178 protein-coding genes, 16 tRNA genes, 2 rRNA genes, 1 pseudogene and 2 riboswitches (2 of these 199 only partly in view) are annotated in these 230,686 nt (G+C 44.8%); of the genes and pseudogenes, 45 read left to right on the forward strand and 152 right to left on the reverse strand.

The window, feature by feature from the left end:
- The 4 genes from MKY54_RS26175 to MKY54_RS26190 all read right to left on the reverse strand — a co-directional run.
- Positions 1–1,131: the 5' portion of a carbohydrate binding domain-containing protein gene (locus tag MKY54_RS26175; RefSeq protein WP_076184774.1), read on the reverse strand. 1,875 nt of this gene lie to the left of the window's left edge; only the first 1,131 of its 3,006 coding nucleotides appear in the window; its start codon is at positions 1,129–1,131; its stop codon lies off the left edge, out of view.
- Between the two features lie 243 nt (positions 1,132–1,374).
- Positions 1,375–2,043: an alpha/beta fold hydrolase gene (locus tag MKY54_RS26180; RefSeq protein WP_036685332.1), complete on the reverse strand. Its 669-nt coding sequence runs from the start codon at positions 2,041–2,043 to the stop codon at positions 1,375–1,377.
- A 155-nt stretch (positions 2,044–2,198) separates the two neighbouring features.
- Entirely contained in the window at positions 2,199–2,780 is a 582-nt protein-coding gene (locus tag MKY54_RS26185; RefSeq protein ID WP_036685335.1) for a hypothetical protein, read from the reverse strand.
- 18 nt (positions 2,781–2,798) lie between these two features.
- Positions 2,799–3,335, reverse strand: a complete 537-nt coding sequence (locus MKY54_RS26190; RefSeq protein ID WP_036685336.1) for a hypothetical protein — start codon at positions 3,333–3,335, stop codon at positions 2,799–2,801.
- Positions 3,336–3,718: 383 nt separating this feature from the next.
- Here MKY54_RS26190 and MKY54_RS26195 point away from each other — a divergent pair, with 383 nt between their 5' ends.
- The 5 genes from MKY54_RS26195 to MKY54_RS26215 all read left to right on the forward strand — a co-directional run bounded on the left by MKY54_RS26195 (position 3,719) and on the right by MKY54_RS26215 (position 11,004).
- A complete protein-coding gene (locus MKY54_RS26195) occupies positions 3,719–4,057 on the forward strand; it encodes a DUF6385 domain-containing protein (RefSeq protein ID WP_076128014.1) in 339 nt (112 codons plus the stop codon).
- Between the two features lie 28 nt (positions 4,058–4,085).
- Positions 4,086–5,462 carry a DUF6385 domain-containing protein gene (locus tag MKY54_RS26200; protein WP_256716118.1) on the forward strand — a complete coding sequence of 459 codons (1,377 nt, stop codon included), beginning with the start codon at positions 4,086–4,088 and terminating at the stop codon, positions 5,460–5,462.
- A 113-nt stretch (positions 5,463–5,575) separates the two neighbouring features.
- Entirely contained in the window at positions 5,576–7,621 is a 2,046-nt protein-coding gene (locus MKY54_RS26205) for a glycosyltransferase (protein ID WP_339188446.1), read from the forward strand.
- Complete coding sequence (locus MKY54_RS26210; protein ID WP_339188448.1) at positions 7,618–9,039, forward strand: glycosyltransferase; 1,422 nt, start codon at positions 7,618–7,620, stop codon at positions 9,037–9,039. The genes MKY54_RS26205 and MKY54_RS26210 overlap by 4 nt, the downstream gene beginning before the upstream one ends.
- A 15-nt stretch (positions 9,040–9,054) precedes the next feature.
- Positions 9,055–11,004 carry a glycosyltransferase gene (locus MKY54_RS26215; protein ID WP_339169707.1) on the forward strand — a complete coding sequence of 650 codons (1,950 nt, stop codon included), beginning with the start codon at positions 9,055–9,057 and terminating at the stop codon, positions 11,002–11,004.
- A 25-nt stretch (positions 11,005–11,029) separates the two neighbouring features.
- Here the strand turns inward: MKY54_RS26215 and MKY54_RS26220 are convergent, their stop codons facing one another.
- From MKY54_RS26220 to MKY54_RS26255, 8 genes are all read right to left on the reverse strand, one after another.
- Positions 11,030–11,767: a glycosyltransferase gene (locus MKY54_RS26220; protein ID WP_076193397.1), complete on the reverse strand. Its 738-nt coding sequence runs from the start codon at positions 11,765–11,767 to the stop codon at positions 11,030–11,032.
- Complete coding sequence (locus MKY54_RS26225; protein WP_076184780.1) at positions 11,760–12,965, reverse strand: hypothetical protein; 1,206 nt, start codon at positions 12,963–12,965, stop codon at positions 11,760–11,762. The genes MKY54_RS26220 and MKY54_RS26225 overlap by 8 nt, the downstream gene beginning before the upstream one ends.
- A complete protein-coding gene (locus MKY54_RS26230) occupies positions 12,962–14,446 on the reverse strand; it encodes a hypothetical protein (protein ID WP_076184781.1) in 1,485 nt (494 codons plus the stop codon). The genes MKY54_RS26225 and MKY54_RS26230 overlap by 4 nt, the downstream gene beginning before the upstream one ends.
- Before the next feature lie 69 nt (positions 14,447–14,515).
- Positions 14,516–15,595 carry a sporulation protein YunB gene (gene yunB / locus MKY54_RS26235; RefSeq protein ID WP_339188450.1) on the reverse strand — a complete coding sequence of 360 codons (1,080 nt, stop codon included), beginning with the start codon at positions 15,593–15,595 and terminating at the stop codon, positions 14,516–14,518.
- A 154-nt stretch (positions 15,596–15,749) separates the two neighbouring features.
- Positions 15,750–16,361, reverse strand: a complete 612-nt coding sequence (locus MKY54_RS26240; protein WP_076099392.1) for a VTT domain-containing protein — start codon at positions 16,359–16,361, stop codon at positions 15,750–15,752.
- Positions 16,362–16,648: 287 nt separating this feature from the next.
- Positions 16,649–17,518, reverse strand: a complete 870-nt coding sequence (locus MKY54_RS26245) for a glycine betaine ABC transporter substrate-binding protein (protein ID WP_038573223.1) — start codon at positions 17,516–17,518, stop codon at positions 16,649–16,651.
- A 13-nt stretch (positions 17,519–17,531) separates the two neighbouring features.
- Positions 17,532–18,365 (reverse strand): proline/glycine betaine ABC transporter permease, encoded by an 834-nt coding sequence (locus MKY54_RS26250; RefSeq protein ID WP_076099393.1) that lies wholly within the window; start codon positions 18,363–18,365, stop codon positions 17,532–17,534.
- Positions 18,365–19,558 carry a glycine betaine/L-proline ABC transporter ATP-binding protein gene (locus MKY54_RS26255; RefSeq protein WP_036685362.1) on the reverse strand — a complete coding sequence of 398 codons (1,194 nt, stop codon included), beginning with the start codon at positions 19,556–19,558 and terminating at the stop codon, positions 18,365–18,367. The genes MKY54_RS26250 and MKY54_RS26255 overlap by 1 nt, the downstream gene beginning before the upstream one ends.
- Positions 19,559–19,814: 256 nt before the next feature.
- Here MKY54_RS26255 and MKY54_RS26260 point away from each other — a divergent pair, with 256 nt between their 5' ends.
- A complete protein-coding gene (locus MKY54_RS26260; protein WP_036685364.1) occupies positions 19,815–20,372 on the forward strand; it encodes a transcriptional regulator in 558 nt (185 codons plus the stop codon).
- A 74-nt stretch (positions 20,373–20,446) separates the two neighbouring features.
- Here MKY54_RS26260 and MKY54_RS26265 read toward each other — a convergent pair whose 3' ends face one another.
- On the reverse strand, positions 20,447–25,492 hold the full coding sequence (locus tag MKY54_RS26265) for a carbohydrate binding domain-containing protein (protein WP_339188453.1): 5,046 nt from the start codon (positions 25,490–25,492) through the stop codon (positions 20,447–20,449).
- Between the two features lie 306 nt (positions 25,493–25,798).
- On the opposite strand from MKY54_RS26265, the gene MKY54_RS26270 reads away from it, so the two are divergent.
- Positions 25,799–26,818 carry a LacI family DNA-binding transcriptional regulator gene (locus tag MKY54_RS26270; protein ID WP_339188456.1) on the forward strand — a complete coding sequence of 340 codons (1,020 nt, stop codon included), beginning with the start codon at positions 25,799–25,801 and terminating at the stop codon, positions 26,816–26,818.
- Positions 26,819–26,940: 122 nt separating this feature from the next.
- Here the strand turns inward: MKY54_RS26270 and MKY54_RS26275 are convergent, their stop codons facing one another.
- The 3 genes from MKY54_RS26275 to MKY54_RS26285 all read right to left on the reverse strand — a co-directional run bounded on the left by MKY54_RS26275 (position 26,941) and on the right by MKY54_RS26285 (position 30,925).
- On the reverse strand, positions 26,941–27,951 hold the full coding sequence (locus MKY54_RS26275) for a ketoacyl-ACP synthase III (protein WP_076128027.1): 1,011 nt from the start codon (positions 27,949–27,951) through the stop codon (positions 26,941–26,943).
- A gap of 128 nt (positions 27,952–28,079) precedes the next feature.
- Positions 28,080–28,796, reverse strand: a complete 717-nt coding sequence (locus MKY54_RS26280; RefSeq protein WP_339188459.1) for a hypothetical protein — start codon at positions 28,794–28,796, stop codon at positions 28,080–28,082.
- Positions 28,797–29,527: 731 nt separating this feature from the next.
- The gene (locus MKY54_RS26285; protein WP_339188461.1) at positions 29,528–30,925 is read right to left on the reverse strand and encodes an MATE family efflux transporter; all 1,398 of its coding nucleotides are present in this window, start codon (positions 30,923–30,925) and stop codon (positions 29,528–29,530) included.
- A 162-nt stretch (positions 30,926–31,087) separates the two neighbouring features.
- Here MKY54_RS26285 and MKY54_RS26290 point away from each other — a divergent pair, with 162 nt between their 5' ends.
- Positions 31,088–31,969 carry an AraC family transcriptional regulator gene (locus MKY54_RS26290; RefSeq protein ID WP_339169722.1) on the forward strand — a complete coding sequence of 294 codons (882 nt, stop codon included), beginning with the start codon at positions 31,088–31,090 and terminating at the stop codon, positions 31,967–31,969.
- Between the two features lie 77 nt (positions 31,970–32,046).
- On the opposite strand, the gene MKY54_RS26295 is transcribed toward MKY54_RS26290, so the two are convergent.
- The 3 genes from MKY54_RS26295 to MKY54_RS26305 form a co-directional block, all read right to left on the reverse strand.
- Positions 32,047–33,657, reverse strand: a complete 1,611-nt coding sequence (locus MKY54_RS26295) for an extracellular solute-binding protein (RefSeq protein ID WP_339191290.1) — start codon at positions 33,655–33,657, stop codon at positions 32,047–32,049.
- A 68-nt stretch (positions 33,658–33,725) separates the two neighbouring features.
- Positions 33,726–34,619 carry a carbohydrate ABC transporter permease gene (locus MKY54_RS26300; RefSeq protein WP_339188463.1) on the reverse strand — a complete coding sequence of 298 codons (894 nt, stop codon included), beginning with the start codon at positions 34,617–34,619 and terminating at the stop codon, positions 33,726–33,728.
- A gap of 11 nt (positions 34,620–34,630) precedes the next feature.
- Positions 34,631–35,506 (reverse strand): ABC transporter permease subunit, encoded by an 876-nt coding sequence (locus tag MKY54_RS26305; RefSeq protein WP_094903677.1) that lies wholly within the window; start codon positions 35,504–35,506, stop codon positions 34,631–34,633.
- 503 nt (positions 35,507–36,009) lie between these two features.
- On the opposite strand from MKY54_RS26305, the gene MKY54_RS26310 reads away from it, so the two are divergent.
- On the forward strand, positions 36,010–38,244 hold the full coding sequence (locus MKY54_RS26310; protein ID WP_076128035.1) for an AraC family transcriptional regulator: 2,235 nt from the start codon (positions 36,010–36,012) through the stop codon (positions 38,242–38,244).
- Between the two features lie 86 nt (positions 38,245–38,330).
- On the opposite strand, the gene gtfA is transcribed toward MKY54_RS26310, so the two are convergent.
- The gene (gtfA, locus tag MKY54_RS26315) at positions 38,331–39,773 is read right to left on the reverse strand and encodes a sucrose phosphorylase (RefSeq protein ID WP_339188466.1); all 1,443 of its coding nucleotides are present in this window, start codon (positions 39,771–39,773) and stop codon (positions 38,331–38,333) included.
- A 372-nt stretch (positions 39,774–40,145) separates the two neighbouring features.
- On the opposite strand from gtfA, the gene MKY54_RS26320 reads away from it, so the two are divergent.
- Both MKY54_RS26320 and MKY54_RS26325 read left to right on the forward strand, forming a co-directional pair.
- Entirely contained in the window at positions 40,146–41,138 is a 993-nt protein-coding gene (locus tag MKY54_RS26320; RefSeq protein ID WP_076128039.1) for a LacI family DNA-binding transcriptional regulator, read from the forward strand.
- Positions 41,139–41,339: 201 nt separating this feature from the next.
- Positions 41,340–43,325, forward strand: a complete 1,986-nt coding sequence (locus MKY54_RS26325) for an exosporium glycoprotein BclB-related protein (protein WP_339188469.1) — start codon at positions 41,340–41,342, stop codon at positions 43,323–43,325.
- Positions 43,326–43,778: 453 nt separating this feature from the next.
- Here the strand turns inward: MKY54_RS26325 and MKY54_RS26330 are convergent, their stop codons facing one another.
- The 4 genes from MKY54_RS26330 to MKY54_RS26345 form a co-directional block, all read right to left on the reverse strand.
- Positions 43,779–44,891: a cysteine desulfurase family protein gene (locus MKY54_RS26330; RefSeq protein ID WP_076221014.1), complete on the reverse strand. Its 1,113-nt coding sequence runs from the start codon at positions 44,889–44,891 to the stop codon at positions 43,779–43,781.
- Positions 44,892–44,926: 35 nt separating this feature from the next.
- Positions 44,927–45,964: a tRNA 2-selenouridine(34) synthase MnmH gene (gene mnmH / locus MKY54_RS26335; protein ID WP_076304958.1), complete on the reverse strand. Its 1,038-nt coding sequence runs from the start codon at positions 45,962–45,964 to the stop codon at positions 44,927–44,929.
- A gap of 58 nt (positions 45,965–46,022) precedes the next feature.
- Positions 46,023–47,084 (reverse strand): selenide, water dikinase SelD, encoded by a 1,062-nt coding sequence (gene selD, locus MKY54_RS26340; RefSeq protein ID WP_076281956.1) that lies wholly within the window; start codon positions 47,082–47,084, stop codon positions 46,023–46,025.
- Positions 47,085–47,605: 521 nt separating this feature from the next.
- The gene (locus MKY54_RS26345; RefSeq protein WP_339188472.1) at positions 47,606–48,433 is read right to left on the reverse strand and encodes an alpha/beta hydrolase; all 828 of its coding nucleotides are present in this window, start codon (positions 48,431–48,433) and stop codon (positions 47,606–47,608) included.
- A gap of 87 nt (positions 48,434–48,520) precedes the next feature.
- A riboswitch (cyclic di-AMP (ydaO/yuaA leader) is annotated at positions 48,521–48,707 on the reverse strand.
- Between the two features lie 261 nt (positions 48,708–48,968).
- On the opposite strand from MKY54_RS26345, the pseudogene MKY54_RS26350 reads away from it, so the two are divergent.
- Positions 48,969–49,064, forward strand: a pseudogene (locus MKY54_RS26350) (glyoxalase); the annotation flags it as partial.
- 77 nt (positions 49,065–49,141) lie between these two features.
- On the opposite strand, the gene MKY54_RS26355 reads toward MKY54_RS26350, so the two are convergent.
- From MKY54_RS26355 to MKY54_RS26405, 11 genes are all read right to left on the reverse strand, one after another.
- On the reverse strand, positions 49,142–49,315 hold the full coding sequence (locus tag MKY54_RS26355; protein ID WP_169744809.1) for a hypothetical protein: 174 nt from the start codon (positions 49,313–49,315) through the stop codon (positions 49,142–49,144).
- An 84-nt stretch (positions 49,316–49,399) separates the two neighbouring features.
- On the reverse strand, positions 49,400–50,200 hold the full coding sequence (locus tag MKY54_RS26360) for a Nif3-like dinuclear metal center hexameric protein (RefSeq protein ID WP_339191293.1): 801 nt from the start codon (positions 50,198–50,200) through the stop codon (positions 49,400–49,402).
- 18 nt (positions 50,201–50,218) lie between these two features.
- A complete protein-coding gene (locus MKY54_RS26365; protein WP_339188474.1) occupies positions 50,219–52,273 on the reverse strand; it encodes an alpha-glucuronidase family glycosyl hydrolase in 2,055 nt (684 codons plus the stop codon).
- An 82-nt stretch (positions 52,274–52,355) separates the two neighbouring features.
- Complete coding sequence (locus tag MKY54_RS26370) at positions 52,356–53,375, reverse strand: endo-1,4-beta-xylanase (RefSeq protein WP_248549571.1); 1,020 nt, start codon at positions 53,373–53,375, stop codon at positions 52,356–52,358.
- Between the two features lie 44 nt (positions 53,376–53,419).
- Positions 53,420–54,952, reverse strand: a complete 1,533-nt coding sequence (locus MKY54_RS26375) for a glycoside hydrolase family 43 protein (RefSeq protein ID WP_339188476.1) — start codon at positions 54,950–54,952, stop codon at positions 53,420–53,422.
- Between the two features lie 47 nt (positions 54,953–54,999).
- On the reverse strand, positions 55,000–55,902 hold the full coding sequence (locus tag MKY54_RS26380) for a carbohydrate ABC transporter permease (protein ID WP_139329891.1): 903 nt from the start codon (positions 55,900–55,902) through the stop codon (positions 55,000–55,002).
- Between the two features lie 59 nt (positions 55,903–55,961).
- The gene (locus MKY54_RS26385; protein WP_076130468.1) at positions 55,962–56,930 is read right to left on the reverse strand and encodes an ABC transporter permease subunit; all 969 of its coding nucleotides are present in this window, start codon (positions 56,928–56,930) and stop codon (positions 55,962–55,964) included.
- Between the two features lie 87 nt (positions 56,931–57,017).
- Positions 57,018–58,724, reverse strand: coding sequence for a sugar ABC transporter substrate-binding protein (locus tag MKY54_RS26390; RefSeq protein ID WP_339169738.1), 1,707 nt, complete (start codon positions 58,722–58,724; stop codon positions 57,018–57,020).
- Between the two features lie 115 nt (positions 58,725–58,839).
- A complete protein-coding gene (locus MKY54_RS26395) occupies positions 58,840–60,375 on the reverse strand; it encodes a response regulator (protein ID WP_076302395.1) in 1,536 nt (511 codons plus the stop codon).
- A 17-nt stretch (positions 60,376–60,392) separates the two neighbouring features.
- The gene (locus tag MKY54_RS26400; RefSeq protein ID WP_076184836.1) at positions 60,393–62,195 is read right to left on the reverse strand and encodes a sensor histidine kinase; all 1,803 of its coding nucleotides are present in this window, start codon (positions 62,193–62,195) and stop codon (positions 60,393–60,395) included.
- A 19-nt stretch (positions 62,196–62,214) separates the two neighbouring features.
- Complete coding sequence (locus MKY54_RS26405; protein ID WP_339188479.1) at positions 62,215–63,813, reverse strand: response regulator; 1,599 nt, start codon at positions 63,811–63,813, stop codon at positions 62,215–62,217.
- Between the two features lie 201 nt (positions 63,814–64,014).
- Between MKY54_RS26405 and MKY54_RS26410 the strand changes: the two genes are divergently transcribed.
- Both MKY54_RS26410 and MKY54_RS26415 read left to right on the forward strand, forming a co-directional pair.
- A complete protein-coding gene (locus MKY54_RS26410; protein WP_076194118.1) occupies positions 64,015–65,217 on the forward strand; it encodes an MFS transporter in 1,203 nt (400 codons plus the stop codon).
- Positions 65,210–65,875: a TetR/AcrR family transcriptional regulator gene (locus MKY54_RS26415; protein WP_339188480.1), complete on the forward strand. Its 666-nt coding sequence runs from the start codon at positions 65,210–65,212 to the stop codon at positions 65,873–65,875. The genes MKY54_RS26410 and MKY54_RS26415 overlap by 8 nt, the downstream gene beginning before the upstream one ends.
- A 34-nt stretch (positions 65,876–65,909) precedes the next feature.
- On the opposite strand, the gene MKY54_RS26420 is transcribed toward MKY54_RS26415, so the two are convergent.
- The 9 genes from MKY54_RS26420 to MKY54_RS26460 all read right to left on the reverse strand — a co-directional run bounded on the left by MKY54_RS26420 (position 65,910) and on the right by MKY54_RS26460 (position 83,431).
- The gene (locus MKY54_RS26420) at positions 65,910–66,980 is read right to left on the reverse strand and encodes a trifunctional transcriptional activator/DNA repair protein Ada/methylated-DNA--[protein]-cysteine S-methyltransferase (RefSeq protein ID WP_339169743.1); all 1,071 of its coding nucleotides are present in this window, start codon (positions 66,978–66,980) and stop codon (positions 65,910–65,912) included.
- 7 nt (positions 66,981–66,987) lie between these two features.
- Entirely contained in the window at positions 66,988–67,776 is a 789-nt protein-coding gene (locus MKY54_RS26425; protein ID WP_076130461.1) for an isocitrate lyase/phosphoenolpyruvate mutase family protein, read from the reverse strand.
- 162 nt (positions 67,777–67,938) lie between these two features.
- Positions 67,939–68,865 carry a DMT family transporter gene (locus tag MKY54_RS26430; protein WP_076130480.1) on the reverse strand — a complete coding sequence of 309 codons (927 nt, stop codon included), beginning with the start codon at positions 68,863–68,865 and terminating at the stop codon, positions 67,939–67,941.
- Between the two features lie 208 nt (positions 68,866–69,073).
- The gene (locus tag MKY54_RS26435; RefSeq protein WP_339188483.1) at positions 69,074–76,450 is read right to left on the reverse strand and encodes a pectinesterase family protein; all 7,377 of its coding nucleotides are present in this window, start codon (positions 76,448–76,450) and stop codon (positions 69,074–69,076) included.
- Positions 76,451–76,530: 80 nt separating this feature from the next.
- Entirely contained in the window at positions 76,531–78,117 is a 1,587-nt protein-coding gene (locus MKY54_RS26440) for a glycoside hydrolase family 43 protein (protein WP_076130459.1), read from the reverse strand.
- A gap of 75 nt (positions 78,118–78,192) precedes the next feature.
- Positions 78,193–79,563 (reverse strand): glycoside hydrolase family 28 protein, encoded by a 1,371-nt coding sequence (locus MKY54_RS26445; RefSeq protein WP_076130458.1) that lies wholly within the window; start codon positions 79,561–79,563, stop codon positions 78,193–78,195.
- A 5-nt stretch (positions 79,564–79,568) separates the two neighbouring features.
- Positions 79,569–80,726: a glycoside hydrolase family 88 protein gene (locus MKY54_RS26450; RefSeq protein ID WP_076130479.1), complete on the reverse strand. Its 1,158-nt coding sequence runs from the start codon at positions 80,724–80,726 to the stop codon at positions 79,569–79,571.
- Positions 80,727–80,820: 94 nt separating this feature from the next.
- Positions 80,821–82,377: an extracellular solute-binding protein gene (locus tag MKY54_RS26455; protein ID WP_076130457.1), complete on the reverse strand. Its 1,557-nt coding sequence runs from the start codon at positions 82,375–82,377 to the stop codon at positions 80,821–80,823.
- 88 nt (positions 82,378–82,465) lie between these two features.
- On the reverse strand, positions 82,466–83,431 hold the full coding sequence (locus MKY54_RS26460) for an ABC transporter permease subunit (RefSeq protein ID WP_305953707.1): 966 nt from the start codon (positions 83,429–83,431) through the stop codon (positions 82,466–82,468).
- Positions 83,432–83,706: 275 nt separating this feature from the next.
- On the opposite strand from MKY54_RS26460, the gene MKY54_RS26465 reads away from it, so the two are divergent.
- The gene (locus MKY54_RS26465) at positions 83,707–84,591 is read left to right on the forward strand and encodes a carbohydrate ABC transporter permease (RefSeq protein ID WP_076130456.1); all 885 of its coding nucleotides are present in this window, start codon (positions 83,707–83,709) and stop codon (positions 84,589–84,591) included.
- A gap of 64 nt (positions 84,592–84,655) precedes the next feature.
- On the opposite strand, the gene MKY54_RS26470 is transcribed toward MKY54_RS26465, so the two are convergent.
- The 8 genes from MKY54_RS26470 to ascB all read right to left on the reverse strand — a co-directional run bounded on the left by MKY54_RS26470 (position 84,656) and on the right by ascB (position 100,314).
- Positions 84,656–86,902 (reverse strand): AraC family transcriptional regulator, encoded by a 2,247-nt coding sequence (locus tag MKY54_RS26470; protein WP_036685428.1) that lies wholly within the window; start codon positions 86,900–86,902, stop codon positions 84,656–84,658.
- Between the two features lie 198 nt (positions 86,903–87,100).
- Positions 87,101–89,770: a copper amine oxidase N-terminal domain-containing protein gene (locus MKY54_RS26475; RefSeq protein WP_339188487.1), complete on the reverse strand. Its 2,670-nt coding sequence runs from the start codon at positions 89,768–89,770 to the stop codon at positions 87,101–87,103.
- 179 nt (positions 89,771–89,949) lie between these two features.
- Positions 89,950–92,022, reverse strand: coding sequence for a penicillin-binding transpeptidase domain-containing protein (locus tag MKY54_RS26480; protein WP_076280127.1), 2,073 nt, complete (start codon positions 92,020–92,022; stop codon positions 89,950–89,952).
- 545 nt (positions 92,023–92,567) lie between these two features.
- Entirely contained in the window at positions 92,568–94,625 is a 2,058-nt protein-coding gene (locus MKY54_RS26485) for an iron ABC transporter permease (RefSeq protein WP_076098846.1), read from the reverse strand.
- A gap of 8 nt (positions 94,626–94,633) precedes the next feature.
- Entirely contained in the window at positions 94,634–95,656 is a 1,023-nt protein-coding gene (locus MKY54_RS26490; RefSeq protein WP_339188492.1) for an iron-siderophore ABC transporter substrate-binding protein, read from the reverse strand.
- Between the two features lie 149 nt (positions 95,657–95,805).
- Entirely contained in the window at positions 95,806–96,645 is an 840-nt protein-coding gene (locus MKY54_RS26495; RefSeq protein WP_076144575.1) for a PRD domain-containing protein, read from the reverse strand.
- A gap of 129 nt (positions 96,646–96,774) precedes the next feature.
- Complete coding sequence (locus MKY54_RS26500) at positions 96,775–98,619, reverse strand: beta-glucoside-specific PTS transporter subunit IIABC (RefSeq protein WP_076302384.1); 1,845 nt, start codon at positions 98,617–98,619, stop codon at positions 96,775–96,777.
- A gap of 282 nt (positions 98,620–98,901) precedes the next feature.
- Positions 98,902–100,314, reverse strand: coding sequence for a 6-phospho-beta-glucosidase (gene ascB, locus MKY54_RS26505; RefSeq protein ID WP_076220000.1), 1,413 nt, complete (start codon positions 100,312–100,314; stop codon positions 98,902–98,904).
- 112 nt (positions 100,315–100,426) lie between these two features.
- Here ascB and MKY54_RS26510 point away from each other — a divergent pair, with 112 nt between their 5' ends.
- Positions 100,427–101,395, forward strand: coding sequence for a LacI family DNA-binding transcriptional regulator (locus MKY54_RS26510; RefSeq protein WP_339188496.1), 969 nt, complete (start codon positions 100,427–100,429; stop codon positions 101,393–101,395).
- An 89-nt stretch (positions 101,396–101,484) separates the two neighbouring features.
- On the forward strand, positions 101,485–102,078 hold the full coding sequence (locus tag MKY54_RS26515) for a YdeI family protein (protein WP_076098816.1): 594 nt from the start codon (positions 101,485–101,487) through the stop codon (positions 102,076–102,078).
- A 20-nt stretch (positions 102,079–102,098) separates the two neighbouring features.
- Here the strand turns inward: MKY54_RS26515 and MKY54_RS26520 are convergent, their stop codons facing one another.
- Entirely contained in the window at positions 102,099–103,010 is a 912-nt protein-coding gene (locus MKY54_RS26520) for a LysR family transcriptional regulator (RefSeq protein WP_076302381.1), read from the reverse strand.
- A gap of 134 nt (positions 103,011–103,144) precedes the next feature.
- Here MKY54_RS26520 and MKY54_RS26525 point away from each other — a divergent pair, with 134 nt between their 5' ends.
- The 7 genes from MKY54_RS26525 to MKY54_RS26555 all read left to right on the forward strand — a co-directional run bounded on the left by MKY54_RS26525 (position 103,145) and on the right by MKY54_RS26555 (position 109,334).
- Entirely contained in the window at positions 103,145–104,758 is a 1,614-nt protein-coding gene (locus MKY54_RS26525; RefSeq protein WP_339188498.1) for a carboxylesterase family protein, read from the forward strand.
- A gap of 44 nt (positions 104,759–104,802) precedes the next feature.
- Positions 104,803–105,600 carry a sulfite exporter TauE/SafE family protein gene (locus MKY54_RS26530; protein ID WP_076098819.1) on the forward strand — a complete coding sequence of 266 codons (798 nt, stop codon included), beginning with the start codon at positions 104,803–104,805 and terminating at the stop codon, positions 105,598–105,600.
- Positions 105,601–105,879: 279 nt separating this feature from the next.
- Positions 105,880–106,377: a DedA family protein gene (locus MKY54_RS26535; protein ID WP_076130315.1), complete on the forward strand. Its 498-nt coding sequence runs from the start codon at positions 105,880–105,882 to the stop codon at positions 106,375–106,377.
- A gap of 30 nt (positions 106,378–106,407) precedes the next feature.
- Positions 106,408–106,971, forward strand: coding sequence for a methyltransferase domain-containing protein (locus tag MKY54_RS26540; protein WP_076144587.1), 564 nt, complete (start codon positions 106,408–106,410; stop codon positions 106,969–106,971).
- Between the two features lie 31 nt (positions 106,972–107,002).
- On the forward strand, positions 107,003–107,683 hold the full coding sequence (locus tag MKY54_RS26545) for a response regulator transcription factor (RefSeq protein WP_339188500.1): 681 nt from the start codon (positions 107,003–107,005) through the stop codon (positions 107,681–107,683).
- A gap of 55 nt (positions 107,684–107,738) precedes the next feature.
- Positions 107,739–108,773: a HAMP domain-containing sensor histidine kinase gene (locus MKY54_RS26550; RefSeq protein ID WP_339188502.1), complete on the forward strand. Its 1,035-nt coding sequence runs from the start codon at positions 107,739–107,741 to the stop codon at positions 108,771–108,773.
- Positions 108,774–108,779: 6 nt separating this feature from the next.
- Complete coding sequence (locus MKY54_RS26555; RefSeq protein WP_339191296.1) at positions 108,780–109,334, forward strand: methyltransferase domain-containing protein; 555 nt, start codon at positions 108,780–108,782, stop codon at positions 109,332–109,334.
- A 181-nt stretch (positions 109,335–109,515) separates the two neighbouring features.
- Here MKY54_RS26555 and MKY54_RS26560 read toward each other — a convergent pair whose 3' ends face one another.
- Both MKY54_RS26560 and MKY54_RS26565 read right to left on the reverse strand, forming a co-directional pair.
- Complete coding sequence (locus tag MKY54_RS26560; RefSeq protein WP_036685514.1) at positions 109,516–110,301, reverse strand: RNA methyltransferase; 786 nt, start codon at positions 110,299–110,301, stop codon at positions 109,516–109,518.
- A gap of 41 nt (positions 110,302–110,342) precedes the next feature.
- Complete coding sequence (locus MKY54_RS26565) at positions 110,343–111,002, reverse strand: TrkA family potassium uptake protein (protein WP_036685517.1); 660 nt, start codon at positions 111,000–111,002, stop codon at positions 110,343–110,345.
- 234 nt (positions 111,003–111,236) lie between these two features.
- On the opposite strand from MKY54_RS26565, the gene MKY54_RS26570 reads away from it, so the two are divergent.
- Positions 111,237–111,473: a small acid-soluble spore protein SspI gene (locus MKY54_RS26570; RefSeq protein WP_076130310.1), complete on the forward strand. Its 237-nt coding sequence runs from the start codon at positions 111,237–111,239 to the stop codon at positions 111,471–111,473.
- A 101-nt stretch (positions 111,474–111,574) separates the two neighbouring features.
- Here the strand turns inward: MKY54_RS26570 and MKY54_RS26575 are convergent, their stop codons facing one another.
- From MKY54_RS26575 to MKY54_RS26635, 13 genes are all read right to left on the reverse strand, one after another.
- Positions 111,575–113,173, reverse strand: coding sequence for a peptide chain release factor 3 (locus MKY54_RS26575; RefSeq protein ID WP_076130309.1), 1,599 nt, complete (start codon positions 113,171–113,173; stop codon positions 111,575–111,577).
- Between the two features lie 556 nt (positions 113,174–113,729).
- The gene (gene zwf, locus MKY54_RS26580) at positions 113,730–115,280 is read right to left on the reverse strand and encodes a glucose-6-phosphate dehydrogenase (RefSeq protein ID WP_036685526.1); all 1,551 of its coding nucleotides are present in this window, start codon (positions 115,278–115,280) and stop codon (positions 113,730–113,732) included.
- Positions 115,281–115,485: 205 nt separating this feature from the next.
- Positions 115,486–116,301, reverse strand: a complete 816-nt coding sequence (locus tag MKY54_RS26585) for a YwmB family TATA-box binding protein (protein WP_339188505.1) — start codon at positions 116,299–116,301, stop codon at positions 115,486–115,488.
- Positions 116,302–116,494: 193 nt separating this feature from the next.
- Entirely contained in the window at positions 116,495–117,148 is a 654-nt protein-coding gene (locus MKY54_RS26590; RefSeq protein WP_036685532.1) for a response regulator transcription factor, read from the reverse strand.
- A gap of 18 nt (positions 117,149–117,166) precedes the next feature.
- Positions 117,167–118,201, reverse strand: coding sequence for a sensor histidine kinase (locus tag MKY54_RS26595; protein ID WP_076130326.1), 1,035 nt, complete (start codon positions 118,199–118,201; stop codon positions 117,167–117,169).
- 31 nt (positions 118,202–118,232) lie between these two features.
- Entirely contained in the window at positions 118,233–118,880 is a 648-nt protein-coding gene (gene liaF / locus MKY54_RS26600) for a cell wall-active antibiotics response protein LiaF (protein WP_036685537.1), read from the reverse strand.
- A gap of 197 nt (positions 118,881–119,077) precedes the next feature.
- Entirely contained in the window at positions 119,078–119,782 is a 705-nt protein-coding gene (locus tag MKY54_RS26605) for a PspA/IM30 family protein (RefSeq protein ID WP_036685540.1), read from the reverse strand.
- Positions 119,783–119,785: 3 nt separating this feature from the next.
- Positions 119,786–120,253: a PspC domain-containing protein gene (locus MKY54_RS26610; protein WP_076184838.1), complete on the reverse strand. Its 468-nt coding sequence runs from the start codon at positions 120,251–120,253 to the stop codon at positions 119,786–119,788.
- Positions 120,254–120,257: 4 nt separating this feature from the next.
- Positions 120,258–120,935 carry a PspA/IM30 family protein gene (locus MKY54_RS26615; protein ID WP_036685541.1) on the reverse strand — a complete coding sequence of 226 codons (678 nt, stop codon included), beginning with the start codon at positions 120,933–120,935 and terminating at the stop codon, positions 120,258–120,260.
- Between the two features lie 44 nt (positions 120,936–120,979).
- Positions 120,980–121,285, reverse strand: a complete 306-nt coding sequence (locus tag MKY54_RS26620; protein WP_036685544.1) for a hypothetical protein — start codon at positions 121,283–121,285, stop codon at positions 120,980–120,982.
- Positions 121,286–121,555: 270 nt separating this feature from the next.
- Complete coding sequence (locus MKY54_RS26625; RefSeq protein ID WP_217696589.1) at positions 121,556–124,069, reverse strand: ABC transporter permease; 2,514 nt, start codon at positions 124,067–124,069, stop codon at positions 121,556–121,558.
- A 22-nt stretch (positions 124,070–124,091) separates the two neighbouring features.
- Positions 124,092–126,446: an ABC transporter permease gene (locus MKY54_RS26630; protein WP_248549722.1), complete on the reverse strand. Its 2,355-nt coding sequence runs from the start codon at positions 126,444–126,446 to the stop codon at positions 124,092–124,094.
- 158 nt (positions 126,447–126,604) lie between these two features.
- Complete coding sequence (locus MKY54_RS26635) at positions 126,605–127,270, reverse strand: ABC transporter ATP-binding protein (RefSeq protein WP_076130305.1); 666 nt, start codon at positions 127,268–127,270, stop codon at positions 126,605–126,607.
- Between the two features lie 349 nt (positions 127,271–127,619).
- On the opposite strand from MKY54_RS26635, the gene MKY54_RS26640 reads away from it, so the two are divergent.
- From MKY54_RS26640 to MKY54_RS26655, 4 genes are all read left to right on the forward strand, one after another.
- Positions 127,620–128,303: a response regulator transcription factor gene (locus MKY54_RS26640; RefSeq protein ID WP_076130304.1), complete on the forward strand. Its 684-nt coding sequence runs from the start codon at positions 127,620–127,622 to the stop codon at positions 128,301–128,303.
- Positions 128,300–129,337 (forward strand): HAMP domain-containing sensor histidine kinase, encoded by a 1,038-nt coding sequence (locus MKY54_RS26645; protein WP_076130303.1) that lies wholly within the window; start codon positions 128,300–128,302, stop codon positions 129,335–129,337. Before MKY54_RS26640 ends, MKY54_RS26645 begins: the two co-directional genes overlap by 4 nt.
- 102 nt (positions 129,338–129,439) lie before the next feature.
- Positions 129,440–130,138, forward strand: coding sequence for an ABC transporter ATP-binding protein (locus MKY54_RS26650; RefSeq protein WP_076308852.1), 699 nt, complete (start codon positions 129,440–129,442; stop codon positions 130,136–130,138).
- Complete coding sequence (locus MKY54_RS26655) at positions 130,135–132,669, forward strand: ABC transporter permease (RefSeq protein WP_076308851.1); 2,535 nt, start codon at positions 130,135–130,137, stop codon at positions 132,667–132,669. Before MKY54_RS26650 ends, MKY54_RS26655 begins: the two co-directional genes overlap by 4 nt.
- 88 nt (positions 132,670–132,757) lie before the next feature.
- On the opposite strand, the gene MKY54_RS26660 is transcribed toward MKY54_RS26655, so the two are convergent.
- The 9 genes from MKY54_RS26660 to MKY54_RS26700 form a co-directional block, all read right to left on the reverse strand.
- Positions 132,758–133,588: a MetQ/NlpA family ABC transporter substrate-binding protein gene (locus MKY54_RS26660; protein ID WP_076308850.1), complete on the reverse strand. Its 831-nt coding sequence runs from the start codon at positions 133,586–133,588 to the stop codon at positions 132,758–132,760.
- Between the two features lie 42 nt (positions 133,589–133,630).
- The gene (locus tag MKY54_RS26665; protein WP_036685560.1) at positions 133,631–134,293 is read right to left on the reverse strand and encodes a methionine ABC transporter permease; all 663 of its coding nucleotides are present in this window, start codon (positions 134,291–134,293) and stop codon (positions 133,631–133,633) included.
- Positions 134,286–135,047, reverse strand: coding sequence for an ATP-binding cassette domain-containing protein (locus MKY54_RS26670; protein WP_081388367.1), 762 nt, complete (start codon positions 135,045–135,047; stop codon positions 134,286–134,288). Before MKY54_RS26670 ends, MKY54_RS26665 begins: the two co-directional genes overlap by 8 nt.
- Before the next feature lie 485 nt (positions 135,048–135,532).
- A complete protein-coding gene (locus tag MKY54_RS26675; protein ID WP_076302375.1) occupies positions 135,533–136,930 on the reverse strand; it encodes an ADP-ribosylglycohydrolase family protein in 1,398 nt (465 codons plus the stop codon).
- A 3-nt stretch (positions 136,931–136,933) separates the two neighbouring features.
- Positions 136,934–137,890 carry a nucleoside hydrolase gene (locus MKY54_RS26680; RefSeq protein WP_076184827.1) on the reverse strand — a complete coding sequence of 319 codons (957 nt, stop codon included), beginning with the start codon at positions 137,888–137,890 and terminating at the stop codon, positions 136,934–136,936.
- Positions 137,891–137,930: 40 nt separating this feature from the next.
- A complete protein-coding gene (locus MKY54_RS26685) occupies positions 137,931–138,869 on the reverse strand; it encodes an ABC transporter permease (protein ID WP_036685567.1) in 939 nt (312 codons plus the stop codon).
- Positions 138,866–139,912: an ABC transporter permease gene (locus tag MKY54_RS26690; protein WP_036685569.1), complete on the reverse strand. Its 1,047-nt coding sequence runs from the start codon at positions 139,910–139,912 to the stop codon at positions 138,866–138,868. Before MKY54_RS26690 ends, MKY54_RS26685 begins: the two co-directional genes overlap by 4 nt.
- Positions 139,905–141,467 (reverse strand): ABC transporter ATP-binding protein, encoded by a 1,563-nt coding sequence (locus MKY54_RS26695; RefSeq protein WP_076308849.1) that lies wholly within the window; start codon positions 141,465–141,467, stop codon positions 139,905–139,907. The genes MKY54_RS26690 and MKY54_RS26695 overlap by 8 nt, the downstream gene beginning before the upstream one ends.
- A gap of 117 nt (positions 141,468–141,584) precedes the next feature.
- Entirely contained in the window at positions 141,585–142,724 is a 1,140-nt protein-coding gene (locus MKY54_RS26700) for a BMP family ABC transporter substrate-binding protein (protein WP_076308848.1), read from the reverse strand.
- Positions 142,725–143,051: 327 nt separating this feature from the next.
- On the opposite strand from MKY54_RS26700, the gene MKY54_RS26705 reads away from it, so the two are divergent.
- Positions 143,052–143,807: an AraC family transcriptional regulator gene (locus tag MKY54_RS26705; RefSeq protein WP_076130295.1), complete on the forward strand. Its 756-nt coding sequence runs from the start codon at positions 143,052–143,054 to the stop codon at positions 143,805–143,807.
- Positions 143,808–143,942: 135 nt separating this feature from the next.
- On the opposite strand, the gene MKY54_RS26710 is transcribed toward MKY54_RS26705, so the two are convergent.
- The 19 genes from MKY54_RS26710 to MKY54_RS26800 form a co-directional block, all read right to left on the reverse strand.
- Positions 143,943–144,021, reverse strand: a tRNA-Leu gene (locus MKY54_RS26710).
- 14 nt (positions 144,022–144,035) lie between these two features.
- A tRNA-Cys gene (locus MKY54_RS26715) sits at positions 144,036–144,109 on the reverse strand.
- Positions 144,110–144,118: 9 nt separating this feature from the next.
- Positions 144,119–144,193 (reverse strand) — tRNA-Gly (locus MKY54_RS26720).
- A gap of 6 nt (positions 144,194–144,199) precedes the next feature.
- A tRNA-Gln gene (locus tag MKY54_RS26725) sits at positions 144,200–144,274 on the reverse strand.
- A 19-nt stretch (positions 144,275–144,293) separates the two neighbouring features.
- Positions 144,294–144,369, reverse strand: a tRNA-His gene (locus MKY54_RS26730).
- A 43-nt stretch (positions 144,370–144,412) separates the two neighbouring features.
- Positions 144,413–144,488, reverse strand: a tRNA-His gene (locus MKY54_RS26735).
- A gap of 23 nt (positions 144,489–144,511) precedes the next feature.
- Positions 144,512–144,585: transfer RNA gene (locus MKY54_RS26740), tRNA-Trp, on the reverse strand.
- 6 nt (positions 144,586–144,591) lie between these two features.
- Positions 144,592–144,677 (reverse strand) — tRNA-Tyr (locus MKY54_RS26745).
- A 5-nt stretch (positions 144,678–144,682) separates the two neighbouring features.
- Positions 144,683–144,758, reverse strand: a tRNA-Thr gene (locus tag MKY54_RS26750).
- A 28-nt stretch (positions 144,759–144,786) separates the two neighbouring features.
- Positions 144,787–144,862, reverse strand: a tRNA-Phe gene (locus tag MKY54_RS26755).
- A gap of 10 nt (positions 144,863–144,872) precedes the next feature.
- Positions 144,873–144,950: transfer RNA gene (locus tag MKY54_RS26760), tRNA-Asp, on the reverse strand.
- Positions 144,951–144,975: 25 nt separating this feature from the next.
- Positions 144,976–145,052: transfer RNA gene (locus MKY54_RS26765), tRNA-Met, on the reverse strand.
- A gap of 17 nt (positions 145,053–145,069) precedes the next feature.
- A tRNA-Val gene (locus tag MKY54_RS26770) sits at positions 145,070–145,145 on the reverse strand.
- 55 nt (positions 145,146–145,200) lie between these two features.
- Positions 145,201–145,275 (reverse strand) — tRNA-Glu (locus MKY54_RS26775).
- A gap of 18 nt (positions 145,276–145,293) precedes the next feature.
- Positions 145,294–145,386, reverse strand: a tRNA-Ser gene (locus MKY54_RS26780).
- 3 nt (positions 145,387–145,389) lie between these two features.
- Positions 145,390–145,465 (reverse strand) — tRNA-Asn (locus MKY54_RS26785).
- A 60-nt stretch (positions 145,466–145,525) separates the two neighbouring features.
- Positions 145,526–148,452: ribosomal RNA gene (locus tag MKY54_RS26790) — 23S ribosomal RNA — on the reverse strand.
- Positions 148,453–148,714: 262 nt separating this feature from the next.
- A 16S ribosomal RNA gene (locus MKY54_RS26795) occupies positions 148,715–150,272 on the reverse strand.
- The 16S and 23S rRNA genes sit together here with 16 tRNA genes alongside, the layout of an rRNA operon.
- A gap of 425 nt (positions 150,273–150,697) precedes the next feature.
- On the reverse strand, positions 150,698–151,576 hold the full coding sequence (locus MKY54_RS26800) for a nucleotidyltransferase-like protein (RefSeq protein WP_280753539.1): 879 nt from the start codon (positions 151,574–151,576) through the stop codon (positions 150,698–150,700).
- A gap of 127 nt (positions 151,577–151,703) precedes the next feature.
- Between MKY54_RS26800 and MKY54_RS26805 the strand changes: the two genes are divergently transcribed.
- Positions 151,704–152,069, forward strand: coding sequence for a DUF2614 family zinc ribbon-containing protein (locus tag MKY54_RS26805; protein ID WP_036680151.1), 366 nt, complete (start codon positions 151,704–151,706; stop codon positions 152,067–152,069).
- Between the two features lie 117 nt (positions 152,070–152,186).
- On the opposite strand, the gene MKY54_RS26810 is transcribed toward MKY54_RS26805, so the two are convergent.
- From MKY54_RS26810 to MKY54_RS26895, 18 genes are all read right to left on the reverse strand, one after another.
- On the reverse strand, positions 152,187–153,908 hold the full coding sequence (locus tag MKY54_RS26810; RefSeq protein ID WP_339188514.1) for a glycosyl hydrolase family 18 protein: 1,722 nt from the start codon (positions 153,906–153,908) through the stop codon (positions 152,187–152,189).
- 210 nt (positions 153,909–154,118) lie between these two features.
- A complete protein-coding gene (gene perR, locus MKY54_RS26815; protein WP_036680160.1) occupies positions 154,119–154,550 on the reverse strand; it encodes a peroxide-responsive transcriptional repressor PerR in 432 nt (143 codons plus the stop codon).
- Between the two features lie 126 nt (positions 154,551–154,676).
- Positions 154,677–156,578, reverse strand: a complete 1,902-nt coding sequence (locus MKY54_RS26820; RefSeq protein WP_254849011.1) for a DUF4097 family beta strand repeat-containing protein — start codon at positions 156,576–156,578, stop codon at positions 154,677–154,679.
- Between the two features lie 45 nt (positions 156,579–156,623).
- Entirely contained in the window at positions 156,624–157,094 is a 471-nt protein-coding gene (locus tag MKY54_RS26825) for a GNAT family N-acetyltransferase (RefSeq protein WP_076280551.1), read from the reverse strand.
- Positions 157,095–157,216: 122 nt separating this feature from the next.
- On the reverse strand, positions 157,217–158,650 hold the full coding sequence (gene gatB / locus MKY54_RS26830) for an Asp-tRNA(Asn)/Glu-tRNA(Gln) amidotransferase subunit GatB (protein WP_172628862.1): 1,434 nt from the start codon (positions 158,648–158,650) through the stop codon (positions 157,217–157,219).
- Positions 158,651–158,673: 23 nt separating this feature from the next.
- Positions 158,674–160,131: an Asp-tRNA(Asn)/Glu-tRNA(Gln) amidotransferase subunit GatA gene (gene gatA / locus MKY54_RS26835; protein ID WP_076193675.1), complete on the reverse strand. Its 1,458-nt coding sequence runs from the start codon at positions 160,129–160,131 to the stop codon at positions 158,674–158,676.
- A gap of 27 nt (positions 160,132–160,158) precedes the next feature.
- Positions 160,159–160,446, reverse strand: coding sequence for an Asp-tRNA(Asn)/Glu-tRNA(Gln) amidotransferase subunit GatC (gene gatC, locus MKY54_RS26840; protein WP_036680166.1), 288 nt, complete (start codon positions 160,444–160,446; stop codon positions 160,159–160,161).
- Positions 160,447–160,696: 250 nt separating this feature from the next.
- Positions 160,697–161,080: a hypothetical protein gene (locus MKY54_RS26845; RefSeq protein ID WP_036680170.1), complete on the reverse strand. Its 384-nt coding sequence runs from the start codon at positions 161,078–161,080 to the stop codon at positions 160,697–160,699.
- Positions 161,081–161,227: 147 nt separating this feature from the next.
- Entirely contained in the window at positions 161,228–161,998 is a 771-nt protein-coding gene (locus MKY54_RS26850) for an ABC transporter permease subunit (RefSeq protein WP_076128640.1), read from the reverse strand.
- The gene (locus MKY54_RS26855; protein ID WP_076128642.1) at positions 161,995–162,909 is read right to left on the reverse strand and encodes an ABC transporter ATP-binding protein; all 915 of its coding nucleotides are present in this window, start codon (positions 162,907–162,909) and stop codon (positions 161,995–161,997) included. The genes MKY54_RS26850 and MKY54_RS26855 overlap by 4 nt, the downstream gene beginning before the upstream one ends.
- Positions 162,909–163,100, reverse strand: a complete 192-nt coding sequence (locus MKY54_RS26860) for a PLDc N-terminal domain-containing protein (protein ID WP_036680175.1) — start codon at positions 163,098–163,100, stop codon at positions 162,909–162,911. Before MKY54_RS26860 ends, MKY54_RS26855 begins: the two co-directional genes overlap by 1 nt.
- Positions 163,101–163,152: 52 nt before the next feature.
- Complete coding sequence (locus MKY54_RS26865; RefSeq protein WP_076128644.1) at positions 163,153–163,368, reverse strand: hypothetical protein; 216 nt, start codon at positions 163,366–163,368, stop codon at positions 163,153–163,155.
- The gene (locus tag MKY54_RS26870) at positions 163,365–163,694 is read right to left on the reverse strand and encodes a YxlC family protein (protein WP_339188518.1); all 330 of its coding nucleotides are present in this window, start codon (positions 163,692–163,694) and stop codon (positions 163,365–163,367) included. Before MKY54_RS26870 ends, MKY54_RS26865 begins: the two co-directional genes overlap by 4 nt.
- The gene (sigY, locus tag MKY54_RS26875) at positions 163,681–164,226 is read right to left on the reverse strand and encodes an RNA polymerase sigma factor SigY (RefSeq protein ID WP_076179762.1); all 546 of its coding nucleotides are present in this window, start codon (positions 164,224–164,226) and stop codon (positions 163,681–163,683) included. The genes MKY54_RS26870 and sigY overlap by 14 nt, the downstream gene beginning before the upstream one ends.
- A gap of 545 nt (positions 164,227–164,771) precedes the next feature.
- On the reverse strand, positions 164,772–165,401 hold the full coding sequence (locus MKY54_RS26880; RefSeq protein ID WP_076128651.1) for an MBL fold metallo-hydrolase: 630 nt from the start codon (positions 165,399–165,401) through the stop codon (positions 164,772–164,774).
- A 4-nt stretch (positions 165,402–165,405) separates the two neighbouring features.
- On the reverse strand, positions 165,406–165,972 hold the full coding sequence (locus MKY54_RS26885) for a thioredoxin family protein (protein WP_076128653.1): 567 nt from the start codon (positions 165,970–165,972) through the stop codon (positions 165,406–165,408).
- Positions 165,969–166,583 carry a DedA family protein gene (locus MKY54_RS26890; RefSeq protein ID WP_036680184.1) on the reverse strand — a complete coding sequence of 205 codons (615 nt, stop codon included), beginning with the start codon at positions 166,581–166,583 and terminating at the stop codon, positions 165,969–165,971. Before MKY54_RS26890 ends, MKY54_RS26885 begins: the two co-directional genes overlap by 4 nt.
- A gap of 350 nt (positions 166,584–166,933) precedes the next feature.
- The gene (locus MKY54_RS26895) at positions 166,934–167,692 is read right to left on the reverse strand and encodes a glucose 1-dehydrogenase (RefSeq protein WP_339188520.1); all 759 of its coding nucleotides are present in this window, start codon (positions 167,690–167,692) and stop codon (positions 166,934–166,936) included.
- 216 nt (positions 167,693–167,908) lie between these two features.
- On the opposite strand from MKY54_RS26895, the gene MKY54_RS26900 reads away from it, so the two are divergent.
- Both MKY54_RS26900 and MKY54_RS26905 read left to right on the forward strand, forming a co-directional pair.
- Positions 167,909–168,247: an autorepressor SdpR family transcription factor gene (locus tag MKY54_RS26900; RefSeq protein WP_051491108.1), complete on the forward strand. Its 339-nt coding sequence runs from the start codon at positions 167,909–167,911 to the stop codon at positions 168,245–168,247.
- On the forward strand, positions 168,247–168,903 hold the full coding sequence (locus MKY54_RS26905) for an SdpI family protein (protein ID WP_076185429.1): 657 nt from the start codon (positions 168,247–168,249) through the stop codon (positions 168,901–168,903). Before MKY54_RS26900 ends, MKY54_RS26905 begins: the two co-directional genes overlap by 1 nt.
- On the opposite strand, the gene MKY54_RS26910 is transcribed toward MKY54_RS26905, so the two are convergent.
- The 6 genes from MKY54_RS26910 to yyaC form a co-directional block, all read right to left on the reverse strand.
- Positions 168,892–171,540 (reverse strand): O-antigen ligase family protein, encoded by a 2,649-nt coding sequence (locus tag MKY54_RS26910; RefSeq protein ID WP_339188523.1) that lies wholly within the window; start codon positions 171,538–171,540, stop codon positions 168,892–168,894. The genes MKY54_RS26905 and MKY54_RS26910 overlap by 12 nt on opposite strands.
- An 859-nt stretch (positions 171,541–172,399) precedes the next feature.
- Entirely contained in the window at positions 172,400–173,590 is a 1,191-nt protein-coding gene (locus MKY54_RS26915; RefSeq protein ID WP_076303094.1) for an SAM-dependent methyltransferase, read from the reverse strand.
- An 88-nt stretch (positions 173,591–173,678) separates the two neighbouring features.
- Complete coding sequence (locus MKY54_RS26920) at positions 173,679–174,497, reverse strand: PhzF family phenazine biosynthesis protein (protein WP_254849012.1); 819 nt, start codon at positions 174,495–174,497, stop codon at positions 173,679–173,681.
- Positions 174,497–175,168, reverse strand: a complete 672-nt coding sequence (locus MKY54_RS26925; protein WP_248549635.1) for a DUF6483 family protein — start codon at positions 175,166–175,168, stop codon at positions 174,497–174,499. The genes MKY54_RS26920 and MKY54_RS26925 overlap by 1 nt, the downstream gene beginning before the upstream one ends.
- A gap of 194 nt (positions 175,169–175,362) precedes the next feature.
- Positions 175,363–176,169: an alpha/beta hydrolase gene (locus MKY54_RS26930; protein ID WP_076128663.1), complete on the reverse strand. Its 807-nt coding sequence runs from the start codon at positions 176,167–176,169 to the stop codon at positions 175,363–175,365.
- A gap of 108 nt (positions 176,170–176,277) precedes the next feature.
- Positions 176,278–176,802, reverse strand: a complete 525-nt coding sequence (yyaC, locus tag MKY54_RS26935) for a spore protease YyaC (protein ID WP_248549634.1) — start codon at positions 176,800–176,802, stop codon at positions 176,278–176,280.
- Positions 176,803–176,945: 143 nt separating this feature from the next.
- Between yyaC and MKY54_RS26940 the strand changes: the two genes are divergently transcribed.
- Positions 176,946–177,170: a DUF1128 domain-containing protein gene (locus MKY54_RS26940; protein WP_036680203.1), complete on the forward strand. Its 225-nt coding sequence runs from the start codon at positions 176,946–176,948 to the stop codon at positions 177,168–177,170.
- 131 nt (positions 177,171–177,301) lie between these two features.
- Here MKY54_RS26940 and MKY54_RS26945 read toward each other — a convergent pair whose 3' ends face one another.
- The 4 genes from MKY54_RS26945 to MKY54_RS26960 form a co-directional block, all read right to left on the reverse strand.
- Positions 177,302–178,306, reverse strand: coding sequence for an asparaginase (locus MKY54_RS26945; protein ID WP_076185432.1), 1,005 nt, complete (start codon positions 178,304–178,306; stop codon positions 177,302–177,304).
- A 307-nt stretch (positions 178,307–178,613) separates the two neighbouring features.
- Positions 178,614–179,450: a sugar ABC transporter permease gene (locus tag MKY54_RS26950; protein WP_076128667.1), complete on the reverse strand. Its 837-nt coding sequence runs from the start codon at positions 179,448–179,450 to the stop codon at positions 178,614–178,616.
- On the reverse strand, positions 179,447–180,754 hold the full coding sequence (locus MKY54_RS26955) for a sugar ABC transporter permease (protein ID WP_076128669.1): 1,308 nt from the start codon (positions 180,752–180,754) through the stop codon (positions 179,447–179,449). Before MKY54_RS26955 ends, MKY54_RS26950 begins: the two co-directional genes overlap by 4 nt.
- An 18-nt stretch (positions 180,755–180,772) precedes the next feature.
- Positions 180,773–182,122 carry a maltose ABC transporter substrate-binding protein gene (locus tag MKY54_RS26960; RefSeq protein WP_339188527.1) on the reverse strand — a complete coding sequence of 450 codons (1,350 nt, stop codon included), beginning with the start codon at positions 182,120–182,122 and terminating at the stop codon, positions 180,773–180,775.
- A gap of 446 nt (positions 182,123–182,568) precedes the next feature.
- Here MKY54_RS26960 and MKY54_RS26965 point away from each other — a divergent pair, with 446 nt between their 5' ends.
- From MKY54_RS26965 to MKY54_RS26975, 3 genes are all read left to right on the forward strand, one after another.
- On the forward strand, positions 182,569–184,335 hold the full coding sequence (locus tag MKY54_RS26965) for a glycoside hydrolase family 13 protein (RefSeq protein ID WP_305953968.1): 1,767 nt from the start codon (positions 182,569–182,571) through the stop codon (positions 184,333–184,335).
- A 252-nt stretch (positions 184,336–184,587) separates the two neighbouring features.
- Positions 184,588–185,085 (forward strand): YtxH domain-containing protein, encoded by a 498-nt coding sequence (locus MKY54_RS26970; RefSeq protein WP_076128671.1) that lies wholly within the window; start codon positions 184,588–184,590, stop codon positions 185,083–185,085.
- 148 nt (positions 185,086–185,233) lie between these two features.
- Positions 185,234–185,566 carry a DUF5665 domain-containing protein gene (locus tag MKY54_RS26975; protein WP_036680215.1) on the forward strand — a complete coding sequence of 111 codons (333 nt, stop codon included), beginning with the start codon at positions 185,234–185,236 and terminating at the stop codon, positions 185,564–185,566.
- A 189-nt stretch (positions 185,567–185,755) separates the two neighbouring features.
- Here MKY54_RS26975 and MKY54_RS26980 read toward each other — a convergent pair whose 3' ends face one another.
- From MKY54_RS26980 to MKY54_RS27020, 9 genes are all read right to left on the reverse strand, one after another.
- Positions 185,756–186,526 (reverse strand): sigma-70 family RNA polymerase sigma factor, encoded by a 771-nt coding sequence (locus MKY54_RS26980; protein ID WP_076128673.1) that lies wholly within the window; start codon positions 186,524–186,526, stop codon positions 185,756–185,758.
- Positions 186,523–186,978, reverse strand: coding sequence for an anti-sigma B factor RsbW (rsbW, locus tag MKY54_RS26985; protein WP_036680217.1), 456 nt, complete (start codon positions 186,976–186,978; stop codon positions 186,523–186,525). Before rsbW ends, MKY54_RS26980 begins: the two co-directional genes overlap by 4 nt.
- Before the next feature lie 18 nt (positions 186,979–186,996).
- Positions 186,997–187,335 carry an STAS domain-containing protein gene (locus tag MKY54_RS26990; RefSeq protein WP_076128675.1) on the reverse strand — a complete coding sequence of 113 codons (339 nt, stop codon included), beginning with the start codon at positions 187,333–187,335 and terminating at the stop codon, positions 186,997–186,999.
- Positions 187,336–187,431: 96 nt separating this feature from the next.
- Complete coding sequence (locus MKY54_RS26995) at positions 187,432–189,102, reverse strand: response regulator (protein ID WP_076128677.1); 1,671 nt, start codon at positions 189,100–189,102, stop codon at positions 187,432–187,434.
- 21 nt (positions 189,103–189,123) lie between these two features.
- Positions 189,124–189,990: a protein-glutamate O-methyltransferase CheR gene (locus tag MKY54_RS27000; protein WP_051491113.1), complete on the reverse strand. Its 867-nt coding sequence runs from the start codon at positions 189,988–189,990 to the stop codon at positions 189,124–189,126.
- A 79-nt stretch (positions 189,991–190,069) separates the two neighbouring features.
- Entirely contained in the window at positions 190,070–193,738 is a 3,669-nt protein-coding gene (locus MKY54_RS27005; protein WP_248549643.1) for a response regulator, read from the reverse strand.
- Between the two features lie 2 nt (positions 193,739–193,740).
- Complete coding sequence (locus tag MKY54_RS27010; protein WP_248549631.1) at positions 193,741–194,907, reverse strand: fused response regulator/phosphatase; 1,167 nt, start codon at positions 194,905–194,907, stop codon at positions 193,741–193,743.
- Between the two features lie 237 nt (positions 194,908–195,144).
- On the reverse strand, positions 195,145–195,669 hold the full coding sequence (locus tag MKY54_RS27015) for a hypothetical protein (protein WP_248549630.1): 525 nt from the start codon (positions 195,667–195,669) through the stop codon (positions 195,145–195,147).
- Between the two features lie 59 nt (positions 195,670–195,728).
- On the reverse strand, positions 195,729–196,235 hold the full coding sequence (locus MKY54_RS27020; protein WP_036680224.1) for a DUF948 domain-containing protein: 507 nt from the start codon (positions 196,233–196,235) through the stop codon (positions 195,729–195,731).
- 189 nt (positions 196,236–196,424) lie between these two features.
- Between MKY54_RS27020 and MKY54_RS27025 the strand changes: the two genes are divergently transcribed.
- Positions 196,425–196,592, forward strand: coding sequence for a DUF1328 domain-containing protein (locus tag MKY54_RS27025; RefSeq protein WP_036680225.1), 168 nt, complete (start codon positions 196,425–196,427; stop codon positions 196,590–196,592).
- 219 nt (positions 196,593–196,811) lie between these two features.
- On the forward strand, positions 196,812–197,189 hold the full coding sequence (locus tag MKY54_RS27030) for a hypothetical protein (protein ID WP_076128684.1): 378 nt from the start codon (positions 196,812–196,814) through the stop codon (positions 197,187–197,189).
- Between the two features lie 220 nt (positions 197,190–197,409).
- Here the strand turns inward: MKY54_RS27030 and MKY54_RS27035 are convergent, their stop codons facing one another.
- Positions 197,410–198,489 carry an SH3 domain-containing C40 family peptidase gene (locus tag MKY54_RS27035; RefSeq protein WP_076282662.1) on the reverse strand — a complete coding sequence of 360 codons (1,080 nt, stop codon included), beginning with the start codon at positions 198,487–198,489 and terminating at the stop codon, positions 197,410–197,412.
- Between the two features lie 204 nt (positions 198,490–198,693).
- Positions 198,694–199,563 (reverse strand): cation diffusion facilitator family transporter, encoded by an 870-nt coding sequence (locus MKY54_RS27040; protein ID WP_076128688.1) that lies wholly within the window; start codon positions 199,561–199,563, stop codon positions 198,694–198,696.
- Between the two features lie 134 nt (positions 199,564–199,697).
- Here MKY54_RS27040 and MKY54_RS27045 point away from each other — a divergent pair, with 134 nt between their 5' ends.
- Positions 199,698–199,883: a hypothetical protein gene (locus MKY54_RS27045; protein WP_036680230.1), complete on the forward strand. Its 186-nt coding sequence runs from the start codon at positions 199,698–199,700 to the stop codon at positions 199,881–199,883.
- A 328-nt stretch (positions 199,884–200,211) separates the two neighbouring features.
- Here MKY54_RS27045 and MKY54_RS27050 read toward each other — a convergent pair whose 3' ends face one another.
- Positions 200,212–201,837, reverse strand: coding sequence for an ATP-binding cassette domain-containing protein (locus tag MKY54_RS27050; RefSeq protein WP_036680232.1), 1,626 nt, complete (start codon positions 201,835–201,837; stop codon positions 200,212–200,214).
- 155 nt (positions 201,838–201,992) lie between these two features.
- Positions 201,993–202,958 (reverse strand): MBL fold metallo-hydrolase, encoded by a 966-nt coding sequence (locus tag MKY54_RS27055; protein ID WP_076185434.1) that lies wholly within the window; start codon positions 202,956–202,958, stop codon positions 201,993–201,995.
- A 223-nt stretch (positions 202,959–203,181) separates the two neighbouring features.
- Between MKY54_RS27055 and MKY54_RS27060 the strand changes: the two genes are divergently transcribed.
- Together MKY54_RS27060 and MKY54_RS27065 are read left to right on the forward strand one after the other, a co-directional pair.
- A complete protein-coding gene (locus MKY54_RS27060) occupies positions 203,182–204,318 on the forward strand; it encodes a virulence factor (RefSeq protein ID WP_076128692.1) in 1,137 nt (378 codons plus the stop codon).
- A 101-nt stretch (positions 204,319–204,419) separates the two neighbouring features.
- Positions 204,420–204,624: riboswitch (Lysine riboswitch) on the forward strand.
- Between the two features lie 199 nt (positions 204,625–204,823).
- Positions 204,824–206,305: an amino acid permease gene (locus tag MKY54_RS27065; RefSeq protein WP_076179353.1), complete on the forward strand. Its 1,482-nt coding sequence runs from the start codon at positions 204,824–204,826 to the stop codon at positions 206,303–206,305.
- A 108-nt stretch (positions 206,306–206,413) separates the two neighbouring features.
- On the opposite strand, the gene MKY54_RS27070 is transcribed toward MKY54_RS27065, so the two are convergent.
- The 5 genes from MKY54_RS27070 to MKY54_RS27090 all read right to left on the reverse strand — a co-directional run bounded on the left by MKY54_RS27070 (position 206,414) and on the right by MKY54_RS27090 (position 214,031).
- Entirely contained in the window at positions 206,414–207,553 is a 1,140-nt protein-coding gene (locus MKY54_RS27070) for a transglutaminase domain-containing protein (RefSeq protein WP_076185435.1), read from the reverse strand.
- 139 nt (positions 207,554–207,692) lie between these two features.
- Positions 207,693–210,065: a glycoside hydrolase family 95 protein gene (locus tag MKY54_RS27075; protein WP_339188530.1), complete on the reverse strand. Its 2,373-nt coding sequence runs from the start codon at positions 210,063–210,065 to the stop codon at positions 207,693–207,695.
- Between the two features lie 115 nt (positions 210,066–210,180).
- The gene (locus MKY54_RS27080; protein ID WP_080742630.1) at positions 210,181–211,938 is read right to left on the reverse strand and encodes an ABC transporter substrate-binding protein; all 1,758 of its coding nucleotides are present in this window, start codon (positions 211,936–211,938) and stop codon (positions 210,181–210,183) included.
- 141 nt (positions 211,939–212,079) lie between these two features.
- Positions 212,080–212,985: a carbohydrate ABC transporter permease gene (locus MKY54_RS27085; RefSeq protein ID WP_076128700.1), complete on the reverse strand. Its 906-nt coding sequence runs from the start codon at positions 212,983–212,985 to the stop codon at positions 212,080–212,082.
- Positions 212,986–213,050: 65 nt separating this feature from the next.
- Positions 213,051–214,031 (reverse strand): ABC transporter permease subunit, encoded by a 981-nt coding sequence (locus tag MKY54_RS27090; RefSeq protein ID WP_076128702.1) that lies wholly within the window; start codon positions 214,029–214,031, stop codon positions 213,051–213,053.
- A gap of 742 nt (positions 214,032–214,773) precedes the next feature.
- Between MKY54_RS27090 and MKY54_RS27095 the strand changes: the two genes are divergently transcribed.
- On the forward strand, positions 214,774–215,175 hold the full coding sequence (locus tag MKY54_RS27095; protein ID WP_248549626.1) for a hypothetical protein: 402 nt from the start codon (positions 214,774–214,776) through the stop codon (positions 215,173–215,175).
- A gap of 79 nt (positions 215,176–215,254) precedes the next feature.
- Here MKY54_RS27095 and MKY54_RS27100 read toward each other — a convergent pair whose 3' ends face one another.
- The 4 genes from MKY54_RS27100 to xylA form a co-directional block, all read right to left on the reverse strand.
- Positions 215,255–216,805, reverse strand: coding sequence for a response regulator transcription factor (locus MKY54_RS27100; RefSeq protein ID WP_076185438.1), 1,551 nt, complete (start codon positions 216,803–216,805; stop codon positions 215,255–215,257).
- On the reverse strand, positions 216,802–218,589 hold the full coding sequence (locus tag MKY54_RS27105) for a sensor histidine kinase (RefSeq protein ID WP_076128708.1): 1,788 nt from the start codon (positions 218,587–218,589) through the stop codon (positions 216,802–216,804). Before MKY54_RS27105 ends, MKY54_RS27100 begins: the two co-directional genes overlap by 4 nt.
- A gap of 208 nt (positions 218,590–218,797) precedes the next feature.
- On the reverse strand, positions 218,798–220,294 hold the full coding sequence (gene xylB, locus MKY54_RS27110; RefSeq protein WP_339188532.1) for a xylulokinase: 1,497 nt from the start codon (positions 220,292–220,294) through the stop codon (positions 218,798–218,800).
- Between the two features lie 187 nt (positions 220,295–220,481).
- Positions 220,482–221,798: a xylose isomerase gene (gene xylA, locus MKY54_RS27115; protein ID WP_076128712.1), complete on the reverse strand. Its 1,317-nt coding sequence runs from the start codon at positions 221,796–221,798 to the stop codon at positions 220,482–220,484.
- A gap of 268 nt (positions 221,799–222,066) precedes the next feature.
- On the opposite strand from xylA, the gene MKY54_RS27120 reads away from it, so the two are divergent.
- Positions 222,067–223,227 carry an ROK family transcriptional regulator gene (locus tag MKY54_RS27120; protein WP_076179356.1) on the forward strand — a complete coding sequence of 387 codons (1,161 nt, stop codon included), beginning with the start codon at positions 222,067–222,069 and terminating at the stop codon, positions 223,225–223,227.
- Between the two features lie 192 nt (positions 223,228–223,419).
- Positions 223,420–223,620 (forward strand): hypothetical protein, encoded by a 201-nt coding sequence (locus MKY54_RS27125; protein WP_036680251.1) that lies wholly within the window; start codon positions 223,420–223,422, stop codon positions 223,618–223,620.
- Between the two features lie 144 nt (positions 223,621–223,764).
- Here MKY54_RS27125 and MKY54_RS27130 read toward each other — a convergent pair whose 3' ends face one another.
- The 6 genes from MKY54_RS27130 to MKY54_RS27155 all read right to left on the reverse strand — a co-directional run.
- On the reverse strand, positions 223,765–223,998 hold the full coding sequence (locus tag MKY54_RS27130; protein WP_076128716.1) for a glutaredoxin family protein: 234 nt from the start codon (positions 223,996–223,998) through the stop codon (positions 223,765–223,767).
- A gap of 32 nt (positions 223,999–224,030) precedes the next feature.
- The gene (gene trxB, locus MKY54_RS27135) at positions 224,031–224,972 is read right to left on the reverse strand and encodes a thioredoxin-disulfide reductase (protein ID WP_076128718.1); all 942 of its coding nucleotides are present in this window, start codon (positions 224,970–224,972) and stop codon (positions 224,031–224,033) included.
- Between the two features lie 183 nt (positions 224,973–225,155).
- Entirely contained in the window at positions 225,156–227,120 is a 1,965-nt protein-coding gene (locus tag MKY54_RS27140; RefSeq protein ID WP_339188535.1) for a heavy metal translocating P-type ATPase, read from the reverse strand.
- A 324-nt stretch (positions 227,121–227,444) separates the two neighbouring features.
- Positions 227,445–228,584, reverse strand: a complete 1,140-nt coding sequence (gene aroB, locus MKY54_RS27145) for a 3-dehydroquinate synthase (RefSeq protein WP_339188538.1) — start codon at positions 228,582–228,584, stop codon at positions 227,445–227,447.
- 728 nt (positions 228,585–229,312) lie between these two features.
- Complete coding sequence (locus MKY54_RS27150) at positions 229,313–230,065, reverse strand: hypothetical protein (RefSeq protein ID WP_339188540.1); 753 nt, start codon at positions 230,063–230,065, stop codon at positions 229,313–229,315.
- A gap of 528 nt (positions 230,066–230,593) precedes the next feature.
- Positions 230,594–230,686: the 3' portion of a homocysteine synthase gene (locus MKY54_RS27155; protein WP_036680260.1), read on the reverse strand. It continues 1,200 nt past the right edge of the window; 93 of the gene's 1,293 nt are visible here — the last part of the coding sequence; its start codon lies beyond the right edge, outside the window — the gene reads right to left on this strand; the stop codon is at positions 230,594–230,596.

Raw genomic sequence — 230,686 nt, forward strand, 5'->3', positions numbered from 1 at the left:
AAAACTCAAAGCGTTCTGCAGCTTATCTACGCTTCCTCCAGCTTCTGTGAGAAAACGATTGCGGTCATGATTGTCGATAAAGGTAACCATGTGATTGGCATTTCCGTTATAGTAGGAATCCTGTGCCAAGGTGCTTTTAATATTGGAGTCAAAAGACTGCCCATATGCGAAGCTATTTAGAACGGAGAAGAACATTGGGAAATCAAGCATGCCCCACTCCTTGTTGTTGCCGACCCAGCGCGAGACAAATTCAGCATTGCCGTCAAAATTCTCGCCAAAGGTATTAACCCCCAGATAATTTTGCAATTCACCAATATCAGTCGGCTTCATCAGCTTGGCTGCGTCTACACGCGCACCATCTGCCCCTGTATAGTCAAACCAGCCTTTAATCGAATCAAATATGGCCTTTTTAGCAGCAGGGACATCGAAGTCAATGTCATCCAGTCCGCCTAGATCATGATTTTCTAAGTAATCCTGTGCCCATTGATCATATCTTCCGTCTGCCAAAGACCAGTTGATATCTCCATTATGGTGATACCAAGCCGGGTTATTGAAAGGAGCTGCTGGCTGCAGACTAGGGATATCATAGTAGGCTTGGGTACCCAGCATATAATCCCCGATATGGTTTGGCACAACGTCTATAACCACCTTGATGCCAACCGCATGTGCGGAATCCACTAACTCCTTCAGCTTCTCCTTTGTACCAAAGTAGGGATTGGCTGCGTTAGGGTCCTTAACGTTGTACCCGTGATACGCCGTGTTTTTACCGCTGCCATTGTTCTCCCGATTCGTCATTTGCGGCTCCGCCACTGGGGAAATCCAGATCGCGGTGTAGCCCATATTTTTAATATAAGATAGCTTGTCGATCACTCCTTGCCAATCTCCGCCTTTCATATAACGGAAATCTTCTTCAGAGTTCTCGCCATAGCGAATTGCCGCTCCCGTAGCATTGTTGGAAGAGTCCCCGTCATTAAACCGGTCAACCATAATCTGATAAATGGTATCATTCTCGTTAATCGTACCGATGCTGGCCGCATCTGCCTGTTGTGGCGCTAAGACGAATAAATTAATCACAGTAGAAAGAAGAATAGATGTAATCAGAACGGGCACGTACCATAACTTACGTTTCATCGCGCGCATCTCCCTCTCTTATTAAAGCGTATTCATAACACACTAAAACCTACTTCTTGGATTAAAAACGACCTTTCCAGCGATGTTTTTGGCATAGAAACAAACGAATTTTAGGGAAACCGGTTTCCCTACTAAAAATTACCATGACACCAGACGCGTTGTCAAGCCTTAAAATTGAAATGCACAACAAAAAAAGAGCTCCTATTTAGGAAGCTCTTGGAGTTGAATATTTACTGTTTGAGTTCAGCGTCCCGCCGTCTGAATAAACTGCAAGACCTCATTCATAATTCGGTCCTTCTCTTCACAATGGCACACCATATGACCACTGTTGTCGACCATCAGCACCTGTTTTTGGGTCGCCTTGATCATATGATGTCGTAGGTAATCGGCGCTTCTAGTCTTCACTAGATGATCTCTTTTTCCTTGCACGATCAGGGTTGGAGTCTCAATATGCGGATAGACAGAAAAGCTCTCACGAACCAATCGCTGGAACTCTCGAGTTGCTTTTGGAGGCGTTGAACTGAATTTACTAATATAAGTTTTTAGCATGGAAAAGCTCCCAAGGGTCTTAATAATTTCTACAGGATTCAGCGGAAACACAGGGGTAGACAACAAAGTGAGAGATTTAATCCAAGGTTTATAGCGCACGGAAAGATGTGAAGCAATAAGAGCACCGGTTGAAAAACCGATCAGATGAACGCCGTCATTTGTCTTTAACAGCTCTGTTAATTCATCCTCAGCACTTTGCTGCCAATCATGTCGATCCGAATGCAGTAGATCATTCCTGCTGCCCCCGTGCCCCTTCAGGGTAAATGTTCTGGAACGATAATTATGCTGCTCCATAAACTGGGACAAGGGAGAGATTTCATGCTCACCTCCGGTAAAGCCATGAATAAATAAACAACTTTCCATAATTGTCCCTCTTTTCACATTCCATACTGAATTCCAACTTTATTGTATAATGCCAATCCCCTTTATTTTCTATTCATTCCAACCTTCTATGTAAAACCTTAACCAAATGATGTCAAGGTTTACCACCGTTATAGTTTCAAAAAAAAATATAAACTCTATTGCTCCCACCAAAGAAGACCAAGTGCAGAAGTAATCGTTAAGCCTACAGCCGAGCTAGATGAAGTTACGTTAGCACAAATAGCAGTCCCCGGCGGAACGATGATGCTGCCCGTAAAGTTCTGTGAGAAAGCGCCTGGAGCTAATTGATAATTGTAAAGCGTCGTCCCCCCGCTAATTGCCGCTGTTGAAGATTGAACGGTCATCGCACTTGTAGCCGCGCTTCCGAGATTATTATTGGTTGGTGTCAAGGTTGCAGGAGAGGTTAACGTCCCTCCTTTTACAATTGTAAAGCTTCCAGACATAGCCGATAGCAGAGAAGATCCGCCGATACTGCCGCTAATACGAGAGATATATACGGTTTTCCCGCTACCAGCAGCATTACTAATCCGAATAGAAGTAATTGCAGAAATAAGACTAAGTACGACCAAACTAGACGCGGATGTGTTGGTAGAATACAAGACCGCAGCCTTCGAAGCACTTATTTCAGGTGGCGCGCTGATATCCGGAGATTGGAAGGTATTGACCATATCCACAAAAAGAGGTTGATCATTGTCGTTAAACACATATTGATTAGGCATGATTATCCCCTCCCATTTCTAATATTCCCACCAGCTGATAGATGTTGTCGCTGCTGAAGTTCCCGATGCAATCGTGATGGACGTGGTTATGGAATTTCCGGGAGGAACAACGATTTGTCCAGTAAAATCAACAATGACGGGACCCGCTGCCAGTAATAAAGATACTAGAGTGGCCGGACCTCCCGTAGGGGCAGAAGTCGAGGTTCTGGCCGTCATCACACTGGTTAACGCACTTCCAAAATTAAAATTTATCGGTGTAACGGTAGTCCCGGTGACCGTAGCGTTCCTAAGTAGAGATAAAGTAACAGCAGCTGTTGCCGAGCTAGCTGCAACACGGGATACATACAATGTACGTCCGCTGCCTGCCGGATTACTAATCTGAACAACTAACGGTGCAGCAGTCGTTACCGTAGAAGTAAAAGGGATTCCAAACAATAGCCCCGCCTTAGCCGCTCCTCCCTCCGGAGCTGAATCTATACCAGGTGCAACATACGTGTTGACTTGTTCTGTAAAGAGTGGCTGGCTACTCTGATTAAAGACTGAATCGTTTGGCATGCGCTATCCTCCCCGTACTTGAGCTTATCTTATTTTATGCCGCTCTAAGTAACAGGTTGTTTGGGAATGTGCGTATTTTTGCTTTCCCAGCCCAATCACCTCTTATTTTTCACCATATATTATTATCACCATTCGAATGGCTAAGGATTGTCCCTAACGGTTCGCGGCTTATTGAACTGCGGTTTATTGATGCTCAGGGCTCAAACGACGGTTAGGGTCCTTTTATGGATAGGGTTCCAGAAAACCCGTAGGAGGTGAATGAAATCCATAACGGTCTGGAACTAAAAAAGCGCAGCAAAATAAAACACTCAAAAAAACAGGGGAATTGTTCTAGAAATCCGCAATCATTTCCACCTCCAAAGGGTCGAAGAAACCGCCGTAAGGTGACGATCAGTCCTTTATTTTCCGAGCATCAATTTATCGGATTCCCCGTGTCCAGCTCCATTTCACCTCTGCCTTGGCAAAAAAGCGGAACCAAAACGATGATCTCTTACGCAGTTATGAACCAAGGAGACCACCCTGTTAGCGTCCGCTTGGAGATTAGTCCGAACAGTTTTGATTCTTTTATAGATTCAGAAGAGATCGTGGCTGCAAAAGAAATGAAGGTGCTAGTGCCAAGCAGATTTTTAAAGTGGACTCGGATATCCGCCTCCACGCAACAGTCAACGGGTTTAGGCAAAATTGATGTATACGTCCAAGCCCAGTCTATAGGTATGAGTTAACAATTTTATAAGAGAGGGACGAGGAACTTTGCCTAACTACAGCTCTTTTCAAGCTAATCCCGATAATCTACGAACGCTTATTTTTGGCCGGGATGCCTCGCTGATTGATCATCCGCTCACTACAGATCCAGGCGGAAATCTAACGACAATTATCCTAGATGGTACGATTTCCAATATACTCGGAGCTACCATCACTGCGGGTACTTTGTCATCAGCAGGAACAGTTACTAACATTCTTAACGGGACGATCACTAGCGTACTCGGAGCTACCATCACTGCGGGTACTTTGTCCTCCGCAGGTACGGTTACCAACATTCTTAACGGGACCATTACTAGCGTACTTGGAGCTACCATCACAGCTGGTACCTTGTCTTCCGCAGGTACCATTACTAACATTCTCGCAGGTACCATTACTAACGTACTCGGGGCTACCATCACTGCGGGTACTTTGTCCTCCGCAGGTACGGTTACCAACATTCTTAACGGGACTATTACTAGCGTACTTGGAGCTACCATCACAGCTGGTACTTTGTCTTCCGCAGGTACCATTTCTAACATTCTCGAAGGCACGATTACTAGCGTGCTCGGAGCTACGATTACGGCTGGTACCATTACTAGTGTACTAGGCGCAACTATTACCGCGGGTACTTTGTCCTCAGCAGGAACGGTCACCAATATCCTTAACGGGACCATTACTAGTGTGCTAGGGGCTACGATCACAGCTGGTACCCTATCCTCAGCAGGTACGGTCACCAATCTCTTAAACGGGACCATTACCAGCGTGCTTGGAGCCACAATCACCGCTGGTACTTTGTCCTCAGCAGGTACAGTAACCAATCTCTTAAACGGGACCATTACCAGCGTGCTCGGAGCCACGATCACTGCGGGTACTCTGTCTTCGGCTGGTACAGTAACCAATCTCTTAAACGGGACCATTACCAGCGTGCTCGGAGCCACGATCACTGCGGGTACTCTGTCCTCAGCAGGTACGGTCACCAACCTCTTAAACGGGACCATTACCAGTGTGCTTGGAGCCACCATTACCGCTGGTACGCTCAGCAGTGTGACCTCTATTTCACAACGCAGCTTTATCGAACAGACGACGACGGGTATTGCAACTGCTAATGCCTATACTCCACTGCCAGCAGTGACTACAAGCGTATTGGGTACCTATTCCTTTTTCATCAATAACACTGGAGCTAACCCGGTCAACACACGAGTAGAAATCAGTGCTGACGGAACGAACTATTTCGTCGATACCACAGGAGATAATCCTTTAGCAGCAGGTTCTATAGATGTCATAGTTCCGGCCAGATTCTTGAAATATACACGCTTATCCTATCAATCAACGAATGCAGGAGCCGCCTCAACAATCAATGTAAGTTTCAACGCACAGGGAACGTAATGCAGATGCCCATCATATGTTGTAACGAAAGAGTGCATGGATATCCATGTGCTTTTTCTTTTGATAGCAAAAGCTGATTTCTACTTCTACATATGTAACAAGGAGGAAACAACGTGAACAATATTACGCTTGGCGTCCACCTCATCGTTAACAATGAAGCTGATCTTCTGCCCCACTGTCTCACAAGCGTAGCAGGTGTTGACGAGATTGTAGTCATAGATACAGGCTCTACTGACGAATCCATAGCTATTTCCCAAGCGCACGGGGCTAGAGTATTCCAACGGGAATGGACAGAAAACTTTGCTGCAGCACGTAACGAAGGTCTCGATCAGGCGGATACCGATTGGATTCTAGTCCTTGATGCCGATGAACGCCTGCAAACTCCACTTCCGGAACTTCGCAGCCTCCTGCAAAACACGCAAGCTCAGGCTTTTACAGTACAAATTGATAATTGGCTTGGCGTTCGGCCTGAAGATAAGGTAAAGCACAGTGCGGTTCGTTTATTCCGAAATGGACAGGGTTATCGATATAGCGGAAGAATTCATGAAGGAATTGACGCTGCAATCCTTAAATCACATAACATCTCGGCGATTGAGCATAGTGATATTGAGATTGAACACTTCGGATATTTGCCGGAAATCATGGCACGAAAAAATAAAATCAAACGCAATGAGCAGCTGCTGCGACTCGCTTTAGCCGAACAACCGGAAGATCCTTTTCACTCGTATAATTTAGCAGTCACCTGCTGTCAGGACGGTCGTCTTCTGGAAGCAGAGACATTACTTCGCCAGACCCTTCACCATGTGCCACTTGAAGCTTCCTACCGTCCTACGATGATTAGAGATCTCTGTAAAATTTATCTGACTCAAGGAAAAACGAATATCATAGATACCTTGCTGTTGCCTGAATTGGAGCGTTATGAGGATTACCCTGACCTGCATTTTTTATTAGGCCAATCTTTGGAGAGTCAAGGCTTGTTAGAACGTGCTTTTCAAGCTTATCAGCGTGCAGTATCCATTTCTGGAGATCAGGTTAGTCAAAAATATGTATCTGAGCAAGGGATGAACACCTTCCGCCCACTTTATCGACTAGGCTTAATCTCAGAGCGGCTTGAGCTTCAGGAGGACGCTGCGAGATTCTACCACCGTGCGCTTCAACACCACTCTTTATATAGGCCTGCCTTGCAGGGAATAGCTTCTGCTTTTCAACGCTTAGCTGTACCCGATGAGGAGATTGCCGGCTTGCTGATACAAATCGTCCCCCCAACTAATGCTGCCCAACGAGCTGCGATCATTGACAGCTTATTTGCGATAAATGCTAATGAGACCATCACTAACTTATCCCGAGACACTTTTCCCTTGGAATTAGAGACGGCAAATTGGATGATCTCTTCACTCCTGATCACCGGCAAGCTAGAGGACGCCTATACAACCATAAGACAAATGACCTCCTTAGCTACGCAAGATAACCATGATTTAGAATATCTGAAAAAGTGGCCTACCCTCTGGGCTATTTGCTCTTGGGCGCTTTTTGGAGAATTCCACAATGACCTGCTAACCTATGTACCAGACGAACTTCGTTTCGGACTGCAATACATTCAGAAGTGCCACCAGCAACAAAAGGTAGATCCCGCTGAAGCAGAGGTAGATTCATTACCATTACATTCCTCATTCATTTCAGATTTGATCGAACAATCAGTAAAACTACACCAGCCCGAGTTAAGCGACGCTTTGGTAAAGCTGTTCCCTACCTTTCGGTCTGAATTAGCCGCAGCATTATATAAAGAAGGCAATAGGAATGCGGCAGGTGAGCATTTTATCAGGTTAGTTAGCGATCAAGCCGCTGATGCGAAGGTTCTTTTTTATATAGGTGAGATGGTCTTTGACAAAGGGCATTACACGGAAGCCAGTGAATGGTTTCAACAAGCGCTGGAGCAGATGCCTGAGCATGAGGCTGCCCGAGTGGGTTTAGCACTCTGTTACCTTCAGCAAGCGAAGCATAGCATGGAGGAGGCACTAAACAGCTTGGATGCAGCTAACGTTCATGGTCCACTGCAAACGGATATTGGTGCCATCCATAAATCCATCTTTTTACTAAATCGTACACCGTGGCATACACAGTGGAGCTTCCGCCAGAGTGAGGGGAGGACAGCCAAATGAGCATGCCCAGCCAAAAACCTCTGATTTCTCTATGCATGATCGTTAAGAACGAAGCAGATAACCTAAACCAATGTTTAAAAAGTGTACGTGGTATCGCCGATGAGATTATTGTAGTCGATACTGGCTCTACTGACTCCACGCTACAAATTGCTCTAAGCTTTGGAGCTAAAGTTGTTCACCATACTTGGAATGGCGATTTTGCCGCTGCCCGCAACGCGGGTCTTCAGCAAGCCCACGGACAATGGATTCTCATTCTGGATGGAGACGAGGAACTGGATGCGAAAAGTAAGGGGGAGCTGTTGCTGTGTGCGGAGCATTTGGAGTATGAAGCTTTTTTTCTGCGCATTCATAATCATAAAGGTTTAACCGCAGCTTCACAGACCATTACTGTTAATCCGATTATCCGGCTATTCCGTAACCGCCCGCAGTACCGTTTCAGCGGCATCATCCACGAACAGATTGCAGAAACGATCGTAAAAGCTACACCCAAAGCAGCAATGCATTTAAGCAACGTAGTCATCCATCATTACGGTTATGCAGACGGCGTAGTAGCAAAAAAAGATAAGATCAAACGAAATGTTGAGCTGCTCAAGGAACAGCTAAAGTTAAATCCCAATGACCCCTTCCACCATTTCAATATGGCTGTTGAATATATGCGGCTTGGTGAATATCAACCGGCTCTAGAGCATATCAAAAGATCACTTAACGAAGCTCCACCCGACACAAGTTATGTTCATCTGCTGCACAAATATCAAATCCGCTGCCTGGCAGAATTAAAAGATTTCAACGCGGCGCTGGAAGCTTGCGACTCAGGGATAACCTTACATCCAGATTATCCTGACTTGGCTCATATCAAAGGTGTGCTGCTGTTTCAAATGGGGGCCCTAGTTGAGGCCAAAACAGCATTGCTGCAAGCCTTAGTCATTGGAGAAGCTCCTTCCGGTTACCATACCGAGTCCGGATTCGGATCTTATTTGACATTTTATTTGCTGGGACAGTTATGCGAAGAAATAGGCGATGAGACCGAGGCCTGTGTCTGTTATACCAAAGCTGCTCAGCTTCATCCCGAGCCAACGCCCATTATAACCCGACTGATCCGAGCCTTAAAATGTGCTGAGCGCGAAAATGAAATTTTGGGCTGGCTTCACGCTCATCTACCCGAATACACAGCCGCTAAAAGCGGACTTCTCTTAGATTTATTGCGGATTGAGAGATGTGAAGAGGCAGCAAAACAGCTGATGAAGACCACAGGGCAGTCCTCATCTAATGACTCGTTATTCAACCCAGCCAATCACCCAGGGCGTTCGGAGCTTTTGTTGGCGGATCGTCTGCTTGCCTCCCTCTCCTCTTCAACCCCCTATTCTCCAGCGGCTAAAAGAGTGCGGCTCGCAATCCCACTGCCCAGAGTTTCAGATTAGGAAGGACGTATTCCTATGACCACACCGGATATCACACTTTGCATGATTATTAAGAACGAGGCAAACCATCTGGAGAAATGCTTATCCTCTGTACGCGGGCTAGTGTCTGAGATTATCATTGCGGATACAGGCTCAGAGGATAACAGTAAAGAAATCGCTCAGAGGTTCGGTGCAAAGATTATCGACATTCCTTGGGAAAATGATTTTTCCAAAGCGCGGAATATAAGCCTAGAGTATGCAACTTCCGCTTGGGTTCTGGTACTGGATGCTGATGAGGCTGTGGATCATTGGAGTGAGGAGCTGCTCCAGCCCTTGCTTGGTGCCGAGTATATTCATGGGTATTGGCTGCCTATTATCCACTATGTCGGTGAAATACCTGAAGCGGATTTTGTTACAGATCATGTCTGTCGATTATTCAAAAATGATAAAAGAATTATTTTTCGTGGAAGTATTCATGAGGAGATTGCCAGCAGCATTTGGGAGCTTCCAGCGGGGGAGATCGCTTATGCAGATTTGCGTATTTTCCACTACGGATATTTAGAAGATGAACTGCTGCGTAAAAATAAATATAACCGCAATTTAGCACTCATCAACAGGGGTCTGCGGCTTCAACCGAACCATCTTTTTCTTCGTTACGCGTTAGGGGCAGAGTATTATCAGCAGGGTCAATATAAAGAAGCGGCAGAGATCCTCCTTCCGCTGCTCACCGATGCTCCAGCCCCTTCCGGTTATGTCTCAGATATTTACCTTAAGACGGCGTACGCCTTACAACTATGTGGCCGAAAGCAGGAAGCCGAGGAAGTTTTTCGTACGGGGAGCGGTCTTTTTCCCGATTTCACTGATTTATTAGAAAGCTATGCCCTCCTGTTACTGGAACAAGGGAAGCTCAGCTCAGCCAAGCATTTCTTGGAGAACGCACTTCAGAGCGGAAATACAGCACATAAATACCCTTCTTCCTCAGGCAGTGGAACGTATCGGACAGAACTACTAGCCGGAAGAGTCTGTGAGAAGTTATACCAATATCCGGATGCGTGGAGACATTACGAGGCTGCCATACAACATAAGCCTGATTATAGCGAGGCGTGGAAAGAACTCATCCCACTAAGCCTTCTATCTGGAGAGAAGGCACAACTACGAGCATTGACCCACAACCATCTGCACTCTTTATCTCCTGATACTTTGAGTTATCTTCTGCCCGCAGCGCTCAATGCCCGCGATCCGGAATGGCAAGCTGAGCTTTCTACAGCCAGCCAGTTACCCTCATCTGTTCAGGCTGCATTGCAGGCGATTCTGGAAATAAACAATCAACCGGAACATCTTCAGACACTCGCACCGCTTGAACAGCTGCTTCATGATCCTTCCCATCTTTCCAACCGATCCTTTGTACTTGGCTACCTGTGGGCTTTCTCTTGCGGTATTGGAGATACAGAGTCTGCCATGCGCTGGCTTGTCTGTCTATTGCCTTACAGACCGGGGATTTTATCGATCCATCATATTTTAGCAGGGAATTATAGCCTTAAAGCTGATCTTTCGGATCTAAGCTATGCAGCACAATTGCTGCTTCAGACTGGTGCTTGGAATAGTTTATTAGCACTTTATCGCCATTCGGAAGGATCTTCCTTACACTGGTCCAGTCTGCCGCAGCCCTTACTCTACGGATTACTTGAAGCCCCCACCTCCATAAAAAAACAATGGTGCTCTATTTATGTCAGCAAGCACCCTCAATATCATACACCTGCGGACTGTACCGAGTGGCAATTATACGCTGCGATAGCCTACTCCTGTGGAGAGATGCCCATCCTTCATGTAGAGGATGAAGCCGCTTTGCGTAGAGTCGGGGGGGCTACCGCAGCCGTGAGCCTCGCTTATTACAAGCTGCAGCTCGCAGCAGAAGTATATCCGCAAGGGATACCATCAGCTCATATCCCTTCTGCGCTGCTTCTGAGATCTGCCAGCCGGACTTAGCCGGTTGGCAGATCAGATGCGGATTTCAAAGCTCCTCTTGCCATTCCACCAGATGGGGCTGCTCATCAAGGATAGATTCGTACTGCTCCAGACTACCCCAGCGCCCCTCTGGATCAAGCTCCAGGTAACGCGAGTATTTTCGCCGAAGCTCCTCAGGGGATATCGCCCAACCATAATGTTTCACACGCAGCTCGGTAAGAAACCCCGGCAATACCGAATAAGAGAGCGGAAGTCTTGGCACATGATGATCCATTTTCGGAAAAAAATAATGAAAGTTCGGCAAATACCGGACTAGTGTACGGGTATGCTTCGTGTGGATATTCCAATGCTCATCTTCACGGTAATGTGTGGTGCCACCCCAAAAATCAAATAATCGGAAAGATACCCAGTCATACACATCCTGATCGATGAGTCGCCTCATCTCCCGTTTAGCAGACTCTTCATAGAATTCATCGGCATCCACAGACAGCAGCCAATCCGGATTCGTAGATACCGCCAGCTCCCACAATGTTTGCCGTAGCTCCCATTCACGGTTAAACAAAGAGCTTTGCAGGGTTACGAGCTTCTTAACTTTGGCAAAAGAGAGACATAACTGAGCCGTATGATCTGTACTTCCATCATCCACGATCACAATATCATCCACGAACTCACTTAATTCCTCCAGCACCTGCTCTAAATACCTTCCGGCTTCGTTCCTAACCTGCATAATAGCGGTCAGACGGTTGCCTGATGTTTTGCGGAGTGGCCCTCTATGACTACTCATCCTCCACTCTCCTTCTCAATCGTCTTACAGCCTCTTCGAGATCTGCCATCTCTGACAAAAGTGGCCATGCCTGATTGTCTTGCCCTCCTGCATTTAAAAAGCTGCGAATGGCCTCGTGCCGCCTGCCATACAGCAAGTGTATGGTGCCTTCCATGGCTTCATCCACATTTTCTTCCTGCTCATGTTGCAGCACTATTGCCTTTTCCCATTGAAAAGTCCGCACATAATTTTGCACCAGCAACGCTTTTGCCTCGGGAGAAGTTAGCGGACTTAAAATTCTTACTGCCGCTGCCTCATCCTCATTCAGGTGGAACAACTCCGCGCGAACCAGTTCATCCTGCCCGGAATGGAGCCAGCCCTCCATCCTTTCTACTGCTTGCTTCTCCTCTGCGGTAAATGCTGTAATCGCAAATTGGCGGACCGCCGTTTCCAAATTCCCTGTCTTGGCTTCTATTGCAGAAAAAAACCGGAAGTGTGAAATAAGGCAATCCAAATATTCATACAGAACCATTAACTCAAAGGATTGCGCCAGATATCGATTCGCTGTGGAGTCCCCAAGCAAATACAAATAAGATGCTGCCAAATAATGTACAACAGGCTGGCTGGGCAGCTTGGCGCACATCGAGGTATAATAATCCGCCCTAAGCTGGAGTTGAATCCTAAACCAGTCCGTAGCAAGGAGGGGCTCCTCCTGCCATAAGTTCTCAATCGCCTTACTCCACAACATCTCATAATCTGTCAGAAAATAAATCCGCTCGCGCTGACATACAACTCCATACGATTCCTGCTGATCCCCGTCGAGATAAATAATATTCTCCCTGCACAAGCTCTGCTCCAAATAGATCCGTTCTGACCGGGTTCCTACTAGATCGGCCTTTGCTCCAAGCAAGCCGCTGTATTTATCCCATAAGACCTTATTTTCTTCTTCCGGACAGCGCTCTAATAAAGCCACTATATATCCCGCTTGCAAAGAAAGAACCTCTGGTAGCCAATAGGGAGAAGAGACCAGAAATGTGTACTCCCTCGCCTTGAGAGTATGAATATCCGCGATCATTACCGGCTTGATCTGGCTGTTAGTCTGCTGCTCAAGAGTCATTCTTCCGGCAAAACAGACCTCTTCCCGCTCGGGCAGAAGATCCAACAGTCTTTTATATTCGTATTCCTCCCAGGAGCCTCTGCTCAGAATTAAATATTTCATGACTGCGCCTCCTTGCCCCTGCTCCTATCTGCCTTCTTCCCCTGCGGTTCGGACAAATCCCCCACATAACCTATAGTTAGTGAAGCTTCAGGGTGAAGCTGCAATTGGTGCGAAGTAGACGCCTTACAGGTAATCACTCCAGGCACATTCCCGCCTTTATGAGCAACTCGCTCTAATGGAAAAACAATTCCCGAAGGGTCCCCCCTAAGCAACCGCCCCACCTCTTCGTCCATATCCGTAGATAAACTAACGATCAGATCCGCGGAACCTTGGGTGATCGCCTTCACTACCCGTTCAACGTAATATTTCTCATACCTGATAGAGTCTGATAAATACACAGTTATCTCACTCTCAAATAATGCAGATGCATTCTTCAAAGCCCGCAGCCAAGCCTCTTGACCACGAACTGCAATCACTACATCCTGTTCATTTACTGGCAAGCCGGAAGCTGTGTTCATCCATCTGTCCTTGATCCAGATCCAGCGAATATTCTTGTAGCTCTGCTGCTCCTGTGTAGCTGCCCATTCCTGCGGAAGATGGTCCCCATTCCCATCCTCTTCACAATAAACAATCGCCGTCACTAATGGCGTTTGCAAGGTTGCCTTACCGAGTGGAATAACAGGTTGTGTTGATTGTAAGAATCCATTCTGCGGTACAAGATGTTCTTCGGCTTCTAAGACATCTTCCAGTGCCCATTTTGTACTATACGCCTGCCAGCCATCCGCAAGTGTTGGTCCGTTCATCCTTCTCTGGCCCCTATCAAGTGAATGTATAGCATGAACATACACAGCATCACTTAGCGCCAGCTTGGCTCCAGACTGCCGCGCTCGAAGACACCAATCGGCAATCATAAGAGACCGCACTTGAAGCGAGGTGTCCAACCCTCCGATACGCTGAAGCAGCTCTTTAGAGAACAGGAGGCAAGAACCCGTTAGTACATCCATCTCTCGCCATTCTCCTTGATGCCGGCCAAGATTGTAGCTTACATGAGCAGCAAACTCATCATAGGTGCCGAAGTGAAGACGTTTCTTCCCTTCCCCTCTTTCGGTTGAAGAGCGAGGGGCCACCACCTTAACTGAAGCGTCATCAAAAGGAACCCACAATAGCTCACTTAGCCAGCCAGGCGATACCATGATCGAATCTTCAAGCAAAACCGCGAAACTGGTTTCGATCTGTGCCAAAGCCTGGTTAGGCATGTACTCCTCCTTTTCATAAGGAAGAAAGAGAATCGACTGCTCCGGTGAGAACTGTTCCGCTAAAGTTTCCATAGGAAAATCAGGAGTCATCGCCACAGCAATAATGCGCACAGACTCTCCAGAATGGAGCAGCAGCAAGGGTAAGCAAGCTGCGGCACATTCCAGGCGGCTTAGCTCAACTACAAGGGTAAGTCCATCTTTACTCGGCAGTGGAAGTAGTCCCGTGCGCTCCAAGAACCCATACCTTCCCGCCAAGCGTTCCACATTCAGAGATTCTTGCGACATTAGGATTCACGCTCCATTTATTAAAGCTGTTCTACCTATAGTCTATGAGCGCTGAAGCGTGATATCCCCTTAATTTCCTCCGCCCGCGCCTTTGTCTTCTTCCGTATGATCTGCACCCGTACTCGCGGGATCGGTTGCCGCTGGAGACGAGCTGTTATCTTTCTGACTGTTACTGGTGGTATCCTTGCCCTGATCCACTACTCCACTCTTATCCCCGCCTACAGCTGGAGCAGGAATGGCAATTCCCGGAGCACTGCTGCCGTTCGCCCCCACAGGTTGACCTTGATTATCGTAATAATACATAGGTACATCTCCAACAACCATCAGATAAGACACAGGAATTTCTGTATCCACTACCTGCGGCTCCATATCAAAAGGAATGACGACTGCAACCTCTGTCACAATATGAATGTATACCTCGACCAGAATCATATTGATCCCAGCGTTTTGCTGGCGGGTGCTGAGTTCAACCTTAACCGCACCTTGTGGTTCAATCTTGATCGGAATATCGGGTCCATAAGAAGCAATAAGGGGACTGCCCAGCGCTTGCCCCAGCGGAATATATTCTGTTCGATTATGCAATTCCTGCAGCGTAGACTGAATGACCTGTGCCGCTTGCGAAGTAATACGCATATGCTCCGCGTAGTTGAGCATGAACCCTGATATTTTCCCGTTCTTATCCGTCTTCCAATCAATTAGCTCTTCCGCATTCCCTCCATTCGCAACCTGTGAGGTAATCGCCTTATTAATCGATTCCGTAGCGATTTGCTTCACACGTATTTGTGCTAAATGCAGGATGGGCGGTTTCATATGCAGCTCCACATAGCGCAAGGATTGCAGCACCAGCACAAGTATTACTAAGGATGCTATCAGCCAAAATTTACGTCGGCTTCTTGGCTTATGTCTTCTTCCGCCTGCAACCGTTACCTTACTCTCTGGCCGGCTGGATAATCTAAAGCGGCCTTTGCTACGTTTGGCTTCAAAGCGCGTACGCTGCGGCCTAACCGCTGCCCGGCTGGGTTTTGACTTGAATGCGGAGCTTCTCGCTGAGAATCTCCGATTCGTGTCCCCATTTATTTTTGGCAGCCGAAAATGGCCTAGATCAGGTATTCTCAGCCTTCGGTTTCCCCATTTTTTCAATCTGCCCATTGCAACAGTCCCTCCCGCCTTACGCAGAGGTCAAGCCACCTCCACTTAATTTAAGGTATTCGCTAAGAGGACAAAAAAGAAGAACGTTCCCTCCGGCAAACTGCGCCTGAAGTAACGTTCTTCATCCTTTAGATCATGAACTGGGAAGATGATATTAGTGCATTCTGCTCCGCTTATCCTCCTGCAAATGGTCCCAATGACGCCGAATAAAGATGCCAATGAGAATAGCTATAAACACCGCATACCAGGTAAGATAACCATTCCATTCTTCACGCGGAACAATTAGGGTGGATCCGATCGTACCGAATAACCATATATAAGACAAATTACCAAGTACGGTTCCCCATATAAAAGATGAGGCTTTAATCGGTGAAACAGCAGACATGAAATTGATTACATTATTCGGAATAATCGGGATCGTACGCAATAGCACCAGTGTCCAAATCCCATATCGATCCAAGTAACGCTGCCATTTATCATAGCGCTTCAGTTTGCTTCTCCATTTTCGGTCAAACCAGTTATACAGATATCGCCGAATGAGAAAATACATCAGTATTCCGCCCAGATTGCAGGCCAGCCAACTGATCAGCATGCCTCCAATTACGTTAAAAACAGAGACATGCAGCACGATCAAAATTACGAATGGAAAAAATCCTAATATACTCTGCAAAAGTGCGAGCGGGATGGTCACGAATAAAATAGATGGCCCGCTAAGGCCCAGCGTTTGCAGCAGCCAATCAATCCAGGTATTTATGGTCTCTGTCATGAAGCAGTCTCCTCTCTTGACTCCTTGCAGCAGCTGCCTCCTGATTTACTTTGACAAAGCATAAGTCTAAGTGTGTAAACTAGGTATCCATTCTTATTGAAATATAAGCAGGGTACACTAAGAGCTTGTAATACTTTGCTTATATTCCCAAGAAAAACACCCCTTACGGGGTGTTTTATTGAATGAGCTTGCTTATGAAGTGTAATGTGTAAAGAACAGTAGTTAGCGTACAAGTTACATTTTTGTTTCCATTTATTCTTCACATCATAACACAGTTTTTAATCTACTTACAATTCTATACCTGCAACCCAAGCATTCACTTTATCCGGATTGCTCTCCACCCAAGTTTTAGCGGCTTCTTCTGGTGACTTGCCACCCTGAACCTCAATCATTACTTTGGCCATATCTTCTGCTGTCCATTCGAATTGATCCAGGAATTTGTAGACATTCGGCATGTCATCTTTCAGACCTTGGCGAACCATCGTGTGGATCTGTTCATCCGCACCGTAAACCCCTTTTGGATCTTCCAGATATTTCAGATCCATATTGGCGAACATCCAGTGTGGTGTCCAACCTGTAACAACGATTGGCTCGTTATTGTCATAAGCCTTTTGCAGTTCCTGAGCCATCGCTGCGGATGAGCTTTCAAGAAGTGTGTAATCGCTAAGATCATATTCCGCGATAGCCTTTTCTGTGGTTGTCATAATGCCGGCACCTGGCTCAATGCCGATAATGCGATTGTTCAGCTTTGCTGCCATATCACTGTTCTTCAAGTCTTCAATAGAGTTAATATCCATATAGGCCGGAACAGCCAAGCCAACCTTAGTTCCGTTTAGATTTGCACCCAAATCTTCAATTTTTGCACCGTACTTCTCTAAATAAGCCGCATGGGTGCTTGGCAGCCAAGCTGCAACCATTCCATCCGCACTACCGTCTGCAACCCCAGCCCACATTGGACCAGCATCTACCTGCAGCATTTCAACGGTAGCTCCAAGCTTAGTTTCAAGTACTTCCTTTACTACATAAGTACTCGCAATTTCCGAATCCCATGCTACATATGCTAATTTTACCTTCTCTTTACTTGATGAAGAACATCCAGCAATAACAGCAATCATCATAATAACTAACAGGAATACCCCTATATTTTTCTTCTTCATTTATTTAAAACTCCTATCTTTGTTTTGGTTTTAGTGCGTTCTGTGTCAAACGGTCCAGCAGAATGGCGATAATAACGATCGCAATCCCTGCTTCGAATCCGTCTCCTGTCTTAGCCTGTGATACCGCACGGTATACATAGGCACCCACGCCCTGTGCACCAATCATCGATGAGATAACAACCATTGACAGTGACAACATAATGGTCTGGTTCACACCTGCCATAATTGTTGGTAAAGCGATTGGAAGCTGCAATTTAACTAATTTCTGAGTAGGTGTCGATCCGAAAGCATCTGCTGCCTCCACCAGTTCCTCCGAAACCTGACGAATTCCGAGATTGGTTAAGCGAATCGTTGGCGGAATTGCAAAAATAATCGAAGCAATAACCCCTGGAACTACGCCCAATGAGAAAAAGGATACCGCTGGCAATAAATATACAAAAGCCGGCATCGTCTGCATAAAGTCCAAAATAGGCGTAACTATATTTCTAACGGTATTTCTCTGCGCACATAAAATACCAATCGGCACACCAATTACTACAGCCAATATCGAGGCGGTTAGAACAAGGGCCAAGGACTGCATAGAAGGTCCCCATAATCCAAGATTATCAATCAGAAGCAGCCCAATGACCGCAAATAGTGCCATGCGCCATTTACCGATCCAATAAGACAAAGCTGCAATAAGCACGATAAGTACTAATGCTGGCAGGAAGGTAAGTGCATTTTCAATGCCAGCCACCATACCACCGATAATCGAATGGATGAAGTCAAACAGGGGCCCACAATAAGTCGTCAGCCAATTTTCCAACCACTCGAGTGCCTTTCCCAAAGGCAGTTTAGGAATGTCCATTATAATCCTCCTTCCGGTACCGCGTTGCCGGCGAGTGCGGAAAGAACGGCTCCTTTAATCACAATACCCTTCAATTTATCCGCTTCATCTACGACGGCTACAGGCAAATGTGTCTCAGATATTAATTCAAAGAAATCATTGAGTAGCGTTTCCGGTTGTACACGTGGGATTTCTCTCCGCGTTACTTCCAGAATAGATTTATTATCATTCAGTGCCTTAAGGGCATCCTCAGCTGTAATAACACCCAGAAGCTTATTTTCCTTGTCCACTACATACAGACTGAATATACCACTGTCACGCATTAATTGAAGCGCTACCCGAGGCCCGCGTTCAGGTCTGACTGTTTCCGGCTGACGCATTACATGAGCTGCAGTCAACACCTTGGACAAGTCCACATCCTCCACGAATCGCTCTACATATTTATTGGCAGGTTGGATGAGGATTTCTTCCGGTGTACCAATTTGCACAATGACTCCGTCCTTCATCAGTGCGATCCGATCTCCAATCCGCAAAGCTTCGTCTAGATCATGAGTGATAAACACGATGGTCTTCTTCACTCTGGCCTGTAATTCCAGCAGCTCTTGCTGCATGTCTTTACGAATAAGCGGATCCAGTGCACTAAATGCCTCATCCATAAGCAGGATATCCGGGTCGTTAGCAAGGCCCCGTGCCAGTCCAACACGCTGCTGCATCCCTCCACTGAGTTGATCAGGACGATGATTCTCCCAACCTTTCAGACCTACCAGATGCAAGGCTTCTGTTGCCAGTTCAGTTCTTTTCTTTTTATCTACGCCCTGAACTTCAAGCCCGTATGCTGCATTCTCCAGTACGCTTCGATGTGGAAATAATGCGAACTTCTGAAACACCATGCCGATGTTCTTCCGTCTGAATTGGCGCAGCTGCTCCGGATTCATTTTCACAACATCTTTCCCTTTAAAAAGAACTTGCCCCCCTGTAGGCTCAATCAAGCGGTTCAACAAACGAACCAGCGTCGACTTACCGCTGCCGGACAAACCCATAATGACGAATATTTCTCCTTCTTCAATGCTGAATTCGGCTTTGTTGACTCCGACTGTCAACTTCAATTCCTGAGCAATTTTTTCCTTCGACATCCCTTGCTCTAATAAAGGAATCGCGCGTCCCGCATCATGACCGAATACTTTGGTTAGTTGTTTCACCTCTATAATAGCCATGCCGTCCTCCTTCTCCCGAAATGTTATCCGGGTTTAGTTCACTTATAGTAGTTTACCGGACTATTGAAAATTCATGCAAACACCATATACGGATAAAATTTAGTGTACAGTTTTAACTTTATGAACTTTATGTATGGAATACTCTGTTTTACGCCAAATTCCTTTCTTCATGAATTCTTTACTTATGGAGGGGGATTTGATTACAATACATTGTATAAGGTTGCAGTCTATCGACCTATTCCTCAGGAGGGACATCATGAACGATTTAGAAGGGCTTACGCCCGAACAAATAGAGAAGATTAGTAAAGCCCGTGAACGTGTGATCGATTCTATCGGCAAAAACATGGATCTGTATGGCATTACCTTGTCTATTGGACATTTATACGGTTATATGTACTTCAATCAAGGTCCAGTGACACTGGATGAACTCAGTAAAACAATGGGAATGAGTAAAACGTCCATGAGTACGGGAGTCCGTACCCTTCTAGATCTGAAAATGATCGACAAAGTATGGGGGAGAGGGACGCGCAAAGACTTGTTCACCACTGTGCCTGACTGGCATCAGAACTTCAGTGATTACTTCTCTATTAAATGGAGAAAAGCCGTCGAAGGTAATATGATCTCACTAGCGAAATCACTTGCAGAAATTAACGATATGAAAAAAGAGTATAGTGACGATAGTAAACTTATGCAGCTCTTAAATACAGATGAAGAAAAAATAACTGAATCCATTAACTACTACCGCTGGTTGCTGAAACTAATAGAATCTTTTGAGAGTGGCAAAATTTTTGAATTTATCCCTAAAGAAACTTAAGTCAAACCCACAAAAAACACACAAAAAAACGACAGTGCTCCTGTAAAAAGGAAAACACTGCCGTTTTTTCTCGTTTACCCTTCGATCAAGCTTACATCATCTAAATAAATTGTACTGCCCGCGCTAATTTCACTATTCGTCTCCGTACTATTCCCATCTATAAGCCCTAGCAAAAACACCAGATGAACACCAGCGTCTGTTGCCCCATTCATGGTAAAAGTGTAGCTGTATTCGTCCATATTCTGGGTCAAGGCTACAAGCTCAGCTTCCATATATTTGGTGTAGTCCCCGCCCTTATGCTCCACAGCTACCTGAATATTGCGGTTTACTGTAGAACGAGCTTTAAACTTCAAGGTGTACGTCTTTCCCTGAACGAGCTTGAGATTTTCGTAATCCACCTGTGCGCTATAAGGGGCTTGCCCGGTACCTGTTAAGTTGATAGCAAATTCCCCCTCTTGAACAGAAGCAGATCCGATTCCGTCAAAATACTGGCTCCAGCCCGTTGCATCTACATCGAAGGTTCCATTATCCAGGGTACCGCTTGGCGGTGTTACTGGTGGACCCCCTTGTACCTCCCTGACCACAATATCGTCAAAAGAAATCGTATGCGGTGTACTGTTAGCCGCAGGATCAGCGCCCAGCGTTTTGCCGATCAGATAATTAAGCTTCAGCGGGTTGCTGTTCGACACCGTAAATTGTGCTGTATAAGTAGCCCAATCCGCATGAATATCAAACTTAGCTTGCGCGGAAGCAGCTGAAGTATTGGAGTATTCTAACACAATTTGGCGCGGAATCGTTGATTTTGCTTTGAAGCTCACCTCATATGTTTTTCCGCCCTCCAGTGGAATACCCTCTTGGAAAAATTGTGTATGCCACGCTTCCCATCCGGCCGACGTAATCAGGATTTCAGCTACGCCATCCTTCACATTAAACGCGGAGACGCCACCTTCTCCGGACCATGTAGTCCAGCCCGTCTTATCGCTGCCAAACGAACCATTGATGACTAGATTGTTATCATTAGCTAGAATAGTCTGCGCGACAGTTGCAGTAACATAATGTTCAGCCTCAACAGTAATGGTATAACTTCCTTCTGCCGGAAATACTGCTGCTTCAATTGTGATTTTTCCCGGTTCAATAGTGTACTGCTCTGCATTAAGTGTTGTACCGTTAACCTTTACCGCCATGATTTGATTCCGCCAATTTGCATTGTCGATAAAAGTAAGCTCAATCGGCTGCGAAACTCTGTTATTACTGCTGTCGCTCAGCAGCTCCTGCGGTTTGGCCGGTGCATTTTTGATCTCAAATTTCACATTGTTAATGATAATATCATGGTTTTGAGGAATACTAATCCCCTCAACCTTCCCAAGCAGGAATTTAAGAGACAATGTATCCTTGCTGCCTTGCCGGAATTCGAATCTGTAATGATTCGTCTCCGGCGTTACCTCCAGAATATTGCTGAACGAGGCCTGATACGTACCATTTTCTACGTTCACCCCGATTTTGCGGATTACGGTTGAACTGGCATCAAATTCAACCACATAATCCATTCCAGCAGCAGCTTTCAAGTTGTTCTGAAACAACATTACAGAATAAGCCTGACTGCCAGTATTCGTAATGCTAAATTTCGCTGCTCCATCTACAACCGTAGCGCTGCTCTGACCACCCTGCTCTGTCAACAGGCGGTCCCAGGCGCTAAACCCAAAGTTAAATTCACCATTCAGGAGCGGGTAATATATTAGCGATGGATCAAAATAGAAGCTAGTACGTATCATCTGGAAGTTATCCAGAACGACTGTATCCGCTGCCCCGTTTAACAATAATACGAATTGTCCTTCATGATCGGTTGCACCTCTAAGATTGATAAAGGTGGCTTTAATTTTTTGCTCACCTTCGCTTAAGTTAACCGGTTGTTCTGCCTGTACACTGCCGTCTTTTCCTAGTAGTTGGACCGTTCCTGTGCGTGCAGAGGAGACTGAAGCATTGAAGGTAACCTCGTAGTCCTGCCCTTGAATGAGCTGAATTCCCTTCTGAAGTAACCGAACCTCACCATTTTCACTGCCGCCAATCTGCAGCTTTAACTGGCCAGCGTCATTAACGCTTGATTCTACCGTGGCACCACCAGCTGCTTCCGTATGCCAATAACTCATCCGATTGGGTTCCCCAATATCGAAAGTACCATTGTACAGATGATTACCGTTGGCCAGCGGTTCCTTCGCACTATCATGAGGGAATTGAATATTCTCAATCTCTTCTAATCTGACATTACCAAACCATACCGGTGAAGTATTGGTACCCACGTTGAACTCGACGCGTGCAGCAATATCTGAGTTTTCCTTCATTTGAAACATCGTCTCGTAATGCGTCATCGCTGAAGTTAGATCTACCTTAAGCGATGGAGAATACGCTGCAAATCCACGAGATTCTCCACCTGTTAACCGGACGCTCATACTGCGGGACATATCGGTTTTGGCATCGAAGCTGAGTTTATAGAACCTGCCTTTAGCTATAGATACGATAGCTTGGGGTTGAATCGAATAAAAATTGCCGCCGCCACTGCTGATATCTACCTTCACATAATTGCGCTCCCCAATAGGAACGGTAGAAACCGTAGCTTCAGCCCCTGCTTCTTTATAAAGTGCCCAATGTGCGGTATTCGGGATTCCCATACCGTCATCCCCCGGCGCCTGCTCCGAATAATTGTTGTTATAGACCATGTTGCCGTCTGCCAATGCAAGCTTGGAGCCTTCCGGATAGGCTTCCTTCTCCAGTGTAACTGGAATAGGCTCGCGGTACTCACGACCTGTCAGCTCGTAGACTCTAACGTAATCAATCTCCATCGATTTTGGAAATACGGTTTCGCTAGTCGGATCACCATCAAAGTTACCGCCTACGGCCAGATTCATCAGCAAATGGAACTTCTGATTAAACGGCGCTGGATACACATTATTGGCAGGCTGCCCATTGCTGATGCTGTACCAGTCATTTTTGGTCGAATATAATTCACCATCCACATACCAGCGAATTTCGCCCGGCTCCCACTCAATAGAGTACGTATGGAACTGCTCAATCGTAGCGTTGTCCGGAAATACATACTCTTTGCCGGAGTATACATTGTTCGGCGCCATACCGCCGTAATGAATCGTCCCCGCTACCGTGTCTGGACGACTGCCCCAGCCTTCCATAATATCAAGCTCACCGGAAGCAGCCCAAGTCCCGTACACATCGTTCTCCGGCAGCATCCAGATCGCCGGCCAGTACCCTTTTCCAGTAGGTGCTTTGGCCCGAATTTCAAATTTCCCATATTTCTTACTAAACAACCCTTTAGTCTTAATCCGTGTAGAAGTATATTGTTTGCCAGCTTTTTCTTCTTTGTGGGCCGTAATGATCAGGTTACCGTCCTGTTCCTTTACATTCTTCTCATCGTTGGTATACCACTGCTTCTCATTGTTTCCCCAACCTGGATTGTTGTATTGCGAACCATCTCCAAGGTCATAGGTCCACTTTGTAGCATCAATCTCTCCATCATCAAACTCATCCCCCCACACCAGTGTCCACGGATCAGTGGTTGGTGTTGGTGTTGGTGTGGCTGTTGGTGTCGGTGTGGCTGTTGGTGTCGGTGTTTCGGTTGGTGTTGGTGTTTCGGTTGGTGTTGGTGTTTCGATTGGCGTAGCAGTTGCCGTAGGTGTCGCCGTTGCTTCAGGTGTGGAGTTTGGTGTCGATATTGGACCTACATTCCCCGAACTGCTTGGCGCTGAGCTTGCTATTGGCAATGTTGTTTTGCCAGTGTTTCCTTTTTTTAATGCTACACCGCCAATCGTTACTCCATCGGCTTTGTTATCTATTGTGGTTACGCTTCCGCTGCCTTGAATTGCTGTACCTCCAGCGCTCGCAGATAGGATTAGTGCCGCCACTTGTGAATTGTTCTCCAATGTTAATTGGGTCGGACTTCCCAGAGTAAGGCTGCCGACAGTTCCAAGGATTCTTAACAAAGAACCGCTGACTGCTGAGTCTGCCGAACGAACCGCTCCAAATTTTCCGCGAAGCGAAATATTGTGAGGAACGACATCCATCTCAACATCCCCAAACCCTGCCCCGGTAAGATCGCTGGTTTCTTCCAAGATTGCCCCAGATAGCAGCCGCACTGTACCCACAGCTGTTGACCCGCTGGCATAAATCCGAACCTTACCATTAGGCTTGGCTACTTGAAGCAGTCCAAGAGAAGTATGGTGTAAGCCGATACTTTGCTCGCCGCCTCCCCGTACAAAAGTAGTCCCAGTTACCTTTACACCTTCAAGCTTTGCATTCCCGTCAGCTATCCCCTCGGTTAGATAAAGATTACCTTGGATGACCGTGTCTTTAAGAATCACATCAGCCCGATTAATGACTACATTGCCCTTTACTGTTCCTAGTGAAGTCTCTCCTGATTTCAGGAGGAGTCCCGAAACCATTCGATCAGCCAACTGAGCTAACTCTGCACGGGTGATCCCACCATCTGGCTTAAACAAACCTCCAGGATATCCTTTTACATAACCTGCACTCGATAGAACAGCTATTGCTTTTGCGGTTTCATCGCTGACTCCGTTCAGATCGGTGAATGCTGCTGTACTGCTTTTGTCTGCATTGAAACGAAACACTTTCTCCAATGCTAACGCCGCCTCAGCGCGCGAAAGTGCTTTTGAAGGATAAATATTGTTCTTCTGATCACTGCTTAAATATCCAGCTGCAATCCCTTTGGCTATATCATTTTTATACCAGTCTGTAGCCTGGACATCAGCGGGAACCTTATCCGATTGCTCCTGATAATTAAATATACGATTCATAATAGCTGCGAATTCTGCCTTCGTGACTTCCTTACCCGGACGAAACGACCCGTCGTCATATCCGCTTATGATCCCATTTGCGCTCCAACGCTGTAATGGGCCTGCGGCCCAATGACTTGGAGATACATCGGTAAACGCTTTCAATCCATTGATTGGTTCATTTTCCACTTTCGTTGCCGCTGAATCAGGTGAGTTTTCCTTTAACGCCTCTGCCGCTGAAGCATTCATGCTCCCAACCGGTGATAGCAGCCCGGTGACAAGGAGCATAGCAGCAAGCGCTGCTGTGAAATTCCTTTTCATCCTAAACATCACTCCTCGAATTTCGTAATATTCGTAATTCAAGCGAAAAATCGAAATCGGTTTCGACAATGCTATTGTTGCTTAGTTTTCTATTTTTGTAAAGATGTAATTTTGAATTTTTTTACATAGATTATTTTGGAATAAATCTGCATAGTGAAATATATATTTGACTTGTTTCGGCAATAATAATAGACTGAAAATAATTGAATTTTCATTCACCCTATTCATAATAACTCGCAAATAACCGCTCTAGAACAGTCTTTTTCTCAAATTTCAACTATTTAGCGGAGGGTGGCTTTATTAACTATGAATATCAAAATGATTGCCGAAATGGCCGGCGTGTCTGTCTCGACTGTTTCGAAAATTATGAACAATTACAACGATGTTTCCGAAAAAACCAAGCAAAGAGTTTTGGAGATCATCGAACAAACCGGATATTCACCTTCCAACTCCGCCAAGACACTCGCAACTAAGAAGTCGAATCTGATCGGGGTTATTTTTGCTGGCGAGCTTAATGTCGAATTTACCCATCCCTTTTTCGTAGAAGTGCTAAATTCCTTTAAAAAGCAGATGGGCGTTCTGGGCTACGATCTCATTTTCTTTTCCAACGAGAAATTCATCAGCAGCGGCGATTATTTCGCTCGATCTGTTCATTTTAATGTGGATGGATGTGTCATTATTTCCGGGCAAAAGATGGAGCCTACCATCCGCGATCTGGATATGAGCAGTATTCCTTGTATCGGGGTCGACCTTGAGCTAAAGGGCAAAAAATCTGGCTTTGTGATGTCAGATAACTTTCAGGTTTCTTCCAAGGTCGTGGAGCATTTTTATCTACTTGGCTATAGAGAGCTTGGATTTATCGGAAGTGCAGCGGATTCAGATATTTCTAACTTGCGGGAATCTGGATATGTCAAAGCTATTGAAAGCTTCGGCCTCACTTTGAACCGTCAATGGTTTGTTCATGGCGACGATTTCTTTGAGCCCAGCGGTTATACGGCTATGCAGCAATTAATTCAAGCCGGAAATTTACCAAAAGCCATTTTTGCGGCTTCTGACTTGCTGGCTCTGGGAGCCATCCGGGCTTTGAAAGAACACGGCCTCAGCGTTCCTGAAGATATTGCAATTATCGGTTGTGACGACATTGAAGCCTGTAAATATACCAGTCCAAAACTGTCGACCATCCGCCAGAACAAAGAACGGCTTGGCATCCTCGCTGCTCATATGCTCTATGACTTGATTAACAATCAGTCTGGCGGTGGATCGTTTGTAGTGGAGCCTGTGCTTATTGTACGTGAATCCTGTGGCAGTCAATTAAATACTCAGTAATCAAAAAAAAAAGACAACAGCCAAGGTAAGCGGGTTTCCGCAAACGGCGTTGTCTTTTTTTGATTAACCGAAACGTTTCGTTATAAACATTCATTGGACATCAACTCGCCAAATTCCACCTCTTAATATGGAGTAGGTATCCCTACCTGATGATCCAAATTCAACTCAATCAATTGTCCAGCCTGGGTCAATCCGGCACCAAAACCATACATCAGGATCTTTTGTCCATTTTGTACTTTACCCTCGCGGATGCCCAAATCGAGTGCTAAAGGAATCGTGGCAGCAGAAGTATTGCCGAAATTCACAAGACTGTGCAGCACCTGCTCCAGCGGATAATTTAATCGCTCGCATATTGGCTCAATCATGCGCATATTAGCGCTGTGTGGAATAAACCAGTCTACTTCCTCCAGAGTTACCTCCGCTTTTTCAAGCAGCTGTTGCACACCTAAAGGAACCGTTCTGACCGCCCAGCGAAACACTTCACGTCCGTTCTGTACCAGCATTTGTGTATCTACCAGCTCAATATTGTTTACAGTATGGGCAAGCCCCGTACGGTACACATGATGTGCCCCACCGCCATCACTTGCCAGCTGGAAGCCCAAAAATCCCGTCGACTGCTCATCACTTTCCACAAGCACAGCTCCCGCTCCATCCCCAAAAAGAATACATGTACTGCGGTCAGTATAATCCGTAATCTTGGAGATCGTATCCGCACCAATAACCAGTACCTTGCGATGCATTCCTGAAGCCACATAACTGTGAGCAGTATGCAGTGCATAGACAAAACCCGCGCATGCTGCACTCAAATCCATAGCACCCGCAGTCTGTGGAATGTTAAAACGATTTTGAATCAAAGAAGCTACTGAGGGAAAGGAAAAGTCAGGTGTGCTCGTAGCTACCAGGACCATATCGACATCCTGAACGCTTTTTCCATAACGAGTCATAAGATCCTGCACAGCTGCTGCACATAAATCACTTGTATACTCATCCTGCCGACTAATTCGACGCTCACGGATTCCGGTCCGTTGCACAATCCATTCATTATTTGTATCTACGATCTGTTCCAGATCGGCATTAGTCAGTCTTTTAGCTGGGACATAGGTTCCGATAGCGGTAATTTTTGCACCTGTCATTCCAATCACCTCTTCAATTATCTGATATTAGTACTTGGTACTAATTATAACTCTGTGCCTGCTAAAAAGTAAAGAAGGCCGGTAAAGCATCCTAGCTTCCCGGCACTTCCGAAACCTTACGAACCCACTTAGAACCGTTTTCTATTACGCTGCTTTCTTTTTCTGATAAACAATATAATCGCAGTTACAATAACCACCACTAAAATGATAAGCACAATCACGATATTCCATACATTAGGCACATAAACCTGCATTTGAATTGGCTCTGTATCCGCTAGTGTAACATTCCAAGTAAGGGTTCTGCCGTCCTCCACATTTGCATTATTGTCTCCATATAAATCCACAGGTAACGTTAATTTAAAGTCAAAAGCCATGTTTTGCAAAAACGCCCGAATAATCGGCTTCGATAAGCTGAGCGATCCCATATTATCCATTATGGTGTCTATGTAACTATTTAATTTAGGCTTCGCCTCAACATCATATTTGGTATAAAACCAATAATCTTTGGTATCTAATTTCAGGTCCACAATATCTAAGTCACCAGAGAGTGCTTTCATTTCCTCAAAAGAGGCATAAGATTTCATGAATTCATAGACTGTAGATTTTCCATCTTGGCTTTTCTCTAGCTCAATCCCCTGATCTTTAAGTTTGTTTACCAGAGCATCTTCCATTTTTCCGCTAATCAACGCTTCTGCCCGCGAATTCACTTTCATATTCACTGCAAAATCTACGCTTCCATTCTTATTCACTGTGACATGCGCTGTTCCTTTAGAACAGCCTGATAATAGTACAAGCATTAAGAGCAGCCCTAGTAACGAAAACCCTCTCCATTTTGACAACAACATTTCCCTCAAACCCTTCACTAACATGTATTTATATAACGGCTACCCATTCTATAAAGGCTACCTCATTTATATCATAGAATCAAACTCTATATGAATGAATAATCAAATTTGAGGACCGTCAAATTTAAACTTTATACGCGCATAAAAAAGAGGCCCTCACAGAAGTAACTATTTCTACTCATGAGGTAACCTCTTTCAAAAAAGCATCAGCAAATTTGATGTTACTTGGAGTGCTCGTTGTCACTTGGGTGCTCGACGTTACTCGGGATGCTTAATGTTACTTGAAGTGATCGACGTTACTCAGGATGCTCAATGTTACTTAGAGTGATCGTTGTCACTTGGGTGCACGGTGTTACTTGGACTTTCAAAGTTGTTTTCGGACCTCAGAGCCGTTATTTCCGCACAAACGCCTCTTTTCATGGGCTATCGGACTCTAGAGTCACTATTGGTGCAAAACGACCCCATTAGGAGCCATTTTACGAGGAATAGCGCCTCTCCAGTCCGAAACTATCCGTAAAAGGCTCTAAATTAGCAAATAGCGGCATCTGAGTCCGAAACTCAACGCCAGCCAGCCCGCAACCGCCTTACTACCGCCTCCCGCAATGGCCCTACTATCGCACTACTGCAGCACTACTACCACCCTACTGCCGAAACAAAAACACTACTCCACAAACAACGTCCTACTCTAAAACCACTCCATTGCCCATCAAGCTGGGCTTATAGAGTCCCGCTTATGTGGTTAAAGAGGCGCTTCTTTTCCCCGCTCCATGTAGTGAAGCATTCTCTTCACTCAAGCCGGTGTCCGCTTGGCGGAGAACCTTTCGCCCCCTCCAGCGCGCCAAAACAAGCAAACCTCTCACCAATTCGTCGGCTATCATACAACAATAGATACCTATGAGTCCCCAGCCGACGCTGATTCCTAACCAATAGGAGCAGCCCACGCCAATGAGGGACATAGACACGATGGAAGTATACATCGTATAACGCGTATCCCCGATGGCATTCAGCGCGTTGCCGAGGGCCATATTCAGCATTTTGGAGGGCTGGAGCAATAGATTTAGAGCTAACAAAGAAACCCCGATCGCAATAATTTTCGAATCAGATGTGAAATAACCGAGCAGCTGTTTTCCGAACAAGAATAATAACAACATGTTAGCTGACACAATACTCAAACCAATAAAGAGTGTACGATATGCACTGCGGTAAGCTTCTTTCAGTTTGCCTGCTCCGAATAAATGAGCAATCTGTATCTGCCCCGCCAGCGCAAAAGCATAACCAAGCGTGAAGCAAAAGGACTCCAAGGTGTTAAGATACGTGCGTGCTGCTAACGCTTCGGCTCCAAGTGCAGCCAGAAAGGAATACACAATAAGCTGGGAGAATACCCAACAGGAAGAATTGATCCCCAGCGGCCAGGCAATCTTCAGAATTTGCTTGAACAGCTTCCCATTGAATATACGGAAATCTCTAAGTCTAACCTTGATTTCGAAAGAACGCCGGAATAAGGAATAGAGAATAATCACTCCGACCAGTCTACTGATAATACTGGAGATCGCGATGCCCGCAAGACCTAGCTGAGGCAGACCGAATACACCAAATATAAAAATATAGTTCAGAATTATATGAATCACGTTGATGATGATCCCTGTGTACATTGGCCCTTTGGTATTCCCTGTGTTCCGGATAGCGGTACCGAGGGAAGCGATCATCCCGACCATAAAAAGTCCACCGCCGACATGGGAGATATAGACATTCGAAAGTGACAATAGCTCAGGTGCTATATTTAGAACCCCACCAATAGGGCCCGCATAGAAAAACAACACAATACTTACGACAATCCCCAACACGAGGCTAACCGATACTCCCATAATAGCAATCGTGCGCGCTTCACCAAAACGTTTGGAGCCCATTCTCTGTGCGATCAGAATCCCCGCTCCACCCGCAAATGTTGTAAAAAGTGTAGTCAATGCACCGAACAATTGATTGGAAATGCCGACTACGGCGACTGCATCATCAGAGATACGGCTGACCATTAATGTATCTACCGTACCCAGCAGAGTCTGTAGAAATACCTCTATAAATATAGGCCAAGCCAATACCCAGAGTCCAAAACCCTGTCTTTCTTTTTTCACTATACAAACCCTCCTCGTAAACCATACCTATAGACTTAGCCTAAAAAATAACATCTTTATTCATTAGGTCAGACTAAATTATAGATGATATACTTTGGATGATGGTACAGATTTCAAACCAATTATTACATTATTCCAACCTCGCTAAAAGGAGCTGCTGACATGAACATCTTGAACTTCACCGTTCCTCCGTTGCTGTACTACATTGTGAGCGGATTCCATACTTTCTCCCCCGGCCATTATCATATGAGCCGCCATAATACCCGGGTGTTCGATATGCTTGTAGTTAAACAAGGCTGTTTATATATGAGTGAAGGCGGTCTCCCTTTTCAAGTAAAAGCGGGTCAGGCGCTCTTGCTTCGTCCAGACAGCCATCATTTCAGTACGGATAGCTGCAAGGAATCCACCTCTTATTATTGGCTGCATTTTCAAACGGTGGGCGACTGGAATATGACCGAGGATACGGCTGCTGCGCTTGAGAAAGATAACGTCAAAATAGAGAACTCTCTGCAATCTGACGAATTTGATATCCGGCCGTTTAGCGTACGCTTGCCTCAATATACAACTCTGCTACAGCCGTCCAAGATGGAAGAGCTGCTCTCGCAGCTGAATCAGCTTGTGCCTAATTCCCATTTAAGCGATACTCCATTTCAGCAGCAGCTGTTGTTTCAGGAGGTTATTCAGCAGTTATCCGCCTCCCTCAGCCATGAGCGCCCCTCGCCCTCCAAAATATGTGCAGAGCAAGCGGCCTCCTATTTACGCAGCCATTTTCGTGAGCATATCACTGCGCAGCAGCTCGGGGAAAGTCTAAGCTTTCACCCTGTATATATCGCTCGTTGCATGAAGAAGGAATACGGCTGTGCGCCGATGGAATATCTGCTGCATTATCGGATTCAGCAAAGTAAACTTTTGCTGATGCAGACCAGCTACACAATTGCCCGTATAGCCGAGGAAGTTGGCTTCAATCAGGCGCCTTACTTCAGCTCCAGCTTTATTCGAATAGAAGGAACCACTCCACGGGAATTCCGTCAACGTTTCTCGTAAATCTGAGTACGTTAAAGAACACAAAAAAAGGGATGCTCCCTGCCATTAGGCTTAAGGAACATCCCTTGCTACTTTTATTATTTCAAACCCTTCTCCTGCACATAAGCATCCCATTGCTTGATATATTCGGTCTGGATTTTCTCAAGACCAGCTTGCTTAGCCTTTTCCATAAAGGTGGCTAAACCCGCATCAACATCCTCTACTAATCCAGCTTGCAATGGATACAGGTATTGCTTTTCCACCTGCTCTAGTGCTGCTTTTTCCGCCTGATAAGAGGTATAATCCTCAGCAAAACCGGTGAAAATATCCGGCTTCTGAATTTTGTCGAGCTCAGCGAAAATTTCCTTCACGCCATCATAGGATTTATCAAATAGCATGAACTCCGGATTCCGCCAGGCCCAGCCATTCATTCCCTCGCGTGTAAAACCGTTCGTTGAAGCATCTCCAATAAGTTCATAGTAGCCGTTCGCATCAATTTTATAGTTCTTTCCTTCCACACCGTATTGTGTCAGCTGATTATAACGTTTATCCATGACCATTTTTTCATAGAAGGCCAGTGCACGTTCAGGGTTCTTGCTGCTCTTCGGAATGGCGAAACCATTATGAATAGGATGAACTGGTGTTGCATAACCAATGGTATTGCCATAAGGATAGTAACCTAGATCCCAATCCGGATGTGCTGCTTTCACCTTCATCAACGTATCGTTGAAGCGAGTCGGATTATCTCCGAAGATGCTTGCTGCCTTGCCCGCGATAATCGGAGCCTGGATGGTATCCTTCAAGTTCAGGACGTTTTTGGAAATTAATCCGTTTTCCTGCCAGCGTCTCATCGTCAGCAGCTCTTCTTTATGTTCCTCCGAACCCCAATACAGATAAGCTTTTGAAGGATCATCGTACTTAATACCAATACCATAAGGCAGCGGACTGCCGACCTGTGCGGTAAGTGTTGAATATACATCATGAATGTTACCTCTTACATCACTGTTAAAAGAAGCAGGCGACATCTGAGGTTCATTTTTCTTGATTCCTTCCATGTATGCTTCATAGCTAGCCAGATCTGTCGGCTGAGGCAGATTGTATTTCTTGCGCAGATCCTCACGCCATACGAAGCCGTTCGTTACATACTCCTTATAAGTCGCTGGAACGGTGTAAATCTTGCCATCAATCTTCACAGCATCCCACATTTCCTGTGGTACGAATTGCTGGAGTTCCGGGGCAGCTTTGGGCAGCAGATCATCTATAGCCAAAAAAGCTCCCTTTTTCGCATAAGCCTGATATTGTGTCCAGTCCGCAGTGAAGATCAGATCGATCGATTGACCCGACGACAGCAGCAGCTTATATTTCTGATCCCAATCTGTCCAGGTTGTATAGTTGAATTTAACGGTTGCATTCAGATCCTCTTCAGCCATTTTGTTAATTTCCGCTTCAATGCTTGAGAGGTCCTTCGGCGCATCGCCTAGCATATAGAATTGCAGCTCGACCTTTTTGGAAGTGTCCAGTCCGGTCTTCTCCTCAGACCCTGCGTTCGTACTTTGTGCTGTGTTTCCTCCGCTATTGCTCTCTTTTACCGCCGCATTGTCTCCGTTTGCAGAATTAGAATTCCCCCCGCAGCCTGCCAGTAGCGTCATGCCCAGTACTGACGTAAGCAGAATAGACATGCGTTTGCCCCGTTGTTTATTCATCTGAATCCTCCCTTTTCACTATGCTTCTATGTTAGCCGACTGTACCTTTACCCGGTAGTGGGCAGGTTGCGGTTCTAACCTTTTACAGCGCCGATGGTTAGGCCTTTGACAAAATAACGCTGAACGAACGGGTACAGAAAAAGAATAGGTCCCGTCACGACAATTGCCATCGCCATTTTGGTAGACTCAGCAGGGACCTCCGTAGCCAGTGACACCCCGGTTCCCGCCCCCATCTGTGCGATAAACTGTGCTGAATTGATAACATTGTACAGATAGAACTGCAGCTGATATTTATGCGTATCATTGATGAACAGTGAAGAGGTGAACCAGTCATTCCAGTAATACAAAGCCAGAAACAAACCGACTGTAGCGATGCCCGGCATGGAAAGCTTGAGTACAATCTGCCAGTAAATCCGGAAATCACCAGCCCCGTCTATTTTTCCAGAATCGAACAATTCCTCAGGAACTGCTGATTTGATGAAGTTTTTCATTAAAATGATCAAAAATGGCGTCATCAGACCTGGAAGCACCAGTACCGCAAAGGAATCCAGCAGACCGAGGTATTTCGTAATCATGATGTACCAAGGGACAAGTCCTCCCCCAAACAAAGTCGTAAAGTATATATAGAAGGAAAAGCTATTTCGATATTTAAAATCTTTACGCGCCAGTACATAACCCGCCATAGTCATGAAAAAAAGTCCCATTACCGTTCCAATCGCAGTTGTGCTGACTGTGACCGCATATGCCCGCAGCACCTCATCCGGGAAGATGAATACCGTCTTGTAGCCCTCCAGTGAGAACTGTGCCGGAATCAGATGATAGCCATCGCGAATAATGGACTCATTGCTGGTCAAAGATGCAGAGATAATTAGCAAAAAGGGCAGCAGGCAAGCGATCGATAAGCCAATAATGACCACATAGGCAATCCAATGAAGCATTCGCGTATATTTATCCTTTTGAATTTTCATTTCTTATCCTCCTAGAACAGGGCGTAGTCATCGTTTATTTTGCGGATAATGTAGTTGACCGTCATAATGAGGACGAAGCCGAACAAGGATTGATAGACCCCGGCAGCCGTTGCCATGCCCACATCAAAGGTTACTTTAAGCGAACGGTATACATAGGTATCAAGGATATCCGTCGTATTGTAGAGCAGCCCGTTATTGCCTATTAATTGATAGAAAAGATCGAATTGGCCCTTCATAATACTCCCGAGCGCAAAGAGCAGCAGCACCACAAAGGTTGATTTCAGCATCGGCACCGTTATATACCAAATCCGTTGGAAAATATTAGCGCCATCAATTTTGGCCGCTTCATAATATTCGTCACTAATCCCCGTAATCGCCGCCAGATAAATCACCATGCTGTAACCAAGATTTTTCCATAGATAAAAGATAATGATCAGAAAGATCCATGCCCAAGGTTTACTGTAAACGTCGACCGGATCAAGGCCAAATTGGGTAAGCATTGTATTTAAGAAACCGCTGTCATAATTAAACAAGTTGTAGACAATTACGCTGAGAATCACAAAAGACACGAAGTAAGGCAGAAACATTACCGATTGGCTAATCTTTTTAAACCATTTTCCATTGAGCTCACTCAGCAGGATCGCACAGACAATTGCCAGCACATTCCCTAGTACAATAAAAGCAATATTGTATCCTATCGTGTTCATCGTGAGCTTCACCAGCGTACCGGATCTCCAGAGGAACTCGAAATTCTGTAATCCCACAAACTTGGAGTTGAACATGCTGCTGTTGAAGTCGAATTGAGTGAACGCATAATAGATGCCTACCATTGGAAAATAGGAATTCACCAGAAAAAAGATCAAGGTGGGCAGCAGCATCAGAAACATTACCCGATTGTGCACCAGCTCATACAACAATCCTTTCTTCTTTCTTGTCGTTCGTAAGCGTGCTCTACCATCAGCCTGGATGCCAAGTTCGACGTTTGAAATTCCTTTGGATGAGGTTTGGCTCAAGATCTCTCACTCCCCTTAATATAGAAACTGCATAATTCCACTATAGGGGGATTCTTCTGAACACAGAAGTGAAGCTTACAAGCCTTACTGCACAAACTGGCGAAACAGGAACTGAACAATCAGGATGTTTATGTAAAAGTCTTCGGAGACCCCCAGAGCTTCTCAAGCTTCGCTAACTCCTTATAATCCTTGTAGAAAAGACTGTTTTGTACACGAATATTTAATTTGTTCACTCCCTTCAGATTGGAAAAATGCAGGATTCTAAGGTTGCTCCACTGTTCTGTTCACTCTTGGGGACTTATAATAAAGGAACTTCATAATATGAATTCATCCAGAGTCTTGTCCGAGTAAGTCATATGATGATCAGGGGGGACGGTATGAAGAATAATGATCTACGGAGAAAAAGACTACTGTATGGCAAGCTGCTCACCACCATAACCCTGTGCATATCGTTAACCCTTCTTATCTCTACTTTTGTTTACTATACGTACTACATCGGCGTCGAGAAGACGCAAACCTTTCGCTCCGATCTAAGGGATCTGACCCAGACTGGCAAAAAAGTGGTCAACATGGCTGAAGTCGCGCAAACGCTTTCATTTCAATTGTATCGAACCAGCACGATTTCTCATCTGTTGTTCTACAACAAGCCCTCTATTTATGAGGTAACCGCGGCGATGTCCGATCTCGGAAACTACTTAAATTCCATGCCTTATATTGAATCCATCTATGTATATAATCCGAATAATGACACGGTTTATATTTCGGCAGCACAGGGCCAGAATGGCGTATTCACCACCCGCGAACTGGTGGACACTGAAATTATTCAGATGCTGAATCATTATCAGGATTACAAAACATTTACACCGATTCCGCGAACCTATTCCATAGATGAACCTGAGAAGAAAACCATCTCAGTCTATACTTACCTTTGCTATGATGCGATCAATTGGGACCGCTCCATTAACTCTGCGGTTATTGTTAACATATCCGCGGCTTGGATCAATAAAGAACTGGCTAACGGCAATACACCCGGTAGTGGCAGTACCTACATTTTGGATGACCAAGGCCGTTTTCTGTCGGGGAATAAGCTGACATTGGAGAAGCTCTCCGGGGATGAAAACAGTTGGCTGGAGCATCAAGTAAAAGCACGTTCTGCCGGCTATTTTACTGCCCCTTTTAGAGGGAATAAATCACTGGTGTCCTATACTTCGCCCGATTCGCTTGGCTGGCAATATGTGCGCATTACTCCTTATGAGGTAATTACTGAACAGACCAATCATATCCGCAATACTACGCTTCTGATTTCTTTAATTATTTTATTGTTCGGTCTTGTTATTTCTAGGGTACTGTCCAAACGGCTTTATCTGCCGATTGATTCGATCGTAAGCCGAATGAACACCCTTGAGGCAGATAAACGCAACAGTATGTTCACGATCAGGCAGAACTCATTACGCAATCTGGTGCTTGGCATTAAATCTCCTCATAACAGCCGGCAAAATGATGTTCAACAGCTGGGTATTTCTTTTAATTTAAACGAGGGCTACCGGCTAGTATTACTACGCATTGATGAGTACGAAGCTCTGCGAAAGGAACGAGGCTCTTATCTCCTTCCGTACAAGTTTGCCATCATGAATATTGCCTCAGAGATCTGTGGACAGACTTATCAGGTGGAAACTGTAGATATGAATGACGATAGTGTGGTCATGTTGCTTAGCAGCATGACCTCCACTGAGCATCTGGATACCGAGCTGATTGAAGTGCTGCTGCGGCAGATCCGTGTGGCCTGTTGTGATTATTTAAAAATCGGACTGTCGTTAGTGTACAGCCCTATCAGTGATAATCCAGATGTACTAAACCGGCTGTACAGTCAGGCCAGAGAAGCTTCCAAACATAGACTGTTTTATGGTCATGGCAGCCTGATCAATGCTGAGCGCATTAGCGAGCTTCAGAACAATCTTTACTCCTACCCGGCTGACAGCGAAAAAAAGCTGGTCGATGCGCTCACAAGTGGCAGAACAGACGAAGCCCGCAGTCACTTCTCCGAAATGGTACGTGAAATGGAGCAATATCCCTATCATGTGCTGGAACTTACTGTTTCAAGGGTGACGCTAACGATTAAACGAATTGTCGATAACATCAAGAAGCTTAGTCCTACCCCCACCGAAGGGATGATGGTGATGCCTTCGCTTGAACATTATGAAACAATAGAAGAATTTGAGGCGGCTTTTTACCAGCTTTTTGATCATATTCAGGAATTCCAAGCGGATAAGCGCAGCTCCAAGCAAAGCGATCTAATCCGGCAAATCAACCAAACCATTCAGCAATCTTACATGGACCCTTGCTTGAGTCTGAACCAAATTGCCGATGAACTTAATATGTCTCCAATCTATGTCAGCAGACTTTATAAGCAGCAGACCCTAACCACTATTGTGGATGTCATCATGGAGGTACGGATGAAGGAAGTATGCCGCCTGCTTGTAGAGAGTGATTTATCGGTATCGGATATTGCTGAAGTAACTGGCTTCACTAGCAGTTCTTATCTCCACCGGATGTTCAAACGCAACTTCAGCCTTACACCAATAGAATTCAGACGGACCAAAAACAGTTCATAACATGAATCACCTATACTCCAAAAAGAAGGGTGCTCCAGCAGCCATTACATTGGCCTTTGGAACACCTTTCGATATCAAAGGAAATATTAAAATACCTTCGCAATATTTGCTTCATTCTCACCTGCAACAATGGTGTATTCTTTGGTCAACAAATTAGCTTCAAGCTTCGCCACACTGTTTTCATTTTTCCAAGTGATGTTCAGCTCATTCTCACTACCTTGTTCAATCTTGATCTCACCATTAAAAGCTGGACAGCTATTTCTGAATTTCAACAATGCGAACAGCTTTTGAACAACAGAACGTTGTACCTCAGCAGCAATTTCATCTTTAGAATAATAATGGCGGTTAATATTGCGTCCTTCTTTTGTGCTTTCGAGCAGCTCAATATCATTCTCGCCAGCGAATAGACCTACATAATAAATCTGTGGAATACCAGGGGCGAAGCACTGAATAGCTCTGGCCAAAAGATACGCCTGATCATCATTGCCAAGTGCAGAATAATAAGTGCAGTTAATTTGATAAATATCCAGATTATTATAAGCGGCGGAGCTATATTTTTTCTTAACATTTGCTCCTTGACTATATAGGCTTTCTCTGGTCATCTCAGCTTCTTCGTCGGTCATCAGATCCTTAACATCCACTACGCCAATGCCGTCATGTGTATCCAGGGTAGTGAATTGTTTTCTCGGACAGATTTCCAGCCAATGCGCAAGCCGATTTACTTTTCCACTATATAGAGCATGTAATACCAACATTGGCAGGGCGAAATCATAGACATAATAATCCTTGTCTGCAATCTTCAATTGAATGCTGTAATGCTCATGGATTTCCGGAAGAACAGTTACGCCATAAGGCTCCACTACTTCTTTAGACAAATTCAACATTTCCCAAATATCCGGTTCTACGAAAAAACAGTTGGTACCCATCTTTTTGTTGGCATAGGCAAAAGCGTCCAGCCGGATAATCGATGCTCCTTTATCAGCAAGGAAGGTTAGATTGTCTTTCACGAATTTCTTCGTGGTTTCGGTAGTCACGTCCAGATCGATCTGCTGCTCATCAAACGTACACCAAACCTTTTCTTTCGTCCCATCTTTAAAAGTAACCTCTACGTATGGCGCCCGCGGTTTACGTTTATAAATTAAATCCACATCAACCTCAGTTGGTTCACCGTTAGGCCAGAAATCCTTGTAACGAATAAATAAATCCTTGTATTGCGATGCATCCTTCTTCTCAAGGAAATCTTGAAAGTATGGAGACTGCTGTGAAATGTGATTGATCATGAAATCATACATCATGTAGAACTTCTCGCTCATCTCTTCGATTTCCGCCCAGTCGCCAAAAGCCGAGTCAACCTTCGTATAATCCATTGGGGCAAATCCCCGGTCGCCCGAAGAGGGGTAAAACGGCAATAAATGAACCCCACCCACGACTCCTTGCAAGTGTGTATGCAGTACTTCGTTTAGTTCTTTTAAATTATTTCCCATGCTATCTGCATAAGTGATAAGCATAACTTCATTTTTAATCAGCATATTGGAGTTCTCCTTCTATTTCAATTTATACTCTCTTGCTTCATAAGGTCTGAGAAATCATCAAACTAATGTAATTTATGAAAGCGTTCTCCTAACAATCTTGTTCCTCCCTAGATGAAGGTTTATTCAAAACCAATTTTATAGATGCGAAAATAATATGTCAAACGTTTTCATATAATTAAATCAATAAAATATAGGTATAATAATTAATGTTTAATATTATATCCAAATATTTGTGGTAACGTATAACATACCTATTATAACTATCAGAAACTATCTATGCTTTTACAATTGTTAGTCTCGATTAGTGTCAACAATCCAAGAAAGTTGTAGAATATAGATTAGAGCATTTTATGAAACGGGGATGAGGGTATGGCAAGTATTAAAGATGTTGCCAAGGAGGCGGGCGTTGCTGTAGCTACCGTGTCCAGAGTAATGAACAACCGGGGATATATCAGCAAAGAGACGCGTAAAAAAGTTGAAAAAGCGATGGACGCCTTAGATTATCATCCTAATCAAATCGCCAGAGCCTTACAGAAGAATCAATCCTTTTTTATTGGGATTATTGTTCCAGATTCAAACCACCCTTTCTTTTCCGATCTCATCAAGTATGTTGAAATGAGTGCTAATGAAAAAAACTATAAATTGCTAATATGCAATTCTCTTGACGATCCTGAGAAGGAAGCCAACTATATTAGCATGCTTCGCCAGAATCAAGTAGATGGCATTATCATGTGCAGCCACACTATGAATATTGAAAGCTATAAAAAGGTCCCTTTCCCTATTGTCTCTTTTGACCGTTTTATTTCTTCCAATATCCCTTGTGTGGGATCGGATAATTACCGCGGTGGTGAGCTAGCTACCGAACATTTGATACAGCTAGGCTGTAAACGGCTGCTACATATCTCCGGCCCGCTAGATCTGGATATTCTAGCGAATCGCCGTCGGGATGCTTTTGTCATCACAAGTATGAAACATGGTGTAACTTACGATATTATCGAAGGCGCGCACAACAAGCTTACCTTTGATTATTTTTGGTCCTTTGTCACCGAAAATATCTCTCCGGCCCAACTTCGAGAATATGATGGAGTATTTTGCAGTAATGATATTGTGGCTTATGCTTTATACATTTATGCTGAACAGCAAGGCATTCGAGTGCCCGAGCAACTGAAAATCATCGGCTATGATTACCACAGCTTTACCCGCATGCTTCAGAGTCCTAAATTGACTACCATTATGCAACCTAGTGATCGGATCGGGGTCATGCTGACCAATACTCTCCTGCAAATGATCGAAAGTGCTGACGGAGAGCTAATCAACAACACTACTGTAGACGTAACTCTCATTAAAGGAGAGACTACTTAACGTATCTATTAAAAAGGTAGACTACCGTAATTAGCGGTGGCCTGCCTTTTTTTGTATTGCTTCATTAATAACGACTTTCAGGAATAACGGCTTTTAGGGCGATTTTTGTAACAACTTCCGCTTCTCAGAATATGCTGATTGGGCAGGTTCCCATTTTTCAAAGGAATGAACAGGAGAAGTTCAAGGAGGAGATATAGAAATATGCCTGATTACAGACCATTTAAAGGCGATGCTATCCTAAACAAGCATGGAAGGATCAGCAGTCCTATTAGAAAGAGGGAGTGTAACGCACTATTAAAAATAGTCACTGATCTCTCTGCAGTGGTACCCCCCGTACTTACGAATCCCACAACACTTCATATTGCCAATCTACAAAGAGTGTTAAGAGAACTATTGGAATTCTTGCATACCTCTAAGTTATGCAGTCCTTTTAGAACTGAGCTACTTTCTGTAGTAGAGATAACCATTGTATCGACCGAAGTCAGTCCCTTCTCTGTCGTAAGCGTGGGCACCAATCTTCAACTGTTGTTAGCTGAGTTATTATCTTTTATTCTCGCCACGAAGATTGACTCTAATTGTAAAGATCAGTTGATTATTCAGATCAGACATATTCAAGCTTCTATTACACAAGCAATCGGATTGCCTATTAAAGGTGCGACTGGACCTCAAGGGCCACAGGGACCTCAGGGTCCGCAAGGAGCGCAAGGGGTTCCGGGCGTAAAGGGAACCACGGGGGCAGGGCTGCAAGGAATTGTTGCTTTTAATCCTGCATTAAGCCCTACTTATCCAGCAGGTCAAGTAGTAACCTTTAATGGCAGTACCTATATTGCTATTGTTGCTGGACCAACGGGAACACCTGGAAGTTCACCAGACTATTTATTAATTGCTGGTGGCTCCACAGGCCCCCAAGGACCGCAAGGACCACAAGGCCCTCAAGGAACGCCTGGACTTCAAGGACCTCAGGGACCACAAGGGGTAGGGCTGCAAGGGATTGTAATATTTAATCCTGCACAAAGTCCTACTTATCCAGCAGGTCAAGTAGTAACCTTCAATGGCAGCACCTATATAGCTACCGTTTCCGGACCTACTGGAATACCCGGGAGTTCACCAGATTACTTGTTAATCGCTGGTGGCGCGGTGGGACCGCAAGGACCACAGGGTGTGCAAGGAATTCAAGGGCCAACAGGTGCGCAAGGACCAGCAGGTCCAGGTGTAGGAGCAACGGGCGCGACTGGTTCGACGGGTGCTGCCGGCTTGGCGGGCCCTGCTGGTGCAACGGGCGCGACTGGCGATCCGGGCGCGGTCGGCGTTGCCGGAGCTACGGGTGCCACAGGGGCGACGGGTGATCCGGGGGCGGTCGGCGTTGCCGGAGCTACGGGTGTAACGGGTGCGACGGGTGATCCAGGCGCGGTCGGCGTTGCCGGAGCTACGGGGGCGACTGGAGCGACGGGTGATCCGGGGGCGGTCGGCGTTGCCGGAGCTACGGGGGCAACGGGCGCGACGGGTGATCCGGGGGCGGTCGGCGTTGCCGGAGCTACGGGTGCCACAGGGGTGACGGGTGATCCGGGGGCGGTCGGCGTTGCCGGAGCTACCGGTGTAACGGGTGCCACGGGTGATCCAGGCGCGATCGGAGCTACTGGCATTACCGGAGTCACTGGTGCAACCGGTAACGGTGCAATTATTCCGCTGGCATCCGGAGGACCTATTATTATGACCACGGTTTTAGGTGGTTTGGTTGGAACAACAAGCCTTGTAGGCTTCGGAAGTTCAGCCACAGGCATTTCGCTTGTTGGCGGTAATATTGATTTGACAGGTACTCTCCTTGGACCGCTTATCAATTTTGCATTCTCAACTCCTCGAGCAGGAGTAATAACTTCCATTGCCGCTTACTTCAGTAATACCATAGCTTTATCGCTGCTTGGTACTACGATAAATGTAACAGCGCAATTGTACCAATCTGCCACACCAAATAACACATTTACTCCTATTCCAGGCGCAACAGTCCCACTTCCACCTATCACCGGTACTATTAATCTTGGAACTTTTGTCAGCGGAATTACGAATGGTATCAATTTTACTGTAACACCACAGACACGTTTGCTTATGGTATTCTCAGCCACCGCTACAGGTCTTACCCTTGTAAATACAGTCACTGGTTATGCAAGTGCTGGCTTTACGATTGTATAATCACTAAAAAAAAGTTAAAAAAGCATCTGCGATTCCTTTTGAAGGAGGTGGCAGATGCTTTTTTTGTAATATGCGTATTCAACGCTTGATCTTTCGGACTCAGATGCCGCTATTCGTTAATTTATCACTGTTTAGAGAGATTATCGGACCTGAGAGGCACTATTGGGCAGAAATGATACTGAGTAGTGTCTATTTTGTACTAATAACGCCTATGGAGTCCTATAGCAACTCAAAAATAGGAAAATATTGCAAATAAGAGCGCCTGAGTCCGATAGCTACTCCGTTCACTGGGAACCATAGTCCATTCACTGAGATTCATAGCCCGTTTAGTGAGATTCGTACTCCGTTCACTGAGAGTCATAGTCCGTCCACTGGAAGTCAAAGTCCGTTCACTAGGATTCACACTTTGCCACTGTTTGCAAAAACGAACCTCACAACTAATACGATTTCAGCTTATAACAAATACACCTTCAACTTATCGATGACCTCATCGATTTCCGCTGTAGTCGTATATCGTCCCACACTAAAACGAACCGCTCCCCGTCCAATATTCTCCGACACATGCATAGCCTTTAAAACAGGCGAAATCAACGTTTCACCGGAATGGCACGCTGAGCCAGTTGAAGCCGCCACAGCTTCCAGAGAATCGATAATTTCATGACCCACTGCTCCAAGAAAACTAACGTTAAGGGTGTTAGGCAAGCGCTTGTGTTTATGACCATTCAAATGAATTTTTTCGCCAAAAGACTCCTGCAGTCTTCCATAGAAATACTCCGTAACTTGCTTAACTCTTTTTCTAGAATCAGAGTCAGCAGCAAGCTCACAGGCTTTTCCTAAGCCAATAATGTAGGGTGTATTTTCTGTCCCCGCTCTTCGCCCCTGTTCATGGCCCGCACCGTGTATCAAAGGCTCAATGTGAATGCCGTCTCGAATGTACAATGCTCCAATGCCTTTGGGCGCATATAATTTATGGCCTGCAAGCGTTAGAAAATCCACTCCCAAATCCGCTACATCGAGGTCTACTTTTCCCGCAGATTGTGAAGCATCTGTATGAATAAGAATGCCCCGTTGGTGGCAGACCTCAGCTATTTCCTTGATCGGCTGGATCGTACCCGTTTCGTTATTAGAGTGCATGATGGAGACCAGAATGGTTTGGTCCGTGAGCTGCTTTTTCACATCGTCAACCTGCACCATTCCATACGAGTCAACAGGTACATAAGTCAGGTTGTATCCCATCTGCTCCAGGTACTGACAAGGTTTAATTACCGCTGGATGCTCAATAGCAGACAGGATAATGTGATTACCTTTATGGCGATACGTTTGGGCTACTCCTTTAATGACAGTATTATTAGACTCACTACCCCCACTGGTAAAAAGCACCTCACCCGGCGCACAATTCAGGAAATCAGCCACCTGTGTTCTTGCCTGCTCTATTCCGAGTTTAGCTTCACGCCCCAAAGAATGACTGCTTGAAGGATTCCCAAAATGACCGTAAAGATAAGGGATCATAACCTCTGCTACTTCCTTATCTACTGGTGTTGTAGCGTTGTAATCTAAATAGATCATATTAAGTAAAGCCCCCTTTAACCATAACGCGAAACTTATACTTCTTGATGTTTTAAAAAAGAACGCACAGCAGTCTCAGCTTCATCCAGATTATTCACTTTAAAAGTAACTCTCTCAATGCCTTCATACTGAGTGGACGTATAATCGTATCTGGGATCATAGTAATATTCTAGCAGCAGCGCCACAGCTTCGCCGAACAAATCTGCCTGCAAGCATCGCTCGATTTCTGCCGCAATAGGGATATGAATTCGGGATTTAATACTCCGAAATGCAGAAATACATTGCTCCTTGTATTCTTCTGGCCGATAATCCTCAAGGATTTGCTCCACTCTGGCATGCAAAGGCATCTCAATCCAGATCTGCGTTCCGCTCTCTTTTTGCTCGGCCATAAATGGGGGCATTACTACCTTACCAATCTTTTTGCTCTCCGCTTCAAATAGTACATAAGGAGAATCCCCGATCTTAATTAACTCCTCTAAAAGAAGACTATCGAACGTTTTTTGATTGTTCGCACGAAGGCCAATCTCACCAAAAATAGAACCGCGATGACCTGCCATCCCTTCCAAATCCAGAACGGGGTAGCCTTGCGCTTTCAGGCGGTGTAACAGATTGGTTTTACCTGTGCCTGTATTTCCGTGAATCACATAAGACTTCGCCTTACATTCATAGGACTCCAATTCGTCGAGCACCCATTTACGATAAGCCTTATAGCCGCCTATCAGCCGGTAAGCATGAATATCCATTAAAGAGAGTACGGTCGCAGTTGTACGGCTGCGCATACCTCCCCTCCAGCAGAATACAGCTTTGTCTCCTTGAATCGCTGCAAATTCTTTGACAAAAGAAGGCAGTTTTGCCGCAGCAATCTCCAAACCACGTTCTTTCGCGGCCTGCACACTTGTCTGTTTATACAACGTCCCTACTTCAGCCCGTTCCTGATCATCAAAAAAAGGAATATTCAAACTATCCGGCAGCGTTGCATCTTTATATTCAGAAGGAGATCTAACATCAATAATGGTGATCTGCTTCTTGTTTTTTAACACTCTAAGTTCTTCCAGTGTAATGTCCTGAAACAATATGCTCTCTCCTCTGGTGGCTAACCTTTATAATTTGCTCTAAGCTGATATACAACAGTTATTCCACAGCAGCTATAACTGTAATCTGACCCGGATGCTCTTCCGTTACCTCTCCGATCAATGCCGCTTCTACCCCTGCATCTACTAACTCTTTTAGCAAATCTTCGCTTTGTTCAGGGGCCACAGAGATCAGCAATCCGCCAGAAGTCACAGCGTCACATAGAATATAGCGGCTTAGTTGGTCCATCTCTTCCGGATAAAGAATGCTGCCTTCCAGATGGGCAAAGTTATTCTTAGTGCCTCCTGGAACAAATCCCTGTTCCGCAAGCTCTCTTACTCTTGGCAGCATAGGTACATCGCCTTGACGAATGATCAGGCCCGTGCCGCTCCCTTTAGCCATTTCCGAGGCATGTCCCAGTAGCCCAAATCCGGTAACATCTGTACAAGCATGTACATCATAAGGCTCCATGATTTCAGCCGCTTTTTTATTCAAAGTAGACATTACTGTCGTAAGGCGTGTGGTTTCTTCAGGAGATAGCTGATCCTTTTTAATGGAAGTTGTTAAGATCCCCACACCGATAGGCTTCGTTAGAACCAGCTTGTCTCCCACCTTGGCGCCCGCATTCGTTCTTACTTTGTCAGGATGCACAAGGCCCGTAACGGCCAATCCGAATTTGGGCTCTTTATCGTCGATGGAATGTCCGCCCACAAGAGTAGCTCCTGCTTCCTGTACTTTATCCGCTGCACCGCGCAAAATGTCACCGAGAATGCTTTTATCTAAAACAGAAATAGGGAAGGCCACAATATTAAGCACCGTAAGCGGCTTTCCACCCATCGCATAAATATCGCTTAATGCATTGGCTGCTGCAATTTGACCAAATGAATAGGGATCATCCACGATCGGCGTGAAAAAATCAACAGTTTGCACTAACGCTAATTCATCACTTAAACGGTACACCCCTGCATCATCACTAGTGTCCAGACCTACAAGTAGATCCGGGTTAGGAACAGTTGGTGGCAGACTGCGAATAACCTGCATGAGATCAGCGGGACCGATTTTGCAGCCGCAGCCCCCTTTTGAAGATAATGAAGTCAGTTTTATAGTTTCAGCTTGAGACATCATGACTCAGCTCCTTTAGTATGAATTATCTTAATCTTACACGAGTAGATCGCATTGTACAAAATGCAAGAGTAGCAGATGCGTTGCTTACTACGCCTCCTTCTATACACTTACCTTCACTACTTAGGGCCTACTGTTCTTTCCCACGTCGGGTGAGCTATATTTGGTGCTGTGGTAGGGTAGGGACATTAAGTAGCGTTCTAGGTACAATATGCTTGTAAATGTTCAACATCCATCGGTTAGTAAAATAACCAAAGGCTGGCTCATTCGTAGATTTCACTACGGATAAGCCAGCCTTTAATTGGATGTCCATTATATTAGGGAAATCCTCCCTAAAAACATCCTATTATTAGGGAAGTTTTCCCTAATCCATGTTCTAGGAGCCATAATCTCCTTCACTTTAGGGAGAATTCCCCTAAAGTTCAACCCAAAAGGACGTCCCATAGCCAGCTCGTGCTCCCTGGCTATGGGACGTCTTTTTTCTCACTTAAACGCTTCGCTTGTGAAGGTCTCCCAATAGATCAGCTAATCTGCTGAGTACCCTGCTGCTTCTCTAAGAAACGTTGAAGAATCGCATTGAATTGCTCCGGTTGGCACAGATTACTTGGATCTAATGCGTTCGGAATAATCGCCAACTGCGCATGTGGCAGCTGAGACACCATTTCCTTCATACAATTCACTCCAAATTCATTGAAGTCCCCTACAATACATAAAGCGGGACGTTTAAAAGCCTTTAAACATCTGGTGTAATCAACATGGCTCGTAGCCAGCCTTTGCCGATATAGCTCCCGGGGACGTTTGTCCAGCAGCCCTCTTCTAATCTCATTGTAGGCCAGACTCCAGCGCTCTCGGTACATCATCCGAATCGAAGGCAACACCAGCTCGCTTGGGAGATAATACATTAGTAAACTGCAATATGCTGCCATAGTTTGTATTTTCCCTACTATTGTTGATCCGTGAGTCCTACAAAAGCTATCCGCGACCACAATGGCTTTTACACGCTCAGGATATTGTTTGGCAATATGCTGAACGACTAAGCCACCATAGGCGATTCCTACAAAAACTGCTTCACGGATACCTAGGTCATTCAACAGCATAATCAGATCCAGACATTGCGTCTCAATAATCTCATGTGGGGCCTCCAGCAGTTTACCAGACTTGCCATTCCCCCGTAAATCGCACAAAATCACTTTATATTTATCGGAAAAATACTCCAGCTGTGGTTTGAACATACTGTGTGTTAATCCATGTCCATGGATAAACACAACCGGAGTGCCAGTTCCATTGATTTCATAATAGAGCGAAGTTCCGTTCAGTTTAGCGATAGGCAAAGGTAACACCTCTTTCATAATAAATTCTACGACTATATCTGCTTAAAAACGCAGCAAAAAACCACAGAGGGATTCTCTGTGGCTATTCATCACTAAACACGCCATTCATCCTCTCTCCATACGCTTACGAGGTTAGCTGTCGGATTCGGGCAGTGAGAGTTGCCCTACCTGCAGGGATGCATATTATGCACCCGGAACAGGATTCACCCCATAACCAGTGCCGACTCTCACATCGGCTGCCAGTTGTTGGTTCCCCCGCTTTCCAGAAACGGAAATTAAGCGGATTGCTTATGTAATTGTAAATTTAAGATAATTCTCAGTTCTGAGATGAATCATACTCTTGTAAGGTTTTCTTGTAAAGGAGGGCTCTGGTCAAAATAATGTTGAAAGCAATGCTTTTCATTTCATATTAAGCATACTCTTCATTTTCTCTTTCTTTTGCTCTTGTTTACTCGTTTTCTTTAGAAAAACAGCTCTGAAGCAAGCGAAAAAGGGGGTGATTCACCAGTACTTTCCTATTTAATAAGAAACGACAATCTTCAATACCAATATTGGGCCAGTTTCTGTACCTTGGGGTGTTCGTCGTTTCTATGTCCCCGATCCGTTTGGCAAGCTTGTTAATATTATTTCACATGAACAGCACGAATGATTTCATAAAAAAGAAAAAAGCTAAGCAGAATCAGAGATATCCCCTTGTCCACTTAGCTTCCTTTTACAATACTATGGCTACAAAAGATCGGCGTTTTTCAATGCATGCTCCCAGCTTGGAAAAAAGAACAGCGCACTTCTCATAAGCTCTGGGTCGCTTTGCTTTACTTGTTTTTTACTGATCGAGCTTCCGTCGCTTTGCAGCTTTTTGATCCGACTTAATACTTCATCAGCCTCCAAAGGAATTTCCATTGAAACACTCCTTTCTCAGTGACCTGTTTCCCTTCATTTTCTCCATAATATGTTTATTTATTCCGTACTCTTAATTTCCCCAGATTAAACCATCTGATAGATGGGTTGTTCAGCAATGAACCGGGTAGGAAGCATGGGATATTTGTCTGCTAAGATTTCAGCTAAATATTTCATCCCCGGCGCTTCACTCTCCGCATGACCTAACATGATGAGCGCTTTAGATCTGCCTTGGTGCCCTGCATCCCGCACATATTCCGGAGTCTCCCACTCTGGTCCTTCTCCAGCAATAATTAAATCAAGATTGTGATCATTAAAAAGTGGAATAGCCATCGTCCCGCCCCCTCTGTAACCTACTAATATCCCTATGCGTTTGCAGGACAGAGACAGGTCACCAGCAGCGCGTACATAAGAGATCCCTAGCTTACTTTTAATATACTGAGCAGCTTCCAGTACAGTCATGGCAGGAATAGTGAGAATCGTAGCAGCCGCTTGCTGCTCTTCCACATAGTCTGACCAATCCAGCTCTCGCAGCAAACCCATCATAATCCCATCTGGCTCTTGCCGATGCCAATAATCATGATAACGAAAAATAGCTATTGGGGAATGTCCGATCAGACTTTTTTTCGCATGATAAACCGGATCACCTTCTAACCACTCGTTCGCCGCATGATGGCTATAAAATACACCTTCATGCGTGATCAGCAAATTGGCTCCTAACGCTATTGCTTGCTCCACAATATTTTGTGTGGCAGAAAAGGCCGTAATAATCCCTGTGACTTCAGTTTTCGGTTCCCCTGGGTTCAGAATATCCACAGTCCCTTCTACCTGTTCCACAGTTCCCATTAAATCTTTCAAAATCGCTCTAATCGTGAGGCTCACTATCATCATCCCTCGGTTCAAAATCTAATAAATCTTTCTGCCTTTAAGATCCTCAATTCCGCTCTTGCGGTAAAAATACGTATTGATCCGATCTCTCCATTCCTGCGCATGCTCTGCTTGCTCTTCAAGACGTTGCTTCACTTGCACATACAATCCACTATCCATGCTGCCTTCAAGTGATTCCCATGTTGCTAGAAGCTGTGCAGCCTGCTCTGCCCCCTCGAAATGAGTATCGTAGATATGTTGTATAACCGTTTGCCCCGATTGCAGAACATGCGTGTATGGAACATGATGGAAGAACAGCAGCAGCTCTTCTGGACAAGACGCTAGATTCTCATAATTTGATGCATTAAGACCCATATACTGTCCGCTATACCCCGTTCCCGATTTGACTGAACGATCCACACCAATGCCCTTATGATCCGCATAATGGTACGTTCCCCACTTGGCGTATTCATATCCATCCACATTCGGCCCATAATGATGATCCGGATTAACCATCCAGCCCACACCTAATGGAGCTGTGTAAGATTCGTAAATCCTCCATGAGTCCATTAACATCCCGCGAATAGCAGCCACTAGACCTTCATCAGTGCCAAAGGTAAGGCGAATCCATTCCTCAGCGATTTCTTTTGCCGTCAGCTCCGGATTCCAAATTAATCTCCCATATCCATACAGATTGGCTTGAGCTAACCCATGCCCCGTCCAGTTCATGTCATCCCCAACATTAGTTACAGCAGCCACACCATTATATTTATTTCCCCACACCGATCCGTCCACAATATGTTTCACAAGCGTAGTTTGCCCTTTGGCATAAGTATTGAAATCAAGGACTTCTTTCCACTGTGGAACGAGATAACAGAGATGCCGCTGCTGCCCCGTATATTCTTGAGCAATCTGAAACTCCATCAGATGATTGGTATGTTCCAGTGCGCCAAACAACGGAGATACCGGTTCTCTGACTTGAAAATCCATCGGTCCATTCTTGATTTGCAGCACTACATTATCATTAAAACGGTCATCCAATGGTTTGAAATGATCATACGCTGCTCTGGCCCGATCGGTCTTACGGTCACGCCAATCCTGCTTGCAGTTATATACGAAACAACGCCAAATCACGATTCCGCCAAACGGCTCCAGTGCTTCTCCCAGCATATTAGCGCCATCGGCATGGTCACGCCCGTAAGTGAATGGCCCTGGTCGATTTTCTGAATCTGCTTTGACCACAAACCCGCCAAAATCAGGGATCACTCGATAAACCTCACCAGCCTTATCTTTCCACCATTGCCGCACCGCTGGGTCCAGTGGATCAGCTGTCTCCAATGCTCCGATCTGTATCGGGCTGGCGAAGTTAGCACTGAGGAATAGCTTAATTCCGTATACGCGGAATATTCCTGCAATTAACGCGATATCAGGCAAATATTGCTCCGTTATAAATAGAGATTCAAGCTCATGAACATTCACATTGTTAATCGAAATCGCGTTGATCCCCACAGAGGACATCAATCTGGCATAATCACGCAGCCGCTTTGTATCGTTAAGAAATTGATTGGACTCGTAAAAAAAGGACCGTCCAGCATAGCCACGTTCAATACTGCCATCAAAATTATCCCAGTGATTAATCATTCGCAGGCCGTTCACCGGATTCATAGACAAATTCAGAGCGTCTATCTCGCTTTCTGTTCCTATCAGCCGTAACAGATGGAATACGCCATACAATATTCCAACAGGCGTTGAAGCACCGACAGCGATACATTGCTCAGTAGCATTTGTACGTATAAGGAAACCTTCAGGACCCAGTGAATCGGTTCGTTCTCCTGCGAATACTCTACTAATTAATGGATTCCCCCCTTGGAAGGTTCCTATAACGATACACGGTCCTTCAGGTTTCGCTGTGAGCAGTGGCGCTTTGCCCAGCATAGAGGTCATCCCCTGTATGAATTCCGCGGCTGCCGCCTGAATCGTCTCGTTGTCCTCCGTTACTACCAACTCAACACACCAATCTATATATTGATTGTATAGAGATCCTGATTTCAGCTGACCATAATTGAGCCAAGCCTCATAAGCGGTATTTGTCATGTTTATTCCTCCCGTATAAATAACCCGCCCTGGATTGAAAAGGACGGGTTCATGATTCGCAAGCTTGAGCAGGTTACCCGCTCTATGATTTGGTGACAGCGTTAAGCAATTGGTGATACGCTGGCTTAGGATTATGCTGCTCATCGAATAGAAATGGCCAATTTTTCCGTCCCCGAACAGGGAAGCCGTCCAGCCATGTATAGTCATCCGCTGCTCCCCAGAAAGTGACTGAGCTAATCACGTCGCGGTATTCTTTCAACAGAGCAAACATCGCTTCATAGCGCTCTGCCTGCAGCTCGAGCAGTTCGGCAGGTGCAACCTTTAAATCCATTCGTTTGTCATCGAAACGGAACATGGACACATCCAGCTCTGTCAATTGGAGCTGAAGCCCTAAAGATGCATACTTCTCAATAGCAGCACGTATTTCATCTAAGTCCGGATCGTATAGATTCCAGTGGGCTTGCAATCCGACGCCATGGATCGGCACTCCTTGTTCCAGCAGCGACTTCACCATTTTATAGATTTTGTCACGCTTAAGAGGATTAGACTCGTTATAGTCGTTGTAGAATAATAAAGCCTTAGGATCGGCTTCATGAGCGAATTCAAACGCTTTGCCGATAAACTCCGGTCCGACAATGTCCAGCCACTTTGACTGGCGAAGAAGTTCTTCTCCTTCATCTGCAATAACTTCATTTACAACATCCCAAGCATAGATATCTTCCTTGTAACGCCCAACCACGGTCTGAATATGTGATTTGAGCCGTGCAAGCAATGTCTCTTTGCTTACACACCCGCCCTTCTTATCCTCAAACAACCAGTCCGTAGTCTGGTTATGCCAGACTAAAGTATGCCCACGCATAGCCATATGATGTTTTCGGGCGAACGCAACCAACTGATCTGCTAGTTTAAAGTTATAAATGTCTTCAAGCGGATGCAGACTTTCAAACTTCATCTCATTCTCAGCGGTAATGCTATTGAAATGATAGGCGAGCAAGTGCTCCTGTGATTGTATCGTCATCGGGTTAACGGCTGCGCCAATTTTGAAATCCTCAGCAAATATTGTTTTTAGTGCAGGTTCTGTGTAATCACTAGCTTGTCTCAACAAGTTCCCTCCTGACAAAAGCATTTATATCAGTATTCGAATAATTAAGACTGATAATCGAACCAATCGAAGTAGGCAGGCACCTCAGCCACCTTGCCATGACCTGTTGCATATAATCCGATAAGAACACCCGTAAATCCATTTCCTTTTACGGCTTGAGGAGATAATGGATACGCTGCTGCTGTTGATAGCTTATTCCACTCCTGCCCATCCAAAGAATAAAGGAAGCTGTATTCGGTAAGCTCAGCCTTAACTTTCAAATAAATTCGCTCGGCAGTAGTTGGAACCTCTGCCACTGTATGGGTTACTCCATCCATAGTCACATGAGCTGTAATCACTTTTTGCCCGTTTTTTTGAACAAGTCCAATTTCATAATGAGCATTCTCATCTAATCTGGCGCAAAGTCCAGCTTCCACATCAGCAATAGATGAAGGCATTTCAAGCAGCGTGCTCCATTCTGCCGAAGTATGCTGCTGTCTTCTGCCTACAAAAGCCACTTGGCCTACTTCACTGAGACCTGCAGATTGTCCTCGAAGAGATAACCATCCCTGTCTTTCGTTTAAGGACCAGCTTCCCTCAGCCGGATTCCGCAGAAAGGCTAATCCCAGCGGCAATACTTGATCATCAAAATCATATCTTCCACTAGTCTCAGGTTTTGGCGATTGACCAGGTACGCGTGAAACCTTCATTTCCAGTCCAACTGTGTCTTCATTATTATCGATCATCGGCCATCCGTCTTCAGTCCAGCTTACGGGAGCAAGGAAAGTCTCTCTTCCAAGCACAGTAAATTTTGCATCTACTAGTCTTACTCCAAGGAATACGGCCCACCAATCCCCGTTACGATCCTCAATCAAATCGGCATGCCCTAAATACTGAATGGGATTGTCAGTACCGCTGTGCGTCAATATCGGATGCGGCAATCGTTCAAACGGTCCATAAGGAGAGGAGCTGCGGCCAATGATCTCCCGATGTTCCTTAGCCGTTCCTCCTGAAGCCGTCATGATATAGTACATTCCATTTATTTTGTACAAATGGGGTCCTTCCGTCCAAGGTCCGCCATCCCCAGTCCAGATAACAACAGGTTCTGTTAACGCTGCTCCCGTAGCAATATCTATCTCATATTGGATGGCATGGGAGTCATAATCTGCCCCCTGCTGGGTGGTTACATATACCTTTCCATCCTCATCAAACATTAGGGAAGGATCAATTCCTCCATAAGGAATACTAATCGGATCTGACCACGGACCCGCAGGGTCCGTAGCCGTAACATAGAAATTCCCTTTCCCGTGTACTTCGGTCGTTATCATGTAAAACGTTCCTTCATGATACCGGATCGTTGGGGCAAATATCCCTCCAGAGCTCTTGCTTTTACGAGTATCCAGCTGACTTACACGATTGAGCACATGACCTATTTGTGTCCAGTGAATCAAATCCTGACTATGAAAAATAGGTACGCCAGGGAAATACTCAAAGGAGCTGCAAACTAAATAGTAGTCATCCTCTGCCCGAGTGATACTTGGATCAGGATAGAAGCCTGGAAGTATCGGATTCGTGTATGTGATTGAAGATGGGGTCATAATTTAACAGACAACCTTCCTATTACTTAATAGTGATTGCAAGCTCCTTATTCCTTCACGCTTCCTACATTTAGACCGACCACAAAATATTTCTGCATGAATGGATAAACTAGCAAAATTGGAACCGAAGCAACGATCGTAACGGCTGCCCGTATGGAGATTGGTGTAACCATGGCATGTACCGACTCCTGAGTCATCCCTGTCCCGTTATTTACACTAGGGTTACTGTTCGAATTCATAGTAGAGGATAGCAGCTTCATTAATTCATATTGCAATGTACTCAAGTTCTGGCGGGAAGAGGTGTAGATAAACGCATCAAACCATTGGTTCCACGCACCTACTGCAACAAAAAGGGCGATGGTAGCAAGAACAGGTTTACACAAAGGGAAGACTACTTTCATGAATATCTTGAATTCCCCGGCACCGTCGATTCTTGCAGATTCCATAAGACTTTCATGTAAGGTACCAATATAAGTACGGATAACGATCATATTAAATGCACTTACCATGGACGGGATTACATATACCCAGAACGAATTGAGCAAATGAAGATCCTTCATAAGGAAATAGTTTGGAATCAGACCCGCACTAAAATACATGGTAAGGACGAATATAAAGGTAATATGTTTGCGGAAAACATATTCTTTCCGGCTTAACGTATACGCAAGCATCGTGGTTAAAAATAGATTCAGGATCGTAGATATCACTGTTCGTGCTACCGAAATCCAAAAAGCATTATAAATTGTACCTGAGGCAAAAACCGCTTTGTAGTTCTGTATGGTCCACTCTCTAGGCCATAAATAAATGCCGCCGCGGATGGTATCATTCCCCGCATTAAAGGAGACTGCTATAGTATTCAGGAATGGATACAAGGTAACAATAACTAGACAAACCATAAATATAGTATTGAAGGTGCTGAACACTACGGGTTCGAACCTCAGATTTTTCATCCGGTTTCCAGCATTACTTTTTGGAGATTTTTGAGGAATCAATTGAGTTTTTTCCATGATTATAACAGCCTCTCTTCCCCTAGCCGCTTCGCAGTCCAGTTAGCTAATAGCAGCAACGTTACACTTACGACTGTTTTGAAAATACCACCCGCGGTAGCTAAGGAATAATTCCCTTGCGCTATACCATATTTCAATACAAATATATCAATCGTTTCCGACCAATCTACGACAAGCCCGTTTCCTAACAAGTACTGAACCTCAAATCCAGCTTCCAGTACATGTCCTACGGACATTATTAACAGGATTACAATGGTTGCTTTCATGCCCGGCAAAGTTACATGACGCATTTTCTTATACCGGTTCGCTCCATCAATCTCAGCAGCTTCATATAAAGCCGGATCAATAGAGGCGATAGCCGCCAAGTAGATGATAGTACTCCATCCGACTTCTTTCCAGACGTGTGAAGCACCTACAATACCCCAGAAATACTTCCCTTCACTCAACCAAAGGATCGGTGAATCAATGAGATGCAATTTCATGAGCACGATGTTGATAATCCCGTCATTAACCGAAAGAGAAGTAGCTACAATGCCTGTTACAATAATCCAAGAGAGGAAGTGAGGCAAGTAGGATATGGTCTGAACGGTTCTTTTCCAAAATACATTTTTGATCTCATTAAGCAGCAATGCCAGTATTATCGCAGTCACAAATCCTAGAACTAGATTAATTAGGCCCATGGCCAACGTATTGCGCAGTACTCTCAAAAAGCTATCGTCCGTAAAAAGAAACTTGAAGTGTTTTAAACCCACCCATGTTTGTTCACTAAATGCTCTAGCTGGTTTATAATCTTGGAAAGCCATCGTCCATCCCCAGATGGGAACATAAGCAAATAGTATAATATAAAGCATTAATGGAACCGACATCCAAATCAGCTGTTTCTGATTCTTAATCAAGGTCATAGTAATCGGTTGCTTCTTTTTTCTTTTAGGATGCCGGTTAACTTTTTTCCCCGTTAATATCTCATCCATATATGTTTTCTCCCCACATCATCCATATATTTCAGAAAGTGGTTGGCCTAATAAGCCACCACTTTCTGATTTTTAAGCAAGCTCTAACTATTTAACACTCCAAGTATCAAATCTCCATTTAAGCTGTTCATTGATTTTGTCTTCATAGGCTTTGACATTCGCTTTACCAATTTCTCCAACAAAGTCATTCCAAACCTTATCGAATTCTGATGGACTGGCCAAGATTGCTTTTGGCAGGTACTTGGTTCGCAATTCATTCAGCTTCGTTTCGGCAATTTTGGCATCTGAGCCTTCAACAAGATCTATGGACCAAGCTGGATAAGCTACTGGGTTCGGCTCAGGCTCGCTGAAGAAATCCACATAACTGTTGTAGCCATAAGCATCAAGGATTTCCTTGTCATACGGCTTGAGTGCAGCCCGGTATTCTTCTGGTTGAGCCGCAGCATCTGTTGAGTTTCCATCCTCAAAGAATCCTTGCAATTTCGGAGCTGTAGCATACCAAGCATCTGCTTTGTTGCTGAGCTTCCATGTAGCATCAACTGCGTTCTTCCGTTGTTCTTCATTTCTTATAAAGCGGCCATTTTCCACTTGATAATCTTCACCTTCGATACCCCAAGTGAAGATTTTTTGCCAATCTTCTTGAATCAATGTATCCATTAGTTTAATAATTTTTTCAGGATTTTTGGCATTGATACTGATCCCGAAGCCATTATTCAAGTTCAGCGCTGGGCGATCCAGATAATAATCTTTAGTGCTGGTATCAAACACAAGTGGAAGTCCTACATAAGTTCTTTCATCTTTACCTTGTGTCCGGAGTGAATCTTCTGCTGAACCAAAGTTCCAGTGCTGATCAAACATTCCCAGAACGGCTCCACTGGACAGTTTTGCCAAATATTGATCGTAGTTTTGCACAAATGTTTCTTGGTCGATAACGCCCAATTGGTTCATTTCATTAAGCTTTTGATAGTATTGCTTAGCATAGTCTTTATCTGCGAAGATTTCTGCAACGTTATCATTAACAACCACTCCGCCATCATTCGGGTGCCCGATCAGATGCTGAGGAGCGTTAAACAATCCCCAGTTTCTCCAGTCGTTGTTAAGAATTTCGAATCCGATGGTTGGCGTTCCATCGATGGTTGGATTTTTTTCTTTATATTTGACAATGAGGTCAAAATACTCGTCCAAGGTCTTCACCTTTGGATAACCAGCATCTTTCAGGATGTCCTTCTGAATCCAGAAAGCAGGACCTGCATAATAGGTTGTATTCACTTTACCGTTATACGCACCATAATTCGGAAGCGTATAAATATGTCCATCATTCGGGTCTTTCATCATGTTCCAGTAATCTGCGTAATGCGCTTTCAAGTTTGGAGCATATTGTTCAATCAAATCTTCAAGCGGGATAAAAGCTTCCGCTCCTGTCAGCTTGGTATTGGCAGTCATCAAATCCGGATAATCCTGACCGGCAATCATTACGCCTAGCTTCTGGTTAAGATCCCCAGCTAAGAATTCGAAATTGAAGGATGCGCCTGTTTTTTCTTTAATCATTTTGTAGATTTTATTATCTGGTGTTGGTTGCTGGCCTGCTTCTCCAAGAAAGATACTAATTTCAAAAGGTTCAATCTTCTCAGAATCTGTTCCTGCAGCAGTTGAAGTGGCTGTTTCTGCTGGTTTGTCTTCCCCTTTAGCCGTCGTATTGTTGCTGTTATTTCCTCCGCACCCTGCTAAGGTAAAGCTTAGGGATAACACAGCAATCAGACTAAGTTTCCATTTGGATATTAACTTGCCCCCCATAAAGCACCTCCATATATTTGTTGGTGTAACAATGTTGTAAGCCCTTACAAGTTAAATTATAGAGGTGATAATCTTCTGAAAATACGCCAGAATTAAAGATGTACCCCCAAAAAGTTTAGGTATTAGTGTTTTTAAATTCGTTAGGGCTCATATGCAGCTTTTTTTCAAATTGCTTGAGGAACTGACTATAATTGCCATAGCCCACTTTTTCAGCGATTTCACTATTTTTTAATTTATTTTGTTGAAGTAAATGTACTGCCTCTTTTATTCGGAGGTTATGCAGCTGTTCATTGAAATTAATACCGTTCTTCTTGATCAATAATTGGCCCAGATATACCGGGTGCAGGAAAAAAACCTCTGATAGTCTCTTAATAGTAAGACATTCGCGAAAATGCTCTTCAATATAATTGTTAATCTCCTGAACAATCCCCTGTGATTTTAGGTTTTGTTCCTTAAGAAGGATATCGATACTGGCCTCGCCGCAGAATAGCAAATTACGCATTAAGTCCGTCAAGGTGATCATTGAGTCTAACATCGCGGGGATTCTAATTTGATTAGATAAGGAGGACTCATGAACTTCACTGGCTTCCGAGGTAAACTCAATAATCTTATACATCATATGAATAACAATTTTCTTCACAACCTCTGGAGCGATGCGCTGTTCCCGGAAACTGCGGGCTGCCGAGTTCACAGCTTGGCTAAAGCCTGCGGAGTCCAGGGTGTTAATCGGTCTTATCAAGTCATCCATCAGTTGAATTTGATCATAATGATAACTAAAGGGACTATCCTTAATCTCCTGATAAGTCAGGATCTCTACATTTTCAGAATAATAAAAATAATACATTAATGTTTCTTTCGCCATTCGGTAACTGTTCCCGATCTGAAGCAAAGAGCCTACACCAGCACCTGCTGCAATATATAAAGCTTGTTTGGGGTGTTCATTCAGCAAAGGAGTTGCAATCTGATCGATCACAGCTCCCTCAGTGGACAATGAATTGTATCCATATACGATTCCAAAACAATGACTTTCCAGATCCATCAGAAACATCGAATCTTTATCGGTTAGGAGGGCTGAGGCTTGCTCTCTGATCTCCGTATATAAAACCGGCTCTATCTGTATCAAACAAATATTCCAATGGCTTTTACCTTCCGATAGTCGGTTCAGTACCTCCTGATTCGACTGCTCAGCTTTCTCATGCAGCATTCCTTTCAGGAGAGAAACAGCCTCCTCCGCGGAGGCTATTTGATTTAAACTGCGCTTCTGAGCTTCCTGCTCCAGCTCCTGATATATCTCCAGCAATTCTTCTGCCGCCTCTTCCGGAAACACTGGCTTCATCAGATAATGATTAATTCCATAGTGTATAGCTGTCTTGGCATATTCAAACTCACTATAACCACTTAGTATGGCAAATTTGATCTCCTTAATCTCAGCTTGTTGCCAAGCTGCGACCATCTCCAGCCCATTCATTAGCGGCATATTAACATCCGTAATTACAAGATCTGGCTCTAGCTGTTTCATTAGCTCCAGCCCCTCTTTGCCATTGCTGGAGGTCCCACATACCTCAAAGCCAAGCTCCTGCCAATCAATCCACAGCTGCATCGCTTCAAGCGCACTAGGCTCATCATCGATCAATAATACTTTGTATTTCATTGGGGGTCCCTCACTTTCTAGCTATTCTTCCGTTCCAGGAGTTTTAGTGGAATGTCAAAAGTGACAATGGTCCCTTCATCCGGAACGCTGCTGATATCAAAACGGACCTGATCTTCATAGTACAATTCTAATCGGCGGTACACGTTGCGGATTCCGATATTCGTTCCCGAAGACGCTTCATTTTGAACATTACCTAATAATTCTTGCAGCTTCTCTGGCTCTATCCCTTTACCGTTATCAGAGACGGTAACTTTTAATCGTCCCTCCTCCACTAACGTCTTCACTTTTATCACACCTAGTCCCTCTATGGCCTGTAGACCATGTTTGCAGGAATTCTCAACGAGCGGCTGCATGCTTAGCTTGGGAATCTTATATTGAAGCGACTGCTCATCGATCTCAAATTGATAGTCGAATTTATCCCTGAACCGGAATTTTTCAATTTTCAAATACATCTCGATGAAAGTCATTTCTTCTTCCAAGGTAACGAGATCCTCTTTCCAGCTCAGCAGCCGTCTAAGTAATTTCGATAAACTCTTAATGATATCCGTAACATCCGAGTAATTATTTTTAGTACAGACCACCAAAATGGCATTTAACGTATTAAACAGAAAATGCGGATTCATCTGGCTTTGCAGGAAATTCAGTTCAGCTCTTACTCTTTCCATCTCCAGATTATTTTTTTGAATCTCCAGTTTATATACATCATTGATCAAGGAATTAATGGTAGTGGTCATCCTGTTAAAATTACGGATCAAGCCCCCGATCTCATCCTGACCTTCATCAATCCGAATCAGCTCAAATTTCTCATTGGATACTTTCTGCATATGTCTGGACAACCGTTTCACCCGATAATTATAGGATCTTAACATCACATATAAAAAAGCGGTTGTGATTAGCGTGACAATAGACGCCAGAATCCCTGCATAAATCCGAATCTCCATTATCGCTTGGGCAATACGCTCACCTTGTGTAATTCCTATTATCCGCCAGCCTTTTATATAACTAGCTCCGCCGACGGGTACAATATGCACATCCTCCTTGCGCTCATCATCCTGCAGCTTGAACACGGGATAAGGTTCCGTGGTGCCTCTTTGATACCCGCTTTGGGCAGACATAATAATCTCGTCCTGCTCGTTAACCAGATAAAGACTCAAGTAATCTTTTTCTCTGATAATCACGTCATATATTTTACTGAGATCCAAATCAATTCTAAGCAGCTTTTCAAATTTATTGTATGAGCTGTAAGCGTCCATTCGCTCAATAACACTCAAATAAGGCGCTGTAGAAATCACACTAGAGATGTCACTCATATGATAAGCGGCAAGAAACAGATGTTTATTCGCAGCCTTCGACTGCTTATACCATTCACTATTCATAACCTTTTCATTGATGACCTGATAGTTGCTGCCAGAAACAATGGAATCATTGTTCGTGAATACAGTAATCCGTTCAATCTGATTGTTCACCGGCATATAGCTATTCATGCGGCCTCTTAGCTGTTCATCAAAAGTGTCATAGAATTCAATAGAGTTCCCATACGTCCGCTCAAGCAATTCATACAGGTTCTTATCAGCAGAAAGCGTATAGCTGACAGCTACCCCACCTTCAATGAAGTCATGAATATCCTTTCGGGCTCTTTCTAAGGAGATTTCTAGATTCTGCTGCTCTCTCGATTTGATCAGATCGGAAATCCGATCCAAAAAAACAAGGTTAATAATAATGATAGGGAGAAGAACACCTATGATATAAATAAGGGAAAATTTATAATTCAAGGGAATATCATTCACTACTTTTCTAAATCTGAATTTTTTTCTCTCCATATGAAACACCTTGCTTCCCCTAGAGCTGTTGGTTCTTATTCTCATTTTTATAAACGGATGGTACTACCCCTACAAGCAGCTTAAATTTATCTATAAAATAATCAGTGTTAGAGAATCCCACCTGCACCGCTATATCCGATATCTTTAACTGTGTTCGCTTCAGCAGACTTTTTGCCTCTTCAATCCGTTTGGCATTTAGGTATTCACTAAAACCCTGACCCGTTTGCTTTCTGAACAGTTGTCCCAAATAGGTAGAATTAATATGAAATTGTTGTGCCAAATCCTGAAGCTTTAATTTATTCCGAAATTCCCGATCCACATACTGAATAACCTTGTAAATCGTATTTTGTTCATTCTGCTGCTCTAGTTCAGACAGATAGACGGCAGCCCGTTCACACAGACTTTGTACATAACGGCTTAATATAAAATAATCACTAAGCTCACCTAGATTTCCGTATTCTTGCTGAAGCTTAATCATAATCGTATCCGGGTCTCCATTCATTTGAGCTATAATTCTACAGATCGTAAGCTCTAAATGGGCCACTTTTGCTTTTACAACTTCAAGGGTCAACAGATTCTCAACGAAAGCAGTGAACGCTTCTTTTACACAAGGCTGGATCTGTTCCGTATCATTCGTTTGGACCTTATGCAGCAGCTGTCTGAAATGGTCCTCATGAGGTTCTTCCTTTTTCAGGTTCCTAAGCTCACTATAATAAAAGACCCCTCTTTTCTGCTGATGCGTTTTTCGTTTCCATACCTCAAGTGCCTGCCTATAAATCTCTCGAATCGAGCTCACCCCGACCATTCTGCTGCTAAGTGCTAAAAAGACCAGCTCCTGTGATTGTTCAGTGAGATCTGAATGCATCTGGTTGACGATAGTCTCCAGGCTCTCATTGCCGATAGAAGCAGACTGAAGAATGATCCCCGCTCTTCCCGATCCGTCTTGAAAGAAGCAGAAGTGTTCCTCGGAAAAATAATCACTTATCTGCGGTTGGAATGGATTCATAGAGGAGGCCGGTTCGATAAGAATACACATTAACTCTGCATCCGCTTGAAGCTTCAAGGTGTTTCGGGTTAGAAGCTCTAAATTTTCGTTATACTCCCCTTGGATCAGGCGGTTGATGATATTATTTACGATAAAAAATTGCTTTTTATCAAACTCCTCATTGGAAGCGATTTCATTTTGGATTATTGGAGTGATCCTGCTTAATAAAGCCTCTATTTCTTCATCATCAATGGGTTTTAATAAATATTCATTTACCCGCTGGCGCAATGCCGTACGTGCATACTTGAAGTCATCATATCCAGACAGAATCACAAATTTAGGAGGTTTCTCCATGACCTCATTCAACTTTGTAATAAGCTCAAGTCCGTTAATTACAGGCATATTAATATCCGTAAGAACCAGTTCGGGTTTATTCTCCTGGATAAGCCTCATCGCATCCGTGCCGTTTTGAGCTTCACCACAAACTTCATAACCGAATTTTTCCCAGTCGATCATCGTCCTTAGCCCCTCAAGAACCCAGGGTTCATCGTCCACGATCAGAACCTTAAGCATGATGTTCGCTCCAATCTTATTAAGATAAGCCCGCGCTTTACACCAAAATATATAGATCATGCTATCATACTTGGATAATGATGTGAATTCATAAATTTTCCTTCTTTTGTTTAAAACAGTACTTTTTTTACTTGAAAAAACGCACAAAAAACGACGTATCCTATATTTCAGATACACCTTTACAAGGGCCCATCATTCCATTATCATGGTTTACATTGAGTAAATAATTACATAGTGTAAACCATATTGGAGGGCTAAGATATGAGCAGCTTATCTAAGTCTGCTAGATTTCCACTTTTCATTCTGATGTTGAATCTATTTATCGCTTTATTGGGGCAAGGTATGGTTATTCCCATTCTACCTGAGTATCTGAAGCTGTTTAATGCGTCAGGAGCTGCTGCCGGATATCTTATTGCAGCTTTTGGAGCAGCACAGTTTATTTTTTCACCTATAGGGGGACAGCTTTCGGATAAATGGGGAAGAAAATCAATGATCATTTCCGGAATGTTTTTAACCGTTCTTTCAGATCTGATATTTGCTGTCTCTACGACATTACCCCTACTCTATATCGCAAGATTTATTGGGGGTATAGGTATCGGAATCATGGTTCCTTCCAATATGGCCTACGTCGCTGATATCACCACCCATGAAACCCGCGCTAAAGGTATGGGGTACTTGGGGGCCTCCATGAATTTGGGTATGGTACTTGGTCCAGGGTTAGGCGGCATTATCGCTGGGTTTGGCATACGCATGCCTTATTTTTTTGCGGGTGGACTTGGGCTTATCGCTACGATACTTTGTTTTTATATGCCAGAGACACTCCCAAAGGAAAAACGGAAATCTGTTAACAAACAGGCCCCTCGCGAATCCATTCGTAATCAAATCGTAAATTCATTCCGGACGTCCTATTTCCGCTATCTTCTGCTCATTCTGATCATGACATTTGGTCTGATGAATTATGAAACGGTGTACGCCCTTTTCGTGGAACAAAAATACGGTTTTGATGCAACGAAAATCTCAATCATTATTACGGTTGGTGCTATTATAGGCATTATTGTGCAAATCTGGCTGCTTGATCATCTGATTAAGAGACTTGGCGAGATAAAGCTTATACGTATATCATTGGTGATGACCGCTATAACCTTATTGTTGATGATATTCAAGATCAATTTAGGTTATTTATTAGTTGTATCCGGTTTATTTTTTGCTTTTAATGCTTTTTTACGACCCACAGTAAGTACATTGATTGCCAACTCAGCTGGTGATCGGCAAGGATATGCTGCCGGATTAAATACAACGTATACCAGCATAGGAAACATACTTGGACCCATTTTAGCGGGATTGATGTTTGACAAACACATGGATATCCCCTATATTTTTGGGGCAATTATCCTGGCATCTGCCTTTTTCATCACCTTACAAAAACCAAAAAAAGAACAAGAAAGGAGTGTAACCCATGACTGAGAACTGGCACCAGAATTTAAAAAACAGAAACCGGGAAGAATTGATTGCTGCGGCGAAGGATCTTTTTATGAAGCAAAGCTTTCTCAAAGTTAATATTAAGGATGTCTGCGACGTGGCTGGTGTAAGCCGGGTTACCTTTTATAAGCATTTCCAGTCCATGAACGAACTGATTTTTGAGGTCCAGATGGAAATTCTGGAGAGCATGACGCAATTTGTTAGAAGCGCACCTTCTTCAATTGAAATGAATGGTAAGCAAATGCTTGCTTCGATGCTTAATGCTTGGATTGATTATGCCCGGCAACACCCAGGTTACATCAAATTCATTCTTCTATTCGATTTGCATTTTGAAGCCTATGATTACAGTAAAGAACTCAAAGAAAATTACAGAAATTTTGTGATGCGGGGTAAAGAACGACATTTCTTAATGGATGCTCTAGAGGCCGGAGTTAAAGATGGATCATTAAAATTTGATACAGAACCCTTATCCACTGCTCATTTCATCTTCACGTCTATGATGGGTTTATTGCAGAAAATGAGCCTGATTTCCAAAGACGATTTCAACAACGAACTTCAGGATATTCAAATTGCTAACCGATTTGTGGACATGTTAGTTCAGTATTTAAGTACAGAAAGTGATGAATCTCCTGCCTTGAGGTAAGGGGACCCATCACTTTCTCCGTAGAGAGAAGTAGTTAAATGAAATTATTCTCCTTTAAGGAGCGGTTAGACTCATGTTTGATTAACCATTCTTTTCTGGCAAGCCCGCCTCCATAGCCCCCCAATTCACCATTGCTGTTTATCACTCGATGACATGGAACCAAGATTGAGAGTTGATTGGTGCCATTCGCCCTTGCTACAGCGCGGCAAGCAGAAGGATTGTTGATTTTCTCTGCAAGCTCCTTATAAGAAGCTGTCTGTCCCAGAGGTATTTTCCGGAGTTCATTCCACACCTTTTGCTGAAAGTCTGAGCCCAGATAACGAACCGGCGTTGTAAATTCCGTAAGTTCACCGGTGAAATACAGCTTCAATTCCTCCTCAATTTGGTGAAGGACGGCTACCTTTTCAGGTAATATAGTTGCATTTAAGCGAGTGCGTAATCTCTTGATTTCATTTTCAAGTCCCTTGCGATCCACAAATTCCAGCAGTAAAAGACTCTCTTCATCGGAGATGGCCAGCATAGAACCCAATATCGTTTCTATCCAAGTACAGTACAGCACTTTAATCTGCTTGGAATGATTCGGGACAGTCCCCATCGTTCGTGAAAAAGCATCCCTAAACCCATTGCTCGAATCGTACCCGCTTTCCAGTTGTGCGTTAATGATTGAATCCCCATTCCTAATATGTTTGAATGCCAGTCCTAAACGTCTAGAACGTGCATATTCGATAAAGGTCATTCCAAATTGTTTCTTAAATTGGCGGCGTGCCGTGTTTGCACTAATAGACAGCTCATCAAAATCTTTATCTGTCCATTTTCGTTCCGGATTGCTCTCAATAGCTTCTACAAGCCGCTTTACTTCAGGAGACATTTTTGTTGGATTGGATAGCGGCTGACACCTTTTACAAGGTCTATATGAAGCTAATAAGGCTTCCTTGGCTGTAGCAAAAAACTCACAATTTTCTTTTAATGGCTTTTTAGCCGGACAAGTTGGCCTACACATGATGCCCGTTGTTTTCACTCCTACAAAAAATACGCCCTCATAATTCGAATTTTTCTCGACCAGCATCTTATAATATTTATCGATATCCTGCTCATTAGTTATCATAGTGTGGTTAGCTCATTTCTAAATAAAGTCCTGAGGCATCAAGCGTTTGCCGGGCATTTTCTTGGAGGTTATGTTGTGCCTGAAAGAAACTACGCGGTCCATAGCTAATCCGTTTCACGCCAATATTTTGTAATTCATGATTTGAAAGCATACCGTCCATAACCATAATATTCACAGGCAGTGGCGATTTTTCAACAAATTGTTCAATCAAGCTTGGATCAGCGAGCCCCGGTATAAAAATCCCATCCGCTCCAGCGTCAGCATAAGCATAGGTACGTTCTATAGCTTGATTCACTAGATCCATCGAATGTTCCTTAGCCTTGAAAAAGATATCCGTTCTAGCGTTAATAAACACGCGCTTTTGCAGTTTGGAGGCTACTTGTTGTATGGTTTTGATCCTCCGGCTTTGTTCGCTGGTCTCCCATAGTTCATTGTTAGGATGATTTACGATCTGATCTTCAAAATTGATACCACAGATATCTAATTGAAATAACTGCTCCATGTTATGCGCTAAAATATCCTCATCTATAGCATATCCACCTTCGATGTCTACGGTCAATGGAACTGCTACCCGTTCGGCAATCTTTGATATCATCCAAAGCATAAGCTCAAATGTAAGCTGTTCACCGTCCGAATATCCCCACGCTTCCGCCATGGAATAGCTGCTGGTTGCTAGCGCCTTTGATCCAGCTTGCTCTATTGCTTTAGCCGAGGCTACATCCCAGCAGTTGTACAGGATCAGTGGATTTTTTTGATCATGCAGCGTTTTAAAATAGTCATAGTTTTTAGTGTTCATAAGTGGTCATCTCCATTTAGTTAAGAATAGAACCACTATATAATAGACATCCATTATCGATACCAGAAAAATTAACACCAATCTTTTTTTTCACAAAAAAAACACCGATAGATAATCTAATCCTCTCAGGATCAGATCATACCATCGATGCCAGTTTGCCGATTAAAGTTCTACCTTACGGAGTGATTGCTTCGGTGATGGTTTGGATGACTTTTTCCCTGTCCCCATCGGTAGGATTTGTGGAGCTGCGATCCCGATCAGAACTACGATAATCCCGATCCAGCGAAGTAATGATACCTCTTCTTGCAGAACTAACACGGAGGCTACTACAGCTGCCGGTAACTCCGCTGCCCCTAAAATCGCGCCTAGACCTGAACCCAGCTTCGGAACCCCGATCGAAAAGAACAGAACTGGAATTACGATGCCCAACAAACCTAGAGGTAGGCCGTATTTCCAAAGCCCATCGGTAATCGCACCGTCATATAAAAACGAAGGCGAAAAAACAGTCATAATAATAACCATTGCACTAGTGGTCATATACAAGCTTTTATTAACGGCAGGCACCTGCGTAGCTACTCTTCCACTCACAAAAATATAGAAAGCAAACGACACGGCTGACATTAAGCCAAAAATCACACCAGTGGTCGTAATTCCACCTATACTCGGCTCAAGGATGCCCCCCGCTAATACTGTACCAATTAGAAGGATAACCATCGAAATCACTTTTTCCCGACTAGGAAGTTTTCGATCTACAACCGCCTCCAGAATTACACCGATCCAAGTAAATTGGAATAACAGTACAATCGCAATCGAAGCAGGTAATTGTTCAACGGCGAAGCCATAAAAAATGCCAGTTAAACTGATGGTGATCCCAGCGGCTAATAATTTCCCGCCTGTTTTTAGCCCTAATTTCTTTCGAGAAAATAATAAGACCAGCAAGAGCAGCATACACCATCCAAAAAAGTATTGTGATCCTACCAATTGTTTCATTCTAAAGCCATCGTTCATTCCAAGTTTGACGATCGTAGAGAGTGAGCCATAACTACAAGCGCCTAAAAAAACTAGTAAAGCATATTTGAATAACTTCATATTCATCGTAAACCTCTTCCCTTTCTCTTGAGCAAGCTCATTAACATAATAAAGCCCCTTGTCATCGAAATGACAAGGGGCGATTGAAACCAAAGAATACATCTTTGACAAAGTTCCGCCACTCCATCCACTGGATAGAGTTTGGTTTATTTACTTATAACAACTCCAATCATAATATGATAAATCACACAGGGTGTCAACTTGAAATTTAAGGATTTAGCTGGAACAATCGATAGACAATAACAGCTGCCTGAGCACGAGTTGTATTGGCTTTAGGTGCAAAGTTATCTTTGCCCACACCTTGAATAATCTTTGCTCCGCTCATGAATTGTACAGCCTCACGAGCGTAGGCTGAAACATCAGCGGCATCATTGAAATTCACTGGCTGGTCCACTTCCACGACCGTAAGCTTAGCGAGCTGTGCTGCACGATAAGCCATCAACGCCATTTCCTCACGGCTAATTGTTTCATTAGCACCGAAGGTTCCATCAGATCTGCCCTGAATAATTCCTAGCTGCTGAGCAGCAGCAACGGAGCTGTAGTACCAAGCATCCAGCGAAACATCCTTAAATGTACTTGCCGCATTACCTTCCTCTAGCTCTAATGCAAGCATCAGCATCTTTAGGAACTGTGCCCGAGTTACATTCAGCTGTGGCCCGAAATTATGATCTCCGGTGCCATTCAGGATGTCTCTGGCGGCGAGGGCTTGAATGCTATTTTGTGCCCAGCCTAGTCCAGCGATATCCTTAAAGGAATTTTCCGCATATCCTACTGCGAATCTGCTGGAATTGTCTGGTCTAAAGATGATCTTGCCAGTTGTCAGATTAAACTGAGAGTTTCTAACCACCTCCACAGTCCCGTCTTCACGGATTTGGTAGACTACTATTTGTTCTACACCTGAAGTTGTCTTTGGTTTGTAATCCCGTTCAACCTTCAGTCCACGCCCAAAGCTGTCAAACTGTTTGCCATCAACAAAGAACTTAAACTCATAAATATCCCCGACATCTGTCTGAAGCGACAGTGTCTTCGCGTCAACTTTGCCAACTACAAGCTTAACGCTTACGGCGTCAGATCCTGCCATCGCAAGAAGCAGGTCAGCATTTATTCGGAACGTAGACAATCCCATGTCTATTTCTAAAAGTTGAATTGCTTTTGCTCCCGCTCCAGCCAACTCACGAGCTGGCAAGGTCAGTTCAACCACCGAGCTGGCAAAGGATGGCTTCACTGTGATTCTCAATACTCCATTCTGCATTGAGCCAATTGCTTGTTGCAGAATCGCTGAGGATACCTCTGCAATAGCTTTACCATTCACATCCGCTGTCACGGAAAGAGTAACTCCATCTGCGTTCACAGTTGGTTCCGGTTGTTTCACTGGTTTGACTGTCGTTGAAGATGAAGTACCGCCCGATTCTGAAACCTGCGATTCTGCCTTAATCTCAATGGACATCGTGCCTACAACACCGGAGCCATCTTTAGCTGTCGCTCTCACGGTTACCGTGCCTGCTGCAATTGCAGTGAGCAAGCCGGTATCCGTAATAGTTGCTCGCTCAGTAGCTGATCCATCCTCATTCACTACTGACCAGCTCACTGCTGGATCGGATGCATGGTCCGGCAGGACTACAGCTGCCATTTGCAGGGTTTGCCCTGACTTGATTTCGCTCACATTATCTTTGGAGGAGACTTTTATCTCCATGACGGATATAGGAATGACATGAACAACCGACTGTGCCTCATGCAGGATGTCAAATTCAACATCTGTGTTGGATCCTCGGAAAGAAATAAATCCAAGCGGCACGGCGATTTCACGGGTTGTCTTCTTCGCTTTGAAGATCATTTCTAAGAATTCCGCATCATCGGTCAGGATATTACCTGCCTCCGTTCCAGCTACACTAACTGTTATTAGACCTGGACTGTCCTCATTAATATGAGTGATGCTGAATCCGTCTGGCAAGGTCTGAGCGGATACGAATTCCACACCAGATACGTCATAAGCCATGGTAAAGTCTACAGCATACACTTCCTTGTAGACGGAGGTAGTAACATTTGTAAGCCCTACACGGTAAGTGAAATCCTGTCCTGCCACCACTGTTACCGGTCCGTTCAGCGTTGCAGCGGGCAGATTACGGGCAATCTCATCTTGTCCGCTGATGTTAATCTCTAGGCTTCCGGATACTCCACTTCCATCTATAGCTCGCGCAGTTACTTGTACGCTACCGTTCTTTCTAGCTGTAAGCAAGCCCTTCTCATCAATAACCGCTTTATCCGTTGAGGTTACCCCATCTGCTTCAGTTACCGTCCAGATAACTTTAGGATTCGTCGCATTTTCTGGAAGCACAGAGGCTTGCAGCTGCAAGGCACTGCCCTTCGACTCAATGCTGCTAATTCCATCTTTACCCGCTAAAGTAATTGAAGAGACATGTACCGCAGGTATCTGCTCTTGTCCCACTAAAATCTTGGATTGCTGTGGATTCCAGCCATCACTTCCACCAAGCACAGCTTCAATCGTATAGGCAGCCGCCTCTTCTGCTGTTAATTGTTTGGACCAGCTGTAACGTGAAGCTGCATTAGCACCCTCTCCGTAACTTAAAAACTCAGAGAACCGTGCAGTTTTGGAACGACCTTCATACCATTCATGCCAGCCAGTAGCACGAATATGAGCTCCCATCTCCGTATTAATGAAGGTAGAGCTGCCGTATTCTCTCCATGGCCGGCCCAAATCAACGGTTCCAGCAGCAACGTCCTCACTGGCAGTTAGTCGATTATTGATGAACACATAACCAGGCTTACCCGCTGCCGTGGAAGGCGCAGTAACATAGCCAGCACCCGCACTTTGAATCACATTATTCTCGAATACAGCAGCGGAATTACCGAAGATAAAGTCCACTGTACCTTCAATATGGCTGTCAACGAAATAAGCTCTTCCCTTATCTGCGAACAGGGTATCCTGATATCCTAGAAGCTTAACATTTCTGTACACTCCCCGGTCTCCTTCAGCATATAAAGCGACTGCCTGACCGGCATCCCGCCCAGCACTGTTCTCAACCGTCATGTTCTCCAGTGTGAAATCAGTTGCAGCAGCCTTTAGTGTATAACTGCCGCTGGTGCCCATTTCTTTACCATCTGAGCCAATGGTTTTCGCGGAGTCACCGTTAATAAGTACGGTACCTTCCCGGCTCTCACCGATGATACTAATATTCATCTTACTAGAAGGTACAAGCACCTTCTCCTTATACGTGCCGTTCTTCACTTTAATAATCGTGGTTAGGGCACTATTATCAGGTGCTGCTTGAATAGCGTCATTAATCGTTTTATAATCTCCTGTCCCATTCTGAGCAACAATAATGACAGGAGCTGGAATTCCCTTGACCACCTCGGATGGAAGACTGGCACCCTTATCACCGATGGCGATTACCGCATATTGATAGGCAGTTCCGTTGATCAAGCCTTTATCGGTATAATCGGTTGCTTCGATGCCTTCGGCCACGACCGCATAGCTGCCACCGCTCTCCGAGCGTAGAATTTGATAGCTGCTAGCTCCATCAGCTACATTCCAAGTCAGATGGATATCAGTGTTGCAAGGCTCAGCACTAACTCCTTGTGGAGCCTGCGGCTGGCCGGAATTCTTGTATGGAACCGCTGAGGCAACAACTGAATCTAGACTACTACGGGTACCATTTATTGCTTTGACTTTGTAATAATACGGTGTTCCGTTTACGAGCCCACTATCAGTAAAGCTTGTGCCTGATAAATCAGACCCGAGCACTTCATAAGGACCTTTCGCCGATGAGGCACGTTTGACAATATACTGGCTCGCTTCCTCAATCGCTGGCCAGCTGAGTTTCATTACACTGTCACCAGCTTCAATGGAAACGACAGGCGTTCCCAAAGGAGATTGCGGAGTAGCTTCAACAGGCGCTGATTCTTTTCCCTCTCCGGCCACATTTGTTGCAGATACGACGTAACGGTAGGTTTGCCCGTTGGCCAGACCTCCGACGCGGTAAGTTGTGCCGGCGATTTCTTTTGCCACGAGTTCATAGCTGCCTGAAGTCTCATTCCACTTCTTGATGCTGTAGCTGGCTGCATTCTCCACAGCATTCCAGCTGAGATCCAGCTGAGTATTCCGGCTTACAGCCGCGAACGATTCTGGCGCAGGCAATTTCACCGCCAAAGCGGATGGGGTAATACTAATTTCATTGGAATTTCCCGATTCACCAGTCGGCGCCATCGCCGAGATAACATAATAATAGGTAGTTTCGTTGGTAACTTCAGTATCAATATATGATGTCTCTGTAATAGCGTTGGCAATAGTCTCATAAGGCCCCCCGCTCTTAAGACTTCTCTTAATATTGTAGGAAGTTGCCCCTTCAAGAGCAGGCCAGGATAGCTGGGCTGCTTGGTTTCCTGGAAGTCCAGTCAGTCCAAGCGGTGTTTCAATCGGCTCAACATAGATCTTTAAATTATCTAAGTAATAATTTCCTGAGCCGCCGCCTGGAGTCTTGGACAAAATACGCCCAATGCCATAGCTGGCGAAATTCGTAGTTGTGAACGGAAAAGAGCCCGCAGGCTGATCATCAATATATACATCCACTTTATCGTTGTTCACATCCACCTTTAGCTTCAGGTTATACCATTGTTTTAGGGAATAAGAGTTCATCAGTTGATGATACTGGCTGCTCCCCCTGCTCATGGTTAGCGTATATTTACCTGTAGCTTCAGGAAGCGTTGGCTTTCTGCTCTCAATGGAGAATGCCGTTTTGCTTCCATCTGTACTCTGGGCCTGCAGGAACACCGAGGTTCCCGATTCTGTCGCAAACATAAAGTCAGTGTCAATAACGAGTGCACCCTTAATTGGCGCGAATTTGCGGATAAACTGCACGCTGCCGTTCGCACCATCGAACACATTCAACACTTGATCTGACGTATTCCCCTTACTGTCAGACGGTGTGGGAGATACAATAACCTTTTGAATTTCAGTCTGTGGATTTGGAGTCACATCATAATACTCTGGTGTCACACCCACAGCAACCTGTTCAAAGTCTTCATCCACATAATACACATTACCTGCTTCACCTTCAGCCGTAGCGCTGGCCTCATCGGAATCAAAGCTTTCACCAAGCTCATTCACAGCACTGACCACGTAGTAATAAGTTTTTCCGGAGCTGAGTCCGGAATCAGTATACAGGCTATCTTTAATTTCAGTATTGATCGTCTTGTATGGACCGCCTGAAACCTCACTACGTTTAACACTATACGACTTGGCAGAACCAACATCCTCCCAATTCAGCTTCACTTTTTCCTCACCTGCTGTCGCTGTAAGACCACGGGGCGCAGTAGGAAACTGATCACTAAGCGGTTTCAGCTCCACCTCACTGAAGACAGATGCATTATAACGATTAACCTCGTTATCTACCTTAGCGGCATCGGCTGCAAGACCAAAATAAACCGTATCATTCAGGTCAAGCTTCACCGTGCCTACCTTGCTCCATGTTACTTTATCCGGCGATACCAGACCTGTCACTTCATTACCAAGACGAACCAGCTTCACCCAATAAGGTGTATTGATGAAGCTGTCCGGTTCTGTTTTTACCACCTTGGCTCCTGTGGTGGAGCGGGTAATCATAACTCCCTTCTTGCCATATTTGACATAAGGGATTGCCAGCATTGTCATTTTAGAGTTCTCATTGAGATTATCACGAATCATGACACCTGCTTTGGCATAATCGTCAGTTCCCGTTACGGAGTCGATTCTAGCAATAATTTCACCATTGCCTGTCAGGGTTTGATAAGCAAAATGAAAATTATCAACAGCCGTTTCGCTCTCTGATGTTGCTCCGATAAGTCCAGCCGATTTGAGCGTAATCTTCCCGCTATCCGGATGAAGCGTAGTCACTCCCGCTATCCCTGGATGGCCAATATCCACCGAAGTCCAAGGAAGAACGGATCCAGACGTGTTGACATGAATAGCCACGTTATCAGATTGTGTCTTGAGACCCTTATTGTCTATAGCCTGAACAACGAGGTAATAGGTACCATCCTGCACATTGTTCCAATCGAAACTATAAGGTGCTGTGGTAGCTTCGGCTTGCTTCACACCATTAACGATAAATTCCACCTTAGCAATACCATCACTATCACTGGCAGAGGCTGTAACCTTCACATTGTTGCCTGACTCTATGATTTGGTTATTCACAGGATAATTGATAGCGGTTACAGGATTGTCTGTATGCTCATTCCCTGCTTTTCCCAAAACAATCAGATCATTCAGATACACTTCTAGATTCGTATAGCCCTCCGCAGATAACGTCGTCTTCTTACCATCCTCAGAATCGGTAGGGTCTAGTCCATTAGCAATCTCCCAGCTGTCATCCATACCGTCATGATCCATGTCGATTACATTGGAAGCTGTCTCTGTATAGTCTGGGTAACCGCCTATTTCAATAGGTGAATTAATATGCTGTCCAGTGCGATTCTTCACATCATTAATGACCCGCGCATCGTAAGCATCACGCCTTGGCAAAGTGGCACCAGCATCCGCCATTACATTTGCGTAGGCTTCTTCCGCCGACACTGCCGCATAGGGGTTAGGCATCTTTGCCGGCTCCGTAAGCTTAGAGATATCCGAATACTTTTGCACACCCTTCCAGTTGTCTTCAGTAACCTTCGGATTACCATCCATGATGTTCCCATCTATAAACAACCGGGTTTCTGGTGACACTTCCCCAAACAATTGATTTTTTACACTGGTGTAGGTGTTTGGACCATTTTTATAATAATTGTTAGTGATATTATATCGATAATCTTCTGCTCCCCCACCATAGGTCGAAGCGAATCCCCAGTTATAGATAACGTTATTAGACATTTCCGTCAGGTCCACCAATTTGGTCACCGTCGGCAAACGGGGGTTGCGGCTGGTGCTATGAGCAATCAGATTGTGAAGGAAACTGGCATTTTTGCCACCCCAGATTCCTCCGTAGCCGTGACGTCCCTTCTGGTGTGTCGTCATCAGCATACTTTCAGCGGATATCGACCATTGCACAGTAGTATTCTCGTTATCATACAGACTGACCACTTCATCCACCGACCAGCTGAATGAGCTATGATCGATAATGAGATCCTTATGGTACCTTGATCCAAAAGCATCATCTTCACTAGCTACCCGGTCGCCTAACCGGAAACGCATATAACGCATAATAATATTGTCAGCTTCAACAGAGGTTGTGTAGTCGGCAATTGTAATTCCGTCACCTGGAGCCGTTTGCCCGGCAATCGTCAGATTTGAGCCGGTAATCTTGAGGGATTCCTTCAGATGGATGGTTCCCCCCACTCGAAAAACAATGGTCCGATTACTTTGGCTTACCGCATCGCGGAAGGAGCCGGGGATCGGAGTTTCCTTGATACCATAATCAGCCAACGTCGTTACTTCATACACAGGTTGAGCTCTTCCGCCGGTTACATATTTGCCGCCGCCTTCCGCGCCCGGAAAGGCAGGAAGCGCTTCCAAAGAAGCGGCCTCGACACCACCAAATGGCATACATGTTGCAAGAAGACTCGCAACCAGCGCCCCGGATAACCATTTTCTCTTCATACAAGACCTCCTAATATCTATTGGAATAAGAAGGGGGCCCTGTCCTCAGAGCAACCCCTTCCTTAGTAAAGCCGTGTGTATTATTCCTTGCCCTGATAACGGAAATATGCGAAATCAGCACTGCTGCCACCGAACTGCTGCATATCATGCGCCGCAATGCCAACAAAGTTCCCAGTGAAGCCTCCCGACAAAAAGCTGATATTCTGCGGATCGCCAAGTGGCTTCCACTCCGTATTGTCACCCTTAAGATAAACAAATTGCCCAGTCACTTCCTGCACCTCAACCGCGATCCGCACTGTCTCCCCTGCATTTAGTTCAATCATTACAGGCTCCGCAGTGAATTCATCGCGCTGACAGCGCATTAACCGCAGCACCTTGCCACGTCCTTCTTCATGGCTGATATACGCATAAAGATAGTTATCCTCATTCAGGTATAACAGTAGTCCTGCCATCTGCAGATAAGTATTCGGTTCATATTCAAGCGCTGTTTCAGCGCGGAAGCTTATATCCGTCTGGCGAATAGCCAGAATATGATGCTCAAACAGACTCTGCACGGACTCCCCGGCCCTGATTCTTAACCAGCCCGGTCTTTCAGCAAGGGAACACCAGCTTTCATTCCTAGGAATCCGCAATGTATTCCAGTTCTTTTTCAATTCTGGGCCATTAAAATCATCCTCAAATTCAAGCGTCCGCACTTGGTTCAGGAACTGTGTTCCTTTAGGTGCTGGTACCTTGAGCTGTGGTGTATTTCCGCCTGAGGTTAGTCTTAACCAGCCCTCCTCATTCCAGTGCACCTGCTGAACGGCAGTCTCTCTCCCCAGTATGGCGTATTCGCCTTCCAGGGGTCGCGTACACAAATGGGCCATATACCATTCACCTTCTGGTGTCTCTACCAGACTTCCATGGCCGGCACATTGAAGCGGCAGCTCGGGATTATCCCGAGAGGTCAACATCGGATTGAGCGGATCCACCTCATACGGACCAAGCAGCGCCTTGGAGCGCGCTACGGTTACGGCATGCCCCGATCCAGTGCCGCCTTCTGCCGTAATTAAGTAGTAATAACCTCCCCGCTTGTAAATATGCGGCGCTTCCGTCTTCTTCAGCGGCGTGCAATCAAAGATTTTCACAGGTTCACCTATTAATTGGCACTGGTCTGGATCGTACTCCTGAATTACAATCCCGCAGGACTTGTTGCCCTCCGTAATCCGGTAATCCCACAGCTCATTCAGCAGCCATTTGCGCCCATCCTCATCATGATACAGAGATGGATCGAACCCGCTGCTGTTTAGGTATACCGGTTCAGACCAAGGTCCCTCAATACCCTCCGCAGTGATCAGATAGTTATGACAGTCTTTAAAAGGCCGTTTAGTGCTCTTAACATCGGTATAAATCAGATAAAACAAACCGTCATAATAACTAAGCTGTGGAGCCCAGATACTGCAATTTTTCGGATTTCCCCGCAGATCCACCTGATGAGTCAGAATATCTGTGCAATGCTCCCAGTCTGCTAAGTCCGCTGATTGATACACCCTCACACCGGGCAGCCATTCAAAAGAAGAAACAGCAATATAGTACATCTCCCCCGCTCTTACAATACAAGGGTCAGGATTGAAGCCTTTTAATATGGGATTGTGAATAACTCCAGTCTGAATGTTATCTGTAATCATCTTCATACTCCTTCCTATTTCCATACATCTGCACCCTTCACCCTAAGCAAATCTGCAGTCTATCCTGTTCAATTATCAGTCTGTCTGCTCACTTAGATCTTCCTGTGACGGGATAACGGTCACCTGCTGCACTAACTCTTCAACTTTACGGGTGTTTCTCGATTGGCAGCCGGTGATATCTACCGTTTCTCCATTTTCAATATAAAAAGCCGGTCCCTCATGATTCTCGATCGTCACTTGGCGGAAGCGAATATCTCTTACGTTGCCCAGATAGAACCCACGGTTGTTCATATCCTGGATTCCTGACATCATGGCTGGACGACCAGGGATTGCATTCTCTGCCATGGAAATATCAATATCGGAAAAGGTAATTTCTGAAATGTATTGCTCCGCAAGGCCGTAAAGAAAACCTGCAGCCGCGTGAACATTCCGAGCAGTAATATTAGCAAAATGAATCCGTCGGAAGCAGGGGGTCTCCTCCGTCACCGGATAAGGATTCTTATCCCATACATATTTGTCCTTACCACGTGGTCCGCAGAAATAATAAAGATTAAGAATAAACGGACAGATCACGTCCTCCATCACGATATTGCTGACACGAATATCTTCGACAACACCTCCGCGCCCGCGTCTGGACTTCAGCCGAATGCCGCGGTCCGTCTGCTTGAACACGCAATTGCTGATCACGATATTACGGATATCTCCGCTCATTTCGCTTCCCAGCACCACACCGCCATGACCATGAATCATCGTGCAGTTAGTTATCGTGATATTCTCGCAGGCAACCCGCTCCTTCGTATCCTCCGTCCCTGCTTTAATGGCGATGCAGTCATCACCCACATCGATATTGCAGTTGCTGATGCGGACATTCACACAGGATTCTGGGTCAATACCGTCTGTATTAGGCGAATCCGCCGGATTATAGATCGACAGATTATCAATCGTAACATCATGGCAACAGATAGGATTCACAGTCCAGCTTGGGGAGTTCACGAGTGTCAGATCTCTGAGCGTGACTCTACGGCAGTTGTCGAAGCTGATAAGCTTCGGGCGGGGATACAGCAGTGAATCAGGAGAATTCCGATGTTTATCCCACCAAGGTGCGCCCCTTCCATCCAGCTTGCCTGCACCTGTAACCGATACATTCTCTAGATTTATTCCAAAAATACATGAAGCATGGACGTTCTGCTTCACACCCTCCCAACGGGAATCCACCACCGGATAATCGTTAGGATCAGAGCTGAAGCTAAGCACAGCTCCAGGACTGAGCTTCAGCTCAATATTGCTTTTCATGAAGATAGCACCCGTCTGATAGTGCCCGGAAGGAACATAAACTGTTCCTCCCCCTGCCTCGCTTGCCGCATGAATGGCACTGGCTATCGCTTCCGTTGAAGGCTCTGCACTATTAGGATGTGCTCCGTAGTCGTTTATATTGTAGATAGACATGTGCTTCACTCGCTTCCTTTCGTCACGGCGGGACGCTGCAAATATTCATATTCTCCACAAGCCAGGAGGAATGCGCCAAGCCCCTTCTGATCATTGGTTACGATCGGTTCACTGATATAATAGGCGTAAGTACCATCTCTCCGGTCTTCACCACCGAGTCCAGCGACCTGGCAGTTTTTATTCAGGTTAACCCAGCCATTTTTGGTTTCCAGCACAAATTCAGCAATAAGGCCTTGATAAGCACGGTCAAGTGTCTCGAACCAACTATCATCGAGTACACCAATCCGAATGCCCTTAGCCATTGCATAGGTGATCATGCTAGAGGCGGAAGCCTCCAAATAATTGCCTTTACGGCCGCCCATGTTTACAACCTGATACCATACTCCAGCATCCGCATCCTGAACCTGACGAAGCGCTGTCAGCGTATCTGTCAGTATACGTGCCAAAATCTCATAATCCGCGTGTTCCTTAGGGAGCATGCCGAGTACATCCACTAGCGCCATCACATACCACCCCAGCGAACGCCCCCAAAAGTTCGGAGACAACCCCGTTTCAGGATCGCACCACGGCTGTACCCGCTTTTCATCCCATGCGTGAAACAGGAGACCCGTCTCAGCATCCTTGGTATGACGCTCGCACAGAATAAATTGCCGGGTCACATCGTCCAAACCCTTGCCGCCTTCATACTCAAGTAAATACTCCAGATAGAAAGGAGAGCCCATATACAAGCCATCCAGCCAAATCTGATAAGGATATACATTCTTATGCCAAAACGCACCTTCTGAGGTTCGAGGATGCGTTGTTATCTGCTTTCTTAATAAATCTGCAGCCATTTTATATTTCGCTAACCCAGTTTCTTTATGGAGCACAAATAGGATCTTTCCGTTATTTAAGTGATCAATATTATGTTCGCTCAGGCGATATCCCTTCACAGAGCCGTCTTCCTCAATAAAATAATCCATATTATCTTTGATGAATTGATAATATTTAACCTGCCCGGTCTGTCTCCACAGCAGCTCAAAACCCTTCAAGATGACTCCATAATCATAAGACCATTTTCCATGATATCCGTTATCCTCATATAATCTTGGCGTTCGCTCCATAATCGAATCTGCCATTCGAACACCCCAGCCCATACTCCTAAGTGCATTGTTGTCTTTCATTTTTTCCTCCTGTTTGAATAGATATGGTCCTAAACGCAGCCACCCCATTTAGGACCCCTCTACTATTTTCTTAGAATATAGTCTGTAGTACTTCTTAAGGATTTACAGCTTTATAAGCAGCTTCATATTCAGTAATGATTTTGCTGCCGCCGGATTTCTTCCACTTTTCAACCTCAGCTTTAAATCCGTCCAAATCAATTTTACCTAGGATATATTTATAAGTGGCATCTGTCATAATCTTCTGCAACTCAGATCCTTGAGTAGAATAGGTCTCAGATTCCAGAGAGTAAGCAGGATTCAGTACAGCATATTTAGCATTCTCAACGATCAGCTTATCAGCTTCAACTTTGAGTGGATCAGCATCATGGATAATGAATCCATTCTCTAATGGACGAGATGCCGAAAATGGCTGAACTTCTTGCTTCCAGAGATCTGTATCCTTAATCGTAACCGCTTGTTCTCCATCGATTGTATAGTGGACATCCTTAATACCATAAGTCATCAAGCCATAGACATCTTCATTCATAAGATCATTAACAAATTTCAAGATCCGTCTTAATTCATTTTCATCCTTGACTTCGGATTTCGGGAAAGACAACAGTCCCCCAATTCCGTTATTACCAGCCCAAATGGCGCGATCCGCTTCATTACCGGTGGAAGTGATATCGTTAACCATAACCAAATCCATACCATCCTGTATGCCTTTAGACAGATTCAGCAGGTTCTTGCTGTCAAACAAGGCACCCACATAAATTCCAGCCTTTCCTTGCGCAAAATTCTGCTGCTGATCTGTTTTAGCCGTCACAGCAAAATCCTGATTGATATAACCACCATCATAAAGAGTCTTCATATAATCCATGGTCTTGACATAAGCCTCTGTATCGAACTCTGGTGTCATTTTACCCGCATCATCTACACTCCAATAGTTCGGTGTTCCAAAGTATGAGCCCAATGTCTTAAATGCTCCATATACAAGATCGCTGCGGTCCATGAAGCCTGTGGTATCCTTTTTGCCATTACCATCAGGGTCTTTTTCGGTAAACGCTTTCGCAACTTCCATCAACTCATCTGTTGTTTTTGGAACCTGCAGTCCAAGCTTATCCAGCCAATCTTTACGGAGAACAACGCCGTTTCTAGCCAAGGACTTCTGGAAAGGAACCCCGTACAGCTTACCTGCAATCGATGCCGATGTACGTGTATCCTGTGAAATTTTAGCCAAATTCGGGAACTCATCAAGATAAGGACTTACTTCCCAGAACATACCGGCCTTCAGTGCATTACGTACAGAAGAGTTATCAAGAATAGTCAGGGTAACGATGTCTGCTAGGGAATTCGATGCTAATGAAGTATTAATACGTTCTTCTTTGGAAGGATCCGGAATCCATGAGAATTCAATCTCTGTATTCGTCAATTCTTCAATTTTATCCAGAATAGGACCCGTTGGTGTTGTAGACGTTTGTAAAATGTTCAGCCAGCTAATCTTTGCTTTAGCATCTAGCACATCTGCAGGTGCGGCAGTAGTTTTAGCCGTTGAATTCGTTCCCTCATTTGAAGAATTTGACTCCTTCGCGTTATTGCCTCCTCCGCATGCAGTGAGTACTAACCCGCTACACAACATTAAGGCTGCAATTTTTTTGTAATTGCGATTCATCAACATTACCCCTTTTACTAATGTATTTGTGTTGTATCTTCCACCTCTGCCTTTAAGGCAGAGGTAAGAATTCAGCATACTATGAAGCCTAGTAAACACCATCTTCGCCGATTTTTTTGGCTAACTTGTTCGACAGCATAACGAGAATCAAGCCAACCACACCCTTGAACAGACCTACTGTGGTACTGAAACTCAATTGTCCGTTCTTTAAACCAGCTGTATAGATATAGGTATCGAAAATTTCTCCAACTTCGCGGTTCAAGGAATTGATCAGCAAGTACATATGCTCAAAGCCCAGATCCAGCGTGTGGCCAATCTTCAGAATAAGCAAGGTAATAATGATTGGGCGAATCGCCGGCAAGGTGATATGCCATGTTTTGCGTAATCTTGCCGCTCCATCCATCTCAGCTGCTTCATATAACTGCGTATCCACTACGGTAATGGCTGCCAAATAAATAATGGTTGACCAACCAATTTCTTTCCAAATGATCTGTCCGATATACACGGTACGCAACCACTCAGGAGAAGTCAAAAAGCTGATCTTCTGCATCCCAAGGGCCGCCAACATCTCATTCAGCACCCCTCCATCCACATTCATAAATACATAGGAAATGGAGACGATGATAACCCATGACATGAAATGGGGGATATAAATAATCGTTTGAATGGTGCTCTTAAATAACTTGTGCTGAACTTCGTTAAGCATCAGCGCCACTATAATAGGTAGCGGGAAGAAAATAAAAATGTTTAATGCAAACAGGATAAGTGTATTACTCAATAGCATAAAGAAGGTAGGTTCTGTAAACAATCGGACGAAATGCTTAAACCCTACCCACGGGCTATCCGCTATACCCAGAAACGGCTGATAGTCCTGAAATGCAATGATAAGACCGCCCATAGGCAGGTACTTAAAAATAACAAAATACAAAAATCCCGGGAGTATCATTAGATACAATAACTTGTTTCTTTTTAAACTCAGCCAGCTAGGCCCCGTTCGCTTTTTTCTTACTGGATTAACTTTCGTGTTCAGCATGGTGACGTTTGCCTCTTTCACCTGATCGGCCTCCTTGATCGCGTTTCTTTACGATTCCCAGATTACGATCATTCGTCCATTACGTATATAATCATCAGATACTGATACTCCGAGAACCCTACAGCTATAAGGTTTTCCAGGCCCGTGCATCTTATAGTGATTACTACAATACATAAAGATCATCTATGCCTTATCACGCTTTTTCCTCCCAAAACAAAGCCCAAGCTAATGATTATATACGGAATAACAGACCCCTGTTAAAGTTTCAATGAAACGATTACAAGGAGGATATCTGCATGTCGCAATCATCTTTTAAAAAAGAAAATATGGGTAGCCGGCTGTTTACTATTGTAAATACCACACTGCTTACACTCATTGCCCTAGCCTGTCTTTTACCCTTTGTCAATGTGTTTGCCAGTTCCTTTGCTTCAACACAGGAGGTAGTAGAAAAAAGCTTCATCCTGTTCCCGACGACATTCTCTTTGGATGCTTACCGTTATATACTGTCAACGCCTACTATTTTTAAAGGGCTTGGCGTATCCATCGGTGTAACCTTAGTGGGTACAGTTGTCAGTATGGTTCTTACCTCTTTAATGGCTTATGGATTATCTAGAAAATATCTATACGGAAGAGATTTCATCAATTTCGTAATCGTGTTCTCCATGCTCTTCAGCGGGGGAATGATCCCTACTTTCCTGGTAGTTAAATATTTCGGATTAATCGATTCCTACTGGTCCATGATCATGCCTGTTGCGATCAATGCTTTTAACCTGATCATTATGCGTAACTTCTTCCAGGCGCTGCCGGAAGGGCTAGAGGAATCAGCCAAGATTGACGGCTCTAATGATTTTGGTGTATTTTTCAAAATCATGCTTCCGCTGGCGATGCCATCTATCGCGACCCTCTCCTTGTTCTACGGGGTAGCTTACTGGAACACTTATATGAGTGCAATTTTATATATGACAGACTCCACTAAGTGGCCTATTCAAGTCCTGCTGCGCCAAATTGTTATCGTCGCCAGCGGGATGCAGGGAGATAATGCTTCTGTTGATATTATCCCACCTGCTCAAACCATCAAAATGGCGGTTATCGTAGTCGCAACCGTTCCAATGCTGCTCGCCTATCCTTTCGTACAAAAACACTTCACCAAAGGAGCCCTGCTGGGTTCTGTAAAAGGCTAAAACATTGCAGCTGCACAAACAGCCAGCCCCGGTCTCCCGGGGCTGGCTGTTTGTGTTCAGCGCCTTACTTCTCCTGTTTCTGGGTTCGGTATGCACCTGGTGTTACATGTTCTTTTTTACGGAAGGATCGAATAAAGTTCTGTGGATTATGGTACTGCAGCCTTTCAGCAATCTCTTTAATGGTCATATCCGTTTCCACCAGCCACTTCTTAGCCATTTCCAGACGATAGTTCATCAGATACTCGCTAAACGTCATCCCGTACTCTTTTTTGAAAATACTGCTTAAATAGTTCGGACTGTAATGGAGACGATCACCAATTAATTCTAGCGTTAAGTCCTGATCAAATTCCGAGCGGACAATCACCGCAATTTTATCGGATAAGAGGCGGAACTGACGGTCTGTCTTCTCCTTAACGCTGGTCACCATCGGATGGATAACTTCTTTGACCAAAATGCGTTCGATCTCTTCCGGATTACGGATGTCTAACAATCGGTGATACAACGTAGAATTGTCCTCTGTCAGCAGAACCTCTACACCCAGCAGCTGCTCCAACTGAATCAGATTGTTGACGAAACGTATTAATGTGACTTCGAAATTCAAAGGGTTCTTACTGTGCTTCATCATTTCCCCGAGTAATGGATACAGAGAACAGGAGACTTGTTCTTCATCTCCAATCCGAATCGCGTCAAATAACTGGGACTCAAACTCAGACGGATAATGCAGTAGAACTGGACCCGAGATCACCTTCGATATATCCTCATAGAAGATGATAGACTCTTTGCCCAGATTTAAACGATGATGCAGCGCCTGCTTACTCATCTCGCAAGCTTCCCTACTAAACAATAAATTATCATAAAAATTGCTGATTCCAACGCTAATGGATAGTTTCAGGATCTCTCTAGCTGTTCGAATAATTGTCTTGGCATAGTCCAGTGCTATTCTCCGGTTCTCCTGTTCATTCGCTCCCTCAAAGATCAGGATGGTTGCTTGTGTACGGTCATTTAATAGGATAGGAATCATCCGCTTCTCCTGCGGAATTAGCTCTTCCACCAGTTTGTTAACCGCTACAAGCAGAAGATCCTTATCGCTAGCCTGCCGTTCCCCATAGTTATCCAGCTGTATTAGCAGCGTTGCATACACCGAATTCTGTGACAGCTCATAACCGAAACGAGGCAAACCCAGATTAAGCTCTTCTTGGGATATCCGGCTACGAAACAGATTTAGAATAAACTGAGTTTCCAACTTAGGCATCTCAGACTCAATCAGACCCTCTAGGCTTTCTTTCTCCGATAAGATGGTATCAATCGAATTAATAATCCAGTCTACCTCATTCTTAGGCTCTAGCTCCGCATTGGCAGGCAATAATCGGCGCTGAATCTGCCGGAATGGCTTGGTGAAATACAAAGAGATCACATAAGCGACTACCGCAATCAACAACGTAATAAGCAGTACCATCATCACAATCCCAAATCGGGTTGTCTTTAGTGCATCAGAAATTTCTGATTTATCCAAAATAGTTACGTAAATCCAATTATTATAAGAAGATTTAGCATAAATAGCTTTTATCGATTGGTGATCAGCCCGCTCCATGGCAATCGTCCCCAATTGCCCCCCGCCTCCAGCAACATTAGTGATATGGCTAAGTTGATTATTAGTCAGCAGGGACTTTCCAGTTTCCGACTCATATAAAAGCTCACCCTCCCGGTTAAGAATAAACACCGGTGTGTTTCCTTCGGTCTGAAGGGTGCTCTGCAAGGTCTGAAGGGATATATCAGATAAGGCAATCGCCTGTTTGGTCTGTGAGAATACCGGCAGGGTATTTACAAAGCGGATACCCTTATCCGTCTTAACCCAAAACAACCCCCGGCTACGGTTATTAATATAGCTCTCATAAAGTGTCCTGCTCTCTTCTTCCGTTAAATGTGAAAGCTTACCATTGGAAATCTGCCATTTCTGCTCCAAACTGATTAGAGAATAATTAACAAAATCCATCCCCATGCTGGCAATGTAGTTAAGCTGGGAATTAATCTCGCGATACTTCTCAAAATCCTGCTCGGTGATCGGATTTTGCACGACCTCCCTGAAGGAACTGGTGGTACTGTAAGTATTAAAAGCGTATTCGATGGTCTGAATTTTCTGTTCCAAGGTGTTTTTAATTTGAGTAATTAAACTCTGTTTATCATCCGCTACTCTTTCATTTACCGAATTAATCGTCGTCAGATAAATATAGCCACCGAAGCTAATAACCAGGCCAATTCCCAGCACCAGAATAGGAACAAAAATCTTGTAGAATATCCTGCCTCTTTTCATGATAGACTCCTTAAGCATGTAATTATTTTCAATTATAGCGCTTCCAATAGGTTAAACCAAATGTTTTAAATGTGTATAATCGCAACCCTATTTTTATAAAAAATAGAAAACAAAAAAACAAGGCAAAAAGCGCTTCATCAAGCCCAGTGCTCAATGAAGGTTTTTTGCCTTATATTATAATGATTTTATTCCCTATCCTTATATTTCAATCTCTTCCGTTGAATCCGAAAGACCACCACTCTGCACGCCATTATTATTGGCTACCGCAAGAACATATACTTTATATTTAACACCCTTAACAATTAATGCACCATTAACATCTCTTCTCGAGGCTACAATTGTAGGATTCGTTCCGTTAGGCGTTATCGACGTATAATACGAGGATTTCACCTCAATTGCTTCCGCTGAACCAAAACCTTGTTTGGACGGAACCACCAGAATTCGATATTCCGAAATGTTAGACTCGTTAGAGGAACGGTTGAAACTTACTAGTATTTTACCCTCATCCACACTGTACGTTACATTGGTGACAGAGGTTACCGGCAGCTTAGTGGATAAAGTTATGGCATTCGACTCTGAGGACAACACATTAGTGCCTGAGTACTTGCCGCTGCCAATCGTCAACACATACACTCTGTAACTGATTCCACTCTTTATTAAATTTCCGTTTACATCTCTGGCTGAAGAATCCAAGACTTGACTGGTGTTATTTCCTGAAGTGCCTACCGCTGTGTAATTGGAGCTAGAAACCGCATTTGCCTGGGTTAAACTAAAGCTGCTGTAATAGGAAGTAGGTACAATCAGGATTCGATACTGGCTAATGTACGTTTCATCCGTGGCATGGTTAAAGGATACTTTTAAATCCCTGCCGTCTTCGTAATCATTAACGTCCCTTACATCCAAGCTCGAAATAGGAGCCAATTTGTAATCTACATTCAACGTAATTAAAGGTGAACCAGAAGAAAGAACATTGCTGCCCGAGTAATTCCCGCTTCCGACGGTTAATACATATACTCTGTAATTGATTCCACTCTTTATCAGGTTACCGCGCACGTCCCTTGATGACGAGGTTAACACTTGATTGGTGCTGGATCCTGTTGTGCTCACTGCTGTGTAGTTGGAACTGTACACATTATTGGCGTCAGATAAACTGAAGCTGCTGTAATAGGAAGTAGGTACAACCAGGATGCGATACTGGCTAATATACGTTTCATTCGTAGCGTGGTCAAAGGATACTCTTAAATCACGGCCATCATCATAATCATTTACGTCGCTTACATCCAAATTGTAGACAGCACTCACATTGTAGTCGACAACCAACGTAATTAATGTTGACTCCGTTGAGAGAATGTTGGTGCCCAAATTCTTCCCGCTTCCAATCGTTAACACATACACTCTGTAAGGTGTTCCATTCTTAATCAAATTACCACGCACGTCTCTTGCTGACGAGGCTAACACTTGACTGGTGCTAGATCCTGTTGTGCTCACCGTTGTGTAGTAAGAGCTGGAGACATTATTCGCCTCAGATAAACTAAAGTTGTTGGAATAAGCTGTAGGCACAACTAGAATTCGGTACTGGCTAATATACGTTTCATCTGTAGCGTGGTTAAAGGATACTTTTAAATCACGGCCATCTCCAAAGTCACTAACGTCGCTTACACTTAAATTAGAGACATTGACCGAGGACAGCGTAATCGCAGATGAAGCAGCAGACAATAAATTATTGGCTGTATTACTGCCACTATCTACACCCATAACAAACACACGGTAACCAACTCCCGTCTTAATGAGGGCTCCATCTACATCCCTCGCTCCTGACGATAGGATCTGAGTGATATTGGAGCCTGTTTTGTTGACCTGTGTGTAATTTGAACTGCTAACAGCATTTGCTGCCGCCAAATTAAAAGAAGAATAATTAGTAGCTTTGACTACAAATATCCGGTAAGAACTCACCTTGGATTCATCCGATACCTTATTAAAACTTACGGCTAAATCGCGGCCATCACTATAATCGCTCACATCACTTACTTGTACATTACTTGGAGCAACGACTACAGTATTAGTATTAAGCGATATAGTCGAAGAACTATACGAGAGAGCGCTGGTATTATTGCCTTTGCCCACTGCGAAAACATAAGCTACATAGGTTTGATTACCTTTAATGAGGTCACCATCCACATCCCTTGAATTTGCGGTCATTCTAATCGTAGGATTAGTGCCTGTAGCTAAAACAGTAGAATAATTGGCGGATGTAACCTTTTGTGCAGATGAGATATTAAAAGTGCTCCAAGCCTTTACAATCATTACCCGGTAATGATCCACAAGAGCTTCATTAGAAGATTGGGTGAAGCTGACCTGGAGATCACGGCCGTCACCGTTATCACTTACATCCTTTAACTGCACATTCGATGCCGGATTTACAGTTCCAGTTTTACCGCCGGAAGTCGTTATGGTCACTACTTTGGTGCTCGGATTCCAACCCACATCATGACCCAATGACTCACTTACAAACCGTGTAGGAACCATCGTTCTTCCTTTCAAATTCTGTCCCGGCACATCTAGAGTTACAGCTTTATTGTTAATCGTGGCTGTCTTTGAGCCAATCTTTAACATAATCGTTGTATCATCTTTAGTTGCAGTTACAGTTTGTGTTTTCTGATTCCACTTGATGGTAGCATTAAAGGCTTCAAAGATTGCCCGTAGGGGTACCATCGTCCGTCCATTTACCATCACCGGTGCTTGATCTGTGGACAATCGAACCCCGTCAATAAAAATGCTGATGGGCGCAGTAGCAGCTTTCACTGAAGATTGAAACATCATCGGCAAAACTAATAAGCCCACTAAAATAGAAATCCATAACTTCTTCACAGATTCACCCTCCTGGAATGACGAATACATTTTTTTCCTAACCTTTTGACGCTCCTACTAGGATAAAAGTTTCACGCTTTATGGTTACAATATTTTAATCTGGAACCCGTTCCTTCGATCCGCCACAAACCACTCTGTAAAAAGAAAAAGAAAGCGCAGTGTGCGCTCTCTCCTTTGTGTTATTCGCTGATACTTTTATCCACATTTTTCTTCGGAATTCCATCCAATCCGTACTCCCAATCATAAGCATCAAAAATTTTTCTCGCTACAGGTGCTGCACTGCTAGATCCAAATCCGCCTTCAGGAATAACTACAGCTACAGCAAGTTTTGGATTTTCACGTGGTGCAAAAGCTATAAACACTCCGTTATCACGGTTTATGTTTTTACTATCCGTCTGTTGTGAAGTTCCTGTTTTACGCGCAAAATCATAGGGGAAATCTCCGAAGGCACTTTTAACGTCACTGTTCATCCCTTTCTTTATCTCCCGCCAATAGGATTTATCGAAAGTAGTCACTTCATCAAGCACTTCCCGTTTGAATTCTTTGATAACTTTACCTTTGGAGTCCGTGATCTTGCTTACTAGCTGTGGTTTGATTCGTTGCCCTTCATTGGCTAGTGTAGCCGCATATTGCGCCAACTGAAGAACGGTATAACGTCCCTGCTGCCCAAAAGAAGCATAAACAAGTGCCGACTGAACTGAACCCGCTTTAGCTTCAGCTTTATAATTCAGATCACCCAAGTATTCCCTTGGTAAACCTATCCCTGTTGGAACACCTAGACCGAATTCTTTCATATATGTGTCCCATACCCCAATGCCCTTAGACTTGTATTTGTCATACAATTTTTTCCCGATCATATCAACCATATATACGTTTGAAGATTTTTCAATGGCTGTATAAGGATACAAAGAGCCGTATACATGATTGGATGAGTTCCTTACATTAGTCTCATGTCCTTCTCTACCAAATGAGGTGATCCCTTTATCTTGATAGGTAGAAGAAGTACTTATAAAGCCCTCTTTTAAGCCAATTAACACACTCAATGGTTTTATGGTCGAACCGAGCAGCACAGTAGATTCAAAATTATGCCCTGATCTTCCCGATGAGTATGGAGTTATTGTTCCATTTTGGTAATGCTTTTCAATTTTTTTATACACCTCTGGAGAGATCGAACCCGTAGCCCAGCTGTTGGTATCATAGTCAGGCATACTTGCCATAGCAATAACATTACCTGTATCCACTTCCATGGCTACAGCGTAACCTGTTAGAGCATCAGGATGTGTTTCTCCCTGAACGGTGTGTGAATGCAACCACTGAATCTGATCTTTAATGGCTTCTTCGGTCTTCAGCTGAATTTTTTTATTAAGGGTCGTCCAGATAGTGCTTCCTTTGACCGGGGGTTCAATACTCACAATTTTTTCTGCCATATTCTGCGGATCTACAGAAACTTCCTTATAACCATTCTGTCCCCGAAGCTCCTTCTGGTATTGCAGCTCCAAGCCATCAAAGCCTACTAGCTCATCCTCTTTATAGTTAAGTCCAGGGTGCTGATTATTTTTCATCGCCTGAAGTACATCCTTATAAAGATCTAAACTAGTAGAGGATTTGAAAAATTTCACGTAGCCAACAGCTTGTACAGCCACCGTATCGGTATCATAATGCCTGCTGCTTTCCTCTATCACTTCAAGGTTTGGATATTCGTTTTTGTGTTCTAAAAAATAAGCGATTTCTTTCTTAGTTAAACCTGATTTAATTCTTCTCGCTACATAACCAGAGAGTTTTTTTGAATATAAATCCATAGACTCAAGGATCTCTTCTGTGGTTAGTTTTTTCTCATTAGGATCACCATAAGTTTCGAAGGCTTCTGCTAACTTGCTGGCGAGCGCCTTTGATTTATTATTTGCCTCAGCAGTTAAGGTAACTTTTTTCGTAGTTTTATCTGTTTTTGTTGCGGTATATTCCTTATCCAAAGTAAGGTACAAAGATTGAACGGGCGTTGAGTATGCCAATTTCTCACCATCAGCAGCGAGGATATTCCCTCTCAATGCCGATAATGCCACTATTTTCGTATCCCGATTAGCCTCAGCTTCAGATAACGTAGGTCCTTCGACAAATTGCAAGACCGCAAGGCGTAGGATAATCACACAAAAAATAATAAAAGTGCTAAAGAAAAAAATGTTGATTCTTAATTCGCCAGAGTTGTTAATAGTTTTGCTGTCGTCTTGTACACCTTTTCTGTCGAAGAGCCTCACATAATCCCACTCCTTATTTCCAAAATTCTACAGCATAAGATTAAAGTATAAACTAGCAAATGGAAATATACAAAATTAAGAATAATAGTTAAATAATTGTTCACAAATCGATAATATCCAATTAAAAAAGCAGCTTTCCCCGGTATGGGAGAATCGCTGCTTTTTGTTTATGGGCGTTGGTGGCCTGCACCAATAAATTGTCATCATTCGTTGAGGCCTACGGAATCAGATGACGTTATATGCGCATTTTTAGCCTTTGGAGCTTGGTTTCGGACTCCAATGACGTTATTTCATAGGAAGAAGGGCAAATCGGGTGCTTTTCATGCCAATAGCGACTATGCGGTCCGTTGTCACTTCAAATGCGAAATAAAGCTGCGTTTAAGGTCATCTGTGTCCGATAGCTGTAGCGTAAGGAAGGGGAATTTTAAACAGATGAAACGATGTTTGAGGCGTTCTTGATGGAGCAAGCTCTAATTAATCAGGGGGTGCCCAGCAGCCATTTTACGGCTGATGGGGCACCCCCTGATTTTTTCTTATAACAAAATCTACACTTTTCTAACCTGTGACCGGTACATTAAAAACAAGAAATACGGAGCCCCAATCAGCATAATAATAAGGCCTGAAGGGATTTCTTTCGGCGCCATTATGGTTCTTCCGAGCGTATCGGCAATGACGAGCATCAAGCCGCCAAGTAATCCTGACAAAACAATCGAGCGTCTCGTATGATGACCAATCATCATCCGCACCGCATGCGGCGCCATGAGTCCGAGAAAGCCAATTGTTCCCACACTTGCAACGGCTCCCGCTGCAAGCAAAACGCCGATAATCATAGCCCAAAGCCGCGTTCCTCGAACCGGCAAGCCCAATCCTGTTGAACTCTCGTCACCAAATGCCAACAAATCGCATTTTCGGCCCAAATAGTATGCAATCGGAACAAGTACAAGCAGGAATGCAAATAGGATGTAAAATTGATTCCAGCTTCGTCCATAAGTCGAACCCGTTAACCAAATTAAGGAGCTACTGCTCCATAAACTTCCTTTGACGATCATGACCTGGATTCCGGCAGAGGCAATAGCAGAAACTGCAATTCCAAGCAAGATCAGAACCGATGGATTCAAGGACCTGCGCCAGGCCATAAAAAAGACAAAAGCTGCAGCCAGTGCCCCACCCACGATTGCGGCAAGCGGAACTGCAAATACCGTCAATGCTGGCCAAACGGTCATTACGGCCAAAGCACCAAAGCCAGCCCCTGAGGTCACACCAATAATAGAGGCATCTGCCAGTGGATTTCGAACAGCACTCTGAATCAGTACACCACTGATTGCAAGTGCGATCCCTCCTGCAGCCGCTACGAGTGTACGGGGAAGCCGTAAATTCAGCAGGACGGAATAGGATTGATCCCCCCTATGGAACAGACTGCTCAGCAATTCGCTGATCGGTATTTTTGTTCCCCCAAATGATAAGCTTACCAGGATAATAGCAATCAGCAGCACAGTCATAACTATAGCCGTCGGCACAAAGCGCAGACGCAGTCCCGCCCCACCGATACTCATCGATGATTGGCCAGCGCCTGAGCCCGATATATTTTTCATCTTGGTGAGTACCAGCCAAATGAGCCACGGGGCTCCAATAATCGCCATAACTGCACCAACAGGCATTTCACCCACACTGCTTCGCACTACACGCGCTAGCGTATCCGCTGCCGTGATGAGCAAGGCTCCCCACAACGCGCTTGCAGGAATGAGCAGGCGATGCTTGCGAATTCCACTAAGCCGGACAAGATGGGGAGCCACTAAGCCGACGAAGCCAATCGGTCCGACCACGCTGACTACAACCGCAGCCATTAATACCGATAGGCCAAGCCCCGTCGCCCGAATTAACCCTACTCGCTGTCCAAGTGAACGGGCCGTTGACTCATCGAGCTCCAGCGCATCAAATTGTCTGCCGGCAAATATCGCTGCCAATAGCAGCACTACGACAAAAGGCCAGGCATATATAACACCGTCCCAATCCAACTGGATTAGGGAACCTGAACCCCATAAAAACAGATTTTGTGTTTCTGTTCTTTTAAAAATATGTATGGCCGATGTAAACGCTCCGAGCACCATGGAGACGATCATACCTGACAAAGCCAGCCGAACAGGTGTGGCCGCCTTGCCTCCACTCAATAAATAAGCGGCTAAAGCAGCAAGCAGTCCCCCTGCAACTGCCAACAAAAATGGAAACTCATGCTGCAAAGCAGGAAAAGCTACCATACCAAGCACGACCATAAAGTATGCCCCGGCATTAATCCCAAGTGTATCTGAGGAAGCAAGCGGGTTCTTCGTTATAGTTTGCAATAATGCCCCAGCCACAGCCAGAGCAGCCCCGGCCAGCAGACCAATAACTGTACGTGGCATGCGGATATCCCAGAGCAGATTATGTTCCATTATATCTTGGCGATTCAGCAAGCCATCTATTACAGTAGCTGCAGGGATCTTGGCTTCCCCAAAGCCCAAACTTAAAACGAACAGAATGAAGAGGACGGCAAAGCCGCCCCCAAATATTCCAATGATCCGCCAGTTCATGCCGATAGAGGCTTCTTTGCTACTCTTTTCGTTCATAACCGCACTCATTTCGTTAATGTATTTACAACTTCATCCACGATAACTTTGGAGGAGATCGGACCGCCGAACACCCAAGTAGTACTGCTCAATCCGAAGGTGCGATTCTCTTTCACAAAGTTAAGGCCATTCCAAACGGAATTATCCTTCAGTTCTTTCGTGAAAATATTATCATCCTCTTGGACGATATAGATCAGATTTCTATCCTGAACCGCAGGCAATGCTTCAACTGTAGAGGTGCTGAATCCGTAAACTTCGAAATTTTCAGGTTTCCAGTCGTTTTTCAGACCGATCCGATCCAAAGTTTGTACCGCAAGTGAATTATCTGTAAAAAGACGCATCGTTGCTGCATTCTGGTAGCTGTATGCTTGTGTCAGTACATAGTTCAAGCCTTCTTTGCCTGCATCAGCCAGCTTTGCTTTTGCATCTGCATAATGTGCATCCAAATCAGCAAGAACCTTATCGGCTTCTGCTGTTTTACCTACTGCCGCTGCAATTGTTTTGAAAGTATCTTCCATCAGTGTGTACTGATTACCTTCTCCTTCATTCGGATACAAGCCGAAAATCAATGTTGGAGCGATACTTTTAAGTTGATCATAGATTCCTTCATGCCCACCCGTATTGGCAATAATCAGATCAGGCTTTAATGAAGCAATTGTCTCCAGATCTGGCTCGTCACGGGAACCAACATCAGTCACGTTTGCATCAAGTGGTGCTTCAGAAGTCACATACAGCTTATAGTTTTCGTTATCTGCGTTACCTACTGGCTGCACTCCCAGTGCAATAACATCCTCCGTAAAGGTCCATTCCAATACCACAACTCTTTGCGCAGGTTTGTCCAGCGTAATCTCACCTTTAGAATCCTTTAATACAATAGGACCGCTTGTAGATTCACTGCCCGCGTTTTCAGCAGCTGGTTTATCAGTTGCTCCCGCGTTCGATGTTGAATTGTTCTTTTGGTTAGTACCACAGCCTGATACGACCAATATAATAGCAATAACCATAAATAAACTAATTAACCTTTTGTGCATTTGCTTTATCCCCCTGGATTCAACGTTCGAAGTTGATTCCATGATAACCGTTATCAATCTATTGATAATGATTATCACAGAAAACATATTAGTAATCTTATACGCGATTCTCCCGAAAGTCAAAGTTAAAATTTAATGCTTAACCGTCCCTACTCCATGATCTGGTTTGTAATTCTTTCAATGTGTATGGTCAGATACAGCATTTCATCATTTGTTAACTCCCGATTATATGTTTTATCAATATAGATTTTAATTTTCTCGACGCTTGCGAAAGCTTCCTTATACTGCTGCTTTACCAAAATAAATAAGCCATTCTCATTATCAGGAGGTGGAGTACCGTTGATGAGACGTTGTGCAAAAAATTTCAAATGAGTGATAAAACGGTAATAAGCAAGGGACTCCTCGTCGTACTCTAGCCTGAAATGGCGCTTCACGATATTTAGGATGTCGTTCATGATCTTGGTGATATTCACCATGTTAGGCATCTCTTCATTTAGTTCTGCATTCACCAGATGGAGCGCAATATGTCCGGCCTCATCTTCGGGAAGTCTGACTCCGAGCTTGGAATGTATAATTTGAAGCGCAGCTTTCCCAACCTCATATTCTTCTTTATAGAATTTTTTGATTTCCCAAAGCATGGCGTTTTTAATCTTCATCCCTTTTGAGAATCTCTCCAGCGCAAAACTGATATGATCTGTCAGACTAACATAAATACTGTCATCCAGCATTTTACCGAGCTGCAGTTTGGCGAAGTTAATAATCTCTTCTGAGAGCTCCATGTGCTCGATTGGAATCTCGGAAAGCAGCGTTTTTAGCTTATCTGAAAGTTTTTGATTACTTAAAGTGAATATCTTTTCAATTTTATCTTCTTCTAAAAAGTCTCCACGTTTTTTCTTAAAGGCCAGTCCTCTTCCCATAACTACTAGTTCAAAATTTTGGTCATCTATGACAGTAACAACATTGTTGTTTAACACTTTTTCGATCCGCATATTACAGCTCCTTACCTTTTCATCTTACGAAGCTAGCACTTTTTTATAGTATTCTATAATAAAAAATCGATCTCTAAGTAGCAGTACTAAGAGATCGATTCCATTCATACCTTATGACTCTTCAATAGATCACACTACAACAGTCAGCAAATCTTCGCCCGGTGTAATAACTGTTTTATTGGTACCAATCACATCACTATAATTAGCCGTATTGGTAATAATTATCGGTGTTGTGCATTGATAACCTTCATTTTTTATTTGTTCAAAATCAAACTCAATCAATAGATCACCCTGTTTAACGGTTGCTCCTTCTTGCACCTTCACATCAAAGTATTTACCTTTTAGCTTCACGGTTTCTATACCGATATGAATCAAGACCTCAACACCCTCATCCGATACTACCGCAATACAATGACCTGTTCTGAAAATAGTGGATACAACTCCACTTACCGGTGAATAAAGCTTACCTTCTGTGGGTTCAATTGCAATCCCCTTGCCCATTGCTTCAGAAGCAAAGGCAGCATCATCTACTGAGGTTAACGGGATTACGTTACCAGCCAGAGGGCTTACAACGGTTGAACTTTTAACGGCGTGAGGGAGGATAACCTCGCTTTTTTCAGTATTCGTTTTTTCTTCTACAATATTCACTTTCTTTTTATCTTCATAACCAAATACCATGGTAATTACCATAGCCAATACAATGGTCACACCTGCTATAATCGCTTGAACGACCAGCGGAGAGAATGCGGGAAGACTTAATACGCTCACAAATGCGAAGACTTCCATCTTCACTTTGAAAAGACCACTAAGTGCTCCACCTACACCGCCGGCAATGGTTACATAAATGAAAGTCCGTTTGTAACGAGTCAGCAAACCGTAAATAATAGGTTCTGTTACACCTGAAAGCGCGCCTGGTATAAATGTACTGCCGGCCAATGTTTTCAACTGTTTGTCCTTTGTTTTCAGGAAGATACCCAACGCCACACCCAGCTGCGCGAAGATGGCCATGCCGGCCATTGCATATATCGGATCTCCACCCTTAGCAATGTTCTCAAGAATAATTGGCACAAGTCCCCAGTGCAATCCGAGTACAGTCAAATACGTCCAAGCTATTCCCACAATTGCCCCTGTAACAATACCGCTTTTCGTACTGAGGAACAAAATAGCGTCTCCAATTAAATTCCCTACATTCACGCCAAACGGTCCGAAAGCCAAAATAGTTAACGGAACAATCACAATCAAACATAGCATAGGGACCAAGAACATCTGCAAATCCTTGTGTATAAACTTTCTTAGCTGCTTATCCAATAAAGCGTATATACAGATGGCGATAAAAATCGGAAACACGCTTGATGAATAGTCCGAAATTACTAAAGGAATACCTAAAAAATGTGGAGATTCAACACTTGCTAATCCCGTAATATTAGGTTCAAGTAAAGCCGCACCGATACTACCACCCACATAAGCATTAACACCCAGCCTAATCGATAACGTAATTCCTAAGAAAATGGGTAGAAAATAAAACACAGCATTACTAGCGCCGGCTAATACTTTGTAAGTTTCACTATCCGCACTTAGAACATGTAACGATGCAAGTACGGTTAATAGCGCTTTCAACATACCCGCACCTGCTAAAGCACCAATCAGAGGCGAAAAGCTTCTAGAAATAACATCAAAAATCAGAGTCCCTATAGGTTTCTTTACCTTGTTCTCGCCAGAGTCACTGTTAGGGGATATGGATTTGGCAATTTCTTTATACACATCAGCAACATGGGTACCCACTATAACTTGAAACTGTCCCCCTTTGCTAACTACCCCAATAATCCCTTTCATTTTTTCCAAATTTTCTTTATCAGCTTTTTGCTCATCGTTAAGTGTGAATCTTAGTCGCGTGGCACAATGAATCACATTGTTAATATTTTTCTCCCCACCGACAGATTGGATAATGTCTTTACTTAGCTGTTCATAACTCATTTTTATACACCCCTTTGTAACAGATCAATTAATCACCGATATCAGGGAACACAAAAAAACCTAAATCACATCTATGTACGAGAGAGATTATCCCCGTAATCATAAATGAAACTTAGGTTTTGCCTGCTATGCAGTAGCAATCCTGATATCCGATTAATTTATTATTTACAAATTAACATGTTCAATTAATGATGTCAACAATAAACCAGAGCCTGTATAATATTGGATAACAAAAAAAGACCCTGATAAATCAAGAATAACTTGATTATCAGGACTTTTTTTTTAGAACAGGCTTTGTCCGTTGGATTCAATTACTTCTTTGTACCAGTGGAAGGACTTCTTACGGTATCTCTCCAGTGTACCTGAACCATCATCATGACGATCTACATAAATGAAACCATAACGTTTCTTCAGCTCGGCGCTTGTTGCGCTAACCAAGTCAATGCAGCCCCAGCTTGTGTATCCCATAACTTCTACGCCATCAGCAATAGCTTCCGCTACTTGAACCAAATGATCTTGCAAATAATTGATCCGGTAATCATCGTTTACGATCTTCTCACCGTTCCCGTCTACAACCAGCTGATCGACGGCGCCAAGGCCATTTTCCACGATAAACAGCGGTTTTTGGTATCGGTCATAGAACATATTCATCACATAACGCAAGCCCTGCGGATCGATCTGCCAACCCCATTCGCTCGCTTCCAGATACGGATTCGGTACCCCGCCCAGCAGGTTTCCTTCTCCTCTGATCTGTTTCTCCGGATCAGCCGTTTCACATGTGCTCATATAGTAACTGAACGATATGAAATCCACGGTATGCTTTAGAATTTCCTCGTCCCCTGGCTCGAAATGAATGTGAATTCCATTTTCCTTAAAGAACCGTTTCATATAGCCTGGATAATAACCTCTGCTATGAACATCCGCAAAAAACATATTTTTGTGATCACTTTGCATCGCCTTGATCAAGTCGTCCGGATGCGGAGTGAGCGGATAAATTGGCATGCTCAGCACCATGCAGCCTATTTTGAAATCAGGATTGATCTCATGACCGATTTTTACCGCCAAAGCACTTGCAATGAACTCATGGTGAATGGCCTGATACAGATCCTGCTTACTCAATTTTTCCAATGGAGTATTTATTCCGCCACTCATAAATGGGAACTCTAGGATAGAATTGATCTCATTAAAGGTCAGCCAGTATTTGACCTTGTTCTTGTAACGATTAAAGATCGTTCTCACATAACGCTCGTAAAATTCCACCATCTTACGGTTAACCCATCCATCATACTCTCGTGCCAAATGCAGCGGGGTCTCATAATGGGAGATCGTAACTAGCGGTTCGATGCCGTATTTATGACACTCGTCGAACAGGTCGTCGTAGAACTGCAAGCCCTGTTCATTCGGCTCCAGCTCGTCCCCTTTCGGGAAAATCCGGGACCAGGCAATAGACGTCCGGAATACTTTAAAGCCCATTTCCGCAAACAGCTTAATATCTTCTTTATATCGGTGATAGAAATCGATACCAATCAACTTCATGTTATCGTCGGTAGGAACTTCTGTAGGCGCAGACTTAATGCCATGCGGCATGACATCTTGGGTAGACCAGCCTTTGCCATCATCCTGATATGCCCCTTCAAGCTGGTTAGCGGCTACAGCCCCACCCCATAGGAATCCTTCTGGAAATTGTAAGTTCATATTTCTTCCCGCCTTTGCTATTGTGATAGTATAGGTTTACTGCTCTAATCCGAATCCTAAACCTTGGAACGCGTTACATGTCAAGGATTAATCTTGCAAAGGAGATAAGCCGATGTCCACACTTGACGAAATTGCTAACCTGTCGGGCTTTTCCAAAGCTACGGTATCCCGAGTCCTGAACGATTCTCCCCATGTCAGCAAGGAAACTAGGGAGAAAATTCTCGCCATTATGAAAGAGACGGACTATGTTCCCAATCGGAATGCCATATCTTTATCCAAAGGCCAAACCCAGCAAATCGGCATGATTACCTTAGACCTCAACGAGCTTATTTTGTGCTTCATGAACAGCTTCGTCGAAATTTCCGGCCGTTACGGGTATCAGACGATTATTTATACCACCGGCGGTGATAAACAAAAGGAACTTCAGGCCTTCGAGGATCTCAAACAAAAAAGAGTCGACGCTCTGCTTATTCTGACCGCTGTTAACGATAAAAATGTCATAACTTCCTACTGCAAATACGGCCCGATTGTGTCTTGGCAACGCATGGACCATCCTGAAATACCGTCAGTTGCCATGAACCAATATGATGGATATGCACTCGCTCTAGAGCATTTGATAGAGCGGGGTTATACGCGTATCGCTAATGCTTTTGGCCGCCCAAGCAGCATAAATACCCAGAGTAGACGACTAGCTTATGAGCAAATCATGACCAAATATAATCTTCCCATCGTTGAGAAATGGTATTACTCCACGATTTATGGAATCCGTGACGGAGAGCAATTGGTGCGAACCCTAATTGGACAACCCGATCAGCCGGATGCTATTCTGTGCTCCAATGATTTGGTGGCGGTGGGCGTTCTGAGCGAAGCACGTAGACAGCAGCTGGATGTGCCCCGTGATCTAGCCATCGTTGGTTTTGATAATTCGGAGCTGTCGCAGACGCTCGGAATTACCACTGTTCGGAATCCGATTGCGGGACAGGCGGAGAACGCCTTTCTTCTGCTGGCTCCAACCCTGCTTGGACTGGATATGGAGCTGCAGCCCCTATCGTTCCAACTGATCGAACGGGAGACAACATAGGTTGCCCATTCTCAGAAGATTCCGACTGTACATTCCATAAAAAAACAGTAAAATTGTATTGAAAATTTTGATGAAGATAGGTGTTTTTTATGACAAATAATGTATTGAATCCTAGGGTTGATAAATTCTTAAGTAAAGCGAAACAATGGCGGGAAGAATATGAGCAGTTGAGAACGATCGTGCTTGATTGCGGGCTGACCGAAGATTATAAGTGGATGCATCCATGTTACACATTTGATGATAAAAACATAGTATTAATTCATGGATTTAAAGAATATTGTGCGCTTCTCTTTCACAAAGGTGCCTTGTTACAGGATCCCAATGGGATTCTAATTCAACAAACAGAAAATGTGCAGGCAGCGCGCCAAATTCGGTTTACGAATGTGCAACAAATCGTTGAAATGGAAGCTGTTCTGAAAGCCTACATTCAAAATGCCATAGAAGTTGAAAAAGCGGGTTTGGAAGTCGAATTAAAAAAGAAAGAGGATTACCTCATTCCTGAAGAGCTTCAGACTAAATTCGCTGAACTTCCTGGCTTAAAAACTGCTTTTGAAGCCTTAACGCCTGGACGGCAAAACGCATATATTTATCATTTTTCTCAAGCGAAACAATCCAAAACCCGCGTATCCCGAATTGAAAAATTCATCCCGCAAATCCTTGAGGGTAAGGGATTAAATGATTAGCGTTGCTGACAATGAGTCAATTAAGCCTTAGGGTTAGTTGACTCATTTTTTAATTTCTCTTCTTCTAACTGCTTGTAATAATCCTCAACAAAGGCCTTGAACTTTTTAGCGACATTAGTCATGTACCGGTTGGTATACCATGAGATTTCAATGGTGCGGGTACTTATGGGTTCTTCAATGGGAAGAAGCACAACAGAGGATCCTTGAGAACCCCCCCAAGTTACAGCGGGGATAAAAGAAACCCCTAGTCCCGAACGGACTAGACTGCGTACCATCGAAGGCTCATCGCATTCATAAATGATACGCGGAGCAAATCCGGCGGCGTGACAGAGAGAATCCGTCGTTTCGCGCAGCTGCTTGCCTATTTTCAAACTGATAAAACCGTCTTCCGCGAGTTCATTCAGACGTACACTTTTACGGGTTGCGAGCCTGTGCTCATTAGGAACCGCCAGCAGGATTTCTTCCGTTAATACCGGTGTGGACACTGTTCCTGGAATCTTGAGCGGAGTAGAAGAAATACACAAATCAAAAGCCGGATAACGTGAGATCTCCTGATCCTGCTGCAATAGCTTGAATTGAGCTTCCGGGTACTTCTGACGAAATAATGTGATCATATCCGGAAGCAAATAGGAACCCGCTTGGATAAAAATCACTACAGTTCCTGTCGGTCGCTCAGACAAGTCCAATAGCTCTGTTTTCCCCTCCTCTAACGTTTGTAGGGCTAAATCAACTTTCACAAGAAACCGCTTTCCATATTCATTTAATCGAATGTATTTTCCTGTGCGATCAAACAATTTGACGTTTAATTCGCCCTCAAGATTTTTGATCATTTTACTAATAGCAGGCTGTGAGATTTGGAGTATTTCGGCTGCCAGGGTCATATTCTCAAGCTTTGCAACCGTTTGAAAGTACCGAAGCGAAAGTAAATCCAACGAAACCACCTCTTCTATAACCTTAGAGTTATGTATTTTATATATAATAATATATTTTTCATCATCATAGCAGAACACTATAATAAAGAGAATTAAAAATACATAAGAATCTGCAGGAGAAAGGGGAACTATAAATGAGCACACGAGAACCCATGGAAGAAATTATTACAGTCTCCAGTGGTCAGCTTAAGGGCATACGTCTGCCAGAACTTGGGGCGATCGCATGGTTAGGGATTCCTTATGCGGAACCTCCCATAGATAAGCTCAGATGGAAAGCACCGCGTGAGATAGAACCTTGGACAGGTGTATTGCCTGCATGCCATTTTAATAATAGCAGTGTCCAATTCATTCAAGGGGAACCTGGCGGCAGTGAAGATTGCCTCTTTTTGAATATTTGGCGACCGGATCATGCCGAGGCAGGCTTACCCGTATTCGTCTTCCTCCACGGCGGCGGAAATATTGGGGGTTCGGGACGGGATTTTCAAGGTGGAGAATTGGCGTGTAAGACAAATAGTATAGTGGTTACAGTGAATTACCGTTTAGGAGCAATGGGATTTTTCCGGCATCCCTCACTCCGAACCGGGGACCCCTTGGATGACTCAGGAAATTACGGTCTCCTCGATGTTCTTCATGCGCTAAAGTGGCTGCACAATAACATTGTTTGCTTTGGGGGAAATCCAGGGAACATAACATTAGGGGGCCAGTCTGCAGGTGCAAGAAATGCATTAGCTGCTTACCTTTCACCGCTGGGCAGAGGGCTCTTTCATAAGCTTTTTATTATGAGCGGAGGTTTAACAACGGCTGTTACGGAGCAAAGCGAAGAAAAAGCAGATGACATTTTAACAGAGTTATTAATAAAAACAGGAATGGTCAGCACTCAAGATGAGGCAAGAGAATGGATTTCCACACAATCTGCGGATAAGATTTCCGCCTTCCTATATCGTCAGAATGCCTTTCACTTTGTCGAAATCATTCGTGAGACGGGGCTTCAGATGGCTGCTTTTCCCCATTTGATCGAAGATGGCACGGTCATTCCTATTGGTGGCTTCGACAATCTAAATAACCGCGATCACCCTTCCCTGCCGATCATCCTTGGCAGCACTGCCAGCGAATTCTCCGAGTTCACTTTATGGGATACTCATTTCTTCTCCCTAGTGCAAAAGGAAGAGTTAGCTGGAAATCTGGAAGAAAAGAAGCTCTATGAAGCTGCAGTCCAATATGGGAGCGATCTGTATGCAGAATTTAATGTAGAGCAGACTACAGAGATATTATTAAGTGCGATTCCGGAGATGCCCATCTATGCTTACCGCTTCGCCTGGGGGTTAAGAGACGGAGTGATCGATCCTTATATCCGTTTTCTTATGGGTGCCCCGCATGGTGCAGACATCCCCTTCTATACAGGTGACTTTTCCAGTGTCCAGGAAAGATTTCCTGCGGATGTAATTTCCGAGCATAACGAGCCTGGGCGTAACATGCTCTCTTCCCTAATGAGGGACTATTTACGGCATTTCCTATATACCGGTAATCCTAATGCTGAGGGACAACCTGCTTGGCAACGATACACCCCTAATCCCCGGTCTGCGGAAATTCTCTGGTTAGATGCTAGCCAGGATCAAACTATTGTTCAATCCGTCTGCAAACTTGTAAAAAAAGATATCCTGTCCCAAATGGACAATGATCCCCGTTTAGCAGCAGAACAGCGCAATTGGCTAAAAAACAATTTATTTGCGGGACGTTTTTTCTGGTAAGATAAATGATTGTAAAATTCACGTAGAGGAAGGAACATGCTGTTGTGCTAACTTACTTACTGCTCTTAGTCATCGGGCTAGCAGCTGGCATTTCCGGTTCATTGGTCGGACTTGGCGGCGGGTTCATCGTTGTGCCTGCGTTGGCTTTCCTTTTTCCTGATATGGAGCCTTCACATCTGGCTGGAACATCAATGGCGATGCTGCTTTTCAACTCCATCTCAAGTACTTATGTGTACGCAAAGCAGAAGAGAATCGATTATCAAGCAGCGCTCACCTTCGCCGCCGTTTCGATTCCGGGTTCAGTAATAGGTGCACTCTTTACCAAGCAAATGGGCGGGAGAATGTTTTTCGTAAGCTTCGGTATTTTCTTAATCCTTGTCGCTTTATTGCTCTTGTTCAAGCCGAACAAACCCATCCATTGGCCTTTCAAACCAACCGTGAAGCGAAGCTTTTCCGATAATAGCGGGGCTCATTTCGAATATGCTTATCATATGCCTACCGGCATAATCATCAGTTTTCTCGTTGGCTTTGTAGCAAGCCTATTTGGGATTGGCGGCGGGAGTCTTATGGTTCCGACAATGACCTTACTTCTCGGCTTTGCCCCCCATATCGCTGTTGCAACTTCTATGCTTCAAATTTTCCTGTCAGCTATCGTAAGCACCACAACACATGCCTTTTTATTGAATGTTGAATGGTTTATGGTGTTAGCCCTAGCACCTGGCGCAATTATCGGCGGTCAAATTGGCGCACGCCTGGCAAAACGCCTTCCTGCCAAGCTGCTTTTAAAGCTATTAGCCGTTTTTCTCATCATCGTTTCGCTTCGTTTGATGATGAAAGGGTAGGTCATTATGTAAAAAGTCCTGATGGATCAAGAGTTTCTTGATCCTCAGGACTTTTTTATTGTGACTGTGGGACTAATTCCTTGATATCAACGACATTTCAAATTGCAGGGCAGAAACGGATCCCCTCTTCTATCATAATTTAGCCCCCTATGGATAAGAGACTTGGCCAATCCTATCGAATTTTAAGTCTCTTCAGGATTTCTTTAGAATTCCCCCACCTAATTCCTCAGTTTTTTTAGTTAAGATTTCTGTATTGAAGTAAGCGAAGGAGGTGGCATATTGGCCAGTAATACCGTCTTAGAGCTAATCAATCAGTATGGATATCTGATTTTTTATCTTGCTTTCACGTTAGGCCCTTTTGGAATTCCAATCCCTAATGAAATTACAATCCTCACTGGAGCTACCCTAAGCCACATGGGGATTATCAATTCCTGGATGACTTATTTCTGCATTTTATCAGGGCTATTAACGGCCTTTACGGTTGCCTACTTTGCAGGTAAATTCTTTGGGCAAAAGCTGAAGTGCAAATTTGAAGCTAACAGACATTTTAAAAAAGCAGAGCAGATTCTAAAAAAACGTGGGCGTACAGCTATGTATATCGGCATGTTTATTCCAGTTGTACGTTACATCATTCCCATGTTGATCGGGCTCAGCGGTACAAGCTATAAACGATTTGCCCTTATTTCATATCCCAGTGCTTTAAGTTGGACCTTACTGTTCTTTTTTGTAGGAACGTACTTTGGAGATCACATCCTATCAAAATTAATAAACATCTAAATCAATTCTAAAATTATGGAGGAATTCCGAATGAGCTTCAATGAAAAACTCTTATTTTTAAGAAGTTTTATTCATGATCCAAAACAGGTAGGCAGTGTTACCCCGAGTTCCCGGTTTCTGGCACACAGCATGGTTAACCAAGCCCCTTGGCATGAAGTTAAAGCAGTCGCTGAACTTGGATCAGGTACAGGTGCAATCACCCGTGTAATCAATACTAAGGTAACTAGTACAACGAAAGTGTTACTATTTGAGATGGATAAAACCATGAGGCATAACCTGAAGACAAGCTATCCGGACTTTTCCTGTTATCATAATGCTGCTAGTTTAGTAGAAACAATTAAAAGTTCACATATTCATCAGTTGGATTGTATTTTTAGTGGGCTGCCCTTTTTCAATTTTGAGCCCGAATTAAGAAATACATTGGTTGAACAGATCTACCAATCCCTTAAACCTGAGGGATTATTTATCGCCTTTCAGTATTCACTTCAAATGAAGAAGCAACTCTCCGAATATTTTAATATTGATACAATAAAATATGTGCCATTTAATTTCCCTCCCGCTTTCGTCTACGTCTGTCGTAAAAGGGAAACATAATAAAATAAATATAGAAGAGGGGCAGCGTCCATTGAATACAATTCTTGTTGCAGATGATGATTCTGAAATTCGAGATGTGATTCATGTTTATTTAAGAAATGAAGGTTACCAAGTGCTTGAAGCTGCAGATGGTCAAGAGGCATTGAGTACAATACAAACAACTTCCATTCAATTAGTTATCCTGGATGTCATGATGCCTCAAATGGACGGTATCACAGCCTGTCTCAAAATTAGGGAAATATCAAATATCCCACTTATTATGCTCTCAGCCAAGCAAGAGGACATTGATAAAATCACGGGTCTAACTACCGGGGCAGACGATTACATGATCAAACCGTTTAATCCACTGGAACTACTGGCCCGTGTAAAAGCTCAGTTACGGCGTCAGTCCTTAATTGGAAAGGAAGAATTCAACTCTCTGCTTATAATTAAAAACCTGATCATAGATAAAAATAAACATTCCGTAAAGTTAAATGGAATTGAAGTTTCATTAACTCCACTAGAGTTTGCGATTTTAACCCTGCTTGCAAGCCGGCCTGGGCAAGTTTATAGTTCGGAGCAAATTTACGAGAGTGTATGGAAAGAGCCTTACGGATATTCTGACAATACCGTAATGGTTCATATTCGTAACTTAAGAGAAAAATTAGAGGAAAATCCAAGAGAACCTCTGTATATTAAGACAGTCTGGGGAGTTGGTTACAAAGTTGATTAAAATCATACGAAATCTACAAATAAATAAACGCATTCAATCCAATATCTTAATCAGGATGGTGTTGAGTTTCATAATTACCATTGCGATAAATACCTCACTTAGCATCTTGTTCTTTCATTTTAGAAATGCAACAAAATTGGATTGGGTGTTCAATTTTCTTGCCTACCTTCTTACTCCGATGTTTTTCATTATATTCGTTATTACATTTTTTACATTGACCCGGCGAATCGTCAAAGATTTAATTGTGCTGGAACAAGGACTTCAGATTATATCCGAAGGTAATTTGAGTTATCGGGTAAATGTTGTGCGCCAAGATGAACTAGGACTGGTGGCTTTGAACATCAACCGGATGGCAGAGCGCTTAGAGCAACAGATCATCAAGGAACGCGAAATAGAAAAATCCAAGATGGAGATGATCACGGGGATTTCACACGACTTACGTACCCCTCTTACAAGTATTATCGGGTATATTGAGCTTTTACGTACAGAATCGTACCAAGATAAAAAAGAATACACACGTTTTATTCAAAACACCTATAACAAGGCGCTTCATTTGAAGAAACTCCTCGATGATTTGTTTGAATATACCCGACTTAATTCGGTGGATTCCCGTTTAAATCTGGAGAGAATCGATTTGTCGCAGCTTTTGAATCAATTGTTATTCGAATTCGAACCGATCGCTCAAGAAAACAATGTCCACCTTATAAAAGATATAGATAAGAGTCCAATCATCACCTTAATCGACAGTGAGAAAATAGCCAGAGCCATAGATAATCTACTTATGAACGCCTTAAAATATTCCATCAGCCCGGGAAGCATTAGCATACGAATTACAACCGATCCTGAACACTGTACCATTGAGATTGAAAATAAAGGAACTCCCCTCTCACAGGATCAAGAAAACCGTCTATTTGACCGATTTTATAAGGTTGACCACTCAAGAAAAAGTCAGGGAATTCAAACCGGAGCAGGACTTAGTCTTTCGATAGCTAGGAATATTGCTGAGTTGCACAAGGGTACTTTAACGCTTAAACACACTCATGACGTCTTCACATTCCAACTGAGATTGCCTTTCGGAGAGGATTGCTAATTGATTATGTCTGAATACTTACTTTTCTTACAAGGCTTCCTCAAAGATCCAAAGCGGGTAGGAAATATTCTACCCAGTTCGCAATTATTAGCCAATAAAATAGTCCAGTCTGTACTATGGCATAATGTAAATGCCGTTGCAGAGCTTGGAGCTGGTACAGGTGCTATTACACATCTCATGACATCACAATTAACGAATTCTACAAAAGTGCTTTTGTTTGAGCGGAATAAAAAAATGAGAGAACACTTAAAAGCAATTTATCCGGAATGCATTTTCCATTCCAACGCCAGCTACTTACTCAAGAAATTGAATCAGGAAGGCATCCGTGAGTTAGATTGCATAATTTGCGGATTACCATTTTTTAATTTTTCAACTGAAATGCGTGACAAAATCCTACATCAGATTGTTAAGTCACTTAAACCAGGCGGAATTTTAGTTGCATATCAGCACTCGCTGCACATGAAAAAAAAATGGGCTAAACAACTACTTATTGAGAAAATTGAATTTGTGCCTTACACTTTCCCTCCAACATTCGTATATATTTGTCGTAAAAAAGAATGACAGATGAATACTCGGAAAACAGTAATTTCTAAAGAATGTATAAGTATTGAGAATGGAAATGACCAGCCTAATATGCAGCCAATACTGTTGCAGGATTATAAAAAAGTCCTGATGATCAAGATTATCTTGATCATCAGGACTGGATTTAGTGTGAGAAAACTACGTTACAAACGGTGACAATTTATCCCCGCTGTCTCATGCCCTCAAACAGCAAAATCGTCGCCGCCATTGCGGCATTCAGCGATTCCGCGCGGCCTGCCATCGGGATGATGATACTCTTGTCCACGAGTCGCGCCGTTTCCGGCGAGATGCCTTTGCCTTCGCTGCCGATCAGCAGCCACTGGCTGCCCTGAAAATCGTGCTCATAGCACGATTCTTCTCCCTGCAGCGAAGTACTCACCAGCAGCGCCCCATTTTCCCGGGCCTGTGGCAAAATCTCACTTAACTCTCCCTCCACCACCGGAAGATGGAACATCGAGCCCATCGTGGACCGGATGGTCTTCGGATTATAGAGGTCGGCACAGCCTTGTCCGAGGATCACTCCGTCTGCTCCCGCTGCATCCGCACTGCGGATGATGGTGCCGACATTGCCGGGATCCTGCACGCCGTCCAGCACAACCACAAGGCTATCCTTCTTCGCTAGGATAGCTTCTACAGCCTGCTGTTCCTTCCGCACGATGGCGAACACCGGCTGCGGCGTATTGGTGCTGCTGCATTTTGAGATGATCGCCGCCGAAACGCCAATCACTTCCATTCCCTGAACGGCCTGAAGCAGCCCCTTAAGTTCAGCAGGCATTCCTTTGTCGAGGTCATAAGCTAGGCATTCCACATCTGCTTCAGCCAGCAGTGCTTCTTGAACCAGATGAACGCCCTCTACGATATATTTACGAGCCTTGTCACGATGCTTTTTCTCCTGTAACCCGGCCCACTCTTTAACCCGCGTATTTTGCGGAGACATGATTTCCATAAAGTCTTCCTTTCTTCTGCCTTGCCATTTATTCTTTGTTCCTACTGATACGCCATCTCCAGCTTCGTCAAATTATCCTTATGCCCAACAATAACAAGGATATCGCCATCGATCAGGCGATCCTCTGCACGGGGAGAGATGTTCATTTCTTCACCTTGGCGGATGGCCATTACGTTGCAGCCAAATCTTGCGCGGATGTCGAGCTCCTGTAGATTTTTTCCGAGCATCGGTCCGGATACCTTCATATCCAGAATACTGTAGTCCGGCGACAGCTCAATATAATCCAATATATTAGGCGAAGCAAGATGATGCGCAACCCGCATTCCCATATCCCGTTCAGGATAAATCACCTTGTCCGCACCAATTTTGCTTAATACTTTGCCGTGCAGTTCACCTTTGGCTTTTGCCAGAATTGCAGGCACACCCAGGTCTTTTAGGATAAGTGTTGTCAGGATGCTAGCTTGTATGTCCTCGCCAATGGCTACAACCACCACATCAAAATTGCGAATACCAAGGGCACGCAGCGCCTCCTCATCCGTGGAATCTGCAGATACGGCATGAGTTACAATACTTGAAATTTCCTGTGTTCGCTGCTCGTCAGCATCAATCGCAAGTACATCAAACCCCATGCCGCTGAGCGCCTTAGCAACACTAGATCCGAAACGCCCCATACCGATGACGGCATATTGTTTTTTGGCCATGTCTATGTACCTCCCGTAGCATTCTATATCTCAAACAGTATAGCATAAGCCAAGAAGAAACGTCATTGCCGTCCTTATGGATGACAACCGTTTCTCGTAGGAATATAAGGATGATATATATGTGTCAAACTTATACTATCTTATATTTGGACAAAAACTTGAATTTCCAGCACCTTTGCAGGGCACATTATAACGAGGTCAATATCACTATATTTTCAAAAAAGGAGGTACATTATGCCCGTTACCATTGACTTGCGCCAGGCGATTATTCATAAAGTGCACGGTCAATCTGAAGAGGATTTACGTCATATGATTGAAGGCTCTGTGGATGGTCCGGAGGCAGCACTCCCGGGACTTGGCGCCGTGTTCGAAATGATCTGGAAGGATTTAGATCCCGCTAAGCAAGATAGGTTGGTTACCATGCTACATGATCACCTGGAGACTATTACCCCTGGGGATATCACATCGTAAACTGACCACAACTAGTCAAAAAACCTCCGCTCACCATGGTGTAACTTCACCTATGGAGGCGGAGGTTTTATTATTACATTCAGAAAGTTATAGCGTCCTAATTATAGTAATGCTTTTGGAGCCATTTCCAGGAATTTAGCTGTCGGGTTCTTATCCATCGCTGTCCGCATAGCATATTCGTTCTCGAACAACACGACAAAATTGCCCTTCTTATCCGTCACCAACGTTGAATTGATTCTGAATTTGCTCGCATCCGGCTTAGTATCATCTACGATCCAACGTGCAAACTGGTATGGCATTCTCTGCAACTGAACATCCACACCATATTCACCCTTCATGCGGTACTCAAACACTTCAAACTGCAGTTGTCCAACTACACCAAGCAAAATATCGTCAAAGTTGACCGTGCGGAACACCTGGATCATGCCCTCTTCAGTCAGCTGATCGACACCCTTCTGGAACTGCTTTGATTTCAATGCATTTTTTATACTCACTTTAGCAAAAATCTCTGGTGAGAACGTTGGCAGCTCATCGAATTCCATATCTCCTGCTTGGCTCAAGGTATCACCAATTCTAAAAATACCTGGATCAAACAGACCGATGATATCTCCCGGATAAGCTTCCTCTACGATATCGCGGTCTTGCGCCAAAAATTGCTGTGGTTGCGCCAGCTTGATATCTTTACCGGCACGTACATGCTTCACGCTCATACCCCGTTCGAATTTCCCGGACACAATACGCAGGAAAGCAATCCGGTCACGGTGAGCCGGGTTCATGTTCGCTTGAATTTTGAACACATAACCAGTGAATTTCTCATTCGTTGGTTCTACTACCCCTATAGTACTGCGGCGTGGTTCAGGCTTCGGTGCCAGATCCAAGAAATTATCGAGGAAAGTCTGTACGCCAAAATTGTTGATCGCACTGCCAAAGAACACAGGTGTGAGTTCACCACTTAATACTTTTTCATAGTCAAAAGCATCGCCTGCTACATCCAGCAGCTCCAGATCCTGACACAGTTGATCATGCAGATACTCTCCAGCCATTTCACGAATGATTGGATCACGGTATCCGTCAACCTTTTGAACCTTGATTACGGAGTGATCATCACCTTGGAACAGCTCTACCTGATTTTTCATCCGGTCATATACGCCGCATAGCTCACGACCACTACCGATCGGCCAGTTCATTGGCACAGAACGAATACCAAGAACCTGCTCCAGCTCTTCCATCAGATCAAACGGGCTACGTCCTTCACGGTCCAGCTTGTTAATAAAGGTAAAGATCGGAATGCCCCGTTTAGCACATACCTGAAACAGTTTGGTGGTTTGGGCTTCCACACCTTTTGCCACGTCAATAAGCATGACCGCACTATCCGCTGCAGTTAGGGTACGGTAGGTGTCCTCACTGAAGTCTTGGTGACCCGGTGTATCCAAAATGTTCACGCGATGATTCAAATAATCAAACTGCATCACGGAAGACGTTACAGAAATCCCCCGCTGCTTCTCAATTTCCATCCAGTCACTCGTCGCATGTTTATTCGCTTTACGGGCCTTAACCGTTCCCGCCAGACGGATCGCGCCACCGAATAACAGCAGTTTCTCCGTTAAAGTTGTTTTACCCGCATCCGGGTGGGAAATGATCGCAAAGGTTCTGCGTCTATCCACTTCCTTTTGCAGCTTCTGATCTATTGCTTTGTTCATTACACATATCCCTTCATATATAAAATTCCTGCTTCTGCTTCAATTACACTGGGGTTCATCAAATCGGTGCTCTGCTCATTGTTCATACCCCTTCATTTCTGAATGAATAGCTCTTAGGTCTAGCTCCAGTCCGCTTCAAGTGAAAGCATCCTCTAAAGTATATCAAAATCCGGCAGACATTATCTACTAAAAAGCGCGTGCCGCAAAATATCTCCCAAATGGTCTGGATTATGATCCCCACATATCATCGCTCAAGAAAATAGATGTATTTCCTACACTTACTTGAAGTATTAGCATTTTCATTAGCCTTTAGTTGCATTTGATGCAATTAAAAATAAGTTGTGCACGCTTTTCCGCCTTATCCGGTGATTATAGTTGCAGAAAATACATCTAAAAAACTAATCACAACGAGATAAGCGATTTTAATTGTACAAAGTGCAGTTATTAGAACAGTGCCCAGATCCCCTAAATACCGCCTGAAGTCCGATCTTTTAGATCTTAGCATTACAAAAAATCTCCCTGCATCCTCTGCAGGGAGATAGCATTAACTCAAGGTTTAGTTATTCTTCAGCCAAACCACATTATCTTCATCTTGGCCGTTTACAGGCCACCAATGGAAACCTTCTTTAGCAAGCAGTTCATCTGCTTCCACTGGACCCCAAGAGCCAGCAGGATAAGAAGATAAGTCGCTAGACTCTTCGCTCCATGCTTTCGCAATACGATCCACGAATGACCATGCCGAGGATACCTCATCCCAACGAGTGAAATAAGTGGAATCGCCGCGTGCGGCATCATGTAACAAGCGCTCATATGCTTCCGGAGAATTGATTCCAACCAGGCAGCTCTGACAGAAGTCCATAGCCAGCGGTTGAATCTCAGACTCTGAACCTGGTTTCTTGGCATTAATCTTTACATAAATGCCTTCCATTGGGTTCACACGGATTACAAGGAGGTTAGGCTCAAGTTTATGCTTTTGTCCCAAATAAACGTTGGTTGGCATACCTTTGAACTCAACTACCACTTCCGTCGTCTTCACTGGGAGACGTTTACCTGTACGGATGTAGAAAGGAACTCCAGCCCAGCGGAAGTTATCTACAAATACACGGGCAGCAAAATACGTCTCTGTATTCGACTCAGGGTCAACCTTATCTTCCTGACGGTAAGCAGGAAGGGTTTTGCCTTGGTGTAAGCCTTGAATATATTGTGCTCTTACGACATTCTCACGCACCTCATCAGATGTCGCATAAGGACGAAGGGAACGAAGTACCTTCACTTTCTCATCCCGAATATCTTCTGCGAGCAGACGGCTTGGTGGTTCCATAGCAATCATAGTCAGCAGTTGCAGTATATGATTCTGGCCCATGTCCCGTAAGGCTCCCGCATGGTCATAGTAACCACCGCGTTCTTCTACACCTACGGTTTCGCCAAGTGTAATTTGAATATTGGCAATATGTTTATTATTCCAGAGCGGTTCGAAAAAAGCATTAGCAAAACGAATCACTTCGATATTCTGTACCATTTCTTTACCAAGATAGTGGTCAATCCGGTAAATTTCCTCTTCTTTGAAGACCTGACGAATCTGTTCGTTCAGCTGTTCAGCCGACTCCAGATTATAACCAAAAGGCTTCTCAATTACGAGGCGATTCCAACCCGTACTATCCAGCATCCCGCCAGCTTTAAGATTGAAGGAGACACTGCCGAACAATTCAGGCGCCAGCGCAAGATAGAACATCCGATTGCCCGGAATACTGAATTTCTCTTCAAGAACTTCAGTTTGTGCTCTTAACTCGCGGAAACCATCAATATTGTTAATGTCCAGAGATTTGTATTCGAAATGCTGAACAAACTCATTCCATTCGCTTTCTTCTCCCGCTTTGTAACGGCAGAATTCAAGGATGGATTCCTTCACATCACTTCTAAATTCTTCCTGAGTACGCGGGCGCCGCGCCACGCCAATTACCGCAAAATCTTGTGCCAGCTTACCTTCACGGTACAAGCTGTAAATCGCCGGGAAAAGCTTACGCCGGGCTAAGTCTCCGGTTGCCCCAAAGATAAAAAAGACAGCACCGGGTGTGTGCAGTGCATCAAGGGTTTGATTTTCAGCCATGGCTCCTCATCTTTCTGTATGTAATATAGTTTATTGACATGCTCAGCGTCGGTACTAACATAAGGTGAATAACGACGTTATGTCATTTTAGCATATTCCTAAAAAGGATGCTATCACATTCCTGACAAATACTCTCGGGATTTCGCAAATTTCAATTAATATTTCTTATTATTAACTATATCTGCGCTTATATAAGAGAAAAATGTCAATATTCGATGGTTATTAAAGGAAAGCCTATAGTTACGCGGTTTGTCCCCTTCTGATCTTCATGATGCACTGCGATTTGGGCAGAAACTGACTGATTTCCACTCATCACGAAGCGATTCAAATTAGGAATCGAATACGTACGGCTAACCGTTGAGATATCCTTGTAGCTTTCTCCTCCGGTCACAGCTTCAAACCGGTCATGCATCAATGACTCCGTCTGTGCTAGAACTTTTTCAGGTGCTCCCTGTTCTTGCGCGCTTCCTTGAAGGGATACATTCCATTCCACCTTAATTTTATTCTGTTCAAGAATCATACTTACTTCACGAGCAGCCGCTTGAAAGCTGGCTTCATTTTGCAGATCAGCCGCTTCTAACGTTACAATCACATAACTGTTGCCTTCGCTAAGCTCACTCCAAAATAAGGAGAGCCGCGATTCATATGGTTTTACAGCTTCTGTACGATACGTCATATGTCCATCTTCCTCAGTACCTGACGGTACATTCAATCCGAGACTTGTGCTTAGCTTAGCAACTTCGGCAGACAGATCCGCGTAATTGCTGCTTTCTCCCTGCCACTTTAACACTAAACGCAGCGGTGAATCAGAAACGGTTGTTTCTTTTCCGAGATCAATTAAGCTCACAAGAGCATGATTCAGTTCGGCTCCTGTTGAAGCTTGGTTATCGCCCTCATCAAGAACGGGTGAATTCGCTTTAACACTTTGCAGATTAACTAGCAGAGCCGCAGCGCAGCACACGATTATCATTATAAAAAAAGTCCCTTTTTTTGTTCCGTTGTTCAGCTTCATCTTCCGCATATGTCATTCTCCCTTCGAACCTCTCTAGCAATCTACTAGACAGTATGTTCGAATTAGGAGATTCTATACCTGAAATATCCCCACCAAGTGAGGGTTTATACTTCGATGCGTACTCAAGTACTTTGCGGGAGCCCCAAAACACACTTTCTTGTACAATAAAAAGGACTGAAGCAGAGGCTTCAGTCCTTTATTGTTATTCAGCTAGTCCATTTTTATATGCATAAATTGCTGCTTGGGTCCGGTCTTCCACGCCCAGCTTCGCGAGAATATTCGTCACATGAAATTTCACAGTTTTGATTCCAATAATTAGTTGATCGGCAATATCCTGATTGGATTTACCTTGCGCCAACAGACGTAATACTTCCATCTCGCGCTCCGTAAGCTCTTTATAAGCAGGTGATTCTCCTTTTGCATTGTTTCTAAAACGGTTCATCATTTTAGAGGCCACCTGTGACTCAAGCACGGACTGTCCTCTTGCCGCAGCGCGGATCGCATCCGCCACTTCACTAGCCCGCGAAGTCTTCAGCAGGTAACTAAAGGCGCCCGCTTCAATAACAGGATACATCTTTTCATCGTCCAAATAGCTTGTAAGAACAATAACTTTGATCTCTGGGTACTGCTTCATCAGCTGTTTAGTCGTTTCTATGCCATCCATCCCATCCATTACGAGATCCATTAAGACCACATCGGGATTGTACTCCTGAGCCAGCCGAATGCCTTCTTCTCCACTTCCAGCTTCACCTACGACCTCAATTCCATCCTCGGTACCTAAAACAGCTGCTAGTCCGATCCGTACCATTTCATGATCATCTACGAGTAGTACTTTAATTGCTTCCTCCATCTCCATGGTTACTCTTTCCTCCTATTATTCATTGACTAACGGAACGGTAATTTCAATACGCATTCCTTTACCCGGAGCGGTGATGAACTGAATGGAGCCTCCGATTTCATTAATCCGCTCCTGCATGTTCGACAAACCATAGGAAGCTTGTTTGGTGTCGTCCATCTCAAAGCCGATCCCATCATCACGCAACGTCAAGCGAACTGTATCTCCCCGTCTATGCAGCCGGATTTCCATTTTTTCTGCCTTCGCATGACGAAGTGTATTAGAAATCGCCTCTTGGACGATACGGAACAAGTGATTCTCTACCCCTTTTAACAGCTGCACATCAGGGTCCATTTCAAATACAATTTCGATTGGAACCTTGATCTTAAGCTCCTTGATCAATTCCTGCAGACCTTGTTCGAGGCCCTTTCCTTCCAAATAAACAGGTCTTAAATGCAGCAGCAATGCCCTCATCTCCGATTGGGCAACGGCAGACATTTCTTCTATAAGCGCAATTTGCCGCTGGGCTTTATCGAAATCTTTCTCCAAGGTCCGGCCCACCGCCGTGGCAGTCATGGAGATTGCAAATAGCTGCTGGGAAACAGCGTCGTGCAGTTCACGCGCAAGCCGCTGCCGTTCCTCCATAATAGCAGATACCCGCGCCTGCTCCGCAAGCTTCGCGTTATTCGTGGACAACCGCTGCAGCGTCGTCACTTGATTCTCCCATTTGCCGCTAATCCGGCCAAGCTGTTCTCCGAGCCTTCCCAGCTCATCATCACCTAGATCCGGCATGGACAGCGTCAAATTCCCCTTTTCCCATAATACGAGGGTCTGCCTAAGACGTTCCAACTGCCGCTTCACACGAAAGCTCTGATAAAAGCCATAACCAATCCCAAAGCCCATAGGCAGAAGAATTAGAGTGACCGCTGTCCGCACGCCAAATTTCCAGCTTTCAAAAGGCTTCAAATAGCCATATGTATACATGACATACATTATCACAAGCAGCATGACCAAAGAGAACAGAGCCCCCTCACCCATGCTGCGTGATATCATGTTTTTGTTCTTTTTTTCCATGCGGGGGACTCTCCCTTCTCTATCAAGCTTTTCAGGATAATCGTACATCTAGATCTCCCATTAAATAAGAAACACTAAATTTCACTTTGTATTCACTGCTGTCATAATTAGCTGATTTCCAATTCAGACGGTTCAACATCCCTGTATCTCGCTGGTTGCCGAATTCAATGGACCCAAAGAGCACAAAAGCTTCAATTTCCACGCCGTAATCATCGGACAGGTTAATGTCCATATCGCCAAAAATCCCTTGAAACAGCATGACCGTTTCCTTATGATCCGCCATAGCTAATGAAAGATCCACATCGGCCTCACCCAGTACATGCCAAGAGCTAAGGCTGTGCATCACCCAAGGTGAGCGGTCCCAGTCAAATCTGGATGAAAAGTTCTGCTTCTGCATAAACCCTTCCTTACGCTGTACTCTTTTGGATTTGGTAAAAAACATCCCAAGTGAGATTAAACAAATCCCCAGCACGAGCACCAAATGGTCCAGCAAAAGCAATACAGCACCTATCCCGAGCAGTTTATAGCCCTGCTTTACTTTGCCTGATGTCGTACGGTAGACTCCCAGCAGCAGGAACAGAAGCGCGACAATGGAGAAAAAGCCGAGCCATCTACCAAAAATCATCATGCAGCCAACAGCAATCAGTCCGATGGCAATCAAACGGTTTCGTTTATCCATTTCGCACCTCCTAAAAGTTTTGCGAAGCAAAACTCATTTTATACTATCGGTTAGATATCCGTCACTATGATGAGGAATATTATCACCGTTAAATATTATAGCTAGCCGCTATAAAAGCCATATCGGTATGGAGATCCATACCGTATGGCTTCTTCTTGTCCAGCATATCATATCCGTCCAAGTTTTAGGAACAGGATTTATTGTTCTTTTTTGTTTAGAGAAGGAGCCGCGGGTGTATCATTCAGCTTGTTTTTCAGTAGTGCCAATTGCTCATCCACTTTCAGTTGCTTCTCAACATCAACGGGTTTGCTATAAGCAGCGGATGGGCTGTAAGGTGCACGCATTACATCTGCTTCAGCCTCAAGCTGCATAATTTTCTCTTCCATCCGGTGGAATCCGAGTGATGCACTGCCACTTTCAATGGAATGTACGCTGCTGATTTGCGACATTTGTTTTTTAGCTTTAGCCATTTGAGCACGGGATACAAGCTCGTTACGTTTGTTGCGCAGCTTGTAGAACTCATCCTTCATGTCATGCAGTTGTTGCACTAATTCCTTAGCGTGTACTTCAGCTTGTGCGTGAAGATCACTGTACTCCACTTGCTTTTGGTCAAAGTAGATTTTTTCTTCCAACAGCTTGCGAGTTACTTCTTCTTGGCCATTTTTCAGTGCCAGTTCAGCTTGTGATCCACGTTGTGCAGACATTTTTGCTGCTTCTTCCACACGTTGCTTCATACGGCGTTCGTTAGCCATTTGTTTAGCAACTGTTACTTCTGCTTCGTGAATTTCAGCCTCCATATCGCGCAGATATTGGTTAAGCATTACGATTGGGTCCTCTACCTTATCCAACAAGTCATTTACCGACGCTTTTGTCATATCTTTAATTCTTTGAAATACTCCCATGATTTACAATTCCCCTTTCTCATATTTAGACAGTTTTTGTTTGAGTTCTTCTACTTCTTTTTGCAAAGCCTTCTTCTCAATATCCTTCATCATCGCATCCAAACCGGAGTCCGGTGCGGAATAAGCGTTGTTCTTCTCAAAATTAGGATTGTAATTTGGCTGGCGTCCATAAGGTCCATATCCGCCAGTAGCTTGTGGTCCGTGTCCATGTTCCGGTCTGCCTGAGTAGGGTCCGCCGAATGGGCCACCCGGTGCCCCAGGCCCTGGTCCAAATGGATTATAATGCGTCGGTTCCTTAGGAATGACCATTGCTGCAATGAAGTATACCGGAATCACCGCACCACCTGTAAACGGAATGCTGACCAGTAATAGAATCCGGAATAACGTGGAATCAATACCGAGTGTCTCAGATAATCCACCTGCAAGACCCGTCATCACTTTATCTCTTGTTGAACGATACAATCGACTCATAGCGCTACTCCTTTCCACCATTGTTCAGTTTTTCCTTTAGGCGAGCCATTTCTCTTTCGAGTACGGTCGCTACGGTCTCACCCGCTTGCACCGCATATTCCTGTCCCATGCGCCGCAAATCACGCAAGCTCTTTGCTTCTAATTCCCAATCCGACATCTGATCTTCCAGACGTCCGAACATTTTGGGAACATCACCACCATTGCCATAAGCACTGGCTCTTTGATTCATCCGTTGCTGCAATCGCAGCGACTCCATTCGTGCCGAATAATACTGACGTTTGCTGTACACCGTTTGATACTCTATTTTCAGCTCATTCAGCTGTGCTTCAAGTTCAAACAAGGATTGCTTGCTCTGTTCTAGCAGCCCGCTATATTGCTCCAGTTTTTCCTCGTGAATGATCTTTTCTTGTAAAGCCAGCTTCGCGAGATGATCCTCGCCTGCTTTCAGTGCCAACAACGCCTGCTCTTCACGTTTGTTTCTCATGGCAGTTGCTTGGTTCACTTGCTGCTGCAATTGCTTCGTGTGGGAAGCATATTGCTGGTACAGCCTTTCAGCTTCACTGATTTCCTCACGGGTTGAATGTAGAAATTGATCAATTAGTTTCACGGGATCTTGGCTTTGCTCCAGACGTTCGTTTAGATTAGCTACAGTAATATCCCTCATGCGACGAAAAACACTCATGATCTCCTGCTCCCTCCCTGCTTCTTGTTTAAGTACATTGCTTCTTAATAAGTACCATTGTTACTTCTGCCCTTTAATGCTGATACGCCCCAGACGATCAACGCCACTCCTAGAAGTGGTCCAATGATCCAGGAAAGCTTCGCGATCAGGGACATCACACCAATGAACATCAGTACCCAACCAATAATCTTGCGTCCGCTCTTAATCCCGTAGTACCCGAGAACAACCAGCAATACCGGGAAAAGTAATCTGAACATTCCGTGGATCAGAGGAAGCGCAATGCCGAGCAGCATAACCGCACCAATCACAATCAGTACAACCGCTAATCCGTTTCCTTGTCTTCTTTGCATTTTTTCTCACCGCCTTTCGTTGTCCTTAACCTTATAGCCTTATTCTAGGGTAAATCGCAGACTTTCAAAACAGACCAACGACGGTTTTTCGTACTGGACCTTAGTCGAGGTAGCTGTACGACTACAGACCACTGTTGGGCTAGTTGTAGCTCATAACCAACCTTTGCACATATAAATGGGAATGCTACCCATCAAAAATTAAAAGGACACCACCCTATATAGGTGATGCCCTTTTGAACTTTCCTTTAGGGTTAACTATGCGGCTCTTTATCAAAAAACCTCGCTCCGTAATCTTTCAATAATAGTCTTCTTAGATATGCTATGGTAACACAAAACGGGTACTACAATAGAGATCAGCATAAAGGGGATTATACTAAGTAAAATAGGGGTTAATGTAAAAGTCCAAGTAAAATAATCAAGTTCTGCTCCCATTGCGGGTACTAGGGTAGTATTTGCCAAGCTTCCTAGCACAATCGAAAACATCAGCCCTAGGAAGGCATACCCGCCCCCCTCAAAGATAAGCATTTCTTTTACCTGCTTATCCGTCATGGCTATTGATTGCAGCATGGCAATTTCTCGTTTTCTGGTTAAAATAGAAGTTTGCATGGAATTTATGAAATTCAGAATCCCAATAACACCTAGCAGAATACAAAATGCACCTCCTACCACCTCATACATAAAGATTAAACTACGAAAGGTTTCTCTAGAAGTATTCTTCGAATAGAAATCCAATCCGGTATCCGTATGTAAGCAATAGTCCTCCAGCCATTTTTCTGTCTGAGTTAAATGTTCATCATCTACGTTAAAGATTGTATACATTGGCAGCATAGAATCTGCATGGGCAAGCAGTTCATCCGAAGGCAACAAATACTCTAATCCTATATCATAATATGCCACTGAGTGAATAGCTCCCGGAAAATCAACAATGGCAAGCACTTCATATTCCTTTTCCTTTCCGTTTCCAAAACTCACTTTAACTTTATCTCCCGGATGATAAATGCTGCTTGTACCATCTAGGAATTTCTTACAGTTAGTAACATAGATTCCCTCTCCGTTCTCCCAGCGTTTTTGATCCAAAGCTCCTTCCTTTACTTGAATCATCTGTGCCGGCCACTCACTGAAACCAAATGTATTCACTATTGATCTCCGTTTCACCATTTCCTGAGAACTCAGAAATTCCTCTTGGTCCTTTTCATTCATCAATCCGACTTCTCTTTTCAGCGCAGACATTGCCTGATCACTTAAATTTTGTGTTAAAGGGAGTACATAAACATTACCGCTATTTTCAAGCCCGTCCAATGACTCTACTTGTTTTATGAACTCATTGCTTACACCGGAAGTATCAAATGGAGGCGAATTATTTATGATAGAAGTATCAGCAACCGTAAAGTCCGAAACAGACTGAAACTCAATGAACTTATTAAAATCAAAAGAATGCACAAGACCATAAGTACTATTAAGAATAACCAAACTAAGTGTAAAAGAAAGCGTGACGATGATCACTTTTCGGGGGTTCCTCTTTAAATTAGCCATTGCTAGACGAACGGATGTTATTGGTTGAGCTTTTTTCTTTTTTCTTCTTAGTTCTCCCGCCTGTTTTCCTTCAACATAACTTAGAGCTTCTATTGGAGAAACCCTTGATGCAACCTTTGCTGGCCCTAAGCAACTTAATAACACTGTGCAGAGGCTGAATATAGCGGCAATAGCAAAAATAAGCGGGTGTACACTTGTTACGACGCGCATATCTTCACCAAAAATATCGATAATAGCCGGAACAAGAAAACGACCGATCGTCCAACCTATCACTAGTCCAAAAGGAATACCGATACAAGCAAGATATATTGCCTTATAACGAACCATTCTTTTGATTTGTTTTGAAGTTGTCCCAATGACTTTTAATAATCCATAAGATTTAATTTCTTGTGCAATTGAAATATAGAATATATTGTAGATTAACAAATATCCAGCTAAGAAAATCACTGTGATTACAAGGAAACCTAGAAGTATATTTTGAGGTTCAGATCCTAGAATATCATAAGAAGCGTTAACAGTTATTTGACCATCAAAATCACTTCTGCTGGCAAGTTGTTCAGATTTCGTTTCAATATCCCACGTATTCGAAAACCAAAATTGACTGTTGATATAGCCTGAGTACACATTGGGACGGTTGTTCCATGGTTCAGTTGCCACAGGAGCTATTAAATCTGCATATTCACGAGAAAGCCAAATATTTTGACGCCAAGAGAGCGGATTTCCATCCCAAATTCCACAAACGGTAAAGGTATCTGTTATTGTTTTTTCATCTGTTTTGAAGGTTAACGAAATAGATTGACCTAATGTATGGGGAAGACCCAGCGCATCCAATACCAAGGTGCTTACACTTATGTCTTTCTTTTGCTGTGGCATGTTTCCAAGCTGTGGTAAGCTATACGCCCATTTTGCATACTTTTCCTCACCATACCTCACTTCTGTAGGTAACTTAGAAAAGGCAGCCCCCTGTGCATCACCGATAAGAACCGAATAGGAGATGTCCTTAATCATTAAATCTGAAGAGACTCTTTTATACTCAGGCATAGACATTTGATGAAATCCACCATGAGCATTGCTCCCCGCGATTCTCATCTTGTTGTCTTTCATTGACTCTAACAAACTCCCTGCAATAGTAAATACACTGGTGAACATAATCGCAGCCAAGGCTATTGCCAGAATAGCAAAATAATTTTTGCTAGATTTAAGAGAGCGCTTTGCCAATTTTTTCATAGTTTTTCCACTATTGTGTTTCAAAGTTCCCACCTCCCTTACATTATTATTCCGCTTGTCTTAGCTGTTCAATAACACTTGAACGGGAAATAGATTTGTACAACAAACCAGGAATTATAGAACAGATCAACAAGACAACCCCCGAATATATGATTAAAGAGGTAACCGGATATCTAAACACTCCATAGCCTATATATTCATGCAATATATTAAAGACCAGATAACTAATGCCACTACCCACTATTAATGTAAGAACAAAAGCAATTAGAGCAAACCATATTCCTTCAAAGGTGATCAGCCATTTAATCTGCTTCTTCGTCGCGCCAATAGATGCTAGAACAGCAAACTCCTGTTTTCTGGATACAATGCTTACTAATATAGTGTTAATAAAATTCAAAACACCGATGCTGCTTAAAATGATAATGATAACAATAGAAAGATTGGAAAAAGACTGCTTTAAGTCAGCAAACGCTTTTGCCTGTTCAATTTTTGAGGTGCGTGAAATGCTGCTGTCTCCGCTTGTAAGGAGTTTGACCTCATTCAACACATCCTGTTCTTTTCCTTTTTGCGCATTAATCTTAATAGAGTAAATCACAGCATCAGAATGATATTTGTTGATAACATTATTTGACACAATTAGCCATGGAGCAGCACCACTATTCATAGCATCACGTTCAAACGTCATTTGACCGCCAATTTTCACCTTATAGCTCTTGTTGTTGTCAATTACCGTAAAGGGTATCTGTACACCTATTGGAATGCCATTCCCATTAATATCAGTTACCAATGCTATCTTCCCTTTGGAAAAGTCGCTTAAATTAATCGGGTTCTTAGCAGTACGGTTATACTCCTCCAGTTTTTTATCATCAATGCCGATCAATAAACCCCAAAAGTTAGTTTTAGGATCTTCCTCATAATGTTTTTTATCTCTGAGTTCCTCATTCACACCTGCACGAAATTCATTGTAATTTCGCAGCCACTCACCATGAGTACTATCTGAATAATGCTGGAAAATAGATACTACCGTCGTTCGTTCGAGTTCACGGATCCCGTTTACTGCGGAAATTTGCGACAACAACTCAGGAGTAAAGTGCTGCTCCTCTGTTGGATTAAAACTGGCTCTGGTCATTTGGTTATACATAGCAATGTCGTATTTAACCTCTGCATTGATGTATTCCTCCGCACTGAAGGATTTTAGAAATGTGGAAAGCACCACAAGTGCAGTGCTGCCTAAGAAGAGCGTTAACACAACAAAAAGCAATCTTTTTTTACTACGGAGTATATTTTTTAACGACATATACGGTATTTTCGCGCCATGTCTACCTCTTGAATTTTGTTTTCCGGATTGTGTATCAGTATGTTTCGACGCTTCAATCGGAGAAATTCTCCCTGCCTTCTTTGCAGGTGCTCTATAGCTTAAAAATAGAGTTAACGCTGAGAAAAATAGGGCCAAGAGCAACACCCATAAGTTGACTTGCCTATCTATGGATGAGAAACCCTCATACGAAGATAAGGCAAGCGGCACTACGTAAAATGAAAGCCCCCATCCCAACAGCATCCCCACAGGCAGGGCAAAAAAGGCTACTTTAGCAACACTGTAATAGACAATTTGCTTGATTTGCGCACTAGTCATTCCCAGCATTTTCAGCAGCCCATAAAATCGTACGTCTCGAGTAATAGAGATATACGCAACGTTGAAAATAATAAGGTATCCATCAAACATAAAAAACAAAACCATTATTACTGCAACCAGTGAATCCTTGACATTCATATTCAATTTACCGTCATATGAAGGAATCAACTGCTGATTTCCATCCAAATCAATGGAGGCTCGAATCTGCTCGATTTTATCGTGATAATGTCTGGTATCTTTAAATAATAACCCTACAAGATTCGGCACTTCCTGCGGATGTTCTCTTAAAAATGTTTCTGAAAAAAAGACAATTCGATTGTTTTCAGAATTGATATTTACCGTGTCCTCATAGAATCCAGACAGAGTAAAGGGAAGGCTCTGAACCTCTGCGTCGCCGTTTTTTGAAATATCACTGATAGCAACAGACAATGAAACCTCCATTCCAGTCTGCGGCTTTGAGTATCCCAACCTATTCAACAGCCATGTTGACATCATGATTTCATTGCCTTTAGCAGGATAGGTACCCTGCATATTATCTACAAGTGATCCGCTATATTCCTCCCAATTTGTAGAACTGATCATCTGTATATCAATCCCAGCCTGTCCCTTATTATTGACAAGTGATCCCATTTTGGTTTGAATATTCATTTCAGGCTTTAAAATATCAAATTTACTTAATAAATCTAATTGATTCTGTGTTGGACGACTCAAAATAACATTAGCACTTGTCCCGGTTTCTTTCATTTCTTGATGTTTAGATAATTTCAAGTAACTGTAAAATGTGCTGCAAGCTGCTGTAATCAGAATGGTCGTAAGAATGATGGCGCATGCCAATATAATATTTCTGGTTTTGTTTGCCTTATAGTATCTCTGAAATAATTTTCGGATGACGGATGAAGAATGATTTCTATACATTTTTTCCCTCTCTAATCCACGATTTTCCCATCCTCCATACGGAGAATCCGATCAGCACGCAAGGAAATTTCGTTGTTATGTGTAATCATAATGATTGTTTGATTTAGTTGGTGACTAGTCATTTCCAGCAGCTTGATTACCTCTTCACTTGTTTGACTATCCAAATTTCCAGTGGGCTCATCGGCAAGGATAATAGCGGGCTTCATCGCTAAAGCCCTTGCAATTGCTACACGCTGTTGTTGGCCCCCAGACAAATTGTTGGGTAAATTATTCAGCTTCTCCTTCAGTCCTAACATCCTTACAATGATGTTCACATACTCCTTATCCACCTTGTTTCCATCAAGTTCAATCGGCAGAACGATATTCTCGTAGACATTAAGTATCGGCATTAGATTATAATTTTGAAAAATGAACCCGATATTTTTACGTCTAAAAATCGTAAGCTGATCACTGTTCATCTTTGACAGTTCTTTCCCATTCACTTCTACGGTGCCAGAGGTAGGATTATCAAGGCCCCCGAGCATATGCAGTAGCGTAGACTTACCGCTGCCGGAAGTCCCAACGATAGCCACAAATTCACCTTGCTCCACACTCATTGTTATGCCATCCAACGCTTTGACAGGGTTTGGTTCACTACCGTAATACTTTCTCAAGTCGTTAGCTTTTAATATACTCATGCACAACCCCTCTATTTCTTTAGAATATCTGATTCTTCATGTGTCATACCGTCGTGAAATTTCTTGCAATACCAATAACTAGAATAAATAGTGTGTGCTTCGACATTTTTTTCCAAGATCCACTTTATTCCATTAATTTACTATTTTATATAAAAAAATTCGTTTACAATGTTTTTTTTGAGGACTATACTAACTATTTGTTCTAGAAAATTACATTTAATATACAATAAAACATTTTTAAAGATTATAAAGAAAAGTCCACTTTCAACTGTCTACTAAATAAAAATCTCGCTTTCGAATAAATCCCGAGAATGTATAATGATCAAATAAGAAACAAAGGAGAATTACTATGAACATACTGATCGTTGAGGACGACCGTAGTTTAAATAAAGGGATCGCTCTCACTCTTTCTCAAAACAATGTCATGATCCATCAAGCCTACGATATTGCCGCGGCGGAGCATATTTTCGCAGTTAACCCTATTGATCTCATCATTCTGGACATCAATCTGCCAGACGGCAGTGGACTGGATTATTGCGAGCAACTTCGCAAGACCTCACGCGTACCCATTATTTTCCTAACCGCCAATGATATGGAGTCCGACATTATCACCGGTTTTGCATTGGGGGGCGATGACTATATCACTAAACCATTCAGCCTAATGGTGCTTCGCGCCAGAGTAATGGCAGTGCTCAGAAGAACGGAATCACTAGGGACTGGAAAAATAACATTGGGTCCCTTAGAACTCGATTTTGAGAAACTGGAGTACAGCAAAAATAAACAATCGCTCCAGCTGAGCAAAACTGAGCAAAAACTGCTGCGGCTGCTGGTGACGAATACGGGCAATATTTTGACCCGAGAACAGCTGATAGACAAGATCTGGAGCAAGGATGCCGAATTTGTGGATGAAAACGCATTGACAGTAGCCATCAAACGGCTGCGTGCTAAACTTGAGGATGACCCGGCAGCACCCAAATATATCAAGACCATTTACGGACTTGGATACATGTGGACTGAAGGGCAAAAACCATGAAAACCAATAGCCCACCTGCTAATTTCAAGCAAATTCATAGGCTCTTTTTACTGATCATCCTTATACTAGTAGCCTGTTTTATCGGCAGTATAATGTTTCTGTACGGGTTCGACCCCACTCTGCTCCAACTGACTTCTCTATTTATCATCTGTATATTAGCGACAGGAGCCGTATGGGTCTGGTTATGGAACCGCCAGATCGCAATCTATATACAGACCTTGGACACTGCGATTGAACGGGCTATACATGACCTGCCGCCACTCACTAACTATGAAGAAACCGCTCTGTCTTCGATGGAACATAAACTAAAGCGGTATATAGGGATGGCTAAGGCGAATGAACGAAATATCCAAACAGAGAAAAACAAAATAAAAGAGCTGATCTCGGATATCTCCCATCAAACCAAGACCCCCCTCTCTAATATCATGGTATTCAGTCAGTTGCTCGAAGAGATGCCCGGACTAAATGAGAATGTCCGGCACTACATACAGCATATTAAAGCGCAGTCAGATAAGTTGGATTGGCTGATTCAGTCTCTAATCAAATTATCACGTTTGGAAACAGGAATGATCTCCCTACAGCAGATTGAGGCGAAACCGCTCATACAAACTCTGACGCAGGCTTTATCCCAGATTTATGCACAAGCGGAAAACAAACAAATTACGATCAATATTGACTGCGGGACACACATCTTAGCCTGCCACGATGTCAAATGGACAAGTGAAGCACTATTCAACCTGCTCGAGAATGCTGTGAAGTACACACCGCATAACGGACAAATTTCCGTTCTTGCTGAAAGCAACGAGATGTTCACCTGTCTCCACCTTACCGATACTGGACTTGGAATCCCCAGCGAAGAAATCCCTCACATCTTTAAGCGGTTTTACCGAGGAAAGCAAGCGCGTGAATTCGAGGGGGTCGGCATCGGGTTGTTTTTGTCCAGAGAGATTATCACGGCGCAAGGCGGCCATATCAACGTCATTTCTGAAACTGGAAAAGGTACAACTTTCTCTGTTTACCTGCCCCAGCGCTGAAATAGAATGTGTCATTATGGTCAGAATTCAGACACTCTCCTGTCAGATTGATTTGCTACCCTTAAATCATGGACAAACAGATCTCATTGGAGGGGAAGAGTTATGCCGATTCTACAGACTGAAAATTTAAAAAAACACTATGGAAAGGTTGGCTCAAGCGTTAAGGCTTTGGACGGTATATCACTGTCAGTGGATAAAGGGGAGTTTGTCGCCATTGTCGGCACTAGCGGCAGCGGCAAAAGCACTCTTCTTCATATGCTTGGCGGATTAGATCGGGCAACAGAGGGCAAGGTTTACGTGGACGGGAACGATATTTTTGCGATGAGTGATGAGAAGCTGACCATTTTTCGGCGCAGATCGGTGGGGTTTGTTTTTCAGAATTACAATTTGGTACCCATACTAAATGTGCGGGAGAATATTGTGCTGCCCATTGAACTGGACGGTGGCAAAATTGACGAAACTTATCTTGATCTAATCATCCGCACTTTAGGCTTGCAGGAAAAGATGAATACTCTACCTTCTAATCTGTCTGGCGGACAGCAGCAACGGGTGGCAATAGCCAGAGCATTGGCGACCAAACCTTCAATCATCTTAGCAGATGAACCTACAGGTAATCTGGACAGCAAAACAAGCCAAGAAGTGCTGATTTTACTTAAACAGATGAGTGAAAAATTCAACCAAACCATTGTGATGATCACACACAATGAACAAATTGCTCAAACTGCTGACCGTATTATCCGTATTGAAGATGGCGTCATTTTCACTGGCTCACTCCGTAGCTCCGGAGTGAGCCAGCCATGATCAGCACGAATAACCATAAGACCATTGCTACTTTAGCCAAAAAAAGCCTCAAAGCCAACCGTGCTCGCAATTTCACTATCATCTGTGCCATCGTACTGACTACGCTTTTGATCACCAGCGTGTTTACCTTGGCGCTCAGTATTAACAAATCGATGCAACGCGCACAAATGCAGACTACCGGCAGCGATTATCATGGAAGCTTCAAATATCTGAATCCTGCCGAGTTGGAGAAGCTGAAGAATCAACCATCCATCAAAGAGTATGGCGTCTTCCTTAAGGTTGGCGATATAAGCACCAGTCTGTTCAAGAATCACCGGGTAGAGGTCCTTCGAATTGACGAGAATTATGCCAAACACGGTTTTATCAACTTTATAGCCGGCGGACTGCCCTCCCAAGAGAATGAAATCGTCCTAAATACTTGGGCGCTTGACTTGCTAGGAGCAAAACATGAGTTAGGCCAGACTGTGAAGCTGGATATAGACATTGGTGAAAAAGTCATAAGCCAAGACTTTAAGCTCTCCGGATATTACGAAACCGATCAAAATTTGGCGATGTCAGGATTGGCTTTTGTATCCGAAGCATTTACACAGAAGAACATTTCCCATATTGACCCGGACATCTCTGAGGCAACGGGTTCTTATGTGAACACCGCAGGTCTAGGGGTGATGTTTAATAATTCTTATAATATTGAACAGAAGGTACAAAAGATTTTGACGGACACCGGCCTGGATGTACCTTATGGTGTCAATCCGGCTTATACAAGTGTTTCTCTCTCCGATAATCTACTGAATATCATTCCTTATGCAGTTGTCATTCTTATCACCATGCTGAGCGGCTATTTACTAATCTACAATATCTTTTTTATTTCCGTCGTGCGGGATGTCAAATTTTACGGGCTGCTAAAGACCATCGGTACCACACCCCGACAACTGAAAAAGATCATCTCCATTCAGGCCCGGTCACTTTATCTCGTCGCATTGCCTTTTGGATTGGGGTTCGGGTATCTGCTAGGTCTGCTGATTCTCCCTATGGCCTCCTCATTTTTAAACGGTTCTACTGATAATGTCTATTCTGCTAGCCCGTGGATATTTATTGGTGCAGCAGCATTCTCGTTTATGACAGTATGGATCGCCGCAAGCAAACCGGGCCGAATGGCTTCGCGAACCTCGCCGGTAGAGGCTGTAAAATTTGCCGGAGTCAGCAGCGGTGGAAAACGGAATGCCAAAAAATCAAAACATGGCGCAAAACTTCACAACATGGCGTTCTCCAACCTGTTCAGAAGCAAAAAGAAGCTGATCCTGATGCTCTCTTCACTCTCCTTGAGTATCATCTTGTTCAGTACCATTTTTACAGTAATTTCCTCACTGGATGTGAATAAATATCTGCGTGCCTTTATCTCCGGTGATTTTGTGGTTCAGAATGAAGTGCTAGTCAGTATTACAGGACCTCGAGACGGTGATCCATATAAGCTTTCAGAGGAATTCGCCAACAATCTAAGTAAAATTGACGGTGTAGAAACTGTTGATAAGGTTTACCACAGATATGTTCCATCTCCTGTCGATGATGCTGTCCGGGCTATTTTGGAGCCAATGGCAGCTGCTGACCCACATCCTTATCTTCTCTCCACTTTAGATAAGGGGGGGATGGTCTACAATCATTTATATGGATTAGATCCGGGCTGGTATGATCTTGTGGACAAGGATATTATTGAAGGGGAGTTTAACAGGCAGAAGTTTGCTTCAGGAAAATATGCGGTCATATCTGAGGCCATGTTTATAGAAGAAGATAGCTACCGCACCTATTATCATCCTGGAGATACAGTCACTTTCGAGAAGTCGGATAAATCTTATGAAGTGATGGCAGTAGTAAAACATGATGCAGTATATGCTGCCACAACAAAATCTTACTCTATGTTAGGTTACAACATCTTCCTCCCTGCTTCGGAGCTGCAGAAGGAAATGCCGAAGGGTACAGATCCAGCCAATATCGTTTCAGCCACACTACATGTCGATCCGACTAAGCTGGACCAGGTAGAACAAGTGGTCAAAGCTTTAACAGATTCAACTGATGAATTAACTTTAAAATCAAGGGAGGATTACAAGGATGAGCTCGGTGGATTCATTCGCATTTTTCAAACCGTCGGGTATGGGCTTAGCCTGGTCATTGCTCTAATCGGGGTGCTGAATTATATCAACACTGTACTCACCGGGGTAGTCTCCCGCCGGAATGAACTTGCCATGCTGGAGAGTATTGGCATGACCAAAAAGCAGCTAAAACGTATGCTGATCCTTGAAGGATTCTACACCGTTTTGCTAACCGTCCTCATAACCTCAACATTAGGTGTATTGCTGACCTATAACCTTTCCAAAAACATCACGGAAAATATGGCCTTTATGGTATTTCAGATGAGTTGGCTGCCGTTTATCCTCACCGTTCCTATTTTGTTAATTCTCGCTTACACAGTGACACTGAGAGCCTATAAAACGTTATCCCAAGCATCCATTGTGGAACGGCTGAGAGAAGCCGAGTAATGTAAGACACACCTAAATACTCCTATTACAAAAAGGGCAGCCCGGTAAATATCGCCGGGCTGCCCTTTTTTATAGATCCATATTCAGCTTATTTAAACGCAGGCAACGCAATATCCGCGTAATTATCCTCAAGGAACTTTTTCACTTCAGGACCGCTGATCCGTTTAGCCAGCTTTTGAATGGCGTCAGAGTCCTTGTTATCTTCACGTGCCACCAAAGTAATTGTGAATTCGGAATCTTCGCCTTCCGTAATCAGTGCATCTTTCTTCGGTGTCAATCCTAGTGGGCTCGCATAAGCCGGAGTCATGGCTACCAGATCGCCATCATCAAGCATACGGGCCAGCATTAGGAGATCGACTTCTTCAAACTTGAATTTTTTTGGATTTTCAGTAATGTCTGCTTGTGTGGCTTGAATGCCTACGCCTTCTTTTAGCTTAATAAGATCAGCTGCAGCGAACATTTGCAATGAACGGCCGATGTTAGATGGATCATTAGCCATTACAAGCGTAGCCCCTTCAGGAAGATCAGCTATAGTCTTATAACGTTTGGAGTATCCGCCATAAATAGCGTCATAAACAGGCTGTACCTCTACCAGATTAGAGCCTTTGCTTTCATTATATTGCTTCATATAAGGAACGTGTTGGAAAAAGTTAGCGTCTACTTCTTTATTAGCCAACGCCTCATTAGGCTGCACATTATCAGAGAGAACAACGATCTCCAGATCAATGCCATCTTCCTTCAGGAGCGGCTTCACAATATCCAGAATTTCTGTCATAGGTGGGATCAGTGTAGCGATCTTTAATTTGGTTAACTCATCATTACTACCTTTTGCAGTATTGTTCTCGGCTGCTTTATTAGAGCCACAACCCGCTACGACCAATACCATTAATGTAAGCACAAGTATCATTGATTTTTTCATTAGTACTACTAACCCCCAGTTTATATATTGAACTATTTTGTATTACCGCTTATCCAACAGCCTTGCGATAGTCCCCCCGGTGAACTGAACCAATTGGACTAATACAATCATCACTAGAATGGCATAGATCATCACTTCCGTCTCAAAACGCTGATAACCATAACGGATAGCGAAATCACCAACCCCTCCCCCACCAACAACTCCCATCACGGTCGAGAAGGAGATAAAGCTAATTGTAGAAGTAGTAAGTCCAAGGACTAGACCCGAACGAGCTTCCACATACAGAAATTTAAAGATCAAGCCCAGCTTCGAGGCTCCCATCGATAATGCTGCTTCAATGACCCCTTTAGGAACCTCCAGCAACGACTGCTCCACTAACCGAGCATAATAGGCAATAGCGATTATAGATAATGGAACCGCTGCTGCAATCGTACCAATGGCGGTCCCGACCAGGAAACGAGTGACTGGAATTAGCGCAACGACCAGCAGCAGGAACGGAAAAGAGCGGATAATATTAACGATACTGTTGAGCACCAGAGACAACGTTGTATTCTCATAAAGCTGCCCTTTTCGGAAAAAAAACAACAAGGTACCCAGTGGAAGCCCCAGCAGCACGGCCGCTCCAACAGAAATACCAACCATCACAAAGGTTTCACCAATCGAATCCCACATCTGTGCCTGATATTGAAGTACACTATCAAACATGATCTTCCCCCGCTTTACCAAGAATCTGATCGCGGTATGTCCCGGTAGTGGCTGCCGCTGGACGGAATTCACCGTCTTCACGAGAGAACGAATCTACAATGCGCCCTTTTTCCATCACCGATACATGAGTACATATGCTTTTGACAACATCCATCTCATGCGTAACAATGACAACCGTTACTCCAAGACTTGAATTCACATGCTTCAGCACGTTCAAGATATCTGTAGTGGTTCCAGGGTCCAGGGAGGACGTTGGCTCGTCACACAGTAATATTCCCGGACTGTTCGCTAGCGCGCGGGCAATCGCAACACGCTGACGTTGTCCTCCGCTGAGCTGTGCCGGATATTGTTTTGCCTTATCTGCCAGTCCAACAAAATCCAGACACTCCTTCACACGCTTCATTCGTTCATGCTTTGGGACATCTGCCAGCTCCAGCGGGATCGAAACATTCCGCTCTACAGTGACGTTATAAACAAGATTAAATTGTTGAAAGATCATTCCAATCTTTTGCCTTGCTTTACGCAGTGCTTTACTAGGCATTTCGGTCAGGTTGTGGCCATCTACGGTAACCGTTCCCTCATCCGGCTGTTCCAGAAGATTCATCAGTCGCAGCAGCGTAGATTTCCCCGCACCACTCTCACCAATGATCCCATGAATGGATCCCTGCTTTACCTCCAGCGATACCTCATCTACAGCCTGATAGATGCCTTCCTTCAGCTTGTACCCTTTACTTACCCGACTCAGCGACAGTATTAGAAGCTCCCCCTTCCTTTCCCTTATATAATGAACCTCCATCAAGTGAGACATTGTATTACAATTTTCTAAAATCTGTTTTATTAAAAATCTCCTTAAATAATAAGACATTTCTTCTGCTGTGTCATCATTTTTCTTTAAATGATATACCAGGAAGGTTGATGAAAACCTAAAACCCCTTTATACCGGGCTCTTTTTACACATTTATTAATAAAATAAAAAGGGTTAGCAAAGATAATCCTTCCCTCTTGAAATCATGATTCTCCTATTGCCCCACCACTAAACGCTCCACTGTTAATATAGCCATATTTGGTTTTTTTAAGTGTATGAAATGCAGTTAAAGCTACATTTGGTTCGTTGGAGTGTGATTAAAGACCTGCTGTTACACAAAAAAAGATGTCTAAGCCAATAGCTTAAGACATCCCATAATTCATATAGTAATCCCTGAATCCCTGATCTATCGAGTCCCATACTCGCTAAATCTTTTATGCCTTTTCGCCAAGCTCTCTGCGAATCTTCAAGAACACTTGGTAGCTGCGTTCCGCACATTCCGAAATCGCTATCGGATGAAATCCGGGCAGATCGGCATATAACGTATCGTGAAGCGGTTCGATCCATGAAGCCGGCAACTTACTTGCTCCAAGCTTCGCTCCCATAATTGAGCCCACAGTAGCCCCGTTACAGTCTGTATCCATTCCACCATATACGGAAGTGACAACTGTTTTTTCAAAGTCATTCCCGCCATAAACAAGCGACGCAGCTACAAGAGCAGCATTATTATTTGTATGGACTGCATCATAGTGGCTAAAAGTATCCCAAATGTTACGAACCAACTCCCGCTCACTTTTGGCCTTCTGCGCAATATCTATCCCCCGCAAAACATCACTGGCCAAACGACTGGTACGCGGAATCTCACTAAGGCCTATCTCTAGGATCCGTTCATTATCCTTCTCTGCAAAAGCTGCCGATATCATCGCCGCATTCAACATCTCACCGTAGATACCATTTTTCACATGTGAAAATGAAGCGTCGCGCCAGCCTAGTTCTGCCGCAAGCTCAGGATAACCTGCTGCGCCATAAGCCAGTCCATCTGCGCGTATAGCGGCACCAATCCACTCGCGGTAAGGGTTTAAGTGCATCCGCACTCTTTCCTGCCGCACCAGCCAATCCGCAGGCTTCTCGCCATGCAGATGAGAGGTCTCCTGCGCAAAATTCATATATGACTGTGTCTCCGCCGTGCACACCTGACTATATGTTAAATGTGTATGCCACAGCTTTCCGATATCCCAAGAATCCCAGTTCAGACCCTTCTGCTCCAGCAGCATAAGACCCAGGACAGTGTAGCGAATATCGTCATCGCTTTCCATATACTTGATCGTCTCGCGGGTACTCGCATATGTCCATTCACTTAAGCCAAGACCATATTCAGCCTCTGCCCGTGAATGCCCAGGCGTATAGCCAGTAATTGGCCAGGCGTCCGCACCCTGAAACCATAGCTCAATATTCTCCCAGCCCGAACGGCCATCTTTCCCATAGAGATAGTCCCAATACTCCAGCGGTTTCCCGAGTGCGCAGCCGACACTTCTACCGAGCCAGGCTCCATAGAACTTATCTCTCCATTCTGCCTCGCTCCAGTCCGCCTCAAGCTTACGTGGACCTTCTGGACGTAGTTGACGAATCTCCTCCAGAGAGGATGGCTCTTGATACGGAAAATCCTCACTAATCGTAAGCTCCATTAGCTCATTGTATACCTGCATCAGCTTGAGCTCATCGGCACCAGCAGCCGCTAGCTTATCCGCGAACCCATCAATCTCGCAACCTTCTTCTCCACGCTGAGCAATTTCAAACTGCACGGTCTCTTGAAGTCTCTCCCATCCTGCCATAGGCTACTTCCCTTCAGCCGCTAGCAGCAGCTCTTGATCAAGCTTTTCCAGTGAATCAAAGATCAGCTTCATAAATGCTTCCCGGTCAACGCCCACCAATACTTGTACATTCGCTGGACGATCCGTCTTTTTCCGTCTGTCTGCAACTGTCATTCCCCGCGTCAGCTTGCCTTCGGTCTCCACCGTTACATATAGATGCTCAGATTCAAATAGTTCCGGATGCAGCAGCCAGGCAACAGCACATGGATCATGCAGCGCACTGCCGACATAGCCCATTTTTTTACCGTAAATCGAATAGAAATCCAGCAATTCTCCGACCATTGTAGACACTGGTCCCCGCTCTTTCAATGCTAGGATCTCATCTTCAAAAATAGCAGCCTTATCGGTCACATCCAGACCACTCATTGTGATCGGAATCCCCGACTCAAACACAATACGGGCTGCTTCAGGATCTACATAGATATTAAACTCCGCAGTAGAGGTGACATTCCCATAAGAGATACCTCCCCCCATCAGTGAGATTTTTTCAATTCTGTCTTTAATCTCTGGATAAGCCGTGATTAGCAGTGCGATATTTGTTAAAGGAGCCATCGGCACGAGCGTAATCTTCTCCTCTGAAGAACGGATGATATTCAGCATAAACTCCACAGCACCCTGCTCTACAGGGCGGAATTTACTTGGAGGCAAAAGCGGCCCATCCATGCCCGATTCACCATGCGCTTCCTCACCTGTAACAAGCTTGCCGAACAGTGGGCCAGCAGCCCCTTTAGCTACAGGAATGTCAGCATTCACGAAGCTGATCACCTTCAGGGCGTTTTCCGTGATTTTATCTAAAATTTGGTTTCCACCAACCGTTGTAATCCCGCGCAGATCTAACTTCTCCGAATTTGCTATGGCAAGCAGTATCGCTATTGCGTCATCATGCCCTGGATCGCAGTCAATAATAATAGGTGTTGGCATAGTTACTCACTCCTTGTCTGTGTATCAATCATTTCAATCGCTATTTAACTAGCGGACTTTTAAGTTTTTTATTCTTTTTTCGTGTCTCAGATACTGCGTAGATCACAAGTCCAATTACTGTGGCTACATAAGGAAGAGTGGCGATTAGCTCCGCAGGAATCTTTAACACCTGTAGCGCATTCGACAATGCATCTGCAGTACCAAATAATAAAGAGGTCAGCGCCGTGCCTACGGTCGTACTTCTTCCCATCGACTCAGCGGCAATGGCAATCCAGCCCCGGCCAGCGATCATATCGCGGGTAAACAGTGACAAATACCCCATCGACATATAAGCACCGCCTAAACCGGCAAAAAATCCGCTAAGCAGCAAAGCCATATACTGTATTTTTACAACACTTACACCCACGGATTGAGCCGCATGTGGATTTTCACCCACTGAACGAATGCGCAGTCCAAGCGGTGTACGGTTTAATAGATAGTAGACAACAAACACAGCCAATATAGAAACATACGTCAGTATGTGATGCCCCGATAAAATAGGTCCAAGCACCGGGATATCCTTCAACAAAGGAATCTGGACACTAGGCAGAACTTTACTCGCCAGAGAAGTGGAAGAACCCTTGTCGCCACTAAGCAGATAGAGGATAAACACAGTGCCTCCCGAAGCGAACATATTAATGGCCACACCCCCGAGAATGATATGTGTTTTGAATTTCAGGGTGAAAAAAGCTAATATTCCAGCGATCAATGTTCCAGACAGCACCGCCCCAAGCAGACCTACCCACGCGCTATGCGTATAGCTGCTTATGATGACACCCGCTAAAGCGGCAACAAGCATAATGCCCTCCATCCCAATGTTAATGATCCCTGCACGATTGGAGATAAGTGCGCCGAGCGCAGCGAACAGAATCGGAGTCGTCACGCGAAGGACAGAGAACGCAAAGTCAGTTGTAAAAATCACATCAAACAAACTGTTCACGCTTCCTTCGCCTCCTTCAAGAGCATCCGATTTTTCCAGAACTTCAGAAATTGCTCAGCCGAAATCAGAAGAATGATAATTGCCTGTATAATTGAGATCATCTCTGAAGGTACATCAGACAGACGAGCCATCATGTCAGCCCCAATTCGAATGTACGCTAGGAATAATGCAGAGCCGATTACGGACAGCGGATTATTTTTGGCTAACATCGCTACAAGGGCACCATCCAAACCATAACCAGGCAGTGACGTCCATTGGAAACGGTTATACATCCCCAGCACTTCTACGGAGCCCCCCATACCTGCGATAAAACCTGCAATCAAGTGGACGAGAATAATAACCTTGGCTGTCTTCATACCGGAATAACGGGCAAAGTCCCGGTTGATGCCTGTCATGCGCAGCTCATATCCCCATTTCGTTTTGTATAGGAATAGATGAGCTGCAATAATAAGCACGATAACGATAATAAGACCGGTATGAATACGGGTGCCCGAGACCATTTTACTCAGCAGTGCCGTTTTCTCGAATTTGTAGGATACATTGGCAAAAGCTTTAGCATCACGCAGATGATAGTTCAGTAGGTATAGCCCTACTCCGAACAAAATATTATTGAACATTAAGGATGTAACCAACTCATTAGCATTCCATTTTGCCTTCAGAATACCAGGTATTGCCGAGAGCAACGCTCCTACAATTGAACCTGCAGCAATAGCTACCATCGGATGCAGCCAGCCGTCCAGCGTTAAATGAATAGCCAATACGGAAGTTACAACACCGGAGAAATAGAAAATCCCTTCAGCTCCCAGGTTGAACATATTGGCTCGAAACAACAAGGATACTGCCAACCCAGTGAACATGAGCGGAATCGCCATCTCAATCACATTACCAATATGACCTTTACTGGATAACGGCTCTAATAGGAATATACCAATCGTCTTCACAGGCTGATTACTGACCAAAGAGATGATCAGAAAGGCAATAGCGAGTGCAATAACGATTACCGCCGATGTCCGAATGTACTCAAAATATTTAACTTTAAACATGATTTACGGCCCTCCCGATGTGCTCCTCGTCCTGTCGATGAATCCCCAGCATATAAAGACCTAATTCTTCCTCACTAACCTTAGAGGGCTCCTCGAAAAAGGCAACAATCTTACCCTCGTACATTACTAACAGACTATCGCTGATCTCCAAGATCTCATTCAAATCTGCCGACACTAGCAAAATCGCGCAATCGTCTGAACGTAATTCCAACAACTTTTGATGTATGAACTGGGCTGCGCCTATATCCACACCCCGTGTCGGCTGTTCTGCAATAAGCAGCTGCGGTTCAGTCGAACACTCTCTAGCTACGACTACCTTCTGCATGTTACCACCTGACAACATTCCTATGGGCTGAGAAGGTCCTGAACAGCGGACTTTAAATTCCTCTACAAGGGATACTGCTAGCTTGGCAATTCGTGAGCCATTCAAAAAAAGACCTTTATTCATTGCTTTTGTACGATACTGAGTAGATAGCAGATTATCAGCTATGCTTGCTTCACTAGCGATCCCTTGCCGCATCCGATCCTCCGGTATATAGGAAACGCCTAGCTTACGAATATCCAAAATATCCGATTCACGGATATCCTTTCCCTTCACTAGTACAGAGCCCTGACTTGAGACACCTCTCAAGCTACCTGTAAGAGCTTCAATGAGCTGTGTCTGCCCGTTGCCTTCTACACCAGCAATCCCAACGATCTGCCCACCACGTACCGCAAAATTGATATCCGACAATAATGCTTTGCCATCTGCATCATTCACACTGAGTCCCTGCACCGTTAGTATTGGCTCACTAACAGCCAGAATCTCTTTGTCATATTTCAGCACGACGTCTCTGCCGACCATTAGTCGCGAGATTTCCTGTTCTGTCACATCCTGTGTTTGAAAAACACCTTCACTACGGCCGCTGCGCATAATCGTAATTCTGTCGCAAATCGCTTTGACTTCCTTTAATTTGTGCGAAATAAAAACTATCGTATGGCCCTGTTCCCTTAATTGCTTAAGCTCGCGGAACAATTCCTCTGTTTCCTGTGGAGTCAACACCGCAGTTGGCTCATCAAGCACCAGAATTTTAGCACCACGCAGCAGCGCCTTAAGAATCTCAACCTTTTGTTTCATCCCAACTGTAAGATCCTCTACTTTTGCCTTTGGATCCACTGCCAGATTGTATTTCCTTGCGGTCTCTTCCGTCATGCGCACAGCCTCGGCATAATTAATGCCAACTCCTCTGCGCGGCTCCATACCCAGCACCATATTCTCTGCCACCGTAAAAGAAGGTACCAACATGAAATGCTGGTGGACCATGCCGATGCCTCTATCAATGGCGTCCTGAGCGGATTGCAGCTTTACTTTTTCACCCTTGATATAGATCTCGCCTTCACTTGGCTCTTCCATGCCGAACATAATCTTCATTAAAGTCGATTTACCTGCACCGTTCTCACCTGCAATCGCATGTATTTCTCCCTCACGTAAAGAAAAATGCACGTCTTTATTTGCAACGACGCCATTGGGATATACCTTGGTAATTCCCCGCATTTCCAGCAGAGCTGTGTACATAGGTCTCAACGCCTTTCAACTTGGAGGTCTGCAAAAATATACAGCTGGAATTCCCCTGACTAGAAGAATCTCCAACTGTAGGTTTAACTCTATAGAACTGATCTTAAGATTTAAAGCTTAAGGCTTAACTGCGTTACGAATAGCTTCTACCTCTGCGGTTTCCATCCCCATCGCATTATCCACTTTAACTTCTTTATTGATCAGCTTTTGCTTCACTTCTTCAACCTTGGCCTGAAGATCAGCCGGGAATACATTTTTATAAATATCATTCTCAGCAATACCTACACCATCATCTACAAAGCTCAATACATCACGTTTGCCCATTTCTAGCGTACCCTCTTGCAATCTCTTCACTGCACCTAGAATAGCCGTATCAATCTTTTTAATAGATGAAGTAACGATTAGATTTGCTTTTTCACTATCCGTATCGTTAATCAACATTGCCTGATCGGAGTCTACACCAATTGCATATTTTTTCTTCTCTTTAGCTGCGTCAAAGATCCCAAGACCTGTACCCCCAGCCACGTTAAAAATAACATCCACACCGGAGTTATATTGAATTAGAGACAGCTCCTTACCTTTTGCAGGGTTAACAAAATCACCAGCGTACGACACAGCCACTTTTACATCAGGATCAACGTACTGAGCACCTTGAATGTAACCGACCAAGAAAGCATTAATCCCCGGAATATCCATACCGCCGACAAACCCAATCACATTCTCAGGGGTAGCATTCGGCATATCCGATTGTGTAGCTAATGCTGCTACGGCACCTGCCAAGAAAGATACTTCATTTGTCGCATAAGACATGTTGTACATGTTATCTGGTGCTTCATCGATGTCGGTATCATAATTAATGAATTTTTTGTCTGGATACAATTCTGCCGTTGCATTAAACATCTCTGTAATTTCAGAACCGCCAGAAATAATTACATCCCAATCCTCGGAAGCGATATCGTTAAATGTAGGCTCCCATTTCGTTTTATCAACGCCCATTTCAACAACCTTTGTTACTGCACCAAGTTCATCCTTAACCTTTTGCAAGCCGTTATTAGCGGAATCAAAAAATGATTTATCCCCAAGTGTCCCCGGAATCAGCAATACAACCTTGAGTTTATCCCCTGCACCTGTTTCTCCGCCTTCGTCCGCTTTGGATCCAGTATTCGTTGAAGAACCATTATTGGACGTGTTATTCCCACATGCTGTGACCAGAACCATCACCATTAATAACAACAAAGAAAGAACTTTTTTATTCATTACTCTATTCCACCCCTAATTTTAGTTGGTTAGTAATCCGCAGAATCCCATCTTCACCCATTGTATAATTCACGGTTCAAATGGAAATTCTCTTTTTTCCAAATAAAGTATCATTAAAAGTAATAAACTTAACGTTTAGGCTCAAAAATAGCAATAAAAATACCATTATTATTAATAATCCGCTTTATTTCCGAACGAGATGGCCAGTCAGGTTGCGAACTTTCGGATTTATTGATACGATCATAACAAATATTATTAAAAATAATTATATGATTTCGGTCATTGTTTTGTACGATTCGGCTAAAACATAAGTATTGGAGGATCATCATGGATCGTGTTCTATATATTGTAAGTGCCACACATGAGCTAAATACTTATATCCCTCCACACCAGCATGAATGCTACGAACTAGTCTATTATTTACAGGGGGTAGGGACAACCAATGTTGGCCCACGAAGTTACCATTTTCGCTCCTCTTCTTTCGCGCTTGTGCCACCCAATCATAAACATGACGAGCACCACCGTGAGGATGCAAATGTATTATTTGTAGGCTTCCACTCAGAACACCCCAATATGAGTAATCTGCTCGGCGTATATGAAGATGATAAAGATCAGACCGTTCTTCAAATCCTGCTGCGAATGAAAGCAGAGTTTACACGCAAGCAAGACGGATTCTCTGAGCTTCTAAACCTACAAATGAGCGAGATTACCGTCCATCTTATGAGGCTTCTTAGTGCCTCTGGATATCAATCCCCAACAGAAGATCGAGTACAATATGTCCTTAATTATATGAATGAGCATTATCGCCATAAATTGTCCGTCGAAACACTATCAGAAATGTCCGGATATAGTTACGATCGTTTTCGCCATCTATTTAAAGAACGTTTCGGGTCTTCACCCCTGCGGTATTTGCTGTTAAAACGCCTGGATTATGCAAAATCTCTATTACGTCATACTCAGATGCAAATCTCTGAAGTATCTGCTGCTGCAGGTTTTGTGAACGATGCCCAATTCTGCAATATGTTCAAACGAGAAATAGGTCTTACCCCGCGAGCATTCCGCATTAATAATCAATCAGGTTAATCACTAATCAGATTAAAAAAAGCCGTTGAAATAGAGAAACTCTCTATTCAACGGCTTACTGCTGTAAACCCAAGGACATAAAGAAAAAGGTTTGTAAGATTGCTTATAAAAGCATTCTTACAAACCTTTTTAAGATACCGGCGAGAGGACTCGAACCTCCACGGTTTCCCACTCGATTTTGAGTCGAGCGCGTCTGCCATTCCGCCACGCCGGCACATATGAACTAAATGGAGGCGCCACCCAGATTTGAACTGGGGATAAAGCTTTTGCAGAGCTTTGCCTTACCACTTGGCTATGGCGCCATGAAAACTTGGAGCGGACGACGGGAATCGAACCCGCGACCCTCGCCTTGGCAAGGCGATGCTCTACCGCTGAGCCACGTCCGCATAAAATGGCTGGGGATATAGGATTCGAACCTATGAGTGACGGAGTCAAAGTCCGTTGCCTTACCGCTTGGCTAATCCCCAATAACATTTTAAAGTAAAATGGGGCGACTGATGGGTCTCGAACCCACGAATGCCGGAACCACAATCCGGTGCGTTAACCCCTTCGCCACAGTCGCCATATTAAGTTGATATTGTTGCCATTATTCATTTTAAAGTAAATGGGGCGGCCGATGGGTCTCGAACCCACGAATGCCGGAACCACAATCCGGTGCGTTAACCCCTTCGCCACGGCCGCCATATTAAACTTTAGAAAGAACTTGGCAGGGGCAGCAGGAATTGAACCCACACCAACGGTTTTGGAGACCGTTGTTCTACCTTTAAACTATGCCCCTAAAAACTGGTGGAGGATGATGGATTCGAACCACCGAACACTCACGTGAGCAGATTTACAGTCTGATGCGTTTGGCCACTTCGCTAATCCTCCAAGGATGGTGCCGGCGAGAGGACTTGAACCCCCAACCTACTGATTACAAGTCAGTTGCTCTACCAATTGAGCTACACCGGCATGGCACTCATTCTTTTGTGATGATAAATGGTGGCTCGGGACGGAATCGAACCGCCGACACGAGGATTTTCAGTCCTCTGCTCTACCGACTGAGCTACCGAGCCATGATGAAAATGGCGGAACCGACGGGATTCGAACCCGCGATCTCCTGCGTGACAGGCAGGCATGTTAGGCCAACTACACCACGGTTCCAAAAGATATAATTGCTTAAGTTAATTGGTTGCGGGGGCAGGATTTGAACCTGCGGCCTTCGGGTTATGAGCCCGACGAGCTACCGGGCTGCTCCACCCCGCGTCAGTAAGAAAGTGTTATGGTGGAGGCTGAGGGGATCGAACCCCCGACCCTCTGCTTGTAAGGCAGATGCTCTCCCAGCTGAGCTAAGCCTCCATAAACAACAATTGTTATTGTACCAAAGTCCACTAGGATAAATCAAGTGAAAATTTGGTGACCCGTATGGGATTCGAACCCATGTTACCTCCGTGAAAGGGAGGTGTCTTAACCCCTTGACCAACGGGCCATACTAATTAAAAATTTGTGGCGGAGAGAGAGGGATTCGAACCCTCGAGACGCTTGTGGCGCCTACACGATTTCCAATCGTGCTCCTTCGGCCAAACTCGGACACCTCTCCATATGGCTCCCCGAACAGGACTCGAACCTGTGACAACTCGATTAACAGTCGAGTGCTCTACCAACTGAGCTATCAGGGAATATTCATACCAGGCTTGATGCCTGAAAACTGAATCCGAAACGAATCTGCATTCTACGTATAGGATAAGCCCTCGACCGATTAGTATTGGTCAGCTCCATGCATTACTGCACTTCCACCTCCAACCTATCTACCTCGTCGTCTTCAAGGGGTCTTACTAATTGGGAAATCTCATCTTGAGGGGGGCTTCACGCTTAGATGCTTTCAGCGCTTATCCCGTCCGTACGTAGCTACCCAGCCATGCTCCTGGCGGAACAACTGGTGCACCAGCGGTACGTCCATCCCGGTCCTCTCGTACTAAGGACAGCTCCTCTCAAATTTCCTGCGCCCACGACAGATAGGGACCGAACTGTCTCACGACGTTCTGAACCCAGCTCGCGTACCGCTTTAATGGGCGAACAGCCCAACCCTTGGGACCTACTTCAGCCCCAGGATGCGATGAGCCGACATCGAGGTGCCAAACCTCCCCGTCGATGTGGACTCTTGGGGGAGATAAGCCTGTTATCCCCAGGGTAGCTTTTATCCGTTGAGCGATGGCCCTTCCATGCGGTACCACCGGATCACTAAGTCCGACTTTCGTCCCTGCTCGACTTGTAGGTCTCGCAGTCAAGCTCCCTTATGCCTTTGCACTCTGCGAATGATTTCCAACCATTCTGAGGGAACCTTGGAACGCCTCCGTTACTCTTTAGGAGGCGACCGCCCCAGTCAAACTGCCCGCCTGACACGGTCCCCGTACCCGATAAGGGTACTAGGTTAGAACCTAGATACGATCAGGGTGGTATCCCAACGGCGCCTCCACCGAAGCTTGCGCTCCGATTTCTACGGCTCCCACCTATCCTGTACAGATCGTACCCAAATTCAATATCAAGCTGCAGTAAAGCTCCATGGGGTCTTTCCGTCTTGTCGCGGGTAACCTGCATCTTCACAGGTATTAAAATTTCACCGGATCTCTCGTTGAGACAGCGCCCAAGTCGTTACGCCATTCGTGCGGGTCAGAATTTACCTGACAAGGAATTTCGCTACCTTAGGACCGTTATAGTTACGGCCGCCGTTTACTGGGGCTTCGGTTCATAGCTTCGGGTTACCCCTAACCACTCCCCTTAACCTTCCAGCACCGGGCAGGCGTCAGCCCGTATACTTCGCCTTGCGGCTTCGCACAGACCTGTGTTTTTGCTAAACAGTCGCTTGGGCCTTTTCACTGCGGCCCCCTCGTGCTATTCACACTACCGGGGCACCCCTTCTCCCGAAGTTACGGGGTCATTTTGCCGAGTTCCTTAACGAGAGTTCTTCCGCGCGCCTTAGAATTCTCTTCTCGCCTACCTGTGTCGGTTTGCGGTACGGGCACCTTCTCCTGGCTAGAGGCTTTTCTTGGCAGTGTGAGATCATGACCTTCGCTACTATAATTTTCGCTCCCCATCACAGCCCAGCCTTAATGATGTGCGGATTTGCCTACACATCAGCCTCACTGCTTAGACGGACATCCATCAGTCCGCGTCACTACCCTCCTGCGTCACCCCATCGCTCATAGCGGATTACGGTGGTACAGTAATTTCAAACTGTTGTCCTTCGACTACGCCTTTCGGCCTCGCCTTAGGTCCCGACTTACCCTGAGCGGACGAGCCTTCCTCAGGAAACCTTGGGCTTTCGGCGGATCAGATTCTCACTGATCTTTTCGTTACTCATACCGGCATTCTCACTTGTGTAGTGTCCAGCGCTCTTTTCAGTACACCTTCAACCCCTACACAACGCTCCCCTACCCCAGATACATACGTATCTAGCCATAGCTTCGGTGGTGTGTTTAGCCCCGTTACATTTTCGGCGCAGAGTCACTCGACCAGTGAGCTATTACGCACTCTTTCAATGGTGGCTGCTTCTAAGCCAACATCCTGGTTGTCTGTGCAACTCCACATCCTTTCCCACTTAACACACACTTGGGGACCTTAGCTGATGGTCTGGGCTGTTTCCCTTTTGACAATGGATCTTAGCACTCACTGTCTGACTCCCGGCAATAAGTATATGGCATTCGGAGTTTGACTGAGCTTGGTAATCCTTGCGGACCCCGCACCCAATCAGTGCTCTACCTCCACTACTCTTATACCGAGGCTAGCCCTAAAGCTATTTCGGGGAGAACCAGCTATCTCCGAGTTCGATTGGAATTTCTCCGCTACCCCCACCTCATCCCCGCACTTTTCAACGTACGTGGGTTCGGGCCTCCAGTGCGTGTTACCGCACCTTCACCCTGGACAGGGGTAGATCACACGGTTTCGGGTCTACGTCCACATACTAAGTCGCCCTATTCAGACTCGCTTTCGCTGCGGCTCCACCTTCTCGGCTTAACCTTGCATGTTAAACGTAACTCGCCGGTTCATTCTACAAAAGGCACGCCATCACCCATAGATCGGGCTCTGACTTTTTGTAAGCACACGGTTTCAGGTTCTATTTCACTCCCCTTCCGGGGTGCTTTTCACCTTTCCCTCACGGTACTGTTTCACTATCGGTCGCCAGGTAGTATTTAGCCTTAGCAGATGGTCCTGCTGGATTCATACGGGGTTTCACGTGCCCCGCACTACTCGGGATCCGTCTCGGAGAGAACACAGTTTAGGTTACAGGGCTTTTACCTCTATCGCGGGCCTTTCCAGACCTCTTCACCTACCATATTCCTTTGTAACTCCATGTGAGACGTCCCACAACCCCTAAGAGCAAGCTCTTAGGTTTAGGCTGTTCCGCGTTCGCTCGCCGCTACTGACGGAATCACTATTGTTTTCTCTTCCTCAGGGTACTTAGATGTTTCAGTTCCCCTGGTCTGCCTCTACACACCCTATGTATTCAGGTATGAGTAACTGCGAATTACCACAGCTGGGTTTCCCCATTCGGACACCCCCGGATCAAAGCTTGCTTACAGCTCCCCGAGGCAGTTTCGTTGTTCGCCACGTCCTTCGTCGGCTCCTGGCGCCTAGGCATCCTCCGTGTGCTCTTATTAGCTTAACCTTGATTTTTCCGCAGGAAAATATCATACGATGACATTCTCTTTGGAATCATCTCACTAATAACATTCACTTGTTTACACAAGTTGCTAAAAGATGTTCTAAAACGCAAATTCGTTTCGGTATCCAGTTTTCAAGGATCAAGTCTTACTTGAGAGCTTAAACTCTCAAAACTGAGCAACGAGTGAGTAACAGGCCTAAACCTGAGTTTTGGAAGTTAAACTTCCGATTTGAATGTCCTCATTGCAGAGAACGATTCTCCATAGAAAGGAGGTGATCCAGCCGCACCTTCCGATACGGCTACCTTGTTACGACTTCACCCCAATCATCTACCCCACCTTCGGCGGCTGGCTCCCTTGCGGGTTACCCCACCGACTTCGGGTGTTGTAAACTCTCGTGGTGTGACGGGCGGTGTGTACAAGACCCGGGAACGTATTCACCGCGGCATGCTGATCCGCGATTACTAGCAATTCCGACTTCATGCAGGCGAGTTGCAGCCTGCAATCCGAACTGAGACCGGCTTTGATGGGATTGGCTCCACCTCGCGGCTTCGCTTCCCGTTGTACCGGCCATTGTAGTACGTGTGTAGCCCAGGTCATAAGGGGCATGATGATTTGACGTCATCCCCACCTTCCTCCGGTTTGTCACCGGCAGTCACTCTAGAGTGCCCAGCATTACCTGCTGGCAACTAAAGTTAAGGGTTGCGCTCGTTGCGGGACTTAACCCAACATCTCACGACACGAGCTGACGACAACCATGCACCACCTGTCTCCTCTGTCCCGAAGGCCGCTGCTATCTCTAGCAGATTCAGAGGGATGTCAAGACCTGGTAAGGTTCTTCGCGTTGCTTCGAATTAAACCACATACTCCACTGCTTGTGCGGGTCCCCGTCAATTCCTTTGAGTTTCAGTCTTGCGACCGTACTCCCCAGGCGGAGTGCTTACTGTGTTAACTTCGGCACCAAGGGTATCGAAACCCCTAACACCTAGCACTCATCGTTTACGGCGTGGACTACCAGGGTATCTAATCCTGTTTGCTCCCCACGCTTTCGCGCCTCAGCGTCAGTTACAGCCCAGAAAGTCGCCTTCGCCACTGGTGTTCCTCCACATATCTACGCATTTCACCGCTACACGTGGAATTCCACTTTCCTCTTCTGTACTCAAGCCACCCAGTTTCCAGTGCGACCTCAGGTTGAGCCCAAGGTTTAAACACCAGACTTAAATAGCCGCCTGCGCGCGCTTTACGCCCAATAATTCCGGACAACGCTTGCCCCCTACGTATTACCGCGGCTGCTGGCACGTAGTTAGCCGGGGCTTTCTTCTCAGGTACCGTCACTCCGGTAGCAGTTACTCTACCGGACGTTCTTCCCTGGCAACAGAGCTTTACGATCCGAAAACCTTCATCACTCACGCGGCGTTGCTCCGTCAGGCTTTCGCCCATTGCGGAAGATTCCCTACTGCTGCCTCCCGTAGGAGTCTGGGCCGTGTCTCAGTCCCAGTGTGGCCGTTCACCCTCTCAGGTCGGCTACGCATCGTCGCCTTGGTGGGCCGTTACCCCACCAACTAGCTAATGCGCCGCAGGCCCATCCCTCAGTGACAGATTGCTCCGTCTTTCATTCTTCTCTCAGGAGAAAAAAGAAATTATCCGGTATTAGCTACCGTTTCCGGTAGTTATCCCAGTCTGAAGGGCAGGTTGCCTACGTGTTACTCACCCGTCCGCCGCTAAGTTGTTTTGAAAGCAAGCTTTCAAAACAACTCCGCTCGACTTGCATGTATTAGGCACGCCGCCAGCGTTCGTCCTGAGCCAGGATCAAACTCTCCAATTAGTATTGAAAAGAGCGATATGCTCATTTTGAAACATCTGACGAGAAAATTAATTCTCTAATTTTGGATTTCACTTACGTGATTTCCTACTCACTCGTTGTTCAGTTTTCAAAGATCAAGCTGTTTATTTCGTCGATGTGTTGTTCAGCAGCGACCTTTATAATATATCACAGCGTCCTCGTTTTAGTCAACCTTTTTTTTAATTTCTTTTTTTGGTTGTCTTTCGAAAGTTTTCGAAAGCACATCTCTGTGTCAGAGGGACGAGTTATAATTTAACACATGAACAAGGAAAGAGTCAACCATTAATTTTTCTGGATAAATATGAGCGTTTCATATTAGTAAACAAACAAAAAGAGAGTGCTCAGCCTCTCCCTATCCTTGCTCATCTCTCTATAATTAAACATCTTCTGCTGTATCTAATTCATCTCTATAATGTATAGCGGATCGCATGCCCTTCTCCCTCGTGAACATCAGCCCAAGATGTAATCTCTCGGATTAGCGAACGAGAAACCAGCTTTCGTAAAACAAGGGGTAGTTCAGACTCTAATTGACTCAGACCTGAATGCTGCAGTAATTCTTTAATGCTCCATGCTTCCTTACGGCTATTCAAAATATTAAAGAGCAATAGACAACAGTCCGTCATTTTGGACATAATCCCAAATTCACATGCAAGAAGCACAAGCTCCACACGTTGCTCTAAGGTCTCAGTACTGATCGTTAACTCCTCATAAAGTTTATGAACAGAGGTATTCATGCTTTTAACCTGCTCCCAAATAGCTGGCTCGGGGAAAGCACCCACTTCACTCACTTCTATTCTTGCCCAATGGTATAAGGCTATCAATACACAGTTGTAAGCATCCATAATAAAGCCAGCCTCTATATAGCGCTTGGATTTCACATACATATGCAAAAAGCGAGCAAACTCCATAAATGCGACCCGTTCCTTGATCGGTCCTTCAAATTGCAGTATCTCACGTCGCATTTCCTCTAGTATTCCCTTGGGGTCCCAGATCACTTCCCCCCTCATCAAACTGATAAGAAGTTCGTTATTATCCCCTGCCATAACAGCCTGCTCCAAAGCAAAAAGGCCAATATGGACTGACTGGGTCCGTTGGTCACCGGCAATGGTATGGCGAACAATATGCTCTCTATCCTGTTCTTCATGCAAAACTAACACTACCATATCAAAATCTTGAAGAAGTGCGCTTTGAAACGGAATATCCCCATTCTGCCGCAAAACGACCGCTCCTAAAACATTCTCATCAAACGTTTCTCCACTCAACAAAGTTACATTGGACAGTTCCATGCTTCCCTCCATTAAATTTGGCGATTTTGCGTCCAGTCAGTTATAATTCAGTTATAATTATTATTCTACATATGAAAGACAGTTCCTTCTGGACAACCCAACTATATTTAGTTAGGAGCAAACACTCATGAAGTTTAAAACGGCTAAGATCAACGCTTTTCGCACATGGGGATTACTGCTCACAATGCTCGGAATGGGACTTATGGTTTTGGGTACAGCGGGCATCGTGTTTTGGGGCTCAACTGGAAAAGTATTCGCTGGAATCGGTCTTGTAATCGGTTTAATCTCAATGATGGCAAGTCTTGCAATCTATTTCTGGGCTGGGATGCTGTCAACTAGCGCAGTCCAACTGGAATGCCCTGAATGTCACAAACTGACCAAAATGCTGGGCAAAACAGACCGCTGTATGTTCTGCCATACCATCCTTACTATGGATCCAGCTGAGGCCAATATTACTGCGGAACAACTTAAGAGTCAGCAGCTTAATCAATAAAACACATCTTACAGAAGCTTATTACTAGCGATTTATAATGCGATCAAACATTTGCTTAATACAACAAAGGGGCCCCCGTATTGGGAGCCCCTTTGTTCATTATAAATGAAATAATAATTACTTATGAATCCCTTGTAATGCCTCCCACGCAGACGGATTACTAAAGCTGCGATTCCATGAACCAATGCCACCAAGCCCTAAAGACTTAGCAAGCTCAACTCTAGCTTCTAAAGAAACTTTGTCTTCGATCCATATTTTTTTAAGAGCGCCATCCTCCTTATACTCAACGTAATTCTGCCCTGCTGCCTTATCAAAGGTTGGGGTCAGCTTCTTCTCTTTAATAATTTTTTCAACGGCATTCATACTAACCGATTTAGAGCTTACTTTGGTCTTGCCATCCACCTGGGCCTCAGTCCAGATTCTAGTGTACAGTGGAATCCCTAGAATCAGCTTCTCAGGCGGCACATCGTCTTCCTCTATGATCCGGCTTAACGAGCTTTCTACCCACGGCAGAGACGCAACAGAGCCTGCTACAGGACTAGCAGCCCAATGCTCGTCATAAGCCATAACAATAAGATAATCAACTACTGAATTAAGAGCTCTACGATCAAGGAATGCTGACCACATCTCACTGTTAGATTTAGGGGTTACGTCTATGGAGACGATTAAGTTTTTGGCTTGAGCCATAGGTTTTAGCTCTCGCATAAATTGTGTAACATTCTCCCCGTCTTTCGTATATACATTCTCAAAGTCAATATTAATTCCATCCAGCTTGTATAAATCTGAATACTCGAGGATCTGTACGATCGCGTTCATCCGCTTCTCATAGCTCGACAATGCCTCAGTGGTTATGTCTGGTTCAAAGCTATTGCTGAGCAGCCCCCATACTTCCAAACCGCGCTCATGGGCCCACTGCACATACGCACTATCAGCCTGACTGCGCACATTCCCATCACCATCTATGATACTGAACCAAGTCGGGCTAGCCACGTTAACGCCCGGAAGCTCACCGAATGTACTTGGGTCAGGTTTGCGTTGATAAACAGCTTCCCAATATAAATTCACTGACTTCCCTTTCCAGCTTCGTTCTGCCCGTGAGGGAGTGGTGCTTTTGGGTTCCACTGTCTTTTGACCGTCTGAGATAATATCACTGACCTTGGCATAACCCGCATAACCGCTGCTTAACTGCACATACAGCCAGTCCTCATTTTCCTTATTCCAAATACTCACGATGGCACCTGGGGACATATCGGCCACGATGGGTGCGTGAATCGACGCTTCGCTGCGAAGAGCGACTGTCTTATCACCTGCTTCACCTTTCACTTTCCCCAGCGGTACACTCTCCCCTGCTGTCATTAACAGCACAGCCCCGGTAGTCGTATCCTCTTGAATCTCAAACCCATACAGGTCTTCTAAAACATCCGCAGGAAGATAAGTTATCTTTTCCTTAACTTCAGGTGCCAGCCGTAGCTGCAGCGGACGATTGTTCAGACTAGCATTGGTTTTATCCTCTTGCATATATAGAAGTTCACTTTCCGTTGATAAGATGACCGATTTAGTCTTTTCTTCATAACGAATAGATGAGTCCACATGTTCCTGCAGTAATGGTAGAGGTAAAAGCATGCTATCACCGGTCCCTGAGGCGAAATATCCTGTTAGCTCTCCTTTTACGAAGATAGGATGTTCTAGGCCTTTCCAGTCTGGATCGATGTGCTGGCGATTTGGCAATACAAAAAACACAACCCAATAAGCTGCTGCCGCAATGAGCAAAAGTCCAAAAAAGCGTCGGAAAAGACCTCCGCGCTTTTTGACGCGTTTCTGTCTATATCTTCTGTCCAAAATATATCCTCCAAATATTAGATGATTTTAAGTTAAGTCTAACAATACGATTATAACATCCACTTGGTTCCGGATAACCAGTATAAGTTAGTCATTTTCACTATATTTTGTTATTTTGAAAAAAATAAAAACGTGAGTCCTCCGCTTTCGGATTTCACACGTTTATTGTGTAGCTTGGCTATACGCCCTTAAGTACAGTAGTATTCTGTCTTATTGTTGCTTCTCTCTGCAACATTTGCAAACTCCATGCAATTCCATACGCAAACCCGTAATTTTGAAGCCCGTTTCCTGCTCTGCATGTATCTCTACATCATGAAGCGAAGGATAACTAAAATCTTCAATCTTACCGCATAGCTGACAGATGACATGATAATGATCAGATACATTGGCATCAAAACGACTGGAACTATCCCCGTAGGTCAACTCGCGAACCATGCCGGCTTCCATAAACATCTTGAGATTATTATATACAGTTGCTACGCTCATGCTCGGAAATTTCGGCTCTAGCGCCCGGTATATATCGTCAGCTGTAGGATGATTCATTGCTTCCATCAAATACGTAAGAATCGCATGACGCTGGGGCGTTATACGGACACCTGTTGTCTTTAATTGTTCCAGTGCATGTTGTACTCCACTCCCCATTACTGTCACCGCCTTTTGAATTTAAAAATAAAAGAAATACTTCTTAAGATTGTAAGACCGATTTTTCAATATTGTCAACGAAGTCTATACATTATATTTATTATTATATAAGAAAAATTACTTTTTTCAATATTTCCTAACATTTAGATTGCTATTTCCTTCAACATGAAGCTTGAACTCGCCGGTTCCCACTTCACCTGATACTTTTTTCTTATCAATTGTAAGTTCAGGCAAATCTGAAGTAATATCACCATATCCACTGGAACCATTCACTGTATAGTTGCTTAACATCGGTAAATACAATTGAATGTCACCAACTGCGCTATAAATGTCCCAATCTCCAGCGACATCAGAAGAGCGAACATCAATGGTACCATTTAGAGATTCGGCATGTAGCTTGGATCTGGCTCCATCCACCTCTAAATTACCGTTTTTGGTAGTAATATCGATATCATTGCTATTTCCGATCGCGCTAATATTGCCGACAGCCGTCGATAATTTCAAAGCACCGGTAACATCCCAAGCATTCATATTGCCTCCGCTCGTTGTTAAATCAACGCTGCCTTGAACAGATCTGGCACGGACAGCTCCATTCAGTGTTTTTCCCTTAACATTACCAAAGATACGATGAAGGATCAGCTCTCCATTCCCCGTTTCCAGAGAAATGTCTTCAATGGCTTCTACATTCTGCAACGTGATCCCGCCATTCATAGTGCGAACATCGAGGTTAAAGCGGCGATCCTCCGGCAAGTAAATGTCTAGATCCATGCGTGGCTGGCGTTTACCAGATTCTCCATAGGCCTTGCTATTCGAGGTGATTTTTATGTTGGGCCCTTCAACAACGTCCACAAAGGACTGTTCTGATATAGCTTCAGCCATCGGCCCATCTAACTGATCTACCCAAACTGTCGTCGTAATTTGAATATCATCCACCGGAGCACGGTGTAATAAAATATCACCATTAATACTATCAATAGATATTTTGGCTGTATTTAATTCCACCGGAACAATTAGCGGGGCTTTCTGATATTTGCTGCCTTTAGCCTCACCATAGTCCACTGCTGCTGCCGTCAGGTTTAGACTGACATTTTTCCATAGATATAAATAATGTTCTTGCTCTGCAACAATAAATACACTCGCAGCTAGTAATATAGCAGATAAAAGCCCACGTAAATCCAATCTGATTCTGGTTCCCTTGGCTGAACGGTTAGAGAAGATAAACATCAGTAGGAACTCAATCCCCCATAACACCGGGATGACTGGCCACCACTTCAAGAGCAGGAGCATATAGTCAGTTCCCTCTCTCCAATCCAAAAACAAAGGAACAGAAATAGCTATCAGTAATACAGAAGCTGTATATCTTCCCACGCGCCGCTTGCGAGGTTCATTGTCTTTACGCTGCACAACTGCTCTGGCAATTTCTCTAGCTCCTATAAATAAGCCACCGCATACTAAAATGACAGACACGGCCATTTCGGCATAATGTTCAATAAAGAACTGGAGCCATGTTGGTTTCTGCCGGAACAGAATAAGCAGGGCGCCCCCTAAGAGCAATAAGAGTCCAAAGGATATCCCAGGCTCGCTAACGATACTACGACGTTTAGGAGCCTCGTTTGCTTTGGTCACAGAAATAGCAAGATCATGATCCTCTGGGAAGCGAAGAAGCCTGTCCGCTGATTGCAATACGTCATACACGTTATAAAAATAGATCACTGGAATAATGAGCGCAAGTAAAATAAGCAGTGGAACATTGATCTGCATCCCGATGGATGAGAAATACAATAAAGCTGAGATATCCAAAAGAATTAGAAAGATGAAGGTGATCCCTTTTCGGAGAAGTCCAAAATACAAATGCCCCGTCCCAGGGATGAGTGCTGCCAGCAGTCCAGCAATAAATTTACGTTTGCGGTGGCGCCGCTTCGGACGCGGAGGAATAATCCTCTTCTGTATCTCATTTTCCTTAGTCTCTATATCAACAGAACCTTGCAGTTCTTCCTGCTCTGGGAGCATTGCAGAGTCATGTTTCATTTTGGACTCCTCCTTTCGTAAATAGTTGTCTATGAATATCTTTTTTCAAAGCGAACCACTCCGATGAAATTCAATCAATTCAACTCCTGGAGCGACTTCCTCCACACCGGTAGGCAGAAAACCATGTTTACTGTACAACGAAACGGCAGGTGTATTCTTTTTGCCTGTCGACACAATGAATTGCTCCATCCCTGCAAAATGCTCAAATACATATTCCAAAAGATGGCTAGCGATACCTCTACGAAAAAAGTCCGGCCCCACCATCATTCGTGTAATCGTCAATTTGCCAGGAGATTCTTCCTCTACAGCAACAGCACCCATTAGTTCCTCATCTTTATCGAAGCAGCCATAAAAATCCTCTTTAGAGCTGCTGAGCATTTCTCTCGTCTCCATCAGAGGTGGAATTTCACGAAAGCCTATTAGTTCAGCTTCCAGTCTATAGGCCTTATGCTGAAGACTCCATAATTCATTAACGGTGCTTTCATCCTGCAGATTTAGCTTGTTAATTGTATTCATCCTAACCAGTCCCCTTATATGCCGCTAAGGGCCTGCCGTTGCCGACAAGCCCTTAGCTTATTACATAAGTATATTACCCCAATTATAAACGCCTCTGGCGTCCTTTTACAGACGACAAGCGTTTAGCTGCTCAATACCTCGATGAGAAGTTTATTAGCAAGACCCGGATTCGCCTTACCTTTACTTTCTTTCATGACTTGTCCGACCAGGAAGCCGATTGCTTTCTGTTTACCCGCTTTATAATCTTCCACTGATTGCGGATTGGCGGCTACGACTGCTTCCACTATCCCTTTAATGGCACCTTCATCGCTGATCTGCACTAGACCTTTTTCCTCAACGATAACAGCTGGCAGTTTACCGCTCTCTAGCATTTCTTTAAATACTGTTTTAGCGATTTTGCTGCTGATGGTTCCGGCTGCAATCAGCCCGATCATCTCGCCTAGCCCTTGTGGTGTAATTTGTACCTGCGACAACTCCAGATTATTACCATTCAAATAGGCAAGCAAGTCACCCATAATCCAGTTAGCTACAGCCTTGGCATCCTGCGTATAGGCAAGACATCCTTCGAAAAAGTCCGCTAACAATTTAGAGGATGTAATGACGCCTGCATCATAAGCTGTCAGGCCCAGTTCCTCGCTATAACGTGCTTTCCGAGCATCCGGAAGTTCTGGAATCGTTGAACGAATGGATTCTTTCCAAGCATCATCAATATGCAGAACGATCAAGTCCGGGTCCGGGAAGTAACGATAATCATGCGCTTCTTCTTTCCCGCGCATCGATAATGTTTTCCCTTGTGCTTCATCCCAGCGGCGAGTCTCCTGCACAACAACTCCACCATCATCCAGGATCTCAGCCTGACGATATTGTTCATACTCCAGTCCACGCAATACACCGCGGAAGGAGTTCATGTTCTTAAGCTCTGCTCTAATGCCGAATTCCTCTTGTCCTTCTGGGCGTAGACTGATGTTCGCGTCACAGCGCATCGATCCTTCTTCCATCTTGACATCGGATACGTCACAATACTGCATAATCGCACGGATTTTCTCCAGATAAGCACGAGCTTCCTCAGGGGAGCGCAGATCAGGTTCGGATACGATTTCGATAAGCGGTGTTCCCACCCGGTTAAAATCGACAAGCGAGGCAAAACCGCCATCTACGTGCGTAAGCTTACCTGCATCCTCTTCCAAATGAAGACGAGTAATGCCGATCCGTTTGGTCTCTCCGTTAACTTCAATGTCGATCCAACCGTTCAGGCCGATAGGCTGATCAAATTGTGAAATCTGATAAGCTTTTGGTGAATCCGGGTAAAAATAGTTCTTGCGGTCGAATTTGCTAACATCACCAATGGTGCAATTCAGCGCCATCGCTGCTTTCATAGCGTATTCTACCGCTTGTTTGTTGAGCACTGGCAATACGCCGGGGTGACCCAAGCAGACAGGACAGGTATGAGTGTTAGGTGGGGCTCCAAATTCAGTGGAGCATCCGCAAAAGATTTTGGAGTTGGTATGAAGCTCTACGTGAACTTCCAAGCCGATGACCGTTTCGTATTTAGACATAAGTAATCCCATTCCCTCCTTTACTACAGCTGTGGACGCTGCTTGTGATGATCTGTATTTTGTTCAAAAGCATGAGCGACACGCAAAATCGTGCTCTCGTCAAATTCCTTACCGATAATTTGCAGACCTACAGGCATGCCTTCCGCAAAACCACAAGGAACACTCACGGCCGGAATACCCGCCAAGCTTACAGGAATCGTGAGAATATCGTTCAGATACATGGTCAGCGGATCTTCAGTCTGTGAACCCAATTTGAATGCTGTCGTTGGTGCTGTTGGGCCGATGACCACATCATATTTTTTAAAGATGTCATCAAAGTCCTGTTTAATCAAAGTACGCACCTTTTGTGCTTTTAAATAGTAAGCATCGTAATACCCGGAGCTGAGTGCATAAGTACCCAACATAATACGACGTTTAACCTCAGGGCCAAAGCCGCGGCTGCGGGAATTAAGATATAGATCAAGCAATCCTCCGCCTTCATCTACACGTGCGCCATAACGCACACCGTCAAAACGCGCGAGGTTAGATGAAGCTTCCGAAGAGGACAGCAAATAATAAGCTGCTACTGCGTATTCCGTATGTGGTAATGAAACTTCCTCCCAGACAGCACCCATTCCTTCCAGCACTTTAAGTGCAGACAAAACTGTCTCACGCACAGAAGCATCGACACCTGCTCCCAGGTATTCCTTAGGAACAGCAATGCGAAGTCCGGAAACATCACCAGTAAGTGAACTCAAATAATCAGGAATTTCTACTTTAGCCGAAGTAGAGTCTTGGGCATCATAACCAGCAATTGCTTGAAGCACATAGGCAGAATCCTCTACATTACGTGTTAATGGTCCAATCTGATCTAGTGAGGAGGCAAAGGCTACCAGCCCGTAACGTGATACAAGACCATAAGTAGGTTTGAGACCTACAACACCACAATAGGAAGCTGGCTGGCGGATGGAACCCCCAGTATCCGAACCTAGTGAGAAGAACACTTCGCCCGCAGCTACTGCTGCTGCAGATCCGCCACTGGAACCGCCGGGCACACGCTCTAAATCCCAAGGATTGCGTACAGGACCAAAGCTTGAGTTCTCATTAGATCCGCCCATTGCGAATTCATCCATATTTAATTTACCGATCGTTACGGCATCTGCTTGCTTCAGTTTAGAAGCTACAGTAGCGTTATAAATCGGCTGGAAGTCGCTCAAAAATTGGCTGGCACAAGTTGTGCGCAGGCCTTTAGTTACAATATTATCCTTGATTCCAGCAGGAAGACCAAACAGCAACCCACGTGCTGCTCCGGATGCCAGTTTGTCGTCCAAAGCGCGTGCAGTGCTACGAGCGCCCTCCTCATTCAAGGTCAAAAATGCATTTACGTTCTTATCCCGCTCAGCGATAATCGCCAGCGATTCTTCAGTCAGTTCACTGACCGATACCTCTTTAGCAGTTAACATGCGGTGTACTTCAGGCAATCGATTTTGAAACAGGCTCAAGATTCTTCCCCCTTTCTAATTATGTAGTTATTCCAAAACAGCTGGAACCTTGAAATGTCCGTCTTCATCATCTGGAGCGTTAAGAAGTGCTTCCTCTTGCGTAAGGCTATCCTTCACAACATCCTCCCGCATTACATTGCTGACTTGCAGCACATGCGTGGTCGGCTTTACATTCTCCGTATCTAGCTCATTTAATTTCTCGGCATATTGTAAAATAGCATTCATTTGTTCTGTAAAGGTTGCCTCTTCTTCCGGGCTCAGCTGCAGACGAGCCAGCTTGGCCACATGCTGCACATCTTTAACGGTAATGCTCATAAGAAAAATCCCTCCTGTTTAAAGGGCTAAAGCGCCCGGATAACGTTTTTAATTATATTGTAGAAGCTTGGACAATTCAATGATGGGCTGTAAAACAAACGCTCCTTTATCAAAGTGAAGGGGATTCCTACACATTTTAAAGGAGCGTATCGTTAGTATATTCATAGAGAAGGGTTTTGACAGTCAGTGATTTCACAGCATTTAGCAGCGGTATGACAAAACAAAAAAAGCCGGCTTGCGCCGGCCTTCCTTAAATCCAAGCTCGAAGATTCACTTGTTTGATGAAATCCGCTTGGGACATGCTTTCGCTTGACGTTGATTCCGTCTCTTCTATATCCATATCTTCACCGTTCATCAAATGATGGAACAGCTTCTCATTGTACGTGGACAAAGCATAATCAATCAACGCTTCATGCGTTGCTCTCTCAGCCTCAGCTACTAATAAATGTTCTTCCGCCTCAATGTCCTCAGCCGGAACATAAAAGTTCCTATTAGCCTCTGGTACACGAATAACATAGTCAAACGCATTATCGGGATTGCGGTCGTAAGCAATTAGGTAGCCGTATTCCCCGATAGGAAGACTCTGCTCGAAAGCGTCCGCAACAATGACAATCTTCTCTCCTAAACGCAGCATCGCCCTACCTCCTAACCCCAAAATCTTTCAAGATTTTGCTTGTTTCAACAGTCTACTAAAAAAAGATAGAACTGTCTAGTTGAAGGCTGGCCGATCCTACAAATTCTATGAAAATATACTATATTTAATAAAAATATAACTTATGGTTCAAGCGGGTAAGTTATTCTTCCTTGTCAAAAGTGCAGCACCCACTAAACAAATCAAGATCAAAATAGCTGCTGAAAGATAGGGTCCAACCCTGAAGCCTTCTCCAGCCATAAGAATTCCAGCCGATAACCCGGAAAGCCCCGCAGGTGCCCATTCAAACCATGAAGGTAATAAGCTTTGCCCTAATGATAATCCTGCCATTAGCGCCAATGCTAAAAAGGCGGCAACTGGAGATTTTAAAAATCCACTAAACAACAACGTAGCTGAGACAGCACATAACAGCCATAATCCATATACTCCAGAAGCTGCGATGACATCTCCCCAAGATAGTGAACCAATCAACTGCTCCGTGTAGTAAGCTGCGCCCGCTGCACCTAATCCTAGAGCAACGATCAACAGGGTCAGCTGCGCTGCCCATTTAGCGAACACTATTGCGGCTGGAGAAACCGGCCTTACCAGAATTAATTCCATAGTTCCGCTATAGCGCTCACCGGCTAAAACATTCATCGCGCCAAGTGCCAATACTAACATTCCGATCGTTCCGTACTGTCCCAGAGATTGCGCCATCACAGCTGCGGCACTCGGTATTTCATACCCCTCTAGCAGACCTGGGGGAACATCACCTGAAGCTTTTAATATTTCCGGCAAATAATAAGTAGTTAACGGCTGCATAATACCTAATAGGATAAAAACGACAGGTATCCAGATTAACTTATAACTGCGAGCCATTTCGAGCATTTCTTTGCGATAAAGGACCCAGGCGCTTCTCATACTCCCACCACCTTCATAAATAAATCCTCTAACGTGGAAGAACCCGCTTCAAATTGCAGTAATGGAATTTCGAGCTGCGCCGCTTCTTGCAGAATCGTCCATCGGGCCATGTCTACATCGTTCACATTAAAAATTGCCTGATCTCCGAACAACTGAGTCTCTAGTACAAACGGTTTGGCAGCAAGAGACTCCAGCCACTGAATAGCTTTTTCTTGCTTCTCTGTACGTAAACGAATAACAGGAAGGCTGTATTGTGTACGCAGCTGTGATAAAGACCCCTTCTCAGCAATCAAGCCCTGATTCATTAAAATAATATCATCGCAAATTTCTTCTGCATCATGCAGCACATGTGTAGAAAAAACTACAGTTGTCTCTTCACGTATCTCCCGCAGCAGTCCCATTACTTCTCTGCGGCCAATCGGATCAAGTGCAGATACAGGCTCATCAAGCAACAGCAGACGAGGCCGGTGCACAAGCGCCTGAGCCAGACCCAGCCGCTGCTTCATCCCACCGGAGTATCCACCAATCCGGCGACGAGCATCACCTTTAAGCCCTACACGCTCAAGCGATTCCAATGCCCTGCTGGTTGCGTCTTTAGTTCCCATTCCACTAAGCTTTGCAGCGAAAACAACATATTCATGTCCAGTCATCCACCCATAAAAAGCTGGGGACTGTGGCACATATCCTAATCCTCTGCGATATTCGGCTCCAGGACGGCTCCCCTCAAATGAAATCATTCCAGAGGTGGGTTCTAGCAGCCCTGCCAGCATACGAAGTGTGGTCGTTTTCCCAGCACCGTTAGGCCCCAGTAAAGCGACGCACCGTTCTTTCTCAATTTCAAAGCTTATATCATTTACGGAAATATGCGCCCCATAGCTTTTGCGCAAATTCTTAACTTGAAGGAGTGACATCAGACATCTTTCCTTCCTATTGTGAAATAAGCTACGCTGCCTAATATATTTCCGCAAATAATGATAATAATCCACATCCATTTTGGACCACGAACGTTATCCGCTTTGGCCAGAGATATCAGACCAATAATAGCAAGCAAAGCCTGCAGAATAATTAACGGCATGATTAAACCCCATTTTACCTCTTCCATGAAGTACCACTCCTTGTAATAGGATGAAAGGAACGAGCTTCTTACTAAAGCTTCACAACTGCTTATTCCGTCTACGTCGCTCAGGAAGAATAACAACAAGTAAGTAGACTAATGCGGGTGACGGAACTGTAGTAATCGCCCACAATCCCCAGAACCAAGCTTTTTTCCCGCGCCGTCTTGCATCCCGGAACAGTAAGGTCCCCTGCAGCATTAACGCTACTGCTATGCCAAACCACAACCAAAGAGGCACATCCTGCAGCTCATTCATTTTTGTACACCTTCTCTATTTCTTCTGATCCTGGCGATCCCTAAGCCACCCAGTCCTACAATAGGAATGATCGCCTGAATAATCCAATAGATCATGGGTGCAGAAGTGAGAATGGATAAAAATGCGCAGATCAGGATCAATGAGACCCCCCAGAATAACAGTAGTTCTTTGCGTTCCCTTCTCTTTCTCTGCACAGCTGCATCAGCCATTAACCACTCCAGTTCCTGTAACGAAGGTGGGGTGAGGTCATCATATTGCGCATCCAAACGTTCAAGCTCTTCAGTAAGCTTGTGCAAATACAGTTCTGGCTCCTTATCCTTCTCCATCCTCATTCAGCTCCTTTCGCAATTGGTTAAGACCAAGGGACACACGCGATTTGACCGTGCCAGAAGGAATTTGCATGATCACACCGATTTCTTCATAGCTATAGCCATAATAATGCTTCAGCAGCACAGCTACCCTCTGAGCAGAGGGTAGCTTGGAAATGGAATCAAGTACTTCACTCCATTCTTCCCCCCTGCTCTCAAACCGCCAACGAATCGAACGGGTGCCCTGCGCCTGCTGTTCCCGTTTCTTCCATTCTGCCTCACGTTTCCAGCGCCGCTTTCGATCGATAAATATTCTGGTGGCTATCGTAATTAACCAAGAGGAGAACGAAGAAGAACCGTTATAGGTATTGATTTTTTCCATACATCTGACCATCGTGTCCTGTACAAGATCCTCTGCCAGCAACGGATCCATAGTCACTTTGAGTAGATATTTGAACAGAAAAGTATAATGTTCTCGCAGCAGTGAAGACAGTGCTGAAGTATCTCCCTGCTGTGCCCGTCTGATTTTCTCCAGCGCCTGATCGCTCATCTGCCCCTCCATTCAGGATTTCGTTCTTATTTGTAATACGATTATGTATAGTGATTCGTTCAATGCGCTTTAATTTTATTTTTTGAACTCCCAGAGCTTACACCGCCATGGCTGAAGCAATCCTGCTTCAGCAGGGAAATGCCAAAAAAGAGGCGTTCTTCTAGGCTCGCCTCCTGAATTCACTGGTATTCTCCCATCCTTATTCTCAGATTGTATGTCCCTGCGTTCGATGGAAGTACAAAAACCGCCCTTTCCAGAACATTCTGAAAAACATCGGCATTTACTGCTGCAAAAACTAGTCCATTTCTCCTTGGAGTCATACCATCCGTAATCCAACGGGTAATATATATTCTTCTCCAATCTATTTCCCCCCATGCTTTTAAACCTATATGTAGACAAAAAAAGAACGCAAACCGGGATTAATTCCGCAGTCTGCGTGCTTCGCGAGGTTAATGTTACATTTAATTAACAATATTGTAGTCCTTTTGTATCCCTTTGTCTATCAAAAATTCCTCGATTCTTGTCAGTTCTACTAGAATGATTGTTTATTGAGGGATATAAGGGTTACGAACTTTTTCAAAACCGATGGTTGTTCGGGAGCCATGACCTGGATAAACCTTCACTTCATCATCCATTTTGTACAGCTTGCCACGAATAGAATCGAACAAATCACGTTCCCTGCCACCAGGCAAATCGGTGCGCCCAACTCCCATCTTAAACAGCACATCTCCAGAGAATAAATCATTCCCGCATAGGAAGCTGACACTGCCCGGAGAGTGCCCAGGTGTATGGTACACGCGGAAGGTATGTCCGATGAATTGCAGAACTTGTCCTTCTGCCAGATCATATTCTGCAGGATCTGTAGTTAAAGGAGATGAAACATCAGGCCACATCAATGAACCATTTAGCTTAGGGCTGCTGAGCCATTCACTCTCTAGTGGATGTAAATAAACAGGGCATTTCTTAGCTTTACGAATTTCGTCTACGCCGCCCATATGGTCAAAGTGCGCATGCGTCAGCAAAATAGCCTCGATCTCCATCCCTTCAATACTCCGCACTAATGCCGCAGGATTCATACCGGGATCAATAATGATACCCTTCGTTGGATCTGCACCTGTCAGCAAGTAGGCATTGGTCTGAAGAGGACCTAAATTAAACGAACGTATATTTAGCATTGGTCTAGAATCCGGAAATCAGACTACGCAGCTCTTTTGCGATAACTGCTTGTGATTCCGTTCCTTCCCCATAAGCTTGCCCCATAGCCTTACGTACTTCTGCGATTTTGCTGTCGTAATCAGCGGCCTCGCGATCAGGATTCTCACGTTTGAACTCTCTCATTAGGCTCTGCACATGCTCTGGACGAGGACCCCAATGTCCAAGCACATATCCGCCGGTATCTGCAAAGATCACAATCGGAACAGATCTTCCGCCCATGGTCAAGAATTCATCCATAAGCTCCTGGTTCTCCTCCAAAATGAATACCTCTGTCTTCATTCCGGCAGTCTCCAAAATACGGAATACCGCAGGGACATTACGAACTACATCTCCACACCAATCAGCGGCAAGGATAAGTACTCGCAAATCATCACGATGGTTCAGGCTTTCAAAAAATTCCTTGTCACTCTCATCTTCCCAAGAAAACTTCTCATACCAGGATTCAAAAGCCTGCTGGTTCTTCGTCATGCTTTCTACAAATTGGCGCGGTGTAAGACCTTTTCCAAATTTATGAGCTACATTCGGTTTCATTTTGCAGTCCCCCTCTTCTTGGATTTAAACCACTTATACACAAAATAAATGATGATTAGTGCTAACGCTACGAGAATAATTTCGTTGGTATACTTAGCTGCTACCTCGTCAATATCTTCCCACTTATTCCCCAATGTCATACCGAGATATACGAACAAAGCACTCCATGGAATAACAGCAAGTGTAGTCAATAAAGTGAACTTACCTAAAGGCATACGAGAAATCCCCGCTGGAACGGAAATGGCATGGCGAACAACGGGAATAAAGCGTGCCGTAAAGATTACGCCTGTCCCATATTTATTGAACCACTCTTCCGAATGATCAATATGCTTTTTTTGGATAAGAATATATTTCCCGTATTTCTCCAGTACAGGCCTGCCCCCATAACGGCCAATCCAATATACAAAGATCTGGGCAATCACTCCGCCTATCGTACCAAACAATACTGCGCCGAAAAAATTAATATCTCCACTCCATACCAAGAAACCACCGAAAGCCAATACAATTTCACTAGGAATAACTTCAATCATCAGTCCGATCATAATCCCAAAATAACCAAGACTCTGAATCCATTCAAATAATGTCGAGATCAGATCAGAAATAAAATGCAAACGTGCTCCTCCTCCCTTTTCCGCAGAATATGGCTACATGTATCAAGCTAATCGCCTTTGGCATCTTTATAAGACACTAAGCGTTTAAGCGAGTGAAATATAAGAACATAAAAGCATAGATACTAATCTTATACTTTCTTATATTTTTAAAAGCTTTGCCGCTCTGCTATATTTTCCAGTTTCTCTTAGCCTATTCTAGCACAAGCAACCTTATCACTTCTACTTACGCGGCAAGCAGCTTCCATCTTCCAATCCATACTTAAAAAGAGTTTGAGTAATAGGCATAAACAAAAAAGGTGAACAAATTCCACCAATAAAGGGAAAATGAACACCTTTTTATCTGCGCTCAATCAATAAGCCATCCAGCCGGCATCCGCCGTTATCACCGATCCATTCAAAAAGCTTGCAGCATCTGAAGCTAAAAATAAAGCTACTGAAGCAATCTCACTGCTCTCCCCTGTCCGTGGCATCGACGCCATACCTTCGCCCGTTTTTTGACTCCCAAAAGGACTTGGATCAGACAGATCAATATTTGTCTTTACCCCGCCCGGCGCTATGGCATTACAGCGAATTCCAAGCTTAGCGTATTGAAATCCTATATTTTTGGTCATCCCGATTACAGCATGCTTAGAGGAAGTATAAGCCACTCCCGCCCGCGAGCCCGCTAAGCCGCCAATAGAGGCTACATTGATGATACATCCGCTTTCCTGCGCCATAAAAATCGGCAAAACCTTACGAATGGCTCTCATCGGACCGGTTACGTTGACCGCAAGCACCTGTTCCCACAAGTCATCAGTGATCTCGTGCGCTGGCGTCATTTTATCCATAATTCCGGCATTATTAACAAGGATATGAAGGCCTCCGAACTGTGTGGTTGCGGCATCAATCATTCGCTGTGTGTCCTCTTCCTTCGAGACATCGGCCTTTACAGGGTAGACGACTCCGTGTCCCTCACCCTTTTCCGCCTTTTTGGCTACCGCTTCTACATTCGCCAGATGGATGTCCGCAGCAATCACTTTAGCACCCTGTCGGGCAAAAAGCAGAGCAATCGCTTCTCCAATCCCCGATCCTGCACCCGTAACAACTGCGACTTTATTGGTTAGTATCATATATCCGCTCCTCTGCATCGTATGTTCGGTGCATCAAGGAATGCATGCCCTTCGTTAGTATGAACAGGAGGAGGCTTTGGACGGTCCTTAATTTTAAAGATTCGGTGACACTTTTACACACGCTATTGCTAAGTGAATACTGCATTGACAGCTATTAAAACAAAGAGCTATTATATATTTAGATAATTATTTAAATATCGAAAGGCAGGGTGGAATATGAATGAATCCTTTAAAGCACTAGCTGACCCTACCCGTCGCCAAATCATTCGGTTACTAAGGGAGAAAGATCGAACCGCAGGTGAAATCGCAGATTTTTTCAACATGTCTAAGCCAAGCATTTCTCACCATCTGAATGCGCTAAAGCATGCCGATCTTGTACAGGATGAGCGAAAAGGACAATTTATTATGTACTCGCTAAACACAACAGTCCTTGAAGAGGTTCTCGGTTGGTTATTGGAGCTCACTGGGACAGGTAAGCAAACGGAGACGGAGAGTAAATCGCTGGACGGAAAGCAGCAACGTCAGGATATCGATTCCAAAAAGGAGGCGGATTAATGATGAAAGATTTCAAATGGAGATGGCAGGATACCCTCATCGTAATATTAGGTTTAGCTACATTAGCCTACGCTCTGATCAATTACAGCAAGCTTCCGCAGGAGTTACCGGCACAATTTGGAATTACGGGTAAGGTCAACAGATACTGGGACAAAAATATAGCTATTTTTGTGTTCGGAATCTTAGGCATTGTGCTCCCGCTGATCATGCAGTTTACACGCAGCATCGACCCTAAGCGGGATAATTACAAAAAATTTGAAAATGCCTATGCCATGAGCAGACTTGCTATTGGGGTGCTTTTTAATCTAATGCTGGTGCTGTCGATTGCTTACGGTCTAGGTAAAGATATAAACGTTGGGAAGATCGCCATAGGAGCTGTTGGAATAATGTTTATTGCTCTTGGCAACTACATGCCACAGGTAAAAGATAATTACTTGTTTGGGGTTCGTACAGCCTGGACGCTCGCCAACCCCGAGGTATGGCGAAAAACACATCGCCTATCCGGGATAATGTGGATGATCGGTGGCCTACTTATTTTTGCAGGAGCCTTTTTGAGCGGAGCCTTGTCTCAGCTTCTTATTATTACGGCACTCGTACTAGCAATTATCGTGCCCATTCTCTACTCCTGGATGATTTCACGTCCGCTAAAATCGTAAAGCCAACATACTAAGCCGTCGACTCAAGTCGTCGGCTTGTTCTGTCATTTGGAACTCACGGTCATTATGTTGCCCTCCTTTATTAGCCTCCTCTTCTGCCAACCTTCTATATTCCAGAAGAAGTTCATTCCCAGAGGCGACGCAGACTAAGCCTTCCTTTCGATTTCCTTCTGCAAGCTTTTTTTGCCCCATAAGAAACATCCCTTCAATCGCCTTCATCCACTTGGCATTGTTGTACTTATCCAGCCTAAGGCTCTGGCGCATCCAATATAACGACGCCCCCGGACGGCCACTGCTTATCCATCGTTCAGCCAGCTCCCAGCTTAAGCTGGCATTCTCGGGAGAATACAACAAACTCTGCCGAAGCAGACTCACGCTCTGTTCACCCGAGAGCAACCTAGATAATGCTATAACCGTTCGAGGTGACCGGGGATTCCAACCCAGCGATTGCTGTAGCAACTCTACCTTCACCGAAGGATCCACCGACATAATCGCTTGTCGATAGAACTTCTCTCCTTGAGCGGCGTGAAAAGATAGCACCCCCAGCAGAAGCGAAAAACAACATGCCGCAGTTCCGATTAGTCGGCGAAGGCGGATTTGGGGCTGTTTCTTGGGTGTAGAGTTAGCGATTAGCGGATTCGTAGATGTAGAAACATCAATGTGCGCGTTCGTAGATGTGGAGTGAGCGATTAGCGGATTCGCTAGTGTAGTGACATTGGGGAGCCGGTTCGTGGATGTGGAGTGAGCGATTAGCGGATTCGCTGGTGTAGAGACACCGGTGAGCGGATTCGTAGATGTGGATTGAGCGATTAGCGGATTCGCTGGTGTAGAGACATTGGTGAGTGGGTTCGTAGATGTGGAGTGAGCGATTAGCGGATTCGCTGGTGTAGAGACATTGGTGAGTGGGTTCGTAGATGTGGAGTGAGCAATTAGCGGATTCGCTGGTGTAGTGACATTGGTGAGTGGGTTCGTAGATGTGGATTGAATTGGCAGCTTGGTCTCAGACTGAGGGTGGGTTGGCGCAGATTGATGTTTCTGCTTACCCTCAGCTAGAGCAAGCGCTGGCAGCCAGAATAGCAGCAGCCAAAATAATCCGTAGCTCCAGTCAAAATCAACGACGCTGTGTAAGACGATGACCAGAAACGGCGGTAGCAACCGCGGCGATTTGGTAGCCAGCAGCCAGCCTGCTGCCAACAGCATAAGGAGTATGGCTGCAAGACCAACGAATCCTAAGTTCAACAGGATGTCGAGGTATCCATTATGCACCTGGCTGCCTACATAAGGGCGAGATTGGGCGGCAAGGTAGGCATGCCGCCAAGTCTCACCCCCACGTCCCAGCCAAGGTGCCTCTGCCGCTAGCCGCCAGGCGTCGCGGTAGAACAGCCCGCGCGCGGATACCGTCGATGACGGTCCGGTAATCCGCTCGCGCACGTGCAGGAGCACGGCGATCCCCGCCGCCGTCCAACCCGCCGCCGCCAATGCCAGCATGGCGGCTCGGGCAGTGCCCGCCGCGCTGCGCTGGCGGCGGCACAGCCACAGGCCGGCTAGCAGCGCGCCGGCCCAAAGCCCGGCCAGCAACAGCAGGCCGGGCACAGGCTCTACCGCCAACCCGGCACGGGCTAGTTGGCGGTAGAGTAGCGCCGCGACGGCCACGGGCGCGGCGCCAGCAGCAAGAAGCGGCGCGATTAGCTGCCGCTTCCAGAGCAAGACGGCGGCGCAGGCGCAAGCCGCCGTCAGCCATGCGCCGCGCGACTCGCTGAGGAGCAGCGCGGCGGTGTACGGAAACAGCGGCAGCAAGCGCAGCAGCGCGGCGGTCGTGCTTCCCGCTTTTCCCTGCTCCGCTTCCACGCCTCCTGCCCCTTTGCTCCTCCGTTCTGCTTCTGCGCACTCCATCCCCAGCCCAACACTTCTTGCTCCCAACATATTCACGCTCTTTTTTGGCTCCCCGTAATAAACAGCAACAGCAAATAGCCGTTCCAGCAGAAAAACAGCCATAACAGCACCAAAAGCATTCGGATATTCCATCAATCCTGCTAACCTAACCCCTGTGGCACTCACTTCCGATGAATTGCTGTAGGCCACAGCGAAAGGCAACTTTACCACTCCACAAACAGCCAACAAAGCGCTCATGCTCAAAAACATACCCGCCATAGACCAAGTTACATTTACAATCCGCCGCCCCACCCGGTTCACCGCACAAAAACAAACCAATAATGCAAAGCTAGCATACAAGCCCCACCGCAGCGTTTCATTCATAGTTCCCTGGGAGGAAAGCGGCCCGCGCAACCAATGAATCACATAAAGCGATAGAATAATTAAAGGGACGCTTAATAATATTCTTAACGCTTTATTTTCTCCGCTAACTTCACTACCTTCACTACCTTCACTAACTCCATTGACTCCCGTAATACCACTTACTGCACCTCCCCCACTTTTTCTCCATGCGCCAACCCCAACAAGATAATAAAGCGAGCACGTACAACACAACACAAACCATAAAGTTAGAAAGGGATACATCTCCTCAGTAAAAAACAATCCCCGCAACAAACAAGCACCCACCCCAGCCGTTATCACTAAGGCTCCACAAATATATGCGATTGATGATTCCAGACTCCGGTCTTTTTTAAAACGCCACATTTAGATACCCCTGTATTCGTTAATTTATCTCTATCCTTTCCACATTTCACTAATACAAGACTAGAACGCAAAAAGACGATACCTCTCCACAAAGGAGCCGCACCGCCCTAATTCCCATAAAAAGCTATATAATTGTAAAAAGTGCAGCTATTCCCGTGCTCTCGCTGCTTACTTCCACTTTAATTGTACTTTGTGCAACTGTTTTTCAAGAATCCCGCCATATGCGGGGTATTGTTCGTTTTTAAGTGTACAAAGTGCAACTAAATTACTAAAACGCAGCTTCTGAGCATATCCAGTTGCACAAAGTACAACTAAATCAACTCACCATTAGACCGCACTAGCCGTACCGTCCTAACCATTAGATCGCACTCACTGCAACATCCTAACCATTAGATCACACTTGCTGCACTATCCGAATTCTCATCAAAAAAGCTATATAGTTGTAAAAAGTGCAGCTATTCCCGTGCTTTCGCTGCTGACTTCCACTTTAATTGTACTTTGTGCAACTGTTTTTCGAGAATCCCGCCATATGCGGAGTATTGTTCGTTTTTAAGTGTACAAAGTGCAACTAAATTACTAAAACGCAGCTTCTGAGCATATCCAGTTGCACAAAGTACAACTAAACCAAGTCGCCATTAGATCGCACTAGCCGTACCGTCCTAACCATTAGATCGCACTCACTGCACCGTCCTAACCATTAGATCACACTAGCTGCACCATCCAATTTCCCATTAAAAAAGCTATATAGTTGTAAAAAGACAACTGATCGAATTAGGCTGCACCTATAAGTGCCCATTCTACAGTCACCGTTCTACCATGCTACAGTCCTACCGTCCTACGCTTTCTACCTTAATATCCTCTACCCTTCTACCGAACTCTCAGTAGGAAGCAGATCCGCGCATACGCGTTCGAGGTAGGGTTTTGCTCCCAGAAAATCGCGGAATGCGGTGTATTCGCGCCATTTGACGGAGTTGTCCCCGGCTGAGCTCTTAACGGCACGAATCAAAATGTTCTTCGGTGTATTCTCCAGATCGATGAATTCCAGCAGCTGGCTGCTATAGCCCATCATGTCGAGCAATTTGGCGCGAATGGCGTCTGTAGCCAAGGCGGAAAAACGCTCTTTCAATATGCCATGCGAAAGCATAGGGCTCATTACTTCATTTTCGATTTGTGCGAATAATTCATGCTGGCAGCAAGGCACGGACAAAATAACAGACGCTCCCCAACGTACTGCTTTTTCAAGGGCAGCATCGGTAGCTGTGTCGCAAGCATGAAGTGTGATCACCATGTCCACCTGCTCCAGCTCATTATACTCGGCAATGTCACCCACGAAGAACTTCAAGTGATCATAACCGATTTTGGCAGCAAGTTCGTTACAATGCTCAATCACATCTGCTTTTAAATCTAACCCAATGATATTAAGCTCCCGCTTCTTGCGAACGGTCAGATAGTGATACAGCGCAAAGGTCAAATATGATTTTCCACAGCCAAAATCCACAATCGTCAACGGTCGGCCTGTTGGCAGATCGGCAAGCACGTCCTCTACCATCTCCAGAAAACGATTGATCTGCCGAAACTTATCATATCTTTTGGCCAGCACTTTGCCTTCTTTATTCATGATTCCAAGCTCCACCAGAAATGGCACAGGCTCTCCATCCTCCAGCACATAACGTTTGCGACGGTTGTGAGCTAGATCCGGCTCTTCCTTTTTACTTGGAGACTTGGTTAGGATTGATACTTTGAATTTCTTACTAATAAGCACCTGATAATCGGCTTCTACTGTACACAACAAACCTTGCCGATAAGTTTCTCTAAATAAAAGAGATATTTCTTCCGCCGCTAACTCTGCGGGTACGTTGCGATGTTCTACCTTTGTACCAATATAGGACGCAAACTGATAATGCAGCTTCCCCTTTAGTTCAACAGGTTTAACCTGCACTTTGGTACAATTTTCGCCTTTATAACGTACTTGACTTAGGGTAGCCGTAATCAAAGTACGGTCATTAATTAGTTGTTCAATTAGAGCTGTTAAAGATTCCACAACGCACATCTCACTTTCGGGATTAAAAATGGAGAATCTATGTCTCCTAACCATCATCGTTCATTATATCACGTGTTAACAAGGGGCGTTCCTTGTTCTAGCAGGGCTTAACATGCAGCTCTCCACTAACTATAGTTAATGCTCGCCCAGACATCTTAATCTCGTCTTTACTTACCTCTAACTGAAGCAAACCTCCACGTTTCGAAGCTTGATAAGCGGTCAACTGCGTACGATTGAGTCTATCCGCCCAAAAAGGTGCCAATGCAGTATGCGCTGAGCCTGTTACCGGATCCTCATTCACTCCTACCTTCGGCGCAAAAAAACGTGATATACAATCAATACCTTCGATAGAGCTTTCTGCGGTAACCGCGAAACCTCTCCCTTCAAGCCCGGATAAAGCTCCGAAGTCAGGGCTGAGTTCGCGAACCCGGGCTTCCTGATCCAGTCGTACAAGTACATTGTCAGCATATCGCATAGTTTCCACCACATTGGCTTCTGCAATACCAAGTGCTGCTGCGAGACCTGAAATTACAGGAGAGGGTTGAAGCTGATAAGGCGGGAAGTACAGTGAGATCAAATCTCCTGAACGAGAAGCTCTGAGCAACCCACTGCGTGTATAGAACCTTGCTTCCATGTCAGGCGCTAGCAATCCGCTCTCCCATAGTACATGCGCACTTGCTAGAGTCCCATGCCCACATAGCTTGACCTCAACTTTAGGTGTAAACCATCGCAAGCGGTATCCATCTTCCTCTGGCCAGAGAAAAGCTGTCTCTGACAAGTTCATTTCCGCCGCTGTCTTCTGCATATAACCTTCATCGACAGGATGCTCCAGTAAACATACCGCCGCAGGATTGCCTGAATAAGCCTGTTCTGCAAAAGCATCGATAATATATAAAGGGATATTCATCGTATTCATCAGCTTCCTGCTTCCTTTCGTATCGCTGTTACCCTGCCCCACTCTTTTAACCCCTGCTCTACTTCCTCCAGAGGAAGGGCACCTTGTTCCAATTCTGCAGATGATTTGAGCAGCAGCCGATTGTACAGCTTATCCCCTTCTATTACAACATCTTCTCCTTGCTCCCACAGCCGGTAGAGGCTGTCCTCCGCTTTACTATATCGTCCTACCGACTCCATATACTCCAACAGTAGCCGCTCCGTTTTAGACGGGAGACGATAGGCCTGCACATCCTGCAAGAGTTCATCAATTTCCTGAGTCATATGCAGCAGCTCCCTGTCTGCTCCATGAAGATCCGCGTACAAATATAAATGTAAAGCTCTCATACTTCTAAATAATGCTGCATCCTTATCGCCATTTGCCGCATAAATGCTGCCTTCTTCCTTCAGCAGTTTGGCCAGACCTTGAAGCTTATCGGACTCAACCACACCGCCAAAACGAAACATATCTATGATATCTTCTACAGATAGTGAATTTAAAAGACGTGAATTCAGCGGAAAATGCCGGTTCAACAGCTCATCGATTTCCCATAAAGCTTCTGTCGTCTTCCGTTCCTGCTTCAGAGAAAATACCTTGGCAACCATCGCCGTCATATCTTCGATCATCCGGACAATATAGTCTCTTCGAAACATGCAATTCCTCCTTTTCCGTACTGTGGTAGCAAAAAATTCAGGACTCAGACCACTTAAGTTATTCTATTGATTTATCTTAAACCATTGCCGAATTCTATGCCAGTTAAGGAGAATACCAGATCATTAGATAGCCCTTAAAAAAAGAGGCAGCACACGCCATAATGGCGCCGTGCTGCCTCTTTGTAGATGATTTTTTATACGCGGCTATTGTCTAAAACGGAAGCCTGAACAAAATCCTTTATGATCTCGGCTAATCGTTCAGGAGCTTCAAAAAGACTCATGTGGCCTGCACCCGATATCGTTGCTTGCGTTATATTCGGTTTATCCGCAGTAAAGGTTCGTTCAGCAGGAATCAATCCATCCTGCTCGCCAGCAACAAGCAATACCGGCAACGTAGTGGCCGTAATTACATCCCGTCGATCTGGACGCTCACGCATCGCCAGTGCAGCTCCTGCCGCTCCTTGTGGAGGCGTTTTGTAGCCGATTTCTTTAGCGCGCTCCAGCAGCTGTGGAGATGCAGAAGCGGTTGCTTCAGCAAACAATCCTGGTACGAAGCTGTCTACGAAAGGAGTAATCCCTTCATTTTGAATCGCGCTGACACTCTTCAGTCGTTTTTCCTTAGCTTCTTCACTATCTGGATAAGCAGTAGAATGAATTAATCCAAAGCCTTTCAATCGAGAAGCATAACGCTGAGCAAACGATAGCGTAATATATCCGCCAAGCGAATGACCAAGCATGATGCATTCAGCAATCTCCAGCGAATCTAACAGACCCAGAACATCATCTGCCATTTGTTCAATACTATAAGGTCCTAATGGAGCTTCCGAAGCTCCGTGACCACGTAAATCGGGAGCAATCACTCGGTAGCCGCTGCTTAAGACAGGAATGACTTGTTCCCAATATTCAGCGCTTCCACAAAAGCCATGCAGCAATACAATAACTTCGCCTTTCCCCTGATCACTGTAGCATATATTGCTTCCGTCACAACGAACTCTTTCCATGGCTGCTTCCCTCTTTCTAGAATACTAAGATAATGTGTCTAATATCTATTATTAAGCAAAACAGCCCGCCTTGAAACGGACAACTTATTTTTAAGTGCCCAATGGGTACTACTGGAGTCCGAATCCTTTTGCTGCCGCTATAGCGATATGTTCTGCCATAACCATCACTCTATGCAGTGGAGTGGTCTGCAACGTTCTATAGGGTTTCGGGCCATTCATATCTACAACGGCCGCCAAACTATAGTGACCTACGGCTGGAAGATTTGCCCCCACCGATTGTGCAGGCTGTAGTGGCTCACTCGAAACGAAGTAATATCCAAGCGCGATCGGAGGACCCAGACAAGCATCTACCGCAACTACAATATGCCCGGAGGGAATCTCAGCCACTCTGGCCACCAAGTTATCTGCATCGCAAGGAGACGGCAACGTACCGATTACATGTCGGAAGCCATGTTCCACAAGTTTGCTGCCCGTCAGCGGACCGAGTGCATCTCCTGTAGACCGATCTGTTCCAATGCACAGGAACGTGACTTCCTCGGCGGAATGCAGAGCAGCTATTTCCATGAAAAAGGACACTAATCCAGCATCGTCCATTTTAATGCGTTTTCCGCTTCCCTGTTCTCTGATTGCCAATACATTTCCTCCCTTCGATGATATTTTTGATCTCATGCCTTTAATTTAACATGATTTCAGTGAACCCGACAAAAAAATGGTGGTCAAGCTGCCAAACATGGTAAAATACATGAATCAGTATACAGAGAGGATGTTTTAACCTAATGGATTTAACAAAGCCTAGTCAGGAAAATGTTGAGTATATGATCGAGGCTATCAAGAACAAATTAAAAATGGCCAGTGCCGCGGCGATGCAAGCCTCCGCTTTTTCAGTAGATCATTATGAAGATATCTATGATGTTTATGAGGTAGCCATGGGCAGTGACAGACTGAGTATTTCTCAGGTGGAAGCACTCGTCTCCGAACTCGGCCGTCTACGTCATAAATAATAGTTCTCCCTATTACAAGAAGAACCGATGTTGCCGTCCTTTAAAGATGACCACCGCTTCTCGTAGAAAAAAGCCCTTCGCTGCGTATCCAGAAGATGGATTCGTAGTCGAAGGGCTCTTTTTATATGATCCTACTTTATGAAATTAAGCTTGAACTCGGTATCCGCATGGCCTACTCGTGTACCCCCGTCATTGTAAATCACGCCTGAAAATGCATTGCGCAGCTTTTCCAAGGTATTTTTCTGACTATAACCAATTTGATTTAAAATTCCCTGTACAATAAGTCCCCACTCTTCTTCCGACCCATCCAGAATCTTGAAGGCAATCCCCAGTCGCTCACGGCGTAAGCCGAAGCAATACACACCCTTAAATCCACCCTTAGCAATAATATTATCATCTTCCAAAAGAATAGAATCAAGGCGACCAGATCCAGAAACCATCTCCGGATAAGCATTCATTGCCGTTGTAATAGTAGTAACCGCTTTGCGAGTAGCTTCATCTGCAATCAAATCCGGATTGGCTAATTTCAAATAGGCCGTCGCCAAGGCGGTCAGAGGCAGAGCAAACACCGGCAGCCCGCATCCGTCCGTACCTAAACCGATACTGTCTGGGGCCACACCGGCCATATAAGCAATGGTGGAGATAATCTCACGCTGCACCGTTTGCTCCGGCTGTGAGTATTCTTCAAGCGGCAAACCTTTGAGCTTACTGTAAGATAAGATACCCATGTGCTTGCCCGCACAGTTATGATAGAACTTTCTTTTGCCCGCACCACGAATGGCGTTCTCCCTGCTGGAATAATCCAGTGGGTAACTCGTTGCACAGATCATTTGTTGCTCATCGATGCCAATCTTGGAGGATATGCTCTCTAGCGCAGCTACATGGTAGCTCTCTCCCCGATGAGAGGCGGTCATCAGGGCAACCTCTGCGGGTGTAAAGCCGTAATGCTCCACAATCCCCCCACGTACGCCTGGAATAGCCTGAAGGGGTTTAGCAGCTGAACGGGTGAACGATACAAATTCCGGATCACCTGCATACCCCTTTAAATTTCCGTTCTCTCCTACGATGGCAATATGCCCACTATGGACACATTCCAGCAAATCCGCCCGATACTCTCGTACTAATACGGTTTCCATGATTTCTCTCCTCTTTTAACTAGATGCTCTATAACTCACAAGGACTTATTAGTATTCACATTTAATAAATGCTAGAAAATAACCCCGTGCTCCGGGATTTTTCAGTACTCTACAAACTCCCTTAAGTGTTGGTTCCATGAGGAATTCTACTCCTATTTTCATTATTCTTCAATCCTGTCCCCACCAAGAAGATTTTAGAAACCGGATAAAATATAAAAAACCGCTTCCTTCTCAGAACCTTGATCTCTGAGTAGAAAGCGGTTTTTATGGAATTCAGCGTAGCCTCACAAGGGTAGCGCAGTTCGTCTTATCCTTTGCTTGCACCTGCGGTCAGGCCATCCACCAAGAAACGCTGTAGGAAAATGAACAGCAGCGTGACTGGGAGAGCGACCAATACCGCTCCGGCAGCGAACAACGTAAACTCGGTTGAGTTACTTTGGTTCACCATCCGGTAAAGCCCAACGGCGAGCGTTCTTGTATCCTCCGTGCGCAATACAAGGTCGGCGAATATAAAATCCACAAAGCAGCCGTTGAAAATCATAAGGCTGGCATAGGTGAGCATCGGCTTAGATAACGGGATCATGATAGAAAGAAATACTTTCATATGACTCGCCCCATCCATTCGCGCAGCATCTTCCAAGCTTTTAGGAATCGTATCAAAAAAACCTTTAGCCACAAAAACATTCGTGATAATAGCACCGCTGCTGTACACGAGCACAAGTGCCCAATGAGAATTCAGTAGCCCAAGTGTGTTCAGCAGCACGTAAACTGCTATCATAGCCATAAATCCCGGAAACATCTGCAGAACTAGGAGCGTGGTTAGTGTAGTTTTTCTGCCCGTAAATCGATAACGAGAAATGGCGTACGAAGTCAGCAGCAGCAAAAAGGTGCCGAGCAGCGTAGACAACGCCGCAATCTTTAGCGTATTCATGAACCATAACAAATATTTAGTTTGCTCAAACAGTTCCTTGTAATGAACAAAGGTGAAATTCTTAGGAATCAATGAGTCACTGAACAAACTGTTTCCTGTTTTGAAAGAAGACATAATAATCCAGAAAGCTGGGAAAAGACTAATAAAACTGAGCACAATCAGCAATAAATGGCTTCCAAACGTTTTTAACGCTTCCGTCAGTCTTAGCTTCATGCAATCATATCCTCCTCTTTAAAGGATCGCGTCCGCCGGTAGCTCCAGATGGAGAATGTCGCGACCATCAGGAAGATGACAATCCCGATGACAGAAGCAAAGCTGTACTGTGACTGGTTCAGCGCCAGTTTATAAAGCCAAGTCACCAGCAGGTCAGTGTGGCCCGCGTACTGGTAGTTAGGATTAACCGGTTCTCCGTTAGTCATTAGATAAATGACATTAAAGCTGTTAATGTTGCCGGCAAACTGCATAATCAGGATAGGTGCGGTTGCGAACAATACCATGGGCAGCGTAATCATGCGGAATTTATAAAATGACCCAGCACCGTCTACTTCTGCCGCTTCATACATATCCTTCGGAATTGTTGTCAGCACCCCAAAGGCCAGAATCATGGTCACCGGAATGCCGATCCACATATTAGCCAGGATTACAGTGACCTTAGCCCAGAAAGGATTGGTTAGCCAGGCCACACCCTCCAGTCCCAAGGCTCTTAAATAACTATTGATCGGTCCGAATTGATTATTGAACATATTGCGCATGACGAGCAGAGAAATCATATTGGGAATAGCGAAAGGAACGATCAGAAGTGTGCGCCAAAGCTTTTTGCAGCGGACACGGGGCTGGTGAATAAGTACTGCAATAAGCACACCTCCAATGTAAGTCGTCGCAGTAGCAATAACCGCCCAGATCAAGGTCCAAGTCAGCACTCCACCAAAGGTGGAACTCCAGACATCCAGACTAAGCATTTTATTAAAATTACCGAAACCCACCCAGTCTACTAGATGTGCTGGCGGTAAAATCGGGTCGGCATAGTTCGTAAACGCCAGTAGCACCGAAAAAACAAGTGGTAATATCGTCAGAAAAACCACGGCCACAAAGGGAATCGCGAGGACAAGATAGGCAAAATTCCTCCGCCCCATAGCTCTGAGCGATTCAGCGAATGAATGAATGGGCTCTTTCCGGTCCCGTGCAGCTCCAACTAGGAATGCATCTCTGATGTTCAGTAAATGAAAAGCTGTATAAAAGAGCAGCGCCAGCAATGCCATTAGACCATTGATCATCATAAAAATGGAGTGGTCGCCTTCCACCATCCGGGTTAATTTGCCTACCTTGACCATACGGCTTGGAAATTCACCAAGCGTAATTAAGCCATGCAAATGTCCCATCAGATCATGAGCAATATAGTAGATTCCAGCAGACCCCACCAGCAGGAATACCAATCCTTTCAGCCACTGCCGGTTGTAGAACTGGCCCAGTCCCGGAATAATAGCCGAGAGTAGCGCTGCGCCTGTTTTCTTCCTCATGGTTAAATCACCTGCCCTTTACTTCGACTCCAGATCGGCCTGAATCGTGGTTACAGTCTGATCCAGCGTCTGTTTAACATCAAGATTTGAGTCGTTCCACAGGGACACAAACGCTGCTTTTAGGGGTTCCCAGACCGATTTAATTTCTGAAACGGAAGGCATTGGAACGGAATTTTGGAATTGCTCGAAGAATCCGCCAATAATAGGGTCATCTTTGATTTCCGGCGCTTCTCCAGCCTCTATACTCGCAGGAATCGCTCCCGTCATCTCAAAATTCTTAAGCTGATTCTCCTTATTGCTTGCAAAATGTGCGAACAAACGGCCTGCGACCGGATATTCCGTATATGAGTTGACATAATACGATTTGACCCCGGAGAAAGAAAGACTGTCTTGACCGTCAGGTCCCTTTGGAAGAGGCGCCACACCCAGGTTAACATTTTCCTTAAACGCCGCTATGGACCACGGCCCGTCGATATTCATCGCCAGCTTACCTTCTTGGAACAACTGTGTTTTCACGTCATAAGTGATATCTCCTGCATTCAAAGGCAGAATTTTTTTGAGGCTCTGCAGAAACGTAAACCCTTTGATAGTGCCTTCATTGTTCAATCCAATATCCTTGAAATTCGTATTGTTGTCTCCGTAAATATATCCGCCGAAGCTGCCAATAAACGGATAGCTGTAATATCCGACGAATTCCCACATGATTGCAAATTTGTTTTCCTTCGGATTGTTATACGTATCTGCAAAAGCAATCACATCATCCCACGTTTTAGGAGCATCAGGAATCAGGTCCTTGTTGTAGAACAGCGCATAGGTTTCTACCGATTTAGGATAACCGTAAAGAATGCCATCATAAGACGATGCCTGAACGGCTGTTGCCACCATCGTTGATTTGGTTTCTTCCTCAAAAACATCATTTGGCAAAAGCAGCCCTGCTTTTACGGCTTGCCCGATCTGGTCATGGGGCAGAGTCAACACATCTGCAGCAAGTTTAGACGGACCATCCGTCGCCAGTCTTGCGCCTTGATCACCACCTGCCATTTCCTCAACTGTGACGGGAACATCATATTCTTTTTCGAAATCAGCAGCAATCTGCTTCATGTACTCAAGCTGCTCCTTGGCTTCCCAGACCATCAGTTTGGCCCCTGCTTCTGGTTTCATTTCCTCATCGGTGGTATTCTCTCCGGAAGTATTTGTCTCATTTGTGGTTCCCCCCGGCTCGTTCACTGCGGAATTCGGACTCGAATTCGGCTTTGATGCGGAGTTCCCATTGCCTGAACCGCATGCGGTGACCGTCAAAGTTAACAGCAGGCATAGGACTAAACTAAATGTTACCGCTTGCATTTTGGAACGTTTACTCTTCTTCATTTGCTCATCTCCCCTTCGTTCATGAGTGATTAAACCTAACCCGCATTGAAAAAAAGCATATAAAAAAGGTACAACCTCATTTGCACAAAGTGCCGAGGTTGTACCTTTCCAGGTAACAGTGCCTTTAATTTGAATGCGTGTTATGAAAAATCAAGTTCGTTCGCCCTCATTCTATAATATCCATAATTTTGATTGCAATCAGAGTATAAGTCCAAAAAAGACGGTTTAACAAAGTTTATCTTTTCTTTTCTTTTATTTTCTCTTTATCCCTACCACATACTAAAAATTCCATATTGTAAATTCTTGTGAAATAACCTCTTGCTTTGCTCTTGAGGGTTATGGTAAGATGCAGACAAATTTAAAGGCAATGAAACCGCCAAGGGTTCAACCTCTGAAAATCATGAGGTTGGCCCTTTTTTGCGTTTACATGCCCGAAGGGATGGAAAATGAGTATGATTCAACCGGAAGCCGTTTATCACCGTATGGGACAAAATTGGTCATATGCCTACGATGAGTCTACACTTCATATTCGCATAAGAACTAAGCGGGACAACGTATCACAGATCGATCTTTTCTGTGGAGATAAATTTGGCTGGGACAAAACGCATGAGGTCATTCCAATGCAGCGCCTCGCTTCTGACGGCTTGTTCGATTACTGGCAAGCCTCCGTCCGTCCCGTTTACCGCAGACTCGCGTATTACTTTGCGCTTTATGACAAAGACGAAGTTCTTTATTTTTTGGAAAAAGGTTTTTATCCAGAGCCACCTGCTGTGGTATATGAGGGCTTGTTCGACTTTCCATTTTTGAATCGTGAAGATGTGCACTCCCCTCCATCGTGGGTGAAAGATGCAGTATTTTATCAAATATTCCCGGAGCGTTTCGCGAATGGGGATCCCACCAATGATCCGACAGATGTATTGGAATGGGGCGGCACGCCGAGTCCTCGGAATTTCTTCGGAGGGGACTTACAGGGTGTACTAGATCATTTGGATTATCTCTGTGAATTGGGCATCAATGCTATATATTTTAATCCTTTATTTGCGGCAACCACCAATCATAAATACGATACAAAAGATTATTATTTGGTCGATCCTCATTTTGGCACCAATACATTGCTGAAAGAGCTTGTGGACTCCTGTCACTCCAAAGGCATCCGTGTCATCCTGGACGGTGTCTTTAATCATTGCGGTCATACCTTCCCGCCATTTGTTGATCTGCTCGCGAACGGGCAATCTTCACGTTATGCGGATTGGTTCCATGTACGCGAGTGGCCGCCACAGGTCATCGACGGAATTCCCACCTATGACACCTTTGCATTTGAGCCTATCATGCCTAAGTTCAACACTGAGAATCCTGAAGTCATAGAATATCTACTGAATGCAGGCCGCTATTGGATCGAGGAAATCGGTATAGACGGCTGGCGGCTTGATGTCGCAAATGAAGTCTCCCATTCGTTCTGGCGGCAATTCTGCAGTACGATCAAAAGCATTAATCCAGAAGCCTATCTCGTAGGAGAAATCATGCATGATTCCTTGCCGTGGCTGCTTGGCGATCAATTTGACGCCGTTATGAATTACCCGCTAACGAATATTCAAATTAATTTTTTCGCTCACGGACAGATCAATGCTGCACAATTCTCTCAGTCGGTTGCTACTATGCTAGCGAATTATCCGCAGCAAATTACGGAAGCCGCCTTTAATCTGCTAGACAGCCATGATACAGTTCGTTTCCTGACACTTTGTGGCGGTGACATCAGGAAGTTAAAGCTGGCCGTTTTGTTCCAGATGACCTTTCAAGGAGCACCCTGTGTTTATTATGGCGATGAAATCGGCATGGATGGCGGATACGATCCGGACAACCGAAAATGTATGGAGTGGGACTCCCAGAAACAGAATCAAGAATTGTTCGAATACTATCGCTGGACGATCAGCCTTCGTAAATCTCATCCCGCATTCCGGAGCAGTGGATTTAAAGCGCTGGAGATTCCGGGTTATCCAAAGCTGCTTGTATATGAGCGGTGGGACAAACAAAGCCGGTTCATAATCGTATTGAACAATGAAGATGTTATGGCCGAAGTCATCATTCCTGTAACCGGAGCAGACACGATATGGGTAAATCTAAAGACGCAGAAGCGGACTGAAACCTCCACATCCCAGCTGCATCTGAATCTGCCTGAATTCGGCTATGCGGTACTCCAAGCCGTTAATGATTAATCCGTAACATTATAAATTCAATCGTGGAAGGATGGAGACATATGCTGCATATCACAGCCTGTCTTCGCCTTCTTTTTGCGCATAAACAAATGTTGATAAAGCCTTAAAAACGCGGTTTATATGACCTAAAGCCCTCTAGGTTACCGTATCCTCCCTTAAACTCCCGTAATCTCTCCCTTGCTCTTCAACTGTTTCAGCCCATACGCCAAAGTTTATATACGAAGTAAGATAAATTATAAGGAGTGATTGGTGATGAGTAACGTAGAACATGAAGTAGAGAACGGAAGCAGCTTATTAAAAGGTATCTTTATTGGTAGCTTAATTGGTGCCGCAGCAGCCCTGCTATTTGCACCAAAGCCTGGTCGTGAAATGCGCAGTGATCTGTCAGATAAACTTTCTCAAGCTACAGACAAGACCAAAGAAGTTGCTGGTGCCGTAACTGACAAAACCAAAGCTATTGCGACAACAGTTGGCGAAAAAGCAACCGATTTGGCTAGTACGGTGTCAGATAAAGCTTCTGATATCTATACCACTGTCAGTGACAGCAAACAACAAATTGCCGCCACTCTTCAAGAGGCTGGAAGTAAAATTGGTGACACTGTAAGTGAAGCCTCAAGCAATGTAAGCTCGGATGTTAAAGACGCCTCTAAAGACGTAGCTGATGAAGCTAAAGCATCCTCTAAAGAGGTTGCCAATCAGGCTAAGGATGCGAAAGAGGATGTAAAATCCTCCTATAAATCCAATTACTAATCTGCGGCATCATACAGCTATCACTTTAACAAACAACAGCCAGCTGACCGCAGCTGGCTGTTGTTTAGTTACACCTTTATTCACATCAGCAGATACAACTAGACATTTAATTAATGCCCGTTCGGGCTATAGAAAGCAGGGATGGCGCATGGCAGATTCAAATAACCAAACAAAACCTTATGAAATTGATGAACATCCTTTCGAGTTGCGACATGAAGTGAAACGCTTAAACAGTCGTCTTGATAAGATCGCTCACTCACTGGAAAAATCAGAATTCAAAGACATTCTCGACAACTATTCAGATCCGAAAAAAAGAATCATCACAAACCTGATGGCCGGTATATCTCGGGGACTTGGACTATCTCTCGGAACATTTGTAGTCCTTGGTTTATTAGGCTACATTCTTAGTCTTTTTCTTAATGTTCCAGTAATCGGAGAGTATCTTGGCGAAATTAAAAAATACATTGATGCTAATAGCTAACCGCAAGACTATCAATCTATTCCCCAACTATCGACCGCTTCCCCCGCTTGTCCGTCTAATCCTCTAGGTTGGACGGACAAGCGGGGGAATAAGTCTACAACAGTATACAAATAAAGGACATGCGGGTCTCCAGTCAGCGGAGAGAGGCATGTCCTTATCGTCGAAAATGTATATTACCCATACAGGAACTCAATAGGAAGAGTTGGCCATAATCTGCTTTAACTTCTCAGTGGCCCGCTTCTGTATGCGTGAAACGCTCATCTGTGATACCCCCAGCTTCTGGGCGATCGCCCGCTGGGATTGTCCATCTTGGAACGCTAACAGCAGCACCTGCTGCTCCTGTTCCTTCAATTGACCTAGTGCTTGTTGCAAATCCATACGTTTCTCTACGGTCTCGTAATCATTTGCGTCAGAGCTGATCAGCTCGCCTAGTGTGGCTCCTGTCTCCTCTTGAGAAAGGGGCGAGTCTAGGGAGACGTAATGATAACATTCTCTGCCCGCCAGTACTTCTACAGTTTCTTCAACAGACAAATCAAGATAATGAGCAATCTCATCCACCGCAGGCGAACGTTCCAGCTTCACTGTTAGTTCGTCAATCGCGTGTTGAACAAGTGCTCCCTTTTCTTTAATCCGTCTAGGTACCTGTATGTACCAAGATTTATCACGTAGGAAATTCTTCATATGTCCAATCATGCTTTTCATCGCATAGGGCTCAAAAGGGATTCCAAGGCTAATATCATATTGCTGTAATAACCGGATGAGCGCCATTTGCCCGACCTGATATAAATCCTCATACAAGTCGGGGCGGTTGCGAGAAATTTTTCCAGCAGCCATTTTTACCATAGGCTCATATTTCTTAATCAGCACTGTTGCGCGTTCATTATCCTTAGTCTGCTGATATTCCCAAATTTGGGTGACTGCTTCATTCATGGACTCGGGGGGAGTCACCTTATCACTCATACCTTTTCCTCGCTAAAGTTAAGGTGCTTCTTCAAAGTTACTACCGTCCCTCTTCCGGCCTCACTTACGACGCTCACGTCATCCATCAACGCTTGCATTAAGTAGAACCCTAAACCGCCGACCTGAACGTCACTTAACTCTTTATCATGCAGTGTCATACGCTCACTGGACGAGTCTTCCAAACCGTCAAAGCTCTCCCCCTCGTCTTTGACTGTAATGGATAGGGCACTTTCACCCACCTCAAAGATTACATCAACCATTCCGTCTTGTTGTCCATAGGCGTACAATACTGAGTTGTTACACGCCTCTGATACAGCTACCTTCATATCTTCAATATCTTCGTAGGTGAAGCCCATTTTTGAAGCAATACCATATAAATTCAACCTAACAATATCCACATACTCTGCGCTAGCCGGCAGCTGAAGAATTACTTTTTGCACATCATCACTCATTCTTTGTTCTATCCTTTCCTAGTGGGAATTCTCTTGGGAGGCAAAAAACTTGGTAATACCAGTCATGTCAAACAGCTTCTGAATTTGGGGAGGAACATCCTCAACCATAAACTTAACGTCCATACCTTGTCTTGATTTCAGGATCGAAAGTAGAATACCAATACCCGTGCTATCGATGTATTTTAATTCTTTAAGATTTATTACTAAATCATGCTTCGTATCACCTACAAGCGGCTCCATTACCAAACGGAAATCGGAAGCGACGGATAGATCAAGTTCACCATTCAGGAAAACCGTACATACACTTTCTTTTGTCTCTGTCTTAGCGTGAAACTTATTACTTTTATGCGTGTTCATAGACGATCTCTCCTGATAAATATTTTCTATATTAATAACCTCATAGTCCTACCTTTGAAACAAATAACATTAAAATATAAACTAGTAAATCTTGGGTTACGCCTGAAAAATAGAGGTATCTGTTTCAACCATCCGATTATCGCTGCTAGAATACCGAGAGATAATCTGCTTAATACTACTCATCTTAAGTGGCTTGCTGATATAGTCATCCATTCCTGAGGCTTTACAGCGATTCTGGATGCCATCCATGACATTCGCAGTCATTGCAATAATAATAGTCTTCTCAGCCGCCGGACCGCCTTCTCGACGGATTTGAGCGGTTGCCTCCAGGCCATCCATTACTGGCATTTGGAGATCCATAAAGATAAAATCATAGGGCTGCTTAAGCGCCATTTGCACAGCCTGTTTCCCGTCCTCAGCCATATCAGCTTCATAGCCGAGCTTATCTAGCATGCTAACCATCAGACGCTGATTGATAGGATGGTCATCTACAACAAGGATTCGGCTTCTGCTCTCCTGATTAAGAAGAAGATGAGGCGATTCCTCTTCTTGATAACCTCCTGTCAAATCTTCTCCAGGTACGGATGCTTGTATCGTAAAAATAAAGGTAGCTCCTTTTTGCTCCATGGATTCTACCCGTATTTCTCCGCCCATCATGCCTACAAGGGATTTACATATGGCTAAACCAAGCCCTGTCCCCCCGTATTTCCGTGTCATTGAAGAATCCAGCTGTGAGAACGGTTGGAACAATCGGTCGCATTTCTCTGGAGAAATACCAATTCCAGTATCCATGATCGTGAACTCGACTTCTACCTTGTTCCCAGATGTTTCTTTGATGGAAGCGACTAAATAGACACCGCCTTGATTCGTAAATTTAACTGCGTTAGCAATCAGATTAATTAATACTTGGCGTAAACGGGCCATATCTCCATATAAAAGTCTAGGCAACTTCTGATCGATAAAATAAGCGAGCTCCAGGTTCTTTTTTCCCGCTTCCACCGAAAAGAGGCTGAACACCTCTTGAATACATGTGCGAAGTTCGAACAGCTGCTCTTCGATTTCCATTTTACCGGATTCCATTTTGGTGAAATCAAGAATATCGTTTATCACCGTAATCAACGTGTCTGCACTTTTCCGAATGATCTCTGAATACTCCTTCTGCTCAGGAGCAAGGTCAGTCTCCATTAATAAATCAATCATACCCACTACGCCATTCATTGGTGTACGAATCTCATGACTCATCATAGCCAGAAATTCCGACTTCGCTTTGGAGGCGATCTCCGCCTCTTCCTTAGCCTTTACGAGCTCACTATTTATGATTTCCAGTTCTTTCGTCTTTTGCTGCAGCAGCATGGTCTGAGTCTGATGCTTCTTGCTCGTAATATACATCTCGACAAAACCTTGTATCTTAGACTTCAGAATTTGTGGAATGAAGGGCTTGACCATATAATCAATAGCCCCTGCAGAATAGCCCGCGAATAAATGCTCCGCTTCCTTACTATTCGCAGAGATAAAGATAATCGGAATTTCCTTTGTTTTTTCTCTGGCTTTAATCAACTTTGCGGTCTCGATCCCATCCATACCTGGCATCTGCACGTCCAGTACGATGACAGCAAAATCATACCTTAACAAACACCGCAGCGCTTCTTCGCCGGAGGTGGCTTTGACTAGCTCATAATGCTGGCTTTCAAGTACCGCCTCCAGCGCCAGCAGATTTTCAGGACGGTCATCTACTAGTAGTATATGAATTGGTTCTTGAAACCCCATAGGACCACCCTCCTTCATGCGTTATTTTATGTTACGGTATATTTTTTCTACTCTGTCCAAAGACTCATAACAATCGCTGTACTTCGTAAAGTGAATGGATTCTTTAGAGCCTAGAACAAGTATTCCAAAACGACTTAAACTTTCATGAAACAAGCCGTGAACATGATCCCGCAGCTCATCATTGAAATAGATCATCACATTGCGGCAGAAAATAACATTAAACTCATTAAAAGAAGTATCTGTAGCCAAGTTATGCTCAGCGAATATAATGTTTTTGCGTAAATATGGCTGTAAAATAACCGAGTTATACTTCGCTGTATAGTATTCAGAGAATGCCCGGGTACCTCCCGCCTCCAAATAATTCTTAGTGTATTGCTTCATTCTGCTAATATCATAGACGCCTTCCTTAGCCTGCTGTAAAGAACGCTCATTCATATCTGTGGCATAAATCCGAGCCTTATCGTAAAGCCCTTCTTCATGAAGCAGGATGGCCATAGAGTATACTTCTTCACCAGTGGAGCATCCAGCATGCCAGATACGAATATAGGGATAAGTCCTCAACAACGGAACTACCTTCTGGCGAAACGTTAAAAATAACCCCGGGTCCCTAAACATTTCGGTAACCGGAATGGAGAGACTATAGACAAATCGTTCAAAACAGGCACGATCATGCAGCACCTTTTCTTGCAGCGCGGATATGCTGTGTACATTCTCCGCATGCACATGATGCCAGATACGTCGCTTCAAAGAAGGCAACGCATAATTCCGGAAATCATATCCATATAAACGGTGTACTCCATCAAGGAGCAGCTCGATCTCAATTTGCTCCAACTCGTCACTTCCTACCATAACGGGCTGCTCCTCATATCCGTGTTCTATCGCTTTCATTGTTATCCCGACTCCCTTATTAACACACCGTAATTCTAGTCATGTTAGTTCTTAAAAAGGTATTACCCCAAATTTGAGTTTACGAATACAACCAGACACGCATTAACGAAAGAAGTTGACCTGTTGCGATCGGTTTCTTCATATAATCAGAAGCTCCCGCTTCAATACATTTGGCGCGATCCTCTTTCATTGCTTTGGCGGTAAGCGCAATAATAGGCAGTTTCTGATATTGCGGCATTTCACGGATTCGGCGCATAGCTTCATATCCGTCCATTTCCGGCATCATCATATCCATAAGCACGAGATCAAAATCTTCTTGCTCTACCAGCATTTCCAGCGCTTCACGTCCATTCTCCGCAAACTTCACTTCCATGTGGTATTCTTCCAGTACACTAGAGAGTGCAAAAACATTACGAATATCATCATCGACGAGCAGTATTTTCTTCCCTTCGAATAACTCTTCTTTGTTATGCAGCTTCTGCAAAATTTTACGTTTATCTTCCGGAAGATTGGCTTCTACCCGGTGCAAGAACAACGTTGTCTCATCCAGTAGTCGTTCCGGAGAACGAACATCCTTAATAATTATGGATTCAGCATACTTGCGGAGCTGTGTCTCCTCTTTGCTATCTAAATCCTTACCTGTATAAATAATAATAGGAAGATCATTTAATTCTTCATCATCACGAATCTGATCCAGCAATTCAAAGCCGTTCATATCCCCAAGCATAAGATCCAGAACCATACAATCATATCTCTGCTTGCGCAGCTCCATCAGTGCCTCATTGCCGGTTGATACCGCGGTGATAGCTACATCATCGTGACCGATCAATTCCATAATGGAACGACGTTGAATCTCATCATCTTCAACAATCAGAAGGTACTTCACTGTGCTGGACGTATAGTTCTCAATTTGTGAGAAAGCCCGCTCCAATGCTTCTCTTGAAGATGGTTTTCTAAGATACGCCATAGCTCCCATCATTAATCCTTGCTTCACTTCATCGTTCACTGAGATAACATGAACAGGAATGTGACGGGTCTGAGATGCACTTTTCAGCTCTCTAAGGATGGTCCAGCCGTCCATTACAGGCAGCTGTATATCGAGAATGATCGCATCTGGCAAATAAGTTTTTGCCATCTGCAGTCCTATATCGCCTTGAAGCGCTACTAAACCTTTAAATCTGCGCCCACGAGCCATGTCTAGCAAGATTTTCGCAAAGCTTTCATCATCTTCAATAATAAGCAGGACTTTGTCATTCGCCGTCAAATTGTCACGGTCATCCTCAATCGTCAGTTGTGGAAGGGGTACATTAACGGCTGCTGGCACTAAGGTTGGAAGCATGTCTCCAATATATTCATCATATGTTGAATCCTCTTTGGACACAGCAGCTTCTATTTCTGCAGGTTGTTTACTGTAATTTGCCTTCACCGGCAAATACAAAGTGAAGGTACTGCCTTGTCCCTCACGGGATTCGAGCACAATAGCTCCACCCATTATACGAACCAATTCACGGCTGATCGACAATCCCAGGCCCGTGCCTCCATATTTACGGCTGGTAGTTCCATCTACTTGCTGGAAGGCTTCGAATACAATATCTGTTTTGTCAGCCGGAATACCAATGCCACTGTCCTTCACAGCAATAGCAATATATTCATTATCACTCGGCAGATTTAGTGGCAAGAGATTACTATCTGCCGGGCTAACTGAAAACTCGATAAAACCTTCGGTTGTAAATTTAAAGGCATTGGAAAGCAGGTTTCTTAAAACCTGCTTCAACCGATGACTATCGGCAATTACGCTATCTGGCAGCGGCTCGTTAAAGGCTATCCGTAAGGAGAGTCCTTTTTTGATCGCCTGCGGAGCAAAATTCTGCTTCACAAAGCTTTTCAGCTCAGTCAGTTTAATTTCTTCATGATTCAGTTCCATTTTTCCTGCATCAACCTTGGACAGGTCTAAAATTTCATCAATCATCTTAAGCAGGTCAGCACCTGACATATAAATCGTATGGGCAAATTCAACCTGCTTCTCCGTTAAATTACCATCCTTGTTCTCGGTAAGCAGCTGGGACAAGATCAGCAGACTGTTGAGCGGCGTCCGCAATTCATGGGACATGTTCGCCATAAATTCCGATTTATACTTACTAGTCACGGATAATTGCATAGCCTGTTTCTCTAGCTGAACCTTAGCATGCTCAATTTCATCTTTTTTCTCCTCGACCTCCTGCACTTGTTCCTCTAGTGCACGAGTCTTGGCGACGAGTTCCGTATTGTAATGTTCCAATTCCTCCTGTTGACGTTGCAGCAGTTCTTCTGAACGCTTAAGTGCGTCCGTCTGCTCTTCCAAGTTCTCATTGGAACGACGCAGTTCTTCTTGCTGAGTCTGCAGCTCCTCTGACTGACATTGCAGTTCTTCCGTAAGTGCTTGTGACTCACGCAGTAATTTCTCTACAATCAGACGACGACTAATATTATTGAAAATAATGCTTAAATTATTCGCAAGTTGTTGCAGCAAATCATTTTTCAGACTGCTAAATGGCTGGAATGAAGCGAATTCTACTACACCGAGCAGCTCGTCTTCAAAAATAAGCGGATGAATGGAAATATATCCTGGCTGTGAATCCACAAAGCCGGATTTCACGGAGATATAATCTTCAGGAGCCCGCTCCAATCTGATTGGGTGCATATCAAGCGCACTTTGTCCTACAAGCCCTTCTCCAATCAAAAAACCTTCCTTTGGTTTCTTATCGTTATCTACTGCATAATAACCACTGCTTCGTAAAAAATCGGGACGATTAGCATCCTTCAAATACACAGCTCCAAACTGGGCTCCGAGCACAGGGGTGAACTCGTTGATAAAGGTCTGTGAGACCTGATCCAATGAGCTAACCCCCCGGAGAAGTTCTGTCACCTGAGCAACATTTGCATTCAGCCAGGATTGATCATTCTGTGCCTGTGCATAAGCCTGTTCCATTTGCTGTTTCTCTTCAAGATCTAACGCCATTTTCTTAAAGACAAGGGCAACCTCACCAATCTCATCTTTCGAAGTAACCTTTATGCGCCTTATGGCCCGGATTCTGCCGTTGCCAAAGCTGGTAATCATCATCGAAACGACATTAAGTCCCCGCGTAATGCTTGGAATGATCCATAGAACAACTCCAAGTCCAAGTAATAGACCTACAATCATCATCAAGATGACCATCTGAGTAGAGCTTTGATAGGCATCTTTAGCTTTTGCGCTCTCTTCATTCATAATAAAGGCATTATAATCAGAGAGACTGTTCAGAGCATTTAACACGGCATTCTGAATCGCTTGTCCCTCTGTGTTAGAATACGTACTGGCATTCTGGAAATAACCAGCTGATAGCAGCTTCAATATTTTTTCCTGATAATTTAGATAGATCGTATAAGAATCATCAATTTGATTAACGATCTGCATCTCTTCAGCGCTAGTCATTGATTCTTTTATTTTGTCGTAGTGCTCATTCGCCTTAGCTATTTTTTTATCAATCTCTTTTTTTTGTGATTCTACCGTTGATGTATCCGCACTTAACATGGTCGTCGTTAATATGCGCGCCATATCATTCACTTCTCCACGCATACCTGAAGAAGAGCGCCCCTTCATATATCTATCCTGGTAACCCTCAAGCTGACCATTCATATAATCCAAACGATCGTATCCAATCATAGTAAGTGCCAGCATAATCGCCAGCATCGCACTAAAACCAATTAAGAGTTTAGCCTTTATTTTCATCCTCATTCTGTTCCCTTCTTCAGTGAGATCCACACTATACATTTGTCATCGTCACGCTCTTTAGGAACATCAGCATTGAAAAAAGCAGCCCGTATAGTTTCTTCCTTCCATTCATGCTCAACATTTAAATGCTTAATCATAAACTTCAGCTGCTCTTCCTGTTCACCCTCAACCAGCTCCAGCAGACCATCTGTATAGAGAACCAAATGCCCTTCATCTTCGTAGGTCAAGCTCTGAGGCTGAATATCAATCCGTTCAAACAGGCCTACAGGGTGACAATTACTTTCCAGCAAGACCGGAGTCATAGCTGCGCCCTCAAAAAATAGCGCAGGTGGATGCCCGGCGTTAACGTAGTCAATACGCTTTATACGAGTGTCGATCACAAGATAAATCGTCGTAAAATAATATTGAATCAGCTTTTTCTCAATATAAAGTTGGTTAAACCTTCGATTGAGTTCCTGAATTACCTTTTCCGGCTCTACATAGGTAGTTACCGTATCCTTTAATACTGACGCAAGGAACATGCAAAAAAGAGAGGACGATATACCGTGTCCCATAATGTCCAGGAGGATTACGCCATATCGGCCATCCCCTAGGGGATACCAAGCATATAAATCACCCGCCAATTCAGAGGAAGGCTGATAGATAGCATGCACCTCGAAATTCTCTTCCTGCAGGGGTAGGCTGAGTACAGCATTCTGCACGAGTGCAGCCAGTCTCAATTCCTCCTGAATCCGCTGATCCCGTTCCTTATGCCAATCTTTCTCACGTTTCAACCGCAGAGCAAGCCGAATCCGGGCCATTAGCTCCACTTTATTAATAGGTTTCGTAACATAATCTACTGCACCTGCATCCAGCGCTTCGGCCAATTTCTTAGAATCGCCTACAGCTGTAACCATTATTATTGGAATATCCTTAAGATGTTCGTATTGCTGCACAACACGACATGCTTCGATCCCATCCATTTCTGGCATCATCATATCCAGTAAAATCAGATCAATATCTGACATCCGGGGACGTCCATCTTCACTCCCCGAACCGATTCCAAGCCGTTCCAGCATCTCTTTGGCAGAGGATGCGGTTACGAAATTTCGGTAATCTTCTTTTTTCAGGATTTCACGGATAATGATAACATTAGTCGGATTGTCATCCACGATTAAGATTCTCATCATCTTCACCTCACACGAGTAGTATTACGACCGTAAAATTCTGCAAACCTATTAACTATATCATACGCTATTTTACAGTGTTATTTCTATTTTCATAATATGTAAATATAGTCATAGGATCAATTTACGTATTCAGCAAAGTAACCTCCAGCCCCACTATACCTAGTGGGGCTGGAGGTTACTCTATTCTAAAGACAGCCTATGTTTATTAACCAATTTGCTCAAATATGAAACACATTAGGAAGAAATACTATCAAATAAATCAATTCCTTCAAATTCACCCGCCAAATTTCGATATATTTTGAGTGCATTATTCCCTCTCAGGTATACATCCCCATCTTCGGCTATAAAATACGGTTTGCCCAAAGTATCTTGCAGATTATCTGTTAAAGGATCGATTTCTACGCCATCTACATGTAAACCGAACTGCTGTGCTTGCGGAGGTGCAACATGTACATAAAGTACAACACCCTCGCCCACACCCACTGTCACATCTGCGTAGTGGTACTCCACTGTCTCTAGCAATGGATCATTTGTCACCGCAAGCGGATTGCCTTTGGTCAGAAGCAGTTCTTCCTTTGTGGTGTATAAAGCAACACCTTGCAGAGAATCAAAGTGATTTATATATGGGCTGGATGCTGAAGCATGTTCAAATGCGAGAACCGACTTAGGTTGTTCAATAAAAGTAGAGATAGGCGCCAACTGTGGAGACGCATCAAAGTATGGGAAAAGAAGACCAAATAAAAGGATCATCATGTTCATGTTGTGTCCCACCTTTCTTATCTGCAGCCACCGATTACAGAAGCCTTACTATCTTATGCTTAATGACGAAATTTTTTCCAAAGAGTTGCAGCTACGTCTACACCTTTTAGCACTGTAGCTATTTTTCCCGGTGACTTCTCAGCATAAATGGCATCATAGGAGTTAACAGTACGTTCTTCAGCAGGAGTTAACGGAGCTTCTTTTATAGAGACTTCCTTACTCTTCTCCTTCAGCTCACGCGATTTACGATATTTCTCAATCACTGTGACTGACACTTGTTTGACCGTTAAGGTTAGCTCATTCATAACATCACCCAGATTCTTGACAGAATCGATGACTGGGTCAATCTTCTGAATCTTATGCTGTACATCGGCAGTGATTTCATTTGCGTGTCTGACCGTCGTTTTCACTTCATAAGTAAGCTCATCCATCGTCTTCTGTACTTCCACCAAGGTTTGGCTGACTTTGTCGAGTGAATCCTTTGCCGACTTTAAAGTTTTAATTAAAAAGAAAACAAGTACTGCGAATGCAATTGCGACGAGTGCTACACTAAGTTCAATGATCATATTCATAACCCCTTCCATATCTCATAAATATCGGCTAATCAGCCTTGTATACTGCATAGTTACCCCTGGTCCCATAAGCCGAAACATCTTGTCGAGCGTTGTCAAGAGTCCCTCTTCCCTTTTGTTTCAAAATCAAAGTCCCCGTTTATACAATGACTACATTAATCAAAAAAGGATAGGTGATATGTAATGTTAAAATGGTCCGCAATACTACTTGTAGTCGCAGTAATCGCCGGAATCTTTGGTTTCTTCAACCTAGTAGCTGCCGCTGCTGGTCTTGCTAAGATCCTGTTCTTCGTCTTCCTGGTTCTGTTTGTAATTTCTCTCTTCACGGGACGCAGAGGCAGATCTATGTAGCCCCTCTTATTAATGGTGTGACTGTTGTATCCCTCCCATATCTATCCATATATCTTATTCATCATGCAGAAAGTATAGGTCATTCCTGCACAGATGTCACTTGAGAAAATAAGAAATGTTGAATGGGTGGTTCATCACGCATCAATTACGTTTACTAGCTTATTAACAAACAGCGCTTTTGGAAAAAAATACATCCAACCCCCACAGGAGGAACCAAACATGAAAAAAATCGCCAGCCTTACAGTAGCCTTAGGACTTATGGCTTCCATTGCAGCTACAGCTTCAGCAGCTGAAGTAACAGGAACTACTACGGCTCCTGCAACCGTAACTGGAAGCACTTACAGCAATTCTTTTGAAACCATTATAACTCCAGCGGATATGAGTCCAGCTACACCGCAAATAGTGCTGACTGAGAAAACACCTTTCTACTTTTCAGTCGGAGGTATAATTCCAGCAGGCTGGCTTGGCGTTCAGACTCTTGATACAACAGGTGAAGTCATTTCGGATACTTGGGGTAATGAATGGAGAGAAATTTACACTTGGCTAGGAAAAGCATGGGTTAAGGTTCCTGTATCAGCCAATGTGATTTTGCCATAATTAATCAATAAGCGAAGAAGGGGTGTCCCAAGAGCCAAGAAAATGGCCGATGGTACTGCCCTTTTTTTATGTGGAGAGTACATATTCTGAACAGATAAACAGGAAGAGCTACCCCTTCAGTAGAGAATTCTACTAAAAGGATAGCCCTCTTGCGCGTACGCCCGCCATCGTTCACCCGTCACAAACATGCGATGCTGTCGCTTCCTGCATTTTCATATATTTAGCGAATGACCGAACCTCCGTAGAGAAAACGATTCATCCAAGAAGCGCTTAGTTTATCTACTCTTACCCCGCCTGAAGCTACGGAATAAGTTTGTAGAACTTGTCCATCTCCTAGATACATTGCAACATGCGATATTCTAGCTGTAGATTTGTCGATTCCCTCATAAGCAGAAGCAGAATTCCCCTTATAATCCATAAAGAACATTAAGTCGCCGCGCTTCAAATTGGAAATAGACGTAACCACCGTACTATTCGACTTCACCCAATCTCCCTGTTGACGGGAATCCGCCGGCAGTTTGAGATTGGCTGCATCCATAAAAATTTGCCGGATGAAGTCCGAGCAATCAAAGGTGCTTGTATCATTTCTGCTGGAGCCATACTCATAAGGCGTTCCTAGATATCCCATACCTGCAGCAATCACCCGTTCGATTTGGGCTGAAGCCCCCGGTGTTGTTACAGGTGGTTTGGGTGTAGGCGTTGGTGTAGGCGTTGGTGTTGGTGTTACCGTTCCAGATCCCCCACCGTTTCCTGAAAGTGTACTATATTGTTCACTTGAACTTATATATCCGATGCTACCATCCGCCGCTTTAACTTGATACCAGTAACTGTTAGGCTGCGCCAGAACTTCTACTTTTTCTCCCTTATTCAAAAGCTTCATTATTTTCCCGCTTGTTGAAGGTGAAACTCGAAGATTCACACCATACTTAATGGTGCCAGTTTGTGCCGATGGTGTCGTTACTGAAGCAGAGGATACACTGATATATTTATCTCCTGCACTTGTATAACCCACTGAACCATCAGCCGTTTTTACTTGATACCAATAGCTGTTAGGCTGCGAAAGGATCTGCACTTGATCTCCCTTTTGCAAGTACTTCACTATTTCTCCGTCAGTAGAAGGGGTGCTGCGAAGGCGAACACTAGCCTCGATCACACCTGTTTGAACGGCTGAAGCTGCTGTAACTGAATTAGATGAACTTGAGGCTGCCGCTGCTTGTCCAGGAGCAGATACTCCTAAACCTGCAACAATTGCAGCAGATACTAACAAAGATGCTGTAATTTGCTTATGTGATTTGATCATACGTTCCCCCAAATTCCATGATGAGATTTCAATAAAGGATTGTACTACATTATTCCTTTATGCCCTCATTATAGGCTTGCCCGGGATTTGGAACATGCTCCAAATTTCACATATAATCATGCCACTTTATGGTAACACACAGGTCTAAAGTCTCGATTTCTCCTTGAATATGTGTTATTTTTCCTTAATATAGCATTTCGCGATTTATTTTTTAGGTTCCACGTGCACCTGCACATTCATAATATTATGCATTTTGCTCATTCTTTCTTCGATGGAATCACTTATTTCATGACCTTCCGTCACAGAAATATTCGCATCCACTTCCACTACAACATCCACATGCACATGATTACCATGAACCCGTGCCTTCACATCTTTAATCTCTTCTACTCCCGGCGTTCGAGCAATCGTACTGCGTAGATCCATCAATTTATCTTGATCAAAGCCATCGGTAAGCCGATAGGTCGAATCACGAAAAATATCCCAAGCGGTCTTGGAGATAATGAGTCCGACAAGAACAGCTGCTGCGGAATCAATCCATGGCAAACCAAACTGTGCACCCACAATCCCAACTGCGGCTCCAACACTGACCATTGCATCAGAAAAATTATCCTTAGCCGCTGCCATAAGTGCCCCACTGTTAATTTGTTTGGCCAGTCTTTTGTTATATATGTATACCCCCATCATAGCTACTGCACATACAATAGCCACCCCTGCCGACCAGAGCTGTGGCGTTTCTTTTGTACGATCGAAAAAGGACCGCACCGCCTCCACAATCACTTGAAGGCCCACTACCGCCATGATAAAAGAAGCCAACAACGCCGCTACGGTCTCTGCGCGGAAATGCCCGTAAGCGTGGTCAGAGTCAGGTGGCTTCCGCGAAATCCGTAACCCCACCAGCACAGCTATGGATGCCACGATATCTGTTAAATTGTTGACCCCGTCCGCTACGAGTGCGCTAGATGCAAATAAATAACCACAAACCAGCTTAAATGATGATAGGATGAGGTAAGCCGCTATGCTTACCCAAGCTCCTCGTTCGCCTTTACGTATATCTTCGTAAATATCAGTCATTCTTGGCTCCCCCTCTTTTCCCCCGATTATTTAAAATACGGAAAAGAATTCTTTCAATTATTCTTGCCCTTGTGGCAGCATTTAAAAACAATTAGAATAAAGTGTAAGGACTTGCTTCGAAGGAGGTTATCATAATGAGCGAAAGCAACGATAAAGGTAAAATCAACTTAGCGGAAGCTATCCGTAAAAAACTGGAACAGAAGAAGCAACAATCTTCCTCCAAGCCTGGATCCACATTTCAGGCCGGTTCCGCCAAACCGCTAAAAAGCCAAAATAACAAAAAGCCTAACAACCAACGCCGTCGTACTGGCGGATCTTAGTATTTACTTATACTTAAACATAAACGGCTGCGAATCCCTCGGGGAAACGCAGCCGTTTATACGTTCGTCCTGCCTGATAGGATGGATTAGAACTCTTCAAATTCATAATTGCTTCTCTTTAATGTACGATTAGCCAGCTGAAAACATGCGCTTTGGGAACCCTCAAGGGCTAAAGACTCCTGTCTTGGAAGCCCCGCGTATACTCCCCGTAGAATTCTACTTGTTAATAACTTTTCAAAATCGAAATTATAAAGACAGCTACCCTGATCCTAAAAAGGATTAGAGTAGCTGCTTCATGGGGTTCCTTCCGCATAGCGGAATTTAAATATTATACTTCTACAGGATACATGCGCTGGCGCATTTCCTTAATTTCTGGATTCTCCAAATATTCATCGTAGCTCATGGAGCGATCAATTACACCTGTAGGTGTAATCTCGATGATGCGGTTAGCAATGGTTTGGATGAACTGATGGTCATGGGAAGTGAATAGAATCGTGCCATCGAAATCGATCAGCCCGTTATTCAGTGCTGTGATGGATTCCAGATCCAAGTGATTGGTTGGTTCATCGAACACAAGCACGTTCGCGCCGTTGAGCATCATTTTGGCCAGCATACAGCGAACCTTCTCGCCCCCGGACAGCACACTTGCTTTCTTCAGTGCTTCTTCTCCGGCGAACAACATACGGCCCAAGAATCCACGCAGGAAAGTTTCGTCCTGATCTTTAGAATACTGGCGTAGCCATTCTACAAGATTCATTTCCACACCATCGAAATAGCTGGAGTTGTCTTTCGGGAAATACGCTTGAGTTGTAGTTACTCCCCATGTATATTCTCCCGCATCCGCTTCTTGCTCTCCCATAATCACATCAAACAGAAGGGATTTAGGCTGGGAGTATGGGCCTACAAAAGCAATCTTATCCCCTTTGTTTACTACAAAACTGATTTCATCAAGAAGCTTTTCACCTTCCACCGCTTTGGACAAACCGCTGACTGTCAGCAATTGTTTACCCGCTTCACGTTCAGGTTTGAAGTTTAGGAACGGATATTTACGGTTGGACGGACGAATATCGTCCAGGGTAATTTTCTCAAGTTGCTTCTTACGTGATGTCGCTTGTTTAGACTTGGAAGCATTGGCCGAGAAACGCTGGATAAATGCCTGCAATTCCTTGATTTTATCTTCCTTCTTCTTGTTCGAATCACGCTGCAAAGCTTGCGCAAGCTGACTGGACTCATACCAGAAGTCGTAGTTGCCGACGTACATCTGGATTTTGCCAAAATCAATATCCGCAATATGCGTACATACTTTATTCAGGAAGTGACGGTCATGGGATACGACGATAACAGTACCTTCATAGTCCATGAGGAAATTCTCTAACCAGCCAATAGATTCGAGATCCAAGTGGTTGGTAGGCTCATCTAGCAGCAGGTTATTCGGACGGCCAAACAAGGCTTGCGCCAAGAGTACCCGTACCTTTTCATTGCCGCTCAGTTCGGCCATTTTTTTGTCATGCAGTTCACGCATAATTCCGAGACCAATCAGCATGGCAGCTGCATCTGGCTCAGCATCCCAGCCGTTAAGCTCAGCGAACTCACCTTCAAGCTCCCCTGCACGCAGGCCATCCGCTTCTGTGAAATCGGACTTCGCATAAAGCGCGTCCTTTTCTTTCATAATTTCATAAAGACGTGTATGACCCATAATTACGGTCTCAAGTACCGGGAATTCATCATACTCAAAATGGTTCTGTTTGAGTACTGCGAGACGTTCGCCCGGTGTAACATGTACCTCACCGGTATTTGCTTCGATCTCACCAGACAGAATTTTCAGAAAGGTTGATTTACCGGCACCATTGGCACCAATCAAACCGTAGCAGTTACCAGGGGTGAATTTTATGTTTACATCTTCAAAGAGAGCGCGTTTTCCGTAGCGGAGTGTTACGCCGCTTGTGCTAATCATTACGCATTACCATCCTTTTCACTTAGGGTTTCGGCTCATTATAGCATAAATAGAGAGCAAAAAGCCCGTAAAATAGCCTTTTCAGCTGTTCTCTCCAATACTAAAGTTATTCCAGCTGCTGTACAGAGGTCGCCAGTTAGGAGGAATTTTTTCAATTATTGTCCAGTTATGCGATTCTCGGGTTGTATAATAAGCGTTTCGCCATAGCTGAGCGTACGGATTCGTTCTTCAGAAATACCCTGTTTAAGCCGGGCACTTTCCATCCGATCCAGCGCTTCCCGGGCCGTATCATCAGCAAGTCTATAGGTGCCGTAATGCATCGGAATCATGGTCTCCGCTCCAACATCTACAAATGCTTGTATAGCCTCTTCAGGGGTTACATGCTGCGAGGTCATGAACCACTCCGGTTCATAAGCTCCAATCGGCATGAGTGCAACATGAAGCTTATAGCGGCTCCCAATCTCCTTAAAACCCGGAAAATAACCGCTATCTCCTGCGAAATACAGGTTAGGGGGCAGCTTGTCGCTATCCGATTCGATCGGCTGCAGAATGTATCCTCCCCAATGAGAAGTATTCGTGTCCCAAGGCGTTCTCCGCGTCCAGTGCTGAGTCGGCACGAAGGTAAGCTTAATTTTACCTAGCGTATTTTCCTGCCACCATTCCATTTCTATGCAGTTATGAAATCCTTTGCGGAGCATCTTTCGTTTCAAGCCTATAGGAACAACAAGGGTTGTCCCTGCTCTATATAATTTACGGATAGAAGCCATATGCAAGTGGTCATAATGAGAGTGCGAGATCAGAATCAGGTCAATGGGAGGCACTTCGCTGAGCGGAATCCCGGGTTGCCCCAATCTTTTCTCAAAGCCCAGTCTTCTCGCCCAGATTGGATCAGTAATGATATTCATCCCTTCATATTGAAGGAAAAACGTTGAATGCCCAATCCACGTAATGGTGGTCTCCAGGCGATTCTCCGCCAGATAAGCTAACCTCGGCGGCGTACTTGGCACTACATATGAATAATCTTTTTTCTTCCGTCGACGTTCCTCCCGCCACTTACGAAACTCTTTAAGTGTTTTATCGGTACTCACATTGTCGAGGTTATTGTAGCGAAATTTAGCCATAGAGCACCTCATCTTTAGAAGTTTGCAGAGCATGCTTTACTTTAGCGAATATAATACAACTATATTGAACGGCAGAGTATTTTGCAAAATATACAAGTTACTTGGTAATGGTGCGCCCTTTTTCTGCAAAATATCTAAGTACCCTTTTGTGTTTCACGCCAGAAATGAGATAATATGTGTATAAAGTATGGCGGTGCATATACCGTTCAAGGGGGAGCTACGTATGAAGATTACTTTTATTGAACCGACTCCAAGTCCAAATACGATGAAGCTTCATTTGGACGAAAGTCTGGAACCTGGAATTCGCAGAACCTATACACCAGAAAGTGAACGTTCCGCACCGGCCTGGGCACGCGAAATGTTAACGATACCGGGCGTTATTAGCATCTATCACGCTGCTGACTTTGCAGCGCTCGAACGCAAGGGCAATGCGGATTGGGCAGCGATTCTAAGAGAAGTTCAGAACCGCTTCGGCAACAGCGAAGGCTTAAATGACGATTGGAATCTTGCCGATGAGAACGCTGGCGCTCATTTCGGCGAAGCTCAAGTCTTCGTCCAGATGTTCCGCGGAATTCCGCTGCAAATCCGCGTTAAGACCGGCGCGAATGAAGAGCGCATCTCCTTAGCAAACCGCTTCACGAAGGCGGTTATGGATGTGGCTAGCGCCGTGATGATTAAAGAGCGTAAGCTCACTGATTACGGCGTGCGTTATGGCGAGCCCGCGGAGATTGCACGCGAGGTGGAGCAAGAGGTCGAAGCGGCGTATCCGCAGGAACGCCTCGACTCTCTCGTGCAGCAAGCCATTGCGCACGGCGCCGAAGGCGAGTTCGTCGAGCAGAGACGAACCCGCAGTCAGGATGAGCTGCTGCGAGACCTGAAGCATGAGGATTGGCGCGTGCGTTACGCCGCGCTGGAGGATCTTACGCCGACGGCGGAGCTCCTGCCGGAGCTTAAGGCGGCGCTGCACGATCCCAAGCTGCATATTCGCAGGCTTGCGGTCGTGTATCTAGGCGACCTTCGCACGCCTGAAGCGATGGAGCTGCTCTATGAGGCGATGGCAGACAGCGCGCCAGCCGTGAGACGTACGGCAGGCGATACGCTGTCCGACATCGGCGATCCTGCCGCCACGCCAGTGATGACGGCAGCACTGACAGATAAGAGCAAGCTTGTCCGCTGGCGCGCAGCTCGTTTCCTCTATGAGGTGGGCACATCCGATGCCCAAGAAGCGCTGTCAGTTGCGGCGGAAGATCCGGAATTCGAGGTTGGACTTCAGGCCAAAATGGCTTTGGAACGTATCGCTTCCGGTGAAGCAGCGGCGGGTACCGTTTGGCAGCAAATGTCAGAGCGTCGTCGCAGCTAACATTCCCTACCGGATTTTGTCATTGCTTGACTTGCGAACTTGCTTTATACTAATTCCTGTTGTTTATAAATGAATGAAGTAAAGATAGCCTCGTCATACTAAGATGAGGTAGAGGTCGCGGATATAAAGAGTACGCGCGTGGAGACGTTAGAGCCGTCTATGAATCGCGTCGAAAGGAATATCTGCCGAAGTCTGCACTGTCGCTCTTACAGCGGTGCAGGCTGGGGCCGTTGCCGAAAGGCACGGAACTGTCACATTGTATAACCTGCATAGCAGCAGGTCATAATGTGTTGCGCTATCTTCACAGGGAGTATGATGCGGAGCTGTATAGATGGAAACCGCAGATATAGTCTGCGGTTTCTTTGCGTTTACAGAATTTGTATATTTAGTGTTTGTCCATAACCTTATGGAGACCACCAAATACACTCTCCCGCTCTGCGGGAGGAAGCAGCTCAGCACTCCCCGTTCATGAATTGAAAGATTAGATCATAAGGAGTGTCAAATCATGCAGGGCAAGCAGCAAAATCTAGCACAAGGCAACGTAAGTAACCCGCCTGAGCTAAAAAAATCATTTAAAGCAAGGCATTTGACCATGATTGCGCTTGGAGGATCTATTGGTACTGGACTCTTCCTGGCCAGTGGTGGCGCTATCGCTTCAGCCGGACCCGGTGGAGCACTTCTAGCCTATACGGCTGTTGGTGTTATGGTTTATTTCCTCATGACCAGTCTGGGAGAGCTCGCTACCTATTTGCCGGATTCGGGCTCATTCAGCACTTATGGCACGCGTTTCGTCAGCCCCGCTTTTGGGTTCGCCATCGGCTGGAACTTCTGGTATAACTGGGCGGTTACGATTGCAGCAGAATTGTCTGCCGCCACCGTCATTATTAAATATTGGTTCCCGGACAGTCCCTCCTTTCTCTGGAGTCTCGTGTTCCTGCTGCTGATGTTCGGTCTTAATTTCCTATCTGCTCGTGGATACGGAGAATCAGAATATTGGTTTGCCATTATCAAAATTATTACTGTTATCGCCTTCCTTATTGTCGGAGTTTTGATGATTTTCGGAATCATGGGCGGAAAAGCCGTAGGCTTCAGCAATTTCCAGATCGGGGGCAGCTCGTTCCACGGTGGCTTCTTCGCTTTCGTCGGTGTCTTTATGGCTGCGGGATTCTCCTTCCAAGGCACCGAGCTAATCGGTGTTGCAGCAGGTGAGAGTGAGAACCCTCGCCGTAACGTACCTATTGCTATTCGCCAAGTCTTCTGGCGTATATTAATCTTTTATATCCTCGCTATACTAGTAATCGGAATGCTGATTCCTTACACGAATCCAGATCTGCTGCGCGGTGGTATTGATGATATCGGAGTCAGTCCGTTTACGATCGTATTTAATAAAGCAGGACTTGCTATTGCCGCATCCGTCATGAATGCTGTCATTCTCAGCTCCGTATTGTCAGCCGGGAACTCGGGAATGTACGCCTCCACCCGCGTCCTGTACGCTATGGCTAAGGATGGAATGGCTCCACGTGCTCTAGGCAAGCTTAATCGCCGCGGTGTTCCTGTTGGCGCTTTGCTCGTGACCACAGCCGTTGGTATGTTAGCCTTTTTAGCATCATTCTTTGGTGACGGTGCTGTATACAACTGGTTGCTTAATGCTTCCGGTATGTGTGGATTTATTAACTGGCTCGGCATCGCTGTCTGCCATTATCGTTTCAGACGCGCCTTTATAGCTCAAGGTCATTCCCTTGATGAGCTGCCTTACCGGGCTAGATGGTTCCCGTTTGGGCCTATATTTGCCTTAGTACTTTGTACGGTAGCCATCCTTGGCCAGAATATGGGTGCCTTCTCAGGTGGAAACATCGACTGGTACGGTATTGCCGTTTCCTATATCAGCCTGCCATTATTCGTCTTGATTTGGGCCGGCTATCGCTTCTTCCGCAAGAGTAATATTATTCCTTTGGATAAATGCGATCTTAGTACTCACCCAGAATAAATAGACTCCTCAAAAAGGGATATCCAGAAGCCTGAAAGGCTGCGGGATATCCCTTTTTATATAAATCAATCTAGTATATTCAACTCCTCATTTTACTTAGCCCTTTGCCTATTCCCAAGTCACATACACTTTTAGATCACCCGTATTATCAAAAGAAGTGCTAGAATAAGACACTTCCTCTAGTCCAAGTTTATATAACTCCTGTAGATCATTCTTCAGCTGGGTTCCACTACCGTCATAGCGGAATAATAAAGATCCCTCTCCTGAAGCGACAGCCTTATTCGCCAGCTGAATTAAATCTGCTGCTGAACGTACAATCCGTTCCTCGGCATACAGCTCATAATTAAGGTCCTTCTGAAGCTGCTTATACACCCCGGCGCTCTGTCCTCCACGCTCTACAAGTGCTGACAAGGTCTTATAATAGGCAACCGAAGCTGCCGGATAAGACTTCGTCCAGCTATGGTCCTGACGCATTTGTGCATCCGTCTTCAAGTAATACGCGGTGCTTACCACGCCGGCTTTATCAGGTGTCGGGTCATCCCAAGTTGTGTCGAGATGATACCATCTCCCTTCGAGCAGCACTAGATTCCAAGCATGAGACTGGCTGCGTCCTCCCGGCTGTTTTGCAGTGCCCTCGACGATTTTATTACTGAATCCCGCTTCCTTGAGCAGCTTATAGGTCAACAGCGAATACCCTTGGCAAACGGCACTGCCACTCTTCAGGCCTTCATAAGCCGTATATTTACGATAAGAGGTATCATACTTCAGACGCAGCACCACCCAGTCGTGGATAGCCTTAACCTTCTGATGATTATTCATGCCCGGTGTAATGATCTTCTTGAGCGTTGCCTTTACTTCTTTGTTCACAAAAGCGGTCTGCTCCAGCGTTTCCAAGTATTTCACTTCTACCGTAACCTTTACAGAACTTTTGCTCCCTCGATAAGTGTATCCGTAGCTGTCTATGATGTAATACAAATAGGGATCGCTATTCATCGCTTGATCTAGACCCGTTTGTATCTGTGTTTTTAAATTCGAGGTTTTCCCCTCATAAGTAAAAGTGATAGTCTCTCTACGATTATTCATCGCACCGGTTAGCTTCTGGGCAATTTCACTCACAGAACGAACGGTCGGTGAAGTCGTGGCCGCATAAGCATGCCCCCAGGTCCAATACAATGTCGGGGGAATGGCTGCGCAAATAATCACTCCTCCAAGAATGACTTTTGCCAACGTGAAGCGTTTTTTCCACATAATTATTCTGATCCTCCGGCTCCTACAGACTTATTCAAAACCCTCCATTTAATAGATAATGAAGACTTGGGCAAAAAAAGACTGTTCTCTGTAGAATAATTCTACTCTGAGAACAGCCTCTAAGCCAGATCAATATGAATTATTTCTTTAGGGGTGTAATGAGATAGGTCTCTCCTATTACTGTTTCAAATTCCAGCCCCGCTCCTTCAATCTGTGTACCATCCGGTTTTTGAATGAGCAAAGGCTGGTGTTGAACAATTCTGCAGGATCGGCCATGAGTCGAGGTAACCTCTGCCCTAGTTAAACAGCCCCCGCTCCATTCTATAGTCATGACAAAGCCACCACGTGCCACCAACCCTTTCACGCTGCCTTCAGACCATTCCTCTGGAAGAGCAGGTAATAGTTCCAGACCCTCCTGATGACTCTGCAAAAGCATTTCTGCTATTCCGGCTGTAGTTCCGAAGTTTCCATCAATCTGAAACGGAGGATGATTACCGAACAGGTTCGGCAAACTGGAATCTTGCAAAATGCGACGTAGACAGCTAACCGCACTCTCGCCATCCTTCAGACGCGCATAAAGATTAAGCAACCAAGCTGCGCTCCAGCCTGTATGGCCACCTCCATGTTCTATACGTTTCTTCAGTGTTAAGGCTGCCGCCTCCGCTAGCTCTGGTATGGAGGAAGGGCTAATTACGTTCCCAGGATACAGGTCATACAAATGAGAAACATGACGATGCCCAGGCTCTTGTTCAGCAAAATCCTCATTCCATTCGCGGACAGTTCCGTCCGGTGCGATCCCTTGGTGGGCAAGCTGTTTCTGTTTCTGCATAAGCTCCTGACGCAGCTCTACATCGGTATTTAAAATATCAGCAGCCTGAATGCAGTGCTTGAACAACTCAGCGATAAGCGATAAATCCATAGCTGAGCCAGCCGAGACACTGCATGGTGTGCCGTCAGCAGTCAGAAATACATTCTCTGGCGAGGTAGACAGACCTGTGGTCCATCTTCCATCAGGCAGCTCTACTAGCCAATCCAGACAAAACAATGCGGCTCCCTTTAATATGGGATAAGCTGTGCGCAAATAGTCCTCATCTGGACGAAAAGCGTAACGCTCCCATAGATGGCGAGAGAGCCATACCCCGCCCATCGGCCAAAAAGCCCACATCGCCTTACCGTCTGATGGAGAAGTCATCCGCCACAAATCGGTATTATGGTGTACTGTCCAGCCACGTGCGGCATAATGAATACTCGCTGTACGGCTGCCAGCCACGCTAAGCTCCGTGATAAAATCTATTAAAGGTTCATGGCATTCGCCCAATCCGCATAACTCGGCTGGCCAATAATTCATTTCGGTGTTTATATTTGTCGTATAATTGCTGTTCCATGGTGGCTGAATATAGGGATTCCAAATGCCCTGCAGATTCAGAGCTTGCGTCCCCGGCCGTGAGCCAGCAATCATCAGGTAGCGGCCATACTGGAACAGCAACGCTTCCAGTTCAGGATCTGCCTGTCCTTCGCGGTATTGTACCAGGCGCTCATCAGTCGGAAGCTCTCCTCGGGAAGCAGCAGATGCAAGCGTCAACTCCACACGGTGGAACAAGGATTGATGATCCTCTAAGTGGCGCTGCTTAAGCTCTGCGTATCCTTTAGAGGCTGAAGCTAACTGCACTAGGCACAACTCCGCTGGCAGCTTGCCACCGCTTCCCGGCATCCGGTCATACCCGGCATAATCGGTTGCCGCAGCCAGACGAAGGGTAATGGAGTGCGCGCCAGAAATCAACAGCGAGCCGTTCTCCGCTACACAAGTCCCACCTTCCGTCTGGATCTCCATAACCGCAGCAAAACTTATGCCAAGCCCCTCTTCATATAATACGGCACGCGGGTGATCCCCTACGTAGTTATCAGCCACATGCGACGGGGCACGGCCAGTCATAATCAGCATGCCATCCGGAGTAATCTCCGAGTTGAAAGGATGTGGTGATGCCAGATCCGCCCAGAAATCTGGCAGAGTAGCTTGGCCCTCCCCCCCCTCAGCACGGATATGAAGAGCTATAATGTCATCCGGTCTGCTGGCCAATACTTCACGTACGATCCTTACACCACCGGCAGTATAGGATACCGTAGCCAACGCCTGATCCAGATCAAGCTCTCTCCGGTAATCCTCTACAGGACCTGCAAAATTAAACTTCAATCGCAAATCTCCAAGCGGTTGATAGGATTCCGTCCGGCTGCCTAACATTTTGGCGTCCACCAGTGCTTCTGCTTCCTTGTATTTCCCCTCTGCAACTAGCTGTTTAGCTGGAGCCAAATGCCGCAGTGCCTCATAGTTGGCTTTATCCCGCGGGAAACCTGACCATAGAGTGTCTTCATTTAATTGAATCCGTTCTTCTTCGATTCCACCAAAGACCATGCCGCCCAGCCTCCCGTTACCTACGGGCAGCGCCTCTTCCCATACAGCCGCCGGCTGCTTGTACCATAACTCATGCCGTCCGGAGTTCTTGCTCTCTCCCATGTATATTCCTCCTGTCCTGTTATTACCGGTGAAAAGCAATCAGCGGGAGGCCCGGACTTTCGTTCGGACTTCCCGCCATCTTCATGCTTTTATTGGATTAGACGAAATTTAATAATTAATCATTCCAAAGTTTCACGCGTTGTTTAACCAGCTCTTCACGCAAATCTTCAGCTTTCGTTACACCAGCTTTATCAAGCTCAGCCATGTAAGCATCCCAAACTTTATCGAAATCAGCTGGTTTAGACAAGATTGCTTCTGGGATCCGTTTCCAACTGATATCCTTCAGCTTGTTGTCAAGAACGACAATTTCGCTATCCCCAGGAATCGTGATGTTCCATGCCGCGCCCCAAGGTTTAACTTTGAACTCATCTTCACTTGGGAAGAGGTCTTTCCAAGTTGTTGCTTTGTAAGCAGCAAGTGTTTCTTTTTCAACCGCATTGTAACCTACAGTTACTTGCTCAGGGAAACGAGTTGTGTAGTAGTTACCAGATGGATCCAATACACCGTCGCCATAGTGAGCGCTCAGCAATGCATAGTTTGATCCGACATTACCCAAACCAGTTTCTTTTTGGAAGTTGGTAGTGTCATTATATTTACGGTCGTTCACATCTTCAGGAATGACACGTTTGCCATCAACAACATTGTAGTGTTTGCCTTCAATACCCCAGTTAACCAATACTTGACCTTCGTCGGAAGCTAGGTAGTCCAGGAATTTAATCGCACGAACTGGATCTTTAGCATCTACGCTGATCCCAATTCCGTTACCACCCATGAAGCCTGTAGGCCAGAAGGAGGTTTCTTTGTACTCCTCAGACAAGGTTACAGGATAGTGTCCATAGCCTTGATCCAGCTTGCCTTCAGCTTTCAATGCTCTTTCTCCATCGCCATAACCCCAGTCTTGGTCAATCAAACCAATAACGCGGCCGGTAGCAATTTTAGCTTTGTACTGATCATACTTTTGAACGAAACTTTCTGGATCAAGCAATCCGATATCGTTCATGTGGTTGAGCCAGCGGAAATATTCTTTTTCAGCCGGACGACGGAAGTGATAAGTTACTTCTTGGGTGTCGATATCAATCGCATATTCACCATCGTCAGGAGAACCAGTAGTAATAAATGCTGGGTTAGTTACTGTAATGTACATGTACCAATCGTCTGCATTCAGAGTCAGGCCGATGTTTTTGTTACCATTTTCATCGGTAGGATGTTTTTCCAGGTAAGCCTTGATTACGTTCTCATAATCTTGAACAGTTTTGATTGCAGGATATCCAGCTTCTTTAACAGCACGGTGCTGTAGTTCAAATCCGCCACCAGCATCAAAATATTTGTTGTCCACACCTGCATAGGTAGGGATGGCATAAATCGCGTGATCATCGTCACTGTAACGTGAACGTTTCATGCCTTCTTCGCCCAATACTTTTTTGATATTCGGAGCATATTTTTCAATCAGGTCTGTTAGATCAAGCATTGCGCCTGCATCCACCAGCTTGCTGACATCAGTCTTAGCACTGATCAAATCCGGATATTCGCCGCTCGCTGCGATCAAGGCTACTTTTTGTTGAGGATCACCAACTGCATATTCAGCATTTAGGGTTACTCCCGTTTTTTCCGTAATCACTTTACCAACTTCATCTTGCATACCTGTCCAGTTCGGGTTAGGGTCTGCACTGAAGAAGGTCATCGTGAGCGGGGAAATATCCTCAGCCGCATTGGTCGCATTTCCAGCATTAGTTGCATTGCCGCCTGTATTTCCAGCTGCAGCATTACCATTGTTGCCATTGTTACCGCCGCAGCCTGCAAGCACACCGAGCAGCATAATAGAAGTGAGCGTTAATGCCGTAGCTTTGGCTTTTATCTTTCTATTACTTCCCATTAAATAAACCCTCCTTAAAATTGTTTATCTATCGTATCACAGGTGAAGACCTGTTAATACTTTACCCAGCTTGCCAAAAGAAAACGGATACACAATAGGTTTTAAGCATAGGGGAGACTAAGCTCCCCCGTTAAACTGTGATTAACTCTTCACAGCACCAAGTGTCATACCTTTAACAAAATACTTCTGAATGAACGGATAAACCAACAGGATCGGTACGGTTACGACAATCGTAATCGCCATTTTGAGCGACTCCGGCGAGACCTGATTGGAAGCCAGCGAAGCAATGTTGGAGCGGTAGTCGCCTCCGTTACCACTTGTTGTGGTCTGTAGAACCTTCATCAATTCATATTGCAATGTGGTCAAGTTAGGGCTTGAACCATTGTACAGATAAGTATCAAACCAAGCATTCCATTGACCTACTGCTAGGAACAGCGCGATCGTTGCTAGCGCTGGCTTCATCAATGGCAGAATAACGCGGAAGTAGATAGTAAAGTCATTGGCTCCATCCAGCTTCGCCGATTCCTGCAGCGCATACGGCAGGCCGTCGATGAAGGAGCGGATAACGAAGACGTTAAAGGCACTAACCAGTCCAGGCAATACATAGACTGCAAAGCTGTTCATCATATGCAGATCCTTGATCAGCATATAGATTGGAATCATTCCTCCTGAGATATACATGGTCATTGCCAAGAATGTGGAGACAAACTTGCGACCTGCAAAGTCAGGGCGGCTGATCGTAAACGCCAGCATCGAGGCACTGATCAGTCCGAACAAAGTACCGATAATTGTCCGCAAAGCGGATATTTTAAACCCGGTGATTAATCCGGAGAAAGTGAAGATCTTTAGGTAATTGTCCCAAGTAAAATCCCGGGGATAGATGGTCACTCCACCGCGCACACTGTCCACTGAATCATTCAGTGAGATGGCAAGCACGTTCAAAAACGGATAAATCGTGATTACAACCACGAACAGTACTACAAAATATACAAAGAAATCAAAGATCCGGTCTGACCATGACTTTCCGGTGATAGCTGAATTTCCCACTGTAACGCTCTCCTTTCATGAAAAGGGCAATTTACTGCCACGATTGGGTAGAAGGGCCTTCTGTGCTACAGAAGGCTCTCTTTTGTTGTACGTTTGAAGATTCCATTAATCGTAAACAGTAGAATTACACTGATCACTGAGTTGAATATATTGATCGCAGTACCGTAGGAATATCTCGCCATGCCCAGTCCGTATTTCAGTGAATACAAGTCTAGCACTTGAGAATAATCGGTAACGAGGTTGTTTCCGAGCAAGAATTGCTTCTCAAAGCCGATATTGAGCAAATTACCCACCGACATAATGAGTAGTACAGTAATTGTTGGGCGAATACCCGGAATTGTAATATGCCATACCTGACGAAGCCTGCTGGCACCGTCTACCCGGGCCGCTTCGTACAATTCAGGCCCAATACCTGCGATAGCTGCAAGGTAGATGATGGCGTTCCATCCGGTCTCTTTCCAGACATCCGATAAGGTAACGATTCCCCAGAAGAGATGGCCCTGGGCCATAAACTGGATAGGTGCGTCTATGAATCCTATTCCTAACAAGATATCGTTTACAAGACCATTTTCACCAGATAACATTTTAGTTACAATCCCCGCTGCAACCACCCATGATACAAAGTGGGGCAAATACGAGACTGTTTGAGCAAATCTTTTAAAGAAGCCAAGACGCACTTCATTGAGCAATATTGCAAACGTTATTGGAAAGATAAATCCTGCGACTAAGCCCATTCCACTCATCGCCAGCGTATTACGCAGCGCCAGAAGGAATTGCGAGTCACTGAACAGTGTCTTAAAGTGTTCAAAACCTACCCATTCTTGTTCAAAAAAGCCACGTGCGGGCTTGTACTTTTGAAAAGCCATCGTCCAGCCCCATAACGGGAGATAACTGAAGACGAATGCCCAGATCACAAAAGGTATCGACATCATCCATAAGTACTTTTGATTCTTAAAGCTTCTCCAAAACCGTCCTCCTGAAGCAGGCTTTTTGTTGCGTGTTCGGGTATCCGGCGGGATTTGAGAAGTTACTGTGTCCGCTTTCATAAAGCCCCTCCTCTCTATGTCTATATTCTAAATCTCTGTAAGCGATTGCAGTACCCTATAAATTCGACCTAAAATCAGGTGAAAATTAGAGATTTAGAGCCCAAATAAAGCGGATACATCGTTGAAAACACTGAAAACAAACATGAATTTACTGAAAATAAAATTAAGTGAAATTATTTGATTTCATAAATCAATACGATACTTAATCCCCTGTCTATTTCACACAATTAATACTTCATCCCATAATTAAAAAACGCCCCGAGCTAACGTTCTATAAGTGAACGTGGCCGGAAGCGAAGGCGCGGACTGAAATGACCCTATTTAAGCAAATTGCACATCTTATTGGGTTAGGCGGACTATAAAGACCTTATTCACTTAAAAAACCACCTTTTGGAGAACATTTGCAGCTAATAACGTACATGGAGTCCGATAAATCGAAATTGGACTCGAAATAGCCCAAATAACGACTCTGGAGTCCGTCATACCCGCGAATGAAAACTATAATATGCTCTCAGATGAGGCGTAACAAGTATACCCGTAACCCCTGCCCTGCTCCTCAACGAAAACCTCCGTATGGTTCAATTAAAATTAATTACTTTAATATCATCTTAGCTAGAAAATATTACCTGATACATCAGTACTTCAACTATTTCAGATACATATTCCTTATACGCACATGCCGAGTCGACATTATCTGTTGTACCTGCAATTTCTTTTCCTAAAGGAGGGTAATAGGAGAGCAATGAAAAACAAAAACATCAAGACATTATTATTGATTATCGCCGCAGTATTATTGACACTAAATTTATTTCAATTCAATAACAACGTAAGCCATAACAGATTAATGAATAGGCTGGACCTGAATCTGACATCAGAACTCGACGGTCTAAGAGTGGAATTAGAACGATCCTCAACACCAAGCATTCTTGCTGTAGAGCAAGCGAGTAAAGTTGCCGCCCTTTCGACGTATTCAACATTAGGGTTCGATTATGGATATACCTTGGAAACCAGAATACATGACAAATATGTACAAAATGAACCTTTTAAAGAGATGGATCAAATTCAAGCGTTACTTCTGGCCCTTCTAAAGGACCCTGCAAATCTAGAATTGCAGCAACGATTAGATTTATTATTAGTGAAGTAACTTTAATGTAAGAAAAAAAATCCACAGCTAAAGCTCAGGTTATACCTGAACTGCAACTGTGGCTTTTTGGGCTTCTATTTTAGATGTTTTTGCGAAAAGAACTCGGGGAGAGCCCTACATATTTACGGAACTTGGCGTTGAAGTAATCGGGGTTCATGTACCCTACTTTCTCGGCCACCTCATATACTTTCATGCCTTGCGCTAGGAATTGCTTCGCCTTCTCAATCCGCACTTTGTCCACATACGTATTGAAGTATTCCCCGGTAGTGTTCTTGAACATTTTACCTAGATATGCGCTGTTGTAATTAAATAACTCGGATAAGGTCTCAAGCTTAAGGTTCTCATTGTAACGGCGGTTGATTAGCTCCGTAATTTTTTTGATCTCATTCCCTTTGCTGCCACTGGACATTTGATCGGCGATCTCCGCCATGAAATTGACGGCCTGCTCTTGCAGGTCTGCCAGGTAATGACTATGGTAGAGCTCACCGATCGGCGGGGAATGCTTAGCGGCATTGCTGCGAATCTCTGGATAGACCGGTTCGAGACGGGCCAACACCGTACTGAGAATCCGCACAAATGTATCTTTGATCTGCTGCTCCTCACTGCCCGCAGCCAGTAGCTCCGCACAGATCGTATCCACCAGCGGTTCAATGGCCGCGCGGCTTCCGGTTTCAACAGCAAGCATTAGGCGGCTCTCCGCATCCTGCCCTTCTTCGGTGTACGCCTCCGCCACTCCAGGAAACAACATACCGGAGAGATCGGCGCTGATCAGAATCCCTTTGCGGTAAAAGAATGCCCGGCGCAGCAGTTCACGCGCCACTTGAAAAGACTGTGCCGCCTCTTCTGGTCCAGCTACAGGGCCTCCCGTTGCTGCGCTGAAGTTGTATCCCTCGCGGCAAATTAAGGAAGCAAGCTCTTCCATCAGCCGCTCCTGTTCCTGCTTTCCTGGCAGCGGCTCTTGCAGCAGGAATCCAATATATGGCGGCATCGTGAAAAACATCCGCTCTTCACTGCTGCCAAAATACTGTTCTACCGCGGCCTTAACGGCCCGCTCCCCTTCCTCACTGCCGCCCGCAGGCGCGAGTAATTCGAGTAGGATCACTTCGACACGGTCTGATTTAAGACCCAGTGCTGCCGCCTGCTTAGCAGGATCATTCTCCCCCTCCTCCGCAGTTGAAGGCTGCAGCAATGTACGCAGCAGGCTTTCGCGATTACGGGCAGGCTCCTCTTCATTCCAGCGGCTAAAGCGATCTTCCTGAGCGATCGTGACTCTGAGTTCCTCCAAATAGTTGATTAGCTCTTCCTCATCCACAGGCTTCAGTAAATAGCCGTCAATGCGGTAAGAAATGGCACGTTTGGCATACTCAAAATCCGCATGACCACTTAAAATTAGCACATGGCTGGTCGAGCCTTCCTCGCGCAGCTCACCGATTAACTCCAGCCCGTCCATACCAGGCATGCGGATATCCACCACAATCAGTTCCGGATAAAAAATATGATATTTCTCCTGAGCTTGCAAGCCGTTGGCGGCCGTAGCCACCACCGTATAACCTAGCTCTTCCCAAGGGATTAGAGCCCGAAGGCCTTCCCGCAGCTTTGGCTCATCATCAACAATCAATACTTTGATCATAGATTTATGTCCTCCATTGGAATACGAAACGTAATAGATGTTCCTTCATTCATCCGGCTTTCGATATTCAGTCCATATTCAACACCGTAGGATAACTTCAAACGGTCGTGTACATTGCGCAGCCCGATCCGTGCCTCTTCCTGCTCATCACGAACCTCAAGGGTATAACGGATCTGCTCCAGCTTGTCCGGAGTGATCCCGGCTCCATTATCGGTAATGGTAAAGACCGCATGATTCTGCTCACGCTTGATATTCACCGTAACCATTGCTCCATCCATCGTGTTGTCTAACCCATGAATCACCGCATTTTCCACAAGCGGCTGCACAATCAGCGGCGGGATGTAGAGTGATTCGACGGCAGGGTCTACAATAAATTGATATTTCAAACGATCCTCATAACGGAATTGCTGAATATCCAAATAACAACGAACCACTTCAAGCTCCTGGCTAAGCAAAATTTTACTTCGGCCTACCTCCAGATTACTGCGCATCATTTTGCCAAGAAGACGCACTACCCGTGCAATCTCCACTTGCCCTTTCATATGGGCCTCCATACGAATAGATTCCAGCGCATTGAACAAGAAATGAGGATTGATCTGGCTTGCCAGCATTTTAAAACGGATATCATTCTGTTTCTGTTCCAGCAGACTGTTCTGGTCATTAGATTCCTGTACCTCGTACATCAAATCGTTAATACTCCGTACCATAGAATTGAACTGACGAGCTAACAGAGCAATTTCATCTTTGCCATCAATTTTTAATGAAGTGTCAAAATCACCCGTACTAACGCGGTTAATATGTCTGCTTAACTGCAATAATCGACGTGAAAATAATGAAGAGAAACTATATATGATTAAAAAGGCCAATAAAACGCTTACGGCAATCACGGTAATCGAAAGCTTAATCACCCGATTAGGTTCTTTGACTATACTATCAATAGAAAAAACAGAAATAATTCGCAGGGCGTTACGGCTGGCTTGTGGTTTAAGTTCTTCTATCACTATTTTGGAGGCTTCACCATCTACTTCTGCCTCATAGCTCCCGCTTCCTTGCCCCAAAAGCTTTGTATCAAAAGAAACATCTGCCAGTTTCTTTCCTGTCCGATCGCTCCGGTTCGCAGCAATGATATTATCCTGATCATCCACGATCATGGTATCAAATGATTCCTGGCTCAGAATTGAGGTTAGCTGGTGACTGTTTACATTAATAACGAGCACGCCAATTTTACTGGAGCCCTCCAGCTCGATTTTGCGGACAAGACTTAAATAATTCCGCTGATCACGCTCATCCTCTATATATTCCCAACCGACGAGGCTATCGTACCGCTGTGCTCTCTGATACCACTGGCTCTCCTTAATGGCAGACGAAGGATTGATCAGCTCCCAGTTGTTAAGCAGCGTAGCATTATCAGTGTATAAACGTATGTTGGATATGTCTTTATATAATCTTAGGTATTCACGCATATCAGTGTAATCCCGATAAGCCTCAACCACATCATAAGTGCTTACATACTGGCGTATGGCGAGTTTTTTCAGCCGGGCATCATTGGACAATCGATACGCTATATCTTGCGATACACCGATGACTTCTTCTGTTCTTTTTTTTACCCGATCTACGTTAATTGAAGCTTGCTCCAGTGCATTCTCAAACGCCATGGTCCTCATCTCAATCGTAAGATAACCACCTACCAGTAATACCGGTAAAAGTGTAGTCAGTAAAAAAGCAAGCAGCAGCTTATTGCGGATTTTGATGTCATTCAGCACCTTAACAAACCATTGAAACATGGCCTTTCGCCCCCCGAAACCTTCACTATCTCATGTACAGGCTGCCACTACCTTGGAGATATTCCATACTTTACAGAAGAAAAATGAAAACGGCAACATTTTTGAATATTGCCGTTCATCACCTCTATAAAGAAGATGGTCTTTAAAAAGGCCTTCCGCCAGATGCGAAAGACCTTTTTTTATATCAGACAGATAGATAAATGGCGCTTTATTGGCGATATGCAGCCAGCTTGTTATTCAATTCGCGGGTCTGGCCGTAAACTTCCTGATAGAGGTTGAATAGACCATCATAGATTGCCGTTTGTTTCGGATCTGGTTTATATACATCAGCAGGACGGATAAACGCTTCTGCACATTCCGCAAGGGATGTGAACCATCCGCTTCCATAAGCCGCCAGCATAGCTGCTCCCATTGCCGGACCCTGTTCACTTTCCAGCTTCACGATGGATGCATTGAAAATATCAGCCTGCATTTGCAGCCAAGCCTCATTTTTAGCTCCACCACCAATTGCAATGATCTCTGTAATTTCTTTGCCTGACTCACGTACAATCTCAATGGATTCACGCAGTGAGAAGGTAATGCCTTCTAATACTGCACGTGTAAAATGCGTCAACGTATGCCCTGAATCCATACCAATAAAGCTTCCGCGAATATTCGCATCTGGATGTGGTGTACGTTCTCCTACAATATAAGGTGTGAATAACAGGCCGCCGCTGCCAGCTGGAATAGAGGAAACTCCGCTTAACAGCTCATCAAAGCTTTTGTCCACCGCAAAGGTTTCTTTGAACCACGTAAGGCTATGACCAGCAGCTAGTGTAACCCCCATAATATAGTAGGCATCTTTTTCACCATGGTTAAAGAAATGGACTTTGCCTTCGAGATTCAAATCTTTATTGCTCTCATAAGAAAGAACTACACCAGATGTACCAATACTGCACATGGTCCGGCCTTCTCCCAATACACCCGCTCCGAGCGCGCCACAAGCGTTATCTGCACCACCAGCAAATACCTTCGTTGAAGATAAAAGACCTGACGCTTCAGCAATGTTCGGCAATAAAGTTCCAGTCTGTTCAAAGGATTCTACCAATCTAGGACAAAGAGAAAGCGGAAGTTCAAAAGCCTCTGCGATTTCTGCACTCCATTCTTTAGAACCTACATCCAATAGCAACGTTCCGGCAGCATCGGAGTAATCCATTGCATAATCACCCGTCAACCGATAACGAACATAATCTTTTGGCAGCAGGAACTGATGCGCCTGTGATAATACTTCTGGTTCATTCTCTTGAACCCACAGAATCTTAGGCAGTGTAAAACCTTCCAATGCTTTGTTTCTGGCGATATCGATCAACTTCGCTCCAAGCATCTTCTCAATCTTACGGCATTGTGCAGTAGTACGGGTATCATTCCAAAGAATAGCTGGACGCAGCACTTGCCCTTCTTTATCTACTAGTACCAATCCGTGCATTTGTCCGGAGAAACTTAGACCGTCTACTTGAGACGGGTCTATGCCTGATACTTCAATCAGACGGCGCAGGCTGAACAGCGTGCCTTTTACCCAATCCTCAGGATTTTGCTCACTCCAGTTCGGTTGGGGTCTGCTTAGCGGGTAGGACTCGGAATGCTCAAAAGCCACCTTCCCCTGCAGGTCCACTAGAACAGTCTTCACTGCACTAGTCCCCAAATCAACACCTATAACGTATTTCATTTTTGACCTCCTAAAAGTTTTGTTAGCATAGACTTCATTGAATTACTTCGAGCAAAACTTACTTCGTAAGCATCTTGCTTAGTTTTTACTACAAAAAGGGGGCTGCCGAAGAATGCTCTCTTCAGCAACCCCCGTTGCATTTGTTCAAACTCGACTCAAAGCCTAAGCTTCAAGCTCCCTATAAGGACTACTCAGCCAAGATGTATTGGTTAAGGGTAGCTCTCAGGTATTCTTGACGTCCGGATTGGTTAGGACGTGGGTTCTCATTGTTCAAAGCATATTCAGCCAAAGAAGCCAATGTTGCTTTACCGGAAACGATGTCTGCACCAACGCCTTCTGTGAAGCTGCTGTAGCGTTTGTCAATGAAATCTTCGAATACGCGATCTTCGATCAATTTAGCAGCAACTTTCAAGCCTTTTGCGTAAGTATCCATACCAGCGATGTGTGCCAAGAACAGATCTTGTGGCTCGAAGGAAGGACGACGTACTTTAGCGTCGAAGTTAATTCCGCCTTTGCCAAGACCGTCATTCTTCAATACTTCATAAAGAGTAAGTGTTGCATCGTAGATGTTTACTGGGAATTCATCAGTATCCCAACCAAGCAGTGTATCCCCTTGGTTAGCGTCAAGTGATCCAAGCATGCCATTAATACGAGCTACACGAAGTTCATGTTCAAAAGTATGACCTGCAAGCGTAGCGTGGTTAGCTTCAAGGTTCAGCTTGAAGTGCTTGTCGAGGTTGTATTTTTGCAAGAACGAAATTGTTGTTGCTGCATCGAAATCATATTGATGTTTAGTAGGCTCTTTTGGTTTAGGTTCGATCAGGAATTGACCATCAAAACCAATTTCCTTAGCGTAATCTACAGCCATGCTGAACAGACGTGCAATGTTATCTTGTTCAAGACCCATATCTGTATTCAGCAATTCTTCGTAACCTTCACGGCCGCCCCAGAATACATAGTTGCTTGCGCCCAGACGTTTACCAACTTCCAGACCTTTCTTCACTTGTGCTGCTGCATGTGCGAAAACATCAGCGTTAGGTGTAGAACCTGCACCGTGCATATAACGCGGGTTAGTGAACATATTAGCTGTATTCCACAGCAATTTCTTGCCGGAAGTCTTCATGCCTTGTTCAAGGATATCAACAATAGTGTCGATGTTGCTGTAGAACTCACGCAAAGATGCGCCTTCTGGTGCGATATCTACATCATGGAAGCAGAAGTAAGGCAGATCCATCTTGTCCATAAATTCGAATGCTGCTTCAGCGCGAGCTTTAGCTTTATCAAGACCACTCAATTTGTCCCAGCTGCGAATTGCAGTTTCAGCGCCAAACGGATCAGAACCGCCAGCAGTTAATGTATGCCAATAAGCCATTGCAAATTTCAGATGTTCCTCCATAGTTTTGCCGGCTACGACTTCTTTAGGATTGTAGAATTTAAATGCATAAGGGTTGGTGGAACGGCTTCCCTCGTAAGAGATTTTGTTCACTGTCTCAAAATAAGCCATTGTGTAATCCTCCTCATATTGTGCTACGCTAGCAAGCGTTTACAGCATCATCTTAACACATCTTTTTGACTTTGTATATTGGTTAAACAAAGTTTTTTTATAAAATTTCCGCCTCTTTAAGTCTCCCTTGCCTATCCGTTTAATATTCAAAAAATCCAATAAACATAGATTTCCTCTTTTCTGCCGATGTATTGCAATTTCCAGCACATCACTCTAGACTAAGTGGCATACAACAAAAGGGAACTATGCTAAAAAGGATGTGTGATTCGTGAAGGTTACCGGAGATCAGGCGCTGGTCAAAAAAATCAATAAATCGATCGTACTACATACTATTCGAAGGAACTCTCCGCTCTCGCGCGCCAAGGTTTCAGAGATGACCGGACTGAATAAAGCTACCGTATCCAATCTGGTGGCTGAGCTATGCGCTCAAGAATTAGTGACTGAAGTTGGACCAGGTCAATCCAGTGGCGGACGTAAGCCGCTAATGCTGCATTTTAACAGCATGGCCGGCAGTGTAATCGGTATAGAGCTACGGGTGAAGCAACTGACAGCCGTCTTATGTGATTTAAGTGGTGGCATTCTTTTCGAAAGCGATTTCTCCCTGGACAATCATGCTCTGCCTTATGTACTGGAACGGATGAAAAAAACAATTTCAGACTTGATTGATAAAGCACCTGAATCCCCATACGGTATCGTCGGCATCGGAGTAGGTGTCCCCGGGATGGTGGATGAGAACGGGGTTGTTCTTTTTGCTCCCAACCTCGGCTGGGAAATGGTCGACCTGCGGGGTATTTTGGAGGCGGAATTCGCGGTTCCAGTCACTATTGATAACGAAGCTAACGCAGGTGCACAAGGTGAACTGAACTTTGGGGCGGCAAAAGATGTTAGACATCTGCTCTATATCAGTGCGGGTTCAGGGATCGGATCCGGTATTATTATTGGCGGAGAACTGTACAAAGGTGCAAGAGGATATGCCGGCGAGACCGGACATATGACGATTGAAGCACAAGGCAAGCCGTGCAGTTGTGGGAGCCGTGGCTGTTGGGAGCTATATGCCTCGGAGAAAACCTATGACCATTCCGAGTTCTCCCTCCCTGCTCATACCACACAAGAACTGGTCCGTTATGCAGCCGCTGGACAAGAAGACGCCTTGCGCCACTTCTCATCTATGGGTGAATATCTCGGCATCGGAGTAACGAATCTAATCAATAGCTTTAATCCAGAGCTGATTGTCATCGGTGGAGCCTTATCCGAAGCAGAAGCCTGGTTAGGGGAGCCCCTTCGCCGGGTTGTAGCCGAGCGTACACTTCCTTATCATAAGCAGCAGCTCGAGATTACCTTCTCCAAGCTGGGCAGCCGAGGCACGATGATAGGCGCGGGGTTCTCTGCAGTTATGCATTTTCTAGGCGATATTCGGGTGACCGTTTAATGTAGTCTAATGGACAACGTTTTGCGGGACAGTTTCACGGGTGAAATTCAAGAGCGGATAGAATTGACGTAAAATTGCCGCATTTAGGTGGATCAAAAGTGCAGTAAAAGCAACTTAAATCCTATATAATAAAGGATAAGTTAGTGTGACATTTATCACTACAACCCCTTTTTTGAAATGGAGAGCGAGTCCATGACCTATGTTGATACGTCTGATATCTCGGCACAGATGTTCATCACTGTGTTGCTTTTTCTGCTCATTATTGCCCCTTTGATCAGTCTCGGTGTGCTCCGTTTTTTTCAAGCCAAAAAGAAATCAGGATTCATTCTGATCGGCAGCGGTGTTGCTGTATACGTCCTATTTCAGATCATTACCTCTTTCACTCAAGCTTAAATTGAACTTTGCGATTTACATCATAAAAAATAGCCTGCGCATATTAGCGTCAGGCTATTTTTGTATACTTAGACCACAAAAAGATCACCTCCAAAATGGAAGCGACCTTTTGCTTTTGCAATTTCCTCACAGAAATATATTTAATTAAACAGTCGCCAATGCTTTGTCGAACTGAGTTTTATTCATCCCCACGATTTTGTGCTCACCAATTACAGTTACAGGAACAGCTCTCATTCCCATATCCCAAACCTGCTGCGCGTAATCATCATTCTGCTCAATATTACGCTCTTCATAGGCTACGCCTTTTTCACTCAAAAAGCTCTTCACCTGACGGCAATGTGGACAATTTGTTGATGTATATACAATTACATTTTCCATCATTAGACCTCCTATGGAAGATTACAGTTATGTTACAGAATAACCGCGCTATGTTCCAGACTTTCAATGTATTTCTCAGCATCCATAGCTGCCATACATCCACTGCCTGCTGCCGTAATTGCTTGTCTATAACGGGTATCCTGCACATCACCACAAGCGAATACGCCTGGGATATTAGTTTCAGAAGTACCTGGGTTAGTCATGATATAACCTTCAGTATTAGTTGTGATTTGTCCACCCAAAAATGCAGTGTTAGGATGGTGGCCAATCGCCACAAACACTCCGCTTGCTTCAATGATTTCTTCTTGTCCGGTCTCATTGTTCAGCACTTTTAGTCCACTCACGCCTTTGTCTCCAGAAGTTACTTCCAGAGGAGTACGATTCAGGCTCCAAGCTACTTTAACATTATCGCGAACGCGATCCTGCATGATCTTGGAAGCACGTAGCTCTTCACGACGGTGTACCAGCGTTACTTTGGAGGCAAAACGAGTCAAGAAACCCGCTTCCTCAAGCGCAGAATCTCCACCGCCAACAACCACGATCTCTTTATTACGGAAGAAGAATCCATCACAGGTAGCACAGGTGCTCACACCGCGTCCCACATTATCCTGCTCGCCTGGGATACCGAGGTATTTTGCCGTAGCGCCAGTCGAAATGATCAGGGTATCCGTCGTAAGAACACCCAATCCTTCAACATTAAGCTTAAAAGGACGCTCTCCAAGTTCTACACTGTTCACCCAACCCGTACGGAATTCCGCACCAAAACGTTCAGCTTGTTTACGCATATTATCCATTAAGTCTGGACCCATAATTCCATCAGGAAATCCCGGGAAATTCTCCACTTCTGTAGTGGTGGTCAATTGTCCGCCAGGTTGAGGTCCTTCGATTACTAGTGGGTTCAAATTGGCACGAGCCAAGTAGATAGCAGCAGTCAACCCCGCCGGTCCGGTTCCAACAATTATTGATTTATACATATCTATATCCTCCTTGAGTTAGACGGCAGTGACGTCGCTTCTTATTTAAAATAATTATAATGTAGTCTTAATTATGCTAACTGAAAGCAAAAATGTCAATAAGCCAGACTCCCTCAGGGAAAAATCATTTGTGAACAATTTAATTTTTGGCAATAAATAATACACAGTAACTTCACTGACCACTTACCGCAGCAATCGCAGCCCATTAAGAATAACCAATATCGTACTGCCTTCATGACCGATCACGCCAAAAGGAAGGGCGATGCCCTGCACAAAGTTACTGATCATCAGAACCGCGATTACTGTTACAGCAAAAATCATATTTTGCTTCACAATACGCTGTGAGCGCCGTGCCAATGAAATGGTCGAGGCGATCTCTTCAATATTATCATTCATAAGCACTACATCGGCGATCTCAAGCGCTGCACCACTGCCTTTCATGCCCATTCCCATACCAACAGTCGCTGTAGCCAGAGCAGGCGCATCATTCACACCGTCACCCACCATCACAACATTACCGTGCTCTTCACGAAGCGCCTTAATATGCTTTACTTTATCCTCTGGTAAAAGGTCGGCAAATACTAAATCTACTCCGGTTGAAGCCGCAATAACTTTTGCTGTAGCTTCCCGGTCACCCGTAAGCATAGCCACTTTAATCCCCAGCTCCTGCAGCTTCCGCACTGCGGCTTCTGCTTGTGGGCGAACTGTATCCTGCAATGCAATCATACCTGCAATATGCTCACCGTCCAAAATAATGGAGACAGTCTTCCCCTCTTCCGCCAACTGCTGCCGTTTAGTTCTCCAGAATGCAAGCTCAGAGTTCATCGCAGATGAAGTCAGCTCATCCAGTAAATTGGACTTTCCAATTTTCCAGAGATGCCCGTCAACTTGACCTTCAATTCCCCAGCCAGTGATGGTTTTACTTTCCTGCACTCCCCGCAGCTCCAGATATTCTTCCTCAGCTTTACGCACAATGGCTTCCGCCAATGGATGGCGTGACATATGCTCAATGGATGCGCTAATCGCCAGTAATTCTTCCCGGTTGTAGCCTTCAGCTGCAATAAAGTCTGTCACCTGCGGAGTTCCCTCTGTAAGGGTCCCTGTCTTATCAAAAGCTACAACAGAGGTCCGGGCCATATTTTCGAGGTGGACCCCTCCTTTAAATAAAATCCCTTTTCGCGCACTTTTGGAAATGGCCGACAGCATCGCAGGCATAATCGATGAGACCAACGCACAAGGCGAGGCTACTACAAGAAAAACCATCGCTTTATAAAAGGTTGCGCTCCAGCTCCAGTCCAGCAAAAAGGGTGGAAGGAAAATAAGAGCCACAGTCGAGGCAACGACAACCCGTGCATAGATGGCTTCCAGTCTTTTAATGAATCGCTGTGAGTTTGGAACATCCGTCTCTGCTTCTTCTACCATCTTAATGATCTTGGAAAAAAGTGTGTTCTCTGCTGATTTCGTTACTTCAATATAAAGCGGACCTTCTCCATTGACCGTACCTGCGAATACTTCGCTACCGGCACATTTTTCAACAGGCACTGACTCTCCTGTAATGGAAGCCTGATCTACTGCCGATTCTCCTCTGTACACCTTGCCATCTGCAGGAATAAGGTCCCCTGGACGTACAAGCAACAGATCTCCAATTACTAACTGATCAATAGCTACCTCGTTCATGCTTCCTTTTTCAATCCGCATGGCTGTGGCAGGTTTCAAGGCCATAAGTGAGGAAATATCCTTCTTACTCCGTTCCATCGTATAGCTCTCTAAAGCTCCACTAAGCGCAAAAATAAAGATGAGCATAGCACCTTCATTCCAGTACCCAATGGTAGCTGCGCCTAGTGCGGCCGCAATCATCAGCAGGTTCACATCGAGATCACGTTCTTTGGCGAGCGTCTCAATGCCTTCTTTGGCTTTGTTCCAGCCACCAATGGTATACGAAATAACATAAAGTACTATAGAGAAAACTTCTGACCAGCTGCCCATAGCCCAAGCAAAAAGCATAAGTACTCCGCTGCCAAGCGCAGCCTGCATCTCGGAGTTGCTGAGCATGGCTCTCAGATCGAACCGGCGTTTTGGAGCGCCTGGTTTCTTCATGCTGCCGGAGATTGAGGTTTGCTGGGGTAAATGTTTTGATGTTGCTTGCATAATAATCACCATCCTGAAAGTTTTGTGTAGGATTACTTCATTGACTTCTCTTCGCAACAAAACTTGCTTCGGGAGCATACGTTTTGTTTTGTCTAAATGATAATGAGAGCCATTCTTAAGACCCCTAAAATGACACATGCTGCCCCGGCTTAGCCGGGACAGCATGAATGATAACTATGAGTAGTGAGAATGATAATCATTGTTGCAATAGTACAACTATATTTCCTTAGTGCAACTTATATTTTAATAATACCACCTTGAACGAAAAAGTAAACCCTACCTTCCGGGTTATTCGTCATAAATTTAAATTAGCGTTTTCCTCTCTTAGCTGCGTATTTTATTTAAAAGCTCGGATAGGACTTGCTCTTCGACTGGCGTCGAATAAGCTCCACCTTCAAAAGACTTCATCGCTCCAATTCCAGCTTGGAACACAAACCGTATACGCCCTTTGCGAACCTTTTTATCCGTATACATCTTATCAATCAGCATTCTATTTGTAATGGTTGCTGGTATTTCAGTCGGAAGTCCCGCCTTCTTCAACAAAGCAATCACACGCTGAGTTTGGTCAGGTGTTACATACTTTAACTGCTCTGCCAGCTGCACCTGAACCGCGAGTCCAATCGCAATAGCTTCACCATGTAATAATTCATAACCACTTAAAGCCTCTAACGCCCGGCCAGCAGTATGCCCCAGATTTAAAATTTGGCGCAGGTTGCTCTCCAGTTCATCCTTTTCCACCACGCTGTACTTGATCTCACAATTATGAAAAGCAATCCGTTCACAAACCTCTCGATCTAATACAAGTTCGCCTTCTGAGGAGACCACTCGCTCCATATTCTGTTCAAGAAACTCAAAAAAGTCAGCATCCGCGATGCAGGCATGTTTGATTGTTTCAGCCAACCCACTACGAAGCTCACGTACCGGAAGCGTTCTCCAAGTGGCTAGGTCAATGTAGACCTTTTTAGGCTGATGAAAAACACCAATTAGATTGGTTGCAACCGGTGTATTCACGCCCGTTTTACCACCAATAGAAGCATCCGCTGCTGCTAAAAGGGTAGTTGCATAGTTCAAACTTGGCACTCCCCGACCAAATGTTCCAGCCAAAAAGCCTGCCAAATCCGTTACCGCTCCACCTCCTATGGCAAGGATACAGCAATCTCGTCCGTAAGAACGGCTTAATAGCCGGTCCTCCAGCTGTGCCTTCGTTTCTCGGGTTTTAGACTTCTCTCCAGCAGGGAAAGAAAATAACTCCGCTTGAAAATCATTCTGATGCAGTTGTTCCAGCAAGGCTTGTCCATACAGGGCTTCAACTTTTGAATCTGTAACAATCGCGAATTTGCTTACATTCTCGACAATTCCATGTTTCAAATCCTCGATCAGAGCGCCAAAAAGACCTTCCCCAATCTCAATATCGTAAGAATGATCTACGACCTTTTGCAGGCCAACTCTAAAATTTGTAGACATCTACAGCACCCCTATTCAGCAAGATGCTAATAAAATTCGAGCCTTCACTGTCATTATCCTGTTTATGTAAAATGTAAGGAGAAGCTGGAAACGTATGTGGATGTCCTAAAACTAATGTTGTCTGTAGCTACTGGTGATAGTAGAAAGGATCGGTGCAGATTAGTTTGAGTGCGGAGGTTAAATGCAAAGTATGAATACGACACGATTGATAAGCGTATGATGCAAGTTGCTCGCGTATGTTGCTACTATCGGACTCAGCTGACCCTAATCGCTGATTTTAAACACATTTGGTATTCTAACGGACCCCATTGCAGCTATTGACCTGAAAAGCACCAAATATGTGCCTCTTCCTAACGAATAGTGTCTCTGGTGTCCGAAACCATGCTTAAAAAGCTAAAATCAGGCAAATAGCGTCATCTGGGTCCTTAAGCATCAGGGGGCGGAGGTTGAGTGCGGTGTTTGGGCACATGGTATGAGTACCCGGTGTGAGTACGGCGTTTAAATGCAAAGCATGAGTGCAGATTAGTTTAAGTACGTAGGTTGAGTACAGTATTGAGCACGGAGGTTGAGTATAGTGATTGAGTAAAGGGATATATGTACGCTGTTGAAGCAGGCAGCTAACGACCAAAAAAACAAAGCAACGATTCTCCGATAACCGGATAATCGCTGCTCTGAAGTCTTTTTTCGATTCTTATATGAACTGCACCGTATCGTTCATCAGAAAAAGCTTACTGCCTTCCCCCGGCGGCAGTATCCAGCGTTTCACGCTGCCTGGCGATCCAGATCAGGCAGGCCGCTCTCAGCAGCGCTTCGGTCCGCTGACCGGCGCTGCAAAAGATCCCGCTGAGCCCGATCTGATACAGATCGGCCAAAGCCGACGCCGCCGGTGTCCCCGCGGCGAGCACCACCGCCGCCGGCTTCACGCTCGTCACGGCGGCAAAGATCTTCCCCGCCGCCAGGGCGAATTCCTCCGCGGCGGTCTCTTCCGGCGCGTGCTCGCCCGCCGCGCCGTCCAGCACTAGGAAATCGGCGATACGCGCGATTTCCGCAGCGGCGACAGGCTCCACATCGGGCGCGATCAGCGCCCCGATGCGGCATGCCGCCGCATAAGCGTGGCCGAGTGTCTGATCGGCCACGTCTTCGATGAATTCGCGCTTTGCGGCGAATTCGGCTGCACTTGCGGTGTAGGCGACCAGCAGGTCAAGGCGGCAATCGCCGCCTTGCCGCTGGCTCTCCGCCACCGCAGCGAACAGCGCTTCGAGCTGCGCGTCCTGAAGCGCGGCAAGCTTGGCGGGCTGCGCCACCGCAAGCGACTCTGGATGCAGCAGGGTGACCGCTGCCCATTCGCCATCCGGCGATTCGAGCAGCTCGACAACAGCTGCGCGCAGACGATAAGAGATTCGCTGTAGAAAGCGCGATGTTTGCAGTTCATCCTCACTAGATAACCAGTTCTCATAAAGACAGAACAGCTCTGGTTCCAACAGCCATTCCTCACTCCGTATCAAACAAGGTCCCGCTTGAACAGTCCTTGTTCCTTCCCGTCCAGCAAGACGTTCTTCTCTTCCTTCACGCAGCACTAGGAATGTCGATGGTTCCCCCGGCCGCTTAAAATAAGACCGCTTCAAAGGCTCAATGACATCCCTCTGCTCTACTCCAGCGATAAATTCTGCGGCAGCGGAGGCTACGGATCCAGCTTGGCTCATTTCCATTCCCACAGTCCGATCACCAGCCTTATACATGAACTTGAACGGGCGCTCTTCACTACTCCGCAAACCATCCTGCTGACGTTCACCCTTCATCCTCGCACCCACCCTTTATCTTTGGATTGCTGCCGGTATGCCAAGCTATATAACATAAGCGACCGACATTTCATTACCTACCTCACTTATAAATACGGGAGCCACACCTGAAATATGCAAGCGTTGCCAAATCCGATGAATATTCCAACTTTTTTAGGCAACAAAAAAAGCATTACCGCAGAGCAGTAATGCTTTTCGAAATATAAACTTCTATTGTTGACTGGCAGCAATAGCTTGCTCCAGATCATAGATAATATCATCAATGGACTCCGTCCCGATCGACAAACGCAGCAATTCCGGCGT

Source organism: Paenibacillus sp. FSL P2-0121 (genome assembly GCF_037975345.1).
GTDB lineage: Bacteria > Bacillota > Bacilli > Paenibacillales > Paenibacillaceae > Paenibacillus_AQ > Paenibacillus_AQ odorifer.

Excerpts from the sequence above, each read along its gene's own strand:
- MKY54_RS26180 (WP_036685332.1), bottom strand. The coding sequence starts at position 2,043 with ATGGAAAGTTGTTTATTTATTCATGGCTTTACCGGAGGTGAGCATGAA.
- MKY54_RS26185 (WP_036685335.1), bottom strand. The coding sequence starts at position 2,780 with ATGCCTAATCAATATGTGTTTAACGACAATGATCAACCTCTTTTTGTG.
- MKY54_RS26190 (WP_036685336.1), bottom strand. The coding sequence starts at position 3,335 with ATGCCAAACGATTCAGTCTTTAATCAGAGTAGCCAGCCACTCTTTACA.
- MKY54_RS26210 (WP_339188448.1), top strand. The coding sequence starts at position 7,618 with ATGAGCATGCCCAGCCAAAAACCTCTGATTTCTCTATGCATGATCGTT.
- MKY54_RS26215 (WP_339169707.1), top strand. The coding sequence starts at position 9,055 with ATGACCACACCGGATATCACACTTTGCATGATTATTAAGAACGAGGCA.
- MKY54_RS26220 (WP_076193397.1), bottom strand. The coding sequence starts at position 11,767 with ATGAGTAGTCATAGAGGGCCACTCCGCAAAACATCAGGCAACCGTCTG.
- MKY54_RS26225 (WP_076184780.1), bottom strand. The coding sequence starts at position 12,965 with ATGAAATATTTAATTCTGAGCAGAGGCTCCTGGGAGGAATACGAATAT.
- MKY54_RS26230 (WP_076184781.1), bottom strand. The coding sequence starts at position 14,446 with ATGTCGCAAGAATCTCTGAATGTGGAACGCTTGGCGGGAAGGTATGGG.
- yunB (WP_339188450.1), bottom strand. The coding sequence starts at position 15,595 with ATGGGCAGATTGAAAAAATGGGGAAACCGAAGGCTGAGAATACCTGAT.
- MKY54_RS26240 (WP_076099392.1), bottom strand. The coding sequence starts at position 16,361 with ATGACAGAGACCATAAATACCTGGATTGATTGGCTGCTGCAAACGCTG.
- MKY54_RS26245 (WP_038573223.1), bottom strand. The coding sequence starts at position 17,518 with ATGAAGAAGAAAAATATAGGGGTATTCCTGTTAGTTATTATGATGATT.
- MKY54_RS26250 (WP_076099393.1), bottom strand. The coding sequence starts at position 18,365 with ATGGACATTCCTAAACTGCCTTTGGGAAAGGCACTCGAGTGGTTGGAA.
- MKY54_RS26255 (WP_036685362.1), bottom strand. The coding sequence starts at position 19,558 with ATGGCTATTATAGAGGTGAAACAACTAACCAAAGTATTCGGTCATGAT.
- MKY54_RS26260 (WP_036685364.1), top strand. The coding sequence starts at position 19,815 with ATGAACGATTTAGAAGGGCTTACGCCCGAACAAATAGAGAAGATTAGT.
- MKY54_RS26265 (WP_339188453.1), bottom strand. The coding sequence starts at position 25,492 with ATGAAAAGGAATTTCACAGCAGCGCTTGCTGCTATGCTCCTTGTCACC.
- MKY54_RS26270 (WP_339188456.1), top strand. The coding sequence starts at position 25,799 with ATGAATATCAAAATGATTGCCGAAATGGCCGGCGTGTCTGTCTCGACT.
- MKY54_RS26275 (WP_076128027.1), bottom strand. The coding sequence starts at position 27,951 with ATGACAGGTGCAAAAATTACCGCTATCGGAACCTATGTCCCAGCTAAA.
- MKY54_RS26280 (WP_339188459.1), bottom strand. The coding sequence starts at position 28,796 with ATGTTGTTGTCAAAATGGAGAGGGTTTTCGTTACTAGGGCTGCTCTTA.
- MKY54_RS26290 (WP_339169722.1), top strand. The coding sequence starts at position 31,088 with ATGAACATCTTGAACTTCACCGTTCCTCCGTTGCTGTACTACATTGTG.
- MKY54_RS26300 (WP_339188463.1), bottom strand. The coding sequence starts at position 34,619 with ATGAAAATTCAAAAGGATAAATATACGCGAATGCTTCATTGGATTGCC.
- MKY54_RS26305 (WP_094903677.1), bottom strand. The coding sequence starts at position 35,506 with ATGTTTCTGATGCTGCTGCCCACCTTGATCTTTTTTCTGGTGAATTCC.
- MKY54_RS26310 (WP_076128035.1), top strand. The coding sequence starts at position 36,010 with ATGAAGAATAATGATCTACGGAGAAAAAGACTACTGTATGGCAAGCTG.
- gtfA (WP_339188466.1), bottom strand. The coding sequence starts at position 39,773 with ATGCTGATTAAAAATGAAGTTATGCTTATCACTTATGCAGATAGCATG.
- MKY54_RS26320 (WP_076128039.1), top strand. The coding sequence starts at position 40,146 with ATGGCAAGTATTAAAGATGTTGCCAAGGAGGCGGGCGTTGCTGTAGCT.
- MKY54_RS26325 (WP_339188469.1), top strand. The coding sequence starts at position 41,340 with ATGCCTGATTACAGACCATTTAAAGGCGATGCTATCCTAAACAAGCAT.
- MKY54_RS26330 (WP_076221014.1), bottom strand. The coding sequence starts at position 44,891 with ATGATCTATTTAGATTACAACGCTACAACACCAGTAGATAAGGAAGTA.
- selD (WP_076281956.1), bottom strand. The coding sequence starts at position 47,084 with ATGTCTCAAGCTGAAACTATAAAACTGACTTCATTATCTTCAAAAGGG.
- MKY54_RS26345 (WP_339188472.1), bottom strand. The coding sequence starts at position 48,433 with ATGAAAGAGGTGTTACCTTTGCCTATCGCTAAACTGAACGGAACTTCG.
- MKY54_RS26355 (WP_169744809.1), bottom strand. The coding sequence starts at position 49,315 with ATGGAAATTCCTTTGGAGGCTGATGAAGTATTAAGTCGGATCAAAAAG.
- MKY54_RS26360 (WP_339191293.1), bottom strand. The coding sequence starts at position 50,200 with ATGATAGTGAGCCTCACGATTAGAGCGATTTTGAAAGATTTAATGGGA.
- MKY54_RS26365 (WP_339188474.1), bottom strand. The coding sequence starts at position 52,273 with ATGACAAATACCGCTTATGAGGCTTGGCTCAATTATGGTCAGCTGAAA.
- MKY54_RS26375 (WP_339188476.1), bottom strand. The coding sequence starts at position 54,952 with ATGACCCCATCTTCAATCACATACACGAATCCGATACTTCCAGGCTTC.
- MKY54_RS26380 (WP_139329891.1), bottom strand. The coding sequence starts at position 55,902 with ATGAAAAATCTGAGGTTCGAACCCGTAGTGTTCAGCACCTTCAATACT.
- MKY54_RS26385 (WP_076130468.1), bottom strand. The coding sequence starts at position 56,930 with ATGGATGAGATATTAACGGGGAAAAAAGTTAACCGGCATCCTAAAAGA.
- MKY54_RS26390 (WP_339169738.1), bottom strand. The coding sequence starts at position 58,724 with ATGGGGGGCAAGTTAATATCCAAATGGAAACTTAGTCTGATTGCTGTG.
- MKY54_RS26395 (WP_076302395.1), bottom strand. The coding sequence starts at position 60,375 with ATGAAATACAAAGTATTATTGATCGATGATGAGCCTAGTGCGCTTGAA.
- MKY54_RS26400 (WP_076184836.1), bottom strand. The coding sequence starts at position 62,195 with ATGGAGAGAAAAAAATTCAGATTTAGAAAAGTAGTGAATGATATTCCC.
- MKY54_RS26405 (WP_339188479.1), bottom strand. The coding sequence starts at position 63,813 with ATGATCTATATATTTTGGTGTAAAGCGCGGGCTTATCTTAATAAGATT.
- MKY54_RS26410 (WP_076194118.1), top strand. The coding sequence starts at position 64,015 with ATGAGCAGCTTATCTAAGTCTGCTAGATTTCCACTTTTCATTCTGATG.
- MKY54_RS26415 (WP_339188480.1), top strand. The coding sequence starts at position 65,210 with ATGACTGAGAACTGGCACCAGAATTTAAAAAACAGAAACCGGGAAGAA.
- MKY54_RS26420 (WP_339169743.1), bottom strand. The coding sequence starts at position 66,980 with ATGATAACTAATGAGCAGGATATCGATAAATATTATAAGATGCTGGTC.
- MKY54_RS26425 (WP_076130461.1), bottom strand. The coding sequence starts at position 67,776 with ATGAACACTAAAAACTATGACTATTTTAAAACGCTGCATGATCAAAAA.
- MKY54_RS26430 (WP_076130480.1), bottom strand. The coding sequence starts at position 68,865 with ATGAAGTTATTCAAATATGCTTTACTAGTTTTTTTAGGCGCTTGTAGT.
- MKY54_RS26435 (WP_339188483.1), bottom strand. The coding sequence starts at position 76,450 with ATGAAGAGAAAATGGTTATCCGGGGCGCTGGTTGCGAGTCTTCTTGCA.
- MKY54_RS26440 (WP_076130459.1), bottom strand. The coding sequence starts at position 78,117 with ATGATTACAGATAACATTCAGACTGGAGTTATTCACAATCCCATATTA.
- MKY54_RS26445 (WP_076130458.1), bottom strand. The coding sequence starts at position 79,563 with ATGTCTATCTACAATATAAACGACTACGGAGCACATCCTAATAGTGCA.
- MKY54_RS26450 (WP_076130479.1), bottom strand. The coding sequence starts at position 80,726 with ATGAAAGACAACAATGCACTTAGGAGTATGGGCTGGGGTGTTCGAATG.
- MKY54_RS26455 (WP_076130457.1), bottom strand. The coding sequence starts at position 82,377 with ATGAATCGCAATTACAAAAAAATTGCAGCCTTAATGTTGTGTAGCGGG.
- MKY54_RS26465 (WP_076130456.1), top strand. The coding sequence starts at position 83,707 with ATGTCGCAATCATCTTTTAAAAAAGAAAATATGGGTAGCCGGCTGTTT.
- MKY54_RS26470 (WP_036685428.1), bottom strand. The coding sequence starts at position 86,902 with ATGAAAAGAGGCAGGATATTCTACAAGATTTTTGTTCCTATTCTGGTG.
- MKY54_RS26485 (WP_076098846.1), bottom strand. The coding sequence starts at position 94,625 with ATGAACGAAAAGAGTAGCAAAGAAGCCTCTATCGGCATGAACTGGCGG.
- MKY54_RS26490 (WP_339188492.1), bottom strand. The coding sequence starts at position 95,656 with ATGCACAAAAGGTTAATTAGTTTATTTATGGTTATTGCTATTATATTG.
- MKY54_RS26495 (WP_076144575.1), bottom strand. The coding sequence starts at position 96,645 with ATGCGGATCGAAAAAGTGTTAAACAACAATGTTGTTACTGTCATAGAT.
- MKY54_RS26500 (WP_076302384.1), bottom strand. The coding sequence starts at position 98,619 with ATGAGTTATGAACAGCTAAGTAAAGACATTATCCAATCTGTCGGTGGG.
- ascB (WP_076220000.1), bottom strand. The coding sequence starts at position 100,314 with ATGAACTTACAATTTCCAGAAGGATTCCTATGGGGTGGGGCTGTAGCC.
- MKY54_RS26510 (WP_339188496.1), top strand. The coding sequence starts at position 100,427 with ATGTCCACACTTGACGAAATTGCTAACCTGTCGGGCTTTTCCAAAGCT.
- MKY54_RS26515 (WP_076098816.1), top strand. The coding sequence starts at position 101,485 with ATGACAAATAATGTATTGAATCCTAGGGTTGATAAATTCTTAAGTAAA.
- MKY54_RS26525 (WP_339188498.1), top strand. The coding sequence starts at position 103,145 with ATGAGCACACGAGAACCCATGGAAGAAATTATTACAGTCTCCAGTGGT.
- MKY54_RS26540 (WP_076144587.1), top strand. The coding sequence starts at position 106,408 with ATGAGCTTCAATGAAAAACTCTTATTTTTAAGAAGTTTTATTCATGAT.
- MKY54_RS26550 (WP_339188502.1), top strand. The coding sequence starts at position 107,739 with ATGGTGTTGAGTTTCATAATTACCATTGCGATAAATACCTCACTTAGC.
- MKY54_RS26555 (WP_339191296.1), top strand. The coding sequence starts at position 108,780 with ATGTCTGAATACTTACTTTTCTTACAAGGCTTCCTCAAAGATCCAAAG.
- MKY54_RS26560 (WP_036685514.1), bottom strand. The coding sequence starts at position 110,301 with ATGGAAATCATGTCTCCGCAAAATACGCGGGTTAAAGAGTGGGCCGGG.
- MKY54_RS26565 (WP_036685517.1), bottom strand. The coding sequence starts at position 111,002 with ATGGCCAAAAAACAATATGCCGTCATCGGTATGGGGCGTTTCGGATCT.
- MKY54_RS26570 (WP_076130310.1), top strand. The coding sequence starts at position 111,237 with ATGCCCGTTACCATTGACTTGCGCCAGGCGATTATTCATAAAGTGCAC.
- MKY54_RS26575 (WP_076130309.1), bottom strand. The coding sequence starts at position 113,173 with ATGAACAAAGCAATAGATCAGAAGCTGCAAAAGGAAGTGGATAGACGC.
- zwf (WP_036685526.1), bottom strand. The coding sequence starts at position 115,280 with ATGGCTGAAAATCAAACCCTTGATGCACTGCACACACCCGGTGCTGTC.
- MKY54_RS26585 (WP_339188505.1), bottom strand. The coding sequence starts at position 116,301 with ATGCGGAAGATGAAGCTGAACAACGGAACAAAAAAAGGGACTTTTTTT.
- MKY54_RS26590 (WP_036685532.1), bottom strand. The coding sequence starts at position 117,148 with ATGGAGATGGAGGAAGCAATTAAAGTACTACTCGTAGATGATCATGAA.
- MKY54_RS26595 (WP_076130326.1), bottom strand. The coding sequence starts at position 118,201 with ATGGAAAAAAAGAACAAAAACATGATATCACGCAGCATGGGTGAGGGG.
- liaF (WP_036685537.1), bottom strand. The coding sequence starts at position 118,880 with ATGGATAAACGAAACCGTTTGATTGCCATCGGACTGATTGCTGTTGGC.
- MKY54_RS26605 (WP_036685540.1), bottom strand. The coding sequence starts at position 119,782 with ATGGGAGTATTTCAAAGAATTAAAGATATGACAAAAGCGTCGGTAAAT.
- MKY54_RS26610 (WP_076184838.1), bottom strand. The coding sequence starts at position 120,253 with ATGAGTCGATTGTATCGTTCAACAAGAGATAAAGTGATGACGGGTCTT.
- MKY54_RS26615 (WP_036685541.1), bottom strand. The coding sequence starts at position 120,935 with ATGAGTGTTTTTCGTCGCATGAGGGATATTACTGTAGCTAATCTAAAC.
- MKY54_RS26620 (WP_036685544.1), bottom strand. The coding sequence starts at position 121,285 with ATGCAAAGAAGACAAGGAAACGGATTAGCGGTTGTACTGATTGTGATT.
- MKY54_RS26635 (WP_076130305.1), bottom strand. The coding sequence starts at position 127,270 with ATGAGTATATTAAAAGCTAACGACTTGAGAAAGTATTACGGTAGTGAA.
- MKY54_RS26640 (WP_076130304.1), top strand. The coding sequence starts at position 127,620 with ATGAACATACTGATCGTTGAGGACGACCGTAGTTTAAATAAAGGGATC.
- MKY54_RS26645 (WP_076130303.1), top strand. The coding sequence starts at position 128,300 with ATGAAAACCAATAGCCCACCTGCTAATTTCAAGCAAATTCATAGGCTC.
- MKY54_RS26650 (WP_076308852.1), top strand. The coding sequence starts at position 129,440 with ATGCCGATTCTACAGACTGAAAATTTAAAAAAACACTATGGAAAGGTT.
- MKY54_RS26655 (WP_076308851.1), top strand. The coding sequence starts at position 130,135 with ATGATCAGCACGAATAACCATAAGACCATTGCTACTTTAGCCAAAAAA.
- MKY54_RS26660 (WP_076308850.1), bottom strand. The coding sequence starts at position 133,588 with ATGAAAAAATCAATGATACTTGTGCTTACATTAATGGTATTGGTCGTA.
- MKY54_RS26665 (WP_036685560.1), bottom strand. The coding sequence starts at position 134,293 with ATGTTTGATAGTGTACTTCAATATCAGGCACAGATGTGGGATTCGATT.
- MKY54_RS26675 (WP_076302375.1), bottom strand. The coding sequence starts at position 136,930 with ATGGCAGGATGGGAGAGACTTCAAGAGACCGTGCAGTTTGAAATTGCT.
- MKY54_RS26680 (WP_076184827.1), bottom strand. The coding sequence starts at position 137,890 with ATGCCAACACCTATTATTATTGACTGCGATCCAGGGCATGATGACGCA.
- MKY54_RS26690 (WP_036685569.1), bottom strand. The coding sequence starts at position 139,912 with ATGTTTAAAGTTAAATATTTTGAGTACATTCGGACATCGGCGGTAATC.
- MKY54_RS26695 (WP_076308849.1), bottom strand. The coding sequence starts at position 141,467 with ATGTACACAGCTCTGCTGGAAATGCGGGGAATTACCAAGGTATATCCC.
- MKY54_RS26700 (WP_076308848.1), bottom strand. The coding sequence starts at position 142,724 with ATGAATAAAAAAGTTCTTTCTTTGTTGTTATTAATGGTGATGGTTCTG.
- MKY54_RS26705 (WP_076130295.1), top strand. The coding sequence starts at position 143,052 with ATGGATCGTGTTCTATATATTGTAAGTGCCACACATGAGCTAAATACT.
- MKY54_RS26800 (WP_280753539.1), bottom strand. The coding sequence starts at position 151,576 with ATGGAACTGTCCAATGTAACTTTGTTGAGTGGAGAAACGTTTGATGAG.
- MKY54_RS26805 (WP_036680151.1), top strand. The coding sequence starts at position 151,704 with ATGAAGTTTAAAACGGCTAAGATCAACGCTTTTCGCACATGGGGATTA.
- perR (WP_036680160.1), bottom strand. The coding sequence starts at position 154,550 with ATGGGGAGTGGAGTACAACATGCACTGGAACAATTAAAGACAACAGGT.
- MKY54_RS26820 (WP_254849011.1), bottom strand. The coding sequence starts at position 156,578 with ATGAAACATGACTCTGCAATGCTCCCAGAGCAGGAAGAACTGCAAGGT.
- MKY54_RS26825 (WP_076280551.1), bottom strand. The coding sequence starts at position 157,094 with ATGAATACAATTAACAAGCTAAATCTGCAGGATGAAAGCACCGTTAAT.
- gatB (WP_172628862.1), bottom strand. The coding sequence starts at position 158,650 with ATGTCTAAATACGAAACGGTCATCGGCTTGGAAGTTCACGTAGAGCTT.
- gatC (WP_036680166.1), bottom strand. The coding sequence starts at position 160,446 with ATGAGCATTACCGTTAAAGATGTGCAGCATGTGGCCAAGCTGGCTCGT.
- MKY54_RS26845 (WP_036680170.1), bottom strand. The coding sequence starts at position 161,080 with ATGCTGCGTTTAGGAGAGAAGATTGTCATTGTTGCGGACGCTTTCGAG.
- MKY54_RS26850 (WP_076128640.1), bottom strand. The coding sequence starts at position 161,998 with ATGAGAAGCGCCTGGGTCCTTTATCGCAAAGAAATGCTCGAAATGGCT.
- MKY54_RS26855 (WP_076128642.1), bottom strand. The coding sequence starts at position 162,909 with ATGTCACTCCTTCAAGTTAAGAATTTGCGCAAAAGCTATGGGGCGCAT.
- MKY54_RS26860 (WP_036680175.1), bottom strand. The coding sequence starts at position 163,100 with ATGGAAGAGGTAAAATGGGGTTTAATCATGCCGTTAATTATTCTGCAG.
- MKY54_RS26865 (WP_076128644.1), bottom strand. The coding sequence starts at position 163,368 with ATGAATGAGCTGCAGGATGTGCCTCTTTGGTTGTGGTTTGGCATAGCA.
- MKY54_RS26870 (WP_339188518.1), bottom strand. The coding sequence starts at position 163,694 with ATGGAGAAGGATAAGGAGCCAGAACTGTATTTGCACAAGCTTACTGAA.
- sigY (WP_076179762.1), bottom strand. The coding sequence starts at position 164,226 with ATGAGCGATCAGGCGCTGGAGAAAATCAGACGGGCACAGCAGGGAGAT.
- MKY54_RS26880 (WP_076128651.1), bottom strand. The coding sequence starts at position 165,401 with ATGCTAAATATACGTTCGTTTAATTTAGGTCCTCTTCAGACCAATGCC.
- MKY54_RS26885 (WP_076128653.1), bottom strand. The coding sequence starts at position 165,972 with ATGAAACCGAATGTAGCTCATAAATTTGGAAAAGGTCTTACACCGCGC.
- MKY54_RS26895 (WP_339188520.1), bottom strand. The coding sequence starts at position 167,692 with ATGATACTAACCAATAAAGTCGCAGTTGTTACGGGTGCAGGATCGGGG.
- MKY54_RS26900 (WP_051491108.1), top strand. The coding sequence starts at position 167,909 with ATGAATGAATCCTTTAAAGCACTAGCTGACCCTACCCGTCGCCAAATC.
- MKY54_RS26905 (WP_076185429.1), top strand. The coding sequence starts at position 168,247 with ATGATGAAAGATTTCAAATGGAGATGGCAGGATACCCTCATCGTAATA.
- MKY54_RS26910 (WP_339188523.1), bottom strand. The coding sequence starts at position 171,540 with ATGTGGCGTTTTAAAAAAGACCGGAGTCTGGAATCATCAATCGCATAT.
- MKY54_RS26915 (WP_076303094.1), bottom strand. The coding sequence starts at position 173,590 with ATGTGCGTTGTGGAATCTTTAACAGCTCTAATTGAACAACTAATTAAT.
- MKY54_RS26920 (WP_254849012.1), bottom strand. The coding sequence starts at position 174,497 with ATGAATACGATGAATATCCCTTTATATATTATCGATGCTTTTGCAGAA.
- MKY54_RS26925 (WP_248549635.1), bottom strand. The coding sequence starts at position 175,168 with ATGTTTCGAAGAGACTATATTGTCCGGATGATCGAAGATATGACGGCG.
- MKY54_RS26930 (WP_076128663.1), bottom strand. The coding sequence starts at position 176,169 with ATGGAAAGAGTTCGTTGTGACGGAAGCAATATATGCTACAGTGATCAG.
- MKY54_RS26940 (WP_036680203.1), top strand. The coding sequence starts at position 176,946 with ATGGATTTAACAAAGCCTAGTCAGGAAAATGTTGAGTATATGATCGAG.
- MKY54_RS26945 (WP_076185432.1), bottom strand. The coding sequence starts at position 178,306 with ATGGAAACCGTATTAGTACGAGAGTATCGGGCGGATTTGCTGGAATGT.
- MKY54_RS26950 (WP_076128667.1), bottom strand. The coding sequence starts at position 179,450 with ATGAAGCTAAGACTGACGGAAGCGTTAAAAACGTTTGGAAGCCATTTA.
- MKY54_RS26955 (WP_076128669.1), bottom strand. The coding sequence starts at position 180,754 with ATGAGGAAGAAAACAGGCGCAGCGCTACTCTCGGCTATTATTCCGGGA.
- MKY54_RS26960 (WP_339188527.1), bottom strand. The coding sequence starts at position 182,122 with ATGAAGAAGAGTAAACGTTCCAAAATGCAAGCGGTAACATTTAGTTTA.
- MKY54_RS26965 (WP_305953968.1), top strand. The coding sequence starts at position 182,569 with ATGAGTATGATTCAACCGGAAGCCGTTTATCACCGTATGGGACAAAAT.
- MKY54_RS26970 (WP_076128671.1), top strand. The coding sequence starts at position 184,588 with ATGAGTAACGTAGAACATGAAGTAGAGAACGGAAGCAGCTTATTAAAA.
- MKY54_RS26975 (WP_036680215.1), top strand. The coding sequence starts at position 185,234 with ATGGCAGATTCAAATAACCAAACAAAACCTTATGAAATTGATGAACAT.
- MKY54_RS26980 (WP_076128673.1), bottom strand. The coding sequence starts at position 186,526 with ATGAGTGATAAGGTGACTCCCCCCGAGTCCATGAATGAAGCAGTCACC.
- rsbW (WP_036680217.1), bottom strand. The coding sequence starts at position 186,978 with ATGAGTGATGATGTGCAAAAAGTAATTCTTCAGCTGCCGGCTAGCGCA.
- MKY54_RS26990 (WP_076128675.1), bottom strand. The coding sequence starts at position 187,335 with ATGAACACGCATAAAAGTAATAAGTTTCACGCTAAGACAGAGACAAAA.
- MKY54_RS26995 (WP_076128677.1), bottom strand. The coding sequence starts at position 189,102 with ATGGGGTTTCAAGAACCAATTCATATACTACTAGTAGATGACCGTCCT.
- MKY54_RS27000 (WP_051491113.1), bottom strand. The coding sequence starts at position 189,990 with ATGAAAGCGATAGAACACGGATATGAGGAGCAGCCCGTTATGGTAGGA.
- MKY54_RS27005 (WP_248549643.1), bottom strand. The coding sequence starts at position 193,738 with ATGAAAATAAAGGCTAAACTCTTAATTGGTTTTAGTGCGATGCTGGCG.
- MKY54_RS27010 (WP_248549631.1), bottom strand. The coding sequence starts at position 194,907 with ATGAGAATCTTAATCGTGGATGACAATCCGACTAATGTTATCATTATC.
- MKY54_RS27015 (WP_248549630.1), bottom strand. The coding sequence starts at position 195,669 with ATGAACATGATGATCCTTTTATTTGGTCTTCTTTTCCCATACTTTGAT.
- MKY54_RS27020 (WP_036680224.1), bottom strand. The coding sequence starts at position 196,235 with ATGATCATTGAACTTAGTGTAGCACTCGTCGCAATTGCATTCGCAGTA.
- MKY54_RS27025 (WP_036680225.1), top strand. The coding sequence starts at position 196,425 with ATGTTAAAATGGTCCGCAATACTACTTGTAGTCGCAGTAATCGCCGGA.
- MKY54_RS27030 (WP_076128684.1), top strand. The coding sequence starts at position 196,812 with ATGAAAAAAATCGCCAGCCTTACAGTAGCCTTAGGACTTATGGCTTCC.
- MKY54_RS27035 (WP_076282662.1), bottom strand. The coding sequence starts at position 198,489 with ATGATCAAATCACATAAGCAAATTACAGCATCTTTGTTAGTATCTGCT.
- MKY54_RS27040 (WP_076128688.1), bottom strand. The coding sequence starts at position 199,563 with ATGACTGATATTTACGAAGATATACGTAAAGGCGAACGAGGAGCTTGG.
- MKY54_RS27045 (WP_036680230.1), top strand. The coding sequence starts at position 199,698 with ATGAGCGAAAGCAACGATAAAGGTAAAATCAACTTAGCGGAAGCTATC.
- MKY54_RS27050 (WP_036680232.1), bottom strand. The coding sequence starts at position 201,837 with ATGATTAGCACAAGCGGCGTAACACTCCGCTACGGAAAACGCGCTCTC.
- MKY54_RS27055 (WP_076185434.1), bottom strand. The coding sequence starts at position 202,958 with ATGGCTAAATTTCGCTACAATAACCTCGACAATGTGAGTACCGATAAA.
- MKY54_RS27060 (WP_076128692.1), top strand. The coding sequence starts at position 203,182 with ATGAAGATTACTTTTATTGAACCGACTCCAAGTCCAAATACGATGAAG.
- MKY54_RS27065 (WP_076179353.1), top strand. The coding sequence starts at position 204,824 with ATGCAGGGCAAGCAGCAAAATCTAGCACAAGGCAACGTAAGTAACCCG.
- MKY54_RS27070 (WP_076185435.1), bottom strand. The coding sequence starts at position 207,553 with ATGTGGAAAAAACGCTTCACGTTGGCAAAAGTCATTCTTGGAGGAGTG.
- MKY54_RS27075 (WP_339188530.1), bottom strand. The coding sequence starts at position 210,065 with ATGGGAGAGAGCAAGAACTCCGGACGGCATGAGTTATGGTACAAGCAG.
- MKY54_RS27080 (WP_080742630.1), bottom strand. The coding sequence starts at position 211,938 with ATGGGAAGTAATAGAAAGATAAAAGCCAAAGCTACGGCATTAACGCTC.
- MKY54_RS27090 (WP_076128702.1), bottom strand. The coding sequence starts at position 214,031 with ATGAAAGCGGACACAGTAACTTCTCAAATCCCGCCGGATACCCGAACA.
- MKY54_RS27095 (WP_248549626.1), top strand. The coding sequence starts at position 214,774 with ATGAAAAACAAAAACATCAAGACATTATTATTGATTATCGCCGCAGTA.
- MKY54_RS27100 (WP_076185438.1), bottom strand. The coding sequence starts at position 216,805 with ATGATCAAAGTATTGATTGTTGATGATGAGCCAAAGCTGCGGGAAGGC.
- MKY54_RS27105 (WP_076128708.1), bottom strand. The coding sequence starts at position 218,589 with ATGTTTCAATGGTTTGTTAAGGTGCTGAATGACATCAAAATCCGCAAT.
- xylB (WP_339188532.1), bottom strand. The coding sequence starts at position 220,294 with ATGAAATACGTTATAGGTGTTGATTTGGGGACTAGTGCAGTGAAGACT.
- xylA (WP_076128712.1), bottom strand. The coding sequence starts at position 221,798 with ATGGCTTATTTTGAGACAGTGAACAAAATCTCTTACGAGGGAAGCCGT.
- MKY54_RS27125 (WP_036680251.1), top strand. The coding sequence starts at position 223,420 with ATGACCTATGTTGATACGTCTGATATCTCGGCACAGATGTTCATCACT.
- MKY54_RS27130 (WP_076128716.1), bottom strand. The coding sequence starts at position 223,998 with ATGGAAAATGTAATTGTATATACATCAACAAATTGTCCACATTGCCGT.
- trxB (WP_076128718.1), bottom strand. The coding sequence starts at position 224,972 with ATGTATAAATCAATAATTGTTGGAACCGGACCGGCGGGGTTGACTGCT.
- MKY54_RS27140 (WP_339188535.1), bottom strand. The coding sequence starts at position 227,120 with ATGCAAGCAACATCAAAACATTTACCCCAGCAAACCTCAATCTCCGGC.
- aroB (WP_339188538.1), bottom strand. The coding sequence starts at position 228,584 with ATGTCTACAAATTTTAGAGTTGGCCTGCAAAAGGTCGTAGATCATTCT.